193 protein-coding genes, 1 tRNA gene, 6 pseudogenes and 1 riboswitch (2 of these 201 cut by a window edge) are annotated in these 230,686 nt (G+C 54.5%); of the genes and pseudogenes, 133 read left to right on the top strand and 67 right to left on the bottom strand.

Annotation, left to right across the window (positions count from 1 at the left end):
• Together fadJ and sixA are read left to right on the top strand one after the other, a co-directional pair.
• Positions 1–2,183, top strand: the 3' portion of a protein-coding gene (gene fadJ / locus FN037_RS12160) for a fatty acid oxidation complex subunit alpha FadJ (protein WP_142502338.1). Its footprint begins 4 nt before the window's first position; only the last 2,183 of its 2,187 coding nucleotides appear in the window; its start codon lies beyond the left edge, outside the window; the stop codon is at positions 2,181–2,183.
• A 180-nt stretch (positions 2,184–2,363) separates the two neighbouring features.
• Entirely contained in the window at positions 2,364–2,849 is a 486-nt protein-coding gene (sixA, locus tag FN037_RS12155; protein WP_142502337.1) for a phosphohistidine phosphatase SixA, read from the top strand.
• Between the two features lie 20 nt (positions 2,850–2,869).
• On the opposite strand, the gene smrB is transcribed toward sixA, so the two are convergent.
• Entirely contained in the window at positions 2,870–3,421 is a 552-nt protein-coding gene (smrB, locus tag FN037_RS12150) for an endonuclease SmrB (RefSeq protein ID WP_138361418.1), read from the bottom strand.
• A 167-nt stretch (positions 3,422–3,588) separates the two neighbouring features.
• Here smrB and prmB point away from each other — a divergent pair, with 167 nt between their 5' ends.
• The 6 genes from prmB to FN037_RS12120 are packed head-to-tail and all read left to right on the top strand — an operon-like array spanning position 3,589 to position 8,139.
• Positions 3,589–4,521, top strand: a complete 933-nt coding sequence (gene prmB / locus FN037_RS12145) for a 50S ribosomal protein L3 N(5)-glutamine methyltransferase (RefSeq protein WP_138361417.1) — start codon at positions 3,589–3,591, stop codon at positions 4,519–4,521.
• 37 nt (positions 4,522–4,558) lie between these two features.
• Positions 4,559–5,644: a chorismate synthase gene (gene aroC / locus FN037_RS12140; RefSeq protein WP_142502336.1), complete on the top strand. Its 1,086-nt coding sequence runs from the start codon at positions 4,559–4,561 to the stop codon at positions 5,642–5,644.
• A 3-nt stretch (positions 5,645–5,647) separates the two neighbouring features.
• Positions 5,648–6,472: a penicillin-insensitive murein endopeptidase gene (gene mepA / locus FN037_RS12135; protein ID WP_138361415.1), complete on the top strand. Its 825-nt coding sequence runs from the start codon at positions 5,648–5,650 to the stop codon at positions 6,470–6,472.
• Positions 6,472–7,281 (top strand): sulfite exporter TauE/SafE family protein, encoded by an 810-nt coding sequence (locus FN037_RS12130; protein WP_142502335.1) that lies wholly within the window; start codon positions 6,472–6,474, stop codon positions 7,279–7,281. The genes mepA and FN037_RS12130 overlap by 1 nt, the downstream gene beginning before the upstream one ends.
• Positions 7,281–7,829: an elongation factor P hydroxylase gene (locus FN037_RS12125; RefSeq protein WP_138361413.1), complete on the top strand. Its 549-nt coding sequence runs from the start codon at positions 7,281–7,283 to the stop codon at positions 7,827–7,829. The genes FN037_RS12130 and FN037_RS12125 overlap by 1 nt, the downstream gene beginning before the upstream one ends.
• Positions 7,830–7,860: 31 nt before the next feature.
• On the top strand, positions 7,861–8,139 hold the full coding sequence (locus FN037_RS12120; RefSeq protein ID WP_138361412.1) for a YfcL family protein: 279 nt from the start codon (positions 7,861–7,863) through the stop codon (positions 8,137–8,139).
• A gap of 270 nt (positions 8,140–8,409) precedes the next feature.
• On the opposite strand, the gene mnmC is transcribed toward FN037_RS12120, so the two are convergent.
• Entirely contained in the window at positions 8,410–10,398 is a 1,989-nt protein-coding gene (gene mnmC, locus FN037_RS12115; protein ID WP_138361411.1) for a bifunctional tRNA (5-methylaminomethyl-2-thiouridine)(34)-methyltransferase MnmD/FAD-dependent 5-carboxymethylaminomethyl-2-thiouridine(34) oxidoreductase MnmC, read from the bottom strand.
• Positions 10,399–10,556: 158 nt separating this feature from the next.
• On the opposite strand from mnmC, the gene fabB reads away from it, so the two are divergent.
• Both fabB and FN037_RS12105 read left to right on the top strand, forming a co-directional pair.
• The gene (fabB, locus tag FN037_RS12110) at positions 10,557–11,774 is read left to right on the top strand and encodes a beta-ketoacyl-ACP synthase I (protein ID WP_138361410.1); all 1,218 of its coding nucleotides are present in this window, start codon (positions 10,557–10,559) and stop codon (positions 11,772–11,774) included.
• Between the two features lie 204 nt (positions 11,775–11,978).
• A complete protein-coding gene (locus tag FN037_RS12105; protein WP_142502334.1) occupies positions 11,979–13,187 on the top strand; it encodes an MFS transporter in 1,209 nt (402 codons plus the stop codon).
• A 5-nt stretch (positions 13,188–13,192) separates the two neighbouring features.
• Here the strand turns inward: FN037_RS12105 and flk are convergent, their stop codons facing one another.
• On the bottom strand, positions 13,193–14,152 hold the full coding sequence (gene flk / locus FN037_RS12100) for a flagella biosynthesis regulator Flk (protein WP_138361408.1): 960 nt from the start codon (positions 14,150–14,152) through the stop codon (positions 13,193–13,195).
• A 123-nt stretch (positions 14,153–14,275) separates the two neighbouring features.
• Here flk and pdxB point away from each other — a divergent pair, with 123 nt between their 5' ends.
• From pdxB to hisP, 15 genes are all read left to right on the top strand, one after another.
• Positions 14,276–15,412 (top strand): 4-phosphoerythronate dehydrogenase PdxB, encoded by a 1,137-nt coding sequence (gene pdxB, locus FN037_RS12095; protein ID WP_138361407.1) that lies wholly within the window; start codon positions 14,276–14,278, stop codon positions 15,410–15,412.
• Positions 15,413–15,474: 62 nt separating this feature from the next.
• Entirely contained in the window at positions 15,475–16,488 is a 1,014-nt protein-coding gene (locus FN037_RS12090) for an aspartate-semialdehyde dehydrogenase (RefSeq protein WP_142502333.1), read from the top strand.
• A complete protein-coding gene (gene truA, locus FN037_RS12085) occupies positions 16,488–17,297 on the top strand; it encodes a tRNA pseudouridine(38-40) synthase TruA (protein WP_138361405.1) in 810 nt (269 codons plus the stop codon). The genes FN037_RS12090 and truA overlap by 1 nt, the downstream gene beginning before the upstream one ends.
• A 146-nt stretch (positions 17,298–17,443) precedes the next feature.
• Complete coding sequence (locus FN037_RS12080) at positions 17,444–18,103, top strand: DedA family protein (protein WP_138361404.1); 660 nt, start codon at positions 17,444–17,446, stop codon at positions 18,101–18,103.
• A gap of 194 nt (positions 18,104–18,297) precedes the next feature.
• Complete coding sequence (gene accD, locus FN037_RS12075) at positions 18,298–19,212, top strand: acetyl-CoA carboxylase, carboxyltransferase subunit beta (RefSeq protein WP_138361459.1); 915 nt, start codon at positions 18,298–18,300, stop codon at positions 19,210–19,212.
• Positions 19,213–19,284: 72 nt separating this feature from the next.
• Complete coding sequence (gene folC / locus FN037_RS12070) at positions 19,285–20,553, top strand: bifunctional tetrahydrofolate synthase/dihydrofolate synthase (RefSeq protein ID WP_138361403.1); 1,269 nt, start codon at positions 19,285–19,287, stop codon at positions 20,551–20,553.
• On the top strand, positions 20,543–21,226 hold the full coding sequence (gene dedD, locus FN037_RS12065) for a cell division protein DedD (RefSeq protein ID WP_138361402.1): 684 nt from the start codon (positions 20,543–20,545) through the stop codon (positions 21,224–21,226). Before folC ends, dedD begins: the two co-directional genes overlap by 11 nt.
• A 198-nt stretch (positions 21,227–21,424) precedes the next feature.
• Positions 21,425–21,913: a colicin V production protein gene (gene cvpA, locus FN037_RS12060; RefSeq protein ID WP_142502332.1), complete on the top strand. Its 489-nt coding sequence runs from the start codon at positions 21,425–21,427 to the stop codon at positions 21,911–21,913.
• A gap of 33 nt (positions 21,914–21,946) precedes the next feature.
• Positions 21,947–23,464: an amidophosphoribosyltransferase gene (purF, locus tag FN037_RS12055; RefSeq protein ID WP_138361400.1), complete on the top strand. Its 1,518-nt coding sequence runs from the start codon at positions 21,947–21,949 to the stop codon at positions 23,462–23,464.
• A gap of 145 nt (positions 23,465–23,609) precedes the next feature.
• Positions 23,610–24,194 (top strand): UbiX family flavin prenyltransferase, encoded by a 585-nt coding sequence (locus FN037_RS12050; protein WP_142502331.1) that lies wholly within the window; start codon positions 23,610–23,612, stop codon positions 24,192–24,194.
• A gap of 277 nt (positions 24,195–24,471) precedes the next feature.
• Complete coding sequence (argT, locus tag FN037_RS12045; protein WP_138361398.1) at positions 24,472–25,254, top strand: lysine/arginine/ornithine ABC transporter substrate-binding protein ArgT; 783 nt, start codon at positions 24,472–24,474, stop codon at positions 25,252–25,254.
• Between the two features lie 257 nt (positions 25,255–25,511).
• A complete protein-coding gene (hisJ, locus tag FN037_RS12040) occupies positions 25,512–26,294 on the top strand; it encodes a histidine ABC transporter substrate-binding protein HisJ (RefSeq protein ID WP_138361397.1) in 783 nt (260 codons plus the stop codon).
• Between the two features lie 67 nt (positions 26,295–26,361).
• The gene (locus FN037_RS12035; RefSeq protein WP_138361396.1) at positions 26,362–27,048 is read left to right on the top strand and encodes a histidine ABC transporter permease HisQ; all 687 of its coding nucleotides are present in this window, start codon (positions 26,362–26,364) and stop codon (positions 27,046–27,048) included.
• Entirely contained in the window at positions 27,045–27,761 is a 717-nt protein-coding gene (locus FN037_RS12030) for an ABC transporter permease (RefSeq protein WP_138361395.1), read from the top strand. Before FN037_RS12035 ends, FN037_RS12030 begins: the two co-directional genes overlap by 4 nt.
• A gap of 7 nt (positions 27,762–27,768) precedes the next feature.
• Positions 27,769–28,542: a histidine ABC transporter ATP-binding protein HisP gene (gene hisP / locus FN037_RS12025; RefSeq protein ID WP_138361394.1), complete on the top strand. Its 774-nt coding sequence runs from the start codon at positions 27,769–27,771 to the stop codon at positions 28,540–28,542.
• Positions 28,543–29,107: 565 nt separating this feature from the next.
• On the opposite strand, the gene FN037_RS12020 is transcribed toward hisP, so the two are convergent.
• The 3 genes from FN037_RS12020 to yfcG form a co-directional block, all read right to left on the bottom strand.
• On the bottom strand, positions 29,108–30,001 hold the full coding sequence (locus FN037_RS12020; protein WP_142502330.1) for a TIGR01777 family oxidoreductase: 894 nt from the start codon (positions 29,999–30,001) through the stop codon (positions 29,108–29,110).
• 19 nt (positions 30,002–30,020) lie between these two features.
• A complete protein-coding gene (folX, locus tag FN037_RS12015; protein WP_138361392.1) occupies positions 30,021–30,383 on the bottom strand; it encodes a dihydroneopterin triphosphate 2'-epimerase in 363 nt (120 codons plus the stop codon).
• Between the two features lie 65 nt (positions 30,384–30,448).
• Positions 30,449–31,078 carry a GSH-dependent disulfide bond oxidoreductase gene (yfcG, locus tag FN037_RS12010; RefSeq protein WP_142502329.1) on the bottom strand — a complete coding sequence of 210 codons (630 nt, stop codon included), beginning with the start codon at positions 31,076–31,078 and terminating at the stop codon, positions 30,449–30,451.
• A 199-nt stretch (positions 31,079–31,277) separates the two neighbouring features.
• Between yfcG and yfcF the strand changes: the two genes are divergently transcribed.
• From yfcF to yfcD, 3 genes are read left to right on the top strand one after another with little or no spacing between them, the layout of a single operon-like run.
• Positions 31,278–31,922 (top strand): glutathione transferase, encoded by a 645-nt coding sequence (gene yfcF / locus FN037_RS12005; RefSeq protein WP_138361390.1) that lies wholly within the window; start codon positions 31,278–31,280, stop codon positions 31,920–31,922.
• A gap of 56 nt (positions 31,923–31,978) precedes the next feature.
• Complete coding sequence (gene yfcE, locus FN037_RS12000; RefSeq protein WP_142502328.1) at positions 31,979–32,530, top strand: phosphodiesterase; 552 nt, start codon at positions 31,979–31,981, stop codon at positions 32,528–32,530.
• 58 nt (positions 32,531–32,588) lie between these two features.
• A complete protein-coding gene (gene yfcD / locus FN037_RS11995) occupies positions 32,589–33,143 on the top strand; it encodes an NUDIX hydrolase YfcD (protein ID WP_142502327.1) in 555 nt (184 codons plus the stop codon).
• A gap of 163 nt (positions 33,144–33,306) precedes the next feature.
• On the opposite strand, the gene FN037_RS11990 is transcribed toward yfcD, so the two are convergent.
• Positions 33,307–34,326, bottom strand: a complete 1,020-nt coding sequence (locus tag FN037_RS11990; protein WP_138361387.1) for a LacI family DNA-binding transcriptional regulator — start codon at positions 34,324–34,326, stop codon at positions 33,307–33,309.
• A 238-nt stretch (positions 34,327–34,564) separates the two neighbouring features.
• Here FN037_RS11990 and FN037_RS11985 point away from each other — a divergent pair, with 238 nt between their 5' ends.
• The 5 genes from FN037_RS11985 to FN037_RS11965 all read left to right on the top strand — a co-directional run bounded on the left by FN037_RS11985 (position 34,565) and on the right by FN037_RS11965 (position 38,544).
• Complete coding sequence (locus FN037_RS11985) at positions 34,565–35,008, top strand: PTS sugar transporter subunit IIA (RefSeq protein WP_142502326.1); 444 nt, start codon at positions 34,565–34,567, stop codon at positions 35,006–35,008.
• Between the two features lie 78 nt (positions 35,009–35,086).
• Positions 35,087–35,359 carry a PTS sugar transporter subunit IIB gene (locus FN037_RS11980; RefSeq protein WP_138361385.1) on the top strand — a complete coding sequence of 91 codons (273 nt, stop codon included), beginning with the start codon at positions 35,087–35,089 and terminating at the stop codon, positions 35,357–35,359.
• Between the two features lie 20 nt (positions 35,360–35,379).
• The gene (locus FN037_RS11975; RefSeq protein WP_138361384.1) at positions 35,380–36,771 is read left to right on the top strand and encodes a PTS ascorbate transporter subunit IIC; all 1,392 of its coding nucleotides are present in this window, start codon (positions 35,380–35,382) and stop codon (positions 36,769–36,771) included.
• On the top strand, positions 36,768–37,598 hold the full coding sequence (locus FN037_RS11970) for a transketolase (RefSeq protein ID WP_138361383.1): 831 nt from the start codon (positions 36,768–36,770) through the stop codon (positions 37,596–37,598). The genes FN037_RS11975 and FN037_RS11970 overlap by 4 nt, the downstream gene beginning before the upstream one ends.
• A complete protein-coding gene (locus FN037_RS11965; protein WP_142502325.1) occupies positions 37,591–38,544 on the top strand; it encodes a transketolase family protein in 954 nt (317 codons plus the stop codon). The genes FN037_RS11970 and FN037_RS11965 overlap by 8 nt, the downstream gene beginning before the upstream one ends.
• Positions 38,545–38,652: 108 nt before the next feature.
• On the opposite strand, the gene pta is transcribed toward FN037_RS11965, so the two are convergent.
• Together pta and ackA are read right to left on the bottom strand one after the other, a co-directional pair.
• Complete coding sequence (gene pta, locus FN037_RS11960; RefSeq protein ID WP_138361381.1) at positions 38,653–40,794, bottom strand: phosphate acetyltransferase; 2,142 nt, start codon at positions 40,792–40,794, stop codon at positions 38,653–38,655.
• A gap of 274 nt (positions 40,795–41,068) precedes the next feature.
• On the bottom strand, positions 41,069–42,271 hold the full coding sequence (ackA, locus tag FN037_RS11955; protein WP_138361380.1) for an acetate kinase: 1,203 nt from the start codon (positions 42,269–42,271) through the stop codon (positions 41,069–41,071).
• A gap of 339 nt (positions 42,272–42,610) precedes the next feature.
• Here ackA and yfbV point away from each other — a divergent pair, with 339 nt between their 5' ends.
• The 4 genes from yfbV (at position 42,611) to FN037_RS11935 (ending at position 46,226) form a co-directional block, all read left to right on the top strand.
• A complete protein-coding gene (gene yfbV, locus FN037_RS11950) occupies positions 42,611–43,066 on the top strand; it encodes a terminus macrodomain insulation protein YfbV (protein WP_138361379.1) in 456 nt (151 codons plus the stop codon).
• Between the two features lie 85 nt (positions 43,067–43,151).
• Positions 43,152–43,646 carry a YfbU family protein gene (locus tag FN037_RS11945; protein ID WP_138361378.1) on the top strand — a complete coding sequence of 165 codons (495 nt, stop codon included), beginning with the start codon at positions 43,152–43,154 and terminating at the stop codon, positions 43,644–43,646.
• 11 nt (positions 43,647–43,657) lie between these two features.
• Complete coding sequence (locus tag FN037_RS11940) at positions 43,658–44,317, top strand: sugar phosphatase (protein WP_142502324.1); 660 nt, start codon at positions 43,658–43,660, stop codon at positions 44,315–44,317.
• A 76-nt stretch (positions 44,318–44,393) separates the two neighbouring features.
• A complete protein-coding gene (locus FN037_RS11935) occupies positions 44,394–46,226 on the top strand; it encodes an SLC13 family permease (protein WP_142502323.1) in 1,833 nt (610 codons plus the stop codon).
• Positions 46,227–46,267: 41 nt separating this feature from the next.
• Here the strand turns inward: FN037_RS11935 and yfbR are convergent, their stop codons facing one another.
• Together yfbR and alaA are read right to left on the bottom strand one after the other, a co-directional pair.
• A complete protein-coding gene (gene yfbR, locus FN037_RS11930) occupies positions 46,268–46,867 on the bottom strand; it encodes a 5'-deoxynucleotidase (protein ID WP_138361375.1) in 600 nt (199 codons plus the stop codon).
• Positions 46,868–46,957: 90 nt separating this feature from the next.
• Positions 46,958–48,175 (bottom strand): alanine transaminase AlaA, encoded by a 1,218-nt coding sequence (gene alaA, locus FN037_RS11925; RefSeq protein WP_138361374.1) that lies wholly within the window; start codon positions 48,173–48,175, stop codon positions 46,958–46,960.
• 959 nt (positions 48,176–49,134) lie between these two features.
• Between alaA and FN037_RS11920 the strand changes: the two genes are divergently transcribed.
• From FN037_RS11920 to FN037_RS11825, 19 genes are all read left to right on the top strand, one after another.
• Positions 49,135–50,109 carry a LysR family transcriptional regulator gene (locus tag FN037_RS11920; RefSeq protein ID WP_142502322.1) on the top strand — a complete coding sequence of 325 codons (975 nt, stop codon included), beginning with the start codon at positions 49,135–49,137 and terminating at the stop codon, positions 50,107–50,109.
• A 606-nt stretch (positions 50,110–50,715) separates the two neighbouring features.
• Complete coding sequence (gene nuoA / locus FN037_RS11910; RefSeq protein WP_138361371.1) at positions 50,716–51,162, top strand: NADH-quinone oxidoreductase subunit NuoA; 447 nt, start codon at positions 50,716–50,718, stop codon at positions 51,160–51,162.
• 15 nt (positions 51,163–51,177) lie between these two features.
• Positions 51,178–51,852 carry an NADH-quinone oxidoreductase subunit NuoB gene (gene nuoB, locus FN037_RS11905; protein ID WP_002913178.1) on the top strand — a complete coding sequence of 225 codons (675 nt, stop codon included), beginning with the start codon at positions 51,178–51,180 and terminating at the stop codon, positions 51,850–51,852.
• An 86-nt stretch (positions 51,853–51,938) separates the two neighbouring features.
• Complete coding sequence (nuoC, locus tag FN037_RS11900) at positions 51,939–53,747, top strand: NADH-quinone oxidoreductase subunit C/D (protein ID WP_138361370.1); 1,809 nt, start codon at positions 51,939–51,941, stop codon at positions 53,745–53,747.
• A 2-nt stretch (positions 53,748–53,749) separates the two neighbouring features.
• A complete protein-coding gene (gene nuoE / locus FN037_RS11895) occupies positions 53,750–54,250 on the top strand; it encodes an NADH-quinone oxidoreductase subunit NuoE (RefSeq protein ID WP_138361369.1) in 501 nt (166 codons plus the stop codon).
• Complete coding sequence (gene nuoF / locus FN037_RS11890; protein ID WP_138361368.1) at positions 54,247–55,584, top strand: NADH-quinone oxidoreductase subunit NuoF; 1,338 nt, start codon at positions 54,247–54,249, stop codon at positions 55,582–55,584. The genes nuoE and nuoF overlap by 4 nt, the downstream gene beginning before the upstream one ends.
• Before the next feature lie 202 nt (positions 55,585–55,786).
• A complete protein-coding gene (gene nuoG / locus FN037_RS11885; RefSeq protein WP_142502321.1) occupies positions 55,787–58,513 on the top strand; it encodes an NADH-quinone oxidoreductase subunit NuoG in 2,727 nt (908 codons plus the stop codon).
• Positions 58,510–59,487, top strand: coding sequence for an NADH-quinone oxidoreductase subunit NuoH (nuoH, locus tag FN037_RS11880; protein WP_138361366.1), 978 nt, complete (start codon positions 58,510–58,512; stop codon positions 59,485–59,487). The genes nuoG and nuoH overlap by 4 nt, the downstream gene beginning before the upstream one ends.
• Before the next feature lie 14 nt (positions 59,488–59,501).
• Positions 59,502–60,044 carry an NADH-quinone oxidoreductase subunit NuoI gene (gene nuoI / locus FN037_RS11875; protein ID WP_138361365.1) on the top strand — a complete coding sequence of 181 codons (543 nt, stop codon included), beginning with the start codon at positions 59,502–59,504 and terminating at the stop codon, positions 60,042–60,044.
• A gap of 10 nt (positions 60,045–60,054) precedes the next feature.
• On the top strand, positions 60,055–60,609 hold the full coding sequence (gene nuoJ, locus FN037_RS11870) for an NADH-quinone oxidoreductase subunit J (RefSeq protein WP_138361364.1): 555 nt from the start codon (positions 60,055–60,057) through the stop codon (positions 60,607–60,609).
• Positions 60,606–60,908 (top strand): NADH-quinone oxidoreductase subunit NuoK, encoded by a 303-nt coding sequence (gene nuoK / locus FN037_RS11865; protein ID WP_138361363.1) that lies wholly within the window; start codon positions 60,606–60,608, stop codon positions 60,906–60,908. The genes nuoJ and nuoK overlap by 4 nt, the downstream gene beginning before the upstream one ends.
• Positions 60,905–62,746, top strand: a complete 1,842-nt coding sequence (gene nuoL, locus FN037_RS11860) for an NADH-quinone oxidoreductase subunit L (protein WP_138361362.1) — start codon at positions 60,905–60,907, stop codon at positions 62,744–62,746. The genes nuoK and nuoL overlap by 4 nt, the downstream gene beginning before the upstream one ends.
• A 250-nt stretch (positions 62,747–62,996) precedes the next feature.
• Positions 62,997–64,526 carry an NADH-quinone oxidoreductase subunit M gene (gene nuoM, locus FN037_RS11855; protein WP_142502320.1) on the top strand — a complete coding sequence of 510 codons (1,530 nt, stop codon included), beginning with the start codon at positions 62,997–62,999 and terminating at the stop codon, positions 64,524–64,526.
• Positions 64,527–64,532: 6 nt separating this feature from the next.
• Positions 64,533–65,990 (top strand): NADH-quinone oxidoreductase subunit NuoN, encoded by a 1,458-nt coding sequence (gene nuoN / locus FN037_RS11850; RefSeq protein ID WP_138361360.1) that lies wholly within the window; start codon positions 64,533–64,535, stop codon positions 65,988–65,990.
• 687 nt (positions 65,991–66,677) lie between these two features.
• The gene (locus tag FN037_RS11845) at positions 66,678–67,211 is read left to right on the top strand and encodes a fimbrial protein (protein ID WP_138361359.1); all 534 of its coding nucleotides are present in this window, start codon (positions 66,678–66,680) and stop codon (positions 67,209–67,211) included.
• Positions 67,212–67,271: 60 nt separating this feature from the next.
• Positions 67,272–67,934, top strand: coding sequence for a molecular chaperone (locus FN037_RS11840; RefSeq protein ID WP_142502319.1), 663 nt, complete (start codon positions 67,272–67,274; stop codon positions 67,932–67,934).
• Positions 67,935–67,964: 30 nt separating this feature from the next.
• Entirely contained in the window at positions 67,965–70,514 is a 2,550-nt protein-coding gene (locus tag FN037_RS11835) for a fimbria/pilus outer membrane usher protein (protein ID WP_142502318.1), read from the top strand.
• 19 nt (positions 70,515–70,533) lie between these two features.
• Entirely contained in the window at positions 70,534–71,553 is a 1,020-nt protein-coding gene (locus FN037_RS11830) for a fimbrial protein (protein WP_138361356.1), read from the top strand.
• Positions 71,554–71,565: 12 nt separating this feature from the next.
• Positions 71,566–72,075, top strand: a complete 510-nt coding sequence (locus FN037_RS11825) for a fimbrial protein (RefSeq protein ID WP_138361355.1) — start codon at positions 71,566–71,568, stop codon at positions 72,073–72,075.
• Between the two features lie 914 nt (positions 72,076–72,989).
• Here the strand turns inward: FN037_RS11825 and rnz are convergent.
• The gene (gene rnz, locus FN037_RS11820; RefSeq protein WP_142502317.1) at positions 72,990–73,910 is read right to left on the bottom strand and encodes a ribonuclease Z; all 921 of its coding nucleotides are present in this window, start codon (positions 73,908–73,910) and stop codon (positions 72,990–72,992) included.
• Positions 73,911–74,026: 116 nt separating this feature from the next.
• Between rnz and FN037_RS11815 the strand changes: the two genes are divergently transcribed.
• The 12 genes from FN037_RS11815 (at position 74,027) to yfaU (ending at position 87,050) form a co-directional block, all read left to right on the top strand.
• Entirely contained in the window at positions 74,027–74,488 is a 462-nt protein-coding gene (locus tag FN037_RS11815) for a GNAT family N-acetyltransferase (RefSeq protein ID WP_142502316.1), read from the top strand.
• A 451-nt stretch (positions 74,489–74,939) separates the two neighbouring features.
• Complete coding sequence (gene menD / locus FN037_RS11810; protein WP_142502315.1) at positions 74,940–76,610, top strand: 2-succinyl-5-enolpyruvyl-6-hydroxy-3-cyclohexene-1-carboxylic-acid synthase; 1,671 nt, start codon at positions 74,940–74,942, stop codon at positions 76,608–76,610.
• Positions 76,607–77,365 (top strand): 2-succinyl-6-hydroxy-2,4-cyclohexadiene-1-carboxylate synthase, encoded by a 759-nt coding sequence (gene menH / locus FN037_RS11805; protein WP_142502314.1) that lies wholly within the window; start codon positions 76,607–76,609, stop codon positions 77,363–77,365. The genes menD and menH overlap by 4 nt, the downstream gene beginning before the upstream one ends.
• Positions 77,366–77,379: 14 nt before the next feature.
• On the top strand, positions 77,380–78,237 hold the full coding sequence (gene menB / locus FN037_RS11800) for a 1,4-dihydroxy-2-naphthoyl-CoA synthase (protein ID WP_142502313.1): 858 nt from the start codon (positions 77,380–77,382) through the stop codon (positions 78,235–78,237).
• Positions 78,237–79,202, top strand: coding sequence for an o-succinylbenzoate synthase (gene menC, locus FN037_RS11795; RefSeq protein WP_142502312.1), 966 nt, complete (start codon positions 78,237–78,239; stop codon positions 79,200–79,202). The genes menB and menC overlap by 1 nt, the downstream gene beginning before the upstream one ends.
• Positions 79,199–80,560, top strand: a complete 1,362-nt coding sequence (gene menE, locus FN037_RS11790; protein WP_142502311.1) for an o-succinylbenzoate--CoA ligase — start codon at positions 79,199–79,201, stop codon at positions 80,558–80,560. The genes menC and menE overlap by 4 nt, the downstream gene beginning before the upstream one ends.
• A gap of 188 nt (positions 80,561–80,748) precedes the next feature.
• Positions 80,749–81,291, top strand: coding sequence for a YfaZ family outer membrane protein (locus tag FN037_RS11785; RefSeq protein WP_138361346.1), 543 nt, complete (start codon positions 80,749–80,751; stop codon positions 81,289–81,291).
• Positions 81,292–81,487: 196 nt separating this feature from the next.
• On the top strand, positions 81,488–82,684 hold the full coding sequence (locus FN037_RS11780; RefSeq protein WP_142502310.1) for a nicotinamide mononucleotide deamidase-related protein YfaY: 1,197 nt from the start codon (positions 81,488–81,490) through the stop codon (positions 82,682–82,684).
• 204 nt (positions 82,685–82,888) lie between these two features.
• Positions 82,889–83,671 carry an IclR family transcriptional regulator gene (locus FN037_RS11775; protein ID WP_138361344.1) on the top strand — a complete coding sequence of 261 codons (783 nt, stop codon included), beginning with the start codon at positions 82,889–82,891 and terminating at the stop codon, positions 83,669–83,671.
• Between the two features lie 13 nt (positions 83,672–83,684).
• Complete coding sequence (gene rhmD, locus FN037_RS11770; RefSeq protein WP_142502309.1) at positions 83,685–84,890, top strand: L-rhamnonate dehydratase; 1,206 nt, start codon at positions 83,685–83,687, stop codon at positions 84,888–84,890.
• A 52-nt stretch (positions 84,891–84,942) separates the two neighbouring features.
• On the top strand, positions 84,943–86,232 hold the full coding sequence (locus FN037_RS11765) for an MFS transporter (RefSeq protein WP_142502308.1): 1,290 nt from the start codon (positions 84,943–84,945) through the stop codon (positions 86,230–86,232).
• Between the two features lie 14 nt (positions 86,233–86,246).
• Positions 86,247–87,050 carry a 2-keto-3-deoxy-L-rhamnonate aldolase gene (gene yfaU, locus FN037_RS11760; protein ID WP_138361341.1) on the top strand — a complete coding sequence of 268 codons (804 nt, stop codon included), beginning with the start codon at positions 86,247–86,249 and terminating at the stop codon, positions 87,048–87,050.
• Between the two features lie 20 nt (positions 87,051–87,070).
• On the opposite strand, the gene glpC is transcribed toward yfaU, so the two are convergent.
• From glpC to glpA, 3 genes are read right to left on the bottom strand one after another with little or no spacing between them, the layout of a single operon-like run.
• Positions 87,071–88,249 (bottom strand): anaerobic glycerol-3-phosphate dehydrogenase subunit GlpC, encoded by a 1,179-nt coding sequence (glpC, locus tag FN037_RS11755; RefSeq protein WP_142502307.1) that lies wholly within the window; start codon positions 88,247–88,249, stop codon positions 87,071–87,073.
• A complete protein-coding gene (glpB, locus tag FN037_RS11750; protein ID WP_142502306.1) occupies positions 88,246–89,505 on the bottom strand; it encodes a glycerol-3-phosphate dehydrogenase subunit GlpB in 1,260 nt (419 codons plus the stop codon). Before glpB ends, glpC begins: the two co-directional genes overlap by 4 nt.
• Positions 89,495–91,117 (bottom strand): anaerobic glycerol-3-phosphate dehydrogenase subunit A, encoded by a 1,623-nt coding sequence (gene glpA, locus FN037_RS11745; RefSeq protein WP_138361338.1) that lies wholly within the window; start codon positions 91,115–91,117, stop codon positions 89,495–89,497. The genes glpB and glpA overlap by 11 nt, the downstream gene beginning before the upstream one ends.
• A 271-nt stretch (positions 91,118–91,388) precedes the next feature.
• Here glpA and glpT point away from each other — a divergent pair, with 271 nt between their 5' ends.
• Positions 91,389–92,735: a glycerol-3-phosphate transporter gene (gene glpT / locus FN037_RS11740; protein ID WP_138361337.1), complete on the top strand. Its 1,347-nt coding sequence runs from the start codon at positions 91,389–91,391 to the stop codon at positions 92,733–92,735.
• 14 nt (positions 92,736–92,749) lie between these two features.
• Entirely contained in the window at positions 92,750–93,820 is a 1,071-nt protein-coding gene (gene glpQ / locus FN037_RS11735) for a glycerophosphodiester phosphodiesterase (RefSeq protein ID WP_138361336.1), read from the top strand.
• 82 nt (positions 93,821–93,902) lie between these two features.
• Here glpQ and yfaE read toward each other — a convergent pair whose 3' ends face one another.
• The 4 genes from yfaE to ubiG all read right to left on the bottom strand — a co-directional run bounded on the left by yfaE (position 93,903) and on the right by ubiG (position 98,748).
• Entirely contained in the window at positions 93,903–94,157 is a 255-nt protein-coding gene (gene yfaE, locus FN037_RS11730; RefSeq protein ID WP_142502305.1) for a class I ribonucleotide reductase maintenance protein YfaE, read from the bottom strand.
• Complete coding sequence (gene nrdB / locus FN037_RS11725; protein ID WP_138361334.1) at positions 94,157–95,287, bottom strand: class Ia ribonucleoside-diphosphate reductase subunit beta; 1,131 nt, start codon at positions 95,285–95,287, stop codon at positions 94,157–94,159. Before nrdB ends, yfaE begins: the two co-directional genes overlap by 1 nt.
• A gap of 102 nt (positions 95,288–95,389) precedes the next feature.
• Entirely contained in the window at positions 95,390–97,675 is a 2,286-nt protein-coding gene (nrdA, locus tag FN037_RS11720; RefSeq protein WP_138361333.1) for a class 1a ribonucleoside-diphosphate reductase subunit alpha, read from the bottom strand.
• A 344-nt stretch (positions 97,676–98,019) separates the two neighbouring features.
• The gene (gene ubiG / locus FN037_RS11715; RefSeq protein ID WP_138361332.1) at positions 98,020–98,748 is read right to left on the bottom strand and encodes a bifunctional 2-polyprenyl-6-hydroxyphenol methylase/3-demethylubiquinol 3-O-methyltransferase UbiG; all 729 of its coding nucleotides are present in this window, start codon (positions 98,746–98,748) and stop codon (positions 98,020–98,022) included.
• Positions 98,749–98,994: 246 nt separating this feature from the next.
• Here ubiG and gyrA point away from each other — a divergent pair, with 246 nt between their 5' ends.
• Complete coding sequence (gyrA, locus tag FN037_RS11710) at positions 98,995–101,628, top strand: DNA topoisomerase (ATP-hydrolyzing) subunit A (protein ID WP_138361331.1); 2,634 nt, start codon at positions 98,995–98,997, stop codon at positions 101,626–101,628.
• 130 nt (positions 101,629–101,758) lie between these two features.
• On the top strand, positions 101,759–104,608 hold the full coding sequence (rcsC, locus tag FN037_RS11705) for a two-component system sensor histidine kinase RcsC (RefSeq protein ID WP_142502304.1): 2,850 nt from the start codon (positions 101,759–101,761) through the stop codon (positions 104,606–104,608).
• Between the two features lie 51 nt (positions 104,609–104,659).
• Here the strand turns inward: rcsC and rcsB are convergent, their stop codons facing one another.
• Together rcsB and rcsD are read right to left on the bottom strand one after the other, a co-directional pair.
• Positions 104,660–105,310 carry a response regulator transcription factor RcsB gene (gene rcsB / locus FN037_RS11700; protein ID WP_004103995.1) on the bottom strand — a complete coding sequence of 217 codons (651 nt, stop codon included), beginning with the start codon at positions 105,308–105,310 and terminating at the stop codon, positions 104,660–104,662.
• 16 nt (positions 105,311–105,326) lie between these two features.
• Positions 105,327–107,981 (bottom strand): phosphotransferase RcsD, encoded by a 2,655-nt coding sequence (gene rcsD, locus FN037_RS11695; protein ID WP_142502303.1) that lies wholly within the window; start codon positions 107,979–107,981, stop codon positions 105,327–105,329.
• Between the two features lie 768 nt (positions 107,982–108,749).
• On the opposite strand from rcsD, the gene FN037_RS11690 reads away from it, so the two are divergent.
• From FN037_RS11690 to mgtE, 6 genes are all read left to right on the top strand, one after another.
• Entirely contained in the window at positions 108,750–109,853 is a 1,104-nt protein-coding gene (locus tag FN037_RS11690; RefSeq protein ID WP_142502302.1) for a porin OmpC, read from the top strand.
• A gap of 103 nt (positions 109,854–109,956) precedes the next feature.
• Positions 109,957–111,009 carry an FAD:protein FMN transferase ApbE gene (apbE, locus tag FN037_RS11685; RefSeq protein WP_142502301.1) on the top strand — a complete coding sequence of 351 codons (1,053 nt, stop codon included), beginning with the start codon at positions 109,957–109,959 and terminating at the stop codon, positions 111,007–111,009.
• Between the two features lie 234 nt (positions 111,010–111,243).
• Positions 111,244–112,308 (top strand): bifunctional DNA-binding transcriptional regulator/O6-methylguanine-DNA methyltransferase Ada, encoded by a 1,065-nt coding sequence (ada, locus tag FN037_RS11680; protein WP_142502300.1) that lies wholly within the window; start codon positions 111,244–111,246, stop codon positions 112,306–112,308.
• Complete coding sequence (alkB, locus tag FN037_RS11675; RefSeq protein WP_142502299.1) at positions 112,308–112,991, top strand: DNA oxidative demethylase AlkB; 684 nt, start codon at positions 112,308–112,310, stop codon at positions 112,989–112,991. Before ada ends, alkB begins: the two co-directional genes overlap by 1 nt.
• 36 nt (positions 112,992–113,027) lie before the next feature.
• Positions 113,028–114,674, top strand: coding sequence for a multidrug ABC transporter permease/ATP-binding protein (locus FN037_RS11670; protein ID WP_142502298.1), 1,647 nt, complete (start codon positions 113,028–113,030; stop codon positions 114,672–114,674).
• Between the two features lie 161 nt (positions 114,675–114,835).
• Positions 114,836–116,272, top strand: a complete 1,437-nt coding sequence (mgtE, locus tag FN037_RS11665) for a magnesium transporter (RefSeq protein ID WP_138361322.1) — start codon at positions 114,836–114,838, stop codon at positions 116,270–116,272.
• On the opposite strand, the gene FN037_RS11660 is transcribed toward mgtE, so the two are convergent.
• Complete coding sequence (locus FN037_RS11660) at positions 116,235–117,482, bottom strand: SulP family inorganic anion transporter (protein ID WP_142502297.1); 1,248 nt, start codon at positions 117,480–117,482, stop codon at positions 116,235–116,237. The genes mgtE and FN037_RS11660 overlap by 38 nt on opposite strands.
• A gap of 279 nt (positions 117,483–117,761) precedes the next feature.
• On the opposite strand from FN037_RS11660, the gene mqo reads away from it, so the two are divergent.
• The gene (mqo, locus tag FN037_RS11655) at positions 117,762–119,396 is read left to right on the top strand and encodes a malate dehydrogenase (quinone) (protein ID WP_142502296.1); all 1,635 of its coding nucleotides are present in this window, start codon (positions 117,762–117,764) and stop codon (positions 119,394–119,396) included.
• Positions 119,397–119,488: 92 nt separating this feature from the next.
• Here the strand turns inward: mqo and FN037_RS11650 are convergent, their stop codons facing one another.
• Positions 119,489–120,595 (bottom strand): AI-2E family transporter, encoded by a 1,107-nt coding sequence (locus tag FN037_RS11650; RefSeq protein WP_138361319.1) that lies wholly within the window; start codon positions 120,593–120,595, stop codon positions 119,489–119,491.
• A gap of 799 nt (positions 120,596–121,394) precedes the next feature.
• On the opposite strand from FN037_RS11650, the gene FN037_RS11645 reads away from it, so the two are divergent.
• Positions 121,395–123,095: an FUSC family protein gene (locus FN037_RS11645; protein ID WP_142502295.1), complete on the top strand. Its 1,701-nt coding sequence runs from the start codon at positions 121,395–121,397 to the stop codon at positions 123,093–123,095.
• A 35-nt stretch (positions 123,096–123,130) separates the two neighbouring features.
• Positions 123,131–123,661, top strand: a pseudogene (locus FN037_RS11640) (transposase); the annotation flags it as partial.
• 34 nt (positions 123,662–123,695) lie between these two features.
• Here the strand turns inward: FN037_RS11640 and FN037_RS24390 are convergent.
• Positions 123,696–124,876, bottom strand: a protein-coding gene (locus FN037_RS24390; protein ID WP_409513734.1) for an IS3 family transposase whose coding sequence is annotated in 2 segments (ribosomal slippage) — positions 123,696–124,549 and positions 124,549–124,876 — 1,182 coding nt in all. Because the reading frame shifts where the segments join, the coding sequence is not laid out codon by codon here.
• Positions 124,877–125,015: 139 nt separating this feature from the next.
• On the opposite strand from FN037_RS24390, the pseudogene FN037_RS11625 reads away from it, so the two are divergent.
• Positions 125,016–125,231, top strand: a pseudogene (locus FN037_RS11625) (tail assembly protein); the annotation flags it as partial.
• Positions 125,232–125,237: 6 nt separating this feature from the next.
• Here the strand turns inward: FN037_RS11625 and FN037_RS11620 are convergent.
• Complete coding sequence (locus FN037_RS11620) at positions 125,238–125,597, bottom strand: type II toxin-antitoxin system HigA family antitoxin (protein ID WP_138361316.1); 360 nt, start codon at positions 125,595–125,597, stop codon at positions 125,238–125,240.
• A 3-nt stretch (positions 125,598–125,600) separates the two neighbouring features.
• The gene (locus tag FN037_RS11615; protein WP_142502293.1) at positions 125,601–125,903 is read right to left on the bottom strand and encodes a type II toxin-antitoxin system HigB family toxin; all 303 of its coding nucleotides are present in this window, start codon (positions 125,901–125,903) and stop codon (positions 125,601–125,603) included.
• 679 nt (positions 125,904–126,582) lie between these two features.
• Here FN037_RS11615 and FN037_RS11610 point away from each other — a divergent pair.
• From FN037_RS11610 to FN037_RS11600, 3 genes and pseudogenes are all read left to right on the top strand, one after another.
• A pseudogene (locus tag FN037_RS11610) lies at positions 126,583–126,954 on the top strand (hypothetical protein); the annotation flags it as partial.
• A gap of 12 nt (positions 126,955–126,966) precedes the next feature.
• Positions 126,967–127,854, top strand: coding sequence for a phage tail tip protein (locus FN037_RS11605; protein WP_142502292.1), 888 nt, complete (start codon positions 126,967–126,969; stop codon positions 127,852–127,854).
• Positions 127,855–127,979: 125 nt separating this feature from the next.
• A pseudogene (locus FN037_RS11600) lies at positions 127,980–128,129 on the top strand (transposase); the annotation flags it as partial.
• A gap of 27 nt (positions 128,130–128,156) precedes the next feature.
• Here FN037_RS11600 and FN037_RS11595 read toward each other — a convergent pair.
• Positions 128,157–128,468 carry a hypothetical protein gene (locus FN037_RS11595; protein ID WP_142502291.1) on the bottom strand — a complete coding sequence of 104 codons (312 nt, stop codon included), beginning with the start codon at positions 128,466–128,468 and terminating at the stop codon, positions 128,157–128,159.
• A 252-nt stretch (positions 128,469–128,720) separates the two neighbouring features.
• Between FN037_RS11595 and FN037_RS11590 the strand changes: the two genes are divergently transcribed.
• Both FN037_RS11590 and FN037_RS11585 read left to right on the top strand, forming a co-directional pair.
• Complete coding sequence (locus FN037_RS11590) at positions 128,721–128,939, top strand: hypothetical protein (RefSeq protein WP_142502290.1); 219 nt, start codon at positions 128,721–128,723, stop codon at positions 128,937–128,939.
• Positions 128,940–129,140: 201 nt separating this feature from the next.
• On the top strand, positions 129,141–129,758 hold the full coding sequence (locus FN037_RS11585) for a LysE family translocator (RefSeq protein ID WP_080172442.1): 618 nt from the start codon (positions 129,141–129,143) through the stop codon (positions 129,756–129,758).
• A gap of 429 nt (positions 129,759–130,187) precedes the next feature.
• Here FN037_RS11585 and FN037_RS11575 read toward each other — a convergent pair.
• The 3 genes from FN037_RS11575 to FN037_RS11565 form a co-directional block, all read right to left on the bottom strand.
• Positions 130,188–130,264 (bottom strand) — tRNA-Pro (locus FN037_RS11575).
• A gap of 77 nt (positions 130,265–130,341) precedes the next feature.
• On the bottom strand, positions 130,342–132,102 hold the full coding sequence (gene yejM / locus FN037_RS11570) for an LPS biosynthesis-modulating metalloenzyme YejM (protein ID WP_142502289.1): 1,761 nt from the start codon (positions 132,100–132,102) through the stop codon (positions 130,342–130,344).
• A gap of 19 nt (positions 132,103–132,121) precedes the next feature.
• The gene (locus FN037_RS11565) at positions 132,122–132,349 is read right to left on the bottom strand and encodes a YejL family protein (RefSeq protein WP_138360019.1); all 228 of its coding nucleotides are present in this window, start codon (positions 132,347–132,349) and stop codon (positions 132,122–132,124) included.
• 178 nt (positions 132,350–132,527) lie between these two features.
• Here FN037_RS11565 and yejK point away from each other — a divergent pair, with 178 nt between their 5' ends.
• On the top strand, positions 132,528–133,535 hold the full coding sequence (gene yejK / locus FN037_RS11560; protein WP_138360018.1) for a nucleoid-associated protein YejK: 1,008 nt from the start codon (positions 132,528–132,530) through the stop codon (positions 133,533–133,535).
• Positions 133,536–133,774: 239 nt separating this feature from the next.
• On the opposite strand, the gene rplY is transcribed toward yejK, so the two are convergent.
• Together rplY and FN037_RS11550 are read right to left on the bottom strand one after the other, a co-directional pair.
• Positions 133,775–134,059: a 50S ribosomal protein L25 gene (gene rplY / locus FN037_RS11555; protein ID WP_142502288.1), complete on the bottom strand. Its 285-nt coding sequence runs from the start codon at positions 134,057–134,059 to the stop codon at positions 133,775–133,777.
• A gap of 137 nt (positions 134,060–134,196) precedes the next feature.
• The gene (locus FN037_RS11550) at positions 134,197–135,954 is read right to left on the bottom strand and encodes a DEAD/DEAH box helicase (protein WP_142502287.1); all 1,758 of its coding nucleotides are present in this window, start codon (positions 135,952–135,954) and stop codon (positions 134,197–134,199) included.
• A gap of 149 nt (positions 135,955–136,103) precedes the next feature.
• On the opposite strand from FN037_RS11550, the gene rsuA reads away from it, so the two are divergent.
• The 3 genes from rsuA (at position 136,104) to FN037_RS11530 (ending at position 138,934) form a co-directional block, all read left to right on the top strand.
• The gene (rsuA, locus tag FN037_RS11545; protein WP_142502286.1) at positions 136,104–136,823 is read left to right on the top strand and encodes a 16S rRNA pseudouridine(516) synthase RsuA; all 720 of its coding nucleotides are present in this window, start codon (positions 136,104–136,106) and stop codon (positions 136,821–136,823) included.
• Positions 136,820–138,022: a Bcr/CflA family multidrug efflux MFS transporter gene (locus FN037_RS11540; RefSeq protein ID WP_138360014.1), complete on the top strand. Its 1,203-nt coding sequence runs from the start codon at positions 136,820–136,822 to the stop codon at positions 138,020–138,022. Before rsuA ends, FN037_RS11540 begins: the two co-directional genes overlap by 4 nt.
• Before the next feature lie 567 nt (positions 138,023–138,589).
• A complete protein-coding gene (locus FN037_RS11530; protein WP_138360012.1) occupies positions 138,590–138,934 on the top strand; it encodes a YejG family protein in 345 nt (114 codons plus the stop codon).
• A 3-nt stretch (positions 138,935–138,937) separates the two neighbouring features.
• Here FN037_RS11530 and yejF read toward each other — a convergent pair whose 3' ends face one another.
• The 9 genes from yejF to FN037_RS11485 all read right to left on the bottom strand — a co-directional run bounded on the left by yejF (position 138,938) and on the right by FN037_RS11485 (position 150,584).
• The gene (gene yejF / locus FN037_RS11525; protein ID WP_138360011.1) at positions 138,938–140,527 is read right to left on the bottom strand and encodes a microcin C ABC transporter ATP-binding protein YejF; all 1,590 of its coding nucleotides are present in this window, start codon (positions 140,525–140,527) and stop codon (positions 138,938–138,940) included.
• A gap of 1 nt (position 140,528) precedes the next feature.
• Positions 140,529–141,554 (bottom strand): ABC transporter permease, encoded by a 1,026-nt coding sequence (locus FN037_RS11520; protein WP_142502285.1) that lies wholly within the window; start codon positions 141,552–141,554, stop codon positions 140,529–140,531.
• Positions 141,554–142,648 (bottom strand): microcin C ABC transporter permease YejB, encoded by a 1,095-nt coding sequence (locus FN037_RS11515; protein ID WP_142502284.1) that lies wholly within the window; start codon positions 142,646–142,648, stop codon positions 141,554–141,556. The genes FN037_RS11520 and FN037_RS11515 overlap by 1 nt, the downstream gene beginning before the upstream one ends.
• Before the next feature lie 9 nt (positions 142,649–142,657).
• The gene (locus tag FN037_RS11510) at positions 142,658–144,463 is read right to left on the bottom strand and encodes an extracellular solute-binding protein (protein ID WP_142502432.1); all 1,806 of its coding nucleotides are present in this window, start codon (positions 144,461–144,463) and stop codon (positions 142,658–142,660) included.
• A 71-nt stretch (positions 144,464–144,534) separates the two neighbouring features.
• On the bottom strand, positions 144,535–146,097 hold the full coding sequence (locus tag FN037_RS11505; protein WP_142502283.1) for a cyclic di-GMP phosphodiesterase: 1,563 nt from the start codon (positions 146,095–146,097) through the stop codon (positions 144,535–144,537).
• 173 nt (positions 146,098–146,270) lie between these two features.
• Complete coding sequence (mepS, locus tag FN037_RS11500; RefSeq protein ID WP_138360008.1) at positions 146,271–146,843, bottom strand: bifunctional murein DD-endopeptidase/murein LD-carboxypeptidase; 573 nt, start codon at positions 146,841–146,843, stop codon at positions 146,271–146,273.
• A gap of 427 nt (positions 146,844–147,270) precedes the next feature.
• Positions 147,271–147,978, bottom strand: a complete 708-nt coding sequence (locus tag FN037_RS11495) for a phosphatase PAP2 family protein (protein WP_138360007.1) — start codon at positions 147,976–147,978, stop codon at positions 147,271–147,273.
• Between the two features lie 42 nt (positions 147,979–148,020).
• On the bottom strand, positions 148,021–148,998 hold the full coding sequence (locus FN037_RS11490; RefSeq protein ID WP_138360006.1) for a CobW family GTP-binding protein: 978 nt from the start codon (positions 148,996–148,998) through the stop codon (positions 148,021–148,023).
• A gap of 119 nt (positions 148,999–149,117) precedes the next feature.
• The gene (locus FN037_RS11485; RefSeq protein WP_142502282.1) at positions 149,118–150,584 is read right to left on the bottom strand and encodes a mannitol dehydrogenase family protein; all 1,467 of its coding nucleotides are present in this window, start codon (positions 150,582–150,584) and stop codon (positions 149,118–149,120) included.
• A 210-nt stretch (positions 150,585–150,794) separates the two neighbouring features.
• On the opposite strand from FN037_RS11485, the gene uxuA reads away from it, so the two are divergent.
• Positions 150,795–151,985, top strand: coding sequence for a mannonate dehydratase (uxuA, locus tag FN037_RS11480; RefSeq protein WP_142502281.1), 1,191 nt, complete (start codon positions 150,795–150,797; stop codon positions 151,983–151,985).
• A 770-nt stretch (positions 151,986–152,755) separates the two neighbouring features.
• Here the strand turns inward: uxuA and yeiP are convergent.
• Positions 152,756–153,328, bottom strand: a complete 573-nt coding sequence (yeiP, locus tag FN037_RS11475; protein ID WP_142502280.1) for an elongation factor P-like protein YeiP — start codon at positions 153,326–153,328, stop codon at positions 152,756–152,758.
• Positions 153,329–153,476: 148 nt separating this feature from the next.
• Here yeiP and FN037_RS11470 point away from each other — a divergent pair, with 148 nt between their 5' ends.
• Positions 153,477–153,731: a YkgJ family cysteine cluster protein gene (locus FN037_RS11470; RefSeq protein WP_142502279.1), complete on the top strand. Its 255-nt coding sequence runs from the start codon at positions 153,477–153,479 to the stop codon at positions 153,729–153,731.
• 32 nt (positions 153,732–153,763) lie between these two features.
• On the opposite strand, the gene setB is transcribed toward FN037_RS11470, so the two are convergent.
• The gene (gene setB, locus FN037_RS11465) at positions 153,764–154,945 is read right to left on the bottom strand and encodes a sugar efflux transporter SetB (protein ID WP_142502278.1); all 1,182 of its coding nucleotides are present in this window, start codon (positions 154,943–154,945) and stop codon (positions 153,764–153,766) included.
• A 330-nt stretch (positions 154,946–155,275) separates the two neighbouring features.
• Here setB and fruB point away from each other — a divergent pair, with 330 nt between their 5' ends.
• Genes fruB through fruA form a run of 3 tightly spaced genes read left to right on the top strand, consistent with a single transcriptional unit; the run spans position 155,276 to position 159,051 of the window.
• Positions 155,276–156,406 (top strand): fused PTS fructose transporter subunit IIA/HPr protein, encoded by a 1,131-nt coding sequence (fruB, locus tag FN037_RS11460; protein WP_138360000.1) that lies wholly within the window; start codon positions 155,276–155,278, stop codon positions 156,404–156,406.
• Position 156,407: 1 nt separating this feature from the next.
• On the top strand, positions 156,408–157,346 hold the full coding sequence (gene fruK / locus FN037_RS11455) for a 1-phosphofructokinase (protein WP_138359999.1): 939 nt from the start codon (positions 156,408–156,410) through the stop codon (positions 157,344–157,346).
• 16 nt (positions 157,347–157,362) lie between these two features.
• On the top strand, positions 157,363–159,051 hold the full coding sequence (fruA, locus tag FN037_RS11450; RefSeq protein ID WP_142502277.1) for a PTS fructose transporter subunit IIBC: 1,689 nt from the start codon (positions 157,363–157,365) through the stop codon (positions 159,049–159,051).
• A gap of 366 nt (positions 159,052–159,417) precedes the next feature.
• Here the strand turns inward: fruA and nfo are convergent, their stop codons facing one another.
• Both nfo and FN037_RS11440 read right to left on the bottom strand, forming a co-directional pair.
• The gene (gene nfo, locus FN037_RS11445; RefSeq protein ID WP_142502276.1) at positions 159,418–160,275 is read right to left on the bottom strand and encodes a deoxyribonuclease IV; all 858 of its coding nucleotides are present in this window, start codon (positions 160,273–160,275) and stop codon (positions 159,418–159,420) included.
• Positions 160,276–160,371: 96 nt separating this feature from the next.
• Positions 160,372–161,421, bottom strand: coding sequence for a YeiH family protein (locus tag FN037_RS11440; protein ID WP_142502275.1), 1,050 nt, complete (start codon positions 161,419–161,421; stop codon positions 160,372–160,374).
• Positions 161,422–161,777: 356 nt separating this feature from the next.
• Here FN037_RS11440 and yieE point away from each other — a divergent pair, with 356 nt between their 5' ends.
• Positions 161,778–162,644 (top strand): DNA-binding transcriptional regulator YeiE, encoded by an 867-nt coding sequence (yieE, locus tag FN037_RS11435; protein WP_138359995.1) that lies wholly within the window; start codon positions 161,778–161,780, stop codon positions 162,642–162,644.
• A gap of 161 nt (positions 162,645–162,805) precedes the next feature.
• Positions 162,806–164,275, top strand: coding sequence for an amino acid permease (locus tag FN037_RS11430; RefSeq protein WP_138359994.1), 1,470 nt, complete (start codon positions 162,806–162,808; stop codon positions 164,273–164,275).
• Positions 164,276–164,427: 152 nt separating this feature from the next.
• Here the strand turns inward: FN037_RS11430 and FN037_RS11425 are convergent, their stop codons facing one another.
• Positions 164,428–166,383: a ligand-gated channel protein gene (locus FN037_RS11425; RefSeq protein ID WP_142502274.1), complete on the bottom strand. Its 1,956-nt coding sequence runs from the start codon at positions 166,381–166,383 to the stop codon at positions 164,428–164,430.
• Positions 166,384–166,836: 453 nt separating this feature from the next.
• The gene (gene fghA, locus FN037_RS11420; protein ID WP_138359992.1) at positions 166,837–167,673 is read right to left on the bottom strand and encodes an S-formylglutathione hydrolase; all 837 of its coding nucleotides are present in this window, start codon (positions 167,671–167,673) and stop codon (positions 166,837–166,839) included.
• Positions 167,674–168,039: 366 nt separating this feature from the next.
• Between fghA and folE the strand changes: the two genes are divergently transcribed.
• From folE to mglC, 6 genes are all read left to right on the top strand, one after another.
• The gene (folE, locus tag FN037_RS11415; protein WP_138359991.1) at positions 168,040–168,708 is read left to right on the top strand and encodes a GTP cyclohydrolase I FolE; all 669 of its coding nucleotides are present in this window, start codon (positions 168,040–168,042) and stop codon (positions 168,706–168,708) included.
• Positions 168,709–168,724: 16 nt separating this feature from the next.
• Positions 168,725–169,882, top strand: coding sequence for a DUF418 domain-containing protein YeiB (gene yeiB / locus FN037_RS11410; RefSeq protein WP_138359990.1), 1,158 nt, complete (start codon positions 168,725–168,727; stop codon positions 169,880–169,882).
• Between the two features lie 155 nt (positions 169,883–170,037).
• Positions 170,038–171,063 (top strand): HTH-type transcriptional regulator GalS, encoded by a 1,026-nt coding sequence (gene galS / locus FN037_RS11405; RefSeq protein ID WP_142502273.1) that lies wholly within the window; start codon positions 170,038–170,040, stop codon positions 171,061–171,063.
• A 282-nt stretch (positions 171,064–171,345) separates the two neighbouring features.
• On the top strand, positions 171,346–172,344 hold the full coding sequence (gene mglB / locus FN037_RS11400; protein ID WP_142502272.1) for a galactose/glucose ABC transporter substrate-binding protein MglB: 999 nt from the start codon (positions 171,346–171,348) through the stop codon (positions 172,342–172,344).
• A 117-nt stretch (positions 172,345–172,461) separates the two neighbouring features.
• Positions 172,462–173,982 (top strand): galactose/methyl galactoside ABC transporter ATP-binding protein MglA, encoded by a 1,521-nt coding sequence (gene mglA / locus FN037_RS11395; RefSeq protein ID WP_138359987.1) that lies wholly within the window; start codon positions 172,462–172,464, stop codon positions 173,980–173,982.
• Positions 173,983–173,997: 15 nt separating this feature from the next.
• Positions 173,998–175,008: a galactose/methyl galactoside ABC transporter permease MglC gene (gene mglC, locus FN037_RS11390; RefSeq protein ID WP_138359986.1), complete on the top strand. Its 1,011-nt coding sequence runs from the start codon at positions 173,998–174,000 to the stop codon at positions 175,006–175,008.
• Positions 175,009–175,069: 61 nt separating this feature from the next.
• Here the strand turns inward: mglC and sanA are convergent, their stop codons facing one another.
• The 4 genes from sanA to FN037_RS11370 all read right to left on the bottom strand — a co-directional run bounded on the left by sanA (position 175,070) and on the right by FN037_RS11370 (position 178,013).
• Positions 175,070–175,786: an outer membrane permeability protein SanA gene (gene sanA, locus FN037_RS11385; RefSeq protein WP_142502271.1), complete on the bottom strand. Its 717-nt coding sequence runs from the start codon at positions 175,784–175,786 to the stop codon at positions 175,070–175,072.
• Between the two features lie 124 nt (positions 175,787–175,910).
• A complete protein-coding gene (gene cdd, locus FN037_RS11380; protein ID WP_138359984.1) occupies positions 175,911–176,795 on the bottom strand; it encodes a cytidine deaminase in 885 nt (294 codons plus the stop codon).
• A gap of 127 nt (positions 176,796–176,922) precedes the next feature.
• Positions 176,923–177,618: a CidB/LrgB family autolysis modulator gene (locus FN037_RS11375; protein ID WP_138359983.1), complete on the bottom strand. Its 696-nt coding sequence runs from the start codon at positions 177,616–177,618 to the stop codon at positions 176,923–176,925.
• Positions 177,615–178,013: a CidA/LrgA family protein gene (locus FN037_RS11370; protein ID WP_142502270.1), complete on the bottom strand. Its 399-nt coding sequence runs from the start codon at positions 178,011–178,013 to the stop codon at positions 177,615–177,617. The genes FN037_RS11375 and FN037_RS11370 overlap by 4 nt, the downstream gene beginning before the upstream one ends.
• Positions 178,014–178,421: 408 nt before the next feature.
• Between FN037_RS11370 and dusC the strand changes: the two genes are divergently transcribed.
• The 4 genes and pseudogenes from dusC to FN037_RS11350 all read left to right on the top strand — a co-directional run bounded on the left by dusC (position 178,422) and on the right by FN037_RS11350 (position 183,775).
• Positions 178,422–179,369 (top strand): tRNA dihydrouridine(16) synthase DusC, encoded by a 948-nt coding sequence (gene dusC / locus FN037_RS11365; RefSeq protein WP_142502269.1) that lies wholly within the window; start codon positions 178,422–178,424, stop codon positions 179,367–179,369.
• Positions 179,370–179,511: 142 nt separating this feature from the next.
• Positions 179,512–180,345, top strand: coding sequence for a transcriptional antiterminator BglG (gene bglG / locus FN037_RS11360; protein ID WP_138359980.1), 834 nt, complete (start codon positions 179,512–179,514; stop codon positions 180,343–180,345).
• A 47-nt stretch (positions 180,346–180,392) separates the two neighbouring features.
• A pseudogene (gene bglF / locus FN037_RS11355) lies at positions 180,393–182,364 on the top strand (PTS beta-glucoside transporter subunit IIABC).
• Positions 182,365–182,380: 16 nt separating this feature from the next.
• Entirely contained in the window at positions 182,381–183,775 is a 1,395-nt protein-coding gene (locus FN037_RS11350) for a glycoside hydrolase family 1 protein (RefSeq protein WP_138359978.1), read from the top strand.
• Between the two features lie 90 nt (positions 183,776–183,865).
• On the opposite strand, the gene FN037_RS11345 is transcribed toward FN037_RS11350, so the two are convergent.
• Positions 183,866–184,435 carry a DedA family protein gene (locus tag FN037_RS11345; protein ID WP_138359977.1) on the bottom strand — a complete coding sequence of 190 codons (570 nt, stop codon included), beginning with the start codon at positions 184,433–184,435 and terminating at the stop codon, positions 183,866–183,868.
• 1,361 nt (positions 184,436–185,796) lie between these two features.
• Here FN037_RS11345 and FN037_RS11340 point away from each other — a divergent pair.
• Together FN037_RS11340 and pbpG are read left to right on the top strand one after the other, a co-directional pair.
• Positions 185,797–186,384 carry a Yip1 family protein gene (locus tag FN037_RS11340; RefSeq protein WP_138359976.1) on the top strand — a complete coding sequence of 196 codons (588 nt, stop codon included), beginning with the start codon at positions 185,797–185,799 and terminating at the stop codon, positions 186,382–186,384.
• A 174-nt stretch (positions 186,385–186,558) separates the two neighbouring features.
• Complete coding sequence (pbpG, locus tag FN037_RS11335) at positions 186,559–187,506, top strand: D-alanyl-D-alanine endopeptidase (protein ID WP_142502267.1); 948 nt, start codon at positions 186,559–186,561, stop codon at positions 187,504–187,506.
• Positions 187,507–187,580: 74 nt separating this feature from the next.
• On the opposite strand, the gene FN037_RS11330 is transcribed toward pbpG, so the two are convergent.
• Together FN037_RS11330 and dld are read right to left on the bottom strand one after the other, a co-directional pair.
• Complete coding sequence (locus tag FN037_RS11330; protein ID WP_142502266.1) at positions 187,581–188,135, bottom strand: GNAT family N-acetyltransferase; 555 nt, start codon at positions 188,133–188,135, stop codon at positions 187,581–187,583.
• A 94-nt stretch (positions 188,136–188,229) separates the two neighbouring features.
• On the bottom strand, positions 188,230–189,972 hold the full coding sequence (gene dld / locus FN037_RS11325) for a D-lactate dehydrogenase (protein WP_138359973.1): 1,743 nt from the start codon (positions 189,970–189,972) through the stop codon (positions 188,230–188,232).
• 286 nt (positions 189,973–190,258) lie between these two features.
• On the opposite strand from dld, the gene bglX reads away from it, so the two are divergent.
• The 5 genes from bglX (at position 190,259) to FN037_RS11300 (ending at position 196,505) form a co-directional block, all read left to right on the top strand.
• A complete protein-coding gene (gene bglX, locus FN037_RS11320) occupies positions 190,259–192,556 on the top strand; it encodes a beta-glucosidase BglX (RefSeq protein ID WP_138359972.1) in 2,298 nt (765 codons plus the stop codon).
• A gap of 206 nt (positions 192,557–192,762) precedes the next feature.
• A complete protein-coding gene (locus FN037_RS11315) occupies positions 192,763–193,680 on the top strand; it encodes an ABC transporter substrate-binding protein (protein ID WP_138359971.1) in 918 nt (305 codons plus the stop codon).
• 6 nt (positions 193,681–193,686) lie between these two features.
• Positions 193,687–194,844 carry an ABC transporter permease gene (locus tag FN037_RS11310; protein ID WP_142502265.1) on the top strand — a complete coding sequence of 386 codons (1,158 nt, stop codon included), beginning with the start codon at positions 193,687–193,689 and terminating at the stop codon, positions 194,842–194,844.
• Complete coding sequence (locus FN037_RS11305) at positions 194,837–195,784, top strand: ABC transporter ATP-binding protein (protein WP_138359969.1); 948 nt, start codon at positions 194,837–194,839, stop codon at positions 195,782–195,784. The genes FN037_RS11310 and FN037_RS11305 overlap by 8 nt, the downstream gene beginning before the upstream one ends.
• The gene (locus FN037_RS11300) at positions 195,768–196,505 is read left to right on the top strand and encodes an ABC transporter permease (protein WP_142502264.1); all 738 of its coding nucleotides are present in this window, start codon (positions 195,768–195,770) and stop codon (positions 196,503–196,505) included. The genes FN037_RS11305 and FN037_RS11300 overlap by 17 nt, the downstream gene beginning before the upstream one ends.
• On the opposite strand, the gene FN037_RS11295 is transcribed toward FN037_RS11300, so the two are convergent.
• Positions 196,480–196,593 (bottom strand): protein YohO, encoded by a 114-nt coding sequence (locus FN037_RS11295; protein ID WP_138359967.1) that lies wholly within the window; start codon positions 196,591–196,593, stop codon positions 196,480–196,482. The genes FN037_RS11300 and FN037_RS11295 overlap by 26 nt on opposite strands.
• A 228-nt stretch (positions 196,594–196,821) precedes the next feature.
• Positions 196,822–197,613: a MerR family transcriptional regulator gene (locus tag FN037_RS11290; protein WP_142502262.1), complete on the bottom strand. Its 792-nt coding sequence runs from the start codon at positions 197,611–197,613 to the stop codon at positions 196,822–196,824.
• Positions 197,614–197,823: 210 nt separating this feature from the next.
• On the opposite strand from FN037_RS11290, the gene FN037_RS11285 reads away from it, so the two are divergent.
• The 3 genes from FN037_RS11285 to FN037_RS11275 are packed head-to-tail and all read left to right on the top strand — an operon-like array spanning position 197,824 to position 200,746.
• On the top strand, positions 197,824–199,512 hold the full coding sequence (locus FN037_RS11285; RefSeq protein WP_142502260.1) for a sensor histidine kinase: 1,689 nt from the start codon (positions 197,824–197,826) through the stop codon (positions 199,510–199,512).
• Positions 199,506–200,225, top strand: coding sequence for a two-component system response regulator BtsR (gene btsR / locus FN037_RS11280; RefSeq protein WP_138359964.1), 720 nt, complete (start codon positions 199,506–199,508; stop codon positions 200,223–200,225). The genes FN037_RS11285 and btsR overlap by 7 nt, the downstream gene beginning before the upstream one ends.
• Positions 200,226–200,278: 53 nt before the next feature.
• The gene (locus FN037_RS11275; RefSeq protein WP_138359963.1) at positions 200,279–200,746 is read left to right on the top strand and encodes a DUF1456 family protein; all 468 of its coding nucleotides are present in this window, start codon (positions 200,279–200,281) and stop codon (positions 200,744–200,746) included.
• Positions 200,747–201,357: 611 nt separating this feature from the next.
• Here the strand turns inward: FN037_RS11275 and metG are convergent.
• Positions 201,358–203,391 carry a methionine--tRNA ligase gene (metG, locus tag FN037_RS11270; RefSeq protein WP_142502259.1) on the bottom strand — a complete coding sequence of 678 codons (2,034 nt, stop codon included), beginning with the start codon at positions 203,389–203,391 and terminating at the stop codon, positions 201,358–201,360.
• A 152-nt stretch (positions 203,392–203,543) separates the two neighbouring features.
• Here metG and apbC point away from each other — a divergent pair, with 152 nt between their 5' ends.
• Positions 203,544–204,653 (top strand): iron-sulfur cluster carrier protein ApbC, encoded by a 1,110-nt coding sequence (apbC, locus tag FN037_RS11265; RefSeq protein ID WP_138359961.1) that lies wholly within the window; start codon positions 203,544–203,546, stop codon positions 204,651–204,653.
• 220 nt (positions 204,654–204,873) lie between these two features.
• Here apbC and FN037_RS11260 read toward each other — a convergent pair whose 3' ends face one another.
• Positions 204,874–205,191 (bottom strand): RcnB family protein, encoded by a 318-nt coding sequence (locus tag FN037_RS11260; RefSeq protein WP_138359960.1) that lies wholly within the window; start codon positions 205,189–205,191, stop codon positions 204,874–204,876.
• A 170-nt stretch (positions 205,192–205,361) separates the two neighbouring features.
• Between FN037_RS11260 and FN037_RS11255 the strand changes: the two genes are divergently transcribed.
• Positions 205,362–206,276 carry a LysR family transcriptional regulator gene (locus tag FN037_RS11255; RefSeq protein WP_138359959.1) on the top strand — a complete coding sequence of 305 codons (915 nt, stop codon included), beginning with the start codon at positions 205,362–205,364 and terminating at the stop codon, positions 206,274–206,276.
• A 64-nt stretch (positions 206,277–206,340) separates the two neighbouring features.
• Here the strand turns inward: FN037_RS11255 and FN037_RS11250 are convergent, their stop codons facing one another.
• On the bottom strand, positions 206,341–207,684 hold the full coding sequence (locus FN037_RS11250; RefSeq protein WP_142502258.1) for an NCS2 family permease: 1,344 nt from the start codon (positions 207,682–207,684) through the stop codon (positions 206,341–206,343).
• 2 nt (positions 207,685–207,686) lie between these two features.
• Complete coding sequence (locus tag FN037_RS11245) at positions 207,687–209,498, bottom strand: adenine deaminase (protein WP_142502257.1); 1,812 nt, start codon at positions 209,496–209,498, stop codon at positions 207,687–207,689.
• A 130-nt stretch (positions 209,499–209,628) separates the two neighbouring features.
• Between FN037_RS11245 and FN037_RS11240 the strand changes: the two genes are divergently transcribed.
• Positions 209,629–210,552, top strand: a complete 924-nt coding sequence (locus FN037_RS11240) for a LysR family transcriptional regulator (protein ID WP_138359956.1) — start codon at positions 209,629–209,631, stop codon at positions 210,550–210,552.
• A 1,087-nt stretch (positions 210,553–211,639) separates the two neighbouring features.
• Positions 211,640–211,795, top strand: coding sequence for a hypothetical protein (locus tag FN037_RS24775; protein WP_409513733.1), 156 nt, complete (start codon positions 211,640–211,642; stop codon positions 211,793–211,795).
• A 138-nt stretch (positions 211,796–211,933) separates the two neighbouring features.
• On the opposite strand, the gene FN037_RS11235 is transcribed toward FN037_RS24775, so the two are convergent.
• Positions 211,934–212,356: a universal stress protein gene (locus tag FN037_RS11235; RefSeq protein ID WP_138359955.1), complete on the bottom strand. Its 423-nt coding sequence runs from the start codon at positions 212,354–212,356 to the stop codon at positions 211,934–211,936.
• 173 nt (positions 212,357–212,529) lie between these two features.
• A riboswitch (TPP riboswitch) is annotated at positions 212,530–212,626 on the top strand.
• A gap of 34 nt (positions 212,627–212,660) precedes the next feature.
• Between FN037_RS11235 and thiM the strand changes: the two genes are divergently transcribed.
• The 3 genes from thiM to fbaB all read left to right on the top strand — a co-directional run bounded on the left by thiM (position 212,661) and on the right by fbaB (position 215,576).
• Positions 212,661–213,434, top strand: a complete 774-nt coding sequence (gene thiM, locus FN037_RS11230; protein ID WP_138359954.1) for a hydroxyethylthiazole kinase — start codon at positions 212,661–212,663, stop codon at positions 213,432–213,434.
• Positions 213,431–214,231 (top strand): bifunctional hydroxymethylpyrimidine kinase/phosphomethylpyrimidine kinase, encoded by an 801-nt coding sequence (thiD, locus tag FN037_RS11225; protein ID WP_142502256.1) that lies wholly within the window; start codon positions 213,431–213,433, stop codon positions 214,229–214,231. Before thiM ends, thiD begins: the two co-directional genes overlap by 4 nt.
• A gap of 292 nt (positions 214,232–214,523) precedes the next feature.
• A complete protein-coding gene (fbaB, locus tag FN037_RS11220; protein ID WP_138359952.1) occupies positions 214,524–215,576 on the top strand; it encodes a class I fructose-bisphosphate aldolase in 1,053 nt (350 codons plus the stop codon).
• 134 nt (positions 215,577–215,710) lie between these two features.
• Here the strand turns inward: fbaB and FN037_RS11215 are convergent, their stop codons facing one another.
• Positions 215,711–216,652 carry a sugar-binding transcriptional regulator gene (locus FN037_RS11215; RefSeq protein WP_138359951.1) on the bottom strand — a complete coding sequence of 314 codons (942 nt, stop codon included), beginning with the start codon at positions 216,650–216,652 and terminating at the stop codon, positions 215,711–215,713.
• A 206-nt stretch (positions 216,653–216,858) separates the two neighbouring features.
• On the opposite strand from FN037_RS11215, the gene dalD reads away from it, so the two are divergent.
• The 8 genes and pseudogenes from dalD to FN037_RS11180 all read left to right on the top strand — a co-directional run bounded on the left by dalD (position 216,859) and on the right by FN037_RS11180 (position 225,195).
• Positions 216,859–218,226: a D-arabinitol 4-dehydrogenase gene (dalD, locus tag FN037_RS11210; RefSeq protein ID WP_142502255.1), complete on the top strand. Its 1,368-nt coding sequence runs from the start codon at positions 216,859–216,861 to the stop codon at positions 218,224–218,226.
• A gap of 9 nt (positions 218,227–218,235) precedes the next feature.
• Positions 218,236–219,705: a xylulokinase gene (gene xylB / locus FN037_RS11205; RefSeq protein WP_138359949.1), complete on the top strand. Its 1,470-nt coding sequence runs from the start codon at positions 218,236–218,238 to the stop codon at positions 219,703–219,705.
• A gap of 183 nt (positions 219,706–219,888) precedes the next feature.
• Positions 219,889–221,166, top strand: coding sequence for a D-arabinitol transporter (gene dalT / locus FN037_RS11200; protein ID WP_138359948.1), 1,278 nt, complete (start codon positions 219,889–219,891; stop codon positions 221,164–221,166).
• A gap of 56 nt (positions 221,167–221,222) precedes the next feature.
• A complete protein-coding gene (locus FN037_RS11195; RefSeq protein ID WP_142502431.1) occupies positions 221,223–221,885 on the top strand; it encodes an HAD family hydrolase in 663 nt (220 codons plus the stop codon).
• A 297-nt stretch (positions 221,886–222,182) separates the two neighbouring features.
• Complete coding sequence (locus FN037_RS11190; RefSeq protein WP_138359947.1) at positions 222,183–223,337, top strand: mandelate racemase family protein; 1,155 nt, start codon at positions 222,183–222,185, stop codon at positions 223,335–223,337.
• 127 nt (positions 223,338–223,464) lie between these two features.
• Positions 223,465–223,575: pseudogene (locus tag FN037_RS24600) on the top strand (hypothetical protein); the annotation flags it as partial.
• A 371-nt stretch (positions 223,576–223,946) separates the two neighbouring features.
• The gene (locus tag FN037_RS11185) at positions 223,947–224,711 is read left to right on the top strand and encodes a transcriptional regulator (protein WP_142502254.1); all 765 of its coding nucleotides are present in this window, start codon (positions 223,947–223,949) and stop codon (positions 224,709–224,711) included.
• A 157-nt stretch (positions 224,712–224,868) separates the two neighbouring features.
• Positions 224,869–225,195, top strand: a complete 327-nt coding sequence (locus tag FN037_RS11180) for a hypothetical protein (protein ID WP_241675612.1) — start codon at positions 224,869–224,871, stop codon at positions 225,193–225,195.
• 155 nt (positions 225,196–225,350) lie between these two features.
• Here the strand turns inward: FN037_RS11180 and yegS are convergent, their stop codons facing one another.
• From yegS to FN037_RS11155, 5 genes are all read right to left on the bottom strand, one after another.
• A complete protein-coding gene (gene yegS, locus FN037_RS11175; RefSeq protein WP_142502253.1) occupies positions 225,351–226,244 on the bottom strand; it encodes a lipid kinase YegS in 894 nt (297 codons plus the stop codon).
• A 234-nt stretch (positions 226,245–226,478) separates the two neighbouring features.
• Positions 226,479–227,849: a tRNA 5-hydroxyuridine modification protein YegQ gene (gene yegQ / locus FN037_RS11170; protein WP_138359943.1), complete on the bottom strand. Its 1,371-nt coding sequence runs from the start codon at positions 227,847–227,849 to the stop codon at positions 226,479–226,481.
• Positions 227,850–228,123: 274 nt separating this feature from the next.
• Complete coding sequence (baeR, locus tag FN037_RS11165) at positions 228,124–228,846, bottom strand: two-component system response regulator BaeR (protein WP_142502252.1); 723 nt, start codon at positions 228,844–228,846, stop codon at positions 228,124–228,126.
• Positions 228,843–230,354, bottom strand: a complete 1,512-nt coding sequence (gene baeS / locus FN037_RS11160) for a two-component system sensor histidine kinase BaeS (protein ID WP_142502251.1) — start codon at positions 230,352–230,354, stop codon at positions 228,843–228,845. Before baeS ends, baeR begins: the two co-directional genes overlap by 4 nt.
• On the bottom strand, positions 230,351–230,686 hold the final stretch of the coding sequence (locus FN037_RS11155) for an MFS transporter (protein WP_142502250.1). 1,080 nt of this gene lie beyond the right edge of the window; 336 of the gene's 1,416 nt are visible here — the last part of the coding sequence; the start codon falls outside the window, past its right edge; it ends in the stop codon at positions 230,351–230,353. Before FN037_RS11155 ends, baeS begins: the two co-directional genes overlap by 4 nt.

Raw genomic sequence — 230,686 nt, 5'->3', positions numbered from 1 at the left:
AAACCGTATCGGCATTTGCGCTTGATATTCGTCCGGACAATATCGCCGTTATTACGATTGATGCTCCCGGCGAAAAAATGAATACCCTGAAAGCCGAGTTTATCAGTGAGGTTCGGCGAATTATCCGTCAGATTCATGATAATAAAGACCTGCGCGGCGCGGTGTTTATTTCGGCAAAACCGGATAATTTTATCGCCGGGGCGGATATTAACATGATTGCCCGCTGCGCGAGCGCGCAGGAAGCGGAATCGCTGGCCCGTGAGGGGCAGCAAATTATGACCGAGATTCACGGCCTGTCGATTCCGGTTATTGCCGCTATTCATGGAGCCTGTCTGGGAGGCGGCCTTGAGCTGGCGCTGGCTTGCCACGGGCGAGTGTGTAGCGACGATGATAAAACCCGGCTTGGATTGCCTGAAGTTCAGCTAGGGCTGCTGCCGGGATCTGGCGGCACTCAGCGTTTACCGCGATTAATCGGCCTCAGCGGTGCGCTCGATATGATTCTGACCGGAAAGCAGCTTCGTCCGCGGCAGGCGCTTAAGGCCGGGCTGGTTGATGATGTCGTGCCGCAGACTATTTTGTTGCAAACCGCCGTGGAGCTGGCGCTGAAAGGGGGGCCGAAAAGTCGTCATCTTCCGCTGCGCGAGCGCATACTTGCTGGCCCCCTGGCGCGTAGCCTGTTGTTTCGGTTAGTAGAAAAAAAAACCTATCAGAAGACGCAGGGCAACTATCCGGCGACCGAACGTATTTTGCAGGTGATGGCGATCGGGCTGGCACAGGGCAGTAATCGCGGATATAGCGAAGAGGCGCGCGCCTTTGGCGAGCTGGCGATGACGCCACAATCGCAGGCGCTGCGGTCGGTTTTTTTCGCCAGTACCGATCTGAAAAAAGATCGCGGCGCGGATGCTGAACCTGGTGAACTGCGTAGTGTCGGCGTTCTTGGCGGCGGATTAATGGGTGGTGGCATCGCCTGGGTTACCGCGTGCAGGGGAGGGCTGCCAGTACGTATTAAGGACATTAATCATGGCGGGATTAATCACGCACTGAGGTACAGCTGGGACCTGCTCGACAAGCAGGTTCGCCGCCGCTATCTGCGGGCCAGCGAGCGCGATCGTCAGCTGGCGCTCATTTCCGGCTCTCTGGATTACCAGGGATTTGCTCACCGCGATGTGGTGATCGAAGCGGTATTTGAAGACCTTTCCCTTAAGCAAAAAATGGTGCGTGAAGTTGAGCAGCACTGTCATGCGGAGACCATCTTTGCATCGAATACGTCATCATTACCGATCGGCGAGATTGCGGCTCTGGCGAGCAGGCCGCAGCGAGTTATCGGGCTACACTTCTTCAGCCCGGTAGAAAAAATGCCGCTGGTGGAGGTGATTCCCCATGCCGGTACCGATCAACAAACGATTGCAACGGTGGTGAAACTGGCGAAGCTGCAAGGGAAAACGCCTATCGTTGTTGCCGACAAAGCGGGTTTTTATGTTAACCGCATTCTGGCTCCTTATATTAATGAAGCGATGCATTTATTAACGGAAGGTGAACCGATTGAGCATATCGATAACGCTCTGGTGAAGTTCGGTTTTCCGGTTGGCCCTGTTCAGTTGCTCGATGAAGTGGGAATCGATACCGGCACCAAAATTATCCCCGTGCTGGAAGCGGCCTGGGGGGAACGTTTTAGCCCGCCAGCAAACATCATTAGCTCGATTCTGAATGACGATCGCAAAGGTAGAAAAAATAACCGGGGTTTGTATCTTTATAAGACAAAAGGGCGTAAAAGCAAAAAACGGCCCGACCCGGTTGTTTATCCTTTGCTGGGGGTCTCTTCTCCACAGGCGCGCTTGTCCGCGCAGCAGGTGGCGGAACGTTGTGTGATGATGATGCTCAACGAAGCGGCGCGTTGTTTCGATGAGCAGATTATTCGTAGCGCCCGTGACGGCGATCTCGGCGCGGTGTTTGGCATTGGTTTCCCGCCGTTTCTTGGTGGCCCGTTTCGCTATATGGATATGCTGGGCGCAGGAGAGGTTGTGGCGATTTTGCAGCGCCTCGCCGCACAGTACGGCCCGCGTTTTACACCATGTGACACTTTATTACATATGGCTAAACAGGGGGCAACCTTCTGGCCCGCGAATGAACGGACGAGCAAAGTTGAGGTCAAAGAAGGTGAATCCGGTTATGTATTCCGGTAATGGATGATGTTGTCTTCTGTCTATTTTGTAAGCAATGGTTGACTATACTTACGCCATTGAGGTAAAAAACAGCATTTCATTCGTGGAATGGATCAGGCACAATGCCCGGCCACCGGGTCGCCCGTGTATTGTCTGCGCGGGTAAGACAGCGGTGCTTCTGGTTAACAAAAGCGGTGCAATATGCAAGTTTTTATCATGCGTCACGGCGACGCTGCCCTCGATGCAGCCAGTGACTCGGTTCGTCCATTAACCGTCTGTGGTTGCGATGAGTCGCATCAGATGGCAACCTGGCTGAAAAGCCAAAAAGTGGATATTGAGCGGGTTCTGGTCAGTCCCTACCTGCGTGCGGAACAGACGCTGGAGATCGTCAGGGAGTGCATGAGTCTGCCAAAAGATGTCGACGTCATGCCGGAACTGACGCCGTGCGGCGATGTTGGTATCGTCAGTGCTTATCTTCAGGCGCTGGCAAATGAGGGGGTGGCAACGGCGTTGGTCATGTCTCACCTGCCGCTCGTCGGCTACCTCGTTTCAGAGCTGTGCCCGGGAGAAACGCCGCCGATGTTCGCCACCTCGGCGATTGCCTGCGTCACACTTGATGATGACGGTAAAGGTATATTTAACTGGCAAGTGAGTCCCTTCAATTTGAAGATGGCGAAAGCTATCTGATTCCCGCCGGGGCTGATGTATTACGGAAGTTCCGGTGGTTGCCACTCTTCAACTTCGATCAGTATCAGCAGTGCGGCGTTCCCGCCGTACTCTTTTGGCGCCTGATGAAAGGCCATAATATGCGGATGCTGCGCCAGCCATAGCGGTGTTTGCTGTTTGAGAATATGCTTTCCATGCCCGTGCATCACGCTGGCGCAGAACACATGTTCCCGGCGGCAGGCGGCGATCAACGCTCCCAGTTCCTGTTTGGCTTGTTGCTGGGTCAGACCGTGCAGGTCGAGAAACAGCTCCGGCGAATAATCGCCGCGGCGTAGTTTTTTCAGTTCAAAGTGGCTGACGTCTGAGCGCACGTACTTAACCGCTCCTTCGGTATTCAGCAGAGGCTGAAACTCATCGGAAAAGTAGTGACTATTGTCTGCCTGCTCCTGGAGCAGACGCTTTGGCGCTACTTCACTCACCTTCTTGCGCAGCGGGCGGTGAACAATGGTGTCCTGCTTAATCTGACGCGTACCGGCCATCAGTTGCCGGAACAATGCCTGATCCTCCTTACTTAGCGATGTTTTCTTTTTCATTACCTGATCTCATTGTTTCTTTGCCGTTAGTTTACCCGACTCGCCGTACATTCAGGCAAGGAAAACCTATTTTTCCCCTTCAGCCTGACGTAAGAATGCTGATTTATCCCCGTCTTCATGGCAAACTAGCCGCCGAATTTATAGCAGAGCGTGCCCTGGGGGAGAGCGTGGATAAAATTTTTATTGATGAGGCCGTTAATGAGCTTCATACCATTCAGGACATGCTGCGTTGGGCGGTAAGCCGCTTCAGCGCTGCAAATATCTGGTATGGACACGGCACCGATAATCCGTGGGATGAAGCGGTGCAACTGGTTATGCCGTCGCTATATCTGCCCCTTGATATTCCGGAAGATATGCGCACCGCGCGTCTGACCTCCAGCGAAAAACACCGTATTGTTGAGCGCGTCATTCGCCGTATTAACGAGCGCATTCCGGTTGCCTATCTGACCAACAAAGCCTGGTTCTGCGGCCATGAATTTTATGTGGATGAGCGCGTGCTGGTGCCCCGTTCACCGATTGGCGAGCTGATTAATAACCGGTTTGCGGGGTTGATTGACCACTCGCCTCAACACATCCTCGACATGTGCACCGGCAGCGGCTGTATCGCTATCGCCTGCGCATACGCTTTCCCGGAAGCGGAAGTCGATGCGGTTGATATCTCTCCTGACGCGCTGGCCGTTACAGAACAGAACGTGGAAGATCACGGCTTAATTCATCACGTTACGCCGATCCGCTCCGATCTCTTCCGCGATCTGCCGAAGGTGCAGTACGATCTGATCGTCACCAATCCGCCTTATGTTGATGAAGAAGATATGTCTGACCTGCCGGGGGAATATCGCCATGAACCGGTTCTCGGACTGGCTTCCGGTAGCGACGGCCTGAAGTTGACCCGCCGCATTCTCGCCTGCGCGCCGGATTATCTCAGCGATGACGGTATCCTGATTTGTGAAGTGGGTAACAGCATGGTACATCTGATGGAGCAGTATCCTGACGTTCCATTTACCTGGCTGGAATTTGAAAATGGCGGCGATGGCGTCTTTATGCTGAGCAAACCGCAGCTGATTGCCGCCCGCGCGCATTTCGGCATCTATAAAGACTAAAACAACACGCAAACATAACGACAATAATGGAGCCGTGATGGCAGGAAACACAATTGGACAACTCTTTCGCGTGACGACTTTCGGTGAGTCGCACGGTCTGGCGCTGGGCTGCATCGTTGACGGCGTGCCGCCAGGCATCTCGCTGACCGAAGCCGATCTCCAGCACGATCTCGACCGTCGCCGTCCGGGAACGTCGCGCTATACCACCCAGCGCCGCGAACCGGATCAGGTGAAGATCCTCTCCGGCGTGTTTGAAGGCGTGACAACCGGCACCAGCATTGGTCTGCTGATTGAGAATACCGACCAGCGTTCTCAGGACTATGGCGCCATTAAGGATCTTTTCCGTCCCGGGCACGCCGATTACACCTATGAGCAGAAATATGGCCTGCGCGATTATCGCGGCGGCGGTCGTTCTTCTGCGCGAGAAACCGCTATGCGTGTGGCTGCCGGGGCGATTGCCAAAAAATTTCTCGCTGAGAAATTGGGTATCGTCATTCGCGGCTGCCTGACCCAGATGGGGGATATTCCGCTGGCGATAAAAGAGTGGGATCAGGTTGAACTGAACCCGTTCTTCTGCGCGGACCCGGACAAAATCACCGCGCTTGATGAACTGATGCGCGGGCTGAAAAAAGAGGGCGACTCTATCGGGGCGAAAGTGACCGTGGTGGCTGATGGTGTTCCTCCGGGCCTGGGCGAGCCGGTGTTTGACCGCCTGGATGCAGATATTGCGCATGCGCTGATGAGTATCAATGCGGTCAAGGGCGTGGAAATTGGCGATGGTTTTGATGTGGTAAAACTTCGCGGAAGCGAGAATCGCGATGAAATTACTAAATCAGGTTTCCAGAGCAACCATGCGGGCGGCGTTCTCGGCGGTATCAGCAGCGGCCAGCAGATTGTTGCCAATATCGCGCTGAAGCCGACTTCCAGCATTACCGTTCCAGGGCATACGATTAACCGCTTTGGCGAAGAGGTCGAGATGATCACCAAAGGGCGTCACGATCCTTGCGTCGGTATTCGCGCGGTACCCATTGCCGAAGCGATGCTGGCGATTGTGTTAATGGATCACTTCATGCGTCAGCGCGCGCAAAATGGCGACGTGACGACATCAATCCCACGCTGGTAACCGATGAAAAAAACCGTTATCGCACTGCTGGCCTTATTGGCCAGCGCTACCTGCCTGGCCGCGACGCCGTGGCAGAAAATCACGCACCCCATCAGCGGCAAGCCGCAGTCAATTGGCGCGTTCGCTAATGGTTGCATCGTCGGCGCGCAAGCGCTGCCGTTAAACTCCAGCAGCTATCAGGTGATGCGTACCGATCAGCGGCGCTACTTCGGCCATCCGAATCTCGTGCAGTTTATTCAGCGTCTGAGCAATCAGGTACACAATAAAGGCATGGGAACGGTGCTGATTGGCGACATGGGAATGCCAGCCGGTGGCCGTTTCAACGGCGGCCATGCCAGCCACCAGTCCGGACTGGATGTCGATATATTTCTCCAGCTTCCGCAGAGGCGCTGGAGTTCCGCGCAACTTCTGAAACCGCAGGCGTTGGATCTGGTCGCTCGCGATGGCAAACACGTGGTGCCGTCTTTGTGGCGTCCGCAAATCAGTGAACTGATTAAAATGGCGGCGGAAGATAGCGAAGTGACGCGCATTTTCGTTAACCCGGCGATCAAGCAGCAGCTATGTCTCGATGCCGGGAGCGATCGCGGCTGGTTACGCAAAGTGCGCCCGTGGTTCCAGCATCGCGCGCATATGCATGTGCGCCTGCGTTGTCCGGCGGATAGCTACGAGTGTGAAGACCAGGCGCCTCCTCCGGCTGGCGATGGTTGCGGTGCCGAATTACAAAGCTGGTTTGAACCCCCAAAACCCCCCTCAACCCCTCCTGTGAAGAAGACGCCGCCACCGTTGCCGCCTTCATGCCAGGTACTACTGGATGAGCATGTTCTTTAATGGATAGTTTTATCAATCTCTTTATGGTGTCACCGACAGTATTGGGCATGCTGTTCTTTGTGGCGGTAATGGCAGGGTTTATTGATTCACTGGCGGGCGGCGGCGGGTTGTTAACCGTACCGGCGTTGATGGCGGCGGGTCTTCCTCCCGCGCAGGCGCTGGCGACCAACAAGCTACAGGCGTGCGGCGGCTCGCTGTCCGCTTCGCTGTATTTTATCCGTCGCAAAGTGGTGAATCTGGCCGATCAGAAGCTCAATATTCTGATGACTTTTCTCGGTTCTACCAGCGGTGCGCTGCTGGTTCAGCACGTTCAGTCCGATATCCTTAAGCAGATTTTGCCGATTCTGATTATCGGTATAGGCCTCTATTTTCTGCTGATGCCAAAATTAGGCGAAAACGATCGGCAGCGGCGTCTGTATGGCCTGCCGTTTGCGCTGGTTGCTGGCGGCTGCGTGGGTTTTTATGATGGCTTTTTTGGCCCTGGCGCAGGCTCTTTCTACGCGCTGGCGTTTGTCTCGCTGGCGGGTTTCAATCTGGCGAAATCGACCGCCCACGCTAAATTGCTTAATGCGACCTCTAACATGGGAGGGCTGCTGCTGTTTATTATTGGCGGCAAGGTGATCTGGGCGACGGGTTTTGTGATGATGGCCGGGCAATTTATTGGAGCCCGAGTGGGCTCACGGCTGGTTCTGAGTAAAGGACAATCGCTGATTAGGCCGATGATCGTTGTGGTCTCGGCGGTGATGAGTGCAAAACTTCTTTATAGCAGCCACGGACAGGAGATCCTTAATTGGCTGGGAATGCATTAATGAACAGCACGCATAAATATGAACAGCTGATCGCTATTTTCGACGGCTGTTTTGCTGATGATTTTAATACCCGTCTGATTAAAGGCGACGATGAGCCAATCTACCTTCCGGCAGATGATGATGCGCCGTACCACCGCATCGTTTTTGCTCACGGGTTTTATGCCAGCGGACTGCATGAGATTTCGCACTGGTGCATCGCCGGAAAGGCGCGCCGTGAGCTGGTGGATTTTGGCTACTGGTACTGCCCGGATGGCCGCGATGCGATGACCCAGTCTAAATTTGAAGACGTTGAGGTGAAGCCTCAGGCGCTAGAGTGGCTGTTTTGCGTGGCGGCGGGCTATCCGTTCAACGTCAGTTGTGACAACCTGGAGGGGGATTTCGAACCCGATCGCATTGCTTTTCAGCGGCGGGTACATGCTCAGGTCATGATTTATCTGGCGCAGGGGATACCCGAACGTCCGGCGCGTTTCATTAAAGCGTTACAGCAATATTATCAAACGCCACCTTTGACGGCGGAACAATTCCCGTGGCCGGAAGACCTGCGCTAAGGCCACACTTATCGATAAATGAGGAAAGAAGATGATCGCGGAGTTTGAATCACGCATTCTGGCGTTAATTGACAATATGGTAGACCACGCCAGCGATGATGAACTGTTTGCTGGCGGTTATCTGCGCGGCCATCTGACGCTGGCGGTGGCCGAACTGGAGGGTGAGGGTGAACATAGCGTGGAAGCAGTACATAGTAAGGTGAGCCAGAGTCTGGAAAAAGCCATCAGCGCGGGGGAGCTTTCTCCACCGGATCAGATTCTGGTGCAGAGTATGTGGGATAATTTGTATCAGCAGGCGGTGCGGTCGTAGGTTCCTTTTTTGACGAAGCCCGGTTTTCACCTGACCGGGCTTTGATGCTGGTCGATTAAGCGAGTTACAGCTTCAGCCAGATTGCTGACAAAGTGCAGTCTTTTGGAATTGCCCGGCAGCGTGCGCTGCACGGGCTTACGTCGCCGGATGCAGAAGGTCATGTCGACCGAATAAGGCGCAGCCGCCATCCGGCGTAGTAAATGTGGGCCACAATATCTGATACCGGTGTGTTGTTCGCCTCAGCCTTAGCTCGGATTCAGCTTTCCTCAATTATTTTACCGCTTTGCCTCTCAGCAGCTTTCTTACCCACAAACGATTTGGATTCAGCGCCGCTAACGTTTCCCTGTCCATCGGTAACGGCTCCTCACTCATTTGCGCCGCCAGAATCTCCGCCGCCAGAGGCGCGGAACATAAACCGCGTGAACCCAGAGCCCCCAGCATATACAGATTGCGGTGAACCGGTGCTTCTCCGGCCTGCTCAGGATGTTCAACCAGCGAGGCATACTCACGTAAGGTGGCGTCATAATCGGGCACATTTCCGACCATTGGTAAATGATCGCGCGTGGCACAGCGCACGGCGCAACGGGCCTCGTTTGCGCTGATATCCACCTCCTGTGCCCATTCCGCCAGCGGGAAACAGTCAATCAGGCGTTGACGATTCTGTCGCTGATCTTCCGGGCTGAAATCCGTATTCGTCTCCCCGCGATGATAGCTCGCGCCAATGCAGTGCTGTTGATTATGCGGATTTTGCGGCGTCAGATAGCCGTCGTAGCACAGGACCTGACGCAATTGTGATAACCCTGCCGTGGTGGGAATATGGCTGACCTGCCCGGCAACCGGATACATCGGGAGATGCGCCGTCTGGACGAAACGGGTTACCTGATGGCCATTCGCCAGCACCACGATCTCATGGTACTGCCGCTGGTTCAATTGCCAGCCGTTACCATCAGCGCTGATAGTCTCAACGGGGAAATTGTAGTGAACACGTAATCCCTGGGTGGCGGCGAGGGAGAGAATCTCGGCGGTTAGCTGTTGTGGGCAGAGCCAGCCGCCAGCGGGATAGCTTATCCCTCCGCAGCCGGTTTCCACGCCGGTGATGTCTGCTGTAGTCTGCGCGTTTACAGCAACGGCGATTTCCTGGGGCAGGTTAAGGGTGAGCATCTGGGCAATTTTCTGCGCGCTTTTTTCATCCCAACCCAACTGGGTAACACCGCACCAGTCATGCTCAAACGGCACCGGAAGCATGTCGTACAGGCGGCGGGCAAAAGTAAACGCCGCCGGAAAAAAACGGGCCAGCGCCGGATCGTGTTGGCTTAGCAGCGGATAAAGCGCGCCCTGACGGTTGCCGGAAGCGCCTTCCGCCGGAGCGCTGTCGGCGCAATATAACGTAACCTGCCATCCACGGCGCAGCAGCGCCAGAGAGAGCAGGGCGCTGGCGATCCCCCCACCGATAATCGCCGCCTCGCGCAGTTCCGTTCCGCGACGGGAGAACCATGGCGTACGCAAAGGGAAGGTCAGCGTTTGCGCCATTTCGCCGGTAAGCATTTCACGCTTGCGGCCAAACCCTTTGCGCTTCCGCATGCTGAACCCGACTTCCTGTAGCCCACGACGAACAAAACCGGCGGAGGTAAAGGTGGCCAGGGTGCCGCCAGGTCTCGCCAGGCGGGCCATGGCGGAAAAGAGCGTCGGCGTCCACATATCCGGGTTTTTCGCCGGGGCAAAGCCGTCAAGGAACCATGCATCTACCTGCTGATTCAGTGAATCATCCAGCTCGTCGGTCAGTTCGTTGATATCGCCAAACCACAAATCGAGGGTTACGCGCCCGTTATCCAGCAGCAGGCGATGACAGCCTGCGATCGGCAACGGCCACTGCGCCTGAAGCTGTTCCGCCCATGGCACCAGCTCTGGCCAGCGCTGATGCGCCAGACGCAGGTCTTCCGCTTGCAGAGGAAATTTTTCAAAACTGATGAAATGTAATCTTTGCAGGGTAGCGTCAGGGTTATCGCGGTGAAAAACGTCAAACGCCTGCCAGAGCGTGAGGAAGTTAAGGCCAGTGCCGAATCCGCTTTCGGCGACAATAAATAACGGGCGCGGATGAACGGGAAAACGTTCGTTGATCTGGTTAGCGCCGAGAAAAACGTAGCGTGTCTCTTCCAGACCGTTGTCATTGGAAAAGTAGACGTCGTCGAAATCTCGGGAAACAGGTGTACCCTCAGCATTGAATTCCAGCCTGGCAGGTTGTATAGCGTTTTGTTTCACGTAAGTTACTCGAATCACAAGGTGTAGCACGATCTTAACGATGTGTGCCGGGAGGCGCAAATTTATACATAAATTGTCTGATCGGACTTGTTCGGCGTACAAGTGTACGCTATTGTGCGACACGAAACTTAATATAGTGTGACTTACAGAGGTATTGAATGAAACGTGCAGTGATTACTGGCCTGGGCATCGTTTCCAGCATTGGTAATAACCAGCAGGAAGTCCTGGCATCTCTGCGTGAAGGACGCTCCGGGATCACTTTCTCTGAAGAATTTAAAGATTCAGGAATGCGTAGCCACGTATGGGGTAACGTCAAGCTGGACACAGCCGGTATGATTGACCGCAAAGTGGTTCGTTTCATGAACGATGCCTCTATCTATTCCTATCTCTCCATGCAGCAGGCGATCGAAGATGCTGGCCTGAAAGACGAGGTTTATCAGAACAACCCGCGTGTGGGCCTGATTGCCGGTTCTGGCGGTTCTTCTAAATCTCAGGTTTTCGGCGCTGACGCAATGCGTAGTCCGCGTGGTCTGAAAGCCGTGGGGCCTTATGTGGTGACCAAAGCGATGGCATCTGCGGTGTCCGCTTGCCTCGCGACACCTTTCAAAATCCACGGCGTGAACTACTCCATCAGCTCCGCATGTGCGACTTCCGCTCACTGTATCGGCAATGCGGTTGAACAAATCCAGCTGGGCAAACAGGACATCGTGTTTGCTGGCGGCGGCGAAGAGCTGTGCTGGGAAATGGCCTGTGAATTCGACGCGATGGGCGCATTATCCACCAAGTACAACCAAACACCAGCAAAAGCCTCCCGTACCTATGATACCCATCGTGACGGTTTTGTTATCGCCGGCGGCGGCGGTATGGTTGTCGTTGAAGAGCTGGAACACGCTCTGGCGCGCGGTGCGCATATCTATGCTGAAATTGTTGGTTACGGCGCAACGTCCGACGGTGCGGATATGGTTGCGCCATCCGGCGAAGGCGCGGTGCGCTGCATGAAGATGGCGATGCACGGCGTTGATACTCCTATCGATTATCTGAACTCTCACGGTACTTCCACGCCGGTTGGCGATGTGAAAGAGCTGGGCGCGATTCGCGAAGTCTTCGGTGATAACAGCCCGGCAATCTCCGCCACAAAAGCGATGACCGGCCACTCCCTGGGCGCTGCAGGCGTGCAGGAAGCTATCTACTCGCTGCTGATGCTGGAACACGGTTTTATCGCCCCGAGCATCAACATTGAAGAGTTGGACGAGCAGGCTGCAGGGCTGAACATCGTGACCGAGCCGACAGAACGTGCGCTGACGACGGTTATGTCTAACAGCTTCGGTTTTGGCGGCACCAACGCCACGCTGGTGATGCGCAAATACAAGGCATAACCTGCCATCGTTGAAAAAGGAGCCAGTCGGCTCCTTTTTTATCCTGTTGACAGACCCTTGCGTCTGCAGGCAAACTCCTGCCACAACATTATTCTCTCCGATAATGCGTAAGCGTTTAACGTCATCCAACGCGCCTTAATCCTGACAATCAGGTGGAGAAGGCGTGGCTATTACCCCGCCTTACTCTGCGAACTGGAGTAAAGCATGTCTGCAGTAATGAAAACCACAATCTCCTCTTCAGCGAACGGTTCGTTATTTCGTATCACGCTTGCCATTTTCCTGACCTATATGACCGTCGGTCTGCCGCTGACCGTGATCCCTTTGTTTGTCCATCAGGAACTGGGCTTTGGCAACACTATGGTGGGTATCGCCGTAGGTATCCAGTTTCTGGCAACCGTGTTAACTCGCGGCTATGCCGGTCGCCTGGCGGATCAGTATGGCGCGAAGCGCTCCGTACTCCAGGGGATGCTGGCCTGTGCGCTGGCGGGCGGCGCCTGGCTGTGCGCTGCGCTGTTGCCGGTATCGGTTTTGGCGAAGTTTGGCATACTGATTGTCGGGCGTCTGATTCTTGGGTTTGGCGAAAGCCAACTGCTGACGGGTAACCTGAGCTGGGGCATGGGGCTGGTGGGGCCATCGCGTTCCGGTAAGGTGATGTCGTGGAATGGTATGGCAATATATGGCTCGCTAGCGACAGGGGCCCCGTTGGGACTGTTAATCTACAGCCATTATGGTATCCCTGTGCTGGCCTGCGTCACCATGCTGTTGCCGTTAGTCGCATGGGCGATCAACGGTACGGTGCCAAAAATACCGGCTCACGGTGGCGAGCGCCCGTCGCTGTGGAGCGTTGTGGGGATGATCTGGCGGGCAGGTATTGGACTTGGGCTGCAGGGCGTGGGTTTCGCCGCGATAGGCACATTCATTTCGCTCTATTTTGCCAGCAATGGCTGGGCGATGGCCGGTTTTACGTTAACCGCGTTTGGCGGGGCGTTTGTGCTGATGCGCGTGCTGTTTGGCTGGATGCCGGATCGTTTTGGCGGCGTGAAGGTCGCCACCGTTTCGCTGCTGATCGAAGCGATAGGGTTGACGCTGCTTTGGCTGGCGCCAAATGCCTGGGTGGCTCTGGCGGGGGCCGCGCTAACCGGCTGCGGCTGTTCGCTTATCTTCCCGGCGCTGGGGGTAGAGGTCGTGAAGCGGGTGCCGCCCCAGGTGCGCGGCACTGCGCTTGGCGGCTATGCCGCGTTTCAGGACATCTCTTATGGCGTGACGGGGCCGCTTACCGGGCTGCTGGCGACTTCTTTAGGCTACTCTTCCGTCTTCCTGGCCGCAGCGATATGCGCTGTTCTGGGGATTGTGGTGACGCTACTGTCATTGCGCCACCAGGCGAGTACCCTGGTCCGGCATACGGGGGGATGATGGTTTTACATCATCAACCACAGCAGGATGAGTAGTACGATCAGCGTCAGCGCGATGACCCACGGTTTTTTGAATACCCGTCTGGGCGAGGCGGGGGGAGACTGAACCGGGGGAATGGTCAGTGTCTCCTGTGCTCTGGCGACTCTGAGAACAAAGATTTTGTTAAGCAGGGTCAGCAACTGTGCCGCGCTTAGCGGTGTTTGCGCTGTCACGTGCCAGCTGGTTTGGGCAAAACTCATCACTTTTTGCCACTCTGCCGCTTCAAGCGGCTGTTTTAATGCGGCCTGTAACGAGGTCAGCGTTGGCGCCGCCTGCGCGCTGAGCGTTTGCCGGGCGTGTAGCCAGTATGAGAGCGGGGTGAAGTGGGTAGCCGGGATCAGCTCCCCGCTTTTTACGCCGCTGAGCTCCAGCATGGACTGCCAGATGAGCTTACTGGATTCACCGGTGGCGGCGGCAAGTTTGGTCACCTGCTGATTGAGCGTGTTGTGTTCCGCAGGCAGCAGCGGGCGGTGCGTTGGCGGGCGCTGCTGAGGCTGAGGAATCGAGAGCTGGCCGCTTTGCAGTAATTGCAGCACATTTTCCAGCTGCGGCTGAGTGAGTGCGTGCAGTGAAGTCTGCCCGTCATGTTGACGAATATAATCGCTGACCGCCTGGCGAGTGTTGCCCTGGTTAAGCCGTTCGCTCAGTTGCGCCAGGACCTGCCGCCGGTGATGATTTTGTTGTGCAAGGATTAAGCGTTGATTCAGGCTATTTTCCGCGGCCGTAAAATGGTTTGCCAACAGCGGCGCATCACTCTTCAGGCCCAGATCGTGTTTGACACCGGCCCACACTTCCGCATTTTGCTGCGATGTTAACGCCACCAGGCGCGTAATCTGGCGCTCGAGTACGGTGCGTTGCTGCATGGTGAGCGGAGGTTCGCCTGTCTCCGGAGGGCGATCGGACATACCTGAAACGGGTTGCGTCATGACTAATCCTTTCCGTATTACTGTACTAAATTACTGTACTAAGGGCCGGGGGATGATGTTCCTGGCGGCAAGATTATGGCACACTTCCCCGGTTTACACTCGCTCTCAGACAGGTACTGAATCGTGAAAATCCTTGTTGATGAAAATATGCCCTACGCGCGTGAGCTTTTTAGCCGTCTGGGGGAAGTGAAGGCCGTTGCGGGTCGTCCTGTCCCGGTCGACGCGTTAAACGATGCCGATGCGCTGATGGTTCGTTCCGTCACTAAAGTTAATCAGGCGCTGCTCGACGGCAAGGCTATAAAATTCGTCGGCACCGCCACCGCGGGCACCGATCATGTTGATCAGGAATGGCTGGCGCAGGCGGGGATCGGTTTTTCCGCCGCGCCGGGCTGCAACGCGATAGCGGTGGTGGAGTATGTGTTTTCAGCGCTGTTAATGCTGGCCGAACGCGATGGTTTTATGCTCCGCGATCGCACGGTTGGCATCGTCGGCGTCGGCAACGTCGGCGGGCGTTTGCAGAAGCGCTTTGAGGCGCTGGGGATTAAAACCCTGCTTTGCGATCCGCCGCGTGCCGATCGCGGAGATGAGGGCGATTTCCGCCCCCTTGATGAGCTGGTGCAGGAAGCGGATATTCTGACCTTTCATACGCCGCTATATAAAGAGGGGCAGTATAAAACGCTGCACATGGCGGATGAGGCGCTGATTCGCCGTCTGAAACCGGGGGCGATTTTAATCAATGCCTGCCGCGGCGCGGTGGTGGATAACGACGCACTGCTCAAATGCCTGGAGGAAAACCCGCCGTTAAGCGTGGTGCTGGACGTCTGGGAGCCGGAGCCGGACCTGAATACTGAATTGCTCAAGCGGGTTGATCTTGGCACACCGCACATTGCCGGCTATACCCTGGAAGGGAAAGCGCGCGGCACGACCCAGGTTTTTGAAGCCTATAGCGCGTTTATCGGTCATCCGCAGCAGGTGGCGCTGGATACGCTGCTACCGGCACCGGAGTTTGGCCGTATTACGTTGCACGGACCGCTCGATCAGGCAACGTTAAAACGACTGGTTCATTTGGTGTATGATGTGCGCCGCGATGATGCGCTGTTGCGAAAAGTCGCTGATGTCGCGGGCGAGTTCGACAAGCTGCGTAAAAATTATCAGGAACGCCGTGAATGGTCGTCGTTGTACGTACAGTGCAGCGATGCTCAGGCGGCGACGCTGTTGCGTCAGCTGGGCTTTAATGCCGTACATCATCCGATTCGTTAATATCATCTTAATGCGCCTGCCGGATACGCCGGCAGGGGCGCTTTTTTCTGGAGTACACCACCATGTCTGAAGGCTGGAATATTGCCGTACTGGGCGCAACGGGCGCCGTAGGCGAAGCCTTGCTCGAAACTCTTGCCGAACGTCAGTTCCCGGTGGGGGATATTTATGCGCTGGCGCGGGGTGACAGCGCTGGTGAACATCTGCGTTTTTCCGGTAAGTCGGTTGTCGTTCAGGATGCTGCCGAATTTGACTGGACTCTGGCCCAACTGGCCTTTTTTGCCGCCGGTGTTGAAGCAACCGCGACGTATATCGAAGAGGCCACTCAGGCGGGCTGCCTGGTAATTGATTTAAGCGGCCTGTTCGCGCTGGAGCCGGATGTGCCGCTGGTGGTGCCGGATGTGAATCCGTTTGTCCTTGCGGATTACCGCAATCGCAATGTTATCGCGGTACCAAACAGCCTGACCAGCCAGCTATTGTCGGCGTTGAAACCGTTGATCGATCAAAGCGGTCTGTCGCGTATCAGCGTAACCAGCCTGCTTTCCGCTTCCGCACAGGGGAAAAAGGCGGTCGATGCGCTGGCTGGCCAAAGCGCCAAATTACTGAATGGTATGCCGATCGATGAAGACGATTTCTTTGGTCGTCAACTGGCATTCAACATGTTGCCATTGCTGCCCGATCGTGAAGGTAGCGTGCGCGAAGAGCGCCGTATTGTCGATGAAGCACGTAAAATTCTGCAGGATGACGGTCTGATGATTTCCGCCAGCGTTGTCCAGTCTCCGGTGTTCTACGGCCACGCGCAGATGGTCAGCTTTGAAGCGCAACGCCCGCTGGCGGCGGAAGAAGCGCGCGATGCTTTTGGCCGCGGCGAAGATATCGAGCTGTCCGAGGAGAGCGAATTCCCGACCCAGGTGGGCGATGCATCCGGCAACGCCCGTCTTTCAGTGGGGTGTGTTCATAATGATTACGGTATGCCTGAGCAGGTACAGTTCTGGTCCGTTGCCGATAATGTTCGCTTTGGCGGCGCGCTGGTCGCGGTGAAAATTGCTGAGAAGCTGGTTCAGGAGTATCTCTACTGATGTCCGGGATGGAACAGCCGGTCTATAAAATTGCGCTGGGCATTGAGTATGACGGCAGCAAGTATTATGGCTGGCAGCGGCAGAACGAAGTCCGTAGCGTACAGGAAAAACTGGAAAAGGCGTTGTCGCAGGTGGCCAATGAGCCGGTTAACGTCTTTTGCGCGGGGCGTACTGACGCCGGTGTTCATGGCACCGGGCAGGTGGTGCATTTTGAAACCCGCGCGCTGCGTAAAGACGCGGCATGGACGCTGGGGGTTAATGCAAATTTACCTGGCGATATCGCGGTACGCTGGGTTAAGGCAGTGCCGGAAGACTTTCACGCCCGTTTCAGCGCCACGGCGCGCCGTTATCGTTATGTTATCTATAATCATCGTTTGCGCCCGGCGATATTGAGCCGCGGCGTCACCCATTATTATCTTCCTCTGGATGCCGGGCGGATGCATCGCGCCGCCCAGTGTCTGCTGGGAGAGAATGATTTCACTTCGTTTCGGGCGGTGCAGTGCCAGTCGCGTACGCCGTGGCGTAACGTGATGCACATTAACGTCGCGCGTTATGGCGCTTATGTGGTGGTGGATATCAAAGCGAATGCCTTTGTACATCATATGGTAAGGAATATTGTCGGCAGCCTGATGGAAGTAGGTGCCGGTAACCAGCCAGAGAGCTGGATTGCAGAACTTCTGGCGGCAAAAGACCGGACGCTTGCCGCCGCAACGGCAAAGGCCGAGGGATTGTATCTGGTATCGGTGGATTATCCGGCCCGCTACGATCTGCCGGTCATGCCGATGGGCCCGCTGTTTTTGGCGGACTAATACATACTCGACGTCATTCGAGCAGCATGATAAACACGCGACGGCGCCAGCAGGAAGGCGGCGCATAGATGGACCGGATACGCCGCAGCCAACGCGCATGCAGTTTGAGATATGATGAATGGAGTTATTAAGGGCTAACGCAAATTATGGATCTGATTCATTTTTTAATTGATTTTATCCTGCATATTGATGTGCATCTGGCTGAACTGGTTGCGCAATACGGTATCTGGGTATACGCGATTCTGTTTTTGATTTTGTTCTGTGAAACCGGTCTGGTGGTAACGCCTTTCCTGCCCGGAGATTCTCTGCTGTTTGTGGCAGGGGCGCTGTCAGCGCTACCGACCAACGATCTCAATGTGCATTTAATGGTGTTATTGATGGTGATTGCCGCAGTTGCCGGCGATGCGCTGAACTACACTATTGGTCGGCTTTTTGGCGAAAAGCTATTCAGCAATCCTCATTCTAAAATCTTCCGCCGCAGCTATCTGGACAAAACGCATCGTTTCTACGAGCGCCATGGCGGGAAAACGATTATTCTGGCGCGTTTCGTGCCGATCGTCAGAACTTTTGCGCCATTTGTCGCGGGGATGGGGCATATGTCCTATCGGCATTTCGCGATGTATAACGTGGCTGGCGCGTTGCTGTGGGTACTGTTGTTTACTTACGCAGGCTATCTGTTTGGCGATTTGCCGATCGTACAGGAAAATCTGAAGCTGCTGATTGTGGCGATTATCATCCTTTCGGTACTGCCAGGCGTGATTGAAGTCATCCGTCACAAGCGGGCAGCGGCGAAACAGGCGAAATAACGCGGTGAATTTCTTCGGTCGGTACACTGTCGTCCGAAGAGTAAAGTGTGAGCGGTTCGACCACTTTTTTATCCCATGTTACGGGATGTTATGATTTAATGTGCAACATTCATGGTCTGTAAGGGGCAAAAATGGCATTATGCGCCCCTTGCGACAAAACTGGCATCGACCAGGTTCTGGTAGAAAGGTTATCAATGAGCTGGATTGAACGAATTAAAAGCAATATAACCCCCACCCGTAAGGCGAGTATCCCTGAAGGTGTATGGACCAAGTGCGACAGTTGCGGTCAGGTATTGTACCGGGCAGAGCTGGAGCGCAACCTGGAGGTTTGCCCTAAGTGCGATCACCATATGCGCATGTCGGCGCGCAATCGCCTGCATAGCCTGCTGGACGAAGGTTCTCTTGTGGAGCTGGGAAGCGAGCTCGAGCCAAAAGATGTGCTGAAGTTCCGCGATTCGAAAAAGTATAAAGACCGTCTGGCATCAGCCCAGAAAGAGACTGGCGAAAAAGACGCGCTGGTGGTCATGAAAGGCACCCTGCATGAAATGCCGGTTGTTGCCGCTGCTTTTGAGTTCTCCTTTATGGGAGGATCAATGGGGTCTGTGGTCGGCGCGCGTTTTGTGCGTGCGGTCGAACAGGCTCTGGAAGACCACTGTCCGCTGATTTGCTTCTCGGCCTCTGGCGGCGCGCGTATGCAGGAAGCGCTGATGTCGCTGATGCAGATGGCGAAAACCTCCGCGGCGCTGGCGAAAATGCAGGAGCGCGGGCTGCCGTATATCTCCGTGCTGACCGATCCGACGATGGGCGGGGTATCGGCGAGCTTTGCCATGCTGGGCGATCTCAACATCGCTGAGCCAAAAGCACTGATCGGTTTTGCGGGTCCCCGCGTTATCGAACAGACCGTGCGTGAGAAACTGCCGCCGGGATTCCAGCGCAGTGAGTTTCTGATTGAGAAAGGGGCGATCGATATGATCGTTCGTCGCCCGGAAATGCGCCTGAAGCTGGCCAGTATTCTGGCGAAGCTGATGAACCTCCCGACGCCAAATCCGCAGCTTGCGCCGGAAGGCGAAGTGGTGCCAGCGGTGCCGGATCAGGAACCCGAGGCCTGATGATACAGAGGGCGGGCCTGACGGCGCTGCCCTTTTTTTTACGCGTAGTTATCTTAACTCTTGCCGGATATCATGGAAAAACAACCTATTCCTCAGGCCGCGTCGCCCCTGGCAACGTGGCTTTCTTATCTGGAACATCTGCATAGTAAAGCGATTGACCTCGGGCTGGCGCGTGTCAGCGAAGTGGCGAAGCGGATGTCAGTATTAAAACCCGCGCCGTTTATCTTTACGGTAGCTGGAACCAACGGCAAAGGAACCACCTGCCGTACCCTGGAATCGGTACTGATGGCGGCGGGTTATAAGGTTGGCGTCTACAGTTCGCCGCATCTGGTGCGCTATACCGAGCGGGTGCGGGTGCAGGGCGAGGAACTGCCGGAACTTGCGCATACGGCCTCTTTTGCGGAAATTGAAGCCGCGCGCGGCGAGATTTCCCTTAGCTATTTTGAATTTGGTACCCTTTCGGCACTGTGGCTGTTTCAGCAGGCGCAACTCGACGTGGTGATTCTGGAGGTTGGCCTTGGCGGCCGCCTTGACGCGACCAATATCGTCGATGCCGATGTGGCGGTGGTGACCAGTATTGCGCTCGATCATACGGACTGGCTGGGGCCGGATCGCGAAAGCATTGGCCGTGAAAAGGCGGGTATTTTTCGCGCCCGGAAGCCAGCTATTGTTGGTGAACCGGATATGCCGCTGACTATCGCCGGGGTTGCCAGTGAAAAAGGCGCGTATCTGCAGCGCCGCGATGTTGACTGGCATTATAAAACAGCCGCGCAGAGCTGGTCGTTCAGCGATCGGCGCGGCACACTGGCCAATCTGCCGCTGCCGCAGGTACCTCTGCCGAATGCCGCGACCGCGCTTGCCGCCCTGCGCGCCAGCGGGCTTAAGGTTGACGAGCAGGCGATTCGCGAGGGGATTCAAAATGCGATGCTTCCGGGGCGCTTTCAGATAATCAGCGATACTCCACGGGTGATCCTGGATGTTGCGCATAATCCACACGCGGCGGCTTACCTCGCCGGGCGTCTCAAAACCTCAGGGAAAACGGGGCGCGTACTGGCGGTGATTGGTATGCTGCATGACAAGGATATCGCGGGTACGCTGGAAAACCTGAAAGCGGAAGTTGACGACTGGTACTGTGCGCCGCTGGAAGGGCCGCGTGGCGCCACGGCGGCACAACTGATGGAACATTTGCGCGCAGGCCAGGTCTATACCAGCGTCGCACAGGCGTGGCATGCGGCGATGGCTGATGCCAGACCAGAAGATACGGTGCTGGTGTGTGGTTCATTCCATACGGTGGCGCATGTAATGGAAGAGATAGACGCGGGGAGAATCGGTGGCCAGTAAGTTTCAGAACCGTTTAGTCGGGACGATCGTGCTGGTGGCGCTGGGGGTGATTATCCTGCCAGGGCTGCTGGATGGTCAGAAAAAACACTATCAGGATGAGTTTGCGGCCATTCCGCTGGTACCAAAACCGGGGGATCGCGATGAGCCGGATATGCTGCCAGCGGCGACGCAGGCGTTGCCTTCACAGCCTCCGGAAGGGGCGGCGGAAGAGGTGAGAGCCGGGGATGCCGCGGCGCCATCGCTCGATCCGTCGCGGATCCCGGTGAACAGTAACAGTTTTGATGTGGCGCAGGAGCCGGTTGTGACGGCAAAATCGCAACCTCAATCTCCACCGAAACCTCAGCCTGCACCTAAACCTGAACCGAAACCTCAGCCTAAGCCGGTCGAGAAACCACAGCCGCAGAAGCCGGCTGAAATTCCGGCGCCGACCGGTAAAGCTTATGTTGTGCAGTTGGGCGCGCTGAAGAACGCCGATAAGGTCAATGAGATTGTCGGCAAGCTGCGCGCCTCCGGGTTTACTGTCTACACGGTGCCTTCGACGCCGGTGCAGGGGAAAATCACGCGCATTCTGGTGGGGCCGGATACCTCGAAAGAAAAGCTGAAGGGGCAGCTTGGCAAGCTGAAGCAGCTTTCAGGACTCAGCGGCGTGGTGATGACCTACAGTCCGAACTAACCCTATTCTCTTTTTAGCTGAGAAGAGTGTAATCTGTGAACAGCCTCCGCTGAAGGGGTGTAAGGCGGTATGGCGTTGAATGTTTTTTCAGCGCCATTTTTATTTCTGTAGGGTATGGAAATCCCTACGCAAACGTTTTCTTTTTCTGTTAGAATGCGCCCGAACCGGAAGACAGGGCGTGAAAATCGTGGGACGTATATGGTCTGGATTGATTACGCCATTATTGCGGTGATCGGTTTTTCCTGCTTGGTTAGCCTGATCCGCGGCTTTGTTCGTGAAGCTTTATCTCTGGTAACCTGGGGATGCGCTTTCTTTGTTGCCAGCCATTACTACACTGACCTGGCTGTCTGGTTCACGGGCTTTGAAGACGAACTGGTTCGAAATGGGATTGCTATCGCGATACTGTTTATCGCAACGCTTATCGTTGGCGCTATCGTTAATTTTGTGATCGGTCAACTGGTGGAAAAAACCGGCTTGTCGGGTACCGATAGAGTGTTAGGGAGCTGCTTTGGCGCCCTGCGTGGTGTGCTAATCGTCTCGGCGATGTTGTTCTTTCTCGATAGCTTTACCAGTATGGCGAAAAGTGAAGACTGGCAAAAGTCTGAGCTGATCCCGCAGTTCAGTTTCGTTATCAGATGGTTCTTTGACTATCTGCAGAGCTCGTCAAGTTTCTTGCCCAAAGCATAAGCGTTGGGATGTAGCTTAACGAGGAAAAGACGTATGTGCGGTATTGTCGGTATCGCCGGTGTTATGCCGGTAAACCAGTCGATTTATGACGCGTTAACGGTGCTTCAGCATCGTGGGCAGGATGCCGCAGGCATCATCACTATTGATGCGAACAACCGTTTCCGTTTGCGAAAGGCGAACGGTCTGGTGAGCGATGTTTTTGAAGCCCGCCATATGCAGCGTTTGCAGGGTAATATGGGGATTGGTCACGTTCGTTACCCGACGGCTGGCAGCTCCAGCGCCTCTGAGGCTCAGCCTTTCTATGTTAACTCGCCGTACGGCATGACGTTGGCGCACAACGGTAACCTGACCAACGCTCACGAGCTGCGTAAAAAACTGTTTGAAGAAAAACGCCGCCATATCAACACCACCTCCGATTCCGAAATCCTGCTCAATATCTTCGCCAGCGAGCTGGACAATTTCCGCCACTACCCGCTGGAAGCCGACAATATTTTTGCGGCGATTGCCGCGACCAACCGGCAGATTCGCGGCGCCTACGCCTGCGTGGCGATGATTATCGGTCACGGTATGGTTGCCTTCCGCGATCCGAACGGTATTCGTCCGCTGGTATTGGGTAAGCGCGATGTGGGCGATGGCCGCACCGAGTATATGGTTGCGTCGGAAAGCGTGGCGCTGGATACGCTGGGCTTTGAGTTTCTGCGTGACGTCGCGCCAGGTGAAGCCATATACATCACAGAAAAAGGCCAGTTGTTTACCCGCCAGTGCGCGGAAAACCCGGTCAGTAATCCATGCCTGTTCGAGTACGTGTATTTTGCGCGGCCGGACTCATTCATTGACAAAATTTCCGTCTATAGCGCCCGCGTCAATATGGGGAGAAAACTGGGTGAGAAAATCGCCCGTGAATGGGAAGATCTCGATATTGATGTGGTGATCCCTATTCCGGAAACCTCCTGCGATATCGCGCTGGAAATTGCCCGCATCCTCGATAAGCCATACCGCCAGGGCTTCGTGAAAAACCGCTATGTGGGCCGTACCTTTATCATGCCTGGCCAGCAGCTGCGTCGTAAATCCGTACGGCGTAAACTGAACGCCAACCGTGCTGAGTTCCGCGATAAGAACGTGCTGCTGGTTGATGACTCCATCGTGCGCGGCACCACGTCAGAACAGATTATTGAGATGGCGCGTGAAGCCGGGGCGAAGAAAGTGTATCTGGCCTCTGCTGCGCCGGAAATTCGCTTTCCGAACGTGTATGGCATTGATATGCCAAGTGCTAATGAGCTGATTGCTCATGGCCGTGAAGTGGATGAGATCCGCCAGCTTATCGGCGCAGATGGCTTGATTTTCCAGGGCCTGAACGATCTGATCGATGCGGTTCGTGCGGAGAATCCGGATATTCAGCAGTTTGAATGTTCGGTGTTCAACGGTATCTATGTCACCAAAGATGTCGATCAGCGGTATCTGGATTATCTGGATACTCTGCGTAATGATGATGCGAAAGCGGTTCAGTTGCAGAATGAAGTCGAAAACCTGGAGATGCACAACGAAGGGTGAGTCTTACGGGTTATCATATGGCCTGCGCTCGTAAGAGCGCGGGCCATTTTTTTGGTGATTCATCATCCATCGCAACGTTATGCTGTTGCGTTAGAGAGGATAATCCGGCAAAGTTTGCGCCACTGTGTAAGAAGGAGCAATTACCGTGAAGCGACTCATTGTTGGTATTTCCGGCGCCAGCGGCGCAATTTATGGCGTGCGATTGCTCCAGGTTTTACGCGATGTGTCTGATGTCGAAACTCACCTTATTTTAAGTCAGGCTGCACGGCAGACGCTGGCGCTGGAAACGGATTTTTCACTGCGTGAAGTGCAGGCGTTAGCCGATGTGGTTCACGATGTTCGCGATATTGCCGCCAGTATCTCTTCCGGTTCGTTTAAAACCGCCGGGATGGCGATCCTGCCGTGTTCGATGAAAACCCTGTCCGGCATTGTGCATAGTTATACCGATGGTTTGTTGACCCGGGCTGCGGATGTGGTGCTCAAGGAGCGCCGCCCTCTGGTGCTGTGCGTGCGGGAAACGCCGTTCCATACCGGTCACCTGCGTTTACTGCTCCAGGCGGCGGAAATGGGCGCGGTGATCATGCCGCCGGTGCCTGCGTTCTATCATCGCCCGCAAACCCTTGACGATGTGATTAACCAGACGGTTAATCGCGTTATCGATCAGTTTGATATTACCCTTCCACAGGATCTTTTCACCCGCTGGCAGGGCGCACAGGATTGCACTAAATAAGTGCAATGCATTCGTGAGTGTGCTCTTGTGGTGCAATTTTGTCGTCCCGATCAAATCCCCGATATTTAATTTGCTTTTTTGCGTTCTGGCGCTGCGGTTTATCCGTTATTGCTGGTATCTTTCCCTTTAAGACAAATACGCAACCTTTAATTAACAAATTTAACGTTGTTTTCTGTAGTCATTGTGAAAATGGCATACAATGTGCAGGAATTTGTCGGCAGTACAAATAACAAGACGACGCATCGCATAACAATATCACGACACTTAAGGGTAACCTATGAAGAAGACGGTCCTGGCTCTCTCTTTAATGATGGGAATTTGCAGCGTTTCCAGCGCATTCGCTGCGCTGCCGAAGAGTATTCGCATTGGCACAGACCCCACCTATGCGCCTTTTTCATCAAAGGATGCGAAAGGGGATTTCGTGGGTTTTGATATCGATTTGGGCAATGAACTCTGTTCGCGTATCAAAGTTAAATGTACCTGGGTGGGCAGCGACTTTGACGCGCTGATCCCGTCGCTGAAGGCCAAGAAAATCGATGCTATCATCTCTTCGCTGTCGATTACTGAAAAGCGTCAGCAGGAGATCGCGTTTTCTGACAAGCTTTACGCGGCGGATTCCCGACTGATTGCCGCCAAAGGTTCGCCGATTCGACCGACGCTGGCATCCCTGAAAGGTAAACATGTCGGCGTACTCCAGGGCTCCACGCAGGAAGCTTATGGAAATGCATACTGGCGCAATCATGGTGTCGATGTGATCGCCTATCAGAATCAGGATTTAATTTATTCAGACCTTGCCGCTGGCCGTCTGGATGCCGCATTTCAGGATGAAGTCGCCGCCAGCGAAGGCTTCCTCAAGCAGCCCGCCGGTAAAGATTTTGCTTTTGCCGGCCCCTCCGTTAAAGACAAAAAATATTTTGGTGATGGTACCGGTATCGGGTTGCGTAAAGACGATACCGAGCTGAAGACGGCGTTTGATAAAGCACTGGCCGATATGCGTAAAGACGGTACCTACGACAAGATGGCGAAGAAATACTTCGATTTTAATGTATATGGTGACTAAGACGCCCGCAGGCCCGGAATGCCGGGCCATGTGGAACCGTCTTGCTCTTTATTGGTGCGTGAGTGATTTTTTTGAACCATCATGGTGCGCAAGATGGCCTCGTTGCACGATAAAATTGCATAGTTACGCGTTTCTGGTGCGAAAAGATTTCCTTTCTGGCGCAGAATGTTTTGCCTTATCGGGGCGAATAATGGCACGATAACTGGTGTAAGTGCTTCTAATAAACCCGTTAGAATGACAGTCTGTTGAGGATAGTTATGAAAAAACTGGCGTTGTCTCTCTCTTTAGCGCTGGCGCTTTCCAGCGTTTCCGCCGTATATGCAGCAATTCCGCAAAAAATTCGCATCGGTACCGATCCGACTTATGCCCCGTTTGAATCAAAAAATGCGCAGGGCGAATTAGTGGGTTTTGACATTGATCTGGCAAAAGAGCTGTGTAAGCGCATTAATACAAAATGTACCTTCATTGAAAACCCACTGGATGCACTGATCCCATCCTTAAAAGCGAAGAAAATCGATGCCATCATGTCCTCGCTTTCGATCACGGAAAAACGTCAGAAGCAAATTGCCTTTACCGATAAACTTTACGCGGCAGATTCTCGTCTGGTGGTGAAAAAGGGGAGTGATATCACCCCCGATCTGGATAAGCTGAAAGGTAAACGTGTGGGCGTGCTGCAAGGAACAACGCAGGAAACCTACGGTAATGAATATTGGGCGCCGAAAGGCATTGAGATCGTCTCTTATCAGGGGCAGGACAATATTTATTCAGACCTGACCGCCGGACGCATTGATGCCGCGTTCCAGGATGAAGTGGCCGCCAGCGAAGGGTTTCTCAAACAGCCCATCGGCAAAGATTATCAGTTTGGCGGTCCGTCGATTAAAGATGAGAAGCTGTTTGGTGTCGGTACTGGTATGGGACTGCGCAAAGAGGACAACGAACTGCGAGAAGCACTGAATAAAGCCTTTGCCGAGATGCGTAAAGACGGCACCTACGACAAGCTGGCGAAGAAATATTTTGATTTTAACGTGTACGGAGACTAACCATCTTGCGTACCCCATCGTGCGTCATTTGGCGCGCGATGGTCGATGACAGACAGGGTAAGACAGCATGCTGTACGGGTTTTCTCAGGTTATATTTCAGGGCGCGCTGGTCACCCTTGAGCTGGCGTTAAGTTCGGTTGTTCTGGCGGTGCTCATTGGCCTGGCAGGCGCCGGGGCCAGGCTTTCCAACAATCGTGCGCTGGCGCTAATTTCTGAAGGTTACACCACCTTAATCCGCGGCGTACCCGATCTGGTTCTGATGCTGCTGATTTTTTACGGATTGCAGATTGCGCTTAATAGCGTGACAGACGCACTTGGCCTGGCGCAATTTGATATCGACCCGATGGTGGCGGGGATTATCACACTGGGCTTTATTTATGGCGCCTATTTCACCGAAACTTTTCGTGGCGCCTTTCTGGCGGTGCCGAAAGGCCATATCGAAGCAGCGACAGCTTTTGGCTTCAGCGGCGGGCAAACCTTTCGTCGCATCTTATTCCCGGCGATGATGCGCTTTGCGCTGCCTGGAATAGGCAACAACTGGCAGGTGATCCTCAAGGCCACCGCGCTGGTTTCATTGCTGGGACTCGAAGATGTGGTGAAGGCGACGCAGTTGGCCGGTAAAAGTACCTGGCAGCCTTTCTATTTCGCTATCGTCTGCGGCCTGATTTATCTTGTATTTACCACGGTTTCCAATGGTGTGCTGCTGATGCTCGAACGCCGTTATTCTGTAGGCGTGAAGAGGGCTGACCTGTGATTGAAATTATTCAGGAGTACTGGAAATCCCTGTTGTGGACCGATGGCTACCGGTTTACCGGCGTGGCGATTACGCTCTGGTTGCTGATTTCTTCGGTGGTGATGGGAGGCATTCTGGCGGTTTTTCTCGCTATTGGCCGTGTCTCAAGCAATAAATACATTCAGTTTCCTGTCTGGCTGTTTACCTACATTTTTCGTGGTACGCCACTGTATGTGCAGTTGCTGGTGTTCTATTCAGGGATGTACACGCTGGAAATCGTCAAAGGAACAGAACTGCTGAACGCGTTCTTTCGCAGCGGCCTCAACTGTACGGTGCTGGCGCTGACGCTAAATACCTGCGCGTATACCACGGAGATTTTCGCCGGAGCGATTCGCTCGGTGCCAGCCGGAGAGATTGAGGCGGCGCGGGCGTATGGTTTTTCAGCGGTCAAAATGTATCGCTGCATTATTTTGCCTTCCGCGCTACGCATCGCTCTGCCTGCATACAGCAACGAAGTGATTTTGATGCTGCACTCCACCGCGCTGGCTTTTACCGCTACGGTGCCGGATCTGCTGAAAATCGCCCGTGATATCAACTCGGCAACTTACCAGCCGTTTACCGCCTTCGGTATTGCCGCTGTGCTGTATTTAATTATCTCGTATGTGCTGATTAGCTTGTTCCGTAAGGCGGAAAAGCGCTGGCTGCAGCATATCAAACCCTCTTCGACGCACTGAGAACGCCATGTCCGACAATAAATTAAATGTAATCGATCTGCATAAACGTTACGGCGAACAGGAGGTGCTGAAAGGCGTCTCGCTGCGGGCGGAAGCCGGGGACGTAATCAGTATTATTGGTTCATCAGGTTCCGGTAAAAGCACCTTTTTGCGCTGTATTAACTTTCTCGAAAAACCCAGTGAAGGCACGATTGTCGTTAACGGGCAAAATATTGGCCTGGTTCGTGATAAAGATGGCCAGTTGAAGGTTTCAGACAAGAACCAACTGCGTCTGCTGCGTACCCGATTGACAATGGTGTTTCAGCATTTCAATCTCTGGAGCCACATGACGGTGCTGGAAAACGTCATGGAGGCTCCGATTCAGGTGCTGGGATTGAGCAAACAGGACGCGCGCGACAGGGCGGTGAAATATCTGGCAAAAGTGGGTATTGATGAGCGCCAGCAGAGTAAATACCCGGTACACCTTTCAGGTGGCCAGCAGCAGCGCGTTTCCATTGCTCGTGCGCTGGCGATGGAGCCGGAGGTGTTGCTGTTTGATGAACCGACATCGGCCCTCGACCCGGAACTGGTGGGCGAGGTATTGCGTATTATGCAACAGTTAGCGGAAGAGGGGAAAACCATGGTCGTGGTGACTCATGAAATGGGGTTTGCCCGACATGTCTCTTCACACGTGATTTTCCTTCATCAGGGGAAGATTGAAGAAGAAGGGCATCCCGACGAGGTCTTCGGTAACCCAAAAAGTCAGCGCCTGCAGCAGTTCCTGAAAGGTTCGTTGAAGTAGTCATGCGGGTCAGTTAAGGGGCCGTCAGCCGGAGTGCGCGGTTCGGTTAAGTGGCGGTCAGGCGAACGCCTGAGGCGATTTTGAGGCTGACAATAGCGTCGGTTTTTTATGCGCTACAGCGGCGGGAGAGTTACAGCTTCAGCTCAGATTGCTGATAACGCGCGTTCTTTTCGCATTGCCCGGCGGCGCTTCGCTTGCGCAGGCCTGCGTGGAATACATAACTTTATGATATTGCTGGTTTTGTAGGTCGGGTAAGGCGTGATCCGCCACCCGACACGAAAACGGCACAATATGTGATGCCGGTTTGTCATCAGCGTTAGCCCAGGCTCACCGCAAGGGGCCGTGCATCTAAAACCTGGCGAGAACGCAGGCCCGCACCCATAACTGGCCGCCAGGTGAAGCCGGTCACAGGCGGTGGATATAACGAAGACCCTCGTATTTCTAGTGAACGGAACAGGCCACTAAGCTAAAAATGGGCGAAAACTAAACATATGCCATTTTCGCCTAACCCACTGCAAAAGCGATTGCCGCTGGATAACGTTCCGGCCAAATGAGGGGCGTTGAACTAGCCCAGCACATCGGCCAGGGCTTCATCCAGCTCGTACCAACGAAAGCCAAATCCGGAGGCTTCCAGCCGTTTTGGCAGCATGCGCTGACCGGTGAGCACCAGCACGGAAGATTCTCCCATCAGCAGCCGAATAGCCGCAGCCGGGACGCGGAAGATCGCCGGGCGGTTCAACGCATGACCCAGCGCGTGGGCAAACTGTTCGTTGCGCACCGGGTAAGGAGCGACCATATTAAACGGGCCGCGCAGGTCATTATCCAGTAGCCACAAAATGCCGTTGACCATATCGTCAATGTGGATCCACGCCATGTATTGTCTGCCGCTGCCAATCGGGCCGCCGAGGCCGAGCTTAAACGCTGGCGTCAGTTTGGCCAGAATACCGCCTCGCGGCGCCAGCACGATGCCGGTGCGCAGCAGGCAGACCCGGGTCTGCTCGTTTTGCGCTTCACAGGCGATCTGCTCCCAGCGGGCGCACAGTTTATGCGTAAATTCGTTATGCGGCGGCTCTTCTTCGGTCACCACCACTTCGCCGAGGTCGCCGTAATATCCGGCAGCGGAACCGCTAATCAGCACCGCTGGCGGCGTGTCGCTGGCATGAATCAGCGCGACCAGTCTTTGCGTGATATCCCAGCGGCTGTGGCACAGTCGCTGCTTTTGCTCTGCCGTCCAGCGTTTATTGGCGATAGGTTCGCCAGCCAGGTTAATGACGGCGTCAACGCCGTTGAGATTTGTCTGCCCTTCGAAATCGCGCCACAGAGTGACGCGCGAATCGAGCCGGGTTTTCGCCTTTTCAGGGCTGCGCGTTGAAACCGTTACGTCATGCCCCAGCGCTAATAACCGGGGGATAAGATGTCGGCCAATCAGGCCGGTGCCACCAGTAAGCAGAATTTTCATACTGCCTCCTAAGATGCGCCTACCGTCGCCAGCTCATGGTCATGGATACTGAATCGGCATAGCGCAATGCGTACAGTTTATCGATCTCTACTTCAGCATAGGTAACCCAGTGATGTTCGCATGCGATATTGAGCACATCCTGCGTTAATTTTTCCAGCAGGGAGAAGCGGTTATTCTCGATATGGCTAATGATGCGCTTGGTGATCGTACGGTAGTTCAACGCATCGTTAATATCTTCGCTGTTGCGGGATTTATCCGCCGGGTAGTGGATAGCGACGTTGACCACCACATCCTGGCGGTTGGCGATCTCTTCTTCTTTAATTCCAATAAAAGTACGCAGGCGCAGGTTCTTAATTCGAATAATGGCGTCTGGTTGAGACATTGCAGGCTTCCTCCGTGTAGTAATTTCCGCAATCATACATCAAAGCAGCGCCGGCGAGCAGAGGGTTAATTGGCTTGTATTTTCATGAGCGCTTCAACGGTGGCAGGACGCTGGCGAATACGCTCGAACCAGTTGTGTACTGCCGGGAAATTTGCCAGAGCGATGCGCTGACGCTGATGGGCATTAATCCACGGCCAGCAGGCAATATCGGCGATGCTGTAGTGGTTTCCGCCAAGCCAGGGACTCTCTCCAAGACGTCGGTTGAGGACGCCATACAGACGTTGCGTTTCCACCTGATAGCGCTCAATGGCGTAGGGAACCGCCTGCGGGGCAAAATGATTAAAGTGGTGATTCTGCCCGAGCATCGGCCCCAAACCGCCAACCTGCCAGAATAGCCATTGCAGCGTAACGTGACGCTCGCGAAGTTCACCGCTCAGTAGCTTGCCGGTTTTTTCTGCCAGATACAGCAGGATCTCTCCGGATTCAAACAGGTTTAACGGCGCACCGCCGTCGGCGGGGGCGTGATCAACGATCGCCGGGATCTTGTTATTCGGTGAGATAGCGAGAAATTGCGGACGAAACTGTTCTCCCTTGCTGATATCTACCCGAATCAGGCGATAGGCTAGCTGCGCTTCTTCGAGGAAAAGCGTGATTTTATTGCCATTGGGGGTGGGGGCATAGTAAAGATCGATCATGGCATCTCCCGCCGTTATTGCGCGCAAACTTTTCGAGTATAGGCGAAGGCGCCCGATTTGGCTGACGTGCCGGGTCTGTTATCGATTTCACCTCGCTCAAGTGGTTCAGGCAGAATCCTTATGGCGGCGTCGGTGACATCCTCTGAAAGACAGGATATGTTGATTCTTGTACCCTGACCTATTCGCTATTGAGGACACCATGAACCAGCCCGTCATTACCCTGTGGTCCGATGCCGATTTTTTTTCGCCGTACGTGATGTCAGTATATGTTGCGCTACGGGAAAAAAGCCTGCCTTTTACGCTGAAAACCGTCAATCTTAATCGCGGAGAACACTTACAGAGCGGCTGGAAGGGGTACTCTGCGACCCGTCGCGTCCCGTTGTTGGACGTCGACGCGTTCTCCCTGAGTGAATCTTCCGCAATTACTGAATATCTGGATGAGCGTTTCGCGCCGCCGGAGTGGGAGCGACTTTATCCGCATGACCTGCAAAAGCGCGCGCGGGCGCGTCAGGTGCAGGCCTGGCTCCGTAGCGACCTGATGCCGATTCGTGAAGAGCGTCCGACGACCGTGGTGTTTGCCGGCGCGAAGAAACCGCCGCTGAGTGAAGCCGGACGGAGAAGCGCTGAAAAATTGTTTGAAATCGCCAGCGGCTTGCTGGCCCACGGCCAGCAGAATCTGTTTGGCGAATGGTCTGTTGCCGATAGCGACCTGGCGTTGATGATCAACCGGTTGGTCCTGAACGGCGATGATGTCCCTGGCGCGCTGGCTGACTACGCCGCTTTCCAGTGGCAACGGGCGTCGGTTCAGCGCTTCCTCACACTGTCGGGCAAACATGCTGGCTGATAAGCCCTGGCAGTTCCGCTATTATAGGCGCATCGTAATGCGTGGAGATGGAATGTATGAAGCTGATGTTTGCATCGGATATCCACGGCTCTCTGCCCGCAACTGAGCGCGTTCTTGAACTGTTCGCACAACGCGGTGCGCAGTGGCTGGTGATCCTTGGCGACGTGCTGAATCACGGGCCGCGTAACGCTCTGCCTGAAGGGTATGCCCCTGCCCGGGTTGCGGAGAAGCTAAATGGCGTAGCGGAACGGGTGATTGCCGTGCGCGGCAACTGCGATAGCGAAGTTGATCAGATGCTGTTGCATTTCCCCATTACCGCCCCCTGGCAGCAGGTATTGAGCGTGCGAACGCGCCTGTTTTTGACGCACGGGCATCTGTATAGCCCGGATAATTTGCCTCCGCTTGCCGCTGGCGATGTGCTGGCTTATGGTCATACTCATATTCCGGTTGCCGAGAAGCGCGACGACATTTTTCTCTTCAATCCCGGCTCGGTCAGCATCCCTAAAGGGGGATTTGCCCCCAGCTACGGCTTCCTGAATGGGGGGCAATTGCAGGTTTTAGCACTCGATGATAATCAGGTTATTGCAGAGGTCGCGATTTACCCGTAATTTACCCCTCAACCATATAGACGCGCCGCGAGAGCGCTTTAAAAAGTAAGGTTTTCTGATGGCGGAACAGAATCATTTGGCAAGCACAGAGTGGGTCGATATTGTTAATGAAAACAATGAAGTGATAGCGCAATCCAGCCGTGAACAAATGCGTGCGGAGTGCCTGCGTCACCGGGCGACTTATATTGTTGTTCATGATGGGATGGGCAAAATACTTGTGCAGCGTCGTACCGAAACGAAGGATTTCCATCCGGGGATGCTGGACGCGACCGCCGGCGGCGTGGTGCAGGCTGATGAGCAAATGCTGGAGTCCGCGCGCCGTGAAGCGGAAGAGGAACTGGGTATTGCTGGCGTACCGTTTGCCGACCACGGTCAGTTCTACTACGAAGATAAATACTGCCGTGTCTGGGGCGCGCTGTTTAGCTGTGTATCACATGGGCCTTTCGCGCTGCAGGAAGAGGAAGTGAGTGAAGTGTGCTGGCTGACTCCGGAAGAGATCACCGCCCGCTGCGATGAGTTCACCCCCGATTCATTAAAGGCGCTGGCGCTGTGGATGACGCGTAATGCCAATAATGAGTCAGCGAAAGCCGAAAAACAGGAAGAGGCGGAGTAGCCGCCGCTACGCATTACTGACAACGTGCGCGCTTTTCGAATCGCCCGGCGGCGCCTGCGCGAGCCTGCATCGCGAATGCTGAAGGTCGTGCAGGCCGCATCAGGCGGAAATGCGAGCACATTATCCGATACCGCTTTGTCATCGGCCGCAGGCGGAGTAGCCGTTAACAGCTGTCCCGCATGCATAATCTGGAGGCGATAGGTTTTCTGTCGCGCCAGTTTCCCTCATTAAGGCGTTCCAGAAGCGTTTTCCCGGCTTCGATGCCAATTTTTTGATGCGGTACCGCCATAGTGGTCAATGGCGGCTGACAGACCCGGCTGACATCGCTATCCCCAAAGCCGACGATGGCTAAATCATCAGGCACTTTGATGTGTCGACGCTGGCACTCATACAGCGCCCCGCATGCCAGCTCATCGGAAACACAAACCAGCGCGTCGAGCTCCGGCCAGGCCAGCACAAATTCCGCGAGCTGTGATGCGCCAGTGGAAAAATTGGCGGGCAGCGCGGCGTTAATTACCCGGTTGGGGGACATATGGTGGCGCAGCATGGCTTTATACCACCCATGTAAATGCTGCTGAAAAATCCACTGTTCCTGATTGGCGCACAGCAGGGCGATATTCTGATAACCGCGGTGGATGAGCATTTCCGTAAGCTCGAACATCGCCGCTACGTAATCAATGCCGATATTCATGTCGATAGGATCGGCGCGCATCGCGCCTATTTCCATCACCGGAATTGAGGCGTTTTTCAGCCAGTGGCGCACCGTATCGCTGTGTTCAACGCTAAGCAGAATGGCGGCGGCGATGTTAGAGGCCAGTAGCGTTTCGAGCAATTTTTCTTCCTGCTCAAGACGGTGCTGCGATTCCGCCAGCATAATTTGATAACCTGCGGGTTGTAATACCTGTTGCAGCCCGGCGAACATTGCTGAGCAGCCCGCCTCTGCAAGATTGGGTACTACCATGGCAATGGTTCTTGAGGAGGCCGATGCCAGCGCGCTGGCGGCAAGATTAGGCATGTACCCGAGCTCCTGCACCGCCGCTTCGATTTTTTCTCGTAGCTTATCGGAAACCTGTTCGGGCGTACGGAGAGCGCGAGAGACGGTCATCGTACCTACACCAGCCAGTTGAGCAACATCGGCGATCGTCACCTTACCGGTGCTACGCCGTTTTCGGGTTAGAGACATACATATTCCTGCTAAACAGACGCTTTTTATTATCATCCATTGCTTCACCTGTCACGGAGTATACCCCTTAAACGGGCTTTTTTAGCGTCTTTTCATGCAACCAACCGGAATTGATAGCGCTATCACAATTTTGCATATTCTCTTTTGGTAGCGCTATCTTTGTGAACTTTATCGCAGATAACTATTGTCCGCTTGCCTACAGTTTGCTCATCTTTTTTGTTAAAAGATGAGGGGAAAAATGCTGAAGACATGGCTCTCAGATGCCACGATTACGCTGCGGCAGAGTGTAGAAACCTGGCCGCAGGCGCTGGAGATGTGCGCCCGCCCGCTGCTTGCAGCTGGCGTTATTGTGCCTGAATATGTGACGGCCATTATTGCGCAACACCATCAACTGGGGCCGTATTATGTACTGGCGCCAGGTCTGGCGATGCCGCATGCGCGACCAGAGGCGGGGGCGAAAGGTTTAGGGTTATCGTTACTGAAACTGGAACAGGGAGTGTCGTTTGGCGCCGAAGAGTTCGATCCGGTTGATATTATCATTATGCTTGCGGCACCGGATAAACATAGTCATATCGAAATGATTGCTGACCTCGCCGAACTATTTTCCAGTGAGGCAGATATGCATAAATTACATCAGGCAACGAGCCTGGAGGAGATAAAAAAAATAATCGCGCGCTTCTGACCTGATTTTAATATCTGATTTCTACCCATTACGCGCCTGCGTGATGCGAACGTACTCTACCCAAAAAAGGTGATAACAATGAAAATTATGGCAATTTGCGGTTCTGGCCTGGGCAGTAGTTTTATGGTTGAGATGAATATTAAAAAAGTCCTTAAAAAGCTCGAAATAGAGGCTGAAGTGGAACACTCCGATCTTTCGTCGGCAACACCAGGGGCGGCGGATTTGTTTGTGATGGCGAAAGATATCGCCGCCAGCGCCAGCGTGCCGGAAAGCCAGTTGGTGGTGATTAACAACATCATCGATATTAACGAACTCGAAGCGCAGTTGCGTGCCTGGTTTGCTAAACAATAACTATTTATAGCGAGGCGGATATGTTTATCCTTGAAACGCTGAATTTTGTTGTTGATATTCTCAAAGTTCCCTCAATACTCGTCGGATTAATTGCGTTAATTGGCCTTGTGGCGCAAAAAAAATCTTTTTCCGATGTTGTGAAGGGAACAATTAAAACGATATTAGGGTTTATTGTTCTGGGGGGCGGGGCGACGGTACTCGTTGGCTCGTTGAACCCGTTAGGAGGAATGTTTGAACATGCCTTTAATATTCAGGGCATTATTCCGAATAATGAAGCGATAGTTTCTATTGCCCTTGAGAAGTATGGCGCTTCAACCGCGCTGATTATGGCATTCGGGATGGTGGCGAATATTCTGGTTGCACGTTTTACGCGCCTGAAATACATCTTCCTGACCGGACATCATACTTTCTATATGGCCTGTATGATCGGCGTCATTCTTACCGTGGCGGGATTCGACGGCGTGGGACTGGTATTTACCGGCTCACTGATCCTCGGACTGGTGATGGCGTTCTTCCCGGCCCTGGCGCAGCGCTATATGAAGCGTATTACCGGTACGGATGATATTGCTTTCGGCCACTTTGGCACGCTGGGTTACGTCCTGTCGGGCTGGATCGGCAGCGTCTGCGGTAAAGGCTCGCGTTCAACCGAAGAGATGAATCTGCCGAAGAACCTGAGTTTCCTGCGTGACAGTTCTATCTCTATTTCCCTGACCATGATGATTATCTACCTGATTATGGCGGTCAGCGCAGGGCGTGAATATGTTGAAAGCACCTTCAGCGGCGGTCAGAACTATCTGGTATACGCCATCATTATGGCGATTACCTTCGCTGCCGGGGTATTTATCATTCTGCAGGGGGTTCGCCTGATTCTGGCGGAAATTGTACCGGCTTTTACCGGCTTCTCGGAAAAGCTGGTGCCTAACGCGCGTCCGGCGCTGGACTGTCCGGTGGTCTATCCCTACGCGCCTAATGCGGTGCTGATTGGTTTTCTGTTTAGCTTCCTCGGTGGATTAGTGGGGCTGTTCCTCTGCGGGCAATTTAAGTGGGTCCTGATTCTACCGGGCGTCGTGCCGCATTTCTTTACTGGCGCGACAGCCGGCGTGTTTGGCAATGCCACCGGCGGACGGCGCGGCGCGATGATCGGCGCGTTCGCTAACGGGCTGCTGATCACTTTCCTGCCGGTGCTGTTGTTGCCTGTACTGGGGGCGATTGGTTTTGCCAATACCACCTTCTCAGATGCTGATTTTGGCGCCGTGGGTATTGTGCTGGGGAATCTGGCCCGCTACCTGTCGCCGCTTGCCATTACCGGCCTTGTTGTCGTGTTGTTCGCGCTGCTGGTTGTCTACAACGTGTTGGCGAAAAAGAAATCTGTGGGCGGTAGCGCGCAGGAGAACACCGGAGCTAAATCATGAATGTGAAAGAAGTGACTGAACTGGCGCGTAATATTCGTCTCGCCACCCTGAAATCGCTGACCAATCTTGGTTTCGGGCACTATGGCGGCAGCATGTCGGTAGTGGAAACGCTGGCCGTGCTGTACGGCGCGGTGATGAAAATCGACCCGGCGGATCCGGACTGGCCAGAGCGTGATTATTTTGTGTTGTCAAAAGGCCATGCTGGCCCGGCGCTCTACAGTACGTTGGCGATTAAGGGATATTTCCCGATAGAGGAACTGAGTACGCTTAATCAGAATGGTACGCGCTTGCCAAGCCATCCGGACCGGCTGAAAACGCGCGGTGTGGATGCGACGACGGGGTCATTGGGGCAAGGGATTTCTATTGCTGGCGGGATGGCGTTGTCCCATAAGCTGGCGGGACGCGCGAATCGAGTATTTTGCATCGTCGGCGATGGCGAACTGAATGAAGGCCAGTGCTGGGAAGCGTTCCAGTTTATTGCCCACCACCGTCTGAATAATCTGACGGTGTTTGTTGACTGGAACAAGCTACAGCTTGACGGCAAGCTGGATGAAATTATTCGCGCTTTCAACCTGGAAGATAAATTCCGCGCCTTTGGTTTCGATGTTGTTACCGTCAAAGGCGATGACATACCCGGGCTGCTGGCTGCAGCGCAACCCGTTCCGCCGGTGGACGCGCGTCCGCGCGTGGTGATCCTGGACAGCATTAAAGGGCAGGGCGTGCCGTATCTTGAGAAGCTCAGTAATAGTCATCATTTGCGTCTGACGAAAGAGATGAAAGAGACGCTAAACGAGTTCATTCGCCAACGGGAGGCTGAGCATGATTAAGGTTGCACCAGCGGGACAAAAAGACGCAACGGAGATGCGCAAAATTTATGCCGCATTCGTCACCCGGCAAATCGAAGCTGGTCGCCCGATTATCGCCCTCGAAGCGGACCTGATGAGCTCCATGGCGATGGACGGCGTGGCGCGGGATTACCCACAGCACGTCATCAACTGCGGTATTATGGAAGCTAACGTGATTGGCACTGCTGCCGGGTTAGCGTTGACCGGGCGTAAACCGTTTGTGCACACCTTTACCGCTTTCGCCAGTCGGCGCTGTTTTGACCAGCTATTTATGTCACTGGATTATCAGCGCAATAATGTCAAGGTGATCGCCTCGGATGCCGGTATTACCGCGTGCCATAATGGCGGCACCCACATGTCTTTTGAAGATATGGGAATTGTGCGCGGTCTGGCACATTCAGTAGTGCTGGAAGTGACTGATGCAGTGATGTTTGAGGATATACTGCGTCAGCTTATCGATCTTGACGGCTTCTACTGGGTACGCACGATTCGCAAGCAGGCGTCGAGCGTGTATGCACCGGGGTCAACCTTTACCATCGGTAAGGGTAATGTTCTGCGTGAAGGGGATGATATCACTCTGATTGCCAACGGTATTATGGTGTCGGAGGCGCTGGAAGCGAGTCGTCAGCTTGCGCAGGAAGGCGTGAGCGCGGCAGTGATTGATATGTTTACCCTGAAACCCATCGATCGCATGCTGGTGAAAAACTACGCCGAGAAAACCGGGCGTATCGTGACTTGCGAAAACCACAGTATCCATAACGGACTGGGTTCGGCGGTGGCGGAAGTGCTGGTGGAAACCTGTCCGGTACCGATGCGTCGCGTGGGGGTAAAAGAACGTTATGGTCAGGTGGGGACGCAGGACTTTTTGCAGAAGGAGTATGGCCTCACGGCGCATGATATAGTCTCGGCGGCACGAGAGCTACTGTAAATAAAATGGCGACCCTGCTATATGGTCGCCATTTTTGCCGGGTCGCGTTTCGCGAATTCGGCCTGTAAAACGATAGACCCGGTCAGCGCTGCAGCCGGGTCTTTTAGCTTACTGCTGCTGAGCAGACTGAATCGCGGTCAGGGCGATGGTGTAGACGATATCGTCAACCAGCGCGCCGCGGGACAGGTCGTTCACCGGCTTACGCATCCCCTGCAGCATTGGCCCGATGGAGATCAGGTCGGCAGAACGCTGTACGGCTTTATAAGTGGTGTTACCGGTGTTCAGATCCGGGAAGATGAACACGGTAGCGCGACCGGCAACCGGAGAGTTCGGCGCTTTGGATTTCGCGACGTCAGCCATAACCGCAGCATCATACTGCAGCGGACCGTCGATCATCAGATCAGGACGTTTTTCCTGCGCCAGGCGTGTCGCTTCACGTACTTTCTCTACATCGCTACCTGCACCAGAGGTACCCGTAGAGTAGGAAAGCATCGCCACGCGCGGCTCAATGCCGAAGGCAGCGGCAGAGTCTGCGGACTGGATTGCGATTTCAGCCAGTTGCTCAGCGGTCGGATCCGGGTTGATCGCACAGTCGCCGTAAACGTAAACCTGTTCTGGCAACAGCATGAAGAACACGGAGGAGACCAGAGAACTACCCGGTGCGGTTTTGATCAACTGCAGCGGCGGACGAATGGTGTTGGCGGTGGTATGCACCGCGCCGGATACCAGACCATCAACTTCGTCCTGTTCCAGCATCAGCGTGCCGAGAACCACGTTATCTTCCAGTTGCTCACGGGCGACGGCTTCAGTCATGCCCTTGTTCTTACGCAGTTCGACCAGGCGGGCAACATAGCTTTCGCGCACCACTTCCGGGTCGACGATTTCGATACCGGTACCCAGTTCAACGCCCTGAGAGGCGGCAACACGGGTGATCTCATCCGGGTTACCCAGCAGCACGCAGGTTGCGATACCGCGCTCGGCGCAGATCGCCGCGGCTTTAACGGTGCGCGGTTCGTTACCTTCCGGCAGAACAACGCGCTTGCCTGCTTTACGCGCCAGCTCAGTGAGCTGATAACGGAAGGCGGGCGGGGAGAGACGACGGCTGCGCTCGGAGGTGGCGGTCAGGGATTCAATCCAGTCGGCATTGATATAGTTAGCTACGTACTCCTGAACTTTCTCGATACGCTCGTGATCGTCAACTGGTACTTCCAGATTGAAACTCTGCAGGCTCAGAGAGGTCTGCCAGGTATTGGTATTGACCATGAATACCGGCAGGCCGGTAGCAAATGCGCGCTCGCACAATTTGCTGATGCGCGCGTCCATTTCGTAGCCGCCGGTCAGCAAGATTGCGCCGATTTCCACACCATTCATCGCCGCCAGGCAGGCGGCGACCAGCACGTCAGGACGGTCAGCGGAGGTCACCAGCAGAGAGCCGGCGCGGAAGTGCTCCAGCATGTGCGGGATACTACGCGCACAGAAAGTGACTGACTTCACGCGACGGGTATTGATATCGCCTTCGTTGATGATGGTGGCATTCAGGTGATGAGCCATATCGATCGCACGGGTGGCGATCAGATCAAAGCTCCACGGCACTGCGCCCAGAACCGGCAATGAACTCCCGCTTTGCAACTGAGCGGGATCGATCTTCACGACTTTTGCTTTGGAAGAGTCATCGAAGATTTCCGACAGGTCAGGACGAGTGCGGCCCTGTTCGTCAACCGGCGCGTTCAGTTTGTTGACGATAACCCCGGTAATACTGGTGTTTTTTGCGCCGCCGAAACCGCTACGAGTCAGCTCAACGCGCTCTTTCAGTTGTTCCTGCGTATCGGTGCCCTGGGACATCACGAAGACGATTTCCGCATTCAGCGTTTTGGCGATTTCGTAGTTCAGCGACTGGGCAAACTGGTGTTTGCGGGTTGGCACCAGACCTTCAACCAGCACCACTTCCGCGTCCTGAGCGTTGGCGTGGTAGTTGGCGATGATCTCTTCCATCAGCACGTCTTTCTGATTGCTGGAGAGCAAGGACTCGACGTGGCTCATTTTCAACGGTTCTGCGGCCGGAAGGTCGGAGTTCGCGCGAATGATGGTTGTCGTCTGGTCAGGCGCATCGCCACCGGCACGTGGTTGCGCGATTGGTTTAAAGACGCTCAGACGAACGCCCTTACGTTCCATGGCACGGATAACACCGAGGCTGACGCTGGTCAGGCCTACGCTGGTTCCGGTAGGGATTAGCATGATTGTACGGGACACGATATATCCTCTTTCGTTACCGCCAGTATCAGGCGGGATACAAAACTACACCACCAGCTTCCCGTCATACTCAAGTTACATGTGCGTTGGCTTTGTTACTCGGCTCATCCATGAGCCTCTCCCTTACGGGTCGCCGCTACACGGCGTTCAAATCTGTTCCGGACAGATTTGTCGCTCACCCCAGTCACGTACTACTCGTACGCTCCTGGGGATTCTCTGCGTCGCCGCCTTCCTGCAACTCGAATTATTTAGGGTTATAGCTGGCGGTGTGGAATCAGGCGGTCAGACGGTGGGCGTCTTGCGCGATAACCAGTTCTTCGTTAGTCGGAATGACAACGGCCGGGCGAGTGCCTTCTTTGTTGATGAAGCCAGATTTGCCGAAACGGGCGGCCAGGTTACGTTCGTGATCAACTTCGAAGCCCAGTACGCCAAGTTTGCCGAGGGACAGCTCGCGAACCATCGCCGCGTTTTCGCCGATACCACCGGTAAACACAACCGCGTCGAGACGACCTTCCATTAGCGCGGTGTAGGAACCGATGTATTTTGCCAGACGATGACAGTAAACGTCCATTGCACGGCGAGCATCCGCTTTTTCCTGATAGTTGTCTTCAACATAGCGGCAGTCGCTGGTGACTTCGGTCAGACCGAGCAGGCCGGACTCTTTAGTCAGCATTTTGTTGATCGCGTCAACGCTCATGCCCAGCGTATCGTGCAGATGGAAAATGATTGCCGGGTCGATATCGCCTGAACGGGTTCCCATAACCAGACCTTCCAGCGGGGTCAGCCCCATGGAGGTATCAACGCATTTCCCGTTACGAATAGCGGAAACAGAGCCTCCGTTACCCAGGTGGCAGGTGATGATATTCAGCGTTTCAACCGGTTTGTTCAGAACTTTCGCGGCTTCCTGAGTCACATAAAAGTGGCTGGTGCCGTGTGCGCCGTAGCGGCGTATGCCGTGTTCTTTGTACAGGCTGTACGGCAGGGCGTAGAGGTAAGACTCTTCCGGCATCGTCTGATGGAAAGCGGTGTCGAATACGGCAACGTTTTTCTCTTTCAGGTGCGGGAATGACTTCAGCGCTTCCGCAATACCGATCAGGTGCGCCGGGTTATGCAGCGGAGCGAAAGACGCGGCGTCTTTGATCCCCTGAATGACGGAGTCATCGATCACGACGGAACGGGTGTATTTCTCGCCGCCATGAACGATGCGATGGCCAATTGCGGTCAACTGCGCAGACAGCTCTGGTTTTTGTGCCAGAATAGTGTTAACGATAAAGTTAAGCGCTTCACTGTGAGCGGCGCCAGCGCCTAAATCAGCCTCTTGTTTGCTGCCGTCCATTTTCCATTTGATACGCGCTTCCGGGAGATGGAAGCATTCGGCTAAACCGGACAGGTATTCGTCGCCGTTGAGGGCGTCAAGGATAGCAAATTTTAGTGAGGAGCTACCGCAGTTCAGAACCAGTACTAACTTACTCGACATGGAAGTACCTTTATGATGATACGTGGCTAAAAAAAACGTCAGAATGTCACAAAGCGTAGCGCAGGATGACATCGACATTTATGATTAACATCATGCCTTGTACTGTTTTAGGGCACGATGAGAGAAGTACATTTGATTTTATGCCATTTGCCTGATTTTCAGCCAATGGCAGAATATGCGATAATTTTACTAACCTGGTAAAAGGGTCTAACCGCCCCTTCAGGTGCGCACAGAATACCTGATTGACGCATCCATTGCCAAAATCTTTTGAACGTTGTCATGCATAGTTGGTGTTTTGCACAAATTTTTTAAGTTTTACATGTAAAGTTGAGGTGAGTCATGTCTGGTTCTGAGAAACGCCCTGTGAGTTTTTTTGGTCTGTTTCGCCACGGGCAGCACTATGCAAAGACCTGGCCTCTGGATAAACGCCTTGCCCCGGTATTTATCGAAAATCGCATTATTCGCGCGACTCGCTATGCGATCCGCATTATGCCGCCGGTAGCGGTTTTCACGCTGTGCTGGCAAATTGCGCTCGGCGGCCAGTTGGGGCCGGCGGTGGCTACCGCGCTGTTCGCATTGAGCCTGCCGATGCAGGGGTTATGGTGGCTTGGTAAGCGTTCGGTCACCCCTTTGCCGCCGTCGGTGCTGAACTGGTTTTACGAAGTGCGGGTTAAATTGCAAGAGGCGGGTCAGGCGCTGACGCCTGTCGATGGTAAGCCTGATTATCAGGCTTTAGCTGACACGCTTAAGCGTGCCTTCAAACAACTGGATAAAACTTTCCTTGATGATTTGTAATTGGATCAGGAAAACGCATATAAAAGAAGGCGCATAATTTATGCGCCTTCTTTTTTCACGCCGTAAAGTGCTACAGGAGTCAAAAATGGAAATGACCAATGCGCAACGTCTGATTTTGTCGAATCAGTACAAGATGATGACGATGCTCGACCCGGACAACGCCGAGCGTTACCGCCGTCTACAGACCATCATTGAGCGTGGATATGGGTTGCAGATGCGCGAGCTTGATCGCGAGTTTGGCCAGCTTACCGAGGAAACTTGCCGTACCATCATTGATATTATGGAGATGTATCATGCGCTGAATGTCTCCTGGACTAACCTGAAGGACGCCAGTGGCATTGATGAGCGTCGGGTAACTTTCCTTGGCTTTGATGTGGCCACCGAAGCGCGCTATCTCGGATATGTGCGTTTTATGGTTAATGTTGAAGGGCGCTACAGCCATTTTGATGCCGGGACGCATGGCTTCAACTCCCAGACGCCAATGTGGGAAAAATACCAGCGTATGCTGAGTACCTGGCACGCTTGCCCACGTCAGTATCACTTAAGCAGTAATGAAATTAATCAAATCATCAATGCCTGATGGAGGTTGCCGTGCAGTGTAAGGGGTTCCTGTTTGATCTTGACGGGACATTGGTTAATTCGTTGCCGGTGGTAGAGCGTTCCTGGTGTCGGTGGGCGGATCGATTCGGCATTGCCCACCATGACGTGCTGAGCTTCATTCATGGCAAACAGGCGATAACGTCGCTGCGTCATTTTCTCCCGGGGCGTAGCGAAGAGGAGATTCAGGCTGAGTTTGCCTGGCTGGAAAAGGTCGAAGCGACGGATACTGATGGCGTTACGGCGCTGCCCGGAGCGATCGCATTGCTCAATACTCTGGACAAAGCAGGCATTCCCTGGGCAATTGTGACTTCAGGTTCGATACCTGTCGCCCATGCCCGCCATCGTGCGGCAGGTCTGCCAGACGCCAACGTTTTTGTCACCGCTGAGTGCGTGAAGCATGGAAAACCCGCGCCGGACGCTTATCTGCTGGGCGCTGAATTGTTGGGTCTGGCGGCGGAACAGTGCGCCGTTGTGGAAGATGCCCCCGCCGGGCTGCTCTCCGGTCTGGCTGCGGGTTGCCGTACGATTGCGGTGAATGTCCCCGCCGACGCGCCGCGTCTTGATGAAGCGGATCTGGTGCTAACGACGCTTGAGAGCCTGGCGATCGAGCGTCTTCCTGACGGCAATGTGAATGTTATTCTAAAAGACTAATCTCATGATTTGGCCCCGCGTTGACGGGGCATTTTTATGCCAAACTTTCGACTCTATTTTCGGACAAGGATAAGTTGTGAACGGTGAATTGATCTGGGTGTTATCTCTGCTTGCCGTAGCCGTCGTGCTCTTTGCCACCGGGAAAGTACGCATGGACGCTATCGCATTGTTGGTGATTGTCGCTTTTATCCTCAGCAATACGCTAACCCTTAGCGAGGCTTTCTCGGGGTTTAGCGATCCCAACGTTATCCTTATCGCCGCGCTGTTTATCATCGGCGATGGTCTGGTACGCACCGGAGTCGCCAGCAAAATGGGGGCCTGGCTGGTGAAGGTGGCCGGTAACAGCGAAACAAAAATGCTGGTTTTTTTAATGCTGACCGTCGCCGGGCTGGGCGCCTTTATGAGTTCGACGGGCGTGGTAGCCATTTTTATCCCGGTGGTGCTTAGCGTTTCAATGCGCATGAATACCTCGCCTTCGCGGTTGATGATGCCGCTCAGCTTCGCCGGGCTGATTAGCGGGATGATGACGCTGGTCGCCACGCCGCCTAACCTGGTGGTCAATAGTGAGATGTTGCGTGAAGGGTTGCAGGGATTCGGCTTTTTCAGCGTGACGCCAATCGGCCTGGTGGTACTGGTGCTGGGCATTCTCTATATGCTGGTAATGCGCTTTATGCTGAAAGGAGAAGAGGGCGAGCAGGTGCGCGACGGCCGTAAACGGAGCACTTTTCGTGATTTAATCAAGGATTACCATCTGACAGGCAGGGCGCGCCGCCTGGCGATTCGTCCCGGTTCGCCGATGATTGGCCAGCGCCTGGATGACCTGAAGCTTCGCGAACGTTACGGGGCTAACGTTATCGGCGTTGAGCGCTGGAGGCGCTTTCGGCGAGTAATTGTTAACGTTAATGGGGTATCAGAATTCCGCGCCCGCGATGTTCTGCTGATTGATATGTCCGCTTCGGACGTGGATTTACGCCAGTTCTGCGGCGAGCAAATGCTGGAGCCCATGGTGCTTCGAGGCGAATATTTTTCCGATCAGGCGCTGGATGTGGGGATGGCGGAAGTTTCCCTTATTCCGGATTCCGAACTGGTGGGCAAGACGGTACGTGAGATCGCCTTTCGTACCCGTTTTGATCTCAATATCGTGGGCTTAAAGCGAGACGGTAAGGCCATTGATGGCGCGGTCATTGATGAAGCGCTACAGCTCGGCGATATTCTGCTGGTTGTGGGCAACTGGCGACAGATTGCCGCACTGGCTAAACGAGGGCGCGACTTCGTGGTGTTGAATATGCCAATTGAAGTCAACGATGCCTCTCCTGCGCACAGCCAGGCGCCACATGCAATATTCTGCCTGGTATTGATGGTCGCACTCATGCTTACCGACGAGATCCCCAATCCAATCGCGGCAATCATCGCCTGTTTATTGATGGGCAAATTTCGCTGTATTAATGCTGAGAGCGCGTATAAAGCGATTCACTGGCCGAGTATTATTTTGATTGTCGGGATGATGCCGTTTGCGCTGGCGTTGCAGAAAACAGGTGGTGTTGACCTGGTTGTCAGAGGTTTGATGGACGTGGCGGGCAGCAAAGGTCCCTATCTGATGCTGGCATGCCTGTTCGTGATGTGTGCGGCGATAGGTTTGTTTATTTCAAATACCGCGACTGCGGTGTTGATGGCGCCCATTGCGCTGGCGGCGGCCAGGTCGATGGACGTATCGCCTTATCCTTTTGCGATGGTGGTGGCGATGGCCGCATCGGCGGCGTTTATGACCCCGGTATCTTCTCCGGTGAATACTCTGGTGTTGGGGCCCGGTAAGTACACATTCAGCGATTTTGTGAAGATCGGCGTACCGTTCACTATACTGGTCATGGTGGTGTGCGTACTGCTGATTCCGGTACTGTTTCCGTTCTGATGAGTTTCCCGGTCAGCTGATACTGCCCGGGAAATTGGGATTCACAGCGGTGAATCCTGGCTGATTTCATCAAGCGAAAGATGGAAACTTGGTACAAATACTCGCATAAAATAGTCCATCTCCGGGCTGCGGCGTGATTCCAGCGTTTTCTCAAGGCGGCTTTTGGCCAGCAAAAACTCATTGTTACCCGCCGACAGCTCTTCAAGGCATTTCAGATAGGCGCATAACGCATCGGCTTGCTTAACGAGCGCTTTCTCTTCTTCGCTATAGTGACGCTCGTCAATTAGCGGAGCAAAAATATCCCGCAGTTCGTCAGGCACCATATCGACCAGCTTTTGCTGGGCGATTTTCTCAATGGCTTTGTACTCCTGAGCAATCTGCGAGTTGAAATATTTCACCGGGGTAGGGAGATCGCCGGTCAGGACTTCCGAAGCATCGTGGTACATCGCCAACAGCGTAATCCGTTCGGCGTTAACCTGACCGCCAAATTTTCGGTTCTTAATCGCCGCCAGTGCGTGAGCCACCATCGCGACCTGCAAACTGTGTTCGGATACGTTTTCTGTGCGCACATTGCGCATCAGCGGCCAGCGATTGATGAGTTTCAGGCGGGAAAGGTGGGCAAAAAAATGACTCTGACTCATAGGAACCCTTAATCAGTAACAACGTCGGGAGCCATTGTGCGCCGGGAATGCCGCCGGATGCAACAAGTCCCGGCGGCGGATCTGACGAAATCAGAGCTGATGATAACCGGAAAGGAAACGCCCGAAGCGGGTGATTGCCATTGCCAGTTCGTCTTCGCGAGGAAGGGTGACGATACGCACGTGATCCGGCCATGGCCAGTTAAAGGCGGTGCCCTGAACCAGCAGGACTTTCTCCTGCAGCAGGAAATCGAGCACCATCTTCTGGTCGTCATGGATATTAAAGCGTTTCGCGTCAATTTTCGGGAACATATACAGCGCGCCCTGCGGCCTGGTGCAGGAGACGCCGGGGATTTCGTTGATCAACTCCCAGGCGCGGTTACGCTGCTCGTACAGGCGACCGCCAGGTACAATAAATTCACTGATGCTCTGATAGCCGCCGAGGGCCGTTTGAATCGCGTGCTGGGCCGGGACATTAGCGCACAGGCGCATAGAGGCCAGCATCTCCAGGCCTTCGATATAACCTTTTGCGTGTTTCTTCGGGCCGTTAAGCACCATCCAGCCCTGGCGGAAACCGGCAACGCGGTAGGTTTTTGACAGGCCGTTAAAGGTCACGGTGAGCAGATCCGGCGCCAGCGGCGCAATTGAGTGGTGCTGCGCGTCATCGTAAAGGATCTTGTCGTAGATCTCATCGGCGAAAATAATCAGGTTATTTTCACGGGCGATCTCAACGATCTCCATCAGCAACTCTTTTGAGTACACCGCGCCGGTCGGGTTATTCGGGTTGATGATCACGATACCGCGGGTGCGCGGGGTGATTTTGGCGCGGATATCGTCGAGGTCCGGGAACCAGTCAGAAGATTCATCACAAAGATAGTGCACCGCTTTGCCACTGGAAAGCGCCACGGCGGCAGTCCACAGGGGATAATCTGGCGCAGGCACCAGCATTTCATCGCCGCTGTTCAGCAGCGCCTGCATAGCCTGGACGATCAGTTCGGAAACGCCGTTGCCGATATAAATATCTTCGACCGTAACATCTCGCATTCCACGCGCCTGGTAGTGTTGCATGATGGCCTTGCGTGCGGAATATAGACCCTTTGAGTCGCTATAACCCTGGGCGGTGGGGAGATTACGGATGACGTCAACGAGGATTTCGTCGGGGGCATCAAAGCCGAATGGCGCCGGGTTGCCGATGTTCAGCTTCAGGACTTTGTTGCCTTCTTCTTCAAGGCGTTTCGCTTCTTTCAGAACCGGGCCGCGGATATCGTAACAGACGTTATCTAATTTGCTGGATTTTTCGATGGGGGACATGAACCTTTGACCTTTTAGCTGTTAGTGCCACTCCCTGCCGTGGAAGTCAGCACGAAATAATGTACTCCCCATCCCGGTCATTTTGAAGGGTTAACAGGAGAAGATTTTGTCGTTTTTGTTTTTTTGGAGTAATCAATATTCCTGATGATTGTTGGTTTTGTTTGTGGATTATGCCTTTATATGGCTAGTTTGTGGTCATATGTTGTGATTTTTTTAATTTTTTCGAACAGTTATATGGTTTGTTGTCTTGAGGGGTGTCCGTTTGTTTTTACGTAAAAGAGTCACTTCTTTTTGCTAAACGTTTAATTCACAGGCTACAAGACTTTGTAACAAGCTTGCCTGATATTTTTAATAAAAGCATTTAATCGATGAGTAATTTTTATTTTATGCAAATAAAATTTTATCGGCTGTTAATTTAATTAATGCGTAGAATCGTGTTTAAAATGGGCGATAAGACAAGTTAATAACGCTTATAAATATTGTTTTTTTCGGTTAGAATATCATCGTTAATATTGATGCCAGGCAAGCCAGACAGCGGTTGTGATATTATTAATATATTGTTATTGCAGGTTTTTGTTTGTGTTGTTGAGTGCCGACATCAGTTTGGATGTTTGTGGTGCGTAAAAGGATGAGCGTTGAGGGTTATTTTTGCGCCGCGTCACAGTAAACGGCGTCAGCGTAATTAAACGCGCCAGGGTGTATCACAAAATATTACTCAGCGATTCCGTGCATTTGCGGCTGATGAGTGCTTTCAAAAGCAATACAGGCACGGACGGCGTTTCGAGCCCGGAGCGTACACGTAATACTCGTACGTGGGATTATTCGCTTCGCTCACCTTCAGGGCCGCACTGGTGTGCGTTCAACATCGAACGCATTTTGTTTGAGCGCTGTCCGAGTCAAAATGGCAAGTGAAACAGCCCTATGGGCCAGGCGCTCAGTCGCCTGTAAGTGAAGCCAATATGATAAATGAAAATCGCCCGATACTAAATTTAGACCTCGATCTGTTAAGAACCTTTGTTGCTGTCGCCGATCTCAACACATTTGCCGCTGCGGCTACTGCAGTACGCCGTACCCAGTCGGCAGTAAGCCAGCAAATGCAGAGGCTGGAGCAGCTGGTTGGAAAAGAGCTCTTTGCTCGTCATGGGCGCAATAAACTTCTGACGGAACAGGGCATTCAGCTACTGGGATACGCGCGGAAAATTCTGCGTTTTAATGATGAAGCCTGCATGTCGCTGATGTTCGGTAGTTTGCAGGGAACGCTCACGATCGGCGCATCTGATGAGACGGCGGAGACTATTTTGCCTTTCTTGTTGAACCGAATCGGCAGTTTTTATCCCAGGCTGACTCTCGAAATCAAAGCGCTCAATCATGTTGATGTTGAAAAGAGGCTGGCGAACGGGGCAATCGATCTTGCGTTGACCACCCAGCAGACAAGCGGTTATGAACAGATAAGGTTACGTACATCACCAACGTTATGGTACTGCGCAGCCGATTATATCCTGCCACAGGGCGAGTCTGTACCGCTGGTCCTGACCGATACGCCTGACACGCTCCGTGAAGCAATGATTACCGCCCTCAATGCCGCCCGGATCCCCTGGCATCTTGCCCACGCGGCGTCCTCAATCGCCGGCGTGAAAGCGGCGGTGAAAGCGGGTCTTGGCGTGACCGCGCAACCGGTAGAGATGATGGGGAGAGAGTTTCGGGTGCCCGGTAAGAGCGAAGGGTTACCCGGGCTGCCGGACACGCACTATATGCTGAGCTGTTATCCTCAGAAGGTCAGTGAGTTGGCGCGCGTCATTTTTCAGTCACTGAGCGCAGAACATCAACCGTGGTCTGTGCAGCGCGTTTATACCCCGGAAGGGGGAGAAGATCATCCCCTGTTTCATGAAGGGGAAAGTCCGACAAAAGGCACGAAATCTGGTAACAAAATGTAAGTGCGAAAAAGAACCACAAATGTGCGAAATGAACGCAGTGGTTCTTTTTTTCAATTTTTTTTGATGAATTACATGTTTTATTGGTTGTTTTTGATTGAAATCATACTGTTAATCTTCCTTTTCATCGTTTCGCCTCAATTTTTTCTGCACGTTTAATACTTCCTGCTAATGTTAAAAAACCGGATAGTTTGTTGCCGTTTTTTTGATTGAATTAACAAAACCGTGTCATAGATCAAGAAAATACCCCTACTTAGGGGGATGAATCGTGGCTAAATCCTGTCAAAATAGGCGGGTAATTTTGATTTACGGCGGAAACGGACACGATTCACCAGCACTAAATCCCTTCGATATGCAAGGCTACTTAGCAGAAAAGGGCATTTAATGTTAATGAAAAGAATCCAATGTAAATTAATGTTGTGAAAACTTTTGTTAAAGTTGACAAAAGGTTAACGAAAGGGGTAAAAAGCCACCGCAATTGGCCTTCCACATCAACAATCAAGGACGCTTTTTGCACGGCTATTTTTTTATTCCTCCCTGTGAAACGCTGTGGCGTTCATCTGCCGGTAAGAGCAGAGGGTTTTAGCGCTACACTTTTTTGGTTAAGCAATGCGTATGTCAACATCCACTGAAGTTATCGCTCATCATTGGGCATTCGCTATATTTCTCATTATTGCTATTGGTCTGTGCTGCCTGATGCTGGTTGGCGGCTGGTACCTCGGCGGACGCGCGCGGGCGCGTAGCAAAAACACGCCGTTTGAATCGGGGATCGACTCCGTTGGTTCTGCTCGCTTACGCCTTTCTGCGAAGTTTTATCTGGTAGCCATGTTCTTTGTCATCTTCGACGTGGAAGCCCTGTATCTCTACGCATGGTCGACTTCTATCCGTGAAAGCGGCTGGGTCGGCTTTGTGGAAGCCGCCATTTTCATTTTAGTGCTACTGGCTGGTCTGGTTTACCTCGTTCGTATCGGCGCACTGGACTGGACGCCTGCGCGTTCCCGTCGCACGCTGGTTAACCCGGAAACAGGCAGTCCCACTAACCGTCATACGCAGTAAAAGCGAGGCAATAAGATGGATTATACGCTCACCCGCATCGATCCTAACGGTGAGAACGACCGTTACCCCCTGCAAAAACAGGAGATCGTAACCGACCCCCTGGAGCAAGAAGTCAATAAAAGCGTGTATATGGGCAAACTCGAACACGCGTTGCATGACATGGTGAACTGGGGCCGTAAGAACTCAATCTGGCCTTACAACTTTGGCCTTTCTTGCTGCTACGTGGAAATGGTGACGTCATTCACAGCGGTGCATGACGTTGCGCGTTTTGGCGCAGAAGTATTGCGCGCCTCCCCGCGTCAGGCGGACCTGATGGTGGTGGCCGGGACCTGCTTTACCAAAATGGCCCCGGTCATTCAGCGCCTTTATGACCAGATGCTGGAGCCGAAGTGGGTTATCTCAATGGGCGCATGCGCCAACTCCGGCGGTATGTACGATATCTATTCCGTTGTGCAGGGCGTGGATAAATTTATTCCGGTTGATGTTTATATCCCGGGCTGTCCACCGCGTCCGGAGGCTTATATGCAGGCGCTGATGCTGCTACAGGAATCCATTGGTAAAGAACGTCGCCCGCTTTCGTGGGTGGTTGGCGATCAGGGCGTCTACCGCGCCAATATGCAATCGGAACGTGAGCGTAAACGCGGCGAACGTATTGCAGTGACCAATCTGCGGACGCCGGACGAGATTTAACTTGCGCCTGCGGGCGGGATAGCAACTTCGCAAATCAATCTACAACAGCGCGAAGCCTCGCCAGCAGTCACCACGGACCTTTTGCAATGGTGAACAATATGACCGATTTAACCGCGCATGACGCCGCACCAGCCTGGCAAACCCGCGATCACCTTGATGACCCGGTGATTGGCGAACTGCGCAACCGTTTTGGGCCGGATGCCTTTACCGTTCAGCCAACCCGCACCGGCGTCCCGGTCGTTTGGGTGAAGCGCGAACAACTGCTTGAGGTGGGTGATTTCCTGAAGAAATTACCGAAACCTTACGTAATGCTGTTTGACCTGCACGGCATGGACGAGCGACTGCGCACGCACCGTGACGGCCTGCCCGCCGCGGATTTTTCTGTTTTCTACCACCTGATCTCAATAGAGCGCAATCGCGACATCATGCTCAAGGTGGCCTTGTCTGAAAACGATTTGCATCTGCCGACGTTTACCAGGCTGTTCCCTAACGCCAACTGGTATGAACGGGAAACCTGGGAGATGTTTGGCGTGACCTTCGATGGTCACCCGAACCTGCGTCGCATCATGATGCCGCCGACCTGGGAAGGCCACCCGCTGCGCAAAGACTACCCGGCGCGCGCGACCGAATTCGATCCGTTTGAGCTGACCAAAGCCAAACAGGATCTGGAAATGGAAGCGCTGACGTTTAAGCCGGAAGAGTGGGGCATGAAGCGCGGGACCGAAAACGAGGACTTTATGTTCCTTAACCTCGGCCCGAACCACCCCTCCGCGCATGGCGCGTTCCGCATTATCCTGCAACTTGATGGCGAAGAGATCGTCGACTGCGTACCGGACATTGGCTACCACCATCGCGGCGCGGAGAAAATGGGCGAGCGCCAGTCATGGCACAGCTACATTCCGTATACCGACCGTATCGAATACCTCGGCGGCTGCGTTAACGAAATGCCGTACGTGCTGGCGGTAGAAAAACTGGCGGGGATCACCGTGCCGGACCGTGTTAACGTGATTCGCGTCATGCTTTCCGAACTGTTCCGTATCAACAGCCACTTGCTGTATATCTCTACCTTTATTCAGGACGTCGGGGCGATGACCCCGGTGTTCTTTGCCTTTACTGACCGCCAGAAAATTTACGACCTGGTGGAAGCGATTACCGGCTTCCGTATGCACCCGGCCTGGTTCCGTATCGGCGGCGTCGCGCACGACCTGCCGCGCGGCTGGGATCGTCTGCTGCGTGAATTCCTGGAGTGGATGCCGAAGCGTCTGGACGCTTACGAGAAAGCCGCGCTGCGTAACACGATCCTGATTGGCCGTTCGAAAGGGGTTGCCGCCTACACCGCAAAAGAAGCGCTGGAGTGGGGCACCACCGGCGCTGGCCTGCGCGCTACCGGTATTGGTTTCGACGTACGTAAATGGCGTCCGTATTCTGGCTATGAAAACTTCGACTTTGAAATCCCGACCGGCGGCGGCGTTTCCGACTGCTACACCCGCGTGATGCTGAAAGTGGAAGAGCTGCGCCAGAGCCTGCGCATTCTCCAGCAGTGCCTCGACAACATGCCGGAAGGCCCGTTCAAAGCGGATCATCCGCTGACCACGCCGCCGCCGAAAGAGCGCACGCTGCAGCATATCGAAACCCTGATTACGCACTTCCTGCAGGTTTCCTGGGGCCCGGTGATGCCGGCCAACGAATCCTTCCAGATGATAGAGGCGACAAAAGGGATTAACAGTTACTACCTGACCAGCGATGGCAGCACCATGAGCTATCGTACCCGTATCCGCACGCCGAGCTATGCGCACCTGCAGCAGATCCCGGCGGCCATTCGCGGCAGCCTGGTATCCGACCTGATCGTCTATCTGGGTAGTATCGATTTTGTAATGTCAGACGTGGACCGCTAATTATGCACGAGAATCAACAACCACAAACTGAGGCTTTTGAGCTGAGTGCGGCAGAGCGTGAGGCGATTGAGCACGAAAAGCACCACTATGAAGACCCGCGCGCGGCGTCCATTGAAGCGCTGAAAATTGTGCAAAAGCAGCGCGGCTGGGTGCCGGATGGCGCAATCTACGCGATCGCCGATGTGCTGGGGATCCCGGCAAGCGATGTCGAAGGTGTGGCGACGTTCTATAGCCAGATTTTCCGCCAGCCGGTGGGGCGTCATGTGATCCGCTACTGCGACAGCGTGGTGTGCCACATTACCGGCTTCCAGGGGATTCAGTCGGCAATTGAGAAGACGCTGGACATCAAACCGGGTCAAACCACCTTTGATGGCCGTTTCACTCTGCTGCCGACCTGCTGCCTGGGCAACTGCGACAAGGGGCCGACCATGATGATTGATGAGGACACTCACAGTTATTTGACGCCGGAAGCGATTCCTGACCTCCTGGAGCGGTATAAATGAAAAACGTTATTCGTACTGCCGAAACCCATCCGTTAACCTGGCGTCTGCGCGACGACAAACAGCCGGTCTGGCTGGATGAATATCAGAGTAAAAACGGCTACGCCGGGGCGCGTAAAGCGCTCTCCGGGATGGCGCCTGATGAAATCGTCACCGCGGTAAAAGACGCCGGTCTGAAAGGGCGCGGCGGTGCGGGCTTCTCCACCGGTCTGAAGTGGAGCCTGATGCCGAAAGACGAGTCCATGAACATCCGCTACCTGCTGTGTAACGCCGATGAAATGGAGCCGGGCACCTATAAAGACCGTTTGCTGATGGAACAACTGCCGCACCTGCTGGTGGAAGGGATGCTGATCTCCGCGTTCGCGCTGAAAGCGTACCGTGGCTACATCTTCCTGCGTGGCGAATATATTGAAGCGGCGGTGCATCTGCGCCGGGCGATTGCCGAAGCGACCGAAGCCGGTCTGTTGGGCAAAAACATTCTCGGCACCGGCTTTAACTTCGAACTGTTTGTCCATACCGGGGCAGGGCGCTATATCTGCGGCGAAGAAACCGCGCTAATTAACTCCCTCGAAGGCCGCCGCGCCAATCCGCGCTCTAAACCGCCGTTCCCGGCAAGCTCCGGGGTATGGGGCAAACCGACCTGCGTCAACAACGTGGAAACGCTGTGTAACGTTCCGGCGATCCTCGCGAACGGCGTGGAGTGGTATCAGAACATCTCGAAGAGCAAGGATGCGGGCACCAAGCTGATGGGCTTCTCCGGTCGCGTGAAAAATCCGGGCGTCTGGGAACTGCCGTTCGGCACCACCGCGCGTGAAATTCTTGAAGATTACGCTGGCGGCATGCGTGATGGCCTGAAATTTAAAGCCTGGCAGCCTGGCGGCGCGGGGACCGATTTCCTGACTGAAGCGCATCTCGACCTGCCGATGGAATTTGAAAGTATCGGTAAAGCGGGTAGCCGTCTGGGGACGTCGCTGGCGATGGCCGTTGACCACGAGATCAACATGGTGTCGTTGGTGCGTAACCTGGAAGAGTTTTTCGCCCGTGAGTCCTGCGGCTGGTGTACGCCGTGCCGCGACGGGCTGCCCTGGAGCGTGAAAATCCTCCGTGCGCTGGAGCGCGGCGAAGGCCAGCCGGGAGATATTGAGACACTTGAGCAATTGTGTCGGTTCCTCGGGCCGGGAAAAACCTTCTGCGCGCACGCGCCGGGCGCGGTTGAGCCGCTGCAGAGCGCGATTAAATATTTCCGTGAAGAATTCGAAGCCGGCATTAAACAGCAGTTCAGCAATACCCATGCAATTAATGGTATTCAGCCGAATCTGCTTAAGACGCGCTGGTGATTTTAACCCCTCACCCTAACCCTCTCCCCTCAGAAGTAGAGGGTTAGGGCCAGAGCCGCAGTCGTTTTTCTCCCTCTTCGCAGAGGGGAGGGTGAATGAACCGGAACCGCTTTCTCTCTCGCCCCTTTGGGGAGAGGGTCGGGGTGAGGGGAAGAATTTTGATTAACGCTCGGTCTCGGCTGAGCCAACTGGAAGCATGCTAATGGCTACGATTCATGTAGACGGCAAAGAATACGAGGTGAACGGGGCGGACAACCTGCTGGAAGCTTGTCTCTCTCTGGGCCTTGATATTCCCTACTTTTGCTGGCATCCGGCGCTGGGAAGCGTTGGTGCTTGCCGCCAGTGTGCGGTGAAGCAATATCAAAACGCGGAAGACACGCGTGGCCGCCTGGTGATGTCCTGTATGACACCGGCATCCGATGGCACTTTTATTTCCATCGACGACGCAGAAGCGAAACAGTTCCGCGAAAGCGTAGTTGAGTGGCTAATGACCAACCATCCGCATGACTGCCCGGTCTGCGAAGAGGGCGGCAACTGCCACTTACAGGATATGACCGTGATGACCGGTCATAGCTTCCGTCGCTACCGCTTCACCAAGCGTACTCATCGCAATCAGGATCTGGGGCCGTTTATTTCGCATGAAATGAACCGCTGCATTGCCTGCTATCGCTGCGTGCGTTACTACAAAGATTATGCCGATGGCACCGACCTCGGCGTGTATGGCGCGCATGACAACGTCTACTTTGGCCGTCCGGAAGACGGTGTGCTGGAAAGCGAATTCTCCGGCAACCTGGTGGAAGTGTGCCCGACCGGCGTCTTCACTGATAAAACGCACTCCGAGCGCTATAACCGTAAATGGGACATGCAGTTTGCGCCAAGCATCTGTCAGCAGTGTTCCATCGGCTGCAACATCAGCCCCGGCGAGCGCTACGGTGAACTGCGCCGTATCGAAAACCGTTATAACGGCACCGTTAATCGCTATTTCCTCTGTGACCGCGGTCGTTTCGGCTATGGTTATGTGAACCTGAAAGATCGCCCGCGTCAGCCGGTTCAGCGTCGCGGCGACGATCTGATTGCCCTCAACGCCGAGCAGGCGATGCAGGGGGCGGCGGATATTCTGCGTCAGTCGAAAAAGGTTATCGGTATTGGTTCCCCGCGCGCCAGCATCGAGAGCAACTTCGCGCTGCGCGAGCTGGTGGGCGCCGATAACTTCTATACCGGTATCGCAAAGGGCGAACAAGAACGCCTGCAGATGATGCTGAAAGTGCTGCGCGAAGGCGGTATCCATACTCCGGCGCTGCGCGAAATTGAATCCTACGACGCGGTGCTGATTCTTGGGGAAGATATTACCCAGACCGGCGCGCGTATCGCCCTGGCGGTGCGTCAGGCGGTTAAAGGCAAAGCGCGTGAAATGGCGGCGGCGCAAAAAGTCGCCGACTGGCAGATCGCCGCGATCCTTAACATCGGTCAACGGGTGAAGCATCCGCTGTTCGTCACCAATATTGATGATACCCGTCTTGATGATATCGCCGCCTGGACCTACCGCGCGCCGGTGGAAGATCAGGCGCGTCTCGGTTTTGCCATCGCCCACGCGCTGGACGACAGCGCACCGGCGGTAGAGGAGATGAGCAGTGAGCTGAAAGGCAAAATCGACGTTATCGTTCAGGCATTAGCCGGGGCGAAAAAACCGCTGATTATCTCCGGAACTAACGCTGGCAGCATTGAGATTATCCAGGCGGCGGCAAACGTCGCGAAAGCCCTGAAGGGGCGCGGCGCGGATGTCGGCGTTACCATGGTGGCTCGCGCGGTGAACAGCGTTGGCCTCGGGATGATCGGCGGCGGCTCGCTTGATGAGGCGCTGAGCGAACTGGAGACCGGCGCTGCTGATGCGGTTATCGTGCTGGAAAACGACCTGCACCGTCACGCTTCCGCCGCCCGTGTTGATGCGGCGCTGGCGAAAGCGCCGCTGGTGATGGTGGTTGACCACCAGCGCACAGCGATTATGGAAAACGCGCACCTCGTGCTCTCCGCGGCAAGCTTCGCCGAAAGCGATGGCACGGTGGTTAACAATGAAGGCCGTGCTCAGCGCTTCTTCCAGGTTTACGACCCGGCTTACTATGATGCGAAAACCGTGATGCTGGAAAGCTGGCGCTGGCTGCATTCATTGTACAGCACCGTTAACAACCGCCAGGTTGACTGGACGCAGCTGGACCATGTCATTGACGCCGCGATTGCCGCCTTACCGCAGCTGGCGGGTATTAAAGACGCCGCGCCGGATGCGACCTTCCGCATTCGTGGGCAGAAGCTGGCGCGTGAACCGCACCGCTACAGCGGTCGTACCGCGATGCGCGCTAACATCAGCGTTCATGAGCCGCGTCAGCCGCAGGATAAAGACACCATGTTCGCCTTCTCAATGGAAGGGAACAACCAGCCGGGCGCGCCGCGTTCGCAGATTCCGTTTGCCTGGGCGCCAGGCTGGAACTCCCCACAGGCGTGGAACAAATTCCAGGATGAAGTGGGCGGTAAACTGCGTCATGGCGATCCGGGGGTGCGTCTGATTGAAGCTTCCGCCAGCGGTCTGGCGTACTTTACTAACATACCGGCAGGCTTCCAGGCTGAAGAAGGGAAGTGGCGTATCGCGCCTTATTACCACCTGTTCGGCAGTGACGAAATGTCGCAGCGCTCTCCGGTATTCCAGAGCCGGATGCCACAGCCGTACATCAAGCTTAATCCGGTGGACGCCGCGAAGCTTGGCGTTAATGACGGTGCAACGGTCTCCTTCAGCGTTGATGGTCAGACGCTCCGCCTGCCGCTGGTTATTTCGGCGGGGCTGACGGCGGGTCAGGTTGGCTTACCGATGGGCATGCCAGGGATTGCGCCGGTACTGACCGGCGCGTGTATTGATACTCTGCAGGAGGCGAAAGCATGAGTTGGTTAACTCCCGATCTCATCGACATTCTGTTAAGCATCCTCAAAGCGGTGGTGATTCTGCTGGTAGTGGTTACCTGCGGCGCGTTTATGAGTTTTGGCGAGCGTCGTCTGCTGGGCCTGTTCCAGAACCGTTATGGGCCAAACCGCGTGGGCTGGGGCGGTTCGCTGCAGCTCGTCGCCGATATGATCAAGATGTTCTTTAAAGAGGACTGGGTTCCGCGCTTCTCGGATCGCGTGATCTTTACTCTGGCGCCGGTTATCGCCTTTACCTCGCTGCTGCTGGCCTTTGCGATTGTGCCGGTCAGCCCGAGCTGGGTTGTCGCTGACCTGAACATCGGCATTCTGTTCTTCCTGATGATGGCTGGGCTGGCGGTCTATGCGGTGCTGTTCGCCGGTTGGTCGAGCAACAACAAATACTCCCTGCTCGGCGCGATGCGTGCTTCTGCCCAGACCCTGAGCTATGAAGTGTTCCTCGGGCTTTCCCTGATGGGCGTGGTGGCGCAGGCGGGGTCGTTCAATATGACCGATATCGTCAATAACCAGGCGCATTTGTGGAACATCATCCCGCAGTTCTTTGGCTTCGTAACCTTTGCGATTGCGGGCGTGGCGGTGTGTCACCGTCACCCGTTTGACCAGCCGGAAGCGGAACAGGAACTGGCCGATGGTTACCACATCGAATATTCCGGCATGAAGTTCGGTCTGTTCTTCGTCGGTGAATATATCGGAATTGTTACCGTATCGGCGCTGATCGTGACGCTGTTCTTCGGCGGCTGGAATGGCCCATGGTTACCTCCTTTCATCTGGTTCGCGCTGAAAACCGCGTTCTTTATGATGATGTTCATTTTGATCCGCGCATCATTACCGCGTCCCCGTTATGACCAGGTAATGTCCTTTGGCTGGAAGGTATGCCTGCCGTTAACGCTGATCAACTTGTTGGTAACGGCGGCTGTCATTCTCTGGCAGGCGCAATAAGGGGTGAATTGACCATGACCTTAAAAGAATTATTGGTAGGGTTTGGCACCCAGGTCCGCAGTATCTGCATGATCGGGATGCACGCCTTTGCCAAACGTGAAACTCAGATGTACCCGGAGGAGCCGGTATATCTGCCGCCGCGCTACCGTGGCCGCATTGTGTTAACGCGCGATCCGGACGGCGAAGAGCGCTGCGTTGCCTGTAACCTGTGTGCGGTAGCCTGTCCGGTAGGCTGTATCTCGCTGCAAAAAGCAGAGATGAAAGATGGCCGCTGGTATCCGGAATTTTTCCGTATCAACTTCTCACGCTGCATTTTCTGCGGCCTGTGCGAAGAAGCGTGCCCGACCACGGCGATTCAGTTGACCCCGGATTTTGAACTGGGCGAATACAAGCGTCAGGATCTGGTGTACGAGAAAGAGGATCTGCTGATTTCCGGCCCGGGCAAATACCCGGAATATAACTTCTACCGGATGGCGGGTATGGCAATCGACGGCAAAGATAAAGGCGAAGCAGAGAACGAAGCTAAGCCTATCGACGTCAAAAGCCTGTTACCGTAAGGAGAGGGTAATGGAATTCGCTTTTTATATCTGTGGCCTGATAGCCATCCTCGCGACCTTGCGGGTGATCACCCACACCAATCCGGTGCATGCGCTGCTGTACCTGATCATTTCTCTGCTGGCGATAGCCGGGGTGTTCTTCTCGCTGGGGGCGTATTTCGCTGGCGCGCTGGAAATTATCGTCTACGCCGGAGCCATTATGGTGCTGTTCGTGTTTGTGGTGATGATGCTCAACTTGGGCGGTAGCGAAATCGAGCAGGAGCGTCAGTGGCTGAAGCCGGGGATCTGGATTGGCCCGGCCATTCTTTCTGCGGTGTTGCTGGCGGTGATTGTCTACGCCATCCTCGGCCTGAACGATCAGGGTATCGACGGCGTGGCGATTAACGCCAAAGAGGTGGGTGTTGCGCTGTTTGGACCGTATGTTCTGGCGGTGGAACTGGCCTCCATGCTGCTGCTGGCGGGCCTGGTCGTCGCCTTCCATATTGGCCGCGAAGAGCGCGCCGGGGAAGTGCTGAGCAACCGTCCGAACGACAGCGATAAAAGAAAAACGGAGGAACACGCATGATCCCTTTAACACATGGATTGATCCTCGCCGCTATCCTGTTTGTCCTCGGGCTGACGGGGCTGGTTATCCGCCGCAATTTGCTGTTTATGCTGATTAGCCTGGAGATCATGATCAATGCCGCCGCGCTGGCCTTCGTGGTTGCCGGGAGCTACTGGGGCCAGACTGATGGTCAGATAATGTATATTCTCGCCATCACCCTCGCCGCCGCAGAAGCGAGTATCGGCCTGGCGCTGCTGCTGCAGCTCCATCGTCGTCGCCAGAATCTGAACATTGATTCAGTAAGTGAGTTGCGTGGATGAACATGCTTGCCTTAACCATTATTTTGCCATTGATTGGCTTTGTCCTGCTGGCGTTCTCCCGCGGTCGTTGGTCGGAAAATCTATCCGCTACGGTGGGCGTGGGCTCGGTAGGTCTGGCGGCGCTGGTCACGGTGTTCGTCGGCGTCGACTTCTTTGCTAACGGTAAACAGGCGATCAGCGTGCCGCTGTGGACCTGGATGTCGGTGGGCGATTTCAACATTGGTTTTAACCTGGTGCTGGATGGTCTCTCTCTGACCATGCTTTCCGTGGTGACCGGCGTCGGCTTCCTGATCCATATGTTCGCCTCCTGGTATATGCGCGGTGAAGAGGGCTACTCCCGTTTCTTCGCTTACACTAACCTGTTTATCGCCAGCATGGTGGTGCTGGTGCTTGCCGATAACCTGCTGCTGATGTATCTCGGCTGGGAAGGCGTGGGCCTGTGCTCCTATCTGCTGATCGGTTTCTACTACACCGATCCGAAGAATGGCGCGGCGGCGATGAAAGCGTTTGTGGTCACGCGTATCGGCGACGTATTCCTCGCTTTTGCGCTGTTCATTCTTTACAACGAACTGGGTACCCTGAACTTCCGTGAAATGGTCGAGCTGGCGCCTCAGCACTTCGCCGCGGGCAACAATATGCTGTGGTGGGCAACGCTGATGCTGCTGGGCGGCGCGGTAGGTAAATCCGCGCAGCTGCCGTTGCAGACCTGGCTTGCCGACGCGATGGCGGGGCCGACGCCGGTCTCCGCGCTGATCCACGCCGCAACCATGGTGACTGCCGGTGTCTACCTGATTGCCCGTACTCACGGCCTGTTCCTGATGACCCCGGAAGTGTTGCATCTGGTGGGGATTGTTGGGGCGGTGACGCTGGTGCTGGCCGGTTTCGCCGCGCTGGTGCAGACCGACATCAAACGTGTGCTCGCTTACTCCACCATGAGCCAGATTGGCTACATGTTCCTCGCGCTTGGCGTGCAGGCGTGGGATGCGGCGATTTTCCATCTGATGACCCATGCGTTCTTTAAAGCGCTGCTGTTCCTCTCTTCCGGCTCGGTGATTCTCGCCTGCCACCATGAGCAGAACATCTTTAAGATGGGCGGTTTGCGGAAGTCTATTCCGCTGGTGTACGTCTGCTTCCTGGTGGGGGGCGCGGCGTTGTCTGCGTTGCCGCTGGTGACCGCGGGCTTCTTCAGTAAGGATGAAATTCTGGCAGGCGCGATGGCTAACGGTCATATCAACCTGATGCTTGCCGGTCTGGTCGGGGCATTTTTTACCTCGCTGTATACCTTCCGTATGATTTTCATCGTGTTCCACGGTAAAGAACAAATTCACGCGCATGCAGGGAAGGGAATTACCCATCATCTGCCGCTGATTGTGCTGCTGGTGCTTTCAACCTTCGTTGGCGCGCTGATTGTACCGCCGTTGCAGGGGGTTCTGCCGCAGACCAGCGAACTTGAGCATAGCCGTGTAATGACGCTGGAAATAACCTCTGGCGTTGTCGCGATTGCCGGCATCCTGATTGCCGCCTGGCTGTGGCTGGGTAAACGCACGCTGGTGACCTCGCTTGCCAATAGCGCCCCGGGCCGTCTGCTCGGAACCTGGTGGTACAACGCCTGGGGCTTCGACTGGCTGTATGACAACGTGTTCGTGAAGCCGTTCCTTGGCGTGGCGTGGCTGCTGAAGAGCGATCCGCTGAATGCGTTGATGAACATTCCGGCGATTCTGTCCCGTTTCGCAGGCAAAGGCCTGGTGGTGAGCGAGAACGGCTATCTGCGCTGGTATGTGGCTTCCATGAGCATCGGTGCGGTTGTGGTGCTGGCGCTGTTGATGGTATTGCGTTGAGTTTGTTGGCTGGATGAACGATTGCCGGATGGCGTTGTGCTTATCCGGCCTGCAAGCCCAAAAATAATTTTAGAATTCGTTGAAAATCTGTTCCTGAAGTACAGGTGTCATCGGCGAAGTCAGACCGAAGACCGCCAGCGCAGAGCGACCGGAGCGTACAAAAGTACGTGAGGATTGCGAGCACTGCCGGGATTCGGGCTGGTGAGCGAGATAGCCTGAGCAGGAGTAAATATAAGGGACATACTTAGCTATGTTATTACCTTGGTTAATACTCATCCCCTTTATCGGCGGCTTTCTGTGCTGGCAGTCCGAACGCTTTGGCGTGAAGATGCCGCGCTGGATCGCGCTGATCACCATGGGATTGACGCTGGTGCTCGGTCTGCTGCTGTGGATGCAGGGCGGCTATTCTCTGACACAATCCACCGGTATTCCGCAATGGCAGTCTGAGTTCGTGCTGCCGTGGATCCCGCGCTTCGGTATTAGCATCCATCTGGCTATCGATGGTCTGTCGCTACTGATGGTGGTGCTCACCGGTTTGCTGGGCGTGCTGGCGGTACTTTGCTCCTGGAAAGAGATTGAAAAATATCAGGGCTTTTTCCACCTGAACCTGATGTGGATTCTGGGCGGCGTGATCGGCGTGTTCCTCGCCATCGACCTGTTCCTGTTCTTCTTCTTCTGGGAAATGATGCTGGTGCCGATGTACTTCCTGATCGCGCTGTGGGGCCATAAAGCCTCTGACGGCAAAACGCGTATCACGGCGGCCACCAAGTTCTTCATCTATACCCAGGCGAGCGGTCTGATCATGCTGATCGCCATCCTGGCGCTGGCGTTTGTCCACTTCAATGCGACCGGCGTCTGGACGTTCAACTACGAAGATCTGCTGAAGACGCCAATGTCGCACGGGGTGGAATACCTGCTGATGCTGGGCTTCTTTATCGCCTTCGCGGTAAAAATGCCGGTGGTTCCGCTACATGGCTGGTTGCCGGACGCGCACTCCCAGGCGCCGACAGCGGGTTCTGTTGATCTGGCCGGTATTTTGTTGAAAACGGCAGCCTACGGTCTGCTGCGCTTCTCGCTGCCGCTGTTTCCGAACGCGTCCGCCGAGTTTGCCCCCATCGCAATGTGGCTGGGCGTCATCGGTATTTTCTACGGCGCATGGATGGCATTCGCGCAAACCGATATCAAGCGTCTGATTGCCTACACCTCTGTTTCCCATATGGGCTTTGTGCTGATCGCGATCTATACCGGTAGCCAGCTGGCTTATCAGGGCGCGGTGATTCAGATGATTGCCCACGGTCTTTCCGCTGCCGGTCTGTTTATTCTCTGTGGTCAGTTGTACGAACGTCTGCATACTCGCGATATGCGTCTGATGGGCGGCCTGTGGAGCAAAATTAAGTGGTTACCGGCACTGTCGATGTTCTTTGCCGTCGCGACGCTCGGGATGCCGGGTACTGGTAACTTCGTCGGCGAATTTATGATTCTGTTCGGCAGCTATAAAGCCGTGCCGATGATTACCGTTATTTCTACCTTTGGTCTGGTGTTCGCGTCGGTTTACTCGCTGGCGATGCTGCATCGCGCCTACTTTGGCAAAGCAAAAAGCGCAATCGCCGCCAAAACGTTGCCGGGGATGTCCCTGCGTGAATTGTCTATCATCCTGCTGCTGGTGGTTCTGCTGGTGTTGCTGGGCTTCTTCCCGCAGCCGATTCTGGATACCTCGCACTCTGCGATGAGCAACATTCAGCAGTGGTTTGTTAATTCTGTTTCTACTACAAGGCCGTAATTCGCCATGACAATAACTCCACAACAACTGATCGCACTGCTACCGCTGCTGATCGTCGGCTTGACGGTGGTGGTTGTGATGCTCTCCATTGCGTGGCGACGCAATCATTTCCTCAATGCCACGCTGTCGGTTCTCGGCCTGAACGCCGCGCTGATTTCACTTTGGTTCGTGGGTCAGAACGGCGCGATGGACGTCACGCCGCTGATTCGTGTTGACGGTTACGCCATGCTCTATTCCGGGCTGGTGCTGCTGGCCAGTCTGGCGACCTGTACCTTTGCTTATCCGTGGCTTGAGGGGTACAAGGACAATAAAGAAGAGTTCTATCTGCTGGTGCTGATTGCCGCAATGGGCGGTATTCTGCTGGCGGGCGCCAATCATCTGGCGTCCCTGTTCCTCGGTATCGAACTGATTTCGCTGCCGCTGTTCGGTCTTGTCGGCTATGCCTTCCGCCAGAAACGCTCGCTGGAAGCCAGTATCAAATATACCATTTTGTCTGCCGTTGCCTCTTCGTTCCTGCTGTTCGGTATGGCGCTGGTGTATGCGAACTCTGGCAACCTGTCGTTTCTTGCCCTTGGTAAGAGCCTGGCGGACAACGCTCTGCATGAGCCGCTGTTGCTGGCAGGGCTGGGTCTGATGATCGTTGGTCTCGGCTTCAAACTGTCGCTGGTGCCGTTCCATTTGTGGACGCCGGACGTATACCAGGGGGCGCCTGCGCCGGTATCAACCTTTCTGGCGACCGCCAGCAAGATTGCCATTTTCGGCGTGGTGATGCGTCTGTTCCTCTATATGCCGGTGGGCAATAGCGAAGCGGTGCGCATGGTACTGGGTCTTATCGCGTTCGCGTCCATTATCTTCGGTAACCTGATGGCGCTCAGTCAGACCAATATTAAACGTCTGCTTGGCTACTCTTCCATTTCCCATCTTGGCTACCTGCTGGTGGTGATGATTGCCCTGCAGAGCGGCGAGATGTCGATGGAAGCGGTAGGCGTGTATCTGGCCGGTTATCTGTTCAGCAGCCTCGGCGCGTTCGGCGTGGTGAGTCTGATGTCCAGCCCGTACCGTGGGCCGGATGCGGATTCGCTCTATTCCTATCGCGGCCTGTTCTGGCATCGTCCGATTCTGTCGGCGGTGATGACGGTGATGATGCTGTCTCTCGCCGGTATTCCGATGACGCTGGGCTTTATCGGTAAATTCTACGTGCTGGCGGTCGGTGTGCATGCGCACCTGTGGTGGCTGGTGGGCGCGGTGGTTGTTGGGTCTGCAATCGGCCTCTACTACTATCTACGCGTGGCGGTGAGCCTCTATCTGAGTGCACCGGAGACACTGAATCGCGATGCGCCGTCCGACTGGCAGTACAGCGCCGGAGGCATCGTGGTGCTGATCTCCGCGCTGCTGGTACTGGTGCTAGGCGTATGGCCGCAGCCGCTGATTAGCATTGTGCAACTGGCGATGCCGCTGATGTAATTTGCCCGCTCAATGGTAAAGGATCGCTTCGGCGATCCTTTAAAGCGGATGTTAACCTGTAGTAGATTTTGTGCTCGCCTTATTCATCTCACTTTGCGTTTTTTACTCCCTGATTTCTATTTATCAATAACGGATAAACTTATTTAATAAGTGTCCGCTGTTTTTTTACAAAGTAAATCGGGTAATGGAAACTATTATTTCGCTATAAATAGGGTTTTGTGAGGGGTAATAATAGTGTGATGTGCGATTAATTCGGATTTTGGCTTGTGGAAATATCCAGGGTGAGAATATTTATATGAAAAATAATAATGCGGGGTTTGTATTAGCTTGGTAAATAAGATAAGTGTGTTATATTGTTGGGAGGGTAATGATAATATTGATAAATAAACTTCAACGTAATTTATACATAAAATAAATCTAAAAAACTAAAGGTATAAATATTTATGATATTTAATGTAATTTAACCGAAATAAAGCTGCGAATATTCCTAAGCGCGAATTGACAATATTAAAATCTGTCGATAGCATGGCGCCAGTTTGATACGGATAACGACTTGAATATTATATCCATTTAATGGAGTGATATTCTTTGTATTATTAATATCAAGCACAAATGAAAGGATGCGCACGGTATTGCGCTTTTACGTTAATACATTGACTGCATTAACTGTATTGAAAAGGATAAATCATGAATAAAACATTACTTGCTACTATGGTTGCTGGTTGCGCGGTGTTCTCTGGTGCTGCGTTTGCAGTAGACGGTCAGGTGAAGTTTACCGGTGCTGTCATCGATGCGGGCTGTGACGTGGTCAACAATATGGCTAACCCGCTGGAAGTGCTGATGGGGCAGGTTCCCAAGACGCAGTTTACCGGCGTTGGCTCGACTGCCGCAGAACAACGCTTCGCTATTAAGTTAGAAAACTGCCCGAATACGGTGACTAAAGCATCGGTAATATTCTCTGGCGATAACGTTGGCGGCGACGACAGCAAACTGAAACTGACTGGAGCAGGTTCTTCTGGCGTCGCGTCCGGTGTAGCCCTGCAGCTGGTTGATGGCAGCACCAACGCGACCCTGCCGCTGTATTCCCGTTCGACCAGTCTGGATATTCCGGGTTCCGGTGATATCGATCTGCCGTTCCGTGTGCGTTATATCCAGACTGAGAGCACCGTTACTGCTGGTACCGCTGACGGCGCTGCGAACTTCACTATCAGTTACAACTGATTCCCGTCTATTTGACCGTGCAGCGAGCCGAATACGGCTCGCTTTTCCAGGGAGCAGGAGATGAAACGATACCTCAACGTGCTGATGGCTGGATGGCTGTTAGTCGGTTCTGCGGCATATGCGGGCGTCGTCACCGGCGGTACTCGTCTGATTTATCACGGTGGCAAAAAAGAGGCCTCTCTCAGCGTAACGAATAATGATGCTACACCATATCTTATTCAAAGCTGGGTAGAGGCGAATAACGGCTCTTCGCCCTTTCTGTTACCCCCGCCATTATTTCGCCTGGAGGGTGAACAGCAGACCCGTCTGCGGGTGATTTATAGCGGCGGGTTACCAGAAAATAAAGAAAGTATGTTCTGGATGAATATCAAAGCGATTCCATCCTCTCAGGCTAAAGAGGGCGCCAATACCTTACAGATCGCCATTAAAACGCGCATCAAATTAATTTATCGGCCGAAATCCGTTGCGGGAACGCCAGAAATGGTGACGGAGCAGCTGCGCTGGACGCGCAGCGGCAATACGCTGCAGGTTACTAACCCCACCGGATTTTATATGAATTTCGCTGAGGTAAAGATTGGTGGCGCAGAAGTCAAAGACGCTAATTGGGTGGCGCCGGGAGAAACGGCGCGCTTTGAACTACCGCGCGGTAGCGCAGGCACTTTGCGCTGGAAATTGATTAATGATTACGGAGGAATTGGCGCACCGCACAGCGCTGATTTATAAAGGCCGTCAGGCCAGGGAGTTCCAGAGAGAATGACAAATAACCATAATAAATGGCAGCTAAATCAGATAGCTGTAGCTCTGGTCGTTGCTTTACTACCGTGGTGTGATGATGCGCTGGCGCGGGATGTATTTAACCCGGCCTTGCTGGAAATAGACGGCCCGCAGACGGGCATCACGGATCTATCGGCCTATGAGCGTGTTGGAGGGCAGCAGCCGGGAACCTACCGGGTAGATATTTACCTCAACAATGTCTTTATGGATACCCGGGACGTGGCTTTTCAACAGCGCGACGCTCAGGGAGCAATCGAATTGCAGCCCTGTTTGAACGTTGAGGAGCTTGCCGTGTGGGGTGTGCGCGTTGCGCAGTTTCCTGAACTGGGCCGCAAATCGGCGGACTGTGCGGATTTGGGCGTAATACCGCAGGCAAAAGCCGATTTCCGTTTTAGCCAGCAGCGCCTGTTATTAAGCTTCCCTCAGGCGGCGGTTGCCAGCGCCGCGCGGGGATGGGTCGATCCGAAACGGTGGGATGACGGGGTGACGGCGCTCCTGCTGAATTACTCTTTGAGCGGGGCGAATAACTGGTCGCGTAAAGATCATACGCCCGACAGCGACAGCCAGTACGTTAATCTGCGTCCCGGCATCAATATCGGGCCGTGGCGTTTACGCAATTACACGACGTGGAACCGCAGCAGCAGCGGCGAGGTGTCACATAGCAGTTGGGATACGGTTTATACCTATGCGCAGCGCAATATTACCGCTCTGAAAGGCGTGTTGACGCTGGGTGACAGCAACACCGATGCCGATGTTTTCGAAGGCATTCCTTTCCGTGGGGCGATGCTCGCGTCCGATGACGATATGCTACCGGAAAGCCTGCGCGGATATGCGCCTGTCGTTCGTGGCATCGCCCGGACGAATGCCCAGGTCACGATTCGTCAGAACGGCTATGAGATTTACCAGTCCTACGTCTCTCCCGGCACGTTTGAAATCACCGATATGTATCCAACCGGCGGCTCGGGCGATTTATCGGTCACCATCAAAGAGTCTGATGGCAGCGAGCAGCACCTGGTGGTGCCCTATGCATCGCTTCCCGTACTTCAGCGTGAAGGCCGTCTGAAATACAGCCTTACCTCCGGCGTATACCGCGCCTATGACAATAGCATTGATCAGACGCCTCTAAGCCAGGCCACGGCGATTTACGGTCTGCCCTGGGGAGCGACCCTTTACGGTGGGGGGCAATTTAGCCGCAAATATCAGGCGCTGGCGCTGGGGATGGGGAAAAACCTCGGCGCGATCGGCGCCGTCTCAGCGGATGTCACCCAGGCGTGGTCGAAGCAGCGGAATCAAGACCGGGAGAGCGGGCAGTCGCTACGGGTCCGCTATAGCAAGGATCTGCCGGGCATGGGAACCAACGTGACGCTGGCGGGATATCGCTATGCGACCAGTGGCTACTGGGATATGCAGGAGGTACTGAATACCTATCAGGATAATCGCGATAGCGCTTCGAGCGAACGGCGGCGTAACCGCGGAGAAGCGACGCTCAGCCAGAGCCTCGGCGACGAAATAGGGTCGCTGTCGCTGAGCTATGTCCATGAGGATTACTGGTCCACCGGGCGTACGATGGAATCCGTTGGCGTCAGTTACAACAATAGCTGGCGTGGTATTAGCTATAGCCTGAACTACAGCTATAACCGCAATACCACCGATCGGAGTAGCGGAAAACGTAATGACGAAGATCATCTGTTCGCGCTCAGTATTAGCGTACCGCTCGGTGAATGGCTACCTAAGCCAGTTTATGCAAATTACGCGTTGAACAGCAGCAAAAATGGTTCTACCAGCAATACGCTGGGGCTGTCCGGCACGCTGCTGGAGCGTAATAACCTGAGCTGGAGCGTGCAGGAAGGCTATACCAGCCAGGGAAGAGGCGAGAGCGGCAGCATCAACGCGGACTGGCGCGCAACCTATGCTGAACTGACCGGCGGCTACAGCCATGACAAATACAACCATCGCCTGAACTACTCCCTGCGCGGCGGGGTACTGGTACATGAAAACGGCCTGACGCTGGGCCAGCCTTTTGGCGAAACGGTGGCTTTAATTAAGGCCCCTGGCGCCGCGGGCGTCGGCGTAAACAACCAGACCGGCGTCAGGACCGACTGGCGCGGCTATACCGTGGTGCCTTACGCCTCGCCTTATCGCAAAAATACGCTGACCCTTGATACCAGCACCATGCCGGATGATGTCGAGCTTGCGTTAACCACCCAGACGGTGGTGCCGACTCGCGGCGCGGTGGTTCGCGCAAATTATGTTACCAGCGTAGGCAATCGGGTGCTGATGACGATACGCCGGGAGAATGGTCAGCCCTTGCCTTTTGGCGCAATGGTAAGCGTGACAGGTGCCGCAGCACCAGCGCAAGCTTTTATCGTTGGTGATGGCGGGCAGGTCTATCTGACCGGGCTGGCACCTGATGGCGAACTTAATGTGAAATGGGGGGCTGGCGCACAAGAGCGCTGTCGGGTCCCGTATGCGTTGCCGTCAGGCAAAACCCTAACCGGTATTATTGTCGCCCAGGGGCTATGCCGCTAATCGAAAGGATGCAGAGACAATGAAACGATTTTCAGGAATATTGGCGGGTCTGGCGGCGCTGATGATATCGCCGCAGGCGATGGCGGGAAATGGCTGGTGCCAGAATAATAGCGGTGCTCCATTTCAGGACAGCTTTTCGTTTGTTCAAACGTTCACCGACCCTTTGCAAAATCAGGCCGGCAGGTTGTTTAACCGTTTGTACGGGTGGAATACCGGGGGAACATACCTGACAACATGTGATTGCAAATATTCCGCTACTCTGCGGGTTAAAGCGACGATACCGGGCCTGACTCAGACCCAGACCCGCAACGGACTCAATTTCTATCGACTTAATGAATACCTCGAAATTGCCAGCGAGATATATTTAGCGGGGTATCAAAATCAATTTTTTCCTACCCCGGTTAATAATCAGGGTTTTGATGTTATTGTATGTGGTGCAAATGGTACATATTTTGATGCCGGCTCGCGAGGATATATATCACTCTATTTTACCCGACCTTTTGTCGGCCAGGTGACGATCCCTCAGACGGTTGTTCTTAATGTTTACGGTTCGACGAAATCGGGAAGCTATAGCTCGATTCCAATGACGCAGATATCAATGAGCGGTACGGTGACGGTACCGCAATCCTGTGAAATTAATACCGGTCAGCCGATTCACGTCGATTTTGGCGATATTGCGGCCAACAACTTTAAAACAGCGGGCCAGATGCCGACGGGTTTCACTCCGCATACGGTAAATATGACGCTGGCCTGTACCAATATTTCCAACAAGGTAAAAATCGCCCTTTCATTTCAGGGGGCAGCGGATAACCATGACAACTCTGCGCTGGCCACCAGCAATAATGACATTGGCGTACGGATCGAAAATATTACCGGAACCAAAATCCCTGTTCTTTCAGGATTGTTACCGGTCAATATGAACTACTCTGCCCAGATCGGCGAAACAACCATGAAAATCTATCCGATTAATACTACCGGCAATTTGCCCGCAGGCGGCGGATTTACGGCCACGGCAACCATTCAGGCTGAAATTCAATAACAGGAGCAAATAATGAAAAAGGCGCTATGGCTGGCATTGTTACTACCTGTTTGTGCATCATGGGGAGGCGTCCCCCTGTATGTGAAAGGTAATATTTATTTTCTTCCCTGTAATGTGAGCACCGACACAAAATATCAGGAGGTGGATTTTGGTACGTTTCTGAAAAGTGATTTTCAGACGCCCGGTACCGCTTCAGAATGGAAAACATTTAATCTGAAGGTGGAAAACTGCCCGCCAGGAACAACAAAAGCGACGGTGAAGTTTGACGGCATAACGGATAGCGATGATGCCACGCATTTCGCCAATCAGGCGGCCAGTAATCCGGCGCAGAATATTGCGCTGCAAGTAACCAACGCCGGGCATACGATAACCTACAAAAATCAGGACCAGATGACGATTGATATTAACAGTGGCAACGCGACGGGCGTCTTTCCACTGGCGGCACGCTTATATTCAACCCAGGGGGCGGTGACGGCCGGTAGATTTGAGTCTGTAGTACAGTTGACATTCACCTGGCAGTAACTTTAGAGCCTATCTCATCAGGACTATTTTGCTTGTCATTTTGAACCTGGGCAGTGCTCAGAATCCTCACGTACTAGGTGTACGCTCCGGTTCTTCCGCGCTGGCCGTGTTCAAACTGTCTGTGCCAATAACGCCTGGTGGGATAGGCTCTTAATATCTATAGCCGCCATACTTGAGGTTGCAGGTGCGTTGGTAATAGCCCGACCCACATCCCCTAATGCCGTTCACTTAAGCCAATCATCGGTGTTGTCTTTTGTTTTATTTGTCAGCGGCAATCGCATTATTGGTGGTTATGGCGAATATGGCGCATTTTTCATTTTCGCCCATTCAGATTCCGTGGTCTGTTCCGTTCACGATAAATACGCGGATAGTCGTTATATCCACAGCGTGTGAACGGGCAGGGGGACGTTTCGCCCGTCCCCCTGCACCCCCGGCATTGCGCTGAAAACCTGCCGCTGCGCGGTCCGCTCCACTCCGGCTTCATCTGGCGGACCGGGCGGGACTCGACGTCCCTGTCTCGACCCGCCCTCTGGCCGCCGTCCTGGCGGCCAGTCCTGGATGCGCGCCTGCGTTCTCGCCAGGTTTCCTTGATGCGCCCAACCCCCATGCGGTGAGTCCGTTATTCGTCAGTGGCTTTTCAGAGGCTGAAAGTCATAAAAAAATTATATCCTTTATATTTCAGCCCGTATCAGCTCAGTTAGTGAATCAACCGAATCAGATTTTCGTTTAAACCACCGATTGACAGAACCGCTCAGCCAGCCATAAACGCAACTGACAACTCTTAACTGACCAGCATTAGGCCCACATCCCTGGGCCTCGTTCTTGTGGGCGCTGCGCACCTCAGCCGCTGGCTGTGGGGTTCCCGGCGTCGCCGCGTTATTCCCGTTTTTATTCCACTATTTCCTCTATTTCCACTATTCCACGGTATAGGTCAGAAAATCTTCCGCCAGTAGGGTGGACGGGAAGACTTCCCGACACTCAGCCAGCAGGCGCTGACAGCCCTCGGCGTCATAGCGCGAGCTGAAATGCGTGGCGATAAGCGTACCGACGCCCGCATCTCGTGCCAGCGCAGCCGTTTGCTGGCTGGATGAATGCCCGCGGCTGTTAGCCTTTTCCGCCATCGCCTGTTCGAGGGTGACCTCATGAACCATGACGTCCACGCCGCGCGCCAGCGCCAGCGCTTCTGTGCAGGGAGCGGTATCGCCGAAAATCGCCAGCTTTTTACCCGGCGTGGCCGGACCGAGATAGCGGCTGCCGTCAATGACCCTGCCATCTGCCAGTTCAACCGTTAATCCCTGTTTTAAACGCTGAAACATCGGGCCGGGGGGTACGCCATCGGCGATAAGCCTGGCGGCATCAAGCGTGCCTGGCTTATCGTGCTGCTCGATACGATAGCCGTAGCACTCAACCGGATGGTTTAGCGGCCAGGCAGTAACCCGGTAGCCTGCTTCATCAAAAACCACGCCTTTTTCAACTTCGACAACGGTAAGCGGATAATCGGTCCATGAACCGCTAAGGCGTAGCGTGGTTTCCACAAACTCTTTCAGCCCCTCAGGCCCGTACAGCGTCAGCGGTAGCGAATTTCCCTGCATTGAGCGGCTGCAAAGCAGACCGGGGAGGCCGAACAGATGGTCGCCATGTAAATGGGTGATAAAAATCTTATTCAGTTTGCCAGGATGATAAGGGGTATGCAGAAACTGATGCTGAGTTCCTTCTCCGCAGTCGAACAGCCACATCTCAGCCGTTGTCGGCTGTTGCAAATTCAGCACCATAGACGTCATATTACGTGTACGGGTGGGCACGCCAGCGGATGTTCCCAAAAATAGTAATTCCATCGTCCGGTGTCCTTAGGGCGAGAGTCAAAAAACAGAGTATACCTGCCATTATTCAGGTTGCATGTGCGTTGGTTGCGGAGTGTCCGGGTGAAACGATATCAAGTAAGGAACGATAAATGATGATATGGCAGGATCTACACCACGCTGAACTGACCGTTCCACAGCTCTATGCTGTGTTGAAGCTACGCTGTACGGTGTTCGTTGTCGAACAAAACTGCGCTTATCTGGATGTCGATGGCGACGATCTGGTGGGAGAAAACCGTCATCTTCTCGGCTGGCGCGACGGCGAACTGGTGGCCTACGCGCGCATTCTCAAGAGCGATGATGAGTTTGAACCAGTGGTGATTGGCCGGGTGATCGTCAGCCCGGCGGCGCGCGGCCAGAATCTCGGCTATCAGTTGATGGAACAGGCGCTGGCCTGTTGCCGCCAGCACTGGCCGCAAAAGGCGATTTATCTGGGGGCTCAGGCCCACCTGCAAAAATTCTACGCCAGCTTTGGTTTTGTACCGGTTACTGAGGTTTACGATGAGGACGGCATCGAACATATCGGCATGGCGCGTGAAATCGTCGCCGTCTAACGAGCCGCAGTCAAACGTGGCTTCCTCATTGTAGGTACTGCTATTCATTGTGTTACCCCGTATAATATAGGGCCTTTATTCTGTGGCGGTTTGCGCGTTGTTTGTTTCCCTCTACCGGAAAGTTTATATAGCTGTCTGGCCGACGATTTTCCTCCAGCCGCCACACTCTCAACGGCGTTTACCTTTTGGTGGCCTTTAACCTGCGGCGGGTATACGGGTTAAAGGCCATCATTTGTTGTTTTTGCGTCTCTTGGTGTTCGCTGGGGCGATAAATATACGTTGAGATTGTTCGTCGGGGCTGAACCGAAGCAAGAGCGGCTGAAAATTGAACATAACGCTGCCAACGTGCGTGCGTTTTGCTTGCAGAAACACAGATAAAACGATGCATATCAAAACGGCAATAATTTGCATTATTTATACTTAGCCTCAATATTTGATACTGGACAAATTCATGTCAGTAAGCGCATTTAACCGACGCTGGGCGGCGGTGATCCTGGAAACGTTAATTCGCCACGGCGTGCAGCATATCTGTATTGCGCCCGGCTCGCGCTCGACACCGTTAACCCTGGCGGCAGCGGAAAACCACGCGTTTATTCACCATACCCATTTTGACGAACGCGGCCTCGGCCATCTGGCGCTGGGGCTGGCGAAGGCCAGCGGCCAGCCGGTGGCGGTGATTGTCACTTCCGGCACTGCGGCGGCTAATCTCTATCCGGCGCTGATCGAGGCCGGATTGACCGGCGAAAAACTCATTTTATTGACCGCCGACCGTCCCCCGGAATTAATTGACTGCGGGGCTAATCAGGCTATTCGTCAGCCGGGGATGTTTGCCTCGCATCCCTCGCAGACGATATCGTTGCCTCGTCCGTCGCCGGATATTCCCGCCCGCTGGCTGGTTTCGACTATCGATCAGGCGCTTGGCGCGCTGCGCACTGGCGGCGTTCATATTAATTGCCCGTTTGCTGAACCGCTGTATGGCGATATGGACGATACCGGCGTTGAATGGCAGCAGCAACTGGGGACATGGTGGCAGAGTGATAACCCCTGGTTGAGCCAGTCGTTGCATCTGGAAAGTGAAAAGCAGCGCGACTGGTTTTTCTGGCGACAAAAGCGCGGTGTGGTGGTAGTCGGGCGAGTGAGCGCCGAAGAGGGCAAAAAGGTGGCTGAGTGGGCGAAAACCCTCGGCTGGCCGCTGATTGGCGATGTGCTCTCACAAACCGGGCAGCCGCTGCCCTGTGCCGACTTGTGGCTTGGCAATAGCAAAGCGGTTACTGAACTGGCGCAGGCGCAAATCATTATCCAGTTGGGCAGCAGCCTGACCGGAAAACGGGTGTTACAGTGGCAGGCGACCTGCGAACCTGAAGAGTACTGGCTGGTGGACAATCTACCGGGACGTCTGGACCCGGCACAGCATCGCGGTCGTCGCCTGGTCTGCGCCATTGACCGCTGGCTGGAGCTGCATCCGGCGGAAAAACGCCCGCAGTGGGCGACCATGGTGCCAGAACTTGCGCGTCAGGCGTGGCAGGCGGCGGTCGCCAGTTGCGCGGATTTCGGCGAGGCGCAGCTGGCGCAACGGATTCACCGCTATCTACCGGAACAGGGTCAGCTATTTGTCGGCAACAGCCTGGTGGTGCGGTTAATCGATGCGCTGTCGCAGCTACCGGCCGGTTATCCGGTTTACAGTAATCGCGGAGCCAGCGGAATCGATGGCCTGCTGGCGACGGCCGCCGGGGTACAGCGTGCCAGCGCGCGCCCGACGCTGGCCATCGTCGGCGATCTTTCGGCGCTCTATGATCTCAATTCGCTGGCTCTGCTGCGCCAGGCGTCGGCGCCGATGGTGCTGATTGTTATCAATAATAATGGCGGGCAGATTTTCTCTCTGTTGCCGACGCCGCACGAGCAGCGAAGCCAGTTCTATCTGATGCCGCAGAATATCAATTTTGATCATGCGGCGGCGATGTTTGGTTTGCCTTACCATCGTCCGGCGGGGTGGGCGGCGCTGGAATCTGCCCTGGATGCCGCCTGGCGAGAGCCTGGCGCCACGCTAATCGAACTGGTGGTGAATGAAACCGACGGTACGCAAACGCTGCAGCAGTTGCTGGCGCAGGTAAGCCAGCTATGACGCTGCATTCGGTGGCAGAATGCGGCCAGTCGGGCTACCCCTGGCTGGTCTTTTTGCATGGTTTTTCCGGCGATTGCCGCGAATGGCGGACGGTGGGAGAGGCGTTCAGCGCATATCCGCGTTTGTATCTCGATCTGCCGGGCCACGGAGGTTCGGCGAATATCGAAGTGAGTGACTTTGCCGATGTCTGCCAGCTCCTTAAGAATACGCTGAATAGTTACAACATACTAAAGTACTGGCTGGTGGGTTACTCCCTTGGCGGACGGGTGGCGATGGCCTATGCCAGCCAGCCGCGTAAAGGTCTCTGCGGGCTGGTCGTCGAAGGCGGGCATCCGGGATTACAGGATGACAACCAACGTCTGCTGCGGCAGCAAAGCGATGCCGCATGGGCGGAACGCTTGCGCTGCGAGCCTTTGCCGCAGGTCTTTGCCGACTGGTATCAACAGCCCGTTTTTGCTTCCCTTGATGAATCCCGTCGTGCGGCGCTGATTGCGCTCCGCAGCCAGAATAATGGCGCGGCGTTAGCGGCGATGCTGCAGGCAACCTCACTGGCGAAACAACCCGATCTTCGCGGGTTATTACAGATGCGTGATTTTCCTTTTCATTATCTTTGCGGCGAACGCGACGGCAAATTTCGCGCCATTGCGCGGCAACTTGCTGCGACCACGCACATTATTAATCATGCCGGACATAACGCACATCGGGAAAATCCCGATGCCGTAGCGGCCTGTCTGGCGCAGTTTTTAGCGAGTTAACTGAAGGACACCCTATGATCTCTCTTGATGAAGCCATGCTTTACGCCCCGATTGAATGGCAGGACTGCTCTGAAGGCTACACCGACATTCGTTATCAAAAATCAGCGGACGGGATTGCCAGAATCACCATCAACCGCCCGCAGGTGCGCAACGCATTCCGTCCACTGACCGTTAAAGAGATGATTCAGGCGCTGGCGGATGCCCGCTATGACGACAATATCGGCGTCATTGTCCTGACCGGCGAAGGTGACAAAGCGTTCTGTTCCGGCGGCGATCAGAAAGTTCGCGGCGATTACGGCGGCTATCAGGACGACGCCGGCGTGCATCACCTTAACGTTCTCGATTTCCAGCGTCAGATCCGTACCTGTCCGAAGCCGGTGGTGGCGATGGTCGCGGGTTACGCCATCGGCGGTGGTCATGTACTGCATATGATGTGCGATCTCACTATCGCCGCGGAAAACGCCATTTTCGGCCAGACCGGTCCGAAAGTCGGCTCATTTGACGGCGGGTGGGGCGCTTCTTATATGGCGCGCATCGTCGGGCAGAAAAAAGCCCGTGAAATCTGGTTCTTGTGCCGCCAGTACGACGCGCAACAGGCGCTGGATATGGGGCTGGTGAATACCGTGGTACCGCTGGCGGATCTGGAAAAAGAGACCGTGCGCTGGTGCCGCGAAATGCTGCAAAACAGCCCGATGGCGCTGCGCTGCCTGAAGGCGGCGCTGAACGCCGACTGCGATGGTCAGGCCGGTCTGCAGGAACTGGCGGGTAACGCCACCATGCTGTTCTATATGACCGAAGAGGGTCAGGAGGGGCGCAACGCTTTCAATCAGAAGCGCCAGCCGGACTTCAGCAAATTTAAACGGAACCCGTAATGCGACAGGTGCAGGTTTACCGCTGGCAGCTACCGATGGATGCGGGCGTCGTGCTGCGTGAAAGGCGGTTAAAAACCCGCGATGGCGTGCTCCTGCGGCTGCAGGAAGGGGGGCGTGAAGGCTGGGGGGAAATATCTCCTCTGCCGGGATTCAGCCAGGAAACCCTGGACGATGCGCAGTCAGCTCTGCTTGCCTGGGCCACGGCCTGGCGCGATGGCCAGGACGCTGCGCCGCCGACGCCGCCTTCAGTTGCTTTTGGCGTCAGTTGCGCCCTGGCGGAGCTGCGTGACGAACTGCCGCACGCGGCGGATTATCGTGCCGCGCCGCTCTGTACCGGCGATCCGGATGAGCTGTTTGCGAAGCTTTCCCGGATGCCCGGTGAAAAAGTCGCGAAGGTTAAAGTCGGCTTGTATGAAGCGGTGCGCGACGGCATGGTGGTGAACCTGTTGCTGGAAGCGATTCCCGATCTGACGCTCCGCCTTGACGCTAACCGCGCCTGGACGCCGCTTAAAGCGCAGCAGTTCGCCAGATACGTTAATCCGCAATACCGCAGCCGTATTGCTTTCCTGGAAGAGCCGTGCAAAACCCGCGATGATTCGCGCGCGTTTGCCCGGGAAACCGGTATTGCCATTGCCTGGGATGAGAGCCTGCGTGAGGCGGATTTTGCGTTTGCCCCGGAGCCGGGTTTACGGGCGGTGGTGATTAAACCTATGCTGACCGGCAGCCTGCAAAAAGTGCGGCAGCAGGTGGCGCAGGCTCATGCCCTGGGGCTGACGGCGGTCATCAGTTCATCCATTGAGTCGAGCTTTGGCCTGACGCAACTGGCGCGGGTTGCCGCCTGGCTGACGCCGCACACCATCCCCGGTCTGGATACCCTGAGTCTGATGCGCAGCCAGCTGGTTCGCTGTTGGCCGGGCAGCGATCTGCCGTGTCTGACCGTTGATGGCCTGGAGCCGCTGCTGTGACATTGGGTGACTGGCCCTGGCGCTACTGGCGTAAGTGGCGGGGAGAGGCGCAGGCGCTACGGCTGAATGAACAGCGGATAAGCTGGCGAGAACTGTGCGCGCAAATTGATGCGCTGGCCGCCGGGTTTCACGCGCAGGGCGTGAGCGAAGGCGATGGTGTGCTGATCCGCGCTTATAATCAGCCTGATGCTGTATTGGCATGGCTGGCGCTGTTGCAGTGCGGCGCTCGCATCCTGCCGCTGAATCCGCAACTGCCGACCGCATTGTTGGCGCAACTGCTGCCATCGTTAAGTCTGCGCCACGCGCTGCTGCTCAATGGCGGCGACCTTGCGGAGAACCTCAATCTGCTGGTTATGCGCTCTGCAACTGGCGAGCACGCGGTTGACTGGCGGGACGATCGCATCGCCTCAATGACGCTAACGTCGGGGTCAACGGGGTTACCGAAAGCGGCGGTCCATACTTTTCGCGCTCATCTTGCCAGCGCTGAAGGCGTGCTGGCGATGATACCGTTTGCGCCTGAAGACGACTGGCTGCTGTCGCTGCCGCTGTTTCACGTTTCCGGCCAGGGTATTTTCTGGCGCTGGCTGCTGGCGGGCGCTGGTCTGACGGTGCGCGAGAGACAGCCGCTGGATCAGGCACTACGGGGTTGTACCCATGCTTCCCTGGTGCCAACCCAGCTCTGGCGTCTGCTGAACGGTGATGCCGGTGTGTCGTTAAACGCGGTCCTGCTTGGCGGCGCGGCGATTCCGGTGGCGCTTACCGAGCAGGCCCGTCAACGCGGTATTCGCTGCTGGTGCGGTTACGGGCTGACTGAGTTTGCCTCCACGGTGTGCGCCAAAGAGGCCGATGGTCTGGCAGATGTCGGGCGGCCGCTGCCGGGGCGTGAGTTAAAGATTGTTGATGGCGAAGTCTGGCTTTGGGCCGCCAGCATGGCAATAGGCTACTGGCGGGAGGGACAAATTACGCCGCTGATAAATGAGAGCGGCTGGTTTGCCACCCGCGATCGCGGCAGACTGGATAACGGCAAACTGACCATCCTCGGGCGCATGGACAATCTCTTTTTTAGCGGCGGGGAAGGCATTCAGCCGGAAGAGGTGGAGCGGACGATCGGCGCTCATCCGCAGGTTCAGCAGATTTTTATTGTGCCGCTGGATGATGCTGAATTTGGCCAGCGCCCTGTGGCGGTAGTGGAGTGCAGTGAACATTGCGATCTTACTATGTTAGCCGCCTGGTGTTCCGACAAGCTGGCGCGCTTCCAGCAGCCGGTGCGCTGGCTACGGTTACCGGAAACCCTGAACACGGGCGGGATTAAAATTTCCCGCCGGGCGCTGCGAGACTGGGTAAATGGCGGGCTTTAACCGCCATATCAACCAGCCAGAGGCGATCGTTTTCTTGTCTGTGACGTTGCAGCGCTGACGCTGTTAGTAGCAACTGGTTACAATCACAAGGGTAAAGGCGGCCTCAGTTCATTGATTCCTTAGCGTTCAGCAGTACAATTCTGCGGTGTTTCGGGATTTTTTTATTCATGTCTTCTGGATAGATAAAAATGAAAAAAAGCATAATGATGGCCCTCTGCGGCATGATGTTCGTCTCGACGGCGGCAAATGCCATCAGCGTTGGCGGGCAGGTTGGTAAGCACTACACCAACCTTGGGGTCGGTTTTGGCACGGAATCCACGGGCCTGGCAGTGACCGGCAACTGGTTGCACAACGATGATGATGGCGATGCGGCGGGACTGGGGCTGGGCCTGAATGTTCCGCTGGGGCCATTTCTGGCGACCGTGGGCGGCAAAGGCGTTTACACTAACCCGAAGGACGGCAGTGATGGCTACGCGGCAGCGGTTGGCGGCGGTTTGCAGTGGAAAATTGGCAGCAGTTTCCGCCTGTTTGGCGAATATTATTACTCCCCGGATTCACTCTCCAGCGGCATCGACAGCTATCAGGAAGCCAATGCCGGCGCGCGTTTCACCATTATGCGCCCGCTAAGTATCGAAGCCGGTTATCGTTATCTTAATCTGGCAGGCAAAGACGGCCATCGCGATAATACCGTGGCGGACGGTCCGTACATCGGCGTTAACGCCAGCTTCTGATCCTCTGGCGCGGTATGCCGCCGCGCCTGATTTTTCGCGTTTTTCAGCCAGCGACCTCGCGCTACTTTGTCGTCCCTTTCTCGCGTTCCCCCGGCAGACAACGATCGGCGCTGTTCGGGGAACGTCTGTGGTTCCCTGTCCCGCAGCGGGAATGATTTAAGGTATAGTATTCCGACTAATCAGGCTGGAGTTGACAATGTTAAACGTGGAAATGCTGTCCACTGGCGACGAAGTCTTGCATGGACAAATCGTCGATACGAATGCCGCGTGGCTGGCGGATTTCTTTTTTGATCAAGGATTACCTCTCAACCGTCGCAATACCGTGGGTGACGATCTCGATGCTCTGGTGGCGATTTTACGCGAGCGCAGCGAGCATGCCGATGTTCTGATCGTTAACGGTGGTCTGGGGCCAACCAGCGACGATCTGAGTGCGCTGGCCGCGGCGACGGCCAAAGGCGAAGGGTTGATTTTGCATGAAGAGTGGCTGGACACGATGGCCCGTTTCTTTGCTGAACGGGGAAGGCCGATGTCCGCCAGTAACCGCAAGCAGGCGGAAATTCCGCAAAGCGCGGAGATGATCAATAACCCGGTCGGCACCGCCTGTGGCTTTGTTTTGCAGCTTAATCGCTGCCTGATGTTCTTCACCCCCGGCGTGCCTTCCGAGTTTAAGGTTATGGTCGAGCAGGAGATTTTACCGCGCCTGCGCGCACGTTTCCCGCTACCCGCTCCCCCGCTGTGTCTGCGTTTGACCACTTTTGGACGCTCGGAAAGCGAACTGGCGCAGAGCCTCGATCATCTGCCGTTGCCGCCTGGCGTGGTGATGGGCTATCGCTCGTCAATGCCAATTATCGAACTGAAGCTGACCGGGCCTGCTGAGCAGCGCGAGGCGATGCTGGCGCTGTGGTCGGAAGTGAAGACGGTCGCCGGAGATAGTATGATCTTCGAAGGCACTGAAGGCCTGCCGGCACAGATTGCCTGTCGCCTGCAGGCGCGCCAGCTAAGCCTGACGCTGAGCGAGCAGTTTACCGGCGGTCTGCTGGCGCTACAGCTTTCACGCGTCAATGCACCGCTGCTGGCCAGTGAAGTGATCCCCGCTCAGGAAGAGACCCTCGCGCAGTCCGCTCGCTGGGCGGCTGAACGGCGCGAAAAACACTTTGCTGGTCTGGCGCTGGCGGTCAGCGCTCAGGAAGGCGGGTATTTGAACTTTGCGCTCTCCACGCCGGAAGGTACTCACGCCCTGCGGGTCAAATTCAGCACCAATCGTCATAGCTTACAGGTGCGTCAGGAGGTCTGCGCAATGATGGCCCTGAACATGCTACGCCGTTGGCTGAATGGCCAGCCGGTTGCCAGCGAGCACGGCTGGATTAACGTTGTCGAGTCACTGTTCGTTTAAACACACCGCTGCGTCGGGAACCGCTTCCGGCGCGGCATAAGTCCAGCCCGCTGTACTCGCTTTAAAATATTCTGTGCACTATCTCGCATTTTCCCCTCTTCAGGCGTCCACTTCGCTGGAATAGTGTCGTCATTTGAAGTCGCTCACAATTTACAGCCCCGACAACCGTAACACTGATTCCAGTATTCAGGATTGGAGTCCAGCATGTTGGAATCAAGCAAAGTTCCGGCGTTGACCCGCGCCATTGATATTCTCAATTTGATCGCTCGCATCGGCCCCTGCAGCGCCGCGACCATTATTGACGAACTGGGTATTCCGAAAAGTACCGTTTATTTGCTGCTGGGTGAGCTGAAAAAACAGCGTTTTCTCAGCATCGATAATCAGGACAACTACTGCCTGTGGACCAAACTGGTTGAACTGGCCGGCCATGCGTTAAGCAAAATGGATCTGCGTGAACTGGCGCGCCCGCGCCTGACGCAATTGATGGATCAATGCGGGCTGCTTTGCCACCTGGGCATTATTGATAACGGTAACGCTTATTACATTCTGAAAATTGAATCCCCGGCCACCATCAGCGTGCGTTCGCATGAGGGGAAGAGTCTGTCGCTTTATCGCTCCGGTATCGGTAAATGCCTGCTGGCCTGGCAGCCTGAACGGGTACAGGAATCCATTATCAGCGAACTGCGTTGGGAGCAGGCTACGCCAACCACTATCACCAGTGCGTCGCAGCTTCGCGATGAGCTGGGGCGCATTCGCGCCAGAGGCTGGAGCTTCGATAACGGCGAAGATTATCCGGATGTTCGTTGCGTGGCCGCGCCGGTGTTTAACGCCAATAACCAGTTGACCGCCGCCATCTCCGTGGTGGGGACGCGTCTGCAAATCAATGAAGACAATCGTGATTACCTTGCCGGTAAAGCGATTGCCTGCGCCAAAGATATTTCCCGACTGTTGGGGTGGAAGAGCCCCTTTGAACAACAAGCCTCATAATAAGGAGAAGCGTATGACCCTACCGAAAATTAAACACGTTCGCGCCTGGTTTATCGGCGGTGCGACGGCAGAGAAAGGTGCAGGCGGCGGTGATTATCACGACCAGGGGGCGAACCACTGGATTGACGATCATATCGCCACCCCAATGAGTAAATACAAACAATATGAACAGTCCCGACAGTCGTTTGGCATCAACGTTTTGGGCACGCTGATTGTGGAGGTGGAAGCTGAGAACGGACAGACCGGTTTTGCGGTATCAACGGCGGGGGAGATGGGCTGCTTTATTGTTGAGAAACACCTCAACCGTTTTATTGAAGGTAAATGCGTCAGCGATATTAAACTGATCCATGATCAGATGCTCAACGCCACCATGTATTATTCCGGCTCCGGTGGTCTGGTGATGAACACTATCTCCTGTATTGACCTGGCGCTGTGGGACCTGTTCGGCAAAGTCGTCGGCCTGCCGGTGTATAAACTGCTGGGCGGCGCGGTGCGCGATGAAATTCAGTTCTATGCGACCGGCGGCCGCCCGGATCTGGCGCAACAGATGGGCTTTATCGGCGGAAAAATGCCGACCCACTGGGGGCCGCACGATGGCGATGCCGGGGTGCGTAAAGATGCCGCGATGGTCGCAGAGTATCGCGAAAAATGCGGCCCGGATTTCTGGCTGATGCTGGACTGCTGGATGAGCCAGGATGTTAACTACGCCACTAAGCTGGCTCACGCCTGTGCGCCGTATAACCTCAAGTGGATTGAAGAGTGCCTGCCGCCGCAGCAGTACGAAGGCTATCGCGAACTTAAACGCAATGCGCCAGCCGGGATGATGGTCACCAGCGGCGAGCATCACGGTACGCTGCAATCCTTCCGTACGCTGTCGGAAACCGGCATTGATATTATGCAGCCTGATGTTGGCTGGTGCGGCGGCCTGACCACGCTGGTGGAGATCGCGGCGATCGCCAAAGCGCGCGGCCAACTGGTGGTACCGCACGGTTCATCCGTCTATTCCCACCATGCGGTCATTACGTTTACCAACACGCCGTTTAGCGAGTTCCTGATGACCAGCCCGGATTGTTCAACCTTGCGTCCGCAGTTCGATCCGATTCTGGTTGGCGAGCCGGTGCCGGAGAAGGGGCGCATTCACAAAAGCGTGCTGGATAAGCCGGGATTTGGCGTCGAGCTGAATCGCGACTGCAACCTGAAGCGACCTTATAGCCACTGATCCTGCCGTGCCGCACCGTGCTGACGTGCGGCCTCTTCTTGAGGATATTACGATGAGCAACACCTTGCTTGAGAGCGTGGTGAAGAAAAACCGCGCCCGTTTGATCCCGTTTATGCTGGCGCTGTACGTGCTGGCGTTTCTTGACCGCTCGAATATCGGTTTTGCCAAAGAGACCTACCAACTGGATACCGGGTTAAGTAATGAAGCCTATGCGCTGGGGGCGGGGATTTTCTTTGTGGTATACGCCTTTCTTGGCGTGCCTGCTAACCTGCTGATGCGCAAATTCGGCGCGCGAAAATGGATTGGCTGCACCACGCTGCTGTGGGGCGTGCTCTCCGCAGCGATGGCTGGGGCGGATACGGAAGCGAAATTTTTGCTGATACGCACCTTACTCGGGGCTGCCGAAGCAGGCTTTTTCCCCGGAATGATCTACCTGACCTCCCAGTGGTTTCCGCAGCAAAATCGCGCCAGCATCATGGGGCTGTTCTATATGGGGGCACCGCTGGCGTTGACTCTCGGTTCGCCTTTATCCGGTGCGCTGCTGGAAATGCACGGTTTTATGGGGCATCCGGGTTGGTTCTGGATGTTCATTATTGAGGGATTATTGGCCGTTGGCGCGGGGGTATTTACCTTCTTCTGGCTGGACGACACGCCGCAAAATGCGCGTTTCCTGAGCGCGACTGAAAAACAGGCGCTGATCGGCGAACTGGCCAGAGAAGAGGAGAAAAAGATCACATCGCGGCTCTCCGATGCGCTGCGCAATGGCCGGGTCTGGCAACTGGCGATTATCTATCTGACTATTCAGGTAGCGGTTTACGGTTTGATTTTCTTCCTGCCGACCCAGGTTGCCGCGCTGCTGGGCGCCAAAGTCGGGTTTGTGGCCTCGGTGGTGACCGCCATCCCGTGGATTGCGGCGCTACTTGGCACCTGGCTTATTCCTCGCTATTCCGACCGTACCGGCGAGCGCCGTAATATTGCGGCATTCACCCTGCTGGCGGCGGCGTTTGGCATTGCCGTCTCCGGGCTGGTTTCACCGGTGCTGGCGATTATCGCCCTGTGCGTAGCCGCCGTTGGCGTGATTGCCGTGCAGCCGGTTTTCTGGACCATGCCGACTCAGTTGTTGTCCGGCACGGCGCTGGCCGCTGGCATTGGTTTCATCAATCTGTTCGGCGCCATTGGCGGTTTTCTGGCACCGATTGTTCGTGTCCAGGCGGAAACGATTTTCGCTAGTGATGCCGCCGGATTATTGACGCTTGCCGGTGTGGCGATTATTGGGGTCGCTATTATCTTTTCACTGCGTGTTAATCGCGCCGTTCCGCGGGCTGACAGCGTACAGCATTAACGTAAGGGATACCTATGAACGCAATTTTATCGAATCCGTTTAAAGCGGGATTATTACAGGGGGAAGCGCAAATTGGCCTGTGGCTGAGCTCGACCTCCTCTTATATGGCCGAGATCGCCGCCACTTCAGGTTACGACTGGCTGCTGATCGACGGCGAACATGCGCCGAATACTATCCAGGATCTTTATCATCAGCTTCAGGCTATTGCGCCGTATGCCAGTCAGCCGGTGATTCGCCCGGTAGAGGGCAGTCGCACCCTGATTAAGCAGGTGCTGGATATCGGCGCCAGAACGCTGCTGGTACCGATGGTCGATACCGCCGGACAGGCGCGGGAGATTGTTTCGGCAACCCGTTATCCGCCGATCGGGACGCGCGGCGTCGGCGCCGGAGTGGCCCGCGCCGCACGCTGGGGAAGGGTCGAAAACTATATGGCGCAGGCGAATGATGAACTCTGCTTGTTGATCCAGGTGGAGAGCAAAACGGCGCTTGATAACCTGGATGCGATTCTCGAAGTGGAGGGCATTGATGGCGTATTTATTGGTCCTGCTGATTTATCGGCTTCGCTGGGGTATCCGGATAACGCGGGTCACCCGGAGGTGCAGCGGATTATAGAACAGAGCATCCGCCGCATTCGCGCGGCGGGGAAAGCTGCCGGATTCCTGGCTGTGGACCCGGAAATGGCGCAAAAAGCACTGGCGTGGGGGGCGAACTTCGTCGCCGTGGGCGTCGATACCCAGCTTTATACCAGCGCGCTGGATAACCGGCTGGCGATGTTCAAGCCGGTAGCCGGGCAACCGGGAGGAAAGGGGAGCTACTAGGCGCTTAATGGCGCGGGTTTTCAGGCCAGCGCCTGCGCCAGCAGGGAGATGGGATGTTCACAGCGCTTGCTGGTGGACATCTCAATCTGCCACTTGCAGGTTTCGCAATCGGTCACCACCAGATCTGCGCCGCTTTCGTCAATCTGCCGGAACAGCGGTGCGCCAATCGCCTGCGACGAAGCGTAATTCTCCGACTTAAACCCGTAGGTTCCGGCGATACCGCAGCACTGGGAATCGAGCACTTGCAGTTGCAAGCCGGGGATCAGCCGCAGTAGCTCAAGGGTATACAGCGACCAGCCCATTTTCTCCATATGACAAGGGGTGTGATAAACCACCTTCAGCGGCAGCGATTTTAAAGGCAAACTGCGACCGGCATCCAACTGACGCCAAATCCAGCGGGTAGCCAGTTCAATCCGTTCGCGAATGTCGTGATTATCGATATCCAGCACATGCGAATATTCGTCGCGCAAGGTAAAGGCGCAGGTCGATGAGGTGGCGATAATCGGCAGGTTATTTTCCCGCATCGCCGCGACGTTACTGAGCGCCTGTTTACGCGCTTTAGCAAAAAATCCGTTGGCGATTAACGGCACGCCGCAGCACTTCTCTTTGCTGAGTAACTGCACGCCGACCCCCATAGCGTTCATCACGCGGACAAGATCTTTGCCCAGTTGCGGATGATTATAGTTGACATAGCAACCGTGAAAGAAAGCGACCTGCTCGCGATATTGCGCCTGTTGGGCGGCCAACTGGCGCCAGGCGCGACGAAAGGTGCCGAAACCATATTTAGGCAGCGTGCGGCGATGATCGATTTTCAGCGTTGCGTCGAGAACCTGGCGTACCGGCTTTAGCCCGGTTACGGCATTAACCAGCGGTGCAAACGGTGTGGATAGCGTGCCCATCAGGTCGGTGTGGCTGAGCACGGCATCGCGCAAGGTCGGTTTTTGCTGACTGTACTGAATGCGCGCCCGCTGGATAATATCGCCGATTCTGACATCTGAAGGGCAGGCTACCTCGCAACGCTTACAGTTGATGCAATATTTTAACGCTTCATCGTAGAGGGCTCCGTCCTTCAGACGTAAACGCTCGCCGTCCGGTCCGGCCTGCTTGGGGCCCGGATAACGCGGATTGACGCGGCTGACAGGGCAGGCGGTAGTGCAAACGGTGCATTTAATGCATTGCTCAAAACGGGTGTCGTTCATGATTCTTCTCCGGCAAGCTCGCTAATTTGCTTTGCGGCATGCAGCGCCGTCACCGCGCAGATGCCGCCGCCGCATCCCAGGGCAATGGCGTCAAAACCTCCGAGCAGGGAACCAATGGCGAACAAATTTTCCAGTGGCTGCCCCTGACGCTGCGGGCGTAGATTCGCATCGGTTTTCAGGCCGAAACGTTGCCAGGGCTGCGAAGCAAAAAAGTCCTGCTGATACCAGCCTTCGCGCGGTAACGTCTGTTGCAGGTCGAGACCGAGAATCGGCTCCCGCACAGCGTCACGTTCGGCGACCAGTCCATTACTGAAAAAGCTGCCGCTGGCCAGCACGGCAAAACGCGGACGCAGCGGGATATCGCCGTGGTTGCGCGTCCAGACTGCGTCAACGACACCATTATGATGACTGATGTTGATCGCTTCATCCCCATTAAGCCAGGTTCCGCCGCGACGAATAAACTGGCGCTGTAGCTGAGCGTGCAGGCGCATCCCCGGCACCGATGGCGGCAGAGTCGGCAGCAGGCGAAGCGGGCAGGGCAAGCGTTGTTGCAGCCAGTGATAGAGGCGATCATCGGCGAGACCGAAACAGGCTGGCATGATTAACAAATTGTGTTGCTGCGCGAGCGGACGGAGCGCGGCCAGCAGCGTCGGCCAATGGGCGTCGTCGTCCAGCAGGCGGGCGATATTCGCGGCGCGGAATTCGGAGGGATTATCGCGCAGGACATCAAGCAGAGGTAAATCGATCTCTTTCGCCGTCGCGCTGACGCCGCGCTGATTCAGTGAGGCCGCGGCCAGATGCGGCTGGAAATCGGCGAAACCGCTAATCCCCACCAGACAGACCTGGCGAGCGGGCAGCGGCGCGGTAGCGATTTCCTGCGGTGAAAGCCAGGCCGCGCGTAACGTTCCTAACGGCGTGACGCGCAGATGCGACTGGCTGGCGTCTCCCTGCATGACGATGCCGCTGGCGGCAAGCAGTTGCTGGGTCTGGCGGGCGTACATCATAACCCGCTCGACGCCAAGTCTGGCATAAGGGTGTTGCGGAAGCTGGTGGGTTAGCTGGTTTATGCCGTGAGCGATATCGGTGACGCTTTCACCGTTCGGCAGCGCCGAGAGCAGATCCAGCGAGGCGGAAGAGAAGTGCAGGGCGCTTTGACCGCGACTGACAATCACGCTGCGCAGGCCGCGCTGGTTTAGCGCCAGCCCGCATAGTAACCCGGCCAGTCCGCCGCCGATAATCACGCAATCAAACTTCATCCTGATGCTCCTTCTGTAGCCCGCACAGGCCGAGATAAACCCAACGGGTAAACTCGCTTTCGCGCAGCGCATCGCCCCAGGCGACCGGTTGCACGCCTTTCCAGCGTTCGTTAAGAAATTCAGACAACTGCGTGAGGGATTGCGCAGAGGTGGCGACGTTGAAGCGCTGTAGCAGTCCGGCGGCGCGACAGGCGCACAGTTCGCCCTGGCAGGTCCCCATGCCGACGCGGGTGCGGCGGCGCAAATCGAGCAGATTTTTCACCGCCAGATTTTCCACTGCGTACTGAACTTCGCCGGCGGTGACGGCTTCGCATTCGCAGACCAGACTTCGGTGCTGGCGGCTATCGCCAAGCCAGGCAGGGGTGCGATCGCCATGGCGATAGATGGCCGACCCGCGCAGCGGCGCAGGTAAAGAGATAATTTTGCGCAGGGTGGTTTCTGCCGATTCCTGCGAACCGGGCAGCGGCGTATCGGCAGTGGTGCAGGGCGTGGTGTTGCCCAGTTTGCGGCACACCGCATCCGTGGCCCATTCCGCCATCAGGCGATAGGTCATCAGCTTGCCGCCGGTGATGGTGATAAAGCCGTTCAGGCCGTCGCGTTGGGCGTGATCGAGCAGGACGATGCCGCGACTGACGTTGCGCCCGCTCGGATCGTCATCGCTGGCGACCAGCGGGCGCACGCCGGAGTAAGCGCGCAGCACGCGGGTGCGGCCCAGTACCGGGGCCAGCTTTTCACCTTCGCGCAGCAGGATATCGACTTCGGCGGCGGTGACCCGGTTATCGTCTATTTCATCATAGGCGATATGCATTGAGGTGGTGCCGATTAGCGAGATGGTATCGCCGGGCACCAGAATATCGGCGTCGGCGGGTTTGCGGCAGCGGTTAATGACCTGTTGGTTAATACGGTGATCGAGGATTAACAGAGACCCCTTGGCCGGGAACATGGCGACGCGCAGGTCGGCATACTCGGCGATGTGCTGCCCCCAGATACCGGCGGCGTTGACCACCACGCTGGCGCGTAGCGTACGCGCTGCATGATGTTGGTGGTCATAAAAGTGGACGCCGCAGACGCGATCGCTCTCGCGAAGTAAACCGGTGACTTCACAGCCGGTGAGCACCAGCGTGCCATGCTCGCGGGCATCCAGCATATTGGCGGCGGTAAGACGGAAGGGATCTACGGTGCCGTCGGGAACCTGAACGGCGCCGATTAACGTGGGATTGACGGCAGGTTCAATGCGCAGCGCTTCGGCGGGCGTCAGGGGATTAGCATCAATATCCGCCTGTCGGCAGGCGGTGATAAAGGTTTGCTGATAGGCCAGATCGTCTTCGGGTAGCGTGATAAACAACCCGCTGGTTGGCTCAATACAGTGACGGGCGATGCGGCGTAAGATCCGGTTTTCGCTAATGCACTCTCGCGCCGATTCGCTATCGGTGACCGCGTAGCGTGCGCCGCTGTGCAATAATCCATGGTTACGTCCGGTTGCGCCGGTGGCGATGTCATGTCGCTCAATCAGCGCCACACGTAGCCCTCGCAGCGAACAGTCCCGCGCGATCCCCGCGCCGGTTGCGCCGCCGCCGATGATAATGACATCGCATTCCTGGGTGTCGGCCATTTTCACATCCCTCTACTTTCGCTTTACATCATTTAGCCATACTGAACGTGTGGATTGTTTGATTTCGAGCATATTCGAGCGAAATTCGAACTGAATTTGTGATTTTGTGCTCACAATGGAAAATTTTGTCATATTTCTGTAACAATATGTGCAATGTTTCACAGTATCGACACAGCGCTTTGCCTACTATCGCAGTCTCAACGGAACCTGGTGAATAAACTGGCTTTTTTGCATCAACATAAAGAGAACCGTACTGGTCACGGAGGCTGTAATGTTAAGTATTTTTAAACCTGCTGCGCATAAAGCGCGTTTGCCAGAGGCGGAAATCGACCCGGTATATCGTCGATTACGTTGGCAGATCTTTATTGGTATATTTTTCGGCTATGCCGCTTACTATCTGGTACGTAAGAACTTTGCCCTGGCAATGCCTTATCTGATCGAGCAGGGGTTTTCCCGTGGCGATCTCGGTTTTGCGCTCTCCGGCATCTCTATTGCCTACGGATTTTCGAAATTCATCATGGGGTCCGTTTCCGATCGTTCGAATCCGCGCATTTTCTTACCCGCTGGTTTGATCCTGGCCGCGCTGGTGATGCTGGTCATGGGTTTTGTGCCCTGGGCGACCTCCAGCATTATGGTGATGTTTGTCCTGCTGTTTTTGTGCGGGTGGTTCCAGGGAATGGGGTGGCCGCCCTGCGGACGCACGATGGTGCACTGGTGGTCGCAGAAGGAACGCGGCGGGATCGTGTCGGTGTGGAACTGCGCGCATAACGTCGGCGGCGGGATCCCGCCGTTGCTGTTCCTGCTGGGGATGGCCTGGTTTAACGACTGGCATGCGGCGTTGTATATGCCTGCTTTCGGCGCCATTTTACTGGCGATTTTCGCCTTCGCCATGATGCGCGATACGCCGCAGTCTTGCGGTTTGCCGCCGATTGAAGAGTATAAAAACGACTACCCGGATGATTACAGCGAAAAGAATGAAGAAGAACTGACCGCAAAACAGATTTTCATGCAGTACGTCCTGCCGAATAAGCTGCTGTGGTATATCGCGGTGGCGAATGTGTTCGTTTATCTGCTGCGCTACGGCGTTCTCGACTGGTCGCCGACTTACCTGAAAGAGGTGAAGCACTTCGCGCTGGATAAATCCTCCTGGGCTTATTTCTTATACGAATATGCCGGGATCCCTGGCACCCTGATTTGCGGATGGATGTCCGATAGGGTGTTTAAGGGCAACCGTGGCGCGACCGGCGTCTTCTTTATGACGCTGGTGACCATTGCCACCGTGGTTTACTGGCTGAACCCGCCGGGTAATCCTGGCGTGGATATGGCCTGTATGATTGTTATCGGTTTCCTGATTTACGGCCCGGTGATGCTGATTGGCCTGCATGCCCTGGAGCTGGCGCCGAAAAAGGCGGCGGGTACGGCTGCGGGCTTTACCGGGTTGTTCGGCTATCTCGGCGGCTCCGTGGCGGCGAGCGCCATTGTTGGCTATACCGTTGACTTCTTTGGCTGGGATGGCGGCTTTATGGTGATGATTGGCGGTAGCGTGCTGGCTGTCCTGCTGCTGGCAGTGGCGATGGTTGGTGAAAAGCGTCACCACGCGCAGTTGAAAAAGGCTTAACTTAAGGAATGCGTATGAAAACATCCTTATCGACGTTCATGGGCGCAATTCTACTGGCGGGAGCGACGTTGAGCGTCAGCGCGGCGGCGGGGGATAAAATCGTTATCGCCCATCGCGGCGCCAGCGGTTACCTGCCGGAACATACTCTACCGGCGAAAGCGATGGCCTACGCGCAGGGCGCCGATTATCTTGAGCAGGATCTGGTGATGACGAAGGACGACCATCTGGTCGTCCTGCATGACCACTACCTTGACCGGGTCACTGATGTTGCCGAACGTTTCCCGAATCGCGCTCGCCAGGACGGGCGTTACTACGCCATTGATTTCACGCTGGATGAAATTAAATCCCTGAAGTTTACCGAAGGTTTTGACATTGAGAACGGCAAGAAAGTACAGACTTACCCTGGCCGTTTCCCGATGGGGAAATCAGATTTCCGCGTGCATACCTTTGAGGAAGAGATAGAACTTGTTCAGGGGCTGAATCATTCGACCGGGAAAAATATCGGTATCTATCCGGAAATCAAAGCGCCGTGGTTCCATCATCAGGAAGGGAAGGATATTGCGGCTAAGACGCTGGATGTGCTGAAAAAGTATGGTTATACCGGTAAAAAAGATAACGTCTATTTGCAGTGTTTCGATGCAGCGGAGTTGAAGCGCATTAAGAATGAGCTGGAACCGAAGAGGGGGATGGATCTCAATCTGGTGCAGTTGATTGCGTACACCGACTGGAATGAAACTCAGCAAAAACAGCCGGACGGCAGTTGGGTTAACTATAACTACGACTGGATGTTCAGGCCCGGCGCGATGAAACAGATCGCCAGCTATGCCGACGGGATCGGCCCGGACTACCATATGCTGATTGATGAAAAATCGACGGTGGGGCATATCACGTTGACCGGCATGGTGAAAGAGGCGCAGCAGAACAAGATGGTGGTGCATCCTTACACCGTTCGCGCCGATCGCCTTCCTGACTACGCCACGGATGTTAATCAGCTTTATGACATCCTGTATAACAAGGCGGGCGTGGAAGGATTGTTCACCGATTTCCCGGATAAAGCGGTGGCGTTTTTGCAGGAGAAACACTAAAAAGCTGGATGGCGGCTTTGCCTTACCTGGCCTGTGAACTGCGGTTTTGTTGGTCGGGAGCGCTGCGCGCTACCCGACAAAATCACATCTCGATCTCAATATCCCCTTTTGCCCTGCAACAGCAGGGCAAAATTTCCCCTTCACTGATAAATGCCAGCGGCTCCGTCAGCCAGTCTACCTGGCCTGAGAGCAGACGACAGCGGCAGGAGCCGCAGTAGCCTTCGCGGCACTGGTATTCCACGTTGATATTATGCGATTCCAGCGCGGCCAGCAGAGAAGGGTGTTCATCCTGACACTCCAGGCGAGTGTCAGAAATCTTCAGAAAAATACGACTCATCAGAGCTGGAAGTTGCTCAGGTCGTCAGCATCGACTTCGGAATCGATCTGCCCGACCAGATAAGAACTGACTTCCACTTCCTGCGGCGCAACCTGCACGTTATCGGACACCAGCCAGGTGTTGATCCACGGGATCGGGTTGGAGCGGGTCTGGAACGGCAGATCGAGACCAACCGCCTGCATGCGGATGTTGGTGATGTATTCGACGTACTGGCACAGAATATCTTTGTTCAGGCCAATCATTGAACCGTCACGGAACAGATAATCCGCCCACTCTTTTTCCTGCTGAGCCGCCAGCACGAACAGGTCATAGCACTCCTGCTTGCACTCTTCGGCGATTTCCGCCATTTCCGGGTCATCGGCGCCGGAACGCAGCAGGTTCAGCATATGCTGCGTGCCGGTCAGGTGCAGCGCTTCATCACGGGCGATCAGACGAATAATCTTGGCGTTACCTTCCATCAGCTTGCGCTCGGCGAAGGCGAATGAACAGGCGAAGCTGACGTAAAAGCGGATAGCTTCCAGCGCGTTAACGCTCATCAGGCACAGGTAGAGTTTCTTTTTCAGCTCGCGCAGGTTAACGGTAATGGTTTTGCCATTAACGCTGTGCGTACCCTCGCCCAGCAGATGCCAGTAGCTGGTCAGCTCGATCAATTCGTCGTAGTAGCTGGAGATCCCTTCCGCGCGTTTCTGAATCTGCTCATTGGTGACAATATCGTCAAACACCACCGCCGGATCGTTAACGATGTTACGGATGATATGGGTGTAGGAGCGCGAGTGGATAGTCTCGGAGAATGCCCAGGTTTCAACCCAGGTTTCCAGCTCCGGGATCGAGATCAGCGGCAGCAGGGCGACGTTCGGACTACGCCCCTGAATGGAATCCAGCAGCGTCTGATACTTGAGGTTGCTGATAAAAATGTGCTTTTCGTGCTCCGGCAACGCCTGATAGTCGATACGGTCGCGGGAAACGTCAACTTCTTCCGGACGCCAGAAGAAAGAAAGTTGCTTTTCAATCAGCTTTTCAAAGATGTCATATTTTTGCTGATCGTAGCGGGCGACGTTCACCGGCTGACCAAAAAACATCGGCTCAAGCAACTGATCGTTTTTGGTCTGCGAAAAAGTGGTATATGCCATTAAATGTGAGTCCTGTTGAAATTGTATCGCCCGGCGGTAGTTCGTTTGCCGGGCCTACAAAACCGTAGGCCGGGTAAGCGTCGCGCCACCCGGCAAAATAACTTAGATCTTACATGCGCCGCTTTCGCAGCCATCGTCCTGGATGGACGGCGCCAGGTCATCCTGGGCATCTTCCGCGCCATCGCGGGTGTTGTGATAGTACAGTGTTTTTACGCCGAATTTATAGGCATTGAGCAAGTCTTTCAGCAACTGCTGCATCGGCACTTTTCCTGACGGGAAACGCGTCGGATCGTAGTTGGTATTGGCTGAAATCGACTGGTCGATAAACTTCTGCATAATGCCCACCAGTTGCAAGTAACCGTCGTTGTTCGGCATCTCCCACAGCAGTTCATAACCGTTCTGCAGTTTTTCGTAGTCCGGCACCACCTGGCGCAGAATACCGTCTTTCGACGCTTTAATGCTGACGTGGCCGCGTGGCGGTTCGATCCCGTTGGTGGCGTTGGAGATCTGCGAAGAGGTCTCAGACGGCATCAGCGCAGAGAGCGTGGAGTTACGCAGACCGTGCGTTTTGATCGATTCGCGCAGGGATTCCCAGTCGTAATGCAGGGATTCGCTGACGATCGCATCGAGGTCTTTTTTGTAGGTATCGATCGGCAGAATACCCTGCGCATAGGTGGTTTCGTTAAACCACGGGCAGGCCCCTTGCTCGATAGCCAGTTCGTTAGAAGCTTTCAGCAGATAATATTGAATCGCTTCGAACGTTTTGTGCGTCAGGTTGTTGGCGCTGCCGTCTGAGTAGCGTTTGCCGTGCTTCGCCAGATAGTAGGCAAAGTTAATGACGCCAATCCCCAGAGTACGACGGCCCATTGCGCCGCGCTTAGCCGCCGGAATCGGGTAGTCCTGGTAATCCAGCAGGGCGTCCAGCGCGCGAACCGCCAGTACCGCCAGATCTTCCAGTTCATCCAGGCTATCAATCACGCCGAGGTTGAAGGCGGACAGGGTGCACAGCGCGATTTCGCCGTTTTCATCGTTAACATCTTCCAGCGGCCTGGTCGGCAGGGCGACTTCCAGACACAGGTTGGACTGACGGACCGGGGCGACAGCCGGGTCAAACGGGCTGTGGGTGTTGCAGTGGTCAACGTTCTGGATGTAGATACGGCCGGTGGAGGCGCGTTCCTGCATCATCAGCGAGAACAGTTCAACTGCTTTAATACGCTGCTTACGAATGCTGTCGTCCTGCTCGTACTTGGTGTACAGGCGTTCAAACTCATCCTGGTCGGCGAAGAACGCATCATACAGACCCGGAACGTCGGACGGGCTGAACAGGGTAATGTCTCCCCCTTTCAGCAGACGGGTATACATCAGCTTGTTGATTTGTACGCCGTAGTCCATGTGACGAACGCGGTTGGCGTCGGTACCACGGTTATTTTTCAGTACCAGCAGACTTTCCACTTCCAGATGCCACAGTGGGTAGAAGAGGGTTGCCGCGCCGCCGCGCACACCGCCCTGGGAGCAGGATTTCACCGCCGTCTGGAAGTGCTTATAGAACGGGATACAGCCGGTGTGGAAGGCTTCGCCGCCGCGAATCGGGCTGCCCAGCGCGCGGATACGCCCTGCGTTAATGCCGATACCGGCGCGCTGCGAGACGTATTTAACAATGGCGCTGGAAGTGGCGTTAATGGAGTCCAGACTGTCGCCGCACTCGATCAGCACGCAGGAGCTGAACTGACGGGTCGGGGTGCGCACGCCGGACATAATCGGCGTCGGCAGCGAGATTTTAAACGTGGATACCGCGTCATAGAAGCGCTTGATGTAATCCAGACGCGTTTCACGCGGATAGTTGGAGAACAGGCAGGCGGCAACCAGAATGTACAGGAACTGCGCGCTTTCATAGATCTCACCGGTGACCCGGTTCTGTACCAGATATTTGCCTTCCAGTTGCTTAACGGCCGCGTAGGAGAAGGTCATATCGCGGTCGTGCTGGATGAACGAATCCATCTGCCTGAACTCTTCTTCCGTGTAGTCTTCCAGCAGATGGGTATCGTATTTGCCGTTTTTCACCATCTTTGTGACGTGATCGAACAGCGCTGGCGGCTCAAACTGACCGTAGGCTTTTTTACGCAGATGGAAAATCGCCAGGCGCGCAGCGAGATACTGGTAATCCGGCGCATCGCGGGAAATAAGGTCCGCGGCGGCTTTGATGATGGTTTCGTGAATATCGGCCGTTTTGATGCCGTCATAGAACTGAATATGGGAGCGCAGTTCTACCTGGGAGATGGATACGTTATTCAGCCCTTCTGCCGCCCAATCCAGTACGCGATGGATTTTGTCGAGATTGATGCGCTCGGTGCGACCGTCGCGCTTTGTCACCAGCAGACTCTGATTCATGTGGATTATACCTGTCCGTGAAAGAAGATATCCCCCACTTATCCACAGAGACTCGTTGTGACTAACTCTGTGGATAAATACTATATGTAGGGGGTTATTGATAAAAGAAACGCTATATGGTGAGTATTCTAGTAAGGATTCTTTTGAGTACAAGAGTTGATTTTGACGTTAAATTGAGGTTGCGTAAGGGGAATAATCGTGAAATCCACGCCACATAAGGCCTGGAGAAGATGTCAATAAATCAGAAAAAAAAATGAAAATTTGATCGGGTGCCGATTTCTTCATCGGAAGAAGAAATCACGCGGCTTGATGCCGCGCAATCATCATAGGAAAAACTGCTGACGTTATGTGTTTTTCGTCGTTGTATGCAACATATAATTAACATCAACACCTGGCGCCAGCTTGAAGGTATTGGTCAATAAATTGTAATGCAGGCCGGTAATATGCTGTTCTTTCAGAATAGTCTGATCTACCCAGCCAATCAGCTCCGCAGGTTTAATGAATTTCTTCACATCATGGGTCCCCTTGGGCACCATCTTCATAATGTACTCGGCGCCCACCACCGCCATCAGCCACGCTTTACCGTTACGGTTAATGGTCGAGAAGAAAACGTGGCCGCCGGGTTTGACCAACTGCGCGCAGGCGTGCACGACCGACTGTGGGTTCGGGACGTGTTCCAGCATCTCCATGCAGGTGACCACGTCGTACTGCTGAGCGTGTTTTCCCGCGTGCTCTTCGACCGTTTGCTGAATATATTCGACCTGTATACCGCTCTCCAGCGCATGCAGTTTCGCCACCTGTAAGGGTTCAAAACCCATATCGAGACCGGTCACCGTTGCGCCTTCGCGCGCCATGCTTTCCGCAAGAATACCGCCGCCGCAGCCGACATCGAGCACTTTTTTGCCGAACAGACCGCCGGAGCGCTCCGCGATGTAGCTGAGACGCAGAGGGTTGATGCGATGCAATGGTTTGAACTCGCCCTCTAAATCCCACCAGCGTGATGCGACGGCTTCAAATTTAGCGATTTCATTATGATCAACGTTGTGGGCTACCGACGATTTTTCGGCATTCATGAGCGCTTTTACTCCTTCTTCGATTCAGGTCTGGGAGTATATCAGCAGACCGCCGTGAATAAACCGTATATGCCGTCGCCAGCTTTGCCAGCCTTCGCTACTCCTGGCTGGAGACATTCATTCGCGACGAATTCGCCGTCCTGATGCGGCGAGAAATTCATTGGGTATAGATTTACCCGTATTACTGCGGCTGTGTTATAATTTGCGACCTTTGAATCCGGGATACAGTAGAGGGATAGCGGTTAGATGAGCGACCTTGCGAGAGAAATTACACCGGTCAACATCGAGGAAGAGCTGAAAAGCTCGTATCTGGATTATGCGATGTCGGTCATTGTTGGCCGTGCGCTGCCGGACGTCCGAGATGGCCTGAAGCCGGTTCACCGTCGCGTACTATACGCCATGAACGTATTGGGCAATGACTGGAACAAAGCCTATAAAAAATCTGCCCGTGTTGTTGGTGACGTCATAGGTAAATACCACCCTCATGGTGATACCGCCGTTTATGACACCATTGTACGTATGGCACAGCCATTCTCCTTGCGTTATATGCTGGTAGATGGTCAGGGTAACTTTGGTTCTGTCGATGGCGACTCCGCCGCGGCGATGCGTTACACAGAAATCCGTCTGGCGAAGATCGCCCATGAACTGATGGCCGACCTGGAAAAAGAGACGGTGGATTTCGTCGATAACTATGACGGCACGGAGAAGATCCCTGACGTCATGCCGACCAAAATCCCGAACCTGTTAGTCAACGGTTCGTCCGGTATCGCAGTCGGTATGGCAACCAATATTCCGCCGCACAACCTGACCGAAGTGATCAACGGCTGTCTGGCGTACGTCGAAAACGAAGACATCAGCATTGAAGGGCTGATGGAACACATTCCGGGCCCGGACTTTCCGACCGCCGCGATCATCAACGGTCGCCGCGGTATTGAAGAAGCCTATCGCACCGGTCGCGGGAAAGTGTACATTCGCGCACGCGCGGAAGTGGAAGCTGATGCCAAAACCGGCCGCGAAACCATCATCGTGCATGAAATTCCGTATCAGGTGAACAAAGCGCGTCTGATCGAGAAAATCGCCGAGCTGGTGAAAGATAAACGCGTTGAAGGTATCAGCGCGCTGCGCGACGAGTCCGATAAAGACGGCATGCGCATCGTGATTGAAGTTAAGCGTGACGCGGTGGGTGAGGTCGTGCTTAACAACCTTTATTCACAGACTCAACTGCAGGTCTCCTTCGGTATCAACATGGTTGCTTTGCACCATGGACAGCCGAAGATCATGAACCTGAAAGAAATTATTGCCGCGTTTGTGCGCCACCGCCGCGAAGTGGTGACGCGTCGTACCATTTTCGAGCTGCGTAAAGCCCGCGATCGTGCGCATATCCTTGAAGCGCTGGCGGTTGCGCTGGCGAACATCGATCCGATCATCGAGCTGATCCGTCGTGCGCCGACGCCGGCAGAAGCAAAAGCGGGGTTAATCGCCCGTCCGTGGGATCTGGGCAACGTTGCGGCGATGCTGGAACGCGCCGGTGATGATGCCGCGCGTCCGGAATGGCTGGAACCGGAATTTGGCGTGCGCGATGGTCAGTATTACCTGACTGAACAACAGGCGCAGGCGATTCTGGATCTGCGTCTGCAGAAACTGACGGGTCTTGAGCATGAAAAACTGCTCGACGAGTACAAAGAGTTGCTGGAACAGATCGCGGAACTGCTGCACATTCTGGGCAGCGCCGAGCGTCTGATGGAAGTGATTCGTGAAGAGCTGGAGCTGGTGCGCGATCAGTTCGGCGACCAGCGCCGTACGGAAATCACCGCCAATAGCGCTGATATCAACATCGAAGATCTGATCAACCAGGAAGATGTTGTTGTGACCTTGTCCCATCAGGGCTACGTGAAGTATCAGCCGTTAACCGATTACGAAGCGCAGCGTCGTGGCGGGAAAGGCAAATCTGCGGCGCGTATTAAAGAAGAAGACTTTATCGACCGTCTGCTGGTGGCTAACACCCACGACACGATCCTTTGCTTCTCCAGCCGTGGCCGTCTGTACTGGATGAAGGTTTATCAGCTGCCGGAAGCGAGCCGTGGCGCGCGCGGTCGTCCGATCGTCAACCTGCTGCCGCTGGAAGCCGACGAGCGTATTACCGCTATTCTGCCGGTACGCGAGTACGAAGAGGGCGTTAACGTCTTTATGGCCACCGCCAGCGGTACGGTGAAGAAAACGGCGCTGACCGAGTTCAGCCGTCCGCGTTCCGCCGGTATCATCGCGGTGAACCTCAACGAAGGCGACGAGCTGATTGGCGTGGATCTGACCTCCGGTTCCGACGAAGTCATGCTGTTCTCTGCCGCCGGTAAAGTGGTGCGCTTTAAAGAAGATGCCGTTCGTGCGATGGGTCGTACCGCGACCGGCGTGCGCGGTATTAAGCTGGCGGGCGAAGACAAGGTTGTCTCTCTGATTATTCCGCGCGGCGAAGGGGCTATCCTGACCGTGACGCAGAATGGCTACGGTAAACGTACGGCGGAAGGCGAATATCCAACTAAGTCTCGTGGTACGCAGGGCGTTATTTCCATTAAAGTTACCGAGCGTAACGGCTCTGTTGTTGGCGCGGTACAGGTGGATGATGCCGACCAGATCATGATGATCACCGATGCAGGCACGCTGGTGCGTACCCGCGTTTCTGAAGTGAGCATTGTGGGCCGTAACACGCAGGGCGTGATTCTCATCCGTACAGCGGAAGATGAAAACGTGGTCGGCCTGCAGCGCGTGGCTGAGCCGGTTGATGACGAGGAACTGGACGCTATCGATGGCAGCGTGGCGGAAGGCGATGATGATATTGCGCCAGAAGCGGAAAGTGATGATGATATTGCCGAAGATGAAGAGTAATTCTCTACGGTAATTGTTCTGAAAGGGTCGGGGTTATCCCGACCCTTTTTGTTTTCCCGTTGCGGGGCCGTTGTTTTATCGTTACCTTAACGCCATTCTGTTGAGCCCCTGACGGCCGAGCATTGCGACATTGAAATACCTTGCTTCCTTTCGTACAACCCTGAAAGTTTCACGCTACCTGTTCAGAGCGCTGGCGGTATTGCTGTGGATGTTAATCGCTTTTATCTCGGTGTTTTACATCGTCAATGCTCTGCACGATCGGGAATCGAAAATTCGCCAGGAATTTAACCTCAATGCCGATCAGGCGCAGCGCTATATTCAGCGTACCGCCGACGTGATTAAAGAGCTGAAATATGTCGCTGGCAACCGCCTGACGGATGGGAGTGAAGACGGCGACACGCTGGTTCAGCGCGGTGATATTGCGATCCCTAATTTTGAACCGCTCTATCCTGATTCCGATTGCACGCTAATGAGCTCCACCTGGCGTAATTCGCTACAGTCGCTGGCATGGTTTATGCGTTACTGGCGTGACAATTTTTCGACAGCTTATGACCTCAATCGTATTTTTTTGATTGGTAGCGACAATCTCTGTATGGCCAACTTCGGCCTGCGCGAAATTCCGCTGGAGCGAGACCAGACGTTAAAAGTTTTGCACCAGCGCATTGAGCAGTATCGTGATGCGCCGCAAAACGAGCGCGGTAACAATCTGTTCTGGATAAGCCAGGGCGTGCGTCCTGGCGTCGGGTATTTTTACGCCCTGACGCCGATTTATGTGGCTAACCGCCTGCAGGCGATGCTTGGCGTAGAGCAAACGATCCGGATGGAAAGTTTCTTTATCCCCGGCAGTCTGCCAATGAATGTGACGATTCTCGACGATAACGGTCAGTCGCTCATTTCGCTTGCCGGGTCGGATAGCAATATAAAACCGGATGCCAAGTGGATGCAGGAGCGACTGTGGTTTGGCTATACTTCCGGTTTTCGCGAGCTGGCGATGAAAAAGAGCCTGCCGCCCTCTTCGTTGAGCATTGTTTATTCGGTATCGGTGGATCAGGTTCTGGAACGTATCCGGATGCTGGTACTTAACGCCGTCGTGCTTAACCTGCTGACCGGCGTGATCCTTTTTGCTCTCGCCCGGATGTATGAACGGCGGATCTTTATTCCGGCGGAAAATGACGCTCAGCGGCTGGAAGAGCACGAGCAGTTCAACCGAAAAATCGTCGCCTCGGCGCCGGTAGGGATCTGTATTTTGCGTACGCTCGATGGCACCAATATCCTGAGTAACGAGCTGGCGCATAACTATCTCAATATGCTGACGCATGAGGACAGGCAGCGATTAACGCAAATTATCTGCGGCCAGCAGGTGAATTTTGTCGATGTGCTGACCAGCAATAATACCAATCTGCAAATCAGCTTTGTTCACTCACGCTACCGTAACGAGAATGTGGCGATTTGCGTGCTGGTGGATGTGTCGGCGCGCGTCAAAATGGAGGAATCGCTGCAGGAGATGGCGCAGGCTGCGGAGCAGGCCAGTCAGTCGAAATCCATGTTCCTTGCGACGGTCAGTCACGAACTGCGTACCCCGTTGTACGGGATTATCGGCAACCTGGATTTACTGCAGACCAAGGAACTGCCGAAAGGGGTTGGCCGACTGGTAACGGCGATGAATAACTCTTCCAGCCTGCTGCTGAAAATTATCAGCGATATTCTCGATTTCTCAAAAATTGAATCCGAGCAGCTGAAAATTGAGCCGCGGGCGTTTTCGCCGCGGGAAGTGATGAACCATATTTCCGCCAACTACCTGCCGCTGGTGGTGCGTAAACAGCTAGGACTGTACTGCTTTATTGAGCCCGATGTGCCGCAACTGATGTCCGGCGATCCGATGCGCCTGCAGCAGGTGATTTCAAACCTGCTGAGTAATGCGATTAAGTTTACCGATACCGGCTGCATCATTCTGCATGTAAAGCGGGCGGGCGACTATCTGCAAATTAGCGTTCGCGATACCGGAGAAGGGATCCCGGCGAAAGAGGTGGTGCGTCTGTTCGACCCGTTCTTCCAGGTCGGTTCCGGGGTGCAGCACAACTTCCAGGGAACCGGGCTTGGCCTGGCCATTTGTGAAAAGCTTATCAACATGATGGATGGCGATATTGCCGTCGAAACCGAACCCGGAATGGGCAGCCGGTTTACCATCCGTATTCCACTCTATGGCGTACAAAATAGCCTGCCGCTGCTTAGCGACGGCTTGTCTGAAAAATGCTGCTGGCTGGCGATAGATAATACTTCTTTGGCGCTGTTTATCGAGTCGCTGCTGACATATCACGCGATTCCGTTCCGTCGCTTTACCGGGCAAGAACCGGGAGCTGAAGACATCCTGTTGACCGACAGTGAGATCTCTTTGCCCTGGGCTGGCCTGGCTGCCGTTATCTTCTGTCGTCGCCATATTGGTATTCCGCAGGAGCGAGTCCCCGGCGAGTGGCTGCACAGTGTTGCCACACCGCATGAGTTGTTGTCGCTATTGGGGCGCATTTTCCACATTGCGGTCACCAGTGCAGGCAGCGAGCCTGCGTTATCCATTCCGGAGACGCAAACGGACAGCAATAATGATGACATGATGATTCTGGTGGTGGATGACCACCCGATTAACCGGCGTCTGCTGGCCGACCAACTGGGATCGTTGGGTTATCGCTGCGTCACCGCAAACGATGGCATTGATGCCCTGAATGTATTAAGTAAACAGCATATTGATATTGTGCTTAGTGACGTCAACATGCCGAATATGGACGGTTATCGCCTGACCCAACGCATTCGCCAGTTGGGACTGACGCTGCCGGTCATCGGGGTGACCGCCAATGCGCTGGCGGAAGAGAAACAGCGCTGCCTGGAGTCGGGTATGGACAGTTGTCTGTCGAAGCCGGTCACTCTGGATATTATCAGGCAGACCCTGGCGATTTATGCCGCGCGGGTGCGTCAGGGAAGAGAGTAAAAGATTTTCCCGGTCGCGGCGTTTATCGCCGCCCGACCGGGAGCAGAGGGGTTAGTCTTTGTCCGTTGAACTCAGCGAAACGGAAGAGAGATAATTCAGCAGGGCGATATCGTTTTCCACGCCGAGCTTCATCATCGCCGATTTCTTCTGGCTACTGATGGTTTTGATACTGCGGTTAAGCTTTTTGGCAATCTCGGTGACCAGGAAACCTTCAGCGAACAGGCGCAATACTTCACTCTCTTTTGGCGACAGCCGTTTGTCACCATAGCCGCCGGCGCTGATTTTCTCCAGCAGGCGCGACACACTCTCCGGGGTGAATTTTTTGCCTTTTTGCAGCGCCGCCAGCGCTTTCGGCAGATCGGTCGGGGCCCCCTGTTTCAGGACGATCCCTTCAATATCCAGATCCAGCACGGCGCTCAGGATCGCCGGATTGTTATTCATCGTCAGCACAATGATCGACAGATCCGGGAAATGGCGCTTGATATACTTGATAAGCGTAATGCCATCGCCGTATTTATCGCCAGGCATGGATAAATCAGTGATCAGAACGTGTGCATCCAGTTTTGGCAGATTATTGATTAATGCGGTGGAGTCTTCAAACTCGCCGACAACGTTTACCCACTCAATTTGCTCAAGTGACTTACGAATACCGAACAGTACGATCGGATGGTCATCGGCAATAATTACGTTCATATTGTTCATGTATTAGGCTACCTTGCTACAGCAAGCTCTTGACGTAGACGTCAATGTCGCTGACATATTTTTCTATTCCTTGCGCATCTTTTTCACGAATCAGATGTTCAAGCGTTTCACATAACTGTTTGCCGGGTACCAGATTTAGCATAGCAAACGCCCCTTTCAGGCGATGAGCGGTTTGTGCCAGTGCGGCGAAATCGCTCGTTGTTAGTTCATTATACAGCCTCTTAACATCATCTGGTACCGTGTCGGCAAACAGGGCGTAATAGCCGCTGGCATGGAGTTGCACGTTACTCTCGCTGGCGGGAGCGTCTTCATCAGCCAACTGCTGCTCAATCAGCTGCAGGATCGCTTCCTGCATCGCGGTGCTGATATTAAAGTTAACGCGAAGCTGGCCTGGGCCAATTTTGCGTATTCCGGCCTCATCATCGCTTAAAAGCAAGCCTGAAGCAGTAAGATTAGACGGATTATCCGTTAAAAAGAGATCATATTGTTGACGCGTTAGTTTGTCATCCGGCGTAATGCAGCTCGCTCCCCAGCTTTCAAGTTGCCGCGTAACGATCCGGCGCACTTCATTGGCGGTGATATCAAGCAATACCACAACATCATCCAGCAGATGCTCGCCTGAATCGCTCTCTTCTTCACTGACCGCCATTTTCAGATGCAGGGAGTAGCGGGTACCCAGCGATTCACGCGCGTTGATATGCAACTGACCGCCCAGTTTGCGCATCAGTTGATCGCAGAGCCAGAAGGTGAGGGCGTTGGCTTTGCCGTACAGATCGGACTGCGTAGCGTTGAGGAACGGGAAGTGCATATTGTCGATTTCGTTACCGGAAACGCCGTTGCCGGTGTCGAGTATGCGGAAGGTCAGGCGATCGTCCGCTGACTCATCCTGACTCACTTCAAGGGTGATCTTGCCAATTGGCGTGGTGGTAACTGAATACTGGATAAGCAGTAAAAGCGTGCGCCGCAGCGCGTCACGATCGCCGTAGCGTTGCTCATTCGCCGGAAGCGCGTTATTAATCAGCAGTTGCAGACCTTTGCGTTTGATAAGCGGCAGGACTTCAGGTACGACTTCATCAATGAGTTGCTGAACAGAGAATCGCCCCTGAACGCTTTTCCAGTTATCGCTTTCCAGCAGATTTGCCAACTGTATTTCATCTACCAGCTGTACCAGTTCATCCGCATGCTGTGCCAGCTTACGACTCTCGCTAATGCCCAGCGCAGCCGCCTCTTCCGCCAGCGTTTGTGCCGGTTGCTTCAGCGCGGCGCCAATATGTTGCATAAAAGCGGTTCGACTATGCTGATTTTTCTCGTACAGACGCTGAGCCTGTCGGAGCTTCTTATTTACCATCACTTCACGATCCTGATCGCGAATAATGAATATTTGCGTACGAGGCGCGACCTGGCTACGAAACTGGCGGATCTCATATAGCTCATTATTCACCGTCGCCTGGATTACCCCCTGGTGCTGATCGGCCATATTGGTGATGTTTTGCAGGTTCAGATGCGGCAGCAGATGATCGGCGATAGGATTGCTGATGACGGTACGGTTAGCCTCCTGATCGTGAACCAGCAGCCCCAGCGGCAATAGCGAGACGATCTCTTCATGGATAGCGCGTTGGACGCGTAGTTCACTGTTGGCGACCGAAGAGACCGCCGTACCGGATATGCTGTTCCGGTTGCTGTAGTGGCGGAAGGTGGTAAAACCGAACAGCGTCAGCGCCAGCAAACCGATGTTCAGCAGGAGCGGCAGTAAAATATTCTGTAAGGATTCCAGAATCAGCTCGCCGAAGGGCACTTTCCATATCAGACGCATGCCGGTGGTACTGATTGTGGTGATAATTTCAATCCGTGGGCCATTAAAGTTGATGCTGACAATGTCGCTTGTTGCTTTATCCGGCGTACTGGCGATATTTTTTGACGGATCCGGTTCAAGACGAAAACTATCCAGCGACATATTGGGGGGGATCAGGTCATTAATGGGCAGATCGAAAGCCACAACGGTCGCCAGATGGCCCGGTTGGTTGAAGGTGGTGCGCAAAGTAAAGTAGTAGCCATTTTGCCAGACGAGGTGGCGCAGCGAAGAGAATGTTTCGCGTTCATCCAGGGTATTTGCCTGAAGCAGCATTTCTTCCCGACGCGACTCTACCACGCTGCTGATGGTCGACTCTTTATAGCTGGATGATAAATCCTTCAACGGCAGCGTCGAAACCAGAATCAGGCTGTTATCAAGCCCATTCAGATAGTACATCGACCATGGAATTGTTTCCGCACCCCACAAAATGTCGAGGTAACTGGAGATTTTTTTCGTCATTTCCAGCGTAGAACTGTCATGAGAACCAAAAATCAGCGCTTCGGTTTTACGCCGTGGTTTCTCCAGATAGTAAACATCCTGCTTTAAACGCGTTTCCTGTAAGTCTGTATCCTGAGTCGCGCCGGAAGAGGTCGAGGTGGCGGCAATATTGTCGTAAATTTGCCAGGTGGCGTAGCGCCAGGTATCAATGCGTTTGTGCAGGTCATCACTGATATCGACAATCTGGTAGCTTTTATCTTTCAGCCAGGTATTCACGGCGCTCTGAATCATGATCCCCATCGTCGCCAGCAGGACGATGACCATTAAAATGAAGAAGCGGGTAATGTTGCCAGGGATTAGGGACAATTTTTTCGAGGTCATCTTGTGAGAGTGCGACTCATCAGTGTTTATGAACGGGCGGTTGCGCCAGGAGCAACGGGAGCGTAGCGGATGCCACAAACAGTATAAAGGTTAACGTCGAAAATCCATACATCTGGATATCATACAAACACTTTTTTGCCTTGAGATTTATCTTAAACTTACCGGGTGGCAAAATGTACAGCCGCCTGGAGGTTGTACAAATATTTACTTTTTCTGTCAGTAAAAATAGCACTAAATAACAAAGAATTGTCTGAATAATGATTCTTCACAGCATAGCTGTTTGATTAATAGTCGTTATTTTTTTTGTTGGCAGGCATGGAGTAATTAAAGTGATGTAAAGAACGGTAAAAAAAAACCGAATGCGAGGCATTCGGTTGAAATAGGGGTAAACAGGCATTCAGAACTGAATGACGGTAATAAATAAAGTTAATGATGATAGCGTGGATAATTTTAGTCCCGGATGACGTTTTTGTTTTACCATTCAGTGCTATAGATGAATTGATTTTTAATGTATTGATTTTATTTGTTTATTTTTATTTTTTGATTATTAGTGCTTATTTTGTTGCGTTTTTTATGCTTAAAAAAGTTCCCTTTCATTTACAAATTGAAATATTTTGCGGGTATTTTGAAACACCTTAGAAGTTTTAGTATCATATTCTTATTGGATTATTCTGCATTTTGCAGCACAATGAAATGGCCGGCTGATTAGAAGGGTAATCAGTAAGCAGTGGAATAATAAAGGCATATAACAAACAGAGGGTTAATAACATGAAAGTTAAAGTACTGTCCCTCCTGGTACCGGCTCTGCTGGTAGCAGGCGCAGCAAATGCGGCTGAGGTTTATAACAAAGACGGCAATAAATTAGACCTGTACGGTAAAATCGACGGTCTGCACTATTTCTCTGATGATAAGAGCAACGATGGCGACCAGACCTACATGCGTCTGGGCATCAAAGGCGAAACTCAGATCAATGACCAGCTGACCGGTTACGGCCAGTGGGAATACAACGTTCAGGCGAACAACACTGAAAGCTCAAGCGATCAGTCATGGACGCGTCTGGCGTTTGCCGGTCTGAAATTCGGCGATGCGGGTTCTATCGATTACGGTCGTAACTACGGCGTGGTATACGACGTGACTTCCTGGACCGACGTTCTGCCGGAATTCGGTGGTGACACCTACGGTTCCGACAACTTCATGCAGCAGCGTGCTAACGGCCTTGCAACCTACCGTAATTCTGACTTCTTCGGTCTGGTTGATGGCCTGAACTTTGCCCTGCAATACCAGGGTAAAAACGGCAGCGTAAGCGGCGAAGGTACTTCTCCGACCAACAATGGCCGCGCTCCTCTGAAACAGAACGGCGACGGCTTCGGTACCGCTGTAACCTATGACATCTGGGATGGCATCAGCGCTGGTTTTGCGTACTCTCACTCTAAACGTACTGGCGATCAGAATACTCAGTTGGATCTGGGCCGTGGCGACAACGCTGAAACCTATACCGGTGGTCTGAAATATGACGCCAACAATATCTACCTGGCGACTCAGTACACCCAGACCTATAACGCAACTCGCGCTGGCAGCCTGGGCTTTGCCAACAAAGCGCAGAACTTCGAAGTGGTTGCCCAGTATCAGTTCGACTTCGGTCTGCGTCCGTCTGTAGCTTACCTGCAGTCCAAAGGTAAAGATCTGGAAAACGGTTACGGCGATCAGGATATCCTGAAGTATGTTGATGTCGGCGCGACCTACTACTTCAACAAAAACATGTCCACCTACGTTGACTACAAAATCAACCTGCTGGATGACAACAGCTTCACTCGTAACGCCGGTATCTCTACCGACGACATCGTTGCTCTGGGCCTGGTTTACCAGTTCTAAGCACGCTGAAGTTGCTAAAAAGGCGCCGATGGCGCCTTTTTTTATGCCCGGTTTAATCTTGCTGGTGTACTCTTTGGCTCTTAGCAAGAGGAAGCCAATTTTTATGGATATGACTTTTTTCCGCGCCGCCCTGGTTGGGGTTTGCGTACTGTTTTCAGGTTGTGATTCAGCCACATCTCCCCAGGAACCCAAATCCGCCGTCACCGTGCTGGAGGGGAAAACCATGGGCACATTCTGGCGGGTCAGCGTGATAAATGTTGATCAGGCAAAGGATCAGGCGCTGCGCCAAAAAATTCAGGCACAATTAGATGCTGACGACCGTCTGCTCTCTACCTGGAAGAATGATTCAGCGCTGATGCGTTTTAACCATTTCTCCGGCACCACGCCGTGGCCGGTCAGCGAAGCGATGGCGGATATCGTCACCATGTCGCTGCGCATTGGCGCCAAAACCCATGGCGCGATGGATATAACCGTGGGACCGCTGGTGAATTTATGGGGCTTTGGCCCGGATAAACAACCGGTAAAAACGCCGGATCCGCAGCAGATCGCCGCGGCAAAAGCGCGTACTGGGTTACAGCATCTGACGGTGATTAACCAGGCCGATAAGCAGTTTTTGCAAAAAGACATTCCGGATCTGTTTGTCGATCTTTCTACCGTAGGTGAAGGTTATGCCGCCGATCATTTAGCGCGCCTGATGGAACAGGAAGGGATTTCGCGCTACCTGGTTTCGGTGGGCGGCGCGCTGGTGAGTCGGGGAATGAACGGCGAAGGGCACCCGTGGCGGGTGGCGATCCAGAAACCGACCGATCGTGAAAATGCGGTGCAGGCGATCGTCGATATTAACGGCCACGGTATCAGTACCTCAGGTAGCTATCGCAACTACTATGAACTGGATGGCAAGCGTATCTCGCACATTATCGATCCGCAAACCGGGCGCCCGATCGATCACAAGCTGGTTTCGGTTACCGTGATCGCCCCGACGGCGCTGGAAGCTGACGGCTGGGATACCGGACTGATGGTGCTGGGACCGGAGAAAGCGCAGGATGTGGTACGTGAACAGGGGCTGGCGGTCTATATGATTGTTAAAGAAGGGGAAGGATTTAAAACCTGGATGTCGCCGCAGTTTCGCACTTTTCTTGTCGGTGAGAAAAATTAAACAGCAAGATTTCGGGTTTTTGATAACGGAGTTCGGCCCAGACTGAAGATACACTTAGTGCTTATCCCATCGGGGTGTTTGACTTGTCAGTTTGTGGTCGGCCATGGGCGAAAAACGCGTTGTGTTTTGAACGTACTTCAACGCGGCCGGGAGGGAGCGCGAAGCGCTTCCGGATTCCGACTGACAAGCTAATAACCCCCCGTAGGGAGGCGCTGCTTACCGCAGGAGTCCGTTATGAAACCGATAATGATTGATACCGATGAGGGCCGCTGGCAGGCCGTATGCGAACGCGATGTTCGCGCCGATGGTCAGTTTGTGTTTGCCGTGCTGACTACCGGAATTTGCTGTCGCCCATCCTGCCGTTCGCGACGGGCATTGCGGGAAAATGTCCGCTTTTATCCCTCCGTTGACGCCGCGCTGGCGGCAGGTTTTCGCCCGTGTAAACGTTGCCAGCCGGAAAAAATCGCTCCGCAGCAGCAGAAGGTGGATAAAGTCGCAGCTGCCTGTCGATTGCTGGAGCAGGAGGCGCCGATAACGCTGGACACACTGGCGCGTCAGCTTGCGGTCAGTCCGTTTCATTTTCATCGTCTCTTTAAATCTGTCACCGGTATGACCCCCAAGGCCTGGCAACAGGCCTGGCGCGCCCGTCGCTTACGCGAAGCGCTGGCTCAGGGGGAAAAGGTCACCGATGCGGCGTTGTCCGCCGGTTTTCCGGATAACAGCAGTTACTATCAGCAGGCTGATGCCGCGCTGGGGATGACCGCCAGTCAGTTTCGTCGTGGCGGCGACAAGACTGATATTACCTGGATATGCGGCGACGGTCCTCTGGGGCGCTGCCTGGTCGCAGAAAGCGAACGAGGCGTATGCGCCGTATTGCCGGGAGAGAATGACGCCTTGCTCTATGAGGAATTAGCCCGAATATTTCCCAATGCACGCCTGGTGCCTGGTGACGACGTTTTTCGCCAACGGGTGGCGCAAGTATTTACGCATCTTAACGATTTCCGCCAGCCATTCTCTTTACCGCTCGATTTGCGCGGTACGGCGTTTCAGCTTCAGGTCTGGCAGGCGTTGCGGCAGATCCCGGCGGGCGAAACCCGCAGCTATCGTCAGGTCGCGCAAAGCATTGGCCGTCCCCGCGCGGTCAGGGCCGTGGCGAGCGCTTGCGCCGCCAACAGGCTGGCGCTGGTGATTCCCTGCCATCGGGTTGTCCGTGAGGGAGGGGCGTTATCCGGCTATCGCTGGGGGAGGGCGCGCAAAGCGCTGCTGCTGGCGCGCGAAGCACAAACCGAGGAGAACTGATGCTCGATCTTTTTGCCGATACGCCGCCCTGGCAGGAGCCGCTGGCGCCGGGGGCGATCGTTTTACGTCGCTACGCCCGCGAGCGCGCAGCGGGACTTTTGCAGGTCATCGCCGATATTGCCCACCGCTCGCCTTTTCGTCAGATGGTAACGCCCGGTGGTTATACCATGTCGGTGGCGATGACCAACTGCGGCGAACTGGGCTGGACCACGGATCAGCATGGATATCTCTACGCTAATACCGATCCGCTCACGGGCCAGCGCTGGCCGCCGATGCCACAGCTTTTCCGTGAGCTGGCCTCAGATGCTGCCGCCGCTTGCGGCTATGCGCAATTTGCGCCAGATGCGTGCCTGATAAACCGCTATCAGCCGGGGGCGAAGCTGTCGTTACATCAGGATAAAGATGAACACGACCTGCGTGCGCCGATCGTGTCCGTTTCGCTGGGGCTGCCGGCAATATTTCAGTTCGGTGGCTTGAAGCGTAACGACCCACTACAGCGGGTACTGCTGGAACACGGTGACGTGGTGGTCTGGGGCGGGAAATCACGACTGTTTTATCATGGTATCCAGGCGTTGAAAGAGGGAATGCATCCGGCGACCGGCGCCTGCCGTTATAATCTCACTTTTCGTCTGGCGGGCAATAAAAATGAGAATTATTCTTGCCGTTACCGGCGAGCCGTTTAAACTGCTGGCTGTTTTTGCTTGCCCGGATTCGGTGTTATGGAACTTCTTCTTCTTGTCTGGCGCCAGTATCGCTGGCCGTTTATTGCCGTCATTGCCCTGAGTCTGCTCAGTGCGGCGTTGGGTATCGGGCTTATCGCCTTTATTAATCTGCGCCTGATTGCCATTGTGGATACCTCCCTGACGGTTTTACCGGAATTCCTCGGATTGTTGCTGCTGCTGATGGCCGTCACGCTCGGCTCGCAGCTGGCGCTGACCACGCTCGGTCACCATTTCGTTTATCGCCTGCGCGGAGAATTTATTAAACGTATCCTTGATAGCCAAATCGAGACGATTGAGAAAATCGGCAGCGCGTCGCTGCTGGCCGGGTTAACCAGCGATATTCGCAATATTACTATTGCCTTCGTGCGCCTGCCTGAGCTGGTGCAGGGGATCATTCTGACCTTCGGTTCCGCCGCCTATCTGGCCTGGCTATCGGGGAAAATGATGTTGATTACCGCGCTTTGGCTGGCATTGACCATCTGGGGCGGCTTTATACTGGTCTCACGCGTCTATAAACATATGGCTTTGTTGCGTGAAAGCGAAGATAAGCTGTATCACGATTATCAGACGGTGCTGGAAGGGCGCAAGGAGCTGACCCTTAACCGCGAACGCGCTGAATATGTATTTAACCAGCTTTACCTCCCGGATGCGCGTGAATATCGGCATCATATTGTGCGTGCCGATACCTTCCATCTGAGCGCGGTAAACTGGTCGAATATAATGATGCTTGGTGCCATTGGCCTGGTTTTCTGGATGGCCAATAGCCTGGGCTGGGCCGATACCGCGGTGGCGGCGACCTACTCATTAACCTTGTTATTTCTGCGCACGCCGCTGCTTTCGGCGGTGGGGGCGCTGCCCACTCTGCTCAGCGCTCAGGTGGCGTTTAATAAGCTGCGTCAGTTTTCGCTCGCGCCCTATCGCGCCGAATTTCCGCGGGCGCAGGCCAATCCTCACTGGCAGACACTGGAACTGCGCGATGTGGTGTTCCATTATCCCGATAACCGCTTTTCGGTAGGGCCTGTCAATATGATGCTGCAACGCGGCGAGCTGATATTTCTGATTGGCGGCAACGGTAGCGGAAAATCAACCCTGGCCATGCTACTGACCGGTTTGTATCAGCCGTGTGCCGGGCAGATTCTGCTGGATGGACAACCAATAGCGGCGGATAAACCGGAAGATTACCGTAAGCTATTCTCCGCCGTATTTACCGACGTCTGGCTATTCGACAGGTTGCTGGGGCCGGAAGGGAAAGCGGCCGATCCCGCGCTGGTGGACAAGTGGCTGGATTATCTACAAATGGGGCATAAGCTGCCGCTGGATAACGGTAAAATTCTCGATCTGAAACTTTCGAAAGGGCAAAAAAAGCGGGTGGCGCTGTTGCTGGCGCTGGCTGAAGAGCGCGATATCATCATGCTGGATGAATGGGCTGCAGATCAGGACCCGCATTTCCGCCGTGAATTTTATCAGGTATTGCTGCCGCTCATGCGGCAAATGGGGAAAACCATTTTTGCCATCAGCCACGATGACCACTATTTTCAGCATGCCGACAGGCTGCTGGAAATGCGCGGTGGTCAACTGGCGGTGCTGACGGGCGAAGAGCGAGCGCAGGCAAGCCGCGATGCGGTCGCCCGTACCGCCAGATAAACGTTGATACCTCTCCGGGAAGCTCTCTTCGGGGCTTCCCGCCATCCGCTGTTTTTTCCATCGACTGAATGCCTGGCGGTTATTATTTCCGTCTCCTCGCGCTATGCTTAATGCTTCCGGCCTGCTGGTCTGAGAGATATTTCACAAGGATTGCCTGATCGATGTCCGTTTTGCATAAAAAAAGCGCCAGGCTGCGCGACGAAGAGCGTGCCCGCCTCATCTGGCTACTGAGCACTGATAAAGCCGTCACATCTTCACTGTTGGGTAAATTAACCCTGGCTGAACGCTATGATGACGGTACTCTTCACGACGATCTGGCGGAAGTGGGCGCGCTGGTTTCGCACCTGCCGCCGCCGGATCTTGCCGATGCGCTGGAAGCGTTGCCTTATGACGCCCGTAACGCGCTCTGGCGACTGGTGGCCGACGACAAACGTGGCGAGGTGCTGCTGGAGGCGTCGGAAAGCGTCAGGGGCGATCTCATCGATAAGATGAGCGATCATGACCTGCTGTTTGCCTTACAAAATCTGGATATTGATGAGCAGGTCTATCTGCTGCAACACTTGCCGCGTGATCTGACCGGGCGACTGTTGGCCACGCTGTCGCCGGATAAGCGCGCGCGTATTCGCCAGATGATGCGCTACGCTGACAATACCGTCGGCGCAATTATGGAGTTCGAGGTTATCACCGTCCGCCCGGAGGCCACCCTTGCGGCGGTTCAGCGCTATCTGCGGCGATTGGGCAAAATGCCGGAAAACACCGATAAGCTGTTTGTGACCACCCGCAACAAGCTGCTGCTTGGCGAACTGGAACTGCAAACGATTCTGCTCAACGATACGCGTAAGCGAGTCGGGGAGGTGATGGAAGGCGATCCGATTACTTTTCAGCCGCATGAGGATGCGGAGAAAGTCGCCCGTACTTTCGAACGTGATAACTTACTTAGCGCCGCGGTGATTGACGCAGAAGGCGTGCTGATGGGGCGTTTGACCATTGATGAGATCGTTGATGTTGTTTATGAAGAGACGGATAACGATTTACGCCGGATGGGGGGACTGAGCAATGAGGATGATGTTTTCGCCCCGGTAAGCAAAGCGGTGAAAACCCGCTGGGCCTGGCTGGCGGTGAATCTCTGCACTGCCTTTATTGCTTCCCGCGTTATTGATGGTTTCGAACATACCATTTCCCAACTGGTCGCCCTGGCGTCGTTGATGCCGATTGTCGCCGGGATCGGCGGTAATACCGGTAATCAGACGATCACCATGATTGTGCGGGCGATGGCGTTGCAGCTTATTCAGCCGGGCAGCTTTTCGTTTTTGCTCCTCAGAGAGATGGGGGTCGCGCTGATCAACGGCATTGTCTGGGGCGGGATTATGGGCGCGATTACCTGGTGGCTATATGACGACCCCCAGCTTGGCGGCGTAATGATGCTGGCGATGATGTTAAACCTGCTGATGGCGGCGATGATGGGCGTGATTATCCCGATGGTGATGGTCAGACTGGGGCGCGATCCGGCGGTCGGCTCCAGTGTGATGATTACCGCTATCACCGATACCGGGGGGTTCTTTATTTTTCTCGGGCTGGCGACGCTTTTCCTGATGTAACCGGCGCTTTGTTGCGCAGGCGGCGGGGGATCAGCGCCATGGAGAGCAGACCTGCCAGGACGCCAATCGCCAGATTACTGGTGCCGACGGTGGCGCCGACGGTCACCAGCATTACCAGGGTTTCCGGCCACGGCGTCCGCGCGATCTCCGTCGGGCGAATGCTGTGCCAACTAAAAGTTTTCACCGCCACAATCACCATCACACCGGCGAGAACGGCCATCGGGATTCTCGCCATCACTTCGCTTAGTCCGGTGACCAGCAACAGTAGCACCAGGCCAGCGGCAAGGGTGGAGATCCGGCTACGCGCTTTGCCCATTTCAACGTTGACAATGGTCTGGCCGATCATCGCGCACCCGGCAATACCGCCGTAAAACCCGGCGAGAATATTCGCGATGCCCAGACCTGCGCTCTCGCGCGCTTTGCCGGAAGGGGTTTGCGTTAGATCATCAACTAATTTCGCCGTCAGCAATGATTCCATCAAACCCACAAAGGCGATACTCAGCGCGCAGGGCCAGATGATTTGCAAGGTTGTGATATCCAGCGGCACCATCAGGGTGTTCAGACCCGGCAAGCCGCCACGCATTGAGCCTTCATCCCCGACCGTTGGCAGTAATTGCCCGCTGGTGACGGTAAACAGCGTGAGCAGCACAATCGCAATCAACGGGGAAGGGATCGCTTTAATGTAACGTGGCGCCCATAATACGATCAGCAGCGTTAACAGGAATAAGCCGATAATCAGCGGCTGTTTACTCCAGAAATGGGGGATCTGGGCGAAAAAGATCAGGATCCCGAGGGCGTTAACAAAACCGGTCATGGCCGCCTGCGGGATAAAGCGCATCAGCCGCGCCATGCCGCAAACGGCAAACAAAATTTGAATTATGCCTGCCAGAATAACCGCCGGAAGGATATAGCCGACGCCATATTGATGCACCATCGGCCCGATGACCAGCGCCACCGAACCGGCTGCCGCGGTGACCATGGCCGGTCTGCCGCCCAGTACCGACATGGCAAGGCATAACACCACCGAAGCGATCAGGCTAACCTTCGGATCAACGCCGGCAATAACGGAAAAAGAGATGACTTCGGGTATGAGGGCCAGTGCGGTCAGTGCGCCTGCCAGGGTTTCACGTGTCAGCAGCGCGGGAGAACGCACTATCTGGCGTAATGTGCCGACGTTAGCGGAGAGCGCGGAGTCAGAAACGGGTGGCATAAAAAAAGTTCGCAGAATATAAATAAAAGTGAGTATTGTCAGACGATGCTAACGTGCGGTCTGTCACAAAACCGAGGATGATAGCGCGGAATCGTTCCTGATACCAGTACAAAATGTGATTTATGATACACATTTATTAAACATTTTTATAACAGATCTCAAAACTCAACTTAAATTTTAAACAATATTTAAATTATTTTTCTTCGGTGCTACCTTTGGAGTCGAGAATCGTTTCACCTGCGCTAAATAAAAAAGCGAGTAAAGTAAGGCTCAAATCCGATGAAGAAAAAGATGGCCGTACCCAGCTCACAGGCGGTTGGTTCCAATAACACTCGGACCCACACCCGCCATGAGCAAGAGACGGATGTATTGCTGATTGGCGGCGGCATCATGAGCGCCACGTTGGGAACCTGGCTGCAGGAACTGGAGCCGGAGTGGTCTATTACCATGGTTGAGCAGATGTCCAGCGTTGCGGAAGAGAGCTCAAACGGATGGAATAACGCAGGGACCGGCCATGCGGCGCTGATGGAGCTGAACTATACGCCGCAAACCGCTAATGGCATCAATATTGATAAAGCGGTTGATATCAACGAATCTTTCCAGATCTCTCGTCAGTTTTGGGCGCATCAGGTGACGCGTGGCATTCTGAAAAAGCCGAAATCTTTCATTAATAGCGTGCCGCACATGAGTTTTGTGTGGGGCGAAGACAACGTCAATTTTTTGCGCGCCCGCTATGCGGCACTGCAACAAAGCGAACTGTTCCGCGGTATTCGCTACTCTGAAGATCATCAGCAAATTAAAGCGTGGGCACCGCTGGTAATGGAAGGGCGCGATCCGCAGCAGAAGGTTGCCGCGACTCGCTCGGAAGCAGGCACTGATGTGAACTACGGCGAAATTACCCGTCAGCTGATTGCCGGGCTGCAAACCCATGAAAATTTTTCTCTCCAGTTGAGTACCGTTGTGCGCCGCTTTAAGCGCAATGCGGATAAGAGCTGGAGCGTCACCCTGGCGGATGCCAACAATCGTCATCAGAAACGGGTCATTAAAGCGAAATTTATCTTTATCGGCGCCGGTGGCGCTGCGCTAACCCTGCTACAGGAAACCGGTATTCCACAAGCCAAAGAGTACGCGGGTTTCCCGGTCGGTGGACAGTTCCTGGTGTGCGAGAACCCGGAAGTGGTTAATCACCATCTGGCTAAAGTTTATGGTCAGGCGGAGGTTGGCGCGCCGCCGATGTCCGTTCCCCATATCGACACCCGGATTATCGACGGCAAGCGCGTGGTGCTGTTCGGACCGTTTGCCACATTCTCTACGCGTTTCCTGAAAAACGGTTCGCTGTGGGATCTGCTGGCTTCCACCAATACGTCAAATATCATGCCGATGCTTAACGTGGGCCTGGATAACTTTGATCTGGTGAAATACCTGATTAGCCAGGTGCTGCAAAAAGACAAAGATCGTCATGCGGCGCTGTGCGAGTATTATCCTGAAGCGCGTAAAGAAGACTGGCGCCTCTGGCAGGCCGGTCAACGGGTGCAGATTATCAAACGCGATGAGAAAAAAGGCGGCGTGCTGCGCCTGGGAACCGAAGTGGTCAGTGATGATGACGGTACGGTGGCCGCGCTACTCGGCGCATCGCCGGGCGCTTCCACCGCGGCGCCAATTATGCTGCAACTGATGGAAAAAGTCTTTAAGGATAAGGTCAATTCGGCAGAATGGCAGGCGAAACTGAAAGCGATTATACCAAGCTACGGTACGCGACTGGATGGCAATGCCGCGGAAGTTGAAAAGGCGCTGGCGTGGACCAGCGAGGTTCTGGAGCTGCACTATGCGCCGCACACGGCGCCCGATGATGTTCCGCAGGCGGAACTGAAGCCGTTGACTACAGGTCAGTCTGTCGCGGATATTGCGTTGTAATCCGTTATCCGGCGGCTAAGCCGCCGGACGCTCTCTGAAGCATTAACGGGTACGGCAAGGCAGAGCATCTTCACCTCTCGTCGTGCGCCGCGCTACTCCTCGTGATTTTTTCCCTCTTCTAAAAAATCTTCATCTATCTCATCAATGTTTCCGGCGTGATCGCGGCCGGACAGCAGGTTCCAGCAGGCGATAAACAACGCGGCAATCAGCGGGCCAATAACAAATCCGTTGATGCCGTAGATTTCCATTCCGCCAATTGTGGTGATCAGGATCAGGTAGTCGGGCATTTTGGTATCTTTGCCGACCAGCAAAGGGCGCAGGATGTTATCCACCAGACCAACGATAATCACAAAGAAGCCGACGATAAAGGCTCCCTGCCAGAGCTGGGCGGTGGCGAAGAGATAGATGGCCGCAGGGACCCAGATAATCGCCGCGCCGACGGCCGGAATCAGCGACAGGAATGCCATTAGCGCGCCCCACAGGATGCTGCCATCAATACCGACGATCCAGAATGCCAGCCCACCCAGCGCGCCCTGAGCAAGCGCTACCGCGACGGTGCCTTTTACCGTCGCCCGGGCGACAGCGGCAAATTTAGCGAAAAGATGCTGCTTAACGTGGGTTGATAGCGGCAGCGATTCGAGAATCAGCCTGACGAGGTATGGGCCATCTTTTAGCAGGAAAAACAGCAGATAAAGCATGATGCCGAAGCTGATGGTAAAACCGAAAGTCCCTTTACCGATCAAAAATGCGCTACCGGCAAGGTACTGACCACCTTTTAGCGCAACCGAAGAAAGCTGCCGTTGGATTTGTTCGGCGCTATCAAGATTATGCTCAGCGAGGAAGCTGCGGGCCCATTCCGGCAGGTGAGCAAACAGGCTGGCAACCACCGCCGGGAACTGGGTATCATTATGCTGAAGTTTGCTGTAAACGACATTCAATTCAAAGGCCAGAGACGAGAGAATGATCGCCAGCGGAGTAAAAACGATCAGGCAGATAATGATAATTGTCAGCAGCGCCGCCAGGCCGTTGCGCTCTCCGAGTTTACCGCGCAGCGTGTTCTTCACCGGATGGAAGATCACCGACAGAATCGCGGCCCATAAAATGGCTGAATAATAGGGCGAGAGAACGTCGAAAAAAGCGAGGGTGACGATCAGCACTATCAGAATGAAAAAGCCTTTTGTAAGTCCATTAACTCTCATGTAAATCCTTCAAAAAATGACGTATAGAATAAAATAATAGAAGCTTTTCCACGATTTACAATCTGATTGATTTTCATGCTTCAGTAAGCAAAGGGGGAGGGGAATAAGGCCATTAAAAACCGGATATGGGAGCAGGGGCTGCGTTGATTGTGACGATGTACGCTCTGGCGGCCAGTCCGGATGCGCGCTGTGTTCTCGTCAGGTTTTTTGATGCGCCCATCCTCCATGCGGTGAGCCGGAGAAAGCCGCAGATGCAGCAGTAACTCCCAAGGCACTGTCGGTCATAAAAAAGGCATAAAAAACAGACGAGATTGTGAGGCTGATGACAAACCTAATTTAGATATTGTGCTCGCATTTCTGCCGGGTGGCGGCTATCGCCTTACCTGGCATGTAAAACCAATAATATCATCATGTTATGGATTTTTCGTAGGCCCGCGCAAGCGAAGCGCCGCCGGGCAATTCCGGAAAAACGCACTTTGTCAGCAATCTGGATTGTCAGTCTTGCCGCCGCATCAGGCTTTCGCAGAACCCACCGAAAAGTGATTCCCGTTGGCAAATACAACAGCGAACAACGCTGATGCCTCGCTTAACCGATGATGAGCATCAGGCAGCGCTTCCATTTTTTACGTATGGTTTACCGGTATTGTCATTTATGAACGACACAGTACAGATATGTTGATTTTTTATCCGTGCTGTGAATAAAGTAGGGGAGTCGTTTATCAATCTTGCGGAAACTGCTTATGTCTCATCTTATCAGGCCAGACGCCATCGGCAGTTTACCGTACCATCGGGACTCGCGGTGAAAAAAAACCAATACTTCGGGCCTGCGGCCGATTTTGCTATACGGACAACGCTGGCCGCTGCGGGTAGCATGCTTTTCGCTACCTGGCTGGGTTTTCATCACCCCTGGTGGGCCGCAATGACCGTCTGGCTGGTGGCGCAACCTACCCGCGGGCTGCTACTGGAGAGAATGATTGCGCGCTTTACCGGCAGCGCAGTTGGCGCACTGGCCAGTATGGCGATTCTGCTGTGTCTGCCGATGAAATCATTCGGGCAATTATTGGTGCTGACGCTGTGGTTAGCGGCCTGCGCGGGCATTGGCAGTTTCTTCCGCCAGTTCCGTAATTATGGCTTTGTGCTGGCAGGCTACACCGCCGCTGTTATCGTTATGTTCAGCTATTTTGAAGCGCACACCGACTCACGCCTGGCCATTGACCGCACGTTTTGTACCCTGACGGGGATAGTTTTCACCGGGCTTGCGGCTTTTCACAGTTTGTCCGGCAACCGTTTTTCCGTGCTGAGTCAGCGATTTACTCTCCTGATTAATACCGTGTTATCGCAGGTACCGTATGCGCCGACCGCAAAACAACTTGTTGATTATATCGGGACGATTACCCGTCTTAACGCCGAGCTCGATAAAGAATCGGCAGGCTCGCTTTCAGCAATGCGCCAGGCCCGACAAATGAAACGAACGCTGCTTGCCTTGCTGAATGTTATCGCCACGCTGGCAACGCCCCACGCTGTGGTAGCCCGACATCCAGAATACCGCGTTCCCACTGCGCCTGACCTTTCGGCGCTTATCCGCCAGGCATCTGTGTCCGATAACACGCTGCTGGCACAGTCTCTGACGGAACTGCAACAATGCCTGGCGGGCGTGCCGGAAAGCTACGGTTTTTTTTGCCGGTTGCGCCACCATGACTGGCTGGTTGTGCTGCATGCTGTGTTGCGTCCGGTCGGGGCGCTCGCGTTATCTGGCAGCCTGTGGTTACTCACGGGCTGGGAAACCGGCCCCATTATGGTGATGACAGCCGTGCTGTTCGCGTCATTATTTTCCAGTAACCCGCAGGGCAACACTGCTCTTGCGGATGTGCTGTCGGGGACGATCATCGGGGCGCTGGCGGGGTGTCTGTTCCGGCTGTGGATCTCGCCGCAACTGAGTCATGATGCCGGAGTGCTGGTGATTATTCTGTTTCTGATGACCGGGGCCTACCTGATGGCATGCCCGCGTACCAGCAAAATGGCTATCGACATCAATATGACCTTTCTGTTGGTGACGCAGCCTTTTTCGTCCCAACTGCCTGCCACGGTCTCCGACGTATTGATGCAAAGTGGCGCGATTTTATCCGGCGCCACGATTGCCGCCCTCTGGTACTGGCTGGTATTACCCGCATCTCCTCGCAGCAGCCAGGCGCGCGCCGCACGGCGTCTCATCGGGATTGCGCGTCGTTTATCCCGCAGTACATCCCCTCAGGAGGTGTCGTGGCTGCTGCGATATGGTCAGTCGACGTTGATGCAGTTATTTGCCAGCCACAGCCATGATGCGCAGTTTATCAGGTCCGGGCTGCGCTATCTGCGTCAGGCACAGCGCAGTGTTATGCAGTTTCACGCTCACAATCACGAACGCGCGTTTCACAGCCAGAAAACCGACGCATATCCGCGTACAATGCTGGCGGCACGGCTGGTTCAGCGCTATCTCACCTGTAACCGGCGTTCATCGTAAACATCGGTCATATAGGGCGATTAACGAGGTGGAGGCTGATTGCCTGCGTGGACGGTCTGAAGGGCTTCCCGGATGCGATAAACAGTGTCTACCCGCAGACCCATATCCAGCTGTGCATCATCCATATGGTACGTAACAGCCTGAAATACGTGTCGTGGAAGGACTACAAAGCCGTCACCAGCGGACTGAAAGCGATTTATCAGGCCCCGACCGAAGAGGTGGCGCTGATGGCGCTGGATGCGTTCGCGGGTGAGTGGGACAATAAGTATCCCCAAATCAGCAAAAGCTGGCGTGCGCACTGGGAAAACCTGAATACGTTCTTCGGCTACCCGCCGGATATCCGCAAGGCTATCTACACCACGAATGCTATAGAATCGCTGAACAGCGTGATCCGTGCAGCCATAAAGAAACGCAAAGTGTTCCCGACGGACGACTCGGTACGGAAAGTTGTCTATCTGGCGATCAAAGATGCGTCAAAAAAATGGAGTATGCCGATCCAGAACTGGCGGCTGGCAATGAGTCGTTTTATTATCGAGTTCGGTGACCGCCTGAGCGATCACCTTTAATACGGTGGCAGTTACACAGAATTACGGACAGGCTCTATTCCCTCGGTGACTGCATTTTCAGCCCTTTATGGGGATGCCAGTTATTATAGTCTTCCATCCATTCCGTCAGTTTTTCCATTACGGTCACCGCACCCGGCAGCTCATTCACATACACGTAGTCCCGCTTGAACGTTTTCACGAACGATTCAGCCATCCCATTGCTCTCCGGACTGCGCACCGGCGTCGTACACACGATGAACCCGAGTGAGGCGGCGAACGTTCTTGTTGCGTCCGCTATGTAGCAACTGCCGTTATCGGTCAGCCACTCAACGGCGTGTGGCAGATAAAGCGTATTTCCAGAGCGCTTTTCTACACTCTCTGTCAGCAGATCCTGCACCATAACGCTGTTTATACCACCTGTTGTTGCCGACCAACTGATAGCTTCACGATCACAGCAGTCAAGGCTGAACACCACCCGCACGACTTCCTGATTCCAGCAGCGTATTTCGAAGCCATCTGAGCACCAGCGCGTATCCGGCTTAAGTGTCACGACGTTGCCTGTACGACTGCTTGCTGGCTTTTTATGGCCTGATTTTGCCAGCAACAGGTTATTTGCCTGCATGATCCGATAAATGCGTTTGGGGTTAATCCGCCAGTTTTGTTCCCTCAGAGCACGATTGAGGTGCGCAGTCACGCGGCGATAGCCGTTTGTCGCCCGCTCGCTGCATATCTGGCGGAGAAGCGGCAACAGTCGGGCATTATCGTCTTTGCTGTAGCGTGCTGACCGGTGCTGGCGTTTCTCCAGCAACCGGTCATACAGATTCGAACGTGATACACGTAGCACTTCAGCTATTCGGATGAGGGGGTATCGTCCGGTGGCAGCAATGGCATGCGTGATATCAACTTTTTTGCCTGTGCTATCTCAAGCGCGTCCCGAAGGATTTCGGCTTCCATCGTTTTGCGTCCCAGCATCTGTTCAAGCTGTTTGACTTTTTTCTCCAGCGCTTTGACTTCGGAGACGCTGACCACCTCCTCTCCTGCGGCGATCGCAGACTTCCCACCATCGTTCATGAGTCGTTTCCACTTAAAAAGAAGACTGGGTGTGATGCCATATTGCCGGGCAACGAGTGAGACGGTGTAGCCGGGCTGCATGGAGAGCGCAACAAAACGGGCTTTCTCTTCGGGAGTATAACGGCGGCGCTTTTGCTCGCCAGTGATCACTTCGATTCTTTGCACAGGAGACTCCTTAAACATAGCTCTATGACTATGTCTTACTGGCGAAGTGTCCGGTTTAAACGGGGGCTATTACAGCGTTATTATTGGTTATGCCAGTAGCGGCACACTATCCTCTATTGGCTATGGTGTGGCAAAGTTTGGTGCGACAATGATGCTCGGCGGCGGCGTCCAGATGCTTTCCCCCCAGCCAGCAGGACTGGCCCGTAAAGAATCGCCTGATAACAAAGCCAGCTACGCCTTTGGCGGAGTAACCAATACCACATCGCAGGGTTACCCGGTCGGCCTGCTGTACGGTAAACGGCGAATTGGCGGCGCAATTATCTCTGCCGGAATTTATGTGGAGGATCAACGGTAGAGCACGTCACGCGCCGACGAGGCTCTCCAGCGGAATGCCGAATTGTGAATGAAGGCGGCGAATCATCGGCAGCGTCAGGTTGCGTGTTCCGTTCAGGATCTCATACACGCGGTTTGACTTGCCGATTGCTGGTTCAAGGTCTTTAACGGTCAGACCCTGTTGCTCCATACGGAATTTGATTGCCTCAACAGGTGATGGAGGAACGATCGGGTAGTGTTTTTTCTCATACTCTTCAATGAGTAAGCACATTACCTCGAAGTAGTCTCCTTCAGGGGTGTCGAGTTCTGGTTCGTTATCGAACATGGGTTCCACTGCCCGAAGGGCGGCGAGGTAGTCATGCTCAGTTCTGATTGGTTTAACGTTCATGGTTTACTCCATCTCAATCGTTTCTGCGTCTATGGCGTCGTATTGCCTGTGCGTTCCGATGAACTTAACGAACATCCATCCGCGCTGATAGGCAATGGCTACGATTAACCGGTAGTTATTCCCCTTTATATTAAATACCACTCGCCTGTTTTTCAGAATGCTGGCGCTACGGTATTGCTCTTTCATTTCTGCCGGGGTTTTCCAGTCGGCCTTTGTTGCCTCATCCACCCAGGCCCGTAGCGGTTGTTCTGCATCGGGATACTCCGCCCAAAAATCCTTCAGGTTTTTAACCGAGATTATCTTCATAGACCCATCATAGTCCCATAATGGGACTGTGTAAAGTCAGTATTCAAACTCCACCTCCGGGTGCAATGCCGTTCACTTAAGCAAATCATCGGTGTTATCTTTTGTTTTATTTGCCTGTGGCAATTGCATTATCGGTGGTTCTGGCGAGCATGACGCATTTTCCGTTTTCACCCATTCAGATTCCGTGGTCTGTTCCGTTCACGATAAATTCGCGGATAGTCGTTATATCCACAGCGTGTGAACGGGCAGGGGGACGTTTCGCCCGTCCCCCTGCACCCCCGGCATTGCGCTGAAAACCTGCCGCTGCGCGGTCCGCTCCACTCCGGCTTCATCTGGCGGACCGGCTGAGACGCGGCATCCTTGCCACGACTCAGCCTCTGGCCGCCGTCCTGGCGGCCAGTCCTGGATGTGCGCCTACGTTCCCGCCAGGTTTCCCTGATGCGCCCAACCCCCATGCGGTGAGTCGGTTATTCGTCAGGGGCTTTTCAGAGGCTGAAAGTCATAAAAAAAGTTATATCCTTTATATTTCAGCCCGTATCAGCTCAGTTAGTGAATCAACCGAATCAGATTTTCGTTTAAACCACCGATTGACAGAACCGCTCAGCCAGCCATAAACGCAACTGACAGCCCTTAACTGACCAACATTACACCTCCGGGTGGCTTTTTTTATGGACGCAATATGGCAAATAACATAATCAAAGGGCGCAAGGGTGGCAGCTCCAGCCAGCGCACGCCGACGGAACAGGCTGATGATTTACAGTCTGTAGCAAAAGCCAAAATTCTCATCGCGCTGTGCGAGGGAGAGTTTGCAGGTGAATTAACGGGCAAGGATATTTATCTCGATGGCACCCCGTTATTAAGTGCCGACGGTTCTGAAAACTTTTCCGGCGTGAAGTGGACATTTCGTCCGGGAACACAGGCACAAAAATATATTCAGAGTATTCCCGGCACTGAAAATGAAATTAGCGTAGGGACGGAAATTTCCAGCGAGACCGCCTGGACGCATACGTTTACCAATACCCAACTTTCCGCCGTTCGCGTCCGCCTTAAATGACCCTCCCTGATGAAACAGGAAGACGACGGTGATGTCGTGGGGAATATCGTGTTGGGCAGCGATGGTTCAACAAGCGACATGATCCTCTATGCTGACCGTTTCTCGCTGTTTAACCGCAACAGTAAAACTTCCGTGCCGGTGATGATCGCCGAGGGCAATGAACTGTACATCGACAAGGCTCGCATTAAAGACGGCAGCGTCGATAATGCGAAAATAGGGAATGTGATTCAGTCGAATGACTTCGCTTCCGGATCGAAGGGCTGGCAGGTTAACAAGAACGGAAAGGCGGAGTTTAATGACGTTACAGTGCGCGGGAAAATTGAGGCGACCAGCGGCGAACTTGATAACGTAGTAATCAATGAAAGCTGTACGATCAGCGGCACTTTGAGCGCGGATAAAATTGTCGGAGACATTTCTGACACACTGCCTGACCAGACTATTTTCTTCAGTGAAAATATTGGGAACGATGGCACGAAGACAGTGAGATTTTGTCGTATCAAACAACAAAGCTTTCAGCAGAAAGTAACTATTGTTGGATCGATATTGATGAATGATTCCGCAGGTCGTCAGAATGCCATTGTCTATGAAAACAGTCCTAGTGACAGGCTCAATTTGGGCTCATGCGCAGTTGGCATGGTCGCTTGTCTGGGAATGACGGGTGGCGGATCAGGCTCTGGAACATATTTCTTGCTCAGGGCCGGTGGCACTCAAATATGGAGGCAGTCAAATGCAGGTCGATACAACACAGGATCGTTCTCCGTCTCTATTCCGACTGGTGATGGTTACACAGATGTGGAATGCGTGTTACACAACGCGTCAAACGCAACCGGGACGATTTTTATGCTTTCCAGGTATCACGTGTTTGTCAGCCGTTCAGGTTCGGTCATCACCAAATAAAATGTATTAGCTCAATTTACCGAATGGTAATGAGGTCAACTATATAAACACGGCGCTTTACGATTAAAGGTCGAATTTGTTGGTATACATAGTTAAGTCACTTTGCCGTCGAGCCAGTCAGCCCATCATTGCATCACGATGTATCCAACGGGAATGCGGAGGAACTGAACAGTAAAATCAGGTTGCTGAGAATAAAGGCCAGGGGGTACCGGAACTGGGAGCGTTTCAAACTGGGTGTGATGTTCCACTACGGAAAGCTAAATATGGCATTTTAAGCAGCCTAAATACGACTGCCTGTTAAATTAAAGGGGATGGACGACTTGAACTTCATGTTGAAAAACATAAGGATCAGACAATAAACAGTATTTATCATCTTCGGGATAAGTCACAGCCACGTGGTAATCATCACCTGCAAAAGCCTTAACTGAGTCCAGGTCAGTCCAGTAGGTTGCCAGGAAAAAGTGCTCCCAGTTTCCCTGTCGCTCCTGTTTAACAAACGCGCCAAGATTACCTTTAATCCCCTGAGAATGCTTGACGCCAGTTAACTGGAGATGTGCAGCAAAACCCTCAGCGTGCTCTAAAGGCACGCAACCATGCCATGTTCTTACAATCATTTTTCGGCTCCATTCATAGTTGGAAAGTTACAATAACTAAATGGCGCATCAGGTGGAACTGCTTATAAGTTTTCCACCATAATTGGGGAAGTTCCATACATGAACAGTGTCAACATGAGCGAGTTTGTTATGATTTTTTACACCCCCGTCGAGCTAAGAGCGAAGGGGAGACATTTTGCATCTGTTGACGAAGTAATCATCATGAGTTGAATATATCATCCCAGTTACACAATTCTTGAAAGGGGGCTGATAGTGCTGATCTACAATGTTTTTGGACGACCTATTGGGGTCAAGCGTGAGGGTGAGCGCTGGCTGGTATTCCGCGCAGACCTGACGGAACGAAAATTTTCCAGGGTTTACGACATTGCCATTCCGGACGATATGACAGAGAACGAGATCCCGGGTTGGCTGGGCGACATTTTTCATGAAGCAGCAACAGAGCATCATCCTGATGTGAAACGTATCGAATAGGAATCTGTCAGATACACGTTCCTCACTGCGATGGGATTTACCACTAGTCCATCAAAGTCCGCCTTTGGCACTCACCCTCAGCAGACGTTTTGAATGAACTGAAGGTCAGCTTTGAGCGAGTAGCGGACCTTTAAAAATAATATTTGATGGATTGAATGTTGGGAACTAAATGATTAGCATCTGCTCTTTCGGACAAAGAAAATGACGGTTAACGATTCCCTCTTCGCATTCTCTCTCGCAGCACTGATACTTACCCTAACTCCCGGCCTCGATACCGCACTTATTCTGCGCACCGCTTGTGCCGAGGGCGGTAAAAAGGCATTTCACGCTGCGCTTGGCATTGATGCCGGCTGTTTTGTATGGGGTGCGCTGATCGCGTTAGGTCTTGGTGCTCTTCTGGCGGTTTCAGAGATGGCATACACTGTTCTCAAAGTTTGTGGCGCGGTCTACCTGAGCTGGCTAGGCTTACAACTGCTGATACGTCCCCGATCATCTTTCAGTGATGGTGATGACAACAGTTCTCAGGGGAACTGGTTTATCAGAGGGATGCTGGGGAATGTGCTCAATCCTAAAATGGGTATTTTCTATGTATCTTTTTTGCCGCAGTTCATACCTGCCGGTCACTCTCCTTTGATATGGACTTTTATCCTGGTCAGCATCCACGTTGCGATTGGGACTATATGGTCACTCACACTCATTCTATCCACGCAATTTGCGTCAGCCGTATTGAAGAAAAGCCACGTTGTCCAAATGATGGATAGAGCGACAGGCGGCTTGTTTCTATGCTTCGCGGCTAAACTTGCTTTTAGCACGAGATAAGCCTTGGACTGGCTGTTAACGTCCGCTATTGGCACATCGCCGACGTTATCAATTTATAGGCGCTCAATAGCCTCGATTAATTCTGGCACTTGGTTTTTCGCGTTATCCACCACGCGGGAAACCAGGGGCCATGTGAAATGGTCTGCTGACACCACGAATGATTGTATTGGCTGCTCAGTTTATAAACCAGTCATCAGCCGTTTCCCAGGCATCTTTCAGAGTAGTCTCTACAATTCCTTCAATGGTTGGAAATACAGCGCGCACACTGTGTGAACATGCAGTATCAAGATGAGAAATAAGCGTTTGAAGCTATACCCTGAGATGTGAATGTTTGACGGGGTTTCACCCCAGTTTCACCCCATTAACTCCCCGTACAAAAAACAGGCATAAAAAAACCAGCCATAAGAGGCTGGTTCTATTGGGATTATTTGGTCGGCACGAGAGGATTTGAACCTCCGACCCCCGACACCCCATGACGGTGCGCTACCAGGCTGCGCTACGTGCCGATTTGTGGGGAACAATATTACCCGTTCCCCAACCGAATGCAAGCCGTGAAGTGCCTGATTGATTTATAAATAATCAATCAGTTAGCGATAAAGCGTTTTTCATCGGTTAGCACCTGCAGTAGCAGGCTCAGTTGCGGTTTTTGATCTTTAATCTTCTTACCTTCGCTGTCCCATGTTCTGTATGTGCCGTTGTGATTGAGCACGATGGTTAATTGTGGCGTCGTGATCGCCAGCGTATTGTTATTCGCAGCGGTAACCCATGCGCGACGGCGGGCGGGGCTAAACAGATCTTCGCCTTGCGAATATTCATTCGCTGGTGTGGAAACGTGCAACAGGCGCTGCATCAGCGTTGTCATGACATCTTTGTTATCCGTCAGGGTCGCGATCGCCTGTGCCGGAGTGCCTGGCCAGTGAATCACTAACGGTACCTGTAGCTGTTCGCGCGACCAGTCAAACGCGTCATGCTGTGCGTCCAGCGGTACACCGTGGCCCGCCGTCACAATAACTACCGTGTTATTCATCTTGCCGGATTCGCGCAGCGCGTTCAGCACGCGACCAATTTGGGTGTCGACATCGCCGGCGGCGGTGCTGTAGCGACGGACAAAGTTTTGTTGCTGCCCGCGATCCAGGGTTGTGCCGTTCAGTGAAACCCATGAGAACCAGCGATTTTCATCCTGGGCGTAGCGGTTCAGCCAGTTGATCCACTGATTTGCCGTCTGCGCATCGCTTTGCGTTCTGGCGGCTGGTAAGGAGAAATCGGACAGCAGCGCCTGGCGATAAAGCGGGCTGCTGAAGCCGTCAGATGAGAACAGACCCAACTGATAGCCTTGTTGATTCAGTGACGTAATCAGCGCCGCAGGAATCCGGGCCGCTAAAATGCCATCCATATAGCCAGGGGAGATACCGTAGAACAAGCCAAACAGGCCGCTGTCCGCAGTATTACCGGAGCTCATATGCTGAGTAAAGTTGACGTTTTCTTTTGCGAATGCGGCCAGCGCCGGCATGTTTTTTTCAAAACGTGAGTAGTTGAGGTTATCAACGGTAATCAGCAACACGTTATAACCGGCGCCGAGATCACGATAACGTAGGTCGCTAAGCGGATATTGCACCGAGACGGCTTCCGGTGAACCTTGTTCTACCAGGCGTCGCTGGTAGTCCTCTGCGTCAAGCAGACCGTGTTTTTCCAGGAACCGACGCGCCGTCATCGGGTAGGAAAGCGGCAGATTGGCCCGCTGCATAGTGATTGGGCGATAGAAATTCGCATCCGCCCAGATATAAATCAGGTGGTTGCTGATAAAGCAGATAAAGAAAAACCAGGCGACCGGACGAGCATAGTGACGGCGGCGGGTCAGGCTGCGCAGCTTCTGCCAGCTCCAGGTCGCAAAGAGCATTTCCACCAGGAAGATGATCGGGACGCTGATAAACATCAGTTGCCAGTCACGAGCCATCTCATTTTGATCGGGGTTAATAACCAGTTCCCAAACGAAGGGATTAAGGTGCAGGTGGAAACGGGTGAAAACTTCGCTGTCGATCAGCAGCAGCGTCATGCCTGTGGTCGCCAGAATGACCGATATAAAACGCATTAAGCGCTGTGAGATGACGATAAAGGTTAGCGGAAAGAGGATCAGTACATAACTGGTAAAGACCAGGAAGCTGAAGTGACCAACGAGGCTAACGTACGAGAAAAGACGTCCGGCAAGCGTCGTTGGCCAGTCGGCGACAAAAAGATAGCGGCTGCCGAGCACCATGGCCAACAACATGTTGAACAGGGCGAACCAGTGTCCCCAACTGACCATCTGGGAAACTTTTTCTCGGTAGGGCTGACGAAGAGTCACCATATACTGTTGTTCGTTATCCTTAATGCGCTGGCTTGTCGTTGATCGACGACTGCAACGCCTGGGCAAAAGAGCGGGCGATGGCCTGACGCTGCGCCGGCGCGACGCTACTATTGATCAGGTTCGTCACCATATTGCCCAGAACCATCAGTGAAAGGTCAACGGGCGCTTTGTGTGTTTCCAGAACACTCGTCAGCTCGCTGAGCAGTTGTTCGACGTGTTCATCGCTATAGCGGGATAATTGCGGCATAAACTCAAAATCTGTTTGTTCGTGAAAGGGCAACATATTACCGTAGCAGCAGCATTTTTTCCGCATTTTTTCGCCGCGGCGCAAAAGCGCACCGCCTCGCTGGCAAAGCGTCACGTGGTGGTTGCGTCGCCGTCCCGGCGGTGGTTGAATACCGCCCGGTCTAAAAGGAGAGTTTAACATGAGTCTGGATATCGACCAGATTGCCCTGCATCAGCTAATCAAACGTGATGAACAAAATCTGGAACTGGTGCTGCGTGAGTCATTACTGGAGCCGACAGCGACCGTTGTGGAGATGATGGCCGAACTGCATCGGGTCTACAGCGCTAAAAATAAAGCCTACGGCCTGTTTAACGAAGAGAGCGAGCTGGCCCAGGCTCTGCGTCAGCAGCGTAAGGGGGAAGAAGAATTCCTGCCCTTCAGTCGGGCGGCCACCGGTCGTCTGCGTGACGAACTGGCGAAATATCCCTTCGCTGAAGGCGGTATTGTGTTGTTTTGCCAGTATCGCTATCTGGCGGTGGAATACCTGATGGTGGCGGTGCTCAACAATCTGAACAGTATGCGCGTCAATGAAGAACTGGATATCAGCGCCACGCATTACCTGGATATCAATCATGCCGATATTGTCGCGCGTATTGATTTAACCGAATGGGAAACCAATCCGGAATCCACCCGTTATCTGACCTTCCTGAAAGGCCGGGTAGGGCGCAAAGTGGCGGACTTTTTTATGGATTTCCTTGGGGCCAGCGAAGGGCTCAATACAAAAGCGCAGAACCGCGGCCTTTTACAGGCGCTGGATGATTTTGCTGCCGATGCCCAACTGGATAAATCTGAGCGTCAGAACGTGCGCCAGCAGGTTTACAGCTACTGCAATGAACAGCTGCAGGCCGGAGAGGAGATTGAGCTGGAGTCGTTGTCCAAAGAGCTGGCGGGCGTCAGTGAGAAGACGTTTCAGGAGTTTACCGCCGAACAAGGCTACGCGCTGGAAGAGAGCTTTCCGGCGGATCGCAGCACACTGCGTCAGTTAACCAAGTTTGCCGGCAGCGGCGGCGGGTTAACCATTAATTTTGACGCTATGCTGCTGGGGGAGCGGGTGTTCTGGGACCCGGCGACGGATACCTTAACCATTAAAGGCACGCCGCCAAATCTGCGCGACCAGCTGCAGCGCCGTACTTCTGGCGGAAATTAAAGGCTAAAAATCCTGGTGTCAGGTCGTCATACCGCCCGGTAAGCTCGTCATCAGGATGTTTATGCTGTGTCGTTTGTGAGTGCGAGTCAAAACCAGATCAAACCCGACGAATAGCGCTTAACTGGCCAGCAGGGTGCGCTGAGGGCGTTGACGCCATCTCTTGCTTTATCGCCGCGCCAAAACAAAACGCCCCGGACCTTGCGGACCGGGGCGCTTGCCATACAACGTTCAGTCGGCGATTAAGCGCGAACGAAGTCGATGTGAGACAGCTTCGGCTTGAACGGGTGACGCTGAACAGCCTGAGCTTTAACTTTCTCTTCTTTGCCATCAACAACGATGGTCAGAACTTCGCTGTAGAACTCAGCATTGTTCTGCAGGTTCCACACTTTGTCGTGATCCAGTTCAATTGCTACTGGCGCAGCTTCACCGCCATAGATGATGGCCGGGAATTTGTTAGCTGCACGCAGGCGGCGGCTCGCACCCTTACCCTGCTCTTTACGTACTTCTGCGTTGATAGTAAACATTGATGTCTCTCTATATATAAATCCTGCTACAGGCGACCCAGCAACAGGCAGATTATCTGCTTTGCGAATGCAAAAGCGGGCGGCATTATAGCCGCCAACGGTTTTTGCAGCAACCAAAACCTCAGCCGCAGAGGCGATTAACGCAATTCATTGGCCCGCCGGAAGCGCCCCTGATAATCGAACACTTTTTCCCGTACCTGCCAGTATTGTCCCTTCATGCGGGCAACAACAAAGTCGGGATGGCGCAACAGCGCCTGCTGAGCGAGGATGTCTGCTGGTGTTATCCAGCGTAGCGGCACGCCAGGCGTTCGGGTATGCGGGCGGATAAACAACTGCTCAAAGGCGGTGCGCTGGGCGGGCGTCTGCAGGCGGAAGCGCTCACTCACATCCGTGCCGTCCTCGTCGTAATAGGTGATTTTCAGCCACGCGCCTTTCTCATCATGACCCTGTTGTAACGCCATTCCGCTACAGCGCAATACCAGCGCATCTTTGAGTTTTAGCGCCGCTTTCAGCATATCGTCTGGATCCACCAGAATCGTGTCGCACTCACGGCAGCGTCGGGCGGCGATATCGTTTTCCGCGTTGCACTGGGGGCAGTTTTTAAAGCGGAAGCGAAAATCGCACTGCTCACGATGGCCTTCATCATCTTCAAACCAGCCCTGGCAGCGGCGACCGAAATGCTCAATCAGCGTGCCGTCGGCGGTGGTTTTCCCCCAGAAGGTATTGGCGAACCCGCAGGCAGGGCAGAACACCTGCACGGGAACGTTGTCACTTTTGCCTTTTGGCGTGCCGACTTCCGGTGCATACAGATCGTGCGGGTTTCCGGCATAGTCGAGGATCAGACAATCGGTTTTACCGGGGGCCAGTCGCAGGCCGCGGCCAACAATCTGTTGGTAAAGACTTACCGACTCGGTGGGGCGGAGTATGGCGATCAGATCGACATGCGGCGCATCAAAACCGGTGGTCAGCACCGCGACGTTAACCAGATAGCGATACTGCCGTGCTTTAAATGCCTCAATGAGGCGATCCCGCTCAGTTCCCGGCGTGTCACCGGTAATTAATACCGCTTCACCCGTCGGCAGTAATCCCGTCACTTCCCGGGCGTGTTCAACGGTGGCGGCGAAAATCATCACCCCTTTACGCGTTAGGGCAAACTCAACGATTTGGCTGACAATATGCGGCGTGATGCGCTGCTGCTTTTTTAGTTCGCGGTTCAGGTCGGCTTCGCTGAACAGGCCGTTGCTTTGTGCCTGCAGACGGCTAAAATCATACTGCACCACCGGCATATCCAGCCGCTCAGGGGGCGTGAGGTAGCCGTTCTTAATCATATAGCGCAGCGGCAGTTCATAGATGCAGTCACGAAAAAACGCCTTCTCATCGCCACGTACCATCCCGTGATAATGGAACTGGTAAATCCAGCCCTTTCCGAGACGAAATGGGGTGGCGGTCAGCCCCAGCAGACGCAGATGTGGGTTAACTTGCCGGAGGTGGCTGATGATCTGTTGATATTGGCTGTCATCATCATCACCGATACGGTGGCACTCATCGACGATAAGCAGCGAAAACTCATGCTGAAACTGCGCGAGATTGCGGGCGACCGACTGGACGCTGCCAAACACCACTTTGCCGTGGCTCTCTCTACGCTTCAGGCCGGCCGCAAAGATATCCGCCTCCAGGCCAAGCGCACAATATTTAGCGTGGTTTTGCGCCACCAGCTCTTTAACGTGCGCCAGCACTAACACACGACCGCGCGCCAGGCGCGCCAGTTCGGCGATCACCAGGCTTTTACCCGCGCCAGTCGGCAGGACGATGACTGCGGGGTGCCGATGGCGGCGAAACCAGGCAAGAGTGGCGTCGACCGCCTCTTTTTGGTAGGAACGTAATGTAAAGGTCATGGAATGTATAGCGCTTAATTAACTCGCGAATAGTATGCCACGAATCTTTTCCCTTGAGTGGTGTTAAGAGCTTGTTATACTACCCTAAGATATTCTTCTTTTCGGGCGTATTGCCCGCTCCAGCACTCTTTACAGGCTAAAAAAATCTCATGCGACTTGATAAGTTTATCGCTCAGCAACTTGGCGTTAGCCGGGCTATTGCCGGGCGTGAAATCCGCAGCAGCCGCGTTACCGTGGACGGCGAAATTGTAAAAGACTCTGCTTTCAAACTTTTGCCGGAACATGGCGTCGAGTATGACGGCAATCCCCTGGTTCAGCAGCATGGCCCACGCTACTTTATGCTTAATAAGCCGCAAGGTTACGTTTGTTCCACCGATGACCCTGATTACCCGACGGTGCTTTACTTCCTTGATGAACCGGTAGCGTATAAGCTGCATGCCGCTGGCCGCCTCGATATTGATACCACCGGCCTGGTGCTGATGACCGATGATGGTCAGTGGTCGCACCGCATTACTTCTCCCCGTCATCATTGTGAAAAAACCTATCTGGTGGAACTGCAAAATCCGGTGGATGAAACCACCGCAGAGCAGTTTGCCAAAGGCGTACAGCTACATAACGAGAAGAGCCTGACTAAGCCAGCGGTGCTGGAGGTGATCACGCCGACCGAAGTTCGTCTGACCATTAGCGAAGGGCGCTACCATCAGGTTAAGCGGATGTTTGCCGCTGTGGGTAACCATGTGACGGGTCTGCATCGTGAACGTATTGGCGACATTATCCTGGATGAGTCGCTGGAGCCTGGTGAATATCGTCCGCTGACGGCAGCAGAAATTGCCAGCGTCGGTGGTCAACATGCGCGGAGTAAAACGTGACGGCAAAGCAGAATGCTTCATCCGGGATTGTGTTTATTCTGGGCCTGCTGGCCATGCTGATGCCGCTGTCGATTGATATGTACCTCCCGGCGCTGCCGGTGATTTCGGCGCAGTTTAACGTGCCGGACGGCAGCGCGCAGATGACGCTTAGCACCTATATTCTGGGATTTGCGTTGGGGCAGCTTTTATACGGTCCGATGGCGGACAGTTTCGGTCGTAAACCGGTTATTCTCGGCGGCACGCTGATTTTCGCGGCGGCGGCGGTGGCCTGCGCGCTGTCGCAGACTATTGTTATGCTGATAACCATGCGTTTCTTTCACGGTCTGGCTGCGGCGGCGGCCAGCGTGATCATTAATGCCCTGATGCGCGATATCTATCCAAAAGAGGAGTTTTCGCGGATGATGTCGTTCGTCATGCTGGTGACCACCGTCGCGCCGCTGGTGGCGCCAATGGTCGGCGGGGCGGTACTGGTATGGTTTAGCTGGCATGCGATCTTCTGGATCCTCGCGGTGGCGGCGCTATTAGCGTCAGTGATGATCGCGTGTTTTATCAGCGAGACCCTGCCGGTGGAACGTCGGCAGAAGTTTCATATTCACACCACGCTGGGGAATTTTGCCACCCTGTTTCGTCATAAGCGGGTACTGAGCTATATGCTGGCGAGTGGTTTTAGCTTCGCCGGGATGTTTTCGTTCCTGAGCGCCGGTCCGTTTGTTTATATCAATATTAATCACGTTTCACCGCAGCATTTTGGTTACTATTTTGCGCTGAACGTCGCGTTTCTGTTTGTCGTGACCATGATCAATAGCCGTTTTGTGCGGCGGATTGGGGCACTGAATATGTTCCGCACAGGGCTGTTGATTCAGTTTGTGATGGCGATCTGGATGGTGGTGTGTGCACTGTTGGATGTTGGCTTTTGGTCGCTGGTATTTGGCGTGGCGGCGTTTATCGGTTGCGTGTCGATGGTGTCTTCCAACGCCATGGCGGTGATTCTTGATGAATTTCCGCATATGGCTGGCACTGCATCTTCGCTGGCCGGTACGTTTCGTTTTGGCATCGGCGCGATTGTTGGCGCCCTGTTGTCAATGGCGACCTTTACCACAGCCTGGCCGATGCTGGTGTCTATCGCTTTTTGCGCCAGCGCTTCCATTCTGTTTTACCTCTATGCCAGCCGGCGGCGCAAAAAGTCGCATGCTGAGTGATCTTCAGGGACGTTATCGCGAGTGCCGATTGGCTAAGCGAGGCATCGGCGGTGTTTTCTGTTGTATTTGCCAGCCGGAAGCGCTTTTCGGTGGTTCTGGCGAAGGAGTGCTTTTTCTTTTGCCCGTTTGGGTCAGTCGCCTGTTCCGTTCACGCTAAGTGCTGTGGAGATGAGTCATATCCGCGGCGTGTGAACGGCCAGCCGAGGGATCGTCAAAAGCAGATAAATGGCCAGGCATCAGGCATTACCGTCCCTTTATTGAGGTATATCTTGATGCATATCAACCGAAAACGGCTTCACGGTTTGGTGGTTTGTTTCTTTTATGTAAAATCAAATCGCTCAAAAAGTCGCATTGATGCGATAAAAAAGTTGTTTTAGATCACAGAAACGGGTACATATAGCCCGAACATATTCCATCTACACAATTATAAACTTTTGCATTACAAATCAGCAACACAATGATGATGCAGGTGTAAGCGTTTTCTGTGAGGAACTGGGACAACTTGTCAAGAATGTGTTAGCATTAATGTGAATTTATTGTGAAGTATTTTGCTTCCGGGGAAAACAAGTGAATAAACTGCAACTCTCTATCGTACACCGCCTGCCGCAGAGCTACCGCTGGCTGCCGGGTTTTGCGGGTTCAAGAGTTGAACCGATTCCGCAAAATGGCGTTCAGAGTGAAAACAGCCTTGTGGCGCTAAAGTTACTCAGTCCGGATGGCGAAAAAGCATGGCCGGTTATGCATAAGCTCAGCCAGGCGCTTAGCGATATCGAAGTCGATTGCTCGATTGTGGAATGCGAAGGAGAACCGTGCCTGTTTGTTAATTGTCAGGACGAGTTTGCCGCAACCTGTCGGTTGAAAAATTTCGGCGTGGCGATTGCGGAACCTTTCTCTGGTAATAACCCATTCTGAACGTCAGCTCAGCGCCAGTAGCTGACGGGTGTACTCCTGTTGCGGAGCAGTAAACACGCGCTCGCACTCTCCCTGCTCGACGATTTCTCCCTGCCGCAGCACGATGACCTGATGACACAATGCCCTCACGACGCGCAGGTCATGGCTGATAAAAACATAGGTCAGTTGATGCTTTTGCTGTAACGTTTTCAGCAAGGCAAGGATTTGCGCCTGTACCGTTTTATCCAGTGACGATGTCGGTTCATCCAGCACGATAAGCTGAGGCCTGACGACCAGCGCCCTGGCGATAGCGATACGCTGACGCTGACCGCCGGAGAAGGCGGCAGGGTAGCGGTGGCGCGACTGGGGATCGAGCCCAACCTCTTGCATAGCCTGAATCACCGTCTGCTCACGTTCGGCAACGCTGAGCGTTGGCTGATGAACCCGGAGTCCCTCTTCGATAATTTGCAGGACGTTGAGCCGCGGGTTCAGCGATGAGTTCGGGTCCTGAAAAACAATCTGCATGCGACGACGGAGCGGCAGCATCTGCCGACGACGGCGTCCCTGAAGTGATTTGCCCTCAAAGGTGATGGCTCCGGTTGAATCAATCAGGCGCAGGAGCGCCAGCCCGGTGGTGCTTTTGCCTGAACCTGACTCACCGACCAGGCCCAGAGTTTCTCCGGCACGTAAACGAAAACTAAGGCCGTTAACCACCCGGTTATGTTCAACGACTCGCCGCAGGAGCCCTTTACGTATCGGGAAGGCGATACTCAGGTTTTCCGCCCGCAGTAATTCGCGCGCATCGGCGGCGAGCGGCACGGGATCGCCCGATGGCTCGCTATCCAGCAGGCGACGGGTATAAGGATGCCCGGGAGCAGCGAACAGCCTCTGGCAACTGTTCTGTTCGACGCAGCGGCCATTTTGCATTACCGCGACGCGGTCGGCGAGCTGGCGCACGATACTCAGGTTATGAGTGATAAACAGCAGCCCCATATTTAACTCTTGCTTCAGTTCGCGCAGCAGCGAGAGGATTTGTGCCTGAACGGACACATCCAGCGCGGTGGTGGGTTCGTCGGCGATAAGCAGCTCCGGGCGGGTCAGCAGCGCCATGGCGATCATGACCCGCTGACGTTCGCCGCCGGAAAGCTGATGGGGATAGTCGGCCAGCCGTCGGGGCGCATTGCGGATCCCCACGCGCTCCAGACAGTCGAGAATTTCTCCACGCGCCGCTTCTTTGCGCATCCCGCGATGTAAAGAGAGCACTTCGTATAGCTGCTTTTCCAGAGTGTGCAGCGGATTGAGCGACACCATTGGTTCCTGAAAAATCATCGCGATGCGGTTACCGCGTATCCCGCGTAGCGTGCGTTCATCCGCATGCAGCAGCGACTGACCGTGGAAACGGATATCGCCGTCCGGATAACTGACCGGCGGCGAGGGGAGCAGCCGCAGCACCGATAACGCTGAAATGCTTTTACCCGAGCCGGATTCGCCCACCAGCGCCAGGGTTTGACCAACGTCGATTTGCAGCGACAGTTCGCTGACGATAGTCGTGGTTTTTCCCTGCTGACGAACAGCAATCGACAGGTTGTCAATGTCTAACAGAGGTTGCGTCATGCTATACCGCCTTACTCGGATCAAAAGCGTCGCGAACCGCTTCACCGATAAAAATCAATAACGTCAGCAATACCGCCACGGAAAGAAAGGCGGTAATGCCCAGCCACGGTGCCTGAAGATTGTTTTTGCCCTGTAAAAGCAGCTCCCCCAGAGAAGGGGAACCCAACGGCAGGCCAAAACCAAGAAAATCCAGCGAGGTCAGCGTGGTTATTGAACTGCACAGAATAAACGGCAGGAAGGTAAGCGTCGCGACCATCGCGTTAGGCAGCATATGACGCAAAATAATCGCGCGATCGCTGACGCCAAGCGCCTGCGCGGCGCGAATGTAATCATAGTTACGGGTGCGCAGGAATTCGGCGCGAACGACGCCGACCAGCGTCATCCAGCCGAACAGCACGGTAATGGCCAGCAGCCACCAGAAATTGGCCTGGACCACGCTTGAAAGCAGGATAATCAGAAACAGCGTCGGCATTCCTGACCAGACTTCGATAAATCGTTGTCCCCAGAGATCGATCTTCCCGCCATAATAGCCCTGGATAGCACCGGCCATCACGCCCAGTACGCTGGAGAAGAGGGTCAGCAGCAGGCCAAAGAGAACGGAAATACGTGTGCCGTACAGGATGCGAGCCAGCACATCGCCGCCATTGGCATCGGTGCCCAGCCAGTTTTGCCTTGACGGCGGTGAGGGAAACGGGCTGTCGGTAGCGAAGTTGATGGTTGACGCCCCGAAGCGAACCGGCGCCCATAGTATCCAGCCGTTATCCTCCAGCCGCTTTTGCAGCCACGGGTCCTGATAGTCGGCGGCAGTGGCAAAGCGGCCGCCAAAGGTGGTTTCGCTGTAATTTTTTAACAGCGGAACATAAAGGCTGCCGCGGTATTGCACCAGTAGCGGTTTATCGTTGGCAATCAGCTCGGCGCACAGGCTGCAGGCGAAAAGCGCTAAAAACAGCCACAGCGACCAGTAGCCGCGACGGTTGTGGCGAAAGCGCGCCCAACGATCCTGATTGGCGGGACTGAAGAATGACATTAGCGGCCCTCAAAATCGATACGCGGATCGACCAGCGTGTAGCTGATGTCGCTGACGATATTCAGCAGCAGGCCAATCAGGGTAAAAATATACAACGTGCCGAACATTACCGGGTAATCGCGAGAAACGGTGGCCTCATAGCCCAGCAAGCCCAGGCCGTTTAGCGAGAACATCACCTCAATCAGCAGTGAACCGGTAAAAAACATACTGATAAAGGTGGCCGGAAAACCGGCGATCACCAGCAGCATGGCGTTACGGAAAATATGCCCCCAAAGGATCTGCTTTTCGCTTACGCCCTTGGCGCGGGCGGTAACGACGTATTGTTTGCGGATCTCATCAAGAAAGCTGTTTTTAGTCAGCATAGTGAGCGCGGCAAAACCGCCAATCACCGTCGCCAGCACCGGTAAGGTGATATGCCAGAGATAGTTGACGATCTTTTGATACCACGGCAGACTGTCAAAGTTGGCGGACACCAGCCCGCGCAGCGGAAAGAGATCGAAATAGCTGCCGCCGGCAAAGATAACGATCAGCAAAATCGCGAACAGAAACGCCGGGATAGCATAGCCGATAATGATCAGCGTGCTGCTCCAGACGTCAAAATGGCTGCCGTTGCTGACCGCCTTGCGGATACCGAGTGGGATCGACACCAGATAGATGATGAGCGTACTCCACAGGCCAAGAGTGACGGAGACCGGCAGGCTGTCTTTAATTAACTGCAGTACCGATGAGCTGCGGAACAGGCTATCGCCGAAATCAAAGCGCAGATAATCACCGAGCATTTTCAGATAGCGCTCGTAGATCGGTTTATCAAAGCCGTAACGATGGGTTATCTCGGCAATGACTTCTGGATCAAGCCCTCGCCCGCCGCGATAGTGACCATCGCTGATGTTACCGACGCCTGTCCGCACATGTCCGGCGCGCATCCCGCTTTCTCCCGCGCCGGGCAAGCTGCCGCGATCGCCAAACTCAATTGCCGCGATGGCCTGATCGACCGGGCCGCCGGGAGCAATTTGCACAATAAAAAAGTTTATGGTGATGATCGCCCACAGCGTAGGGATGATCAGCAGTAACCGGCGGAGAAGATAGGCGCCCATCATAATTCCTTAACGTCTGTCCGCAGGGAGTCTGGCCGCTTTGCTTGCATCGTACCACCAGTTTTCAAAACCGGATGAGTAGACCGGGCGCGTATGCGGAAAGGAGAATTTGTCCCAGTATGCGGTTCGATTCTGCGCCATATACCACATCGGCAGCATGTAATAGTTCCATGTCAGCACACGATCAAGCGCCCGACCCAACGGCAGCAGTTTTTGTTTATTGCCCTGCCAGCGAATAATTTGCGCAATGAGCTGGTCAATGGCCGGATTTTGTACGCCAGGGGCATTGTAGCTGGAATTAATATATTCCGAGCCCCAGGAGATTTGTAGATCGGTGCCGGGCCAGGGCGTGGCGAGCCAGACGGTTGGCATCATATCGTAATCCCGGCTGCGCTTACGGTTGCTGTACTGGGAATTATCGACCTGGCGAATATCCATCACGATCCCGAGCCGCTGAAGATTGTGCCGGAAGGGCAGAACCCAGCGATCGTTACTTCCGGAGGGAAGCAGCAGCTCAAAGCGTAATGGTTTGCCGCTCTGCGCGTTAACGCGCCGCTGGTTTTTTACCACCCAGCCCGCCTGATTAAGGATGGCATCCGCTTTAAGGAGATTTGCGCGTTCGAAACCATCGCCGCTGGAAACCGGTGGTTGATATATTTGCGTGAAGACCTCGGCAGGGATCTCGTGTTTCAGCGGCGTCAGCAGGGCCAGCTCGGCGGCATCAGGGTAATCGCGCGCGGCGTATTCCGTATTCTGAAAGAAGCTATTGGCGCGGCTGTAAGCGTGATAAAACAGCGCTTTATTCATCCATTCAAAATCAAAGGCGAGGGTAATGGCTTCGCGTACCCGGCGGTCGGCAAATACCGGACGCTGGATATTAAAGGCCAGCCACTGCGTGTTCTGTGCGGAAGTGCTGGTATATTCGTCTTTGACGATATAGCCGCGGGTAAAGTTACGCCCGACATAGCGGGTAGCCCAGTTTCTGGCGACACTTTCTTCACGGCGGTCGACAGCGCCGGCTTTGAAGGCTTCAAAAGCGACGTTGTCATCCAGATAGTAGTCGTAACGTAGGGTGTCGAAATTCCAGCGTCCGCGATTGACGGGTAAATCGGCTGCCCAGTAGTCCTTTACTCGCGAATAGGTGATGAACTGGCCCATTCGCCAGGCCGTCACGCGATAAGGACCGCTGGCCAGCGGCGGAGAGGAGAGCGGATCGCTGAGCTTATGATTTTTCCAGAATTTTTCCGGCAGCACCGGTAGGGAAAACAGGCTGAGCATGTTCTCTTTGCCCGGTTTCGCCAGCTCAATACGTACCGTTAGCGGGGCGATGGCTTTCACCGTGGTTCCTTTATAGTAGAGGCGAAGCTGCGGAACGCCCTCGGTCATAAACTTGTGAAAAGTAAAAGCGACATCGCTGGCGGTTATTGGGCTGCCATCGTGATAGCGGGCGCGCGGATTGAGGGTGATTTCCATCCAGGAAAAATCATCGGCATAACGGGCATGTTCGGCGATGAGCGGATAGTAGCTGCCCGGTTCATCGTCAGAGGAGGTGAACAGGGTATCGTATAGCGCGTCGGTACGAACCCCCGGATTTCCACGCATGGCGTAGCGATTAAAGTTGTCAAAAGTACCGATTGCCGCAAGGGTAATCGTGCCGCCTTTCGGCGCATCGGGGTTGGCATAATCGTAGTGCGTAAAGCCCGCGGCGTATTTGGGCTCGCCGATAATGGCGAATGAGTCGCTCTCTTTAATTGCTTGCGCCTGGCTATGCAGGCTAAATAAGGTCAGCAGTATCAGGCTGAAACGTACAAAAATAACCAGGATATCGTCCTCCAATAACAGGCCTGAAGCGGACTGGCTGCTGATAGCGGAATAATAAAGGACACTCAGCAGGTTGTGAAATATTTTGCCGGCTCATGGCGGGCGGCGATCAGCGCCTCCAGCGTCAGCGGCCGACTTATCCAGTATCCTTGCAGATAGTGTACGCCGCGCTGGCGCAGCCATTCAGCTTGTTCCGGTGTTTCCACGCCTTCGGCGACGGTGGCGAGTTTCAGACGGCGGCTCAGCATGATGACCGCATCCAGCACTGGCGAGGTGACGGTCTCGGTTCCGATGGCCTGAACGAAGCCGCGGTCAATCTTCAGGTAGTCGAAGTTATAGCGCTCCAGATAAATTAGCGCGCTATGGCCGGTGCCAAAATCATCAATTGCAATTTCACAGCCTTGTTCGTGTAGCCAGTCGAAGTTCTCCAGCGAACGATTTTTGTCGATCATCGCGCGTTCGGTTATTTCCAGCACCACGGTAAAGTGGTTGGCGGGCATAGCGGCGGCGAACTGCTGAAGATCCTGCCGAAAGCTATCGGCATGCAGGTGGGCAGGGGAAATATTTATTCCAAGCTTGCTGCCTGCCGGCAGGAGGCGTTGCAGCGTTGGCGCATCACGGGCAATCAGTTTTAACAGATGGCGGGTAAGGGGAATAATTATCTGCTGGGCTTCGGCAAAGTTGATAAAAACATCGGGTGGGATCTCTCTGCTCACCGGATGCCGCCAGCGCAGCAGCACTTCAAGCCCGCTGATTTGAAGCGTGTCAGACTTCACGACGGGTTGATAGACAACGTAAAATTGCTCGTTTTTGATTGCCAGCAGTAATTCCTTACGCGGGTCGGATTTGGTTGTCAGAACGTAATAGCTTAAAAGTCCGGCCAGGAGACCGCATATTATGCCCGGCAGCAGGGCAAACGAGAGGTTTTCCGTCAGCCACTTGTTGCCATAGAGATAGATTTTCAGCGGCAGGCCGTCAATTTGCGCCTGTCGTATGGGGCGCGCGGGCTGCGTCTGCAGGTCGACAAGCCGGTTACTGAAAGTGGAGATGGCCGAGTGGTTAATGGCCAGGGCCAGGCCGCTGGAATCACTCTGTCGTGCTGAATAGAGAATGTTCGACATCTGATTGGCATTAATCGCGACAAATATACCGTCTTTCCCGCCTTGTGGGCTGCGGACCCACATCGCCAGTGCGGGGCTCTGCGGCATCATGGGCGTCCCAGGCAACATGGCCATATCGACTGCTTTCGTCATATTAAGCTGCGGGATTAACTGGTTCAAAGGCGTGTTCATTGCGCCAGTTGCGGAAGAACAAAACACGCGCCCCTTTTTTACCAGCAGAAAGGCGCGTACGTTTGGGCTAAACGCCGCATGGGCCGTTAATCCGGAGACAATGTTTCCACAGGACTGATTTACCTGGGGTTGCAGTTCATCAATAGTCTGACTTAAATCGTGGAAATAGTGTTTCAGATAAGCGTGAACATGGGTGATGATGGCGTCAAAACGCTCCTCCCGATTGTGATAAATCACCATCAACTGGATACAGACAGCCAGCAGGGCGGCAGCGAAACCGATACCTATACTGGTCTGCCAGATTTTACGTCGGGGAGAGAAGTGACAGGTTGGCATTATAAGTCAGTCCGTGTTATTTGGTCATACCAGGGCTGATGGAAAACGCGTTTCTATCCCTGTTCAAATGCAGGGTTATTTTACTCGGTTTATTGGCAGGCGGGCAAAAAAAAACACTGCCGGAGCAGTGTTTTTCTGCCGTTGGCCAAGGGATTAACCAACGTCAGAAGAGACTATGAGCGGTTCAACACGCGTCGCGCTGTGTTGTAGCGTTTTTTCCAGTACGGCTCATCCATGCTGGAAATCGTCACACCGCTACTGGTGGAGGCATGAACGAATTGATTATTGCCAATGTAGATGCCTACATGGCGACCGGTTGAGCCGGCGCGGAAGAGGACTAAATCACCTGTACGCAGCTGTGAACGGCTGATGGATTTCCCGGAAACCTGCTGCTCAGACGTTGAGCGCGGCAATTCCAGACCGAACTGCTCACGGAACGTTCGTTGCACAAAGGCAGAACAATCAATGCCTTTACGCGTGCTGCCGCCAAGCCGATAGCGAACCCCCTTCCAGCTGGCATATTGGTCCATCAGGCGGGACTTGACGTCCAGGTTGCGAACCATTGTTTCAAATTCATCCTGAGAGGCTTGCAGTGATGATAAATCGTCACTACCCACAGCAAGCGTCTCAGAATGCATATTTCTGGCGGTACTGTTTGAAGAACTACACGCAGAAAGCAGAACCGCAACTGCAATCGCGGGGGCGACCCGCAAGATATATCTCAAAATCGGCTGAGATTTGACCATGCTGTGTGTTATCCCTTGTTGTCCTTAACGACAAAGTCGTTATAAAAAAATGCCAAACGTGTTAGAGCCTAAATAGCTGCCTGCAATGAGACAATTCCTTAAACACAAAACTGTGGCCCGACGCACAAATTTATTTACCCGGCGAATTGCTGTTGCTGAGAAGACAAAACGAGATCGAGGTTACCCGATCGAACGGGGGATGGCGAGCGGTTTTGCGCATTTTCTTATAAGAATTTTTGTGACAAAAAGTAGCGCGGCGGGAAAGGCTAAAAGAGCGACAATGGCGAGTGAAAAATATGCAATTTATTCATTTTTATCATGATTAATGTGACTGGACGATGATGGCGAATGAGAACGCATTGGCCAATAAAAAAAGGGACCCAGAACGATCCCTTATGAATGATATTAATTCATTGTAATGGAGATTTTAATTTTTCGTCTTCCCACCGGGCAGATAACGATCAAATAAGTTAATCAGCTTATCGCTCAGCGAGGTCATCAATACCCACGGGGCGCCAATAAGCACGGCGGTTAATGAGCCGACGGCAATATCGGTAAACCAGTGAGCGCCAATCATCACACGCGGAAAAGCAAAAATCACAAATATCACCAGCGCAATGGCAAATGCGCGACGGCCAAAATAACGCCACATAAAGGCGACGAAAATCAGCAGCATCATACCGTGATCGCCCGGGAAACTATCTTTAGAGGCATCTTTGGTCGGAAATGCAATGACATCACTCACTTTCGTGATATCGGTGAACGAGAGGGAGGGGCTGGCGCGCTTGACCGGCATCAGATGCTGAGCCAGTTGATTGATGATAACGGCAGCAAGCAGCATCACCAGACCGATGATAATGATCCGGCGGCGTCCGGCGCTCTGTTCTTTTAACCAAAAGCTCAGCATCAGGCAGCCCATTGCCAGCAGCGAACAGGCGTCGAATGCGCGGTTGTTGATAATCGCCAGCGTCCAGGTATACGCGGCGCTGACGCCAACCTCGCGGTTAAAGAAATGGAAGATTGCCGAATCCAGCGGATTCCAGAAACCATGGTTAGCGGGAAGATACCATGAACAAAATAGCGCTATACCGGCCGCGTTCAGCAGCAGGATGAGGGGGAGTCGATTTTTAATCATAACTGTCGCGTATTGTATAAAACGATGGCAACCATAGCCGCCTTAACTTAAACGAAGCTTCAACAAAGAGGCCTGCAGCGCGTTCCAGTCCGTATCGGTATCCGTAATCAGCTCAATACGACTATCCGGCGGAGCGACGTTTTGTGTCTCAATATGCAGATCGTGCTGCTGTCGGTTAATGCGCACCAGTCCTTCAGCAATACGCATCACGCCTTTCACCCGCCCGACCGGGGCCAGTCGCGCCCATTCGAGCAGACCAACGGTGTCGAAGAGGGTTCCGGCATCGAAAATCCAGCCGCAGGAGTGATAGCCCTGGCCGCTATTGAGGCAACGGCGCCAGCGCTGATGTGCCGGGAGGCTAAGCGCCGCGAGACCTTTTTTCTGCCCGTGGTTGTGGATGTGCTCTGCGCTTTCAGGGAGTGGCGCGATATTGCGACGCGGTAAATCAAGCCACGTTGGGTCGATATCGCCCTGCGTTGCGCTGACATACTGGCGCTCTCCGGCACAGGCCTGCCACCACGTCGTAAACGCCCGCTGACTTTCGTCAGTCGAACGGTCGGCTTTATTACTGACAATGACATCAGCGGCAGCCAACTGATCGCGAAAGTTTTCGTTGGTCACGATTTTTTCATCCAGCAATTGACGCGGGTCCAGTACGCATAAGGTGGCACGCAGGTCAATCCACGGCGCGTATACTTCAGCGGTCAGAATATCGAGGAGCTGCCTGGGATGGGCAAGTCCGGTCGGCTCAATCAGAAGACGGTCCGGCGTGTTCTGACGTAACAGCGTATTGAGACCAACCTGCATTGGCAGACCGTTAACACAGCACATGCAGCCGCCGGGGATCTCTTTGAGTAAGGCGCCGCTCTCGGCCAGCAGCGCGCCATCAATGCCGACTTCGCCAAACTCGTTGACCAGCACAGCCCATTTTTCATCCGCGGGCTTGTGAGCCAGCAGATGCAGGATCAAGGTCGTCTTGCCGCTGCCGAGAAACCCCGTGATCAAGTTTGTTTTGGTCACTTTTTCTCCAGGATACATGTAATGTTGTAACAGTTGAGACTATCCTGACGAAAAAAAGGAAAAAAGAGAAGTCTTACGGCGGACAGAAAAGTAAGCTGCCCGCTAAAAGGCAGAAATTGTTAACAATCCAGTGTGGCGGCAATCGCCAGGCGGGCGCCTGATCTCGTAAGTTGCTGCCATGCGGCGGTGATTTGGGCAACAAACTGTGGATTCTGCGGCAGGTCATGGCCAAAGATCTCGGTCAGCGAGAGCAGGGCGGCCACGCGCTGTTGGTCGTTACTGCCGGAAACGCAAGTGTGTAACTTATCGGCCAGCGGATCGCGGATATCAATCGCGTTTCCGGCATCGTCAGTACCGCTGACGTAGCGCATCCAGCCAGCGACGCCGAGCGCCAGTAGCGGCCAGGCGCTGCCACGGTCAAGATGGACGCGAATACCATCAAGCATACGCTGCGGAAGCTTCTGGCTGCCGTCCATGGCGATTTGCCAGGTACGATGCTTCAGCGCCGGGTTGCTGAAGCGCGCGATCAGGCTGTCAGCATAGGCCGTCAGATCGACGCCTTTGATAGATAAAGTCGGCGCCTGTTCATCAAGCATCAGGCGGTAGGCGGCGTTGCGGAAAACCGGGTCCTGCATGCAGTCGCTAATATGCGTATGCCCGGCCAGGTAACCGAGCCAGGCAAGGAACGAGTGACTGCCATTGAGCATCCGCAGCTTCATCTGTTCCCACGGCAGAACATTATCGGTCATCTGTACGCCAGCATTTTCCCATTCCGGACGACCGGCAACGAAGTTATCTTCGACGACCCATTGAATAAAAGGCTCGCAGCTGATCGCGCAGGGGTCTTCCACTCCCAGGATCGCGCTAATTTCCGCCAGCGACGCATCGGTGGCGGCAGGCACAATGCGGTCAACCATGGTAGCGGGAAAACTGACGCGTTCTGCAATCCACTGCGTGAGTTCCGGGTCGCGTTTTTCGGCCATTCCCAGAACGGCGTTCTTTACCACATGTCCATTATTCGGGATGTTGTCACAGGAGAGGATAGTAAACGGCGGCAGTCCCCGTTGGCGGCGACGGGACAACGCTTCGACCAGAATACCGGGTACCGATTGCGGCAGCGTGGGGTTTTGCAGATCATGAATAATACGGGGTTGCGTCATGTCCAGCAGACCGCTGGCGGGATCGATGCAGTAACCCTTCTCGGTGATGGTCAAAGAGACGATGGCAACCTGCGGTTCGCAAAATTTATCAATAATGGCAGCCAGTGAATCCAGCTTCGCGTTCAGGCATTCACGCACGGCACCGACAACGATCGGCTGATTGCCCGCGGCGCCTTTTTCCAGCACGGTAAACAGGTGATCCTGCTGGCGAAGCTGACTCATCAACCGATCGCCGCTGAACAGGCTAATTTCGCAAATCCCCCAGTCTCCACCGCTGGCATTAAGCACCCGATCGGTGAGTAGCGCCTGGTGCGCCCTATGAAAAGCGCCGAAACCGAAATGCACAATACGCGAGCATAATTGGCTACGGTCATAGCGTGGGAGCTGTACGTTGTTCGGCAGCGTGGTTGTGGCAATAGTCATCATTCTCAATACACCTGATTAACCGATAATTAACATCCGGCAGTGTAAAGTTATATGACAAGAAATGAAATTGGTGAGCCGTATTTATCCGCTTAATGTGAGCTTGATCAATCAATTCTGTCGTCTAAATTGATTATAGCTGAGAAGCATGTATGGTAGTCGTCATGCGTGGTTAACACTATATTGGTATAACAACTTTTTAAGGGGAACGCGATGGAGCAAACCTGGCGTTGGTATGGGCCAAATGATCCGGTATCGCTTGATGATGTCCGACAGGCGGGAGCGACGGGGGTCGTGACGGCGTTACATCATATTGCTAACGGGCATGTCTGGCCGGTGGATGAGATCAAAAAGCGTCAGGCGCTGCTGGCGGAAAAAGGACTCACGTGGTCAGTGGTGGAGAGCATTCCGGTTCACGAAGAGATTAAAACCCATAGCGGGCAGTTTGCCGTCTGGATCGCCAACTATCAGCAAAGTATCCGCAATCTGGCGGCCTGCGGCATTGATACCGTTTGCTACAATTTTATGCCGATCCTCGACTGGACACGTACCGATCTTGAATATCAGTTGCCGGACGGTTCTAAAGCTTTGCGTTTTGACCAGATCGCTTTTGCCGCTTTCGAACTGCACATTCTCAAGCGTCCGGGCGCGGAGCGGGATTATAGCGAAGAAGAACGGCGGCAGGCGCAGGCCTGTTTCGCCGCGATGAGCGCAGCGGAAGTGGAAAAGCTGACCCGCAATATTATTGCTGGTCTTCCGGGGGCGGAAGAGGGTTATACCCTCGATCAATTCCGTGCGCGGCTGGCGGAATACGACAATATTGATAAAGCGCAGTTGCGGGAAAACATGGCGTACTTCCTGCGCGCGATTGTTCCGGTATGCGAAGACGTTGGCGTGCGTCTGGCGGTTCATCCGGACGATCCGCCGCGGCCGATTCTTGGTCTGCCGCGCATCGTCTCGACCATTGAAGATATGCAATGGCTGAAAACGACGGTAGATAGCATTAATAATGGGTTTACTATGTGTACAGGTTCTTACGGCGTTCGCGCAGATAACGATCTGGTCAAAATGGTTGAAACCTTTGGTGATCGTATCCACTTCACCCATTTGCGTTCAACCTGTCGGGAAGCTAATCCGCTCACGTTTCATGAAGCCGCGCACCTGGACGGGGATGTGAATATGGTGGCGGTAGTGAATGCGATTCTGTGTGAAGAATTGCGCCGCAAGCGTGCGGGCGATTTGCGTCCGATTCCATTCCGTCCGGATCATGGTCATCAAATGCTGGACGATCTGCGGAAGAAAACCAATCCGGGCTATTCGGCGATTGGGCGTTTAAAGGGAATGGCGGAGGTTCGTGGCGTTGAGCTGGCGCTGAAGATGACGAAGTATCCTGAGCTGCTGTAGTGCCGGGTGCGGGTTAATGCGATCAGTTAAGGGGCGGTCAGCCGCGTTTATGGCAGGCTGAGCGGTTCCGTTAAATGGTGGTTTTAGCGAACGGCCTGATGGGGTGACAGGACTGACGGTATCGTCGGTTTTTTATGAGCTACAGCGCCGGGAGAGTAACAGATTGATTGTTGGCTCACCGCAAGGGGGTTGGGCGCATCAAGGAAACCTGGCGGGAACGCAGGCGCGCATCCAGGACTGGCCGCCAGGACGGCGGCCAGAGGGCGTGTCGAGACAGGGACAAAATTGCCGGGAGCAATTTTGAACAGCGCTTGCGCTGGCCCTGGAAGGGCGAGTCCCAGGGATGGGACGAGTAATCACGAGTCCCGCCCGGTCCGCCAGATGAAGCCGGAGTGGAGCGGACCGCGCAGCGGCAGGTTTTCAGCGCAATGCCGGGGGTCATGGGGGCGAGCGAAACGCCCCCATGCCGTTCACAGGCTGCAGGGACGGCATATATCTTCGTACTGACGGTGAACGGAACAGTCCACTGAATCACCTGGGGGAAGTAAAAATGCGCCATGTTCGCTAAAACCACCGAAAAAGCGATTACCGTTGAATAAAAAAGCAGAAGAGAACGTCGATGACTCGCTGAACCGATCAGCATTAGAGGGGATGTTATGGATGACCTTCAGCCTCCAGACAATTGCCGATTAACCGCATGTGGGGCGAGCAAAAACGCCCCGCATGCGTGTTTTACATTCTGCGTAAATCCACTGCAAAAGCCGCCGGGCTTAGTCCGCACGCCCCATATAACGGCTCTCTTCAATATGAATCCGAATACGCTCGCCTGCGCTCAGATATTCAGGCACCTGAACCACCAGACCGGTGCTCAGGGTCGCCGGTTTGTTACGGGCGCTTGCGGATGCGCCTTTAATACCCGGCGCCGTGTCAACGATTTCCAGATCAACCGTCTGCGGCAGCTCCAGCGCCAACAACTGGCCGTCCCAGGTCAGAACCTGCATATCCGGCATGCCGCCTTCCGGCATATACAGCAGTTCTTCTTCGATTTGCTCTTTGGTGAAGGTATAGGGAGTGTAATCTTCTTTATCCATGAATACGTATTCGTTGCCGTCGATATAGGAGAAGTCAACGGAGCGGCGAGTCAGGGTGACCGTATCGACAATATCATCGCCTTTAAAGCGCTCTTCGACTTTCAGGCCGGTGCGGACATCCGAGAAACGCATTTTGTACAGCGTCGCTGCGCCACGGGCGCTCGGTGACTGAATATCAATATTTTTAACAATCAGCAGTTTGCCGTTGTAATTCAGCACCATACCTTTTTTAATTTCATTCGCTCTTGGCATTGCGGTAATCCTGTCACATAAAGGGTCGAAAATATCGCGTAAAACTACTCGCGCCGGGCCTTTCAGGCAAGCGGAATTCGTCTGTTTTGCTATCTTCAGGGAAAACGTTTAGGCTGGGTCGCCAAAAACGTTAGCGGAAGAGTCGATTATGGAATGCCGCCCCGGCTGTGGGGCGTGTTGTATCGCGCCTTCTATCTCCAGCCCCATCCCCGGTATGCCGCAGGGCAAGCCGGCGAATACCCGCTGTATACAGCTATCGGAAGACAACCGTTGCAATATCTTTGGCTCGCCGTTAAGGCCTAAAGTTTGTGCCAGCCTGCGGCCAGAAGTGGAAATGTGCGCCACGACGCGCGATGAAGCGATGAGCTGGCTTCTTCATCTCGAACAACTCACTTCAACGTGATGCCATGCGCCGCAGCGTTCCGCTATCGCGCCTTATACATCTTTAATACGCCACAGGCAGACCTGCGTGATGATGCCCAGCGCCAGGGCGATCCAGAATACGGTATGGTAGCTCCAGATTTCCGCCACCACGCCCGCCAGCGAACCGGCGATAATCCAGCCGACGCGAGTGGTGTTCGTATAGAGGGTCGTTGCCGCGCCGGCCTGCCCGGGCATCAGATCCTGGAAATAGAGCATGCCAATCCCGGCCAGAATCCCGATAAATATCGCGTTGAGCATCTGCAAGGCCAGCAGTAGCCCAGGGGTATGCGCGGTGAGCATTCCGCTATAAAACAGCCCCCCCGCCACAGCCGATACGCGCATCAGGAAACGTTTGCCAAAGCGTCTGGCATAGTAACCCGCAATCAGCATGACAGGAATTTCCAGTCCGGCAGCGGTTCCCATCATCAAACCAGCCAGTTTTTCCGGCAAATGCAGCTCATCAATAATGAACAGCGGCATATTAATGATGTACAGGCTGTTATTTCCCCACATCAACGTACAGATAACAAACAGTAATAGCGCATCGCGACGGTTAGTTCGCGGCGCTTCCAGGTGACCGGTGGCGACCTTCGGCTCTTTGCGCATGCTGGGGAGGAAGCACCAGACTATCGCGCCGCAGATCACGAAGGCGATTGCCGCGCTGAGATACATCACCGTAAAGCCGAAACCCATCGCCAGCGCGTAGGCCAGCGGCGGGCCGATCACCCACGCGAGCGATACCTGAGCGCGTAAAATCGAACTGAACATGACCGCTTCCCGGCCGGTTTTATCCGCGTGTTCACGGGCGAGGGCGAACATCTGTGGGTTCGCGGTCGAACCGAAGCTACTGAGGAATACGCCGACAAACAGCAGAATAAAGTAGTTACGGTTCCAGGCAAATAACAGGCAGGCCAGCACGCCTAACAGGCAACAGAAAACAATAAGCTGTTTACGATCGCCTTTGCGATCCGAACGTCCGGCGAGAAACTGGCTTACCAGAATACCGATTACCGCGCTGCCGGTAAAAAAGAAGCCGACCATGGCTGGCCTGACATGGACTTCATTGGTCAGAAACAGGCTCAGAGTAGGTGTTTGCAACGCCCCGGCGATGCCCGTCAGGAAGGCAACGAGCAGGAAGGCGGAAGAGGTCAAATCAAACCCGTGTCTGGGGAGGGCGGCGCTACTGTGTTGCATATCGGTTTTCGTTGGTTTCAGGTGTCGCGGAGTTTACGCCGTCAGTCAGAAAATGAATAGTGGCAAGGCACGAATAAATTAAAAAGACGTTTCAAAATTCAAGCTTCAGCAAAAAGCTGAAATATGACCGTCTCGCCACCTGCGCGTCAGCAAAAATGTGCTGTACCTCTAACTTCTGTTATCCGCCAGCTAACTTTCCTTGCGTGGTGATGACGAAAGGTACAAAATTCTTGAAACGTTTCAGCGTCATTCTCGGTTTATTCCGCCTGCAGGTGACGCCTTTTTTCCCAAATAAGCTGAAACGATTCAATTCGGCAAGAGAGGAGAACCATGTTCCAGTTATCTGTGAAGGATATTCATCCCGGCCAGCAGGCCGGCAATAAAGAAGAGGCTATCCGTCAGGTTGCTTCCGCGCTGATCAGCGCGGGCAATGTGGCTGAAGGCTACGTCAACGGCATGCTGGCTCGCGAGCAGCAAACGTCCACTTTCCTGGGTAACGGTATTGCGATTCCGCACGGTACCACCGATACCCGCGATCAGGTGCTGAAAACCGGCGTTCAGGTTTATCAGTTCCCGCAGGGCGTGAGCTGGGGCGAAGGGCAGATCGCTTATGTCGCCATCGGTATTGCCGCCAGCTCGGATGAACATCTGGGCCTGCTGCGTCAGCTGACCCATGTGCTGAGCGACGACTCAATTGCTGAACAGCTTAAGGCCGCCACCACGGCTGAAGAGCTGCGCGCCCTGCTGATGGGGGAAAAGCAAAGCGACGTGCTGAAGCTGGATAACGATACCCTCGTTCTGGATGTTGTCGCCAACGATTTGCTGACCCTGCAGGCGCTGAATGCCGCGCGTCTGAAAGAGAGCGGTGCGGTGGATGCTGCCTTTGTTAGCCGCACGATTAACGAGAAGCCGCTGAACCTCGGCCAGGGCGTCTGGCTGAACGACTGTAGCGAAGGCAACCTGCGTAGCGCCATTGCCGTCAGCCGCGCTGCGAACGCGTTTACCTGCGATGAAGAGCCGGTTTCCCTGTTGATCACCGTGGCAATGGCCGATGAGCAGCCGACCGCAGTGCTTAATCGTCTGAGCAATTTGCTGCTCGACAAAAAAGCTGACCGTTTGCTGAAGGCTGATGCCGCCACGTTGCTGGCGTTGCTGACCAGCGACGACGCGGTTGCTGAAGATGTTCTTAGCGCTGAATACGTCATTCGCAATGAGCATGGATTGCATGCGCGTCCGGGCACCATGCTGGTGAATACCATTAAACAATTCTCCAGCGACATTACCGTTACCAACCTTGATGGTTCGGGTAAACCGGCAAATGGCCGCAGCCTGATGAAAGTTGTGGCGCTGGGGGTGAAGAAAGGTCACCGCTTACGCTTTACCGCGCAGGGTGATGATGCGCAACAGGCGCTGGATGCGATTGGTGAGGCTATCGCCGCAGGTCTTGGAGAGGGCGCATAACATGAGCAGACGTGTCGCAACGATTACCTTAAACCCGGCCTATGATCTGGTGGGGTTTACCCCGGATATTGAGCGTGGTGAGGTCAACCTTGTTCGTACCACGGGTTTACATGCAGCCGGGAAGGGTATCAACGTTGCAAAAGTGCTGAAAGATCTCGGTATTGATGTCACCGTTGGCGGTTTTCTCGGCAAAGACAATCAGGATGGTTTTCAGCAACTGTTCAGTGAACTGGGGATCGCTAACCGTTTTCAGGTTGTTCAGGGGCGTACTCGTATTAACGTCAAACTGACGGAAAAAGACGGCGAAGTGACCGACTTCAACTTCTCCGGCTTTGAAGTGACTCCTGGCGACTGGGAGCGTTTTGTTAACGATTCCCTGAGCTGGCTGGGTCAGTTCGATATGGTGTGTGTAAGCGGCAGCTTACCGTCTGGCGTGAGCCCGGAGGCCTTTACTGACTGGATGACTCGTCTGCGTAGCCAGTGTCCGTGCATTATTTTTGACAGTAGCCGTGAAGCGCTGGTTGCCGGTCTGAAAGCGGCGCCATGGCTGGTGAAACCTAACCGCCGCGAACTGGAAATCTGGGCGGGCCGTAAGTTACCCGAAATGAAAGATGTGATTGACGCCGCTCATGCTCTGCGTGAGCAGGGGATTGCTCACGTGGTTATCTCCCTTGGCGAAGAAGGCGCGCTGTGGGTTAACGCATCCGGGGAGTGGATAGCCAGACCGCCTTCAGTTGATGTGGTTAGCACCGTTGGCGCAGGTGATTCGATGGTTGGCGGCCTGATATACGGTCTGCTGATGCGCGAATCCAGCGAACATACGTTGCGTCTGGCAACGGCCGTTGCCGCACTGGCGGTGAGTCAGAGTAATGTTGGTATTACCGATCGTACCCAGTTGGCCGCGATGATGGCGCGCGTCGACTTACAACCCTTTAATTAACAGCAGGAGAGGCATAATGAAAACGCTGCTGATTATTGATGCCGGGCTTGGACAGGCTCGCGCCTATATGGCGAAGACTCTGTTAAGCCGTGCGGCGCAAAAAGCGCAACTTGAACTGATTGATAACCCACATGACGCTGAACTGGCAATCGTGCTGGGCACGGCGCTGCCAGCTGATAGCGCGTTGAACGGTAAGAAGGTTTATCTTGGGGATATCAATCGTGCTGTTGCACACCCGGAACTGTTCCTGAGTGAAGCCAAAAACCATGCGACGCCTTACACCGCGCCGACCGCGGCGGTTTTACCCGCAGCGTCCAACGGTCCAAAACGTATTGTGGCGGTAACGGCCTGTCCGACCGGCGTGGCGCATACCTTTATGGCGGCTGAAGCTATTGAAACCGAAGCCAAAAAACGTGGCTGGTGGGTGAAAGTAGAAACTCGCGGCTCCGTGGGCGCGGGTAATGCGATCACCCCGGAAGAGGTTGAACAGGCGGATCTGGTGGTGGTTGCTGCCGATATTGAAGTGGACCTGGCGAAATTTGCCGGTAAGCCGATGTATCGCACCAGTACCGGGCTGGCGCTGAAGAAAACCGCCCAGGAACTGGATAAAGCGGTTGCTGAAGCGAAACCGTATCAGCCCTCGGGTAAATCTCAGGCCGCAGCGGAAGATAAAAAAGAGTCTGCTGGCGCTTATCGTCATCTGCTGACCGGCGTGTCATACATGCTGCCGATGGTGGTGGCGGGCGGCCTGTGCATTGCGCTCTCTTTCGCTTTTGGTATTAAAGCTTTTGAAGTAAAAGATACCCTGGCCGCAGCGCTAATGGACATCGGCGGTGGTTCTGCTTTCAAACTGATGGTGCCGGTGCTGGCGGGCTTTATCGCCTTCTCCATTGCTGACCGTCCGGGTCTGACCCCGGGGCTTATTGGCGGTATGCTGGCAGTCAGCGGCGGCTCTGGTTTTATCGGCGGCATTATTGCCGGTTTCCTGGCGGGTTATGTCGCGAAAGCGATCAGTTCGAAACTGAAATTGCCGCAGAGTATGGAGGCGCTGAAACCAATCCTGATCATTCCGCTGGTTTCCAGCCTGATCGTTGGTCTGGCGATGATTTACCTGATCGGCAAACCGGTTGCCGGGATCCTCGACGCGCTGACCCACTGGCTGCAAACGATGGGAACGGCAAACGCGGTTCTGCTCGGGGCGATCCTCGGCGGTATGATGTGTACCGATATGGGCGGGCCGGTGAATAAAGCCGCCTATGCGTTCGGTGTGGGCCTGCTGAGCACCCAAACCTATGGGCCGATGGCGGCAATTATGGCTGCCGGTATGGTTCCTCCGCTGGCGCTGGGGCTGGCGACGCTGGTTGCGCGTAAAAAGTTCGACAAAGCGCAGCGGGAAGGTGGCAAAGCCGCGCTGGTTCTCGGCCTGTGTTTTATCACCGAAGGCGCTATTCCGTTCGCTGCGCGTGATCCGATGCGCGTCCTGCCTTGCTGTATCGTTGGTGGCGCGGTGACCGGCGCTATTTCCATGGCGATTGGCGCGCAACTGATGGCGCCGCATGGCGGTCTGTTTGTCCTGCTGATCCCTGGCGCGATTACGCCGGTGCTCGGCTACCTGATGGCGATTATTGTCGGTACGCTGGTCGCAGGTCTCTCCTACGCGGTGCTGAAACGTCCTGACGTTCAGGCGGTAGACCAGGCCGCCTGATTAGCCTTGCAATCCGTCTCTGAGGGCAGAGTTTTCTCTGCCCTTTTTTTATTGGTGCACCGGGCATGACGCGCAGCGTCCTGAACGGCGCTGGGAAGGCTGATTCAGGTGAGAAAACTGGCGCAATTGGGCATAGGGGAGTTCCGGGCCTGCAAATCGACATGGAGCGGACGTGGAGTGCAGAGGCATCTCATATGAATCAGGCGTTGCCGGAAAGTCGATGGGATAAAGCGGAACTGATATCAGTCGCAGATACGATACAATGGCTCAAGCGTATAGCCGGAACCGCCGTATACGGAACCGTACGTACGGTGGTGTGCGAGGACGGCAGATTAAAATCTGCCTCCTGCTCGATCGGACAAAGTATCAACTTGGCACTTCTTCCGTCTGTTGTGCTCGCAGCCAGGCGATCTCTTCCGCCCAGATATCAGGATTAATCGTTTCCAGAATCAGCGGGATACCGTTGAAACGATCGTCCTGCATGATCCAACGGAAGGCATCGTGACCAATATTGCCTTCACCCAGACTGTGGTGACGGTCAACGCGGCTACCGAAAGCGCTTTTCGCATCGTTCAGGTGCATACCGCGCAGATACTGAAAACCGACAATGCGATCGAAATCCGCGAAGGTTTTTTCACACGCTTCGGCGCCGCGCAGATCGTAACCGGCGGCGAAAGCGTGGCAGGTATCAATACATACGCCGACGCGGGATTTATCTTCCACACCGTCGATAATGGCCGCCAGATGCTCAAACTTAAAGCCCAGATTACTGCCCTGGCCTGCGGTATTTTCAATTACCGCCGTCACGCCTTCGGTTTTTGCCAGCGCGATATTGATTGATTCGGCAATACGCGCCAGGCACTGCTCTTCCTGTATCTGCTGCAGGTGGCTGCCCGGATGGAAATTAAGCAGCGTCAGGCCAAGCTGCTGGCAGCGGGTGAGTTCATCAATGAAAGCATCGCGGGATTTTTCCAGCGCCTCGGCAACCGGATGACCGAGGTTTATCAGGTAGCTATCGTGCGGCAGAATTTGCCCCGGTCCGAAATGATACTTTTCGCAGGCGGCTTTAAATTCCGTAATCGTGTTGTCGTTCAGGGGCGCGGCGCGCCATTGACGCTGATTTTTGGTGAAGAGGGCAAATGCGTTAGCGCCGATTTCGTCTGCGCGAATGACGGCATTGGCCACTCCGCCGGAGGCGCTGACGTGCGCTCCAATATATTTCATAAAAAACTCCAGTTAAGCCGCTGGTTAGAGGGTAATGATAGCGGCTTAGCCGGAGAGTTACATCATCAGAAATATCACCTGACTTGCGAGGGGCTGTTAGCCTAACAGGCGATGAATGACGAGGTTAATCGTCCCGCCACCGATAATCAGCCATGCGAAGAGCATTAGCGCCATCAGTAGCGGTTTGGCGCCGGCTTTTTTCAGCGCGCTGACGTGGGTCGTCAGGCCCAGCGCGGCCATTGCCATTGCCAGCAGCACGGTATCCAGGGTGATCAGCATATTGACAACGGCTTGCGGCAGCAGGTGGAAGGAGTTAAACACCGCAACCAGAATGAACAGGATCGCAAACCACGGAATGGTAATTTTGCTTTTCTCACCGCTGCCCGCTGGTGTTAATTGCTTAACGCGAGCGGCAAGAAGCAGCAGGAACGGAGCCAGCATCATCACGCGCAGCATTTTGGTAATCACCGCTGCGTTTTCCGCATCCGGGCTGACGGCGTGGCCTGCGGCAACGACCTGAGCGACTTCATGCATCGTCGATCCCATATAGATGCCGTAGGTTTCCGGCGTAAACCAGGGCGCCAGCAAAGGGTAGATTGCCGGATACAGAAAGATGGCGAGGGTGCCGAAAATGACCACCGTGGCGACGGCGACCGTAACTTTGCTGGCTTCCGCTTTGACGACCGGCTCAGTGGCCAGCACCGCCGCCGCACCGCAGATACTGCTCCCGGCGCCAATCAGCCAACTGGTGTGTTTATCCAGATTGAAAACCCGTTGTCCAACAAAGCAGGCAATAAAAAAGGTGCTGGATAGGGTCAGAACGTCAATTGTAATCCCGCTTATCCCGACATCGGCAATCTGGGCGAACGTCAGGCGAAAGCCGTATAAAATGATGCCGAGGCGCAGCAGATGCTGTTTGGCAACGATCACGCCACCGTCGCAAAACGACCAGATCTTGGGGTAAACCGTGTTTCCGATGATCATGCCGAACAAAATCGCCAGCGTTAGCGTGCTGAATCCTGCGCCAGCGATCGCCGGAAAGTGACCCGTCCACAGTGCGACTCCGGTAACGATGGCGGTTAGCGCCAGACCAGGTGTAAAGCGTCGTAATGGACTATGTTTAGTCGGTAAAGTGAGTGCTGTCATAACCTTCTCCTTTGTACGGGAAGAGCATACGACTCGCTGGTTTAAATATAAAATTGATTATATATTTATAATCAATCGTAATAAGTGGTATAGGGTCGATCATGACAGGATGTAACACGGCGGCTAGCAAGGGGTAGAGGCGTCGGCAATGAATGCGATGAGTCGAAAGCGACTCACCGGCGAGAGACAAGCGAGTCTTTCAGGCTGTACCCGGCAACGGAGATCACGATGTGGCTGGAATCGCAAGGCAGTTGGAATAATGACGTGTATATCCGGCTCGCTGAGTGGGATGGGTTCTGCTCTTCATCTCCCAGGGATAGCGGATAGACACGCCGTATATAAAGGCAGGAAGATTTATGCATATTACGCTACGGCAGTTGGAAGTGTTTGCCGAAGTTTTAAAGAGTGGTTCTACGACGCAGGCATCACAAATGCTCGCGCTATCGCAATCGGCAGTCAGCGCGGCGTTGACCGATCTGGAAGGGCAGCTTGGCGTACAGTTATTTGACCGTGTTGGTAAAAGGCTGGTGGTGAACGAACACGGCAGGCTGCTTTATCCACGGGCGCTGGCGCTGCTGGAGCGCGCGCTGGAGATAGAGCAGTTGTTTTGCGGCGATAATGGCGCGATTCGCGTCTATGCCAGCAGCACCATCGGTAACTATATTCTGCCGGAAATTATCGCGCGCTATCGACGCGATTTCCCGGATTTACCGCTGGAACTCAGCGTGGGGAACAGTCAGGATGTGATTAACGCGGTGGCCGATCTGCGCGTGGATATCGGGCTTATTGAGGGCCCTTGCCATGCCGCGGATATTATTGCTGAACCCTGGTTGCAAGATGAGTTGGTGGTCTTTGCGGCCCCGGATTCGCCGTTACTGGAAGGGGCGGTGACGTTGCAACGACTGGCTGAAGCGCCGTGGATTTTACGTGAACACGGCTCCGGGACACGGGAAATTGTCGACTATTTATTATTGTCGCATTTGCCGGCATTTCACCTTGGGATGGAACTGGGCAACTCTGAGGCCATCAAGCACGCCGTGCGTCATGGTTTAGGGATTAGCTGTCTTTCACGGCGAGTGGTTGCAGAACAGCTTGAAGTAGGCTCACTGGTGGAGTTAAGCATCCCGTTGCCACAATTAACCCGCACTCTGTGGCGTATTCACCACCGGCAGAAGCATATTTCCAAAGCCTTACAGCGCTTTTTGCAATACTGCGCAGGGTAGGCTGTCGATCAAGCTGAATGCTGATATTTCTGCGATTTACTACTTTACTAATAATTCATGCGCGATCATGAAGCTCTCTTATAACTCCGCATTTGTATCGGATGGACCCCCGACACTCTGCTACAATCTCGCCTCGTTTTTTGGATGGATAGAATTTTCACATGGTTTCGGATACTAAAACCACAGAAGTGCCCGGTCTACGTCGTGAACTGAAGGCACGCCACTTGACCATGATCGCGATTGGCGGTTCCATCGGCACAGGTCTTTTTGTTGCTTCCGGCGCAACGATTTCGCAGGCCGGCCCCGGTGGCGCGCTACTCTCTTATATTCTCATCGGTCTGATGGTCTATTTTCTGATGACCAGCCTTGGCGAACTGGCGGCATTTATGCCGGTTTCTGGCTCATTTGCCACTTACGGGCAAAATTATGTCGAGGAAGGCTTTGGCTTCGCGCTGGGCTGGAACTACTGGTACAACTGGGCGGTGACGATCGCCGTTGACCTCGTTGCCGCGCAACTGGTGATGGGCTACTGGTTTCCGGATACGCCCGGCTGGATCTGGAGCGCACTGTTCCTTGGCGTGATGTTCCTGTTGAACTGGATCTCGGTAAAAGGTTTTGGCGAAGCGGAATATTGGTTCTCGCTGATTAAGGTCGCCACCGTTATTATCTTTATTATTGTCGGCGTGATGATGATCGTCGGTATCTTTAAAGGCGCCCAGCCTGCTGGCTGGAGCAACTGGACCATCAACGATGCGCCGTTTGCGGGCGGTTTGCCGGCGATGATTGGCGTGGCGATGATTGTCGGCTTTTCATTCCAGGGAACTGAGCTTATCGGTATTGCGGCGGGCGAGTCGGAAAATCCGGAAAAGAACATTCCGCGCGCCGTGCGGCAGGTATTCTGGCGTATTCTGCTGTTCTATGTGTTTGCGATTCTGATTATCAGCCTGATCATTCCGTATACCGATCCGAGCCTGCTGCGTAATGACGTAAAAGACATTTCCGTCAGCCCGTTCACGTTGGTATTCCAGCATGCGGGACTGCTGTCGGCTGCGGCGATCATGAACGCGGTTATTCTGACGGCGGTACTGTCAGCCGGTAACTCCGGGATGTATGCGTCTACGCGCATGCTTTACACCCTGGCCTGTGATGGCAAAGCGCCGCGCATTTTCGCTAAGTTGTCCAGAGGCGGCGTACCACGTAATGCGCTGTACGCTACAACCGTGATTGCAGCGCTCTGCTTTCTGAGCTCAATGTTTGGTAATCAGACCGTTTATCTGTGGCTGCTCAATACGTCCGGGATGACCGGCTTTATCGCCTGGCTGGGTATTGCGATTAGTCACTATCGTTTCCGTCGCGGCTATGTGCTGCAAGGGAACGATCTGAATAATCTGCCGTATCGTTCAGGGTTCTTCCCGCTGGGGCCGATCTTCGCCTTCGTGCTGTGCCTGATTATTACCCTCGGGCAGAACTACGAAGCGTTTCTGAAAGACACTATCGACTGGGGCGGCGTCGCGGCGACCTATATCGGTATTCCGCTGTTCCTGGTTATCTGGTTTGGTTACAAACTGGCGAAAGGTTCCCGCTTTGTGCGCTATAGCGAAATGACGTTCCCGGAGCGTTTTAAAGACTAAGGTGAGCTCAAGCCCTCCGGCTGGAGGGCTTGAGGCTGATGAGCAACCTGTATTAGACATTGTGCCCGGATTTCCGTCAGGTGGCGGTTAACGCACTTTGTCAGCAACCTGAGCCACCCGCATAGCAGGTGGTTTATTGACACCGTTACCTATCAGAAGTTATACGTTATGCCGACGGTGTAGCGTCGACCGTCCAGTACCATATCGTAGGTATCATCGTCGATCTGCTTATCAAGAACGTTGTAAACGCCAGCGGTTAGCAGCACGTCCAGCGGAAGGTTGTAGCGTAAGCCGATATCCACCTGAGTATAAGACGGCTTGCTTTTCGCCATGGAAGTACGGCTCAGGTACTCGGAAGTTTTACCGCGGAAGTTCAGGCGGCTCCATAAGCCAAAATCCGCTGTCGCCTGCCAGTCTACGGTTGTATTAAACATATTCTTGGGCATTTTATTCAATGGCTTACCGGAAAACTTACCGCTTTTCTGCTCTGATTTTGTATAGGTATAGTTTGCAGTCCAGTTCAGATCGCGGGTTATCTTCCAGCCAAAGGTCGACTCGACGCCACGGATAATCGCTTTGTCCACATTAACGCGATCGCTGACGAAATCGTATTCATGATTGCCGATTTTGCAGGCGGGGTCGGTACTGCTGTTACAGCGACGGACTTCGGTGATTTTATCTTTAAAATCAGTATTGTATGCCGTTATGCTGGCGTTCAGATTATCCGCGTTATCCCATATCAGCGCAATTTCTTCGCTCAGGCTTTTTTCGGGTTTCAGATCCGGGTTACCAACAATAATGCCGTCCAGGTAACGCCCGCCGGTACCTTGCCCCCAACCGGCGGAGGACTGACGAAGATCCGGTGCGCGATAGCCTGCGGAAATACCGCCTTTCAGCGTCCACTGTTCTGTCAGATGCCATACGCCGTATCCACGCGGCGTCCAGTTACTACCGTAATTTTCATCTTTATCCAGATGCAGGCCGCCAGTCAGCGTGAAGCTGTCGGTGATAGCCCACTCATCTTCAGCAAACAGCGCCCAGCTCCAGCGTGTCAGCTTACTTAAACGGTCAGCGGCTTCGAACTTGTTACCTTTATCACTGAGCTTCTCGTAGCGATACTGTCCTCCGAGGGTGAGGGTGTGATCGCCGAGGAAAATCTGGTTCTGAGTGTTGAAGATGGTGTTGTAGGATTTCATGTGGCGACCGGCATTATTGCTTTCTTCACGCTGGATGTAGCTGGTGGAATTGATGTCGTCGTAATAGCCGTTATGCGTAAGTGTGTAGTTGGTGTGCTGGTAATGCGAGTTATCTTTACCGCGTCCGGCGGATCTTGACTTACCCGGGGTGCTATTACGGTCCTGCAATTCGCGGGAGTAATCCAGATCGAAGTCATTTTTTTCATCGGGCGTAAAATTCAGAGTAATGCCGCCGTTGCGCATTTTCTGTTCGTTGTAACCATACTCAATTTTATCTTCTGCGCGGCGGGAGAATAAGCCAGTCACTTTGGCCCCGAGCACCCCATCAATCAGAGGGCCAGAGGCATAAACGTTAGTCTGGTATAAATCACCGGAGTCGCGGTCTTCCTGGAAGGTGGCGTCCGCGTGCAGCGAGCCGCTCCACGCTTTGGTATTCGAGATTTTTTTGGTGATGACATTAATCACGCCGCCCATTGCGTCGGAGCCGTACAGCGAGGACATTGGCCCGCGAATGACTTCAATCCGTTCAATGGATTCCAGCGGTGGTAGCCAGCCCTGTTCGATCCCTGAGTTATCGCTGTTCGGGCGCGTGGTACGGCTACTGATACGCTTACCGTTGACAAGAAATAATGTGTACTGGGAAGACATGCCGCGAATGCTGATGTCACTGCTACTGCCGCCGCCTGTGATGACCACGCCGGGTACATCCTTAAGCGCATCGGTTACGTCGCGGTAGGCTTTATCTTCAATTTGCTGTTTGGTGATAACAGAAATAGATGCAGGCGCATTCTGGATTTTTTGTTCAAAGCCTGTGGCCGTAACGACCATCGTATTATCAGCAGCATGAACAAATTGCGAAGAGATTGCCGCGCATATGGCCACGGCAAGTAATTTAACGTGAGGTCTGGTCATTGATTCATTCCATTTTAAGTGAGAAAAGTTCCATCAGGTAATGCGTAAACCTTGTTTTTTGTCTTGTGTCTCCACCCTGTTTCAGGCGACAGGCTGTGCTGGCTGCACAAATTCACTGCGGCGCGTTATTGCTGACGAATCTGTCGCTCACGTGCCGCGTTGCTCTGCTTATGTGGAGCCAGAGCCAGCATTTTTATCCTGCAACCTGGGTTGAGTAGGGGATAAAAACAGCCATTAATGAAAACAAATGGGAGAATTGTAAAAAATGATATCTATTTTTAAATGTTAATGATAATCAAAATCACTTAGCAAATTCCTAATTTGCAGCGTGAGACCTTTCATGCATTTCGATCGCAGGGATTAAAGCGGGTGAGTATCAGTAAGCAGGCGGCGGGCAGAGCCGCAGGCAAAACGCCTGGCGGCTACATCATATTCGGGAAGGCGCGGGGGATGTCAATTCAACAGATACTGCGCATGAAAGCGCAAATGATCTTCAATAAAGGAAGCAATAAAATAGTAGCTGTGGTCATAACCCGACTGAATACGCAGGGTCAGCGGCCAGCTTTTCTGCCGCGCGATTTCAGCGAGAACCGCCGGTTGCAGCTGTTCGGCAAGGAATGGATCGCTATCGCCCTGGTCGATCAGGGTCGGTATCGCATCCTCCGCCCGGCTGGCTTGCATTAAGGCGCAGCTATCCCAGGCGCGCCAGGTTGTTTCATCCGCACCCAGATAAGCGGTAAATGCTTTTTTACCCCAGGGAATCTGGCCCGGGTTAACGATAGGGGCGAAAGCCGATACGCTGACGAAACGGCCCGGGTTCTTCAGCGCCATAATCAGCGCGCCGTGGCCGCCCATGGAATGTCCACTGATGGCGCAGCGCTCGCTGACGTTAAATTCGCTGGCAATCAGCTGCGGCAGCTCGTTGCAAAGGTAATCGTACATGCGAAAATGCGCGGACCAGGGCGCCTGAGTCGCGTTGAGATAAAAGCCAGCGCCTTTACCCAGATCGTAAGCGCTGTCATCGGCAACGTGTTCGCCGCGTGGGCTGGTGTCCGGCATCACCAGCGCAATACCCAGCTCAGCGGCAACCCGCTGCGCCCCCGATTTGGTGGTAAAATTTTCATCGTTACAGGTGAGCCCGGACAGCCAGTAGAGAACCGGTGGCGGCGTGTCGGTGGCAGAGGGCGGTAAAAAGAGGCTGAACGTCATTGCGCAGTTCAGCGTCGTGGAGTCGTGCCGCCAGCGTTGCTGCCGACCTTCATAACAGCGGTGCTCTTCGAGCAGTTCCATGCAAGGCTCCTTATGGGTTGTGCGCGTAATTCTTCATAATACAGATTTTCATTCACCCGTGAGCAACTTTCACTTTCTCCTTTTCGGAACGTATTGCATCATTAATGCAACGTTTAACCAACATACTGCTGTTGCCATCGCGTCAGGAATTGCGTCATGTCCCCGTGATGAGCTTGATTTCGGCAATCTGTGTAAGGCATTTCCGGACGTATCGTCATTTGCGGGACTGGGGACATGGAACGAGAGGTAAGGCCAATTTCAACAATTATCGCGGCGGCCACTGGATTCTGTGCGTCACCTCACGCACAATGATACAAACTTTGCCCTCAGAAGAGCAAAGCGCGCCACACCTGCAGGAGATTATAAATGTCATCACTGAGTAAAGAAGCCATACTCGTTCATGAAGCGCTTGTCGCTCGTGGGCTGGAGACGCCGTTGCGTCCGCCAGTGCAAGAAATTGATAATGAAACTCGCAAGCGTCTGATTGCCGGACACATGACCGAGATTATGCAGCTGTTAAACCTTGATTTAAGTGATGACAGCCTGATGGAGACGCCGCATCGTATCGCAAAAATGTATGTCGATGAGATTTTCTCCGGCCTGGATTACGCCCGCTTCCCCAAAATCACCGTCATCGAAAATAAGATGCAGGTTGATGAAATGGTGACCGTGCGTGATATCACCCTCACCAGCACCTGCGAACACCATTTTGTGACGATTGATGGTAAAGCGACCGTCGCCTATATTCCGAAAGATTCGGTGATTGGCCTGTCGAAAATCAACCGTATCGTGCAGTTCTTCTCCCAGCGTCCACAGGTGCAGGAGCGCCTGACCCAGCAGATCCTCACCGCGCTGCAAACGCTGCTGGGCACTAATAACGTCGCGGTTTCGATTGACGCGGTGCACTATTGCGTGAAGGCGCGCGGCATTCGCGATGCGACCAGCGCCACGACCACGACATCGCTGGGCGGTCTGTTTAAATCCAGTCAGAATACTCGCCAGGAGTTCCTGCGCGCCGTACGCCATCATAACTAAAAATGGGGCAGGGTAGATGGAGAGAAATGTCACGCTGGACTTTGTCCGCGGCGTCGCCATCCTTGGTATCCTGCTGCTGAATATCGTTGCCTTCGGTTTACCGAAGGCCGCTTATCTCAATCCGGCATGGTCCGGGCGGGTTTCTGATAGTGATGCCTGGACCTGGGCGATCCTCGATCTGCTGGCGCAGGTCAAATTCCTCACGCTGTTCGCGCTGTTATTCGGTGCCGGGCTTCAGCTTCTGCTGCCGCGCGGCAAGCGCTGGATCCAGTCGCGTCTGACGCTGCTGGCGCTGCTTGGTTTTATTCATGGTCTGTTGTTCTGGGATGGCGATATCCTGCTCGCCTACGCGCTGGTCGGGCTGGTGAGCTGGCGGATGGTGCGCGAGGCCCATGATGCCAAATCGCTGTTTAATACCGGTGTGGTGCTGTACCTCATTGGTGTGGCGGTGCTGGTACTGCTGGGCTTGATTTCCGGCAACACGCCAAATCGTTCCTGGGTACCGGATGCGGCGAATGTGCAATATGAGCAGTTCTGGAAGCTGAATGGCGGCTTTGAGGCGGTGCGCAATCGTGCGGATATGCTGTCGGATAGCCTGCTGGCGCTGGGCGCGCAGTACGGCTGGCAACTGGCGGGGATGATGTTGATGGGGGCCGCGCTGATGCGCAGCGGTTGGCTCAAAGGGCAGTTCAGCCTGCGTCATTACCGCTGCGCTGGCGCACTGTTGATTATTGTCGGAATGGCGATTAATTTGCCGTCGATTTTTACCCAGTGGCATCTCGGCTGGGATTATCGCTGGTGTGCATTCCTGCTCCAGGCGCCGCGCGAGATAAGTGCGCCGCTGCAAACGATTGGCTACGCGGCGCTGGCATGGGGCTTCTGGCCGCAGTTGTGTAAATTGCGCCTGGCGGCGGCAATTGCCTGCGTTGGCCGCATGGCGTTGAGCAACTATCTGTTGCAAACCCTGATTTGTACGACGCTGTTTTACCGTTTCGATCTCTTTATGAAGTTTGACCGCTTATCGTTATTGGCCTTTGTACCGCCAATATGGACGGTTAATCTCCTCTTCTCGTGGCTTTGGCTACGTCATTTTCGTCAGGGGCCCGTTGAATGGCTATGGCGTCAGTTAACATGTCGTGCCTCAGGGACATCATTAAAAGATACATCACGATAACGATCTGGATCACAATCGTTAATAAAATAGATGTAACCGTTTCCATCCCTGTGACTTCACTCACGCAGCGCGCCGCGCGTCGCTGCCAGAATAGCCACCTTACTGAACACAGGAGGTGAGTATGAGGTACTGCAATTCTCTGAAGGCCGGTGAGCATGATCACCATTCGTGATGTTGCCCGCCAGGCGGGGGTGTCCGTCGCGACCGTTTCACGTGTGCTGAATAACAGTGCGCTGGTAAGCCCGCTAACGCGAGAGGCAGTAATGAAGGCGGTAGCCCAGTTGGGCTATCGGCCCAATGCCAACGCTCAGGCGCTGGCCACGCAGGTCAGCGATACTATCGGCGTGGTGGTGATGGATGTATCGGACGCTTTTTTTGGCGCGCTGGTTAAAGCCGTTGATACCGTTGCTCAGCAGCATCACAAATATGTGCTGATCGGCAACAGCTACCATGAAGCGGAAAAAGAGCGCAATGCTATTGAAGTGCTGATTCGCCAGCGTTGTTCAGCGTTGATTGTTCACTCAAAAGCGCTAAGCGACGCGGAGCTGGGTGATTTTATGGAGCATATGCCGGGAATGGTGCTGATTAACCGCATCGTACCGGGATACGCTCATCGCTGCATTGGGCTGGATAACGTCAGCGGTGCGCTGATGGCCACCCGCATGCTGCTGAATCATGGCCACCAGCGCATTGCCTATCTCTCCTCCAGCCACGGTATTGAAGATGATGATTTCCGTCGGGAGGGGTGGTGCAGGGCGTTGCAGGAACAGGGCATTGTTGCTTCTGACAGCTGGGTCGCTTCGGGATCGCCGGATATGCAGGGCGGAGAAGCGGCGATGGTTGAGCTGTTGGGGCGTAATCTCGGCCTGACCGCCGTCTTTGCCTATAACGACAGCATGGCCGCAGGGGCGTTGACCGCCTTGAAAGACAACGGTATTGCCGTGCCGCAGCATCTGTCGCTGATTGGTTTTGATGATATTCCCATTTCCCGTTACACCGATCCGCAACTGACGACGGTGCGCTATCCGATTATGTCGATGGCGAAACTGGCGACTGAACTGGCGCTACAGGGCGCCGCCGGAAAACAGGAGCATGATGCCAGCCACTGCTTTATGCCGACGCTGGTGCGCCGTCATTCTGTGAGCCAAAGGCAAATTGTGGCGCCGATCACTAACTCATGACTTCTCTGATGTAACCGCTTTCAATCTGTGAGTAATTTCACAGTTTATTAACATTAAGATAACTATTATTGCTGCGTTTACGTGTGCCAACATGCGGTGATTACTCACTTTTACCTCAGTAATCAGCGGATAAACGATAAATAAAACCATTTTTCCAGGAGATTCACTTTATACGGAAGACAGAATTACAGTCGTGAATGTAGCTGTTCGGTTACATAAATGTAACGCTACCGTCAGCCATTTTCACCCTCAATGACCCTGCATAATAAAACCGGAGATTCCATGAATAAGAAGGTGTTCACCCTGTCCGCTGTCATCGCTGGCATGTTATTTGGTGCCGCGGCGCACGCAGCAGATACCCGTATCGGCGTGACGATTTACAAATATGACGACAACTTTATGTCGGTGGTGCGTAAGGCAATCGAGAAAGACAGTAAATCAGCGCCGGATGTTCAACTGTTAATGAATGACTCGCAAAACGACCAGTCCAAGCAAAACGATCAGATTGATGTCCTGCTGGCAAAAGGCGTGAAAGCGCTGGCGATTAACCTGGTGGATCCGGCGGCAGCGGGGACGATTATTGATAAAGCACGGAGCCAGAACGTTCCGGTAGTGTTTTTTAACAAAGAGCCTTCCCGTAAAGCGCTGGATAGCTATGACAAAGCCTATTATGTCGGTACCGATTCAAAAGAGTCGGGGATTATCCAGGGCGATCTGATTGCGAAACACTGGAAAGCGAATCCGAACTGGGATCTGAACAAAGATGGCAAGATTCAGTTTGTCCTGCTGAAAGGCGAGCCGGGACATCCGGATGCTGAAGCGCGTACCACCTATGTGATTAAGGAACTGCACGATAAAGGCTTCCAGACTCAGCAGCTGGCATTAGATACCGCAATGTGGGATACCGCTCAGGCGAAAGACAAAATGGATGCCTGGCTGTCTGGCCCGAATGCCAACAAAATTGAAGTCGTTATTTCCAACAACGATGCGATGGCGATGGGCGCGGTAGAAGCGCTGAAGGCCCACAATAAGAGCAGTATTCCGGTATTTGGCGTCGATGCCCTGCCCGAAGCGCTGGCGCTGGTAAAATCTGGCGCAATGGCCGGTACAGTACTGAATGATGCGAATAATCAGGCGAAAGCCACCTTCGATCTGGCGAAAAACCTGGCGGAAGGCAAAGAGCCGGCAGCCGGTACTCACTGGAAAATTGACAATAAGATCGTCCGCGTACCCTATGTGGGGGTTGATAAAGACAATCTGAGCCAATTTATCGGAAAGTAACCTCTTAATAAGCTGCGGGCGTACATAGAGTACGCCCGATTATTCTGATACCGTATCCAACCCTTTCCGATGTTAATACATTGTTCAGGGGATGTACGCACGCAGCCAGGTACAACTATGGTCAGCAATAATAGCGAACAGTCAGGTGAATATTTGTTGGAAATGCGAAATATCAACAAATCGTTTCCTGGCGTTAAGGCGCTCGATAATGTGAACCTCAAGGTTCGTCCCCACTCGATTCATGCATTAATGGGGGAGAACGGCGCGGGAAAATCAACATTATTAAAATGCCTTTTTGGGATCTATCAAAAAGATTCTGGCAGTATTCTATTTCAGGGAAAAGAGATTGATTTCCATTCGGCAAAAGAGGCCCTGGAAAACGGTATTTCAATGGTTCATCAGGAATTAAATCTGGTATTACAGCGGTCGGTGATGGACAACATGTGGCTGGGACGTTATCCCGTTAAGGGCATGTTTGTCGATCAGGAAAAAATGTATCGTGATACCCGTGCGATTTTTGATGAACTGGATATTGATATCGACCCGCGCGCCCGCGTCGGGACATTATCGGTATCACAAATGCAGATGATTGAAATTGCGAAGGCGTTTTCTTATAACGCGAAAATCGTGATTATGGATGAGCCCACCTCATCGTTGACCGAAAAAGAAGTCAATCATCTGTTTAAGATTATCCGTAAGCTGAAAGCGCGCGGCTGCGGTATTGTTTATATTTCCCACAAAATGGAAGAGATTTTTCAGCTGTGTGATGACATTACCGTTCTGCGCGATGGTCAGTGGATTGCGACCCAGCCACTGGAAGGGCTGGATATGGATAAAATCATCGCTATGATGGTGGGGCGTTCTTTGAATCAGCGTTTCCCGAACCGGGAGAACACGCCGGGCGAGGTGATTCTTGAGGTCCGTAATTTGACTTCACTGCGTCAGCCGTCAATTCGCGATGTCTCTTTCGATCTGCATAAAGGCGAAATTCTGGGTATTGCCGGGCTGGTTGGCGCGAAGCGTACCGATATTGTTGAAACCTTATTTGGTATTCGTGAAAAGGTTAATGGAACAATAACGCTGCACGGTAACAAGATTAATAATCATAGTGCCAATGAGGCCATCAACCATGGCTTTGCGCTGGTGACTGAAGAACGCCGCTCGACAGGGATCTATGCGTATCTGGATATCGGTTTTAACTCGCTGATCTCCAATATTAAGAATTACAGGAATAAGGTCGGGTTGCTGGATAATTCGCGCATGAAAAGCGATACCCAATGGGTCATTGATTCCATGCGTGTGAAAACCCCAGGACAGCGCACGCAAATTGGGTCGTTGTCCGGTGGTAATCAACAAAAAGTCATCATCGGGCGCTGGCTATTAACCCAGCCGGAAATTCTGATGCTTGATGAACCCACCCGTGGAATTGATGTCGGGGCCAAGTTCGAAATTTATCAATTAATGGCGGAACTGGCGAAAAAAGGCAAAGGGATCATTATTATTTCCTCTGAAATGCCGGAGTTGCTGGGGATTACCGACCGTATTCTGGTGATGAGCAATGGTCTTGTCGCCGGAATTGTTGAGACGAAAACCACCACGCAGAACGAAATTCTTCGTCTTGCGTCGTTGCACCTTTAAGATCAGGGGCTCCTTATGAGTGCGTTAAATAAAAAGAGTATTCTCACTTATCTGAAAGAGGGTGGGATTTATGTGGTTCTTTTTGTGTTGCTGGCAATTATTATTTTCCAGGATCCGACTTTCTTAAGTTTGCTGAATTTAAGTAATATTCTGACTCAGTCTTCGGTGCGTATTATTATCGCTCTGGGGGTGGCTGGCCTTATCGTCACCCAGGGGACTGACCTTTCCGCCGGGCGTCAGGTTGGTCTGGCGGCGGTTATCGCCGCCACGATGCTTCAGGCAGTGGATAATGCCAACAAGGTGTTCCCGGATATGGCAACGATGCCGATTCCGCTGGTGATCCTGCTGGTCTGTGCGGTTGGCGCGGTGATTGGGCTTATCAACGGAATTATCATCGCCTATCTCAACGTGACGCCGTTTATCACCACCCTCGGCACAATGATCATCGTTTACGGTATCAACTCGCTGTATTATGACTTTGTTGGCGCGTCGCCGATTTCCGGCTTCGACAGCCACTTCTCGCATTTTACTCAGGGGTTTGTGTCGCTGGGGTCATTTCGCCTGTCGTATATCACCTTTTATGCGCTGATTGCCGTTTTCTTCGTCTGGATCCTGTGGAATAAGACCCGTTTTGGTAAAAACATCTTTGCTATTGGCGGCAACCCGGAGGCGGCGAAGGTTTCCGGCGTCAACGTTGGTCTGAACCTGCTGCTGATTTATGCGCTGTCCGGTGTGTTCTATGCCTTCGGTGGGCTGCTGGAAGCAGGGCGTATCGGTTCGGCGACCAACAACCTTGGCTTTATGTATGAGCTGGATGCGATTGCAGCCTGCGTGGTGGGAGGCGTGTCGTTTAGCGGCGGGGTAGGTACGGTATTGGGCGTGGTGACCGGGGTGATTATCTTTACCGTTATTAACTACGGCCTGACCTATATCGGCGTGAATCCATACTGGCAGTACATTATCAAAGGGGCGATTATTATCTTCGCCGTGGCGCTGGACTCTCTGAAGTACGCGCGCAAGAAGTAAAGGCCACGCGCTCAGGCAGACGTTGGTTAAGACGTCTGCCTGGACTGGAGAGGGCGGCAAATCACTTCTCTTTTTTCTGTAGCTCCAGCAACTGCTGCGGCGTCACTGCGGGATAGGACTGCGCACCGTCCGGGACTTCCTGCGGTGAGGGAATCGGAATTAGCGGGCCTAAAAAGCGGGGTTCGCGTTTGAAAATATAGAGATCGGCGAGCGCGCCAAAGCGTGCGCCGAACTCGCGCAGGCGTACGCTCCACATATCCTTGGGTGACGGCACCGCATAGCACTGTGCCTGAATTCCCATATGCAGGGCGATAAATAACGCCCGCTCGCAGTGAAAGCGCTGGGTGATAATAATAAAGTCGTTAGTATCGAAAACTTTACGGGTACGAACTATCGAATCGAGCGTGCGGAAACCGGCATAATCCAGCACAATATCCGCCGGATCGACGCCAGCTTTAATCAAATCGCGGCGCATGGTCATCGGCTCATTATAACTATGCAAGGCGTTATCGCCGCTTAGCAACAGATAGTTCACTTTGCCGCTGTTATAGGCGTTCAGCGCGCCCTGAATCCGATAACGATAATATTGATTGATGACGCCGGTACGGTAGTACTTGGCGGTGCCAAGAACCACACCCACCTGGCGGTAGGGCAGATCCTGCAGTTCGTCGTAGATATAGGGCGATGTCTTCCAGCTCATCCAGCGGTCAAGACTCAGCACGGTTAACAGCAGTAAGCCGAACAGGACTAACAGGCTGTATAACGCACGCTTTAACATGAACCTGGCTCAATAGTGGCAGAGGGAGACTTCAGGCTACTTTACCCGTCGGGCAAGCGCAAGAAACCGTCGTTTAATTGCGGGGATTTTCAACAATACGGGCCGCCTGACCCGCACTGTGTGATTAACTTAACAGTATGCGATCGATATGATGACAGCCCAGCGCCTTCAATGTCGCCGCGGTGGCATCCCACTGAATCAAGGCCGCATCGCCTTTCTCGGCGAGAATGGCGCGCTGAATATCCGGGTAGTCGTAGCCATTAAGGCTCAGCAGATTTAGCGCCCCCTGCAATGGAGGTAGCGTGGGGTTAAAAGCGGCGTTCTCGGCATAGCTGCCGGTAAATATCGTACCGTCCGTGAGCGCCAGCGCCACGCCGGAGGGCGAGTGGCTGTAAGGCATATGGCTACGGTTTGCTGCCTGAATGGCCGCCTGAGCCAGCGCGTCGCCGCGGAGCGGGAAGCCATGATCCTGCTCATCCATCAGCAGCGTTTTTATTTGTAGGTCTTGCGGGCCGAACGCGTCCGGCAGATAGTGCCGGAGCGAATGCGCTTCGCGACCGGGCAGATGGATACGCAGCGCCAGTCCGCTGTTCAGTTCATTCATAAACTGACGGCAGTGGCCGCAAGGGGTGTAGTTGACGGTAATGGCCCGTAGTGATTTTTCCCCGCGCAGCCAGGCATGACTGATGGCGCTTTGCTCGGCGTGCACGGTCTGCTGCATGGTGGCGCCGAGAAATTCCATATTGCCGCCAAAATACCAGGTTCCGCTGATACCGCGGGCAATCGCGCCGACGTTGAAATGGGAGAGATCGGCACGGGCGCAGGCCGCCGCCAGCGGCAGCAGCGCAAAGGCCAGCGCGTCTTCGTCCAGACCCGTCGCACTTTGCAATTCCGCGACCTGCCCCGCGTTTAACAGAGCAGGAAAATGCGGATCAGCCAGCATCGGGGAAATGGCCGCTTGCAGGTCCGCCGCCAGTTGCGGAAGAGCATCTTGAAAACGTGGATGCATGGCGTTGCCTCATAACAATGTAATGAGAATTCAGTGTACGGGGGGTGTTTATCTCTACATGTGATTAATATCTCATTTTTAGTGTAATTATTTTATGTTGCATTTATAAATGTGATAAAAGTCACGTTTATCCCACTATTGCCAGAATAAGCGGAAATAAAAACGGCGCGATCAGCGAAGTGATAATCCCGCATAACACCAGTGCCAGTGAGCTGAATGCCCCCTCCTGATAGTCGAGTTCCGCACAGCGCGCGGTCCCCAGGGCGTGGGAAGCCGTGCCCATCGACAGCCCGCGTGAGGCTTTAGTGCGGATACGCATTAAATTCAGTAGCGTATGGCCGAAGACCGCGCCGAGAATGCCGACGAAAATAACGCAGACCGCGCTGATTGCCGGAATACCGCCAATACTGCTGCTTACCGCCATGGCAATCGGCGTCGTCACCGATTTTGGCAGAATGGAGGCGGCAATCTGCGGCGTCGCGCCCATCAGCAGCGCCACGGTCGTTCCGGTAACCATGGCTACCACGCTGCCAATAAAGCAGATGGTGATAATGGATTTCCAGCGCGCGCGGATCTGGTGCAATTGCTCATAAAGAGGAAAAGCCAGCGCGACGACTGCCGGTTGCAGCAGGTCATTGAGAATTTTGCTGCCCTGAAAATAGCGCTGATAAGAAATGCCGGTTACCAGTAGAAAGGGGATCAGCACCACCATCGCTACCAGTAGTGGGTTGAGCAGGGGAAATTTAAACCGTGCCGCCAGCTTGCGGGCAAGAAAAAAGACGACCAGGGTCAGCGGCAGCGACCACCAAATTTCATGGATCATTTTTCAGTTCCTTTTTGCCCAACCACTTTGCGTTCCCCGTGAACCAGATGTGAGCTCCAGCTAACCACTAAAAAGACCAGCAGCGTGCTTATCGCACAGGAGACCACCACCGGGCCTAACTGCGCCCGCAGCAGATCCCAGTATTGCATGACGCCCACGCCGATAGGCACAAACAGCAGCGCCATATAGCGAATCAGGATATTGCAGCCCGGGTTAACCCACTGCGGCGGCATGATTTGCAGCGCCAGCAGACAGAACAAAATCAACATGCCAATAATGCTACCGGGAATGGTAATAGGCAGCAGTGAGGCGATAAAAATACCGGCATACAAACAGGCATAGATCAACACGAAAGCGCGCAGATACTGCCAGACAATATTCAGTGAATTACTCATGGTAATAACCCTTGATGAACCACATTCATCATACAATTAAACCTGAAAATGTGCTACCGATCACATCATGAATTCTCCGCATACCTGAGACAGCGATCGGGAACAATAAACCGTCCGTCTGTCAGAGTGATGATTGCAGGGACAGAAAGTGGGGAAATCGGCTCAGCGCCAGCAACGATACTCACTTTTCCCCTCGCCCCAACGCTACCTTTTTGTTAAAGGCGCGGCAAATTGAGCATAGCCTGCTGGCGACGCATTGCTGACCATCTCATACGTTCACGCCAGGCGCCGATGTGTCGTCCGTTCAGGCGTAATGCGTGGTATGGGGGAGAAAACGCACCTCGCCTCTTTTAACCCGTATCCGGAGACGCTACCATAGCGCCTCTTTTTTCCGGGCAATGATAAACTATGCGTGTATTACTGGCGCCGATGGAAGGCGTACTCGATTCGCTGGTGCGCGAGTTGCTGACCGACGTGAATGATTATGATCTCTGCATCACCGAGTTTTTGCGTGTGGTGGATCAACTTTTGCCGGTAAAATCGTTCTATAAACTGTGCCCGGAGCTGCGCAATAATAGCCTGACGCCATCCGGTACCCGCGTGCGCGTGCAACTGCTTGGACAGTCTCCCCAGTGGCTGGCGGAAAACGCCGCCCGTGCGGTTGAACTCGGTTCCTGGGGTGTCGATCTTAACTGCGGTTGCCCCTCAAAGCTGGTGAACGGCAGCGGCGGCGGCGCGACGTTGCTCAAAGATCCTGAACTCATCTATCGCGGCGCGAAGGCGATGCGTGAGGCGGTTCCGGCGCATTTACCGGTCACGGTGAAAGTGCGTCTGGGATGGGACAGCAGCGAGCGGCGTTTTGAAATCGCCGATGCGGTTCAGCAGGCGGGGGCCAGTGAGCTGGTCGTGCATGGTCGAACCAAAGAAGAGGGTTATAAAGCGGAGTGTATTAACTGGCGGGCGATCGGTGAAATTCGCCAGCGTCTGGCTATCCCGGTGGTGGCCAACGGCGAGATCCGGGACTGGCAAAGCGCCAGGGATTGCCTCACGGCGACCGGCTGCGAGGCGATCATGATTGGCCGCGGCGCGTTGAACGTACCAAACTTAAGCCGGGTAATAAAATACAACGAACCGCGAATGCCCTGGCCCCAGGTGGTTGAACTGCTGCAAAAATATACCCGCCTGGAGAAGCAGGGCGATACCGGTCTTTATCATGTCGCGCGTATCAAACAGTGGTTGAGCTATTTGCGTAAAGAATACTCTGAAGCGTCAGCGCTTTTCAGTGCGGTGCGTACCCTGCAGGACTCATCGAGCATAGCGCGTACAATTAACGGCTGGTGGAACAAAACTATCTGACCTTCATCACATTTTTCGGTTTGCCCCGTTGAGTTTATCCGACGGGCAGTGAAATACTGACGACCGATTGTTACTGCTTCGGCAGGCAAAACCTGATTCCTGGCTTCTGTCGGGGTCAGGTTTTTTTGTTTTTGGGGTTCATATGCAAATCGCCAAAGTACTTAATAATAATGTAGTGGTGGTTGTAGATGAGCAGCAGCGCGAACAGGTGGTCATGGGCCGAGGACTTGCCTTTCAAAAACGCGTTGGTGACTCTCTGGATGAAAGCAAAATTGAAAAGGTCTTCGCGCTGCAGAGCGATGAACTGGTTGGCCGTTTAGGCGAGTTACTCAGTCAGATACCATTAGATGTGATCACCACCTGCGATCGAATTATCGATCTGGCGCGTGATCGTCTCGGTAAATTACAGGACAGTTTATACATTACTCTGACCGATCACTGCCACTTTGCGATTGAGCGGCAGAAGAAGGGTGTGGCGCTGCGTAATGTGTTGCTGTGGGAAATTAAACGGCTGTACCCGAAGGAGTTTGCACTGGGGCAAGAAGCCCGGGCGATTATCGCCAAAAGGCTCGGGGTTGAACTTGCAGAAGATGAAGCCGGGTTTATCGCCCTGCATCTGGTGACAGCACAGCTCAACAGCGAAATGCCGGAGGTGATGCACGTCACCCGCGTAATGCAGGAAATTCTGCAACTGGTGAAATATCAACTGACGCTGAATTATGACGAAGAGTCGTTGAGTTATCAGCGGTTTGTGACTCATCTCAAGTTTTTCGCCCAGCGCATGCTGACGCGGACGGTTGTCGAAGATGATGATGTGACGCTGCACAGCGCCGTAAAGGATAACTACCCTAAAGCGTGGAAGTGTGCGGAAACGGTCGCCCTGCATCTGCAAAAAAGCTATCAGCGACGGCTAACCACGGAAGAAATTATGTTTCTCGCGATTCATATTGAACGCGTGAGAAAAGAGGGACGCTAAGCGCTGAACAGGCCTGGCCTTCCTGATTAAAACGGGATTGTTACTGCATGATGCAGGCAAAACCTGAGCGCAACGCTAACCCGGCGTTGTTCTCGGGTTTTTTTTATTTCTCATACTCAGTTAACGATGCCTGCGGGCAGCAGAAGTAAGGAAAACAGCATGGAATATAAAGCACTCGCGCAGGATATTCTCCGCCGGGTTGGCGGCAAAGAAAATATAGTGAGTCTGGTTCACTGTGCGACACGACTGCGTTTTAAACTTCAGGATAATAACAAAGCCGATGCCGAAGGGTTAAAGACGAATCCCGGTGTTATTATGGTTGTGGAAAGCGGCGGTCAGTTTCAGGTCGTGATCGGTAATCATGTCCATGATGTCTGGCTGGCTGTGCGTAGCGAAGCGGGCCTGACCGATGAAAGCCAGCCTGTTGCTCAAAAAGGGGAGAAAACCTCTCTGCTTGGGCAGCTTATTGATATTGTCTCCGGTATTTTCACGCCGTTTATTGGCGTACTTGCCGCCACGGGTTTACTCAAAGGCTTTCTGGCGCTGGCGGTCGTTTGCGGTTGGCTCAGCGTTGATCACGCCACCTATAAAATCTGGTTTGCCGCCAGCGACGCGCTGTTCTTCTTCTTCCCGCTTTTTCTCGGCTATACCTCAGGGGTGAAATTCGGCGGCAATCCGTTTATCACCATGGCGATTGGCGGCGCGTTAACGCACCCGCTGATGATTAAGGCCTTTGAAGCTGCGCAGGCACCGGGTGCGCCGGTAGAGCATTTTATTGGTATTCCGGTCACGTTTATTAACTACAGCTCGTCGGTGATCCCGATTATTCTCGCCTCCTGGGTGAGCTGCTGGCTTGAGCGTAGAAGCAACGCGTTGCTGCCGTCGTCCATGAAAAATTTCTTCACGCCAGCGATTTGCCTGGGCATCGTCGTTCCCCTGACTTTTCTGGTGATTGGCCCGGTTGCCACCTGGCTAAGTCAACTGCTGGCGCAGGGATACCAGATTGTATACGCCGTCGCGCCCTGGCTGGCGGGCGCAGCGATGGGCGCGCTGTGGCAGGTGTGCGTGATTTTCGGCCTGCACTGGGGACTGGTGCCGCTGATGTTCAATAATCTGGCGGTTCTGGGCCACGATACCATGGGGCCGATGGTGTTGCCGGCGGTGATGGGGCAGGTGGGGGCGGTATTGGGTATTTTCCTGCGGACTCGCGATATGCGACAGAAAGTGATGGCTGGCTCGGCTTTTTCCGCCGGGATTTTCGGCATCACCGAACCGGCGATTTATGGCCTGACGCTGCCGCTGCGCCGTCCGTTTATTTTTGGCTGTGTAGGCGGGGCGATTGGCGGGGCGATTAGCGCATTCTTTAATACCAGCGTTTACTCCTTCGGTTTCCCGAACATCTTTTATCCTGCGCTGATGATCCCCCCTGGTGGTATCGATGCCAGCGTATGGGGCGGGGTCGTGGGTATGGCTGTGGCGCTGGTTCTCGCCTGCGTGATGACCCTCATCGCCGGCATGCCGCGGAGAACTGCGGAGCAGGCCTCGACGCCGGTTGCAGTCGCCACAGAAGACGATATTCTGGCACCGATGACCGGCAGCGTTCTGCCTCTGGACAAGGTACCAGATAGCACCTTTGCCAGCGGTTTGCTTGGCCAGGGGGTGGCGATTATTCCATCCGAAGGTAAGGTTATCGCGCCGTTCTCAGGTGAAGTGGCCTCAATTTTCCAGACCAAACATGCTATCGGCCTGCTAAGCGACAGCGGTATTGAACTGCTTATCCATGTCGGGATCGATACGGTTAAGCTCGATGGCGTGCCGTTCACCGCCCATGTTAAAGAGGGCGACAAAATAAAAGCGGGCGATCTATTACTGGAGTTTGATCGCAAGGCTATTCTGGACGCCGGCTATGATCTGGCGACCCCTGTCATTATCAGCAACAGTGGCGATTATCGCGCCCTGGATATTGTCTCCGCCAGCACGGTGGAAGCCGGTCAGCCGCTGTTGTCAGTAACCCACTAATTAAGGAGAGAGATGAATGAAGACATTCCCGCAGGCGTTTTTATGGGGCGGCGCAACCGCGGCAAATCAGGTGGAAGGCGCTTATCTGGAAGAGGGGAAAGGATTGACCACCTCAGACGTTCAACCGCGCGGCATATTTGGCGATGTGGTGGAACGCGTGCCGGGTGACAGCGGTATTAAAGATGTCGCCATCGATTTTTACCATCGTTATCCGGAAGATATCAGCCTGTTTGCCGAAATGGGCTTTAATTGCCTGCGCGTGTCCATTGCCTGGGCGCGTATTTTCCCCAACGGTGATGATGCGCAGCCAAACGAAGCCGGGCTGGCCTTTTACGATAAGCTTTTTGATGAAATGGCGCAGCATAACATCACGCCGCTGGTGACGCTGTCGCACTACGAGATGCCCTGGGCGCTGGTGAAAAAGTACGGCGGCTGGGGCAACCGTAAAGTGATTGGTTTCTTCGAGCGCTATGCCCGGACGGTGTTTGCGCGTTACCAGGCGAAGGTCAAACTGTGGCTGACGTTTAACGAAATCAATATGTCCCTGCATGCGCCGCTAACCGGGGTTGGTTTGCCGTCTGACAGCAGCAAAGCCGAAGTATATCAGGCCATTCACCATCAACTGGTGGCGAGCGCGCTGGCGACTAAAGCCTGCCATGAGATCGTGGCGGAAGGTAAAATCGGCAATATGCTGCTTGGCGGGCTGATGTACCCGCTCAGTTGTAAACCGGAGGATATTTTTGAGACCCTGCAGCAGAACCGCAGCTGGCAGTTCTTCGGTGATGTACAGTGTCGGGGCGCGTACCCGGGCTATATGCTGCGTTATTTCCGCGACAACGGTATCAGCATTGAGATCACCGATGCCGATCGCGCAGCCCTGAAAGAGACCGTCGATTTTATCTCTTTTAGCTACTATATGACGGGTTGCGTAACCGCCGACGAAGAACTGAACAAGCAAGCGCGCGGTAACATCCTCAGCATGGTGCCGAACCCGCATCTGGCAAGCTCCGAGTGGGGGTGGCAAATTGACCCGCTGGGCCTGCGCACGTTGTTGAACGTGTTGTGGGACCGCTATCAGAAGCCGCTGTTTATTGTTGAAAACGGGTTGGGCGCGAAAGACAAAGTGGAAGCCGACGGCAGCATTAACGATGACTACCGTATCAGCTATCTTAATGACCATCTGGTGCAGGTACGCGAGGCGATTGAAGATGGCGTTGAGCTGATGGGCTACACCAGTTGGGGGCCAATTGATCTGGTGAGCGCGTCGAAGGCGGAGATGTCCAAACGCTACGGCTTTATCTATGTCGATCGCGATGATCAGGGCAACGGCACTCTGGCGCGCAGCCGGAAGAAAAGCTTCTACTGGTATAAAGAGGTCATTGCCAGTAACGGCGGCAGCTTAAAAGAGTAACGGCCTGATGGCCCGGATAATCTCCGGGCTACCTGTTGGCGCGGCGTTGCGGTCAGAGTAAGGCGTTGACTCCATGACCCGGGAAACGCTTCACTTCTCCTTCTTCGCCTCGCGGCGCTTCAGCCACCCGTGCGCCGCCAGGACCAGTACGACGATCAGAATCAGCCAAATCCAGTGTTTCAGATGCGCATCGAGATGATGCAGCCACGGGCCAATGGCTTCGCCGCCAAGATATCCCAGGGTGGTGAAGATCAGCGCCCATATCATCGCGCCGAGAATATTCAGCGGCAGAAACAGCTTTGGTGGCAGGCGACTGGCGCCAATCAGTAGCGGCCCGATTACGCGAAAGCCGTACATAAAACGCGTGCCAATCACAAACAGATAAGGGCGTCGTTGGATCATGCGCTGTGCCCGGCGGATCCGCGCTTTCTGGCGCGAAAAGCGCCGGAGAATCCGGCCACCGAAGCGTCGGCCAAGAAAATAAAGCACCTGATCGCCAAGCATGCCGCCAAAAGCGACCGAGATCACCACCAGCCAGAACTTCAGTAATCCCTGATGTGCCGCCACGCCGCCGAGCAGGGTGATGGTTTCGCCTTCCGCCATGCTGCCGATGACCAGCGCCGCGTAGCCGTATTGGGAAATCAGGTGATTGATATCCATATAAAGATAAACTCCTTAAATCGTCAGTCCCTTAATCATACACCCTGATGATTAAAATGCGGGGAAGCGTCATGCTGATTGGTTAAGCGAGTCATCGGTTGTGTCATTGGCCAGCGGGAATCGTTTTTTCGGTGGTTTTAGCGAACGGCCTGATGGGGTGACAGGACTGACGGTATCGTCGGTTTTTTATGACCTACAGCGCCGGGAGAGTAACAGATTGATTGTTGGCTCACCGCAGGGGGGTTGGGCGCATCAAGGAAACCTGGCGGGAACGCAGGCGCGCATCCAGGACTGGCCGCCAGGACGGCGGCCAGAGGGCGGGTCGAGACAGGACAAAATTGCCTGGAGCAATTTTGAACAGCGCTTGCGCTGGCCCTGAAAGGGCGAGTCCCAGGGATGGGACGAGTAATCACGAGTCCCGCCCGGTCCGCCAGATGAAGCCGGAGTGGAGCGCACCGCGAAGCGGCAGGTTTCCAGCGCAATGCCGGGGGTGCAGGGGGACGGGCGAAACGTCCCCCTGCTCGTTCACACGCAAGGGTCAGAAAAACTATCTGCGTATTCACAGTGAACGGAACAGCCCACTGAACCAGAATGTGGGGGGTAGCATTGCGCTCAACGGGGAGATAACAGGCCGGTTTTCGCTACCATACCCGCATTCTTGTCAGGTGGCGGCTAGCGCCTTACCTGACCTGGAACCCCATAAATACAGGCCCTGCGCCACGGGTTCCGTTCACCGTAATCCCGCAGAAAATGGATGACTGTCGCCCGTGAACGGGTAAAGGGGGAGAAAACCGTCTCCCCCTTTACAATCCCCGCGGTCCCGCAAAGAAACCGGTGCTGCGCACTGCGCTCACCTCCCGACCCTCAGCCTGCGGTCGGCTCAACTCGACGGCCTGTCTCGATTCGCCTCTGGCCGCCATCCCTGGCGTCCAGCCCTTGTCTTCGGGTCTCCGGTTCGCCGGTTTCAGCGGGCACCAGGGCATCGCTGTGGGTTTTGTGCTTTCAGCAGCGTATTCGTCGCTGTTCGTTTTTTCAGGGGAGGTTCTGTGTTTTATCACCTTCAGCGGTCAGACAGTTGCAGGTTTCCAGCGCAATGCCGTTCACCGGCTACGGGGATGGCATATCTCTTCTACTGACGGTGAACGGAGCAACCTGCTGAATCACATGGGGGAAGTAAAAATGCGCCACTTTCACCTAAACCACCGTTTAACGAAACCGCTCAGCGTGCCATAAACACGGCTGCCCCCCCTTAACTGACCCGTATTACGGGGAAGCGCATTTTTATCGTTGTACATAAAATAATCTACAGAGTGAATTATACTGAAATGAGTGCTGTAACACGCCGTGACAAGGGGGACACAATGAACCATGTCTGGGGACTCTTCTCTCATCCAGGCCAGGAGATGAGAGTGATTAAAAGCGAAAACGAGACCATTTCGCATCACTATACGCACCATGTATTGCTTATGGCCGCGGTTCCGGTTATCTGCGCCTTTATTGGCACCACGCAGTTGGGCTGGAACTTCGGCGATGGCACGGTAATCAAACTGTCGCTGATGACCGGACTGGCGCTGGCGATACTGTTTTATGCCGTCATGCTGGTCGGGGTGGCGGTGATGGGGCGGGTTATCTGGTGGATGGCACGAAACTACCCGCAACGGCCTTCGCTTAAACGCTGCATGGTCTTCGCGGGTTATGTCGCCACGCCGATTTTCCTGAGCGGGATTGTGGCGCTTTATCCGCTGGTGTGGCTTTGTGCGCTGGCAGGCACTATCGCACTGCTCTATACCGGCTATCTGTTGTATCTTGGTATTCCGACTTTCCTCGGGATTGATAAAGAAGAGGGGTTGAGCTTCGCCAGCTCTACCCTGGCGATTGGGGTACTGGTACTGGAAGTGCTGCTTGCCATCACCGTGCTTCTCTGGGGCTACGGATACCGACTCTTCTGATTAACTCATTGCCGGCATGAATAGATTTTTCTGCCGGCAATGCAGCATTTGTTCACGATTCTTATTAGCCAGCCAGCGTTCTGACAGGTTATGATAATTTTTGCCAGCGGCGTGACTACGCTGCGCCGCGGCGTACGTTTATAACGTGCAAAAATACTTTTCAGAATGTTCACGATGACCAGATTTCGCGTTTCTTTTCTCAGCCTGACGTTGCTGCTGGCTGCGCCTTTTGCGCCCCAGACGATGGCCAAAACCTCCGCGGCAGTGACCGCGTCACAGCCGGAAATAGCTTCCGGTAGCGCGATGATCGTCGATCTCGCCAGTAAAAAAATCATCTATGCCAGCCATCCGGATCGGGTTCGCCCCATGGCGTCGATCACCAAGGTGATGACCGCGATGGTGGTGCTTGATGCCCATCAGCCGCTTGACGAGATGTTAACCGTCGATATTAGCCAGACGCCAGAAATGAAGGGCATTTATTCGCGCGTGCGCCTGAACAGCCAAATCAGCCGTCGTAATATGCTGCTGCTGGCGCTGATGTCGTCGGAAAACCGCGCCGCCGCCAGCCTGGCGCACTATTATCCCGGCGGTTACGCTGCGTTTATTCGTGCCATGAATGCCAAGGCGCAGGCGCTGGGGATGACCCATACCCGTTACGTCGAGCCTACCGGACTGTCAATTCATAACGTCTCTACCGCGCGCGATCTGACCAAACTGCTGATCGCCAGCGAGCAGTATCCGCTGATTGGTCAGCTAAGCACCACTAAAGAGGATATGGCGACCTTTTCTCATCCAACATACACGCTACCGTTTCGCAACACCAACCACCTGGTGTACCGCGATAACTGGAACATTCAGCTGACAAAAACCGGTTTCACTAATGCTGCGGGTCACTGTCTGATTATGCGTACGGTGATTAACCATCGCCCGGTGGCGCTGGTGGTGATGGATGCGTTCGGCAAATATACCCACTTTGCCGACGCCAGCCGCCTGCGGACGTGGGTTGAAACCGGGAAGGTGATGCCGGTGCCGGCTTCCGCGCTCAGCTATAAAAAGCAGCGTGAAGCGCAGATGGCCGATGCAATGCTGAAAGGCGGCGCGCAGACTGCGCAAAACGATTAATCAGAACGCTTCCCGGAGGCGGCGCCTGACGCGGCTTGTTCAGGCAGCCGCACCGGCGGGCCCCGCTGCTGATGTTACTCCGGCAGCGTCCAGTCGCCATCGCCGAGCGGGCGCTGCATGATTAATGTGTCCCGCCAGTCACCCATCTTGTAACCAACGCTGCGCAGCTGGCCCGCGATGCTAAAACCGAATTTTTTGTGGATGGCGATAGACCCGGCGTTGCTGTGCCCGTCGCCGATGATCGCCAGCATTTGTCGCCACGGCCCCTGTTCGCACTGCTCAATCAAACGGGAAAGCAGGGCGCTGCCGATACCGCGTCCGCCCATTCCCGCCTCGACGTAAATCGATTCCTCAAGGGTATAGCGATAGGCCGGACGCGGGCGATAAAAGGTGGCGTAGCTATAGCCGACAATGGTTCCGCGCCACAGGGCAACCAGCCACGGAAGCCCGTTATCGCGTACGGTTTTGATGCGTTTACGCATCTCATCGACGGTGGGAGGGATCTCCTCAAAAGAGGCGCGCCCATTAAGTACGTGCCAGACATACAGTGCGGCGATAGCATGAGCGTCATCGGGCAACGCTTCGCGGATCGTTAAGTCAGCTGCGTGTAATTTTTCCACAGTGGGCATTCTGGAGTTCCTGTAGCGAGATTGCCGGAGAGGGGATTTCTCCGGCGTGCAGCGTAATACAGAAGATGCGCGGCTGAACAGCACCTTTTGCGGATTATTGCGGATCGATCGCGCGCGCGGCATTCTCCTGGGATTCACCCCAATACTTTTGCTTACTGGTTTTGCCAATACCCGGATTCATGCTGTTGGTTGGATCGTTTTCACGGTAGAAGCGTTTTAAACTTTCCTGCGCTTCATAGAGGTGACCCACGTTATGCTCCGCCGGATACTGGGCGCCACGCGCTTGCAGCAGAGCCAACATTTTTTCCTTCAGCGCGTGGGCATCAACGCCTTTTTTCACAATGTAATCCTGATGGAAAACGTGGCACATAAAGTGGCCGTAATAGAGCTTATAAACCAACTGACTGTCGATCTCGGCGGGAAGATGCTCAAACCATTCGGTATCGTTACGACGCAGCGCAATATCCAGCGCCAGAATATCCTCTACTTCATCCGCATGCACCGCCTGATAGCGGATTGCCGCGCCTGCGGCGGCGAAACGGTGCAGGAAGGCTTTACTGCCTTCTTCGGCGCTACAGACGAAGAAATCGCCATCGGCGTGCTGGAAATAGTCGCTGAGCCAGGTTTGCGCTTCCTCGATGCCGTCTCCCGCCATTTTCAGCAACAGATGGTGTTCGTATTTATCACGCCAGGTTTTCATTCGTTCCGGCAGATGCGTCGGGAAGACGTGCCCCAGTTTTTGCATAAAGCGATCGGTGAAGTGCGGCTTAAACAGCGGTACTTTCTCCAGCATCGCGTCGGTACGGCCTTTCAATGTGAAAAAGAACGGCATTTTATCGGTGCCGAGCTTGTCAATCATCAGAAAGGTATCTTTGCCGTACTGCTCGGCAATATCGTAAATATCGCGGTGCATATACTCGCCCGCCACCGGCAGATGGTTAAATTCAGCCAGAATATGGCGACGAATTTCGGTCAGTATGTCAGGCTGATTGGTGCCGATATAAAACACCTGCTGGCGTTTTTCCGCCGGGAAGGTATCCAGACGCACGGCGAACACCGCCAGTTTCCCGGCGCAGCCTGAGGATTCAAACAGGCGGTCCGGGTCGGCATTGTAGCGCGCGGGCGTATCGGCATTGACGTCGCGCACACGAGTGACGTAGTCATGATCGTGAGCGTGACGGCCATCGTGATGAACGTCGTCATCGTTAATCCGCTCATCGTCAAGACGGCTGAGGATCTGTTCTGGCGTAGAGCCAAGATCGATACCCAGATGGTTGACCAGACTGAGTTTGCCGTTTTCATCAATCCGGGCGAACAGGGACATTTCGGTATAGGCGGGGCCGCGCTGAACCAGTGAGCCGCCGGAATTGTTGCAGATCCCGCCAATTACCGATGCGCCGATGCATGAAGAACCAATTACCGAATGGGGTTCGCGACCCAATGGTTTCAGGGCTTTTTCCAGTGAATAGAGCGTAGTGCCGGGGTAAGCCAGTACCTGTTCACCTTTATCCAGCAGATGCAGTTTATCCAGACGCAGCGTGCTGATAATGACGATTTCCCGGTCATAATCATTACCGTTCGGGGTTGAGCCTTCAGTAAGGCCGGTATTCGCCGCCTGCATCAGGATGATTTTATCGGCCTCAACGCAGGCATTCAGTATGCGCCACAGTTCCAGTAGCGTACCGGGAAACACCACCGCCAGCGCGTCGCCCTGGCCGGAGCGGAATCCTTTGCGATAGCGCTGGGTTTTAGCCGGATCGGTCAACAGATGAGACGCGCCGACCAGTCGGGTGAGTTCAGCCAGAAAGGCGTTGTTATTTGTTGTCGCAGATGACATGTTCCACTCCTTGTGGTGGTACAAGATAATCACGAATAAAGCCATCCATTAGGGCTATTTTGTTTGTCATTCTGAACCAGAGCCGGGCTCAAAATGACGGCACGAATAACGCCTGCTGAATAGGCTATTAAGAATAGCGCTTTGTATGACAATTTGATGCATGAATGTTATGAAAAATCAGAGAAGCGTGCGCGCTTTCTACAGGCGCCTGGTTTATGTTTATGGCAAACTGCGGTTTTTGTTATCTTTTCGCCGAAATATTTGGCTGTAACAATAAGGGGTTAAAATGAAGTGGCTCTGTACTGTAGGCGTCGCGGTCGGTCTGACGCTGCAACCCGCGCTGGCGGATGAACTGTTCGGCAATCATCCCTTAACACCGCAGGCGCGGGATGCGTTTGTGACCAAACTGCTGGCGAAAATGACGGTGGATGAAAAAATCGGTCAGCTGCGCTTAATTAGCGTCGGGCCGGATAACCCGAAAGACGCTATCCGCGAAATGATCAAAGAGGGTCAGGTGGGGGCGATTTTTAACACCGTGACCCGCCATGATATCCGTATTATGCAGGACCAGGTGATGGCGCTCAGCCGCCTGAAAATTCCGCTGTTTTTCGCTTATGATGTGCTGCACGGCCAGCGTACCGTCTTTCCTATCAGCCTCGGTTTAGCCTCCTCGTTTGATCTTGATGCGGTTAAAACCGTCGGGCGGGTATCGGCGTATGAAGCCGCCGACGATGGCCTGAATATGACCTGGGCGCCGATGGTCGATGTTTCCCGCGATCCTCGCTGGGGACGGGTGTCGGAAGGCTTCGGGGAAGACACATATCTGACCACCGTGATGGGCAGGGCGATGGTGGAGTCGATGCAGGGGAAAAGTCCGGCGGATCGCTACTCAGTGATGACCAGCGTCAAGCACTTTGCCGCCTATGGCGCGGTCGAGGGCGGCAAAGAGTACAACACCGTCGACATGAGTCCGCAGCGCCTGTTCAACGACTATATGCCACCGTACAAAGCGGGGCTGGATGCGGGAAGCGGGGCGGTGATGGTGGCGCTTAACTCGCTCAACGGCACACCGGCGACTTCCGACGCCTGGCTGCTGAAAGATGTTTTGCGTGACCAGTGGGGCTTTAAGGGCATTACCGTTTCCGACCACGGGGCCATCAAAGAGCTGATCAAACACGGCGTGGCCTCCGATCCGCAAGACGCGGTACGTGTGGCGCTGAATGCTGGCATTAACATGAGCATGAGCGACGAGTACTACAGCAAATATCTGCCGGGGCTGGTGAAGTCCGGCAAGGTGACGATGGCGGAGCTGGACGACGCCACCCGCCATGTGCTGAATGTGAAATATGATATGGGCCTGTTTAACGACCCGTATAGCCACCTGGGGCCAAAAGGCTCCGACCCGCAGGATACTAACGCCGAAAGCCGTCTGCATCGCAAAGAAGCGCGTGAAGTGGCGCGCGAGAGTCTGGTGTTGCTGAAAAATCGTCTTGAGACGCTGCCGCTGAAAAAGTCGGGCACGATCGCGGTGGTGGGGCCGTTGGCTGACAGCAAGCGCGATATGATGGGCAGTTGGTCGGCGGCGGGCGTTGCCGATCAGTCAGTAACCGTGCTGACCGGCATGCGTAATGCGCTGGGCGATAAAGGCAAAATTATTTATGCCCGAGGCGCCAATATCACCAATGATAAAGGCATCGTCGACTTCCTCAATCTGTATGAGAAAGCGGTGCAGGTCGACCCGCGTTCGCCGCAGACGATGATCGACGAAGCGGTGGCGGCGGCGAAGCAGTCCGACGTGGTGGTCGCCGTGGTTGGCGAAGCGCAGGGCATGGCGCACGAAGCCTCCAGCCGCACCGACATCAGGCTACCGCAAAGCCAGCGCGATCTGATTAGCGCCCTGAAGGCCACCGGTAAGCCGTTAGTGCTGGTGCTGATGAACGGGCGTCCGCTGGCGCTGGTGAAAGAGGATCAACAGGCCGATGCGATCCTCGAAACCTGGTTTGCCGGTACCGAAGGCGGCAACGCCATTGCCGATGTGTTGTTCGGCGATTATAACCCGTCGGGCAAGCTGCCGATGTCCTTCCCTCGCTCGGTCGGGCAAATCCCCGTGTATTACAGTCATCTCAATACCGGTCGCCCGTATAATCCCGATAAACCGAACAAGTACACCTCGCGCTATTTTGATGAGGCTAACGGTCCGCTCTATCCGTTTGGTTACGGTCTGAGCTACACCACCTTTAAGGTTTCCGATGTCAGGATGTCGTCACCCACCATGCCGCGCAATGGCAGCGTTACCGCCAGCGTGCAGGTGACCAACACCGGTAAGCGCGAAGGGGCGACGGTGATTCAGCTCTATCTGCAGGATGTTACCGCGTCCATGAGCCGTCCGGTGAAAATGCTGCGCGGCTTTAAAAAGGTGATACTCAAGCCGGGCGAGACGCAAACCGTCAGCTTCCCGATTGACATCAATGCGCTGAAGTTCTGGAACCAGCAGATGAAGTACGATGCCGAGCCGGGCAAATTCAATGTGTTCGTCGGCGTTGATTCCGCTCGCGTTAAGCAGAGCGAATTTGAACTGCTGTAATTGCGCAGCCGGACGATAACGATGAGGCGGCTGCGTAAAGGCGTTAGCCGCCATCCGGCAGAAATAGCAGCAAGTATCGAATCCGGCTTTGTCATCACTCTCAGGGGGGGAATTAACCGACCTTTTCTTTTTCCGCGATGCCGCAAATGAACTACGCTTTTTCTTAAGCTTCTGTTAATGGAGCGCGAATTCAAGAGAGGCGGGGAATGATGCAGGCAAAAAAATGGTCAGCTCTGCTGGCGCTGATGGCCCTGATAAGCATGCCGCTCCAGGCGGCGGAGCCGGTTAAAGTTGGCTCGAAAATCGATACCGAAGGGGCGCTGCTCGGCAATATTATTTTGCTGGTACTGGAAAACCACGGCGTGAAAACGGTCAATAAAATCCAGCTTGGCACAACACCCGTAGTGCGCGGGGCGATAACCGCCGGTGAACTCGACATTTACCCTGAATATACCGGCAACGGCGCCTTTTTCTTTAAAGAGGAAAACGATCCGGCATGGAAAAACGCGCGGCAGGGTTATGAAAAAGTCAAAAAACTGGATGCGGAAAAGAATAAGCTTATCTGGCTGACGCCGGCTCCGGCCAATAATACCTGGACCATCGCCGTGCGTCAGGATCTGGCGGCAAAAAATCATCTCACCTCGTTAAGCGACCTTGCCAGCTATCTGCAAAAAGGCGGTGAGTTTAAGCTGGCTGCTTCGGCCGAATTTATCGAACGTCCGGACGCGCTTCCGGCGTTTGAAAAAGCCTATCACTTTAAGCTTCGGCAAAACCAACTGCTGTCGCTGGCGGGCGGCGATACGGCGCTGACTATCAAAGCGGCGGCGCAGCAAACCTCCGGGGTGAATGCGGCGATGGCTTACGGTACCGATGGCCCGGTCTCTGCCCTGGGGTTGCAAACCCTGAGCGACCCGAAAGGCGTGCAGCCGATTTATGCTCCAGCCCCGGTCGTGCGTGAAGCGGTGCTGGAGGCCTATCCGCAGATAGCCGAATGGCTACAGCCGGTGTTCGCCAGCCTTGACGAAAAAACGCTGCAACAACTGAATGCGAGTATTGCGGTGGAGGGCCAGGATGCGAAGAGGGTCGCTGCCAGCTATCTGCAACAAAAAGGGCTGCTAAAGTAGGCCCGCGTGACGATTCGCTGCTATAACCGGGTTGCGCTGCTGCTGGCGCTGTTACTGCTGCTGGTGATGGCGCTGCCATTTATCAATTATGCGCCCAATCGGCTGTTATCCGGCGAGGGGCGCTGGCTGTGGCAGGTCAGTTCGTGGCTGGCAGGCGTACAGGCGGCGGTTGCGCTACTCGCGGTGCTGCTGTGCTGGTGTCCCGGACGCTTTCCACCGTTGCTTATTTTTCTGCTGGCGGAGATGCTGCTGCCGCTCTTGCTGTGGGGCGCCGGAAAAAGCGCGCTGCTATTGGAACAGAGCGGTTCTCCTCTGGCGCGCACCTCTCCCGGCAGTGGTCTGTGGCTGGCGCTGGCGTTCTGTCTGCTTATCGCCAGCGACGCTGTTCGCCGCATGACGCGCCGTACGCTATGGCGCTGGCTGTTGAATGCGCAAATCTGGCTGCTGCCCGCTCTGCTGCTCTGGCTGGGTACTCTCAATGGGCTCTCCTTACTTAAAGAATACGCCAATCGTCGCGATGTTTTTGACAATGCGCTGTATCAGCATCTGACGCTGCTGTTCGGCACTCTGCTGCCGGGGCTGCTGATTAGCCTGCCTGTTGGCGTTTGGCTCTGGCGGTATCCCGGCTGGCAATCGACGGTATTTGCTGTACTCAACGTTATTCAGACCATTCCCTCCATTGCATTGTTTGGCCTGCTTATCGCGCCGTTGGCCGGGTTAGCCCGTCAGTTTCCGTTGCTGGCGCAACTTGGCGTTTCCGGGACCGGCACAGCCCCCGCATTGATCGCCCTGGTTCTGTATGCGCTATTGCCGCTGGTTCGCGGCGTGGTTACCGGCCTGCAACAGGTGCCGCGGGAAGCGCTGGAGAGCGCTCTGGCGATGGGTATGAGCGCTCTCCAGCGTTTTTATCAGATACAGCTCCCGCTGGCATTGCCCGTATTGTTGCGCAGCCTGCGGGTCGTCAGCGTGCAAACCGTCGGTATGGCGGTGGTGGCGGCCCTGATTGGGGCGGGCGGTTTCGGGGCGCTGGTTTTCCAGGGGCTGCTCAGCAGCGCGCTGGATCTGGTTTTGCTGGGTGTGATCCCCACTATCGCGCTGGCGGTGGTGGTCGATGCGCTATTCGCGCTGTGGGGTGCGCTACTGAAAGGAGAGGTCAGTGATTGAATTCGACGGCGTTAACAAAGCCTTTGCCGGACAGCCTGCGGTGAAAAACCTTAATCTGCATCTGCGCGAGGGGGCATTTTCAGTGTTGATCGGCACCTCCGGCTCGGGGAAATCAACCACGCTGAAGATGATTAATCGTCTGGTGGAGCACGATAGCGGCGCTATCCGTTTCGCCGGGCAGGATATTCGCCAACAACCGGTTCTCGAACTGCGCCGTAGAATGGGTTACGCCATTCAGTCCATCGGTCTGTTTCCCCACTGGACGGTGGCGCAGAACATTGCCACCGTCCCGCAGTTGCAAAAGTGGTCGCGGCAGAAAACGCAGCGACGAGTTGATGAGCTGATGGCATTGTTGGGGCTGGAGCCACAACTGCGCGAACGCTATCCGCACCAGTTGTCCGGCGGTCAGCAGCAGCGTGTCGGCGTGGCCCGCGCGCTGGCGGCTAATCCGCAAGTGTTGCTAATGGATGAACCCTTTGGCGCGCTTGACCCGGTCACCCGTGAAGCCTTACAGCAGGAGATGATTCGCATTCATCGCCTGCTGGGACGGACGATTGTGCTGGTAACCCACGATATCGATGAGGCCCTGCGGTTGGCGGATCATCTGGTGCTGATGGATGGCGGCGAAGTCGTGCAGCAGGGCGAACCGCTGCAGATGCTTCTGCAACCGAAGAATTCGTTTGTGCGAACCTTCTTTGGTCGTAGCGAGCTGGGGGTGCGTCTGCTGTCGCTGCGTCGGGTGGGCGACTACCTGCGCCGCGACGAGCGTCTGAAGGGAGACGCCTTAAGCGTGGTGATGACTCTGCGCGAGGCGCTGTCGCAGTTCGTCGCCCGCCGTTGTGAGGCGCTACCAGTAGTCGATGAACAGGGGCAAGCCTGCGGGACGCTGCATTTTGCCGACCTGCTACGCGAGGAGGTCCGGCGTGAAAGTTCTGCATGATCCGCTGCTGTGGCTTACGGCCATGTTTGTCGTCTTGTTGCTGGTATTGCCCTACAGCGCGCCGCTGTTCAGCACGCTGTTTCCGCAATTGCCGCGCCCGGTTTACCAGCAGGAGAGCTTTGTCTCACTGACGCTGGCGCACTTTTGGCTGGTGGCGCTCTCCAGCCTGGCCGCCACGGTAGCGGGCGTCGGGGGCGGGATTGCGGTGACGCGCCCGGCAGGCCAGGAGTTTCGACCGCTGGTGGAGACCATCGCTGCGATGGGACAGACATTTCCACCGGTGGCTGTGCTGGCGATTGCGGTTCCGGTGATGGGATTTGGCTGGCAGCCTGCGCTGATTGCTTTGGCGTTGTATGGCATATTGCCGGTTTTGCAGGGTACGCTGGCCGGGTTGGGCGCGGTGCCGTCAGGGGTATTAACTATCGCTCAGGGGATGGGGATGAGCGGCTGGCAGAGGCTGATAAAAGTGGAGCTGCCGCTGGCGGCGCCAGTGATGCTGGCCGGTATTCGTACATCAACCATCGTGAATATTGGCACGGCGACCATCGCTTCAACGGTAGGCGCGGACACGCTCGGTACGCCGATTGTTATCGGTCTGAGCGGGTTTAATACCGCTTATGTCATCCAGGGGGCGCTGCTGGTGGCGCTGGCGGCGATTATCGTCGACCGTGGCTTTGAGCGGCTGAATCGGCGAATCAGCCGACACCGCCGCGAACAATAAACGAGTAACCGGCCAGCATAACGCCGCCAATCCCGCCGATGGCCATAACTAAGAACAGAGTGATGACCGCAATTTTCGCTGGCTTCATATTAGGCTCCTGATGTTAACGCAGGGATTATACGGTGAAGCGCAGGTGTTAATAAAACATTAATTGCTTTTTAGAGCCTATCCCACCAGGCGTTATTGGCGCAGCCAGTTTGAATACGGCCAGCGGGGAAGAACCGGAGCGTACACCTAGTACGTGAGGATTCAGAGCACTGCCCGGGTTCAAAATGACAAGCAAAATAGCCCTAATGGGATAGGCTCTTAGCTACGGTCATCTTCCCGGCGGAACTGCGTCGGGCAACGCGTACGTACGATCTGCGGGAGAGGTTGCCGCCGCATTATTCAGCCAGATAACCTGACGCTGTTGCTCCCAGAGACGCATTTGATTGACCTGAGCGCTACAGGGGGCGTCGCCGCACCAGATCATTAATGTGCTGTCGGGAAAAAGCTCCGGGCGAATCTGGGTCAGCGAATGGGCAAGGATATCCACCCGCCAGCCTTGCTCGCAGGCTATCCACCCCTCCAGCCACAGCCGGGTAATATCATTCACATTCCAGCCGATCACCAGCGCATGGCTGCCTGTGTGTTTTGCGGCGCCAGAAAGATGGCAGGCGACATGAGTAATCAGAATACCATCAAGAATACCCCGCAACGCCCGCAGCGCCGGCTGCGGGCTAAGCAGACGCTGGCGCAGCGGATTAATCAGGTGCTTAACCAGCGTGTGTGCTGATTCACTGTGGTTGCGCTCTTTCAGCCACATGCGCAAACGATGATAGCTGCCATTTTGCAGATAGCCGAGCAGGATCTCTTGCTGGGCACGCCAGCCATCGGCGATCTCCTGTTCGCTGTCCATCAACAGCGTTTTCACTTTCCCGACCTGAACGCCGGAATCGATCCAGCGCTTAATTTCGCGAATGCGGTCAATCTCATGATCGTTGAATAAGCGATGACCGCCATCGGTGCGCTGAGGTTTCAATAATCCATAGCGCCGCTGCCAGGCGCGTAACGTGACGGGATTGATGTCGCAAAGCTGCGCGACTTCGCCGATTGTATAAAGCGCCATTTTTTCCTCCCGCGCTGTTCTCCTGCATTAACTGTAGAAGCTGTTGGCTGAAAGCGACAATTTTGCTTATTTTTTGTCCAGAAAAGGACGGGGCTGGCAGCAAGAAATGTGATCGTTACCCTGAATTATCATTTTCTTGTATTGCTTCAAAGAAAGTTATTACCGGGCAGTGTATGTTACGCGCTTTCAGGCGAAGTGTGGTTTGCGGGTATGTACGAGTTTGATCTGGTGTTGCTGCTGCTTCAGCAGATGTGTGTGTTTTTGGTCATTGCCTGGCTGATGAGCAAAACGCGGCTGTTCATCCCTCTGATGCAGGTCACCGTTCGCCTGCCGCACAAATTACTCTGTTACGTCACCTTTTCCATTTTCTGCATCCTGGGCACCTACTTCGGTTTGCATATCGAAGACTCCATTGCCAATACGCGCGCGATTGGCGCAGTGATGGGGGGGCTGCTCGGTGGCCCGGTGGTCGGTGGACTGGTGGGGCTGACTGGCGGGCTGCATCGCTATTCGCTGGGGGGCATGACGGCGCTGAGCTGCATGGTCTCCACTATCGTCGAAGGCCTGCTCGGCGGGCTGGTGCACAGTATTCTGGTGAAGCGCGGACGGCCAGATAAAGTCTTCAGCCCGCTTACTGCCGGCGCGATTACCTTCTTTGCCGAATCGGTGCAAATGCTGATTATTCTGCTTATCGCCCGCCCCTTCGCCGACGCTCTGCATCTGGTGCAGAGCATTGCCGCGCCGATGATGGTCACCAATACCGTCGGGGCGGCGCTGTTTATGCGCATTCTGCTCGATAAGCGGGCGATGTTTGAAAAATATACCTCGGCATTCTCGGCCACGGCGCTAAAAGTTGCCGCTTCGACGGAAGGTATCCTGCGTCAGGGGTTTAACGAAGAAAACAGTATGAAAGTCGCGCAGGTACTGATCCAGGAACTGGATATTGGCGCGGTGGCAATAACCGATCGTGACAAGCTGCTGGCATTTACCGGGATCGGCGACGATCACCATCTGCCCGGTAAGCCGATTTCCTCCTCGTATACCCAAAAGGCGATTGATACCGGCGAAGTGGTCTATGCTGACGGTAATGAAGTGCCTTACCGCTGCTCGATTCATCCCGGCTGCAAACTGGGTTCCACGCTGGTTATTCCACTGCGCGGCGAGAATCAGCGGGTGATTGGCACCATTAAGCTCTATGAAGCGAAAAATCGTCTGTTTAGTTCTATTAACCGGACGCTGGGGGAGGGCATCGCGCAGTTGCTGTCGGCGCAGATCCTGGCCGGACAGTATGAGCGGCAGAAAGCGTTGCTGACGCAGTCGGAAATTAAGCTGCTGCACGCCCAGGTGAACCCACACTTCCTGTTCAACGCGTTGAATACGCTAAAAGCAGTGATTCGTCGTGACAGCGACCAGGCCGGACAACTGGTGCAGTATCTGTCGACCTTCTTCCGCAAAAACCTGAAACGGCCTGCGGAAATCGTCACCCTGGCGGATGAAATTGAACATGTGAACGCCTATTTACAGATCGAAAAAGCGCGTTTCCAGGCCAATTTACATATTCAGATGCTGGTACCCGACGCGCTGGCGCAGCATCAGTTGCCGGCGTTTACGCTGCAGCCGATTGTCGAAAACGCCATTAAGCACGGGACGTCGCAGCATCTCGGCGTCGGGGAAATTACCATTCGCGCCAGTCAGCATGAGCGCTGGCTGCAGCTGGATATTGAAGATAACGCCGGGTTGTATCAGGACAAACCTGGCGCTAGCGGGCTGGGCATGAACCTGGTCGACCGGCGGCTGCGGGCGCGCTTCGGAGTCGATTGCGGGATCTCCGTTACCTGTGAGCCGGAGTGTTTTACCCGCGTCACGCTGCGGCTGCCTCTGGAGGAGAACGCATGTTAAAAGTATTGATTGTCGACGATGAACCGCTGGCGCGTGAAAATTTGCGTATTCTACTGGAGGCACAGCCGGATATTGAGATTGTCGGCGAGTGTGGCAATGCCGTCGAGGCGATTGGGGCAGTGCATAAACTGCGTCCGGACGTTCTGTTTCTGGATATTCAGATGCCGCGAATCAGTGGGCTGGAGATGGTCGGGATGCTCGACCCTGAGCATCGGCCCTATATCGTGTTTCTCACCGCTTTTGATGAGTATGCGGTTAAAGCATTCGAAGAGCATGCGTTTGATTATTTGCTTAAACCGATTGAGTCCGGGAGGCTGGAAAAAACGCTGGCTCGCCTGCGCCAGGAGCGCAGCCTGCAGGATATGACCGTTCTCGACGATACCCAGCAGGCGCTAAAATATATTCCCTGCACCGGCCACAGTCGGATCTGGTTACTGCAGATGGAAGACGTGGCTTTTGTCAGCAGTCGGATGAGCGGTATTTACGTGACTGACAGCGAAGGGAAGGAAGGATTTACCGAACTGACTCTGCGCACGCTGGAGAACCGTACACCACTCTTGCGTTGCCATCGCCAGTATCTGGTCAATATGGCCCATCTTAAGGAGATCCGCCTTGAAGAGAACGGTCAGGCGGAGCTGCTGATGCGCGCCGGGCATACAGTACCGGTCAGTCGCCGCTATCTGAAAAGCCTGAAAGAGGCGATCGGGCTGTAAAACGGCGGAATCGTGATAGACTTAGCGCCAGAATTTTTCATCATGAAGGCATTATGATCAGTAACGATATCTTACGTAGCCTGCGCTACACCCTGAAAAGCAATAATAGCGGCCTGGTGCGCATTTTTGCGCTGGCGGATACGCCGGTCAGCGCGGAGCAACTGGTACCCTGGCTGAAAAAAGAAGACGAAGAGGGGTTTGCGCGCTGCCCGGATATCGTGTTGTCGGGTTTTCTTAACGGCCTGATTTACGACAAACGCGGTAAAGATGATGCCGCGCCGCCGCTGGCGCTCGATCGCCGGGTGAATAATAATATCGTGCTGAAAAAACTGCGCATCGCCTTCTCTCTGAAGACAGATGACATTCTCGCTATTCTTACCCAACAGAAATTTCGTGTCGCCATGCCGGAAATTACCGCGATGATGCGCGCCCCAGAGCATAAAAACTTTCGTGAGTGCGGCGATCAGTTCCTGCGTTATTTTCTGCGCGGGTTGAGCGAGCGCGAGCACGCGAAGCCGTAACCGGCATCTGGCCCCAGGCCAGAAAGAGGACGTTAAACGGTGGGTTGTGGAGAAAGTGGCGCATATTTGCTTTTCCCATTTGATTCAGTGTGCTGTTCCGTTCACCGTCAGTACGAGGATATATGCCGTCCCTGCAGCCTGTGAACGGCATGGGGGCGTTTCGCTCGCCCCCATGACCCCCGGCATTGCGCTGAAAACCTGCCGCTGCGCGGTCCGCTCCACTCCGGCTTCATCTGGCGGACCGGGCGGGACTCGACGTCCTGTCTCGTCCCATCCCTGGGACTCGCCCCTCCGGAGCCAGCGCAAGCGTTGTTCAAAATTGCTCCCGGCAATTTTGTCCCTGTCTCGACCCGCCCTCTGGCCGCCGTCCTGGCGGCCAGTCCTGGATGCGCGCCTGCGTTCCCGCCAGGTTTCCTTGATGCGCCCAACCCCCCTGCGGTGAGCCAACAATCAATCTGTTACTCTCCCGGCGCTGTAGGCCATAAAAAACCGACGATACCGTCAGTCCTGTCACCCCATCAGGCCGTTCGCTAAAACCACCCGAAAAAGAAAGTGAGGTATTTTAGAATAGATAAATAAAAAACGCTGCCGGAGCAGCGCTTTATGCAGTATTACTTAACCTGCTGACCTGGCTGTGCGCCGCTGTCCGGGCTCAAGAGGAAAATATCTTTTCCGCCAGGCCCGGCGGCCATCACCATACCCTCCGACATACCGAAGCGCATTTTACGCGGCGCCAGGTTGGCGACCATCACCGTCAGACGGCCAATCAGAACCTGCGGGTCCGGGTAGGCGGAGCGGATACCGGAGAAGACGTTACGCTTCTCGCCGCCGAGATCCAGCGTCAGGCGCAGCAGCTTGTCGGAACCGTCTACAAACTCAGCGTTTTCAATCAGCGCGATACGCATATCCACTTTGGCGAAATCGTCAAAACTGATGGTTTCCTGAATCGGATCTTCCGTCAGCGGGCCGCTTACCGGCGCTGACAGCGCTTTCACTTCCTCTTTCGACGCGTCAACCAGCGCCTCAACCTGCTTCATCTCAATGCGGTTATACAGCGCCTTGAAAGTATTGATCTTATGGCCGAGCAGCGGCTGCTGGATAGCATCCCAGCTTAGTTCGCTATTGAGGAACGCTTCGGCGCGCGTCGCCAGCTGCGGGAGAACCGGCTTCAGCCAGGTCATCAGCACGCGGAACATGTTCAGGCCCATGGTGCAGATGGCCTGCAGGTCGGCATCGCGGCCTTCCTGTTTGGCGACAACCCACGGGGCCTGCTCATCAACGTAGCGGTTCGCGACGTCGGCCAGCGCCATGATCTCGCGGATGGCTTTACCGAACTCACGGCTCTCCCAGGCTTCGCCAATGGTGGCCGCCGCGTCGGTGAAGGTCTTGTACAACGCCGGATCGGCCAGCTCAGCGGACAGCACGCCGTCGAAACGTTTATTGATAAAACCGGCGTTACGCGATGCCAGGTTAACCACTTTATTGACGATGTCGGCGTTCACTCGCTGGACGAAATCTTCCAGATTCAGGTCGATGTCATCAATACGCGAGGAGAGCTTGGCGGTGTAGTAGTAGCGCAGGCTATCGGCGTCAAAATGGTTCAGCCAGGTACTGGCCTTAATAAAGGTACCGCGTGACTTGGACATCTTCGCGCCATTGACCGTCACGTAGCCGTGCACGAACAGGTTGGTCGGCTTGCGGAAATTGCTGCCTTCCAGCATGGCTGGCCAGAACAGGCTGTGGAAGTAGACGATATCTTTGCCGATAAAGTGATACAGCTCGGTGCTGGAGTCTTTTTTCCAGTATTCATCGAAGCGGGTGGTATCGCCGCGCTTATCGCACAGGTTCTTGAAGGAACCCATATAGCCAATCGGCGCGTCCAGCCAGACGTAGAAATATTTGCCCGGCGCGTTGGGGATTTCGAAGCCGAAGTACGGCGCGTCGCGGGAGATATCCCACTGCTGCAGGCCGGATTCGAACCACTCCTGCATTTTATTCGCCACCTGCTCCTGCAGCGCGCCGCTGCGGGTCCACGCCTGCAGCATGTCGCTGAATGATGGCAGATCGAAGAAGAAGTGCTCGGAGTCGCGCATCACCGGCGTGGCGCCGGAAACCACCGATTTCGGTTCGATAAGCTCGGTCGGGCTGTAGGTCGCGCCGCACACCTCGCAGTTGTCGCCGTACTGATCCGGAGATTTACATTTCGGGCAGGTGCCTTTGACGAAACGGTCCGGCAGGAACATGCCTTTTTCCGGATCGTAGAGCTGAGAGATGGTGCGATTCTTGATGAAACCATTCTCTTTCAGGCGCGTGTAGATAAGCTCCGACAGCTCGCGGTTTTCCTCGCTGTGCGTGGAGTGATAGTTATCGTAGCTGATGTCGAAGCCAGCAAAGTCGGTCTGATGCTCCTGACTCATTTCGCCAATCATCTGCTCCGGCGTGATGCCGAGCTGTTGCGCTTTCAGCATGATCGGCGTGCCGTGAGCGTCGTCGGCGCAGATGAAGTTGACTTCGTGGCCGCGCATTCGCTGGTAACGGACCCAGACATCAGCCTGGATGTGCTCCAGCATGTGGCCGAGGTGGATTGAGCCGTTTGCGTACGGCAGCGCGCACGTTACCAGAATTTTCTTCGCGACTTGAGTCATAGTGGGGATTACATCTTCTATTGTAAAAAGGGGGTTTGATGTTACCGCAAAGGCAATAATTTGGTAAGCCCAAAGCTTATTGTGGGGGAATTATTCCCTTTGGGGTAAACTTAAGCGACAAGATTCAACTCACAATAACAAAAGGAGTCGGGATGAGTTCGCAAATCCTGGGCAAATCCCCCGAACGTCTACGCGCGATGGTCGCCGGGACCCTGGCCAATTTCCAGCACCCAACCCTGAAACATAACCTCACCACCTTGAAGGCGCTGCATCACGTCGCCTGGCTGGATGAAACCGTACATATCGAAATTCAGATGCCGTTTGTCTGGCATAGCGCATTTGAAACGTTAAAAGAGCAGTGCAGCGCGGAGCTACTGCGTATTACCGGGGCGAAAGCCATCGACTGGAAGCTGACGCACAGTATCGCGACCCTTCAGCGGGTGAAAAACCAGCCCGGTATCAACGGTGTGAAAAATATCATCGCCATCAGTTCGGGCAAAGGTGGGGTGGGCAAATCGTCCACGGCGGTCAACCTGGCGCTGGCGCTGGCGGCGGAAGGGGCGAAAGTCGGACTGCTGGATGCCGATATTTACGGCCCCTCGATCCCGACCATGCTTGGCGCGGAAGACCAGCGTCCGACCTCGCCGGACGGCACCCATATGGCGCCGATTATGAAATTTGGTCTCGCCACCAACTCCATCGGTTATCTGGTGACCGACGACAACGCCATGGTGTGGCGCGGCCCGATGGCCAGTAAAGCACTAATGCAGATGTTGCAGGAAACATTATGGCCGGATCTTGATTATCTGGTGCTGGATATGCCGCCAGGCACCGGCGACATTCAGCTGACGCTGGCGCAGAACATTCCGGTAACCGGCGCGGTCGTGGTCACCACGCCGCAGGATATCGCGCTGATTGACGCCAAAAAAGGCATCGTGATGTTTGAAAAAGTCGACGTGCCGGTGCTGGGTATCGTGGAAAACATGAGCGTGCATATTTGCAGCAACTGCGGCCACCACGAACCTATCTTCGGTACCGGCGGCGCGCAAAAGCTGGCGGAAAAATACCACACTCAGCTGCTGGGCCAGTTGCCGCTGCATATCACTCTGCGTGAAGATCTCGACAAAGGCACGCCGACGGTGGTGGCGCGTCCGGAAAGCGAGTTTACCGAAATTTATCGCCAACTGGCAGACCGCGTCGCGGCGCAGTTGTACTGGCAAGGGGAAGTGATCCCCGGCGAGATCGCCTTCCGCGCGGTGTAATTCTCTTATCATGCTGAACCGTGCGGTGTTTTGCAGCGCACGGTTTTTTTATACGCATCGCAAGAAAGTTATGCCGATCGGCCAGGTCAGTACCGGGATGTTAATGTTATTGCAGGGCGCGGATAATAATGACGCTTATCGTTGCTATAGCGTGATGTTTTATCCGCTGAAAAAAGCCGCAGCACGCCAGCGGCAGAGATGGCGCGCTGGCGAGTGGATGTTAACGATGGTAGAAAATCTCGCCATCATAGATTTTGAGGATTTTTCCCCCGGTATCGGTAATCAGCACGTAGCTCCCGCCCATATAAGTCCAGTGAGTACCGGCATCAGGCGCCGGAAGATTGCGCAACTGCCACTGCTTTATATTATATTCTGGCGTGAGGTACAGCGGCGGTACGGTATCGCCGATGCGGAATTGTTTGAAGTCTGCGGTAACGCCATCCAGCGCATATTTCTGTATCGCGCTGTCGGTAGCAGCCCATGCTCCACTCGTGCAGGCCAAGAGTACGCCCAGAAGCATCATTTTTGTTTTACGCATAATATCCTCATTATTATCCTGGACACAAAATCGCAGCCCCGTATCATTCCCGATGCATGAAGCAAATGGCAAGTGTTTGAGTGCTTAAAAGTGTAAGTAAACGGTGATGCACTGACGATTTTTGGGCGAATTGCGCCTGTTTTGAGAATAATCCAGGTTTGGGGGTTCCTATGTTCAGGCTGGAAGATCTGGCATTGTTTGTCCGCGCAGCGGCATTGAACAGTTTCAGCGATGCGGCGCGGGAAGCGGGGCTGCAGCCCGCGCAGGTCAGCGCGGCGATCAAGCGTCTGGAAACGATGCTGAATATTCGTCTCTTTGCCCGTTCAACACGGAGTTTACGCCTGACGCCGGAAGGGGCGATCTGGCTACCCTACGCGACGCAAATGCTCGATACTTTGCATGCTGGTTTGCAAAAAATTCACCCTCAGGATGATGAGGTTCACGGCACGTTACAAATTGCCGTACCGTCGGATCTTGGGCGTAATCTGCTTCTGCGTGTGTTTCGTGCTTTTCGCCAGCGCCATCCTGCGCTGCATTTACGGATTCTGTTTTCTGACCATCTGACCGATGTGTTTAAAGATCCGGTAGATGTTGCGTTTCGCTACGGCGATAATGGCAGCGCCTCGTTTATTTCTTTGCCGGTTGCGCCGGAAAACCGCCGGGTGCTGGTGGCCTCACCGGGCTGGATTGCCGAACATGGCGAACCGCAGACGCTGGCGGATCTGGCGCGACACAATGCGCTGACTTACGTGCTGCGAGGCAGAGCGTTCGACCGCTGGCCGCTCAGTCTGGATGGTCAGGTACACCACGTTCAGGTTTCCGGCACTATTGTGAGTGATGATGCGGAGGTGATTCGTCGCCTGGCCATTGCCGGGGAGGGCATAGCGTTTAAATCTCAACTGGACGTCGGCGATGATATCCGTGAAGGGCGGCTGCAGGTTCTGCTGCCGCACTATCAGGGAGATCGGGTGCCGCTGAATATGATTTGTCCACACCGCAAGCAGCTCTCTGCCGCGGTGCGCTTGTTGTATCAAGAGGTCAAAGCATACTGTGAAGCCATCAATTCCCCGATAGCGCTGCGCTGACAGGGCGACGTGGTTCATGCCGCGCGCGTTCGGGCCAGGGGCAACGCCCCGCTTGCGGGATAAGTTAATGTTTCACCAGCGTTGTAAAGTAGTACACCAGGGGAACAGAGAGGATCCACAGGCCAATCGGGATTTCCCGCCATTTTCCGGCAATGGTCTTAATCACCACGTAAAACAGCAGCCCACCGGCAATCCCGGTCCCGAAGCTATTGGCAATCAGGGTGATCATCACCATCATCAGCACCGGCAGCCCGTCGGTGAAATTCGCCAGATCCACTTTGCGCAGACCGCTGAACATATTCAAACCGATCAGAATCAGTGCAGGGGCGGTGGCCTCTTTTGGGATCATGAGCGCGACTGGCGTAAACAGCAGCATCAGCAGAAACATCACCGCCGCCGACAGCGCGGTTAACCCGGTTTTGCCGCCAGCTTCCGCGGCCGCCGAAGACTCAATCAGCGCGGTAGCCGCCGGAATACCGAGCCAGGGGCCAATGGCGGCGGCGATCGAGTCGACCATAAACGGGCGATTAATATGCGGCATATTGCCTTCTTCATCCAGCAACCCTGCTTCGCCGCCCACCGCCAGGGTGGTGCCCATCGTGGAAAAGAATTCCGAAGCGAAAAAGACGAACAGGAACGGCAGAAAGGCGATATTTAGCGCGCCGATCATGTCGATTTGCCCAAGCACTGGCGTCAGCGAGTGGGGCAGATCAATAAAGCTCTGCGGTAGTCTGGTCACGCCCATTGGAATACCGATGAGGGTGGCGAAGAGGATTGCCCACAAAATCGAACCGGGGATTTTTCTTGCCTGCAGGGCAATTGCCAGAAACAGTCCGCAAAGCGCCACCAGCGCTCCCGGAGAGAGAAAATCGCCAAGCATCAGGGCATGGGTTTTGGCGTTGGCCAGCACCAGCCCGGCGTTGCGAAACCCCAGCACGGCGACGAACAGCCCGATGGAGGCCGTCAGACCGAGCTTAATGGACTGCGGCACCGAACGGGTGACCACTTCGCGCAGGCCGAATTTGGTTAGCAGGAAAAACAGAATCCCCGACCAGCAGGCGATACCGAGACCGACCTGCCAGCCAATTCCCTCGCTGCCCGCGAGCGTCACGCCGACCAGTACCGAGCCGCCGATCCCCGGCCCGACGATAAACGGCAGGTTGGCGTAAAACGCCATCAGTAGCGTGCCGCCGATAAATACCAGAATCGTACCGGTGGTCGCCGCGCCTTTATCCATTCCGCCCACCGCCAGCAGACCGGGGATAACCACCAGCAGATAGGCGGCGGCGAGAAAACCGGTAATACCGGCGAGGCACTCGGTGCGCAGCGTGCTGCCGCGGGAATACAAAGCAAAACGGCGCTCCAGCCAGCTTGCTTGCGTAGAGGTATGAAGGGTATTGTCGGCCATGCTCAGGCTCCCTGAAGATTATTGTTGTGATGCGTGTGTTCCGGGATTTCCCGGCAGTCTATCAGCGGTTCGACTATCTGGCGGGTGCTGCCGTCGGTCAAACCTAAATCAGTCAAATGCGGACCGGCATTACAGGCGAGGCAGGTGCCTTCAATTGCCTTAAACACGCGGTACGGTGGTTCCCAGTCCGCAATCTCGGCGCTCAGATCGCGAAGCTGGCGGAACTGCCGGGCCAGTTCCGGAGCCGGTAAGTCGGAGAGCATTCCGGCAATCGGCATCGCCACGTGAGCGAGAATGTTGCCCCGCTGCGACAGCGCCATGCCGCCGCCGGATGCGATCAGTCGGTTTGCCGCCAGCGCCATATCGTCGGCATCGCGGCCCAGTACCACCAGGTTATGCGAGTCGTGTGAGTAGCTGGTGGCGATAGCGCCGCGCAGCTCCCCCCAGCCCTCTAACAGGGCGATTTGCGGCGTCGCCCGGTGGCGATCGTGGCGATGCTTAACCCAAATCAGGCTAAAGCCGTCTGGGAGTTGCACTTTGCCATCGCGAACCTGTACCTCAACTTCACCCCACTGGGTAAAACGCGCGCCGCGAATATGCCGCAGGCGGGCGACGCCGTGGCGAATATCGCCGACGCGGAGGACAAAATCGTCAGGGCTTAGCGGCGCAATCCGCAGCGTGTCGCGCGGCGGCGTTACGCCGCTCGCCGCCGGAACCGGCTGGAGCAGGGCGCCGTTTTGCGCAATCAGCTTACCGGCGACGTAGACTTGCCGCGCGTTAAGCTTTTCTAATGAATCGAAAGCGACCAGATCGGCGCGACGCCCGGCGGCAATTAGCCCCAGATCGTGACGCTGCAGACGGATCGCCGCGTTGAGGGTCGCGAAGCGCAAGACGTCGGTTACCGGCAGGCCCTGTTCAATCAGTAGATTGAGCAGGGCAATGATCCCACCTTTTTCCAGTAGCATATCCGGCGGGACATCATCGGTGCAGACGGTGATTTGCGAGGAGAGATGCGGCAGCGTTTTCAATGCGTTAACGATCTCTGGCAGCAGGTAAGGGTGCGAACCGCGAATTTCGATAGTCAGCCCGGCGCGCAGTTTTTCCAGTGCATCTTCCGCTGAGGTCAGTTCGTGATCGGACGTGACGCCGGCGGCAAGATAGGCCTGGAGATCCGCGCCGCTCAAACCGCGGGCGTGGCCTTCAATCAGCTTACCGCTGTCCAGACCGGCCTGAACGATCTCCTGCATCCGCTCGCTGCCGTGCAGTACGCCATGCATATCCATCACTTCCGCGACGCCGCGTACTTCCGGCCATGCCAGCATGGTTTGCATCTCCGCGCCAGCAAAATCGGCGCCAGACATCTCCAGCCCCGGCGTTGACGGCACGCTGGAGGGCGCGGCCACCATTACCTGCAAGGGGAGATGGCGACTGGCGGCGACGGCATAGCGCACACCGTCCACGCCCAGTACGTTGGCCAGTTCATGGGGATCCCAGAACACCGCCGTGGTGCCCTGGGCCAGGACGATTTCAGCATAACGTTCCGGCGGCAGGTGAGAGCTTTCAAGGTGGACATGAGTATCCATCAGCCCTGGCGACAAAAAACATCCCGCCAGGGAGCGATGTTCGCGGGCATCGGAACGGCTGCCGCGTGGATGTACGCTGGCGATGGTTTCACCGACGATGCCAACATCGGCCTCGCGGATTTCGCCGGTCGCCATATCGACAATCTGCGCGTCGGTCAATAAGAGATCGAACGGGGATTCGCCGCGAGCGGCCTGAACGGCGCGACGGCGGATTTCAGCACTGCTGGACATAACATCTCCGGCACAAGGATAATGCGGATACTCTAGGGGCAGTGCAAACGTTTGCCCAGATGAATAAATTTATCGCCCGATAACTTCGGGTTATTCTGCAGAATAATCGTTAGTGAAGACGAAGAATCCTATGACCGAACCCTGGCAGCGTCTGCCTGCGCTCTCCCTTAAGCAGATCCAGTATTTTGTGACCCTGGCTGAGCTACGCCATTTCACCGATACCGCTAATCGCCTGGCGATCAGCCAACCGGCGCTAAGCAGCGCGCTGCGGCAAATTGAGACGGTACTGGGCGGGAAGCTGGTCAATCGCACGGCTTCTGCGGTTACTTTGACCGATCTGGGGGCGGCGATTTTGCCGCATGCCCGGCGGGTATTGAGCGTGGCGCAACTGGCGTTTCAGGATATGCGGCAGATTGTCGAAGCGGGTGGCGACGGTACGGTACGTATTGGCCTGGTGCCCTCGGTTAGCTCGCTGCTGTTTCCGTTGTTGCCTCAGACGCTGGCGCAGGCTTTTCCGCGCCTTAGGGTGGAGTTTCACGATCAGACTAACGATGCTCTGTTTTGCGAGCTTTTGTCGGGGAAGATAGATTTTGCCGTAGGCGCCATTGATCGTTCGTTGCCGCCTGAACTGCAGGTTTATCCTCTGCGTGAAGATCCGTTCGTTGCGGTACTGCATCGTGACGATCCGCTGGCCGGGCAGCCGCATTTACCGTGGAAGCTGCTGGCGGGGCGCGATATTGCGGTATTCTCAAAAGGTAATATTCAGCGTCTGGTCGGGGCGCTGGTGGAGAGCCATCGGCTGACGTTAAATACCCGTTATCAGGTTGATTATATTGAAACGCTATATGGTCTGGTGCGCTCCCGGCTGGCGGTGGCGATTTTGCCTGAGCTCTATACCACCCACCTTCAGGACCCTGCGTTGAAGATTGCTCAGCTTCAGCAGCCAGCGCTGACGCGGACCGTGGCGCTTATGCGCGGGCCACAGCCCCTGCCGCCGTTAATTGAAGCGTGTTTTTGTTTACTGCAGAGTTCGCTGCGGGAAGTGGATTTGTAGAGGCATTCTGTAGAGGTATAGCTATCGCCGCTTGTTTTGGTGAAATACGAGAGAGGCAATGGAATACAGTATCGTGTCTTTTAAAATCAAAGCGTTATAGCTCTTTAATAAAATCACGTTGTTGCAAAAATGTCGGTAGAATGTTTTGTGTCGATAAATTTATTATAAAACAATAAGATATATTTAGTATGTTCCCCGCGCAAGCGGGGATAAACCGGGATTATCAGGCGAATGTCACGCCGTCGATCAATGTTCCCCGCGCAAGCGGGGATAAACCGTATCCCGGCCAGTCGGGCGCATCAGCAGCAGCATGTTCCCCGCGCAAGCGGGGATAAACCGAGTGCAAACAGCGCGAGGGTAGTCTTCCTGGCATGTTCCCCGCGCAAGCGGGGATAAACCGCTGCCTTGCTGACGCGTCTGGCTGGTCAGTATATGTTCCCCGCGCAAGCGGGGATAAACCGGGCATGTACGGCGATGTCGCCATTGTGGTTTAATGTTCCCCGCGCAAGCGGGGATAAACCGCGAGTTCACAGTCGGTGAGTGATTTGACCAGTATGTTCCCCGCGCAAGCGGGGATAAACCGTAACTCCTGCCAGTTAGCCGCACTCTTTAATTATGTTCCCCGCGCAAGCGGGGATAAACCGCGGCACTGGCATTGCGGCAATAGCCTCTTCAAATGTTCCCCGCGCAAGCGGGGATAAACCGTGAATAATAAGACTGGATTGATAAGCTGGCCAATGTTCCCCGCGCAAGCGGGGATAAACCGCGACGCGGTGCGATATGCGGTGGTCATTTGTGATGTTCCCCGCGCAAGCGGGGATAAACCGTAGCCGCGCTTGAGGCGGGTTGTACCGCCCCGATGTTCCCCGCGCAAGCGGGGATAAACCGCGCATCGACACAAGGGCTTTTGGCATTCTGCTATGTTCCCCGCGCAAGCGGGGATAAACCGGCTGAGTTGCGAGCAGGTGGTCTGGCGATAATATGTTCCCCGCGCAAGCGGGGATAAACCGCGTCACTGTGATGTCGTCGTAACCCTGCGTCAATGTTCCCCGCGCAAGCGGGGATAAACCGCAGGGAGTATAGTTTTATGCTCAGAAAAGTTCATGTTCCCCGCGCAAGCGGGGATAAACCGCGCAATGTGCTGACCGAGCTAATGAAGGCTCGTGGTCTGGCTACAGTCTTCCACACTGATCTGGATGCCCTGAACGCCGAACGGGTAAGGATTCAAACTGACGACCAGTAAGAGGCTGATGACAAACCTGTATCAAACATTGTGCTCGCGTTTCTACCGGATGGCGGCAAAAGCCTGACCTGTCTCATTGGCAACAGCGCTGCGCCGGTATGGTGGCCCGGACAGGCTCAGCGCCTCCGGGAAAGGATGCTAAGGCAGATGCTTGATCAGCACGTCGGTGGCCAGGTGATTAATGTATTCCATAGAGTGCGAGGAGAGCACGCCCAGCAGCCGGTTATGATGCCCGGCGATAATCAAATCGATATTTCGCTGGCGCACGCACTCTTCAACATCGGCAAAACGACGAGTGGTGACCAACGAGAGCGTCTGCACAGGGATAGAGACCGTCGCCGCCAGTTCGCTCAGCAAGGCTTTAGCCTGAATGACCTCCTGAGAAACGTCATCATCCAGCAGACTATCGGAGACATAATTCAGCGCCCGGTAGTCGGTACTGATATGAGCAATGGTAATACGCAGGGCGTTCTCTTCCGCCATTTTGGCGGCGTGCTGGAGCAACGGAACACCATCAAGGCTGTTGTTGATCAGCACCAGAGCATGGTGATAAACGGGCATAGCGACACCTCAAAGTAAGGTTGCACTTTTTATCATAGTGTATCCGTCGTGAGGGGAAAGCAAATCCAACAATGTGCTGTACCGCTAAATATTCTTACATTATTTCTCTTATCAGCAGTCGCTTGCGTTGTGTAGAGACATACCGTAACCTGCCTGCTGAGAACGTTTTATCTCTCAATGACTCGGGGTGCCCTTCCTTGTGAAGGCTGAGAAATACCCGTACCACCTGATCTGGATAATGCCAGCGTAGGGAAGTCAGAGACCGCAGGGTCGTCGCTTCTTCATCGCCTGGCGGGAGCAAACGATGCCTGACCTGCTAAACCCCGCGCAAATTGCCCGTCTGCGGCACCTTTTACGCAGCCATTCCCCCCTTATTCACTGCATGACGAATGACGTGGTGCAGACATTTACCGCCAACGTGCTTTTAGCGACAGGCGCTTCGCCCGCGATGGTTATCGACCCGGACGAAGCCAGCCAGTTTTCTGCGATTGCCGATGCGCTGCTGATTAATGTCGGCACCCTGACGGTAGAACGCGCCGCGGCGATGCGCGCGGCGGCGCACAGTGCGCGGCAGGCGGGAAAACCGTGGGTGCTGGATCCAGTAGCGGTTGGCGCACTAACGCTGCGCACTGAATTTTGTCGGCAACTGCTGGCGCTACAGCCTGCCGCGATACGCGGCAATGCTTCGGAAGTGTTGGCCCTTGCCGGAATGAGCGGCGGCGGGCGCGGCGTCGATACCACCGATAGCGCCGCTGCTGCGCTGCCCGCCGCCGAAGCGTTGGCTCGCCAGTTAAATACCGTGGTCGCGGTAACCGGCGAAGTCGATTACATCACCGATGGCCAGCGCACGCTGATGGTCTCCGGAGGCGATCCGCTGATGACCCGGGTGGTTGGTACCGGCTGCGCGCTGTCGGCAGTGGTTGCCGCCAGCACAGCGATGCCCGGCGACCGTCTGGAGAACGTCGCCGCGGCCTGCGGCCTGATGAAACTCGCCGGTGGAAAAGCGGCGCAGCAGGGTGGGCCTGGCAGCTTCACTCCCGCTTTTCTTGATGCGCTGTACGCGGAGGGCGGCCAATGAAACGAATCAATGCCTTAACGATCGCCGGCACCGACCCAAGCGGCGGCGCGGGGATCCAGGCGGATCTCAAAACCTTCTCAGCGTTGGGCGCTTATGGCTGCTCGGTCATTACCGCGCTGGTGGCGCAAAATACCCGCGGCGTGCAGTCGGTGTACCGCATTGAACCCGATTTTGTCGCCGCGCAGTTGGATTCGGTGTTTAGCGATGTACGAATCGACACCACCAAAATCGGTATGCTGGCGGAAGCCGATATTGTGGAAGCGGTGGCGGAGCGGCTGGCGCGTTATCAGATTAAAAATGTGGTGCTGGATACGGTGATGCTGGCGAAAAGCGGCGATCCGCTGCTCTCCGACAGCGCGGTGCAAACGCTGCGCCAGCGCCTGCTGCCGCAGGTGGCGCTGATCACCCCGAATCTGCCGGAAGCGGCGGCGCTGCTGGATGCGCCGCACGCGCGCAGTGAACAGGAGATGCTGGAGCAAGGGAGAGCCCTACTGGCATCAGGCTGCGGCGCGGTATTAATGAAGGGCGGCCATCTGGATGACGCCGAGAGCCCGGACTGGCTGTTTACCCGCGAAGGGGAGCAACGCTTTACCGCGCCAAGAGTACAGACCAAAAATACTCACGGCACGGGCTGTACATTATCGGCGGCGCTGGCGGCGCTACGTCCTCGTTATGACTCCTGGCAACAGACCGTGACGGAAGCGAAAAGCTGGCTCTCTGCGGCGCTGGCGCAGGCGGATTCACTGGAAGTGGGGCACGGGATTGGCCCGGTCCACCATTTCCACGCCTGGTGGTAAACGGCATGACAACGTGCCAGTGGGTAAGGCTGAAAAATTGCGCGCCCGGCTGGAAAATCTGCTGAGTTGGTACCAGGCTTACTCTGCCCATACCCGGCAGACTTCAGGCTGCATATGCGTTGGTTGTGTGACTCGGTTCATTCATCTTTCGCCCGCTTTTGGCTGGTCAGGTGCGTTTCTGACGACGCTGTCGTTCACTGGCCGCCGTCCTGCAACGTGAATGCTCCAGGGTCTAAACAATTGGGCGGGGAAAATGCTTGCCGGTTTCGACCGGCACTTACGGGAGATAGCTATGACTGATATTACGCAGTTGCTTGGCAAAGATGCCGACACACTCTTACAGCACCGTTGTATGACTATTCCAGCCGACCAGCTCTATTTACCGGGCGCGGACTACGTTGACCGGGTGATGATTGATAATAATCGCCCGCCGGCGGTGCTGCGTAATATGCAAACGCTGTATAACACCGGGCGTCTGGCGGGAAGCGGATATCTGTCCATCCTGCCGGTGGACCAGGGCGTAGAACACTCTGCCGGCGCCTCCTTTGCCGCCAACCCGCTGTACTTTGATCCGAAAAATATCGTTGAACTGGCGATTGAAGCCGGGTGTAACTGCGTGGCTTCCACCTATGGCGTGCTGGCCTCGGTGTCCCGCCGCTATGCGCACCGTATCCCTTTCCTGGTCAAACTGAACCATAACGAAACGCTAAGCTATCCGACGGAGTATGACCAGACGCTGTACGCCAGCGTCGAGCAGGCGTTCAATATGGGGGCCGTGGCGGTAGGGGCGACGATTTATTTCGGTTCTGAACAGTCTCGTCGCCAGATTGAGGAGATTTCCGCGGCCTTTGAACGGGCGCATGAACTTGGGCTGGTCACCGTACTCTGGGCTTATCTGCGTAACCCGGCGTTTAAGAAAGATGGCGTCGACTATCACGTTTCCGCTGACTTAACCGGTCAGGCTAACCATCTGGCGGCGACGATCGGCGCGGATATTGTGAAGCAGAAAATGGCGGAAAATAACGGCGGCTATAAAGCGGTGAATTTCGGCTATACCGATGACCGGGTTTACAGCAAATTAACCACCGACAACCCGATTGACCTGGTGCGTTATCAACTGGCGAACTGCTATATGGGCCGTGCCGGGCTGATTAACTCCGGCGGTGCGGCGGGTGGCGAGACCGACCTCTCCGATGCGGTGCGTACGGCGGTAATCAATAAGCGCGCGGGCGGGATGGGACTGATTCTGGGCCGCAAAGCGTTTAAAAAGTCGATGGCCGACGGCGTGAAATTGATTAATGCCGTGCAGGATGTCTATCTCGACAGCAAAGTCACCATTGCTTAACGCGGCGTAGCCCTGACAGATACCGGTGTCGGCGTCCTCTTGCGACGCGGTGTTGACTGACGCTATGGGGCGCCGGGAGCTATGGCTGGGGCCGCTGCCTGTGAGCGGCCACTGTTCCTTTCCGGTTGTTGGCGTCAGCGCGTCAGCAGCCAGCGGGCGGTGTGTTCATCGGTTACCAGACCGTTGATCCAGTCGCCTTTCAGCGCTGCCAGAATAGCCAGACGCTTATACTCCCCGCACGCCACCGCGATACGCGGGCACTGGTTCTGGCGAATATCGTAGCTGGTGATCATTCTGTTGATTTCGCTGTCAACCACGCTGCCTTCGGCATCAATAAAGCGCCCCATGATCTCGCCGATTCCGCCGTGCGCCGTTAGCTCATCCATCTGCGCCTGATTGATAAAGCCGTCTTTAAATATCGGGCTTTGGCTACCCAATGGCCCAATCCCCACAAAGATGACGTCCGCCTGCCGTGCGACGGCAGAAACGCTGCGGAAAAGCCGGCTGGTACACCACATATCATGCTCTTCCTGGGTTTGTGCGTAGCGTGGCGCGGGCCACTGATAGTACTTCGCCTTAATTTTACTGGTCAGCAGTAGCGGGACGTCATCGTAGTAGTTGCACTGACCGTCGGCATCCATGGCGCTGATTAGCGCCACGCAGCGGGTATTCAGGCTATCGAAATCGATGCGTTGCAGCGCTTTCTTCAGGGTCAGGCCAGAACCAAGGCCGATGATTTTCTCTTTGTCGTCCTGCAGATAGCGCGCCATCAGTTGATAGCAGCCAAACGACACGCTATCCAGGGTACTTTCTTCACTAAAGGCGGGGACGATATTGCACTCGATAAGCTGGTATTTTTCCTGCAACAACTGCGCATAATCGAGGCAGTTCGCCACGGGATGATGCAAGCTAATCGATACGATCCCTTCTTCTTTTGCAGCGGCGATCAGCCGCTGTACTACCGGTCGCGAGGTGCCAAGCTGGCTGGCGATCTCGCTCTGATTCTGCCCGGCGATGTAGTACATCCATGCGGCGCGGACCTTTTGATCCAGCCGGATATCATCTTCTTTACTCATGGTTTCCTGCCCCTAAGTGTCTGGCCACGGCAATAAATTCTCCTGGCAATAACCGCATTCTCGCCGTGGCTGGCATAACTGGCAAGCTTTCGCTCAATTTTGGTCATTTGAAATTTTATTGGTCAATTGCTCTTTTGTGATCTATAGCTCTTAAATAGGTCAAATGATCAATTACAGTGACGCCATCAACTCAAGGAGAGCAGAACATGAACAATCAATTCACATGGCTTCACATTGGTCTGGGTTCTTTTCACCGCGCTCATCAGGCGTGGTATCTGCACCGGCTGATTGCTTCCGGAGATAAACGCTGGCATATCGCGGCGGGAAATATTCGCAACGACGCCGAGCAGGTTGTTCAGGCACTGACTGCGCAGGATGGACGCTACGTGCTGGAGACCGTCAGCCCGGAAGGGGAACGCGAATATGAAGAAATCACTTCCATTCAAAAACTGCTGCCGTGGCAGGCCGGACTGCAGCCGCTGATTAACGAGGGGGCGAACCCGCAGACGAAAGTTATCGCCTTTACCGTGACGGAAGGGGGTTACTACCTGAATACCGGTTACAAACTGGAAACCAGCAACGCTGATTTAATGGCCGATCTGCAAGGGGGGTGTCAGACGATTTACGGCACCATCGCGCGGATTCTGGAAAAACGCATGGCGGACAACGCCGGGCCGCTCACCCTGCTGAACTGCGATAACGTGCGTCACAACGGTGAACGCTTCCACGACGGTATGGTTGAGTTCCTGCAGTTAACCGGCAAACAGGCGGTGATTGACTGGATGGCTGCCAACACCACCTGCCCGAATACCATGGTGGATCGCATTACTCCGCGCCCGGCGGCTGACCTGCCCGCACGCATCAAAGCGCAAACCGGGATTGATGACAAGGTGCCGGTGATGGGCGAAACCTTTATTCAGTGGGTGGTGGAAAACAACTTCCGCGCTGAGCGCCCGAATCTGGACGCGGTTGGCGTGGAGATGGTGGCGTCGGTGATCCCTTATGAAGAGGCGAAAATCCGTATTCTTAACGCGTCACACAGCTGTATCGCCTGGGCGGGAACGTTAATCGGCCAGCAATATATTCATGAAAGCACCTTAACTGATTTTATCTATGCCATTGCTGACCGCTACGTCACGGAAGATGTCATTCCGTGCCTCGGTGATAACGGCATCGATCTGCCAGCCTATCGCGATGTAGTGCTCAAGCGCTTTACCAACCCGTATATTCAGGATACCAACCAGCGCGTTGCCGCCGATGGTTTCTCGAAAATTCCGGCGATGATCACGCCAACCTTACAGGAGTGCTACCGCCGGGGCGTTCGTCCGGAAGCGACCGCCATGCTGCCCGCGCTGTTCTTTGTCTTTATGGAACAGTGGCATAAGGGAACGCTGCCGTATCAGTACCAGGATGGGATCCTCGACGAACAGGCGGTGCATGAAATGTTTGAAGCTCACGATCCGGTCGCGCTCTATGCCCGCGATAAAGCGCTGTTTGGCGAACTGGCCGGCAATAGCGATTTCCTGACGCTGATGCGCGAGAAGATCGCTTCCGTTTATATGCTGATTAACTAAGAGGTGGCTATGTATCTCGGTATCGATCTGGGCACATCGGAAGTCAAAGCGCTGGTCATTGATGAAAACAATGAGGTGATCGCCAGCCATAGCGCGCCATTGAGTATTCAACGGCCCCATCCGCACTGGTCAGAACAGTCGCCGCAAGCCTGGTGGGAGGCGACAGAGTACCTGATCACCACACTGCGGGAGAAATGCGCTCAGCACTGGCCGGCGATTAAGGCTATTGGCCTTTCCGGGCAGATGCACGGCGCGGTGCTGCTGGATGCCGATGGCGAGGTGATTCGCCCGGCAATTCTGTGGAACGACACCCGCTGCGCGCAGGAGTGTGCGGAACTGGAAGAGATAGCGCCGGAACTGCACCAGGTCGCGGGAAACCTGGCGATGCCGGGCTTTACCGCCCCGAAACTGCTGTGGGTACGTCGCCATGAGCCGCAAAATTTTAAACGTACTGCCACGGTTCTGCTGCCAAAAGATTATCTGCGCTACCGGATGACGGGGAAAAAAGTTTCCGATATGTCGGATGCTGCCGGCACGTTGTGGCTGGATGTGGCAAAACGCGACTGGTCTGATTCTCTGCTGAATAAATGCGGCCTGTCGCGTCGCCATATGCCGACGCTGGTGGAAGGTTGCGAGGTTTCCGCCACGCTTGATCCGCAGGTTGCCGGGCGCTGGGGGCTGAACGCTTCGGTCGTGGTGGCAGGAGGCGGCGGCGATAACGCGGTCAGCGCCATTGGCGTCGGGGCGGTCTCACCGGGGGATGCGTTTATTTCGCTTGGCACATCCGGGGTGCTGTTTGTGGTGACCGACGCTTACCGCCCGGCCCCGCAGTCGGCGGTTCATGCGTTTTGTCACGTGCTGCCGAATCTGTGGCATCAGATGAGCGTGATGCTCAGCGCCGCAAGCTGTCTGCAATGGTTCTGTCGCCTGACCAGTACGACAGAAATCGCGTTGCTGGAGGAGATTGCCGAGCTTAGCGAGGAACAGAAAGCCAGTGCGCCGTTCTTCTTACCTTATCTCTCCGGCGAACGCACGCCGCATAACGATCCCGAAGCGCGCGGCATGTTCTGGGGAATGAGCCACTCCAGCCAGCGCGCCCAGCTTGGCTACGCGGTGCTGGAGGGCGTGAGTTTCGGCATCAACGACGGTCTGCGGGTGCTGAAAGAGAGCGGTACGCAGATCGATCGCTGTTCGCTGGTTGGCGGTGGCGCCCGCAGTCCGTTCTGGGCGCAATTGCTGGCCGATATCCTCAATATACCGGTGGTGACCCACAAAGGCGGGGAGACCGGCGGCGCATTGGGCGCGGCGCGGCTGGCTTGTCTGGCAGCAGGCAAACCGCTCGCCAGCGTTTGCGAAAAACCGGAAGTCTGGCAGACCTGGTACGCAGACCCGGTTCGCCATCAAACCCTGATGCAGCGCTACGCACAGTTCAATGCGTTGTATGTCAACGACCTGAACTTTCGTCAGCATGCATTTTAATCACCTATCCTAAATAATCCGAATTGCAGCAAGGCGGCGCAGTGAATCGCCAGGCGCTGACATAAGTCAGTGACTGGCGTGAGCAAGGAAGGCAACGCAACTGCGGTTTGAATTATGGCGGGCAGAACAGCCCTCCGGTGAATTCACCGGAGCGGTTTCCTGTATCCTGAAAACGAGGTCATTATGTCCGTAAATAATAAACAATGGCTCGGTTTACCCCTGAATCTGTTCTGGGGATATGTCGCCATTGCCGTGTTTATGACCGGCGACGGTTTCGAACTGGCATTTCTGTCGCACTATATCAAAGAGCTCGGCTTCACCCCGGCAGAGGCTTCATTTGCGTTTACACTGTACGGACTGGCCGCCGCGCTGTCGGCGTGGATTTCCGGCGTTGTGGCGGAAATCATTACCCCGCTTAAGACCATGATGATTGGCTTCGTAATGTGGTGCGTGTTCCATGTGCTGTTTCTGGTGTTCGGGCTCGGCCATGCGAATTATGCGTTGATCCTGGTCTTTTACGGCATCCGCGGCTTCGCGTATCCGCTGTTCCTCTACTCGTTTATCGTGGCCATTATCCATAATGTGAAAAGTGATAATGCCAGTTCGGCGATCGGCTGGTTCTGGGCGGTTTACTCCATCGGCATCGGCGTGTTCGGCAGCTATATTCCGAGCTTTACCATTCCGCATATCGGCGAGTTAGGGACGTTGTGGCTGGCGCTGGCCTTCTGCGTGACTGGCGGCGTCATCGCATTGGCCTCTCTGCGCCATATCCAGACGCCGCGCCATATGCAGAATCTGACCACCCGTGAGAAGTTTTCCGAGCTGGGACGGGCGGCGACGCTGCTCTATACCAACCGTAATATTCTGCTGTCGAGCATGGTGAGGATTATTAACACTCTGTCGCTGTTCGGCTTTGCGGTCATCATGCCGATGATGTTTGTCGATGAACTGGGCTTTACCACGTCTGAATGGCTACAGGTATGGGCGGTCTTCTTCTTTACCACCATTTTTTCTAACGTCCTGTGGGGGATTTTGGGCGAGAAACTGGGCTGGATGAAAGTGGTGCGCTGGTTTGGCTGCATCGGTATGGCGCTCTCCAGCCTGGCGTTTTACTTCATTCCTCAGCATTTTGGTCATAGTTTTGCGATGGCCCTGATTCCCGCCATCGCGCTGGGGATCTTTGTCGCCGCGTTTGTTCCGCTGGCCGCCGTTTTCCCGGCGCTGGAGCCGCAGCACAAAGGGGCGGCGATTTCGGTTTACAACTTGTCTGCGGGGATGTCGAACTTTCTCGCGCCGGCTATTGCGGTGATATTGCTACCGTTCTTCAGCACCATCGGGGTGGTGATCGCCTATACCGTACTGTATGTGGTGGCCTTTTTCCTCTGCGCATTTATTCGCGTTGAGCAGCCGGGGTTTTGCCACAAGGAAACGTCCGCCAGTGAGCAGGTTGAATTCTCTTAATGGTGTCATGTTGTGCGGCTGGCAGGGTATTTATGCCAGCCTTATTGAGGTAGATGATGAGTATTAAAGCGGTTATTTTTGACATGGATGGCGTAATCATTGATTCCGAATATTTATGGCGACAGGCGCAAATCGAAACCCTTGCGAAGTGGGGGGCGATGGTGAGCGTCGATGAATGTGAAACCCTGACCAAAGGAAAACGCCTTGACGATATTGCCCGCATCTGGTGCCAGCACTGCCAGCTTGATGTTGCACCAGAGCGGATTGAAGAGGCTATACTGCTGCGTATCACCAATCTGATTGCCGCCGAAGGTGAACCGATGAACGGCGTGCGCGAGGCGTTACGCTATTTTCGCCAGCAGGGGTATCAAATTGCGCTCGCCACCTCATCGTCCCGGCAGGTTATCTCCGCAGTGCTGAATAAACTCGCTCTTTGGCGCTATTTTGACGTGGTTTCCAGCGCGGATGATGAAGTTCGCGGTAAGCCGCATCCGGCGGTCTATCTGACGACGCTGCGCAAGCTAAATCTCAGCGCCAGCCAGTGCCTGGTGATTGAAGATAGTTTTAACGGATTTTGCGCGGCGCGGGCGGCAGGTATTCCAACGATTATTATTGCCGGGGATTGCCTGGATGGCCGTTTTCAGGCCGCTGCTGGCCGCTATCAGGCTTTGCCTGAACTGCTGGATGCTCTCTCCGCTGAACCGGAAGCGGTCGGATAAATTCGTCATTTGTGGGTGCAGGAGATTTCGGGGTGTACACGGTCTGTTAATCCTTTTTCTGCGCCCACGCTCCTCTCGTTCATCTTGCCGATCGTCCTCGCGTTTCGCTCCCCTTTTGTGAAAACAATCACGTCCTGTTGTGCTAATGCCCAAATTTAATCTCCTGCTTAGCGGTAATTGTCCGAGGAACTGTTGCATAATTGTGCTTAGATTATAAATGAAACATGTTTTTAATAATTAAAAACCGCCTTGCTGATTTTTTCTGTGAATCGGATTAGGCTGTGATAAGGACTGAGCATGAAAATTGAATCTGTAAATGTCACCATTTTCCAGTATCCCACTCGTCGGGTTTCCGACAGTGCCGGGCACTCCCATCCGGGGGCTGAAGGGATGGCGAAAATGGCGATGCTGACCATCACCGCCGATGACGGCGCCCAGGGCTATTCGTTCGCGCCGCCGGAAGTGGTACGCCCGTATGTGGTGAATACTTTTTTCCGTAAAGTGCTGGTGGGGCAGGACCCGTTTAATCGCGAGCGCATCTGGCAGGATCTTAACCACTGGCAGCGCGGCAGCGCTCATCAACTGACCGAGCGCGCGCTGTCGTTTGTCGAGCAGGCGCTGTGGGATCTGATTGGCCGCAAGCTTAACCTGCCGGTTTACAAACTGCTCGGCGGCTACCGTGACACGGTTCCGGCCTACGGCAGCACGATGTGCGGGGATGATTTACCGGGTGGTCTGTCGACCCCGGAAGAGTATGCGGCCTTCGCTGAAAAGCTGGTCGCCCGCGGTTATAAGGCCATCAAGCTGCACACCTGGATGCCGCCGATCGCCTTTGCGCCGGATCCGAAAATGGATATCAAAGCCTGCGCGGCGGTGCGTGAAGCGGTGGGACCGGATATCGCGTTGATGATTGACGGCTATCACTGGTACAGCCGCGCTGACGCGTTGTGGATTGGTAAGGCGCTGGAAAAGCTGAATTTCGCGTGGTTTGAAGAGCCGATGGCAGAGGATTCGATGTCTTCCTACGCCTGGCTGGCGGAAAACCTGTCGATTCCTGTCGTCGGGCCGGAGAGCTTCGGCGGTAAGCACCATATGCGCGCCGAATGGGTGAAAGCCGGGGCCTGCGACATTCTGCGCGCGGGGGCCAACGGCGTCGGCGGGATCGCGCCGACCATGAAGGTGGCGGCGCTGGCGGAGTCGTTCGGCATGGACTGTGAAGTCCACGGCAATGGGGCGGCAAGCCTGGCGGTGGTCGGCGCGATCCGCAACTGCCGCTGGTACGAGCGTGGCCTGCTGCATCCGTTCCTTGATTACGATGAGCCCGCCGCGTACCTCAACAGCATTGTCGACCCGATGGATGACCAGGGATTGGTGCATTTGTCACAACGTCCGGGCCTCGGCGAAGACATTAATTTTAGCTATATCGAAGCCAATACCGTTAGCCACGACTGATTAAATATCACCTGCTCGCTAATCCTTGCGCAATTTACAGTCAGCCAGGCGAGCCATGCCCCGGTAAATCACCGTTCTGATACGCTTTACCGGGCTATTTACTCGTGGGGGAGAACTGGCAGAGACCACGCAGATGCTGGTCACTGCCAGCCGGCAATATACGCGAGAAATGGCGCGAGAGGTGGCCACGTACTCGTTCATGTGGCGCATTGTCTGTTGCGAAATGCGCCATTTTTAGATAAAGAATTCCTATAAAGTGTATTTATAGTTATATATATCGTATAATAGTGTAAAAGTGGTGTTTAGGTCTAAAACGAGAGTATATTCTTATTATATTGTTATTTGTGGAATCATAATTCATTTTTATTGGTTTTTCTGGAATGGATATCCAGTTTTTTCCTCGGTTCTGACATGTTTTGTGTTGTAAATGCACTTAAACTTTGCTTGTAATAGCGAAAACCTGCATAAGGCATCTCCAGTTCCTCACCGTAATAGAGTAAAATCGCTTACGAATAATCCTAAAGCGTTTCTGCGTATTAAGAATTATCTCATTTGCACTCTGGCATTATGCCGCCTTCATCCAAACGATTACTATTCTCAGGGAACAGGATGGAAAAAACATATACGATTAATGGAAGAATTGCTTTTATTCCTCAGAGAAGCACTCTAATACTTATTCCAGATAATTCGAAGCGTGTTTTATTGAATATCCCGGCCTGCCGTTGTTTATTGTTGCTAATTCAACAAGATGGCGAAATAGTCGCGCGTGACGCTTTTTTTCAGGAAGTGTGGATAAAGCATGGCTTGCAGGTAACCAACAACTGTTTTTACCAGAATATTTCTTTACTCCGTCGTGCTTTTAAGCAACTGGGCGTCGGGCAAGAGATAATTGTGACGGTACCCAGAGTCGGCGTCAGGCTGGATGCGCAGCTGGCGGTTATTGAATCCCCGTCGGACACACAGGAAACGGTACCGCTTATCCCGGTGGCTACTGCGGAGGTTGCGACGGCAAGTCCCCCGGAAAAAAAGCGGTTGAGGCCGCAATTCCCTCTCATATGGGCGGTTGCGGCGTTGCTAAGTTGCCTGATAATGGGGTTTATTGCCTGGCAAACCGAATTCGATTCTTATCTGCAACGGTATTTACCGGTTAATGTGAAAACGTCACAACAATGTTATTTTTTTGCCAATAATGATGTTGTCGATCATTATCCACATGAGAAATTTAGCGATCTTAACCATTTTGAATGTAAAACCTATCCGTGGATTTATTTAACCCTGTATCCGGGGCAGGCCCGCGTTTCGGTGATAAGCTGCCGTCAGCCATTTAGTCCATGGCGTGATAATCAATGCCTCACCAGTTATTATATTAAGTAGGTACAGAATGCGCTTGCATAGCATTAAATGGTTAATGGCTATCATTTTTATCAGTTTGTTAACCGCTTTAGTAATAAAATCCTGGCAATATTGGCAGCAAAATCATTTCCAGTGCAGCGGGGAAATGCGATTATTTAACACAGATTTCCAGGGGGATGTGTCAGTACGTTACATATTTGATAGTAACCGCGGGTTGGTGATTGTGCGAGGGGAAATTACGCCCCTGGAGGGACGTCCATTTACTATCAATCAGAGCGTCTGGTTTAGCTTTACCCGTGACGGTGAGCACTATTTCATGCGTTCGGAAAATATCTCCGCGGGCACAGGCAAGGCGGAAGAGGAGGTGCAGGGGCAGATAAAACGTATCCTGCCGCCTTTTTTCCTCAAGCCGCAGGTACCGTTTTACCTTAATATCCAACGGATAAATGAACGAACCCGATTGTTTTACACCAGCCGGGCGCCAGTACTGTTTTGCGAGACCTGAAGCCGGTTATGTCCCGTCGCCGGTCGGGGTGACGTCGTCGCGTTCATAACCCGTCATCAAGTCAGAGGGCGCAGGGCATATTGTGCCTGTCCGGCTGCACGGCTCGCGCCTTGATGTGCAGCCCACGGCACTGACGCACTTTTGCGGGAGACGGCCTAACGTAACAGTGCGCAATCTGGCGGCAGCCTGCAGCGCAGTGCGGCCGGTAAGAGTTCCATACGGAAGTGTTTTCCCGTTAGCGGCTCGCCATCAAGGTTAAACGTCATTTCGTGCGGGGCGGTTATCTCAAACCATGAGGAGACGCCGTCAATCAGATTCGGGGAGTTATCCGGGTTGGCAAGGGTGTTGAATAGCGCGGGAATCAGCTCTTCACCGGTAAAAATACGCAGATGCAGCAGACCATCGTTGATTAACGCCTCCGGACATAACGGCTGACCCCCTCCGGCCTGGCGACCGTTGCCGATACCGATGACCAGCGCATCGCCCTGCCAGTGAAAATTTTCGCCGCGGATTTCACAGCGATCCGGCTTCAGGGTATCCATTCGCATCAGACCGTGAATCAAATACGAGACACCGCCAAGCGCGGCCTTTAATTTTTCCGGGGTTTCAGTGGTAATTCGCGTGCCGAAACCGCCGGTGGCCATATTGATAAAACCGGTCTTGCCATTAACTCGCGCAATATCAATCGCCACATCGCGGCCAACGATAGCCAGTTTTAACGCGCTGGCGAGATCCTGCGGGATACCGACGCTGGTGGCGAAGTCATTCGCCGTGCCCAGCGGCAAAATCCCCAGCGCCATTTCGCTGCCGCGCGCGACCAGCGCGGTGGCAACCTCGTTGATCGTACCGTCGCCACCGCCGGCAATTACCGTTTCGACCTTCAGCGTCAGGGCTTCATCGACAAACCGCGCCGCATCGCCTTTTTCCCAGGTGACGCGGACGTGGATATCGACACCTGCATCGCGTAACAGTGCGACCGCTTCGCGTAGCTGCGGTTCATTGGCGCCTTTGCCGTTCAGAATCAGTAAGCTGGCTGGAAACGTAGACATTATCGGGGGAACCTTTATTGCACAGAGATGCATAAAGTGTACCGCATGAACAACGTGAAGACCTGAATGATGATAAAAAATAAGCCCGCGTAAGGGAGATTACGCAGGCTAAGGAGGTGGTTCCTGGTACAGCTAGCATTTATGGGTTATGTTTTTCAGCGAAATGGATAATATCTTTTTTGACGGAAAGGGTATGTGATCCGTTTCTAATATCCTCACATTGAGAAAAATAACCTAAATTAACGAGTTACTGTGCGGGTTTCTGGTTGTCTGACCAGAAAAATTGCGCATCAGTAACGCGTACTGTAGCGTCATATCCTGCGGAACAGGCAGCCATACGGTGTGGCCATCGCCCGGCGCGACCGGCGTCATTTCGCCTTTACCGTTTTCCATATGTTCGAGGGTAAAGTTGACGTTGCCTTGCGGCGTCATCAGTTCAAGACTGTCGCCGAGGGAGAATTTGTTCCTCACCGCAACCGCCGCCAGGTCCCCACGGCGCTCGCCGGTGAATTCGCCGACAAACTGCTGGCGCCCGGAAACGGAGTAGCCGTACTCGTAATTCTGGTAATCGTCATGGGTATGGCGGCGCAGAAAACCTTCGGTGTAGCCGCGATGAGCCAGGCCTTCCAGCGTTTCCAGCAGGCTGGTATCGAAAGGTTTGCCTGCGGCTGCGTCGTCAATGGCTTTGCGGTAGACCTGAGCGGTACGCGCGCAGTAGTAGTAGGATTTGGTACGACCTTCGATTTTCAGCGAATGGACGCCCATTTGAGTCAGGCGCTCAACGTGCGCAACCGCGCGCAGATCTTTTGAGTTCATGATGTAGGTGCCGTGTTCGTCTTCAAACGCGGTCATGTATTCGCCCGGACGTTTGGCTTCTTCAATCATAAATACCTGGTCGGTCGGCGCGCCGATACCCAGCGTCGGCTCGACGTTCTGTACCGGAATCGGCTCGTATTTATGCACGATGTTGCCGACGTCGTCTTCTTTGCCTTCCTGAACGTTATATTCCCAGCGGCAGGCGTTAGTGCAGGTCCCCTGATTCGGGTCACGCTTATTGATGTAGCCGGAGAGCAGGCAGCGACCGGAATAGGCCATGCACAGCGCGCCGTGAACGAAAATTTCAATTTCCATATCCGGCACCTGGCTGCGAATTTCGGCGATTTCATCCAGCGACAGTTCACGCGACAGAATGACCCGGCTCAACCCCATTTGCTGCCAGAACTTGACCGTCGCCCAGTTAACGGCATTGGCCTGCACCGAAAGATGAATCGGCATCGCCGGGAAATTTTCCCGTACCAGCATGATTAACCCCGGATCGGACATAATCAGCGCATCCGGCCCCATTTCCACCACCGGCTTCAGGTCACGAATAAAGGTTTTCAGCTTGGCGTTATGCGGCGCGATGTTGACTACCACATAGAATTTTTTACCCAACGCGTGGGCTTCATTGATACCGAGCTGAAGATTTTCATGGTTGAATTCGTTATTGCGCACGCGCAGGGAGTAACGCGGCTGGCCCGCGTAGACGGCATCGGCGCCGTAAGCGAAAGCGTAACGCATATTTTTCAGCGTTCCCGCCGGGGAAAGGAGTTCCGGTTTAAACATGATTTTCTCGTTCTGATGACAGGTCAGATCCGCCGCACCAGGTACGGCGAGTTGGGGAGTGTCCCCACATTAAGGGCGGGCATTGTAGCGCTGCGGGAAGGGGGAGTAAATATCAGGGGCTATCTTTAGCGGATAGCGAACCGGGGCGCGACACAATAGGGGAATTAAAGTCTGCCGCCGGGGATGCGGCCGCGGGTTATCCGTTTCTCAGACGGCGGTGACCCCGTATCCCCGGTAAGCGCCACCGGGGAGATAACCAGAAGCGGCAATGTGATTACGCCAGCCGACAGGCATCGGCTTCCCAACGGTATCCGACCCCATAGACGGCGCGGATAAACGACTGATCGGCATCCAGCGACTCCAGCTTGCGCCGCAGGTTCTTGATATGGCTGTCGATAGTCCGGTCGGTCACGACCCGGTAATCATCGTACAGATGGTTGAGCAGTTGCTCGCGGGAAAAGACCTTCCCCGGCTCCTGAGAGAGGGTCTTCAACAGGCGGAACTCCGCAGGCGTCAGATCCAGCAACTTGCCGCGCCAGGAGGCCTGAAAGCGGCCTTCGTCGACAATCAGCGGGCTTTTCGCATCCAGTTCCTGCAGGTCGCGCCGCGGTTTACAGCGGCGAAGAATGGTCTTTACGCGGGCCACAACTTCACGCGGGCTGTAGGGCTTACAGATATAGTCGTCAGCACCGATCTCTAACCCCAGCAGACGGTCGATCTCTTCAATTTTGGCCGTCACCATGACCACCGGCACTTCCGAGAAGCGGCGGATTTCCCGGCACAGGGTGAGCCCGTCGGTGCCGGGCAGCATCAGATCCAGCAGGATCAGATGCGGTGGCGTCTGGCGGACGTACGGCAGAACCTGATCGCCGTGATTAATGAGCGTCGGCGCATAGCCTGCCGCCTGTAGATAATCGATCAGCAATTGACCCAGCTTAGGCTCATCTTCCACGATAAGAATGCGTGGCGTGTTTTCATCAACAGGTAATTCAGTCATACGTCCCTCGATAAATGACGTTCCAGAGGTAACTCTACTTTAATGCTAACGCCGCCTAAAGGCGAATGGCTGGCGCGTAATGTGCCGCCGTGGGCCGTGACGATGTTAAGGCAAATCGCCAGCCCTAAACCAGAACCGCCGCTGGCGCGATTGCGCGACCCTTCGGTACGGTAAAAACGTTCAACCAGCCGCGCCAGCTGTTCATCGGTGACGCCAGGCGCGCTATCGGCAAAGTCGATAACCAGCGTATGGCGATCTTCGCTGACGTCGATCTGCAGGCGACCGCCGCGATCGGTATAGCGCAGGCTGTTTTCCAGCAGGTTGTTGAACAACTGCATCAGGCGATCCCGATCGCCAAAAACCGTCGCGCTTTCCGGCAGCGAGACGCCGATCGACAGCCCGCGACTGATGAAGCGTTCACGAAACGCTCCGGCGGCGACTTCCAGCAGGTTGATGATATCGACGGAGGTTTTCTGATAGGCCAGCGCGCCTTCGTCTGACATCGAAAGCTGATGTAAATCATCGACCAGCTTGGTGAGCGTCGCGACCTCCGCCTGCAGGGAGGTGATGGAGTCCGGCGTGAATTTTCGCACGCCGTCCTGGATAGCTTCCAGTTCGCCGCGCAGTACCGCCAGCGGCGTACGAAGCTCGTGGGAGATATCCGCCATCAGATCCCGGCGCATTCGCTGATTGCGCTCAAGGGTGCTGGCCAACTGGTTAAAGTCCTTTGCCAGCCGCCCCAGTTCATCGCTGCTGGTGGCCGTTACGCGCGTGGAGAAATCCCCTGCGGCGAGGCGGTGCGTACCTTCAACCAGTCTTTTAACCGGGGCGAGCAGACCGCGCGCCAGCGGAAAGGTGGCGAGCGCCGCCAGCAGAGTTGCCAGCGCGACAATCAGCCAACTGGTGCGTTTCTGCTGACGATCGAAGTTGATATCGGTGTTACGCGTCAGGCGTTCAACCGGCGACGCGATCACGGCGCCAACCTGCACGCCATTGACCATAATGTTGCGTCGGCTACCCTCCTCCGGGACCGGTTCGCGCGGCCCTACCAGTACACGCCCTTTTTGATCGACCACCCAAAACATGGTGCGCCAGATATGCGGAGGAAGTTCCGGGGGCCCACGGCCATCAGGCGGCGGGCCTGGAACGATATCCGGCGGCATATTTTGTGGGCCGGAGTTCGGTACTGGCCCGTCCATCGGGTCTGGCGGCATACCGCGCCCCGGCAGAGGACGATCGTCGTTGTCGCGATCGAAGGTTTTCAGTAGCTGAAAAATAAAGCGATCGTTATTACGCAGGAATTTCCAGTTACCGTGCTGAGCATACTGTTCGCTCAGGGCATCCCCCAGCATGGTCAGACGCTGTTCATTTCCGCGCTTAATATAGTCGATAAAACCGCGTTCAAAGCTGATACGCACCGCCCAGTGCATGCTGATTAACAGCACGATACAGGTTGCGAGGATCGCAATAAACAGCTTGCCGGTAATACCGGGACGCCAGAACCTCAAGATTCACTCCTTTTACGACGACGAATCACGCTATTGACGGTGGTATCGTTCGGTACGTGGGAAAAAATCAGCGCGGGCAGCGCGATACACACCGCCATGCTTAGGTAGGTATAAAGAAAGACCTGATGTGTGGTAGCCACATCAGCGCTGATATGCTGGTGGCCGTAGAGGCCCAGCAGCATCCCGGCGATGGTGACGCCGATACTCATCGACAGTTGCATCACCATCGACAGCATACTGTTACCGCTGCTGGCCAGATCGGCGGGCAGGTCCTTCAGGGTCAGGGTGTTCATTGATGAGAAGCGGCTGGAATTAATCATTCCTTGCAGGAA

The sequence above is a fragment of the Klebsiella sp. 2680 genome (assembly GCF_900198535.1).
In the GTDB taxonomy this organism is placed as follows: Bacteria; Pseudomonadota; Gammaproteobacteria; order Enterobacterales; family Enterobacteriaceae; genus Klebsiella; species Klebsiella indica.
The sequence above is the reverse complement of the archived record's forward strand: the minus strand, read 5'-3'. Positions and strand labels throughout refer to the sequence as shown.

Coding starts and splice junctions, on each gene's coding strand:
- sixA (WP_142502337.1), top strand. CDS start 2,364: ATGCAAGTTTTTATCATGCGTCACGGCGACGCTGCCCTCGATGCAGCC.
- smrB (WP_138361418.1), bottom strand. CDS start 3,421: ATGAAAAAGAAAACATCGCTAAGTAAGGAGGATCAGGCATTGTTCCGG.
- aroC (WP_142502336.1), top strand. CDS start 4,559: ATGGCAGGAAACACAATTGGACAACTCTTTCGCGTGACGACTTTCGGT.
- mepA (WP_138361415.1), top strand. CDS start 5,648: ATGAAAAAAACCGTTATCGCACTGCTGGCCTTATTGGCCAGCGCTACC.
- FN037_RS12130 (WP_142502335.1), top strand. CDS start 6,472: ATGGATAGTTTTATCAATCTCTTTATGGTGTCACCGACAGTATTGGGC.
- FN037_RS12125 (WP_138361413.1), top strand. CDS start 7,281: ATGAACAGCACGCATAAATATGAACAGCTGATCGCTATTTTCGACGGC.
- FN037_RS12120 (WP_138361412.1), top strand. CDS start 7,861: ATGATCGCGGAGTTTGAATCACGCATTCTGGCGTTAATTGACAATATG.
- fabB (WP_138361410.1), top strand. CDS start 10,557: ATGAAACGTGCAGTGATTACTGGCCTGGGCATCGTTTCCAGCATTGGT.
- FN037_RS12105 (WP_142502334.1), top strand. CDS start 11,979: ATGTCTGCAGTAATGAAAACCACAATCTCCTCTTCAGCGAACGGTTCG.
- flk (WP_138361408.1), bottom strand. CDS start 14,152: ATGACGCAACCCGTTTCAGGTATGTCCGATCGCCCTCCGGAGACAGGC.
- FN037_RS12090 (WP_142502333.1), top strand. CDS start 15,475: ATGTCTGAAGGCTGGAATATTGCCGTACTGGGCGCAACGGGCGCCGTA.
- truA (WP_138361405.1), top strand. CDS start 16,488: ATGTCCGGGATGGAACAGCCGGTCTATAAAATTGCGCTGGGCATTGAG.
- FN037_RS12080 (WP_138361404.1), top strand. CDS start 17,444: ATGGATCTGATTCATTTTTTAATTGATTTTATCCTGCATATTGATGTG.
- accD (WP_138361459.1), top strand. CDS start 18,298: ATGAGCTGGATTGAACGAATTAAAAGCAATATAACCCCCACCCGTAAG.
- folC (WP_138361403.1), top strand. CDS start 19,285: ATGGAAAAACAACCTATTCCTCAGGCCGCGTCGCCCCTGGCAACGTGG.
- cvpA (WP_142502332.1), top strand. CDS start 21,425: ATGGTCTGGATTGATTACGCCATTATTGCGGTGATCGGTTTTTCCTGC.
- purF (WP_138361400.1), top strand. CDS start 21,947: ATGTGCGGTATTGTCGGTATCGCCGGTGTTATGCCGGTAAACCAGTCG.
- argT (WP_138361398.1), top strand. CDS start 24,472: ATGAAGAAGACGGTCCTGGCTCTCTCTTTAATGATGGGAATTTGCAGC.
- hisJ (WP_138361397.1), top strand. CDS start 25,512: ATGAAAAAACTGGCGTTGTCTCTCTCTTTAGCGCTGGCGCTTTCCAGC.
- FN037_RS12035 (WP_138361396.1), top strand. CDS start 26,362: ATGCTGTACGGGTTTTCTCAGGTTATATTTCAGGGCGCGCTGGTCACC.
- hisP (WP_138361394.1), top strand. CDS start 27,769: ATGTCCGACAATAAATTAAATGTAATCGATCTGCATAAACGTTACGGC.
- FN037_RS12020 (WP_142502330.1), bottom strand. CDS start 30,001: ATGAAAATTCTGCTTACTGGTGGCACCGGCCTGATTGGCCGACATCTT.
- folX (WP_138361392.1), bottom strand. CDS start 30,383: ATGTCTCAACCAGACGCCATTATTCGAATTAAGAACCTGCGCCTGCGT.
- yfcG (WP_142502329.1), bottom strand. CDS start 31,078: ATGATCGATCTTTACTATGCCCCCACCCCCAATGGCAATAAAATCACG.
- yfcF (WP_138361390.1), top strand. CDS start 31,278: ATGAACCAGCCCGTCATTACCCTGTGGTCCGATGCCGATTTTTTTTCG.
- yfcE (WP_142502328.1), top strand. CDS start 31,979: ATGAAGCTGATGTTTGCATCGGATATCCACGGCTCTCTGCCCGCAACT.
- yfcD (WP_142502327.1), top strand. CDS start 32,589: ATGGCGGAACAGAATCATTTGGCAAGCACAGAGTGGGTCGATATTGTT.
- FN037_RS11990 (WP_138361387.1), bottom strand. CDS start 34,326: ATGTCTCTAACCCGAAAACGGCGTAGCACCGGTAAGGTGACGATCGCC.
- FN037_RS11985 (WP_142502326.1), top strand. CDS start 34,565: ATGCTGAAGACATGGCTCTCAGATGCCACGATTACGCTGCGGCAGAGT.
- FN037_RS11980 (WP_138361385.1), top strand. CDS start 35,087: ATGAAAATTATGGCAATTTGCGGTTCTGGCCTGGGCAGTAGTTTTATG.
- FN037_RS11975 (WP_138361384.1), top strand. CDS start 35,380: ATGTTTATCCTTGAAACGCTGAATTTTGTTGTTGATATTCTCAAAGTT.
- FN037_RS11970 (WP_138361383.1), top strand. CDS start 36,768: ATGAATGTGAAAGAAGTGACTGAACTGGCGCGTAATATTCGTCTCGCC.
- FN037_RS11965 (WP_142502325.1), top strand. CDS start 37,591: ATGATTAAGGTTGCACCAGCGGGACAAAAAGACGCAACGGAGATGCGC.
- ackA (WP_138361380.1), bottom strand. CDS start 42,271: ATGTCGAGTAAGTTAGTACTGGTTCTGAACTGCGGTAGCTCCTCACTA.
- yfbV (WP_138361379.1), top strand. CDS start 42,611: ATGTCTGGTTCTGAGAAACGCCCTGTGAGTTTTTTTGGTCTGTTTCGC.
- FN037_RS11945 (WP_138361378.1), top strand. CDS start 43,152: ATGGAAATGACCAATGCGCAACGTCTGATTTTGTCGAATCAGTACAAG.
- yfbR (WP_138361375.1), bottom strand. CDS start 46,867: ATGAGTCAGAGTCATTTTTTTGCCCACCTTTCCCGCCTGAAACTCATC.
- alaA (WP_138361374.1), bottom strand. CDS start 48,175: ATGTCCCCCATCGAAAAATCCAGCAAATTAGATAACGTCTGTTACGAT.
- FN037_RS11920 (WP_142502322.1), top strand. CDS start 49,135: ATGATAAATGAAAATCGCCCGATACTAAATTTAGACCTCGATCTGTTA.
- nuoA (WP_138361371.1), top strand. CDS start 50,716: ATGCGTATGTCAACATCCACTGAAGTTATCGCTCATCATTGGGCATTC.
- nuoB (WP_002913178.1), top strand. CDS start 51,178: ATGGATTATACGCTCACCCGCATCGATCCTAACGGTGAGAACGACCGT.
- nuoC (WP_138361370.1), top strand. CDS start 51,939: ATGGTGAACAATATGACCGATTTAACCGCGCATGACGCCGCACCAGCC.
- nuoE (WP_138361369.1), top strand. CDS start 53,750: ATGCACGAGAATCAACAACCACAAACTGAGGCTTTTGAGCTGAGTGCG.
- nuoF (WP_138361368.1), top strand. CDS start 54,247: ATGAAAAACGTTATTCGTACTGCCGAAACCCATCCGTTAACCTGGCGT.
- nuoG (WP_142502321.1), top strand. CDS start 55,787: ATGGCTACGATTCATGTAGACGGCAAAGAATACGAGGTGAACGGGGCG.
- nuoH (WP_138361366.1), top strand. CDS start 58,510: ATGAGTTGGTTAACTCCCGATCTCATCGACATTCTGTTAAGCATCCTC.
- nuoI (WP_138361365.1), top strand. CDS start 59,502: ATGACCTTAAAAGAATTATTGGTAGGGTTTGGCACCCAGGTCCGCAGT.
- nuoJ (WP_138361364.1), top strand. CDS start 60,055: ATGGAATTCGCTTTTTATATCTGTGGCCTGATAGCCATCCTCGCGACC.
- nuoK (WP_138361363.1), top strand. CDS start 60,606: ATGATCCCTTTAACACATGGATTGATCCTCGCCGCTATCCTGTTTGTC.
- nuoL (WP_138361362.1), top strand. CDS start 60,905: ATGAACATGCTTGCCTTAACCATTATTTTGCCATTGATTGGCTTTGTC.
- nuoM (WP_142502320.1), top strand. CDS start 62,997: ATGTTATTACCTTGGTTAATACTCATCCCCTTTATCGGCGGCTTTCTG.
- nuoN (WP_138361360.1), top strand. CDS start 64,533: ATGACAATAACTCCACAACAACTGATCGCACTGCTACCGCTGCTGATC.
- FN037_RS11845 (WP_138361359.1), top strand. CDS start 66,678: ATGAATAAAACATTACTTGCTACTATGGTTGCTGGTTGCGCGGTGTTC.
- FN037_RS11840 (WP_142502319.1), top strand. CDS start 67,272: ATGAAACGATACCTCAACGTGCTGATGGCTGGATGGCTGTTAGTCGGT.
- FN037_RS11835 (WP_142502318.1), top strand. CDS start 67,965: ATGACAAATAACCATAATAAATGGCAGCTAAATCAGATAGCTGTAGCT.
- FN037_RS11830 (WP_138361356.1), top strand. CDS start 70,534: ATGAAACGATTTTCAGGAATATTGGCGGGTCTGGCGGCGCTGATGATA.
- FN037_RS11825 (WP_138361355.1), top strand. CDS start 71,566: ATGAAAAAGGCGCTATGGCTGGCATTGTTACTACCTGTTTGTGCATCA.
- rnz (WP_142502317.1), bottom strand. CDS start 73,910: ATGGAATTACTATTTTTGGGAACATCCGCTGGCGTGCCCACCCGTACA.
- FN037_RS11815 (WP_142502316.1), top strand. CDS start 74,027: ATGATGATATGGCAGGATCTACACCACGCTGAACTGACCGTTCCACAG.
- menD (WP_142502315.1), top strand. CDS start 74,940: ATGTCAGTAAGCGCATTTAACCGACGCTGGGCGGCGGTGATCCTGGAA.
- menH (WP_142502314.1), top strand. CDS start 76,607: ATGACGCTGCATTCGGTGGCAGAATGCGGCCAGTCGGGCTACCCCTGG.
- menB (WP_142502313.1), top strand. CDS start 77,380: ATGATCTCTCTTGATGAAGCCATGCTTTACGCCCCGATTGAATGGCAG.
- menC (WP_142502312.1), top strand. CDS start 78,237: ATGCGACAGGTGCAGGTTTACCGCTGGCAGCTACCGATGGATGCGGGC.
- FN037_RS11785 (WP_138361346.1), top strand. CDS start 80,749: ATGAAAAAAAGCATAATGATGGCCCTCTGCGGCATGATGTTCGTCTCG.
- FN037_RS11780 (WP_142502310.1), top strand. CDS start 81,488: ATGTTAAACGTGGAAATGCTGTCCACTGGCGACGAAGTCTTGCATGGA.
- FN037_RS11775 (WP_138361344.1), top strand. CDS start 82,889: ATGTTGGAATCAAGCAAAGTTCCGGCGTTGACCCGCGCCATTGATATT.
- rhmD (WP_142502309.1), top strand. CDS start 83,685: ATGACCCTACCGAAAATTAAACACGTTCGCGCCTGGTTTATCGGCGGT.
- FN037_RS11765 (WP_142502308.1), top strand. CDS start 84,943: ATGAGCAACACCTTGCTTGAGAGCGTGGTGAAGAAAAACCGCGCCCGT.
- yfaU (WP_138361341.1), top strand. CDS start 86,247: ATGAACGCAATTTTATCGAATCCGTTTAAAGCGGGATTATTACAGGGG.
- glpC (WP_142502307.1), bottom strand. CDS start 88,249: ATGAACGACACCCGTTTTGAGCAATGCATTAAATGCACCGTTTGCACT.
- glpB (WP_142502306.1), bottom strand. CDS start 89,505: ATGAAGTTTGATTGCGTGATTATCGGCGGCGGACTGGCCGGGTTACTA.
- glpA (WP_138361338.1), bottom strand. CDS start 91,117: ATGGCCGACACCCAGGAATGCGATGTCATTATCATCGGCGGCGGCGCA.
- glpT (WP_138361337.1), top strand. CDS start 91,389: ATGTTAAGTATTTTTAAACCTGCTGCGCATAAAGCGCGTTTGCCAGAG.
- glpQ (WP_138361336.1), top strand. CDS start 92,750: ATGAAAACATCCTTATCGACGTTCATGGGCGCAATTCTACTGGCGGGA.
- yfaE (WP_142502305.1), bottom strand. CDS start 94,157: ATGAGTCGTATTTTTCTGAAGATTTCTGACACTCGCCTGGAGTGTCAG.
- nrdB (WP_138361334.1), bottom strand. CDS start 95,287: ATGGCATATACCACTTTTTCGCAGACCAAAAACGATCAGTTGCTTGAG.
- nrdA (WP_138361333.1), bottom strand. CDS start 97,675: ATGAATCAGAGTCTGCTGGTGACAAAGCGCGACGGTCGCACCGAGCGC.
- ubiG (WP_138361332.1), bottom strand. CDS start 98,748: ATGAATGCCGAAAAATCGTCGGTAGCCCACAACGTTGATCATAATGAA.
- gyrA (WP_138361331.1), top strand. CDS start 98,995: ATGAGCGACCTTGCGAGAGAAATTACACCGGTCAACATCGAGGAAGAG.
- rcsB (WP_004103995.1), bottom strand. CDS start 105,310: ATGAACAATATGAACGTAATTATTGCCGATGACCATCCGATCGTACTG.
- rcsD (WP_142502303.1), bottom strand. CDS start 107,981: ATGACCTCGAAAAAATTGTCCCTAATCCCTGGCAACATTACCCGCTTC.
- FN037_RS11690 (WP_142502302.1), top strand. CDS start 108,750: ATGAAAGTTAAAGTACTGTCCCTCCTGGTACCGGCTCTGCTGGTAGCA.
- apbE (WP_142502301.1), top strand. CDS start 109,957: ATGGATATGACTTTTTTCCGCGCCGCCCTGGTTGGGGTTTGCGTACTG.
- ada (WP_142502300.1), top strand. CDS start 111,244: ATGAAACCGATAATGATTGATACCGATGAGGGCCGCTGGCAGGCCGTA.
- alkB (WP_142502299.1), top strand. CDS start 112,308: ATGCTCGATCTTTTTGCCGATACGCCGCCCTGGCAGGAGCCGCTGGCG.
- FN037_RS11670 (WP_142502298.1), top strand. CDS start 113,028: ATGGAACTTCTTCTTCTTGTCTGGCGCCAGTATCGCTGGCCGTTTATT.
- mgtE (WP_138361322.1), top strand. CDS start 114,836: ATGTCCGTTTTGCATAAAAAAAGCGCCAGGCTGCGCGACGAAGAGCGT.
- FN037_RS11660 (WP_142502297.1), bottom strand. CDS start 117,482: ATGCCACCCGTTTCTGACTCCGCGCTCTCCGCTAACGTCGGCACATTA.
- mqo (WP_142502296.1), top strand. CDS start 117,762: ATGAAGAAAAAGATGGCCGTACCCAGCTCACAGGCGGTTGGTTCCAAT.
- FN037_RS11650 (WP_138361319.1), bottom strand. CDS start 120,595: ATGAGAGTTAATGGACTTACAAAAGGCTTTTTCATTCTGATAGTGCTG.
- FN037_RS11620 (WP_138361316.1), bottom strand. CDS start 125,597: ATGAACGTTAAACCAATCAGAACTGAGCATGACTACCTCGCCGCCCTT.
- FN037_RS11615 (WP_142502293.1), bottom strand. CDS start 125,903: ATGAAGATAATCTCGGTTAAAAACCTGAAGGATTTTTGGGCGGAGTAT.
- FN037_RS11605 (WP_142502292.1), top strand. CDS start 126,967: ATGAAACAGGAAGACGACGGTGATGTCGTGGGGAATATCGTGTTGGGC.
- FN037_RS11595 (WP_142502291.1), bottom strand. CDS start 128,468: ATGATTGTAAGAACATGGCATGGTTGCGTGCCTTTAGAGCACGCTGAG.
- FN037_RS11585 (WP_080172442.1), top strand. CDS start 129,141: ATGACGGTTAACGATTCCCTCTTCGCATTCTCTCTCGCAGCACTGATA.
- yejM (WP_142502289.1), bottom strand. CDS start 132,102: ATGGTGACTCTTCGTCAGCCCTACCGAGAAAAAGTTTCCCAGATGGTC.
- FN037_RS11565 (WP_138360019.1), bottom strand. CDS start 132,349: ATGCCGCAATTATCCCGCTATAGCGATGAACACGTCGAACAACTGCTC.
- yejK (WP_138360018.1), top strand. CDS start 132,528: ATGAGTCTGGATATCGACCAGATTGCCCTGCATCAGCTAATCAAACGT.
- rplY (WP_142502288.1), bottom strand. CDS start 134,059: ATGTTTACTATCAACGCAGAAGTACGTAAAGAGCAGGGTAAGGGTGCG.
- FN037_RS11550 (WP_142502287.1), bottom strand. CDS start 135,954: ATGACCTTTACATTACGTTCCTACCAAAAAGAGGCGGTCGACGCCACT.
- rsuA (WP_142502286.1), top strand. CDS start 136,104: ATGCGACTTGATAAGTTTATCGCTCAGCAACTTGGCGTTAGCCGGGCT.
- yejF (WP_138360011.1), bottom strand. CDS start 140,527: ATGACGCAACCTCTGTTAGACATTGACAACCTGTCGATTGCTGTTCGT.
- FN037_RS11520 (WP_142502285.1), bottom strand. CDS start 141,554: ATGTCATTCTTCAGTCCCGCCAATCAGGATCGTTGGGCGCGCTTTCGC.
- FN037_RS11515 (WP_142502284.1), bottom strand. CDS start 142,648: ATGGGCGCCTATCTTCTCCGCCGGTTACTGCTGATCATCCCTACGCTG.
- FN037_RS11505 (WP_142502283.1), bottom strand. CDS start 146,097: ATGCCAACCTGTCACTTCTCTCCCCGACGTAAAATCTGGCAGACCAGT.
- mepS (WP_138360008.1), bottom strand. CDS start 146,843: ATGGTCAAATCTCAGCCGATTTTGAGATATATCTTGCGGGTCGCCCCC.
- FN037_RS11495 (WP_138360007.1), bottom strand. CDS start 147,978: ATGATTAAAAATCGACTCCCCCTCATCCTGCTGCTGAACGCGGCCGGT.
- FN037_RS11485 (WP_142502282.1), bottom strand. CDS start 150,584: ATGATGACTATTGCCACAACCACGCTGCCGAACAACGTACAGCTCCCA.
- uxuA (WP_142502281.1), top strand. CDS start 150,795: ATGGAGCAAACCTGGCGTTGGTATGGGCCAAATGATCCGGTATCGCTT.
- yeiP (WP_142502280.1), bottom strand. CDS start 153,328: ATGCCAAGAGCGAATGAAATTAAAAAAGGTATGGTGCTGAATTACAAC.
- FN037_RS11470 (WP_142502279.1), top strand. CDS start 153,477: ATGGAATGCCGCCCCGGCTGTGGGGCGTGTTGTATCGCGCCTTCTATC.
- setB (WP_142502278.1), bottom strand. CDS start 154,945: ATGCAACACAGTAGCGCCGCCCTCCCCAGACACGGGTTTGATTTGACC.
- fruB (WP_138360000.1), top strand. CDS start 155,276: ATGTTCCAGTTATCTGTGAAGGATATTCATCCCGGCCAGCAGGCCGGC.
- fruK (WP_138359999.1), top strand. CDS start 156,408: ATGAGCAGACGTGTCGCAACGATTACCTTAAACCCGGCCTATGATCTG.
- fruA (WP_142502277.1), top strand. CDS start 157,363: ATGAAAACGCTGCTGATTATTGATGCCGGGCTTGGACAGGCTCGCGCC.
- nfo (WP_142502276.1), bottom strand. CDS start 160,275: ATGAAATATATTGGAGCGCACGTCAGCGCCTCCGGCGGAGTGGCCAAT.
- FN037_RS11440 (WP_142502275.1), bottom strand. CDS start 161,421: ATGACAGCACTCACTTTACCGACTAAACATAGTCCATTACGACGCTTT.
- yieE (WP_138359995.1), top strand. CDS start 161,778: ATGCATATTACGCTACGGCAGTTGGAAGTGTTTGCCGAAGTTTTAAAG.
- FN037_RS11430 (WP_138359994.1), top strand. CDS start 162,806: ATGGTTTCGGATACTAAAACCACAGAAGTGCCCGGTCTACGTCGTGAA.
- FN037_RS11425 (WP_142502274.1), bottom strand. CDS start 166,383: ATGACCAGACCTCACGTTAAATTACTTGCCGTGGCCATATGCGCGGCA.
- fghA (WP_138359992.1), bottom strand. CDS start 167,673: ATGGAACTGCTCGAAGAGCACCGCTGTTATGAAGGTCGGCAGCAACGC.
- folE (WP_138359991.1), top strand. CDS start 168,040: ATGTCATCACTGAGTAAAGAAGCCATACTCGTTCATGAAGCGCTTGTC.
- yeiB (WP_138359990.1), top strand. CDS start 168,725: ATGGAGAGAAATGTCACGCTGGACTTTGTCCGCGGCGTCGCCATCCTT.
- galS (WP_142502273.1), top strand. CDS start 170,038: ATGATCACCATTCGTGATGTTGCCCGCCAGGCGGGGGTGTCCGTCGCG.
- mglB (WP_142502272.1), top strand. CDS start 171,346: ATGAATAAGAAGGTGTTCACCCTGTCCGCTGTCATCGCTGGCATGTTA.
- mglA (WP_138359987.1), top strand. CDS start 172,462: ATGGTCAGCAATAATAGCGAACAGTCAGGTGAATATTTGTTGGAAATG.
- mglC (WP_138359986.1), top strand. CDS start 173,998: ATGAGTGCGTTAAATAAAAAGAGTATTCTCACTTATCTGAAAGAGGGT.
- sanA (WP_142502271.1), bottom strand. CDS start 175,786: ATGTTAAAGCGTGCGTTATACAGCCTGTTAGTCCTGTTCGGCTTACTG.
- cdd (WP_138359984.1), bottom strand. CDS start 176,795: ATGCATCCACGTTTTCAAGATGCTCTTCCGCAACTGGCGGCGGACCTG.
- FN037_RS11375 (WP_138359983.1), bottom strand. CDS start 177,618: ATGATCCATGAAATTTGGTGGTCGCTGCCGCTGACCCTGGTCGTCTTT.
- FN037_RS11370 (WP_142502270.1), bottom strand. CDS start 178,013: ATGAGTAATTCACTGAATATTGTCTGGCAGTATCTGCGCGCTTTCGTG.
- dusC (WP_142502269.1), top strand. CDS start 178,422: ATGCGTGTATTACTGGCGCCGATGGAAGGCGTACTCGATTCGCTGGTG.
- bglG (WP_138359980.1), top strand. CDS start 179,512: ATGCAAATCGCCAAAGTACTTAATAATAATGTAGTGGTGGTTGTAGAT.
- FN037_RS11350 (WP_138359978.1), top strand. CDS start 182,381: ATGAAGACATTCCCGCAGGCGTTTTTATGGGGCGGCGCAACCGCGGCA.
- FN037_RS11345 (WP_138359977.1), bottom strand. CDS start 184,435: ATGGATATCAATCACCTGATTTCCCAATACGGCTACGCGGCGCTGGTC.
- FN037_RS11340 (WP_138359976.1), top strand. CDS start 185,797: ATGAACCATGTCTGGGGACTCTTCTCTCATCCAGGCCAGGAGATGAGA.
- pbpG (WP_142502267.1), top strand. CDS start 186,559: ATGACCAGATTTCGCGTTTCTTTTCTCAGCCTGACGTTGCTGCTGGCT.
- FN037_RS11330 (WP_142502266.1), bottom strand. CDS start 188,135: ATGCCCACTGTGGAAAAATTACACGCAGCTGACTTAACGATCCGCGAA.
- dld (WP_138359973.1), bottom strand. CDS start 189,972: ATGTCATCTGCGACAACAAATAACAACGCCTTTCTGGCTGAACTCACC.
- bglX (WP_138359972.1), top strand. CDS start 190,259: ATGAAGTGGCTCTGTACTGTAGGCGTCGCGGTCGGTCTGACGCTGCAA.
- FN037_RS11315 (WP_138359971.1), top strand. CDS start 192,763: ATGATGCAGGCAAAAAAATGGTCAGCTCTGCTGGCGCTGATGGCCCTG.
- FN037_RS11295 (WP_138359967.1), bottom strand. CDS start 196,593: ATGAAGCCAGCGAAAATTGCGGTCATCACTCTGTTCTTAGTTATGGCC.
- FN037_RS11290 (WP_142502262.1), bottom strand. CDS start 197,613: ATGGCGCTTTATACAATCGGCGAAGTCGCGCAGCTTTGCGACATCAAT.
- FN037_RS11285 (WP_142502260.1), top strand. CDS start 197,824: ATGTACGAGTTTGATCTGGTGTTGCTGCTGCTTCAGCAGATGTGTGTG.
- btsR (WP_138359964.1), top strand. CDS start 199,506: ATGTTAAAAGTATTGATTGTCGACGATGAACCGCTGGCGCGTGAAAAT.
- FN037_RS11275 (WP_138359963.1), top strand. CDS start 200,279: ATGATCAGTAACGATATCTTACGTAGCCTGCGCTACACCCTGAAAAGC.
- metG (WP_142502259.1), bottom strand. CDS start 203,391: ATGACTCAAGTCGCGAAGAAAATTCTGGTAACGTGCGCGCTGCCGTAC.
- apbC (WP_138359961.1), top strand. CDS start 203,544: ATGAGTTCGCAAATCCTGGGCAAATCCCCCGAACGTCTACGCGCGATG.
- FN037_RS11260 (WP_138359960.1), bottom strand. CDS start 205,191: ATGCGTAAAACAAAAATGATGCTTCTGGGCGTACTCTTGGCCTGCACG.
- FN037_RS11255 (WP_138359959.1), top strand. CDS start 205,362: ATGTTCAGGCTGGAAGATCTGGCATTGTTTGTCCGCGCAGCGGCATTG.
- FN037_RS11250 (WP_142502258.1), bottom strand. CDS start 207,684: ATGGCCGACAATACCCTTCATACCTCTACGCAAGCAAGCTGGCTGGAG.
- FN037_RS11245 (WP_142502257.1), bottom strand. CDS start 209,498: ATGTCCAGCAGTGCTGAAATCCGCCGTCGCGCCGTTCAGGCCGCTCGC.
- FN037_RS11240 (WP_138359956.1), top strand. CDS start 209,629: ATGACCGAACCCTGGCAGCGTCTGCCTGCGCTCTCCCTTAAGCAGATC.
- FN037_RS24775 (WP_409513733.1), top strand. CDS start 211,640: ATGCTCAGAAAAGTTCATGTTCCCCGCGCAAGCGGGGATAAACCGCGC.
- FN037_RS11235 (WP_138359955.1), bottom strand. CDS start 212,356: ATGCCCGTTTATCACCATGCTCTGGTGCTGATCAACAACAGCCTTGAT.
- thiM (WP_138359954.1), top strand. CDS start 212,661: ATGCCTGACCTGCTAAACCCCGCGCAAATTGCCCGTCTGCGGCACCTT.
- thiD (WP_142502256.1), top strand. CDS start 213,431: ATGAAACGAATCAATGCCTTAACGATCGCCGGCACCGACCCAAGCGGC.
- fbaB (WP_138359952.1), top strand. CDS start 214,524: ATGACTGATATTACGCAGTTGCTTGGCAAAGATGCCGACACACTCTTA.
- FN037_RS11215 (WP_138359951.1), bottom strand. CDS start 216,652: ATGAGTAAAGAAGATGATATCCGGCTGGATCAAAAGGTCCGCGCCGCA.
- dalD (WP_142502255.1), top strand. CDS start 216,859: ATGAACAATCAATTCACATGGCTTCACATTGGTCTGGGTTCTTTTCAC.
- xylB (WP_138359949.1), top strand. CDS start 218,236: ATGTATCTCGGTATCGATCTGGGCACATCGGAAGTCAAAGCGCTGGTC.
- dalT (WP_138359948.1), top strand. CDS start 219,889: ATGTCCGTAAATAATAAACAATGGCTCGGTTTACCCCTGAATCTGTTC.
- FN037_RS11195 (WP_142502431.1), top strand. CDS start 221,223: ATGAGTATTAAAGCGGTTATTTTTGACATGGATGGCGTAATCATTGAT.
- FN037_RS11190 (WP_138359947.1), top strand. CDS start 222,183: ATGAAAATTGAATCTGTAAATGTCACCATTTTCCAGTATCCCACTCGT.
- FN037_RS11185 (WP_142502254.1), top strand. CDS start 223,947: ATGGAAAAAACATATACGATTAATGGAAGAATTGCTTTTATTCCTCAG.
- yegS (WP_142502253.1), bottom strand. CDS start 226,244: ATGTCTACGTTTCCAGCCAGCTTACTGATTCTGAACGGCAAAGGCGCC.
- yegQ (WP_138359943.1), bottom strand. CDS start 227,849: ATGTTTAAACCGGAACTCCTTTCCCCGGCGGGAACGCTGAAAAATATG.
- baeR (WP_142502252.1), bottom strand. CDS start 228,846: ATGACTGAATTACCTGTTGATGAAAACACGCCACGCATTCTTATCGTG.